Origin of the sequence: Noviherbaspirillum saxi (genome assembly GCF_003591035.1) — a bacterium.
Taxonomy (GTDB): Bacteria; Pseudomonadota; Gammaproteobacteria; order Burkholderiales; family Burkholderiaceae_D; genus Noviherbaspirillum; species Noviherbaspirillum saxi.
Window position 1 is genome coordinate 922,585 of record NZ_QYUO01000003.1, and the last position, 230,686, is coordinate 1,153,270.

The 230,686-nt window shown below is 56.8% G+C and carries 194 protein-coding genes and 7 pseudogenes (1 of these 201 cut by a window edge); 124 read left to right on the plus strand and 77 right to left on the minus strand.

The genetic code is table 11. From position 1 onward, the window contains the following. The 5 genes from D3871_RS27315 to D3871_RS27335 form a co-directional block, all read left to right on the plus strand. A protein-coding gene (locus D3871_RS27315; protein ID WP_158598090.1) for a winged helix-turn-helix domain-containing protein crosses the window boundary here: on the plus strand, nt 1-90 show its final stretch. Its footprint begins 2,496 nt before the window's first position; the window shows 90 of its 2,586 coding nt (coding positions 2,497-2,586); its start codon lies beyond the left edge, outside the window; the stop codon is at nt 88-90. A gap of 343 nt (nt 91-433) precedes the next feature. Continuing rightward, the gene (locus D3871_RS27320) at nt 434-2,311 is read left to right on the plus strand and encodes a potassium transporter Kup (protein WP_119772220.1); all 1,878 of its coding nucleotides are present in this window, start codon (nt 434-436) and stop codon (nt 2,309-2,311) included. 24 nt (nt 2,312-2,335) lie between these two features. After that, on the plus strand, nt 2,336-4,030 hold the full coding sequence (locus D3871_RS27325) for a DUF4118 domain-containing protein (RefSeq protein ID WP_119772221.1): 1,695 nt from the start codon (nt 2,336-2,338) through the stop codon (nt 4,028-4,030). Further along, nucleotides 4,027-4,725 (plus strand): two-component system response regulator KdpE, encoded by a 699-nt coding sequence (gene kdpE, locus D3871_RS27330; protein WP_119772222.1) that lies wholly within the window; start codon nt 4,027-4,029, stop codon nt 4,723-4,725. The genes D3871_RS27325 and kdpE overlap by 4 nt, the downstream gene beginning before the upstream one ends. A 147-nt stretch (nt 4,726-4,872) precedes the next feature. Then, nucleotides 4,873-5,913: a VWA domain-containing protein gene (locus D3871_RS27335; RefSeq protein WP_119772223.1), complete on the plus strand. Its 1,041-nt coding sequence runs from the start codon at nt 4,873-4,875 to the stop codon at nt 5,911-5,913. 173 nt (nt 5,914-6,086) lie between these two features. On the opposite strand, the gene corA is transcribed toward D3871_RS27335, so the two are convergent. Next, complete coding sequence (corA, locus tag D3871_RS27340; protein WP_119772224.1) at nt 6,087-7,067, minus strand: magnesium/cobalt transporter CorA; 981 nt, start codon at nt 7,065-7,067, stop codon at nt 6,087-6,089. A 427-nt stretch (nt 7,068-7,494) separates the two neighbouring features. Here corA and D3871_RS27345 point away from each other — a divergent pair, with 427 nt between their 5' ends. Next, the gene (locus tag D3871_RS27345; RefSeq protein ID WP_119772225.1) at nt 7,495-8,460 is read left to right on the plus strand and encodes a glycoside hydrolase family 16 protein; all 966 of its coding nucleotides are present in this window, start codon (nt 7,495-7,497) and stop codon (nt 8,458-8,460) included. 148 nt (nt 8,461-8,608) lie between these two features. Here D3871_RS27345 and D3871_RS27350 read toward each other — a convergent pair whose 3' ends face one another. Both D3871_RS27350 and D3871_RS27355 read right to left on the minus strand, forming a co-directional pair. Further along, nucleotides 8,609-9,652: a phosphotransferase family protein gene (locus D3871_RS27350; RefSeq protein ID WP_119772830.1), complete on the minus strand. Its 1,044-nt coding sequence runs from the start codon at nt 9,650-9,652 to the stop codon at nt 8,609-8,611. 125 nt (nt 9,653-9,777) lie between these two features. Further along, a complete protein-coding gene (locus tag D3871_RS27355) occupies nt 9,778-10,758 on the minus strand; it encodes an NAD(P)H-quinone oxidoreductase (protein ID WP_199724975.1) in 981 nt (326 codons plus the stop codon). Nucleotides 10,759-11,153: 395 nt separating this feature from the next. Between D3871_RS27355 and D3871_RS27360 the strand changes: the two genes are divergently transcribed. The 9 genes from D3871_RS27360 to D3871_RS27400 all read left to right on the plus strand — a co-directional run bounded on the left by D3871_RS27360 (nt 11,154) and on the right by D3871_RS27400 (nt 19,500). After that, nucleotides 11,154-11,849, plus strand: coding sequence for a type 1 glutamine amidotransferase domain-containing protein (locus D3871_RS27360; RefSeq protein WP_119772227.1), 696 nt, complete (start codon nt 11,154-11,156; stop codon nt 11,847-11,849). Nucleotides 11,850-12,044: 195 nt separating this feature from the next. After that, nucleotides 12,045-13,688, plus strand: a complete 1,644-nt coding sequence (locus D3871_RS27365; RefSeq protein WP_233575834.1) for a fatty acid--CoA ligase — start codon at nt 12,045-12,047, stop codon at nt 13,686-13,688. A gap of 123 nt (nt 13,689-13,811) precedes the next feature. Continuing rightward, nucleotides 13,812-15,059 carry a branched-chain amino acid ABC transporter substrate-binding protein gene (locus D3871_RS27370; RefSeq protein ID WP_119772229.1) on the plus strand — a complete coding sequence of 416 codons (1,248 nt, stop codon included), beginning with the start codon at nt 13,812-13,814 and terminating at the stop codon, nt 15,057-15,059. Between the two features lie 94 nt (nt 15,060-15,153). Further along, entirely contained in the window at nt 15,154-16,101 is a 948-nt protein-coding gene (locus tag D3871_RS27375; RefSeq protein WP_119772230.1) for a branched-chain amino acid ABC transporter permease, read from the plus strand. 5 nt (nt 16,102-16,106) lie between these two features. Continuing rightward, a complete protein-coding gene (locus tag D3871_RS27380) occupies nt 16,107-17,408 on the plus strand; it encodes a branched-chain amino acid ABC transporter permease (RefSeq protein WP_233575555.1) in 1,302 nt (433 codons plus the stop codon). Then, nucleotides 17,405-18,169 (plus strand): ABC transporter ATP-binding protein, encoded by a 765-nt coding sequence (locus D3871_RS27385; protein WP_119768429.1) that lies wholly within the window; start codon nt 17,405-17,407, stop codon nt 18,167-18,169. Before D3871_RS27380 ends, D3871_RS27385 begins: the two co-directional genes overlap by 4 nt. Further along, the gene (locus tag D3871_RS27390) at nt 18,170-18,883 is read left to right on the plus strand and encodes an ABC transporter ATP-binding protein (protein WP_119768430.1); all 714 of its coding nucleotides are present in this window, start codon (nt 18,170-18,172) and stop codon (nt 18,881-18,883) included. It begins immediately after the preceding gene. Between the two features lie 52 nt (nt 18,884-18,935). Continuing rightward, on the plus strand, nt 18,936-19,205 hold the full coding sequence (locus tag D3871_RS27395; protein WP_119772231.1) for a hypothetical protein: 270 nt from the start codon (nt 18,936-18,938) through the stop codon (nt 19,203-19,205). Continuing rightward, nucleotides 19,195-19,500, plus strand: a complete 306-nt coding sequence (locus D3871_RS27400; RefSeq protein ID WP_119772232.1) for a recombinase family protein — start codon at nt 19,195-19,197, stop codon at nt 19,498-19,500. The genes D3871_RS27395 and D3871_RS27400 overlap by 11 nt, the downstream gene beginning before the upstream one ends. A 6-nt stretch (nt 19,501-19,506) precedes the next feature. On the opposite strand, the gene ampC is transcribed toward D3871_RS27400, so the two are convergent. Both ampC and D3871_RS31205 read right to left on the minus strand, forming a co-directional pair. Then, nucleotides 19,507-20,658 (minus strand): class C beta-lactamase, encoded by a 1,152-nt coding sequence (ampC, locus tag D3871_RS27405; protein ID WP_119772233.1) that lies wholly within the window; start codon nt 20,656-20,658, stop codon nt 19,507-19,509. A gap of 670 nt (nt 20,659-21,328) precedes the next feature. Next, nucleotides 21,329-21,747: pseudogene (locus D3871_RS31205) on the minus strand (transposase); the annotation flags it as partial. A gap of 428 nt (nt 21,748-22,175) precedes the next feature. Between D3871_RS31205 and D3871_RS27415 the strand changes: the two are divergent. The 4 genes from D3871_RS27415 to D3871_RS27430 are packed head-to-tail and all read left to right on the plus strand — an operon-like array spanning nt 22,176 to nt 28,878. After that, the gene (locus D3871_RS27415; protein ID WP_119772234.1) at nt 22,176-23,903 is read left to right on the plus strand and encodes a DUF1302 domain-containing protein; all 1,728 of its coding nucleotides are present in this window, start codon (nt 22,176-22,178) and stop codon (nt 23,901-23,903) included. Between the two features lie 24 nt (nt 23,904-23,927). Then, the gene (locus tag D3871_RS27420) at nt 23,928-25,304 is read left to right on the plus strand and encodes a DUF1329 domain-containing protein (protein ID WP_119772235.1); all 1,377 of its coding nucleotides are present in this window, start codon (nt 23,928-23,930) and stop codon (nt 25,302-25,304) included. 49 nt (nt 25,305-25,353) lie between these two features. Continuing rightward, nucleotides 25,354-26,481 (plus strand): WD40/YVTN/BNR-like repeat-containing protein, encoded by a 1,128-nt coding sequence (locus D3871_RS27425; RefSeq protein WP_119772236.1) that lies wholly within the window; start codon nt 25,354-25,356, stop codon nt 26,479-26,481. A 12-nt stretch (nt 26,482-26,493) separates the two neighbouring features. After that, nucleotides 26,494-28,878: an efflux RND transporter permease subunit gene (locus tag D3871_RS27430; RefSeq protein ID WP_119772237.1), complete on the plus strand. Its 2,385-nt coding sequence runs from the start codon at nt 26,494-26,496 to the stop codon at nt 28,876-28,878. A 448-nt stretch (nt 28,879-29,326) separates the two neighbouring features. Here the strand turns inward: D3871_RS27430 and D3871_RS27435 are convergent, their stop codons facing one another. Next, complete coding sequence (locus tag D3871_RS27435; RefSeq protein WP_119772238.1) at nt 29,327-30,619, minus strand: TetR/AcrR family transcriptional regulator; 1,293 nt, start codon at nt 30,617-30,619, stop codon at nt 29,327-29,329. A 1,211-nt stretch (nt 30,620-31,830) separates the two neighbouring features. Here D3871_RS27435 and D3871_RS27440 point away from each other — a divergent pair. After that, nucleotides 31,831-33,690, plus strand: a complete 1,860-nt coding sequence (locus tag D3871_RS27440; protein WP_119772239.1) for a flavin-containing monooxygenase — start codon at nt 31,831-31,833, stop codon at nt 33,688-33,690. Between the two features lie 44 nt (nt 33,691-33,734). After that, a complete protein-coding gene (locus D3871_RS27445) occupies nt 33,735-34,649 on the plus strand; it encodes an alpha/beta hydrolase (RefSeq protein ID WP_119772240.1) in 915 nt (304 codons plus the stop codon). 171 nt (nt 34,650-34,820) lie between these two features. Here the strand turns inward: D3871_RS27445 and D3871_RS27450 are convergent, their stop codons facing one another. Beyond that, nucleotides 34,821-35,162 carry a DUF3703 domain-containing protein gene (locus D3871_RS27450; RefSeq protein WP_119772241.1) on the minus strand — a complete coding sequence of 114 codons (342 nt, stop codon included), beginning with the start codon at nt 35,160-35,162 and terminating at the stop codon, nt 34,821-34,823. A gap of 498 nt (nt 35,163-35,660) precedes the next feature. Continuing rightward, nucleotides 35,661-36,503 carry a LysR family transcriptional regulator gene (locus D3871_RS27455; protein WP_158598091.1) on the minus strand — a complete coding sequence of 281 codons (843 nt, stop codon included), beginning with the start codon at nt 36,501-36,503 and terminating at the stop codon, nt 35,661-35,663. Nucleotides 36,504-36,673: 170 nt separating this feature from the next. Between D3871_RS27455 and D3871_RS27460 the strand changes: the two genes are divergently transcribed. Next, on the plus strand, nt 36,674-37,579 hold the full coding sequence (locus D3871_RS27460) for an MBL fold metallo-hydrolase (protein WP_158598092.1): 906 nt from the start codon (nt 36,674-36,676) through the stop codon (nt 37,577-37,579). A gap of 52 nt (nt 37,580-37,631) precedes the next feature. Here D3871_RS27460 and zwf read toward each other — a convergent pair whose 3' ends face one another. Both zwf and D3871_RS27470 read right to left on the minus strand, forming a co-directional pair. Beyond that, entirely contained in the window at nt 37,632-39,098 is a 1,467-nt protein-coding gene (gene zwf, locus D3871_RS27465; RefSeq protein ID WP_119772244.1) for a glucose-6-phosphate dehydrogenase, read from the minus strand. 325 nt (nt 39,099-39,423) lie between these two features. Further along, nucleotides 39,424-40,086, minus strand: coding sequence for a GntR family transcriptional regulator (locus D3871_RS27470; protein ID WP_119772245.1), 663 nt, complete (start codon nt 40,084-40,086; stop codon nt 39,424-39,426). 186 nt (nt 40,087-40,272) lie between these two features. Between D3871_RS27470 and D3871_RS27475 the strand changes: the two genes are divergently transcribed. Genes D3871_RS27475 through D3871_RS27510 form a run of 8 tightly spaced genes read left to right on the plus strand, consistent with a single transcriptional unit; the run spans nt 40,273 to nt 47,475 of the window. Then, nucleotides 40,273-41,235, plus strand: a complete 963-nt coding sequence (locus D3871_RS27475; protein WP_119772246.1) for a Bug family tripartite tricarboxylate transporter substrate binding protein — start codon at nt 40,273-40,275, stop codon at nt 41,233-41,235. Between the two features lie 60 nt (nt 41,236-41,295). Continuing rightward, a complete protein-coding gene (gene mdcA / locus D3871_RS27480) occupies nt 41,296-42,963 on the plus strand; it encodes a malonate decarboxylase subunit alpha (protein WP_119772247.1) in 1,668 nt (555 codons plus the stop codon). A 5-nt stretch (nt 42,964-42,968) separates the two neighbouring features. Next, nucleotides 42,969-43,301, plus strand: coding sequence for a malonate decarboxylase acyl carrier protein (gene mdcC / locus D3871_RS27485; RefSeq protein ID WP_119772248.1), 333 nt, complete (start codon nt 42,969-42,971; stop codon nt 43,299-43,301). Further along, nucleotides 43,298-44,197, plus strand: coding sequence for a biotin-independent malonate decarboxylase subunit beta (locus tag D3871_RS27490; RefSeq protein WP_119772249.1), 900 nt, complete (start codon nt 43,298-43,300; stop codon nt 44,195-44,197). Before mdcC ends, D3871_RS27490 begins: the two co-directional genes overlap by 4 nt. Further along, nucleotides 44,194-44,910 (plus strand): biotin-independent malonate decarboxylase subunit gamma, encoded by a 717-nt coding sequence (mdcE, locus tag D3871_RS27495; RefSeq protein WP_119772250.1) that lies wholly within the window; start codon nt 44,194-44,196, stop codon nt 44,908-44,910. The genes D3871_RS27490 and mdcE overlap by 4 nt, the downstream gene beginning before the upstream one ends. Continuing rightward, a complete protein-coding gene (mdcG, locus tag D3871_RS27500; RefSeq protein ID WP_119772251.1) occupies nt 44,894-45,571 on the plus strand; it encodes a malonate decarboxylase holo-[acyl-carrier-protein] synthase in 678 nt (225 codons plus the stop codon). The genes mdcE and mdcG overlap by 17 nt, the downstream gene beginning before the upstream one ends. After that, on the plus strand, nt 45,568-46,503 hold the full coding sequence (mdcB, locus tag D3871_RS27505) for a triphosphoribosyl-dephospho-CoA synthase MdcB (RefSeq protein ID WP_233575836.1): 936 nt from the start codon (nt 45,568-45,570) through the stop codon (nt 46,501-46,503). Before mdcG ends, mdcB begins: the two co-directional genes overlap by 4 nt. A gap of 45 nt (nt 46,504-46,548) precedes the next feature. Further along, nucleotides 46,549-47,475, plus strand: coding sequence for an ACP S-malonyltransferase (locus D3871_RS27510; RefSeq protein ID WP_119772253.1), 927 nt, complete (start codon nt 46,549-46,551; stop codon nt 47,473-47,475). Nucleotides 47,476-47,504: 29 nt separating this feature from the next. On the opposite strand, the gene D3871_RS27515 is transcribed toward D3871_RS27510, so the two are convergent. The 6 genes from D3871_RS27515 to D3871_RS27540 all read right to left on the minus strand — a co-directional run bounded on the left by D3871_RS27515 (nt 47,505) and on the right by D3871_RS27540 (nt 52,481). Beyond that, nucleotides 47,505-48,314 carry a citryl-CoA lyase gene (locus D3871_RS27515; protein ID WP_119772254.1) on the minus strand — a complete coding sequence of 270 codons (810 nt, stop codon included), beginning with the start codon at nt 48,312-48,314 and terminating at the stop codon, nt 47,505-47,507. After that, nucleotides 48,311-49,513 carry a CaiB/BaiF CoA transferase family protein gene (locus tag D3871_RS27520; protein WP_119772255.1) on the minus strand — a complete coding sequence of 401 codons (1,203 nt, stop codon included), beginning with the start codon at nt 49,511-49,513 and terminating at the stop codon, nt 48,311-48,313. Before D3871_RS27520 ends, D3871_RS27515 begins: the two co-directional genes overlap by 4 nt. Nucleotides 49,514-49,702: 189 nt before the next feature. Then, complete coding sequence (locus tag D3871_RS27525) at nt 49,703-50,191, minus strand: DUF6644 family protein (RefSeq protein WP_119772256.1); 489 nt, start codon at nt 50,189-50,191, stop codon at nt 49,703-49,705. Continuing rightward, nucleotides 50,191-50,529, minus strand: a complete 339-nt coding sequence (locus D3871_RS27530; RefSeq protein ID WP_119772257.1) for a DUF6152 family protein — start codon at nt 50,527-50,529, stop codon at nt 50,191-50,193. The genes D3871_RS27525 and D3871_RS27530 overlap by 1 nt, the downstream gene beginning before the upstream one ends. A 206-nt stretch (nt 50,530-50,735) precedes the next feature. Continuing rightward, nucleotides 50,736-51,389, minus strand: a complete 654-nt coding sequence (locus D3871_RS27535) for a histidine phosphatase family protein (protein WP_119772258.1) — start codon at nt 51,387-51,389, stop codon at nt 50,736-50,738. A gap of 171 nt (nt 51,390-51,560) precedes the next feature. Next, nucleotides 51,561-52,481 (minus strand): LysR family transcriptional regulator, encoded by a 921-nt coding sequence (locus tag D3871_RS27540; protein ID WP_119772259.1) that lies wholly within the window; start codon nt 52,479-52,481, stop codon nt 51,561-51,563. 115 nt (nt 52,482-52,596) lie between these two features. On the opposite strand from D3871_RS27540, the gene D3871_RS27545 reads away from it, so the two are divergent. After that, nucleotides 52,597-55,131 carry a penicillin acylase family protein gene (locus tag D3871_RS27545; protein ID WP_119772260.1) on the plus strand — a complete coding sequence of 845 codons (2,535 nt, stop codon included), beginning with the start codon at nt 52,597-52,599 and terminating at the stop codon, nt 55,129-55,131. A gap of 67 nt (nt 55,132-55,198) precedes the next feature. Here D3871_RS27545 and D3871_RS27550 read toward each other — a convergent pair whose 3' ends face one another. Beyond that, on the minus strand, nt 55,199-56,992 hold the full coding sequence (locus D3871_RS27550) for an NAD(P)/FAD-dependent oxidoreductase (protein WP_119772261.1): 1,794 nt from the start codon (nt 56,990-56,992) through the stop codon (nt 55,199-55,201). Nucleotides 56,993-57,225: 233 nt separating this feature from the next. Beyond that, complete coding sequence (locus D3871_RS27555) at nt 57,226-59,199, minus strand: sigma-54-dependent Fis family transcriptional regulator (RefSeq protein ID WP_119772262.1); 1,974 nt, start codon at nt 59,197-59,199, stop codon at nt 57,226-57,228. Nucleotides 59,200-59,449: 250 nt separating this feature from the next. On the opposite strand from D3871_RS27555, the gene D3871_RS27560 reads away from it, so the two are divergent. The 22 genes from D3871_RS27560 (at nt 59,450) to D3871_RS27665 (ending at nt 84,735) form a co-directional block, all read left to right on the plus strand. Continuing rightward, nucleotides 59,450-60,121, plus strand: a complete 672-nt coding sequence (locus D3871_RS27560) for a hypothetical protein (RefSeq protein ID WP_199724946.1) — start codon at nt 59,450-59,452, stop codon at nt 60,119-60,121. Between the two features lie 313 nt (nt 60,122-60,434). Continuing rightward, on the plus strand, nt 60,435-60,758 hold the full coding sequence (locus D3871_RS27565; RefSeq protein ID WP_119772263.1) for a fumarylacetoacetate hydrolase family protein: 324 nt from the start codon (nt 60,435-60,437) through the stop codon (nt 60,756-60,758). A gap of 225 nt (nt 60,759-60,983) precedes the next feature. After that, complete coding sequence (locus D3871_RS27570; protein WP_147376924.1) at nt 60,984-62,999, plus strand: hypothetical protein; 2,016 nt, start codon at nt 60,984-60,986, stop codon at nt 62,997-62,999. After that, entirely contained in the window at nt 62,996-66,778 is a 3,783-nt protein-coding gene (locus tag D3871_RS27575) for a Fic family protein (protein ID WP_119772265.1), read from the plus strand. Before D3871_RS27570 ends, D3871_RS27575 begins: the two co-directional genes overlap by 4 nt. Before the next feature lie 190 nt (nt 66,779-66,968). Continuing rightward, nucleotides 66,969-68,246, plus strand: coding sequence for an ABC transporter substrate-binding protein (locus D3871_RS27580; RefSeq protein ID WP_233575837.1), 1,278 nt, complete (start codon nt 66,969-66,971; stop codon nt 68,244-68,246). A gap of 117 nt (nt 68,247-68,363) precedes the next feature. Continuing rightward, nucleotides 68,364-69,248, plus strand: coding sequence for a branched-chain amino acid ABC transporter permease (locus D3871_RS27585; protein ID WP_119772266.1), 885 nt, complete (start codon nt 68,364-68,366; stop codon nt 69,246-69,248). A gap of 7 nt (nt 69,249-69,255) precedes the next feature. Beyond that, nucleotides 69,256-70,800 (plus strand): ABC transporter permease subunit, encoded by a 1,545-nt coding sequence (locus D3871_RS31210; protein ID WP_233575838.1) that lies wholly within the window; start codon nt 69,256-69,258, stop codon nt 70,798-70,800. Next, nucleotides 70,781-71,497 (plus strand): ABC transporter ATP-binding protein, encoded by a 717-nt coding sequence (locus D3871_RS27595; RefSeq protein ID WP_119772267.1) that lies wholly within the window; start codon nt 70,781-70,783, stop codon nt 71,495-71,497. The genes D3871_RS31210 and D3871_RS27595 overlap by 20 nt, the downstream gene beginning before the upstream one ends. A 17-nt stretch (nt 71,498-71,514) precedes the next feature. Beyond that, entirely contained in the window at nt 71,515-72,360 is an 846-nt protein-coding gene (locus tag D3871_RS27600) for a transketolase (RefSeq protein ID WP_119772268.1), read from the plus strand. Beyond that, on the plus strand, nt 72,353-73,348 hold the full coding sequence (locus D3871_RS27605; RefSeq protein WP_119772269.1) for a transketolase family protein: 996 nt from the start codon (nt 72,353-72,355) through the stop codon (nt 73,346-73,348). The genes D3871_RS27600 and D3871_RS27605 overlap by 8 nt, the downstream gene beginning before the upstream one ends. Further along, nucleotides 73,345-74,466: a glycerol dehydrogenase gene (locus tag D3871_RS27610; protein WP_199724947.1), complete on the plus strand. Its 1,122-nt coding sequence runs from the start codon at nt 73,345-73,347 to the stop codon at nt 74,464-74,466. Before D3871_RS27605 ends, D3871_RS27610 begins: the two co-directional genes overlap by 4 nt. Nucleotides 74,467-74,469: 3 nt before the next feature. Continuing rightward, entirely contained in the window at nt 74,470-75,183 is a 714-nt protein-coding gene (locus D3871_RS27615) for an SDR family NAD(P)-dependent oxidoreductase (protein ID WP_119772270.1), read from the plus strand. A gap of 7 nt (nt 75,184-75,190) precedes the next feature. Continuing rightward, nucleotides 75,191-76,786, plus strand: coding sequence for a class I adenylate-forming enzyme family protein (locus tag D3871_RS27620; RefSeq protein WP_158598093.1), 1,596 nt, complete (start codon nt 75,191-75,193; stop codon nt 76,784-76,786). Beyond that, nucleotides 76,783-77,784, plus strand: a complete 1,002-nt coding sequence (locus tag D3871_RS27625; RefSeq protein ID WP_119772272.1) for a quinone oxidoreductase family protein — start codon at nt 76,783-76,785, stop codon at nt 77,782-77,784. The genes D3871_RS27620 and D3871_RS27625 overlap by 4 nt, the downstream gene beginning before the upstream one ends. Further along, nucleotides 77,781-78,962, plus strand: a complete 1,182-nt coding sequence (locus D3871_RS27630; RefSeq protein WP_119772273.1) for an acyl-CoA dehydrogenase family protein — start codon at nt 77,781-77,783, stop codon at nt 78,960-78,962. Before D3871_RS27625 ends, D3871_RS27630 begins: the two co-directional genes overlap by 4 nt. A gap of 10 nt (nt 78,963-78,972) precedes the next feature. Next, entirely contained in the window at nt 78,973-80,031 is a 1,059-nt protein-coding gene (locus D3871_RS27635) for an acyl-CoA dehydrogenase family protein (RefSeq protein WP_158598094.1), read from the plus strand. A gap of 54 nt (nt 80,032-80,085) precedes the next feature. Continuing rightward, nucleotides 80,086-80,889 carry an SDR family NAD(P)-dependent oxidoreductase gene (locus D3871_RS27640; protein ID WP_119772840.1) on the plus strand — a complete coding sequence of 268 codons (804 nt, stop codon included), beginning with the start codon at nt 80,086-80,088 and terminating at the stop codon, nt 80,887-80,889. Beyond that, nucleotides 80,886-81,200, plus strand: a complete 315-nt coding sequence (locus D3871_RS27645; RefSeq protein WP_119772275.1) for an NIPSNAP family protein — start codon at nt 80,886-80,888, stop codon at nt 81,198-81,200. The genes D3871_RS27640 and D3871_RS27645 overlap by 4 nt, the downstream gene beginning before the upstream one ends. A 2-nt stretch (nt 81,201-81,202) precedes the next feature. Next, on the plus strand, nt 81,203-81,991 hold the full coding sequence (locus D3871_RS27650) for an enoyl-CoA hydratase/isomerase family protein (protein WP_119772276.1): 789 nt from the start codon (nt 81,203-81,205) through the stop codon (nt 81,989-81,991). A gap of 16 nt (nt 81,992-82,007) precedes the next feature. Beyond that, on the plus strand, nt 82,008-82,823 hold the full coding sequence (locus D3871_RS27655) for an SDR family NAD(P)-dependent oxidoreductase (protein ID WP_119772277.1): 816 nt from the start codon (nt 82,008-82,010) through the stop codon (nt 82,821-82,823). Nucleotides 82,824-82,875: 52 nt separating this feature from the next. Beyond that, nucleotides 82,876-83,850 carry a Bug family tripartite tricarboxylate transporter substrate binding protein gene (locus tag D3871_RS27660; protein WP_119772278.1) on the plus strand — a complete coding sequence of 325 codons (975 nt, stop codon included), beginning with the start codon at nt 82,876-82,878 and terminating at the stop codon, nt 83,848-83,850. A 57-nt stretch (nt 83,851-83,907) separates the two neighbouring features. Beyond that, nucleotides 83,908-84,735, plus strand: coding sequence for an IclR family transcriptional regulator (locus D3871_RS27665; protein ID WP_158598095.1), 828 nt, complete (start codon nt 83,908-83,910; stop codon nt 84,733-84,735). Between the two features lie 536 nt (nt 84,736-85,271). Here the strand turns inward: D3871_RS27665 and D3871_RS27670 are convergent. Further along, the gene (locus D3871_RS27670) at nt 85,272-87,005 is read right to left on the minus strand and encodes a sigma-54 interaction domain-containing protein (RefSeq protein ID WP_119772280.1); all 1,734 of its coding nucleotides are present in this window, start codon (nt 87,003-87,005) and stop codon (nt 85,272-85,274) included. A 240-nt stretch (nt 87,006-87,245) separates the two neighbouring features. Between D3871_RS27670 and D3871_RS27675 the strand changes: the two genes are divergently transcribed. From D3871_RS27675 to can, 15 genes are all read left to right on the plus strand, one after another. Next, nucleotides 87,246-88,580: a phenylacetate--CoA ligase family protein gene (locus D3871_RS27675; RefSeq protein ID WP_233575839.1), complete on the plus strand. Its 1,335-nt coding sequence runs from the start codon at nt 87,246-87,248 to the stop codon at nt 88,578-88,580. Next, on the plus strand, nt 88,577-89,347 hold the full coding sequence (locus tag D3871_RS27680) for an enoyl-CoA hydratase/isomerase family protein (RefSeq protein WP_119772282.1): 771 nt from the start codon (nt 88,577-88,579) through the stop codon (nt 89,345-89,347). Before D3871_RS27675 ends, D3871_RS27680 begins: the two co-directional genes overlap by 4 nt. Nucleotides 89,348-89,560: 213 nt before the next feature. Next, nucleotides 89,561-90,700 (plus strand): branched-chain amino acid ABC transporter substrate-binding protein, encoded by a 1,140-nt coding sequence (locus tag D3871_RS27685; RefSeq protein WP_119772842.1) that lies wholly within the window; start codon nt 89,561-89,563, stop codon nt 90,698-90,700. Nucleotides 90,701-90,849: 149 nt separating this feature from the next. After that, nucleotides 90,850-91,779 (plus strand): branched-chain amino acid ABC transporter permease, encoded by a 930-nt coding sequence (locus tag D3871_RS27690; protein WP_119772283.1) that lies wholly within the window; start codon nt 90,850-90,852, stop codon nt 91,777-91,779. A 17-nt stretch (nt 91,780-91,796) separates the two neighbouring features. Continuing rightward, nucleotides 91,797-93,017, plus strand: a complete 1,221-nt coding sequence (locus D3871_RS27695; RefSeq protein WP_119772284.1) for an ABC transporter permease subunit — start codon at nt 91,797-91,799, stop codon at nt 93,015-93,017. A gap of 9 nt (nt 93,018-93,026) precedes the next feature. Beyond that, a complete protein-coding gene (locus D3871_RS27700; RefSeq protein ID WP_119772285.1) occupies nt 93,027-93,797 on the plus strand; it encodes an ABC transporter ATP-binding protein in 771 nt (256 codons plus the stop codon). After that, nucleotides 93,797-94,522, plus strand: a complete 726-nt coding sequence (locus D3871_RS27705; RefSeq protein ID WP_119772286.1) for an ABC transporter ATP-binding protein — start codon at nt 93,797-93,799, stop codon at nt 94,520-94,522. Before D3871_RS27700 ends, D3871_RS27705 begins: the two co-directional genes overlap by 1 nt. A gap of 348 nt (nt 94,523-94,870) precedes the next feature. Continuing rightward, nucleotides 94,871-95,860, plus strand: coding sequence for a porin (locus D3871_RS27710; RefSeq protein WP_119772287.1), 990 nt, complete (start codon nt 94,871-94,873; stop codon nt 95,858-95,860). 71 nt (nt 95,861-95,931) lie between these two features. Further along, a complete protein-coding gene (locus D3871_RS27715) occupies nt 95,932-97,539 on the plus strand; it encodes a carboxyl transferase domain-containing protein (RefSeq protein WP_119772288.1) in 1,608 nt (535 codons plus the stop codon). A 43-nt stretch (nt 97,540-97,582) separates the two neighbouring features. Continuing rightward, the gene (locus tag D3871_RS27720; protein ID WP_119772289.1) at nt 97,583-98,365 is read left to right on the plus strand and encodes an enoyl-CoA hydratase/isomerase family protein; all 783 of its coding nucleotides are present in this window, start codon (nt 97,583-97,585) and stop codon (nt 98,363-98,365) included. Nucleotides 98,366-98,367: 2 nt separating this feature from the next. Beyond that, complete coding sequence (locus D3871_RS27725; RefSeq protein WP_119772290.1) at nt 98,368-100,359, plus strand: acetyl-CoA carboxylase biotin carboxylase subunit; 1,992 nt, start codon at nt 98,368-98,370, stop codon at nt 100,357-100,359. Further along, on the plus strand, nt 100,356-101,276 hold the full coding sequence (locus D3871_RS27730) for a hydroxymethylglutaryl-CoA lyase (RefSeq protein WP_119772291.1): 921 nt from the start codon (nt 100,356-100,358) through the stop codon (nt 101,274-101,276). Before D3871_RS27725 ends, D3871_RS27730 begins: the two co-directional genes overlap by 4 nt. A 24-nt stretch (nt 101,277-101,300) precedes the next feature. Then, nucleotides 101,301-102,176 carry an EAL domain-containing protein gene (locus D3871_RS27735; RefSeq protein ID WP_119772292.1) on the plus strand — a complete coding sequence of 292 codons (876 nt, stop codon included), beginning with the start codon at nt 101,301-101,303 and terminating at the stop codon, nt 102,174-102,176. Next, nucleotides 102,173-102,850: a glutathione S-transferase family protein gene (locus tag D3871_RS27740; protein ID WP_119772293.1), complete on the plus strand. Its 678-nt coding sequence runs from the start codon at nt 102,173-102,175 to the stop codon at nt 102,848-102,850. The genes D3871_RS27735 and D3871_RS27740 overlap by 4 nt, the downstream gene beginning before the upstream one ends. A gap of 42 nt (nt 102,851-102,892) precedes the next feature. Then, nucleotides 102,893-103,495: a carbonate dehydratase gene (gene can / locus D3871_RS27745; RefSeq protein WP_119772294.1), complete on the plus strand. Its 603-nt coding sequence runs from the start codon at nt 102,893-102,895 to the stop codon at nt 103,493-103,495. 523 nt (nt 103,496-104,018) lie between these two features. On the opposite strand, the gene D3871_RS27755 is transcribed toward can, so the two are convergent. The 3 genes from D3871_RS27755 to D3871_RS30420 all read right to left on the minus strand — a co-directional run bounded on the left by D3871_RS27755 (nt 104,019) and on the right by D3871_RS30420 (nt 105,293). After that, nucleotides 104,019-104,291 carry a helix-turn-helix domain-containing protein gene (locus D3871_RS27755; protein ID WP_119772295.1) on the minus strand — a complete coding sequence of 91 codons (273 nt, stop codon included), beginning with the start codon at nt 104,289-104,291 and terminating at the stop codon, nt 104,019-104,021. Between the two features lie 292 nt (nt 104,292-104,583). Beyond that, nucleotides 104,584-104,958, minus strand: a complete 375-nt coding sequence (locus D3871_RS27760; protein ID WP_158598096.1) for a 2OG-Fe dioxygenase family protein — start codon at nt 104,956-104,958, stop codon at nt 104,584-104,586. Nucleotides 104,959-105,152: 194 nt separating this feature from the next. Continuing rightward, entirely contained in the window at nt 105,153-105,293 is a 141-nt protein-coding gene (locus D3871_RS30420; RefSeq protein WP_158598097.1) for a hypothetical protein, read from the minus strand. A gap of 18 nt (nt 105,294-105,311) precedes the next feature. On the opposite strand from D3871_RS30420, the gene D3871_RS30425 reads away from it, so the two are divergent. The 3 genes from D3871_RS30425 to D3871_RS27775 all read left to right on the plus strand — a co-directional run bounded on the left by D3871_RS30425 (nt 105,312) and on the right by D3871_RS27775 (nt 107,787). Then, the gene (locus D3871_RS30425; RefSeq protein ID WP_158598098.1) at nt 105,312-105,542 is read left to right on the plus strand and encodes a PaaI family thioesterase; all 231 of its coding nucleotides are present in this window, start codon (nt 105,312-105,314) and stop codon (nt 105,540-105,542) included. Between the two features lie 137 nt (nt 105,543-105,679). Continuing rightward, nucleotides 105,680-106,729 (plus strand): aldo/keto reductase, encoded by a 1,050-nt coding sequence (locus D3871_RS27770; RefSeq protein ID WP_119772298.1) that lies wholly within the window; start codon nt 105,680-105,682, stop codon nt 106,727-106,729. Nucleotides 106,730-106,965: 236 nt separating this feature from the next. Continuing rightward, nucleotides 106,966-107,787, plus strand: coding sequence for a dienelactone hydrolase family protein (locus D3871_RS27775; protein WP_119772299.1), 822 nt, complete (start codon nt 106,966-106,968; stop codon nt 107,785-107,787). Nucleotides 107,788-107,829: 42 nt separating this feature from the next. Here the strand turns inward: D3871_RS27775 and D3871_RS27780 are convergent, their stop codons facing one another. The 5 genes from D3871_RS27780 to D3871_RS27795 all read right to left on the minus strand — a co-directional run bounded on the left by D3871_RS27780 (nt 107,830) and on the right by D3871_RS27795 (nt 115,166). Next, on the minus strand, nt 107,830-109,683 hold the full coding sequence (locus D3871_RS27780) for a polysaccharide deacetylase family protein (RefSeq protein ID WP_147376925.1): 1,854 nt from the start codon (nt 109,681-109,683) through the stop codon (nt 107,830-107,832). Nucleotides 109,684-109,712: 29 nt separating this feature from the next. Further along, nucleotides 109,713-109,928 (minus strand): hypothetical protein, encoded by a 216-nt coding sequence (locus D3871_RS27785; protein WP_119772301.1) that lies wholly within the window; start codon nt 109,926-109,928, stop codon nt 109,713-109,715. A 1-nt stretch (nt 109,929) separates the two neighbouring features. Continuing rightward, nucleotides 109,930-111,288, minus strand: a complete 1,359-nt coding sequence (locus D3871_RS27790; protein ID WP_158598099.1) for a glycosyltransferase family 2 protein — start codon at nt 111,286-111,288, stop codon at nt 109,930-109,932. Then, nucleotides 111,282-112,997, minus strand: a complete 1,716-nt coding sequence (locus D3871_RS30430) for a tetratricopeptide repeat protein (RefSeq protein ID WP_158598100.1) — start codon at nt 112,995-112,997, stop codon at nt 111,282-111,284. Before D3871_RS30430 ends, D3871_RS27790 begins: the two co-directional genes overlap by 7 nt. 219 nt (nt 112,998-113,216) lie before the next feature. Further along, nucleotides 113,217-115,166: a BcsE family c-di-GMP-binding protein gene (locus tag D3871_RS27795; protein ID WP_119772303.1), complete on the minus strand. Its 1,950-nt coding sequence runs from the start codon at nt 115,164-115,166 to the stop codon at nt 113,217-113,219. 716 nt (nt 115,167-115,882) lie between these two features. On the opposite strand from D3871_RS27795, the gene D3871_RS27800 reads away from it, so the two are divergent. From D3871_RS27800 to D3871_RS27815, 4 genes are all read left to right on the plus strand, one after another. After that, nucleotides 115,883-116,338, plus strand: a complete 456-nt coding sequence (locus D3871_RS27800; protein WP_119772304.1) for a hypothetical protein — start codon at nt 115,883-115,885, stop codon at nt 116,336-116,338. Nucleotides 116,339-116,397: 59 nt separating this feature from the next. Continuing rightward, nucleotides 116,398-118,167, plus strand: coding sequence for a polysaccharide deacetylase family protein (locus tag D3871_RS27805; RefSeq protein ID WP_119772305.1), 1,770 nt, complete (start codon nt 116,398-116,400; stop codon nt 118,165-118,167). Nucleotides 118,168-118,239: 72 nt separating this feature from the next. Then, a complete protein-coding gene (locus D3871_RS27810; RefSeq protein ID WP_147376926.1) occupies nt 118,240-118,788 on the plus strand; it encodes an NMCC_0638 family (lipo)protein in 549 nt (182 codons plus the stop codon). A 207-nt stretch (nt 118,789-118,995) separates the two neighbouring features. Continuing rightward, complete coding sequence (locus D3871_RS27815) at nt 118,996-119,469, plus strand: SRPBCC family protein (protein ID WP_119772307.1); 474 nt, start codon at nt 118,996-118,998, stop codon at nt 119,467-119,469. A 96-nt stretch (nt 119,470-119,565) separates the two neighbouring features. Here the strand turns inward: D3871_RS27815 and D3871_RS27820 are convergent, their stop codons facing one another. From D3871_RS27820 to D3871_RS27865, 10 genes are all read right to left on the minus strand, one after another. Then, nucleotides 119,566-120,669: a glycosyl hydrolase family 18 protein gene (locus tag D3871_RS27820; RefSeq protein ID WP_119772308.1), complete on the minus strand. Its 1,104-nt coding sequence runs from the start codon at nt 120,667-120,669 to the stop codon at nt 119,566-119,568. Continuing rightward, nucleotides 120,669-121,415, minus strand: a complete 747-nt coding sequence (gene bcsQ / locus D3871_RS27825; protein WP_158598101.1) for a cellulose biosynthesis protein BcsQ — start codon at nt 121,413-121,415, stop codon at nt 120,669-120,671. Before bcsQ (D3871_RS27825) ends, D3871_RS27820 begins: the two co-directional genes overlap by 1 nt. Further along, nucleotides 121,406-121,867 (minus strand): tetratricopeptide repeat protein, encoded by a 462-nt coding sequence (locus D3871_RS27830; RefSeq protein WP_119772310.1) that lies wholly within the window; start codon nt 121,865-121,867, stop codon nt 121,406-121,408. Before D3871_RS27830 ends, bcsQ (D3871_RS27825) begins: the two co-directional genes overlap by 10 nt. Next, the gene (locus tag D3871_RS27835; protein WP_158598102.1) at nt 121,864-124,521 is read right to left on the minus strand and encodes a tetratricopeptide repeat protein; all 2,658 of its coding nucleotides are present in this window, start codon (nt 124,519-124,521) and stop codon (nt 121,864-121,866) included. The genes D3871_RS27830 and D3871_RS27835 overlap by 4 nt, the downstream gene beginning before the upstream one ends. Before the next feature lie 10 nt (nt 124,522-124,531). Beyond that, entirely contained in the window at nt 124,532-126,823 is a 2,292-nt protein-coding gene (bcsB, locus tag D3871_RS27840; RefSeq protein WP_119772312.1) for a cellulose biosynthesis cyclic di-GMP-binding regulatory protein BcsB, read from the minus strand. Continuing rightward, nucleotides 126,816-128,981, minus strand: a complete 2,166-nt coding sequence (locus D3871_RS27845; RefSeq protein WP_147376927.1) for a glycosyltransferase family protein — start codon at nt 128,979-128,981, stop codon at nt 126,816-126,818. The genes bcsB and D3871_RS27845 overlap by 8 nt, the downstream gene beginning before the upstream one ends. Further along, nucleotides 128,978-129,742, minus strand: coding sequence for a cellulose biosynthesis protein BcsQ (bcsQ, locus tag D3871_RS27850; protein WP_119772314.1), 765 nt, complete (start codon nt 129,740-129,742; stop codon nt 128,978-128,980). The genes D3871_RS27845 and bcsQ (D3871_RS27850) overlap by 4 nt, the downstream gene beginning before the upstream one ends. Continuing rightward, the gene (locus tag D3871_RS27855) at nt 129,739-130,383 is read right to left on the minus strand and encodes a hypothetical protein (RefSeq protein WP_119772315.1); all 645 of its coding nucleotides are present in this window, start codon (nt 130,381-130,383) and stop codon (nt 129,739-129,741) included. The genes bcsQ (D3871_RS27850) and D3871_RS27855 overlap by 4 nt, the downstream gene beginning before the upstream one ends. Nucleotides 130,384-130,406: 23 nt before the next feature. After that, nucleotides 130,407-130,871, minus strand: a complete 465-nt coding sequence (bcsD, locus tag D3871_RS27860) for a cellulose biosynthesis protein BcsD (protein WP_147376928.1) — start codon at nt 130,869-130,871, stop codon at nt 130,407-130,409. Between the two features lie 496 nt (nt 130,872-131,367). Beyond that, nucleotides 131,368-131,829, minus strand: coding sequence for an alpha amylase C-terminal domain-containing protein (locus tag D3871_RS27865; RefSeq protein ID WP_158598103.1), 462 nt, complete (start codon nt 131,827-131,829; stop codon nt 131,368-131,370). 392 nt (nt 131,830-132,221) lie between these two features. Between D3871_RS27865 and D3871_RS27870 the strand changes: the two genes are divergently transcribed. Continuing rightward, nucleotides 132,222-133,163: a LysR family transcriptional regulator gene (locus tag D3871_RS27870; protein ID WP_119772318.1), complete on the plus strand. Its 942-nt coding sequence runs from the start codon at nt 132,222-132,224 to the stop codon at nt 133,161-133,163. Nucleotides 133,164-133,217: 54 nt separating this feature from the next. Here D3871_RS27870 and D3871_RS27875 read toward each other — a convergent pair whose 3' ends face one another. Further along, complete coding sequence (locus D3871_RS27875; RefSeq protein WP_119772319.1) at nt 133,218-134,498, minus strand: cation:dicarboxylate symporter family transporter; 1,281 nt, start codon at nt 134,496-134,498, stop codon at nt 133,218-133,220. A gap of 440 nt (nt 134,499-134,938) precedes the next feature. Here D3871_RS27875 and D3871_RS27880 point away from each other — a divergent pair, with 440 nt between their 5' ends. Further along, a complete protein-coding gene (locus D3871_RS27880; RefSeq protein WP_119772320.1) occupies nt 134,939-136,300 on the plus strand; it encodes an alpha/beta fold hydrolase in 1,362 nt (453 codons plus the stop codon). A 190-nt stretch (nt 136,301-136,490) separates the two neighbouring features. Here the strand turns inward: D3871_RS27880 and pqqE are convergent, their stop codons facing one another. The 5 genes from pqqE to pqqA all read right to left on the minus strand — a co-directional run bounded on the left by pqqE (nt 136,491) and on the right by pqqA (nt 139,771). Then, on the minus strand, nt 136,491-137,660 hold the full coding sequence (gene pqqE / locus D3871_RS27885; RefSeq protein WP_233575841.1) for a pyrroloquinoline quinone biosynthesis protein PqqE: 1,170 nt from the start codon (nt 137,658-137,660) through the stop codon (nt 136,491-136,493). A 1-nt stretch (nt 137,661) separates the two neighbouring features. Beyond that, a complete protein-coding gene (pqqD, locus tag D3871_RS27890; protein ID WP_119772322.1) occupies nt 137,662-137,925 on the minus strand; it encodes a pyrroloquinoline quinone biosynthesis peptide chaperone PqqD in 264 nt (87 codons plus the stop codon). A 13-nt stretch (nt 137,926-137,938) separates the two neighbouring features. Beyond that, a complete protein-coding gene (gene pqqC / locus D3871_RS27895) occupies nt 137,939-138,655 on the minus strand; it encodes a pyrroloquinoline-quinone synthase PqqC (RefSeq protein ID WP_119772323.1) in 717 nt (238 codons plus the stop codon). Next, complete coding sequence (pqqB, locus tag D3871_RS27900; RefSeq protein ID WP_119772844.1) at nt 138,652-139,587, minus strand: pyrroloquinoline quinone biosynthesis protein PqqB; 936 nt, start codon at nt 139,585-139,587, stop codon at nt 138,652-138,654. The genes pqqC and pqqB overlap by 4 nt, the downstream gene beginning before the upstream one ends. Before the next feature lie 109 nt (nt 139,588-139,696). Further along, the gene (pqqA, locus tag D3871_RS27905) at nt 139,697-139,771 is read right to left on the minus strand and encodes a pyrroloquinoline quinone precursor peptide PqqA (protein WP_119772846.1); all 75 of its coding nucleotides are present in this window, start codon (nt 139,769-139,771) and stop codon (nt 139,697-139,699) included. A 79-nt stretch (nt 139,772-139,850) separates the two neighbouring features. On the opposite strand from pqqA, the gene D3871_RS27910 reads away from it, so the two are divergent. The 3 genes from D3871_RS27910 to D3871_RS27925 all read left to right on the plus strand — a co-directional run bounded on the left by D3871_RS27910 (nt 139,851) and on the right by D3871_RS27925 (nt 142,881). Beyond that, nucleotides 139,851-140,822 carry an alpha/beta fold hydrolase gene (locus D3871_RS27910; protein WP_119772324.1) on the plus strand — a complete coding sequence of 324 codons (972 nt, stop codon included), beginning with the start codon at nt 139,851-139,853 and terminating at the stop codon, nt 140,820-140,822. Between the two features lie 946 nt (nt 140,823-141,768). Continuing rightward, nucleotides 141,769-142,440 carry a peroxiredoxin gene (locus D3871_RS27920; RefSeq protein WP_119772326.1) on the plus strand — a complete coding sequence of 224 codons (672 nt, stop codon included), beginning with the start codon at nt 141,769-141,771 and terminating at the stop codon, nt 142,438-142,440. Between the two features lie 120 nt (nt 142,441-142,560). Further along, nucleotides 142,561-142,881: a GYD domain-containing protein gene (locus D3871_RS27925; protein ID WP_119772327.1), complete on the plus strand. Its 321-nt coding sequence runs from the start codon at nt 142,561-142,563 to the stop codon at nt 142,879-142,881. 145 nt (nt 142,882-143,026) lie between these two features. Here the strand turns inward: D3871_RS27925 and D3871_RS30435 are convergent, their stop codons facing one another. From D3871_RS30435 to D3871_RS27940, 5 genes are all read right to left on the minus strand, one after another. Then, nucleotides 143,027-143,191 (minus strand): hypothetical protein, encoded by a 165-nt coding sequence (locus D3871_RS30435; protein WP_158598104.1) that lies wholly within the window; start codon nt 143,189-143,191, stop codon nt 143,027-143,029. Nucleotides 143,192-143,498: 307 nt separating this feature from the next. Continuing rightward, nucleotides 143,499-143,621 carry a hypothetical protein gene (locus tag D3871_RS31590; RefSeq protein ID WP_338016870.1) on the minus strand — a complete coding sequence of 41 codons (123 nt, stop codon included), beginning with the start codon at nt 143,619-143,621 and terminating at the stop codon, nt 143,499-143,501. Nucleotides 143,622-143,765: 144 nt separating this feature from the next. Next, nucleotides 143,766-144,341, minus strand: coding sequence for an oxygen-binding di-iron domain-containing protein (locus tag D3871_RS31595; protein ID WP_338016871.1), 576 nt, complete (start codon nt 144,339-144,341; stop codon nt 143,766-143,768). Next, a complete protein-coding gene (locus tag D3871_RS27935; protein ID WP_119772328.1) occupies nt 144,239-144,844 on the minus strand; it encodes a TetR/AcrR family transcriptional regulator in 606 nt (201 codons plus the stop codon). The genes D3871_RS31595 and D3871_RS27935 overlap by 103 nt, the downstream gene beginning before the upstream one ends. 155 nt (nt 144,845-144,999) lie before the next feature. Beyond that, entirely contained in the window at nt 145,000-147,714 is a 2,715-nt protein-coding gene (locus D3871_RS27940) for a bifunctional diguanylate cyclase/phosphodiesterase (protein ID WP_158598105.1), read from the minus strand. 363 nt (nt 147,715-148,077) lie between these two features. On the opposite strand from D3871_RS27940, the gene D3871_RS27945 reads away from it, so the two are divergent. The 3 genes from D3871_RS27945 to D3871_RS27955 all read left to right on the plus strand — a co-directional run bounded on the left by D3871_RS27945 (nt 148,078) and on the right by D3871_RS27955 (nt 150,017). Beyond that, entirely contained in the window at nt 148,078-148,287 is a 210-nt protein-coding gene (locus D3871_RS27945; RefSeq protein ID WP_119772330.1) for a dodecin, read from the plus strand. Nucleotides 148,288-148,633: 346 nt separating this feature from the next. After that, on the plus strand, nt 148,634-149,593 hold the full coding sequence (locus D3871_RS27950) for a carbonic anhydrase (protein WP_233575842.1): 960 nt from the start codon (nt 148,634-148,636) through the stop codon (nt 149,591-149,593). A 1-nt stretch (nt 149,594) separates the two neighbouring features. Then, nucleotides 149,595-150,017: a DUF1810 domain-containing protein gene (locus D3871_RS27955; RefSeq protein ID WP_119772332.1), complete on the plus strand. Its 423-nt coding sequence runs from the start codon at nt 149,595-149,597 to the stop codon at nt 150,015-150,017. A gap of 146 nt (nt 150,018-150,163) precedes the next feature. Here D3871_RS27955 and D3871_RS27960 read toward each other — a convergent pair whose 3' ends face one another. Further along, the gene (locus D3871_RS27960) at nt 150,164-150,556 is read right to left on the minus strand and encodes a COG4315 family predicted lipoprotein (protein WP_119772333.1); all 393 of its coding nucleotides are present in this window, start codon (nt 150,554-150,556) and stop codon (nt 150,164-150,166) included. Nucleotides 150,557-151,023: 467 nt separating this feature from the next. Here D3871_RS27960 and D3871_RS31485 point away from each other — a divergent pair, with 467 nt between their 5' ends. The 6 genes from D3871_RS31485 (at nt 151,024) to D3871_RS27995 (ending at nt 159,468) form a co-directional block, all read left to right on the plus strand. After that, complete coding sequence (locus tag D3871_RS31485) at nt 151,024-152,988, plus strand: methyl-accepting chemotaxis protein (RefSeq protein WP_274381788.1); 1,965 nt, start codon at nt 151,024-151,026, stop codon at nt 152,986-152,988. 228 nt (nt 152,989-153,216) lie between these two features. Next, nucleotides 153,217-154,161, plus strand: coding sequence for a formylglycine-generating enzyme family protein (locus tag D3871_RS27975; RefSeq protein WP_233575913.1), 945 nt, complete (start codon nt 153,217-153,219; stop codon nt 154,159-154,161). A 182-nt stretch (nt 154,162-154,343) separates the two neighbouring features. After that, a complete protein-coding gene (locus D3871_RS27980) occupies nt 154,344-155,384 on the plus strand; it encodes a LacI family DNA-binding transcriptional regulator (RefSeq protein WP_233575843.1) in 1,041 nt (346 codons plus the stop codon). Nucleotides 155,385-155,815: 431 nt separating this feature from the next. Then, nucleotides 155,816-157,159, plus strand: coding sequence for a uracil-xanthine permease family protein (locus tag D3871_RS27985; RefSeq protein WP_420799693.1), 1,344 nt, complete (start codon nt 155,816-155,818; stop codon nt 157,157-157,159). Nucleotides 157,160-157,357: 198 nt separating this feature from the next. Next, nucleotides 157,358-158,761 carry an amidohydrolase family protein gene (locus D3871_RS27990; RefSeq protein WP_119772338.1) on the plus strand — a complete coding sequence of 468 codons (1,404 nt, stop codon included), beginning with the start codon at nt 157,358-157,360 and terminating at the stop codon, nt 158,759-158,761. Next, nucleotides 158,758-159,468, plus strand: coding sequence for a sulfite exporter TauE/SafE family protein (locus D3871_RS27995; RefSeq protein ID WP_119772339.1), 711 nt, complete (start codon nt 158,758-158,760; stop codon nt 159,466-159,468). The genes D3871_RS27990 and D3871_RS27995 overlap by 4 nt, the downstream gene beginning before the upstream one ends. 159 nt (nt 159,469-159,627) lie before the next feature. Here D3871_RS27995 and D3871_RS31490 read toward each other — a convergent pair. Both D3871_RS31490 and D3871_RS28005 read right to left on the minus strand, forming a co-directional pair. After that, nucleotides 159,628-159,765 (minus strand): annotated as a pseudogene (locus tag D3871_RS31490) (methyl-accepting chemotaxis protein); the annotation flags it as partial. Between the two features lie 67 nt (nt 159,766-159,832). Continuing rightward, a complete protein-coding gene (locus D3871_RS28005; protein ID WP_147376929.1) occupies nt 159,833-160,258 on the minus strand; it encodes a hypothetical protein in 426 nt (141 codons plus the stop codon). Nucleotides 160,259-160,627: 369 nt separating this feature from the next. Between D3871_RS28005 and D3871_RS28010 the strand changes: the two genes are divergently transcribed. From D3871_RS28010 to pdeR, 5 genes and pseudogenes are all read left to right on the plus strand, one after another. Further along, on the plus strand, nt 160,628-162,070 hold the full coding sequence (locus D3871_RS28010; RefSeq protein ID WP_158598106.1) for a sensor domain-containing diguanylate cyclase: 1,443 nt from the start codon (nt 160,628-160,630) through the stop codon (nt 162,068-162,070). A 184-nt stretch (nt 162,071-162,254) separates the two neighbouring features. Then, nucleotides 162,255-162,710 carry a hypothetical protein gene (locus tag D3871_RS28015; RefSeq protein WP_147376930.1) on the plus strand — a complete coding sequence of 152 codons (456 nt, stop codon included), beginning with the start codon at nt 162,255-162,257 and terminating at the stop codon, nt 162,708-162,710. 1,222 nt (nt 162,711-163,932) lie between these two features. Beyond that, a complete protein-coding gene (locus D3871_RS28020) occupies nt 163,933-164,136 on the plus strand; it encodes a cold-shock protein (RefSeq protein ID WP_119772343.1) in 204 nt (67 codons plus the stop codon). A 317-nt stretch (nt 164,137-164,453) separates the two neighbouring features. Continuing rightward, nucleotides 164,454-164,845, plus strand: a pseudogene (locus tag D3871_RS28025) (integrase core domain-containing protein); the annotation flags it as partial. A 183-nt stretch (nt 164,846-165,028) separates the two neighbouring features. Further along, nucleotides 165,029-167,026 carry a cyclic di-GMP phosphodiesterase gene (gene pdeR / locus D3871_RS28030; protein WP_119772850.1) on the plus strand — a complete coding sequence of 666 codons (1,998 nt, stop codon included), beginning with the start codon at nt 165,029-165,031 and terminating at the stop codon, nt 167,024-167,026. An 11-nt stretch (nt 167,027-167,037) separates the two neighbouring features. Here the strand turns inward: pdeR and D3871_RS28035 are convergent, their stop codons facing one another. Both D3871_RS28035 and D3871_RS28040 read right to left on the minus strand, forming a co-directional pair. After that, nucleotides 167,038-167,910 (minus strand): crotonase/enoyl-CoA hydratase family protein, encoded by an 873-nt coding sequence (locus D3871_RS28035; RefSeq protein WP_119772345.1) that lies wholly within the window; start codon nt 167,908-167,910, stop codon nt 167,038-167,040. Continuing rightward, nucleotides 167,910-169,049: a fatty acid desaturase family protein gene (locus D3871_RS28040; RefSeq protein ID WP_119772346.1), complete on the minus strand. Its 1,140-nt coding sequence runs from the start codon at nt 169,047-169,049 to the stop codon at nt 167,910-167,912. The genes D3871_RS28035 and D3871_RS28040 overlap by 1 nt, the downstream gene beginning before the upstream one ends. A 442-nt stretch (nt 169,050-169,491) precedes the next feature. On the opposite strand from D3871_RS28040, the gene D3871_RS30055 reads away from it, so the two are divergent. The 4 genes and pseudogenes from D3871_RS30055 to D3871_RS28055 form a co-directional block, all read left to right on the plus strand. Beyond that, the gene (locus D3871_RS30055) at nt 169,492-170,208 is read left to right on the plus strand and encodes a hypothetical protein (protein WP_147376931.1); all 717 of its coding nucleotides are present in this window, start codon (nt 169,492-169,494) and stop codon (nt 170,206-170,208) included. A gap of 268 nt (nt 170,209-170,476) precedes the next feature. Continuing rightward, entirely contained in the window at nt 170,477-172,222 is a 1,746-nt protein-coding gene (locus D3871_RS28045; RefSeq protein WP_199724949.1) for an FG-GAP-like repeat-containing protein, read from the plus strand. Nucleotides 172,223-172,565: 343 nt separating this feature from the next. Next, the gene (locus D3871_RS28050) at nt 172,566-173,246 is read left to right on the plus strand and encodes an ankyrin repeat domain-containing protein (RefSeq protein WP_119772347.1); all 681 of its coding nucleotides are present in this window, start codon (nt 172,566-172,568) and stop codon (nt 173,244-173,246) included. A 365-nt stretch (nt 173,247-173,611) separates the two neighbouring features. Beyond that, nucleotides 173,612-173,845: pseudogene (locus D3871_RS28055) on the plus strand (thiazole synthase); the annotation flags it as partial. Nucleotides 173,846-173,989: 144 nt separating this feature from the next. On the opposite strand, the gene D3871_RS28060 reads toward D3871_RS28055, so the two are convergent. The 4 genes from D3871_RS28060 to D3871_RS28075 form a co-directional block, all read right to left on the minus strand. Beyond that, complete coding sequence (locus tag D3871_RS28060) at nt 173,990-174,688, minus strand: gamma-glutamylcyclotransferase (RefSeq protein ID WP_119772348.1); 699 nt, start codon at nt 174,686-174,688, stop codon at nt 173,990-173,992. Between the two features lie 512 nt (nt 174,689-175,200). After that, complete coding sequence (locus D3871_RS28065) at nt 175,201-176,748, minus strand: DHA2 family efflux MFS transporter permease subunit (RefSeq protein ID WP_233575844.1); 1,548 nt, start codon at nt 176,746-176,748, stop codon at nt 175,201-175,203. A gap of 15 nt (nt 176,749-176,763) precedes the next feature. Continuing rightward, nucleotides 176,764-177,927: an HlyD family secretion protein gene (locus D3871_RS28070; RefSeq protein ID WP_119772349.1), complete on the minus strand. Its 1,164-nt coding sequence runs from the start codon at nt 177,925-177,927 to the stop codon at nt 176,764-176,766. 28 nt (nt 177,928-177,955) lie between these two features. Then, on the minus strand, nt 177,956-179,413 hold the full coding sequence (locus D3871_RS28075; RefSeq protein WP_119772350.1) for an efflux transporter outer membrane subunit: 1,458 nt from the start codon (nt 179,411-179,413) through the stop codon (nt 177,956-177,958). A gap of 95 nt (nt 179,414-179,508) precedes the next feature. On the opposite strand from D3871_RS28075, the gene D3871_RS28080 reads away from it, so the two are divergent. Then, nucleotides 179,509-180,135 carry a TetR/AcrR family transcriptional regulator gene (locus tag D3871_RS28080; RefSeq protein ID WP_119772351.1) on the plus strand — a complete coding sequence of 209 codons (627 nt, stop codon included), beginning with the start codon at nt 179,509-179,511 and terminating at the stop codon, nt 180,133-180,135. A gap of 121 nt (nt 180,136-180,256) precedes the next feature. On the opposite strand, the gene D3871_RS28085 is transcribed toward D3871_RS28080, so the two are convergent. Continuing rightward, nucleotides 180,257-181,159 (minus strand): LysR family transcriptional regulator, encoded by a 903-nt coding sequence (locus tag D3871_RS28085; RefSeq protein WP_119772352.1) that lies wholly within the window; start codon nt 181,157-181,159, stop codon nt 180,257-180,259. A gap of 204 nt (nt 181,160-181,363) precedes the next feature. On the opposite strand from D3871_RS28085, the gene D3871_RS28090 reads away from it, so the two are divergent. Further along, the gene (locus D3871_RS28090; RefSeq protein ID WP_119772856.1) at nt 181,364-183,112 is read left to right on the plus strand and encodes an IlvD/Edd family dehydratase; all 1,749 of its coding nucleotides are present in this window, start codon (nt 181,364-181,366) and stop codon (nt 183,110-183,112) included. A 149-nt stretch (nt 183,113-183,261) separates the two neighbouring features. Continuing rightward, a complete protein-coding gene (locus D3871_RS28095; RefSeq protein WP_420799685.1) occupies nt 183,262-184,263 on the plus strand; it encodes a Bug family tripartite tricarboxylate transporter substrate binding protein in 1,002 nt (333 codons plus the stop codon). 22 nt (nt 184,264-184,285) lie between these two features. Here the strand turns inward: D3871_RS28095 and D3871_RS28100 are convergent, their stop codons facing one another. Next, nucleotides 184,286-185,197 carry a LysR family transcriptional regulator gene (locus D3871_RS28100; protein ID WP_119772353.1) on the minus strand — a complete coding sequence of 304 codons (912 nt, stop codon included), beginning with the start codon at nt 185,195-185,197 and terminating at the stop codon, nt 184,286-184,288. 327 nt (nt 185,198-185,524) lie between these two features. Here D3871_RS28100 and D3871_RS28105 point away from each other — a divergent pair, with 327 nt between their 5' ends. From D3871_RS28105 to D3871_RS28165, 13 genes are all read left to right on the plus strand, one after another. Further along, nucleotides 185,525-185,947, plus strand: a complete 423-nt coding sequence (locus tag D3871_RS28105) for a VOC family protein (RefSeq protein WP_119772354.1) — start codon at nt 185,525-185,527, stop codon at nt 185,945-185,947. Nucleotides 185,948-186,000: 53 nt separating this feature from the next. After that, nucleotides 186,001-186,702: a fumarylacetoacetate hydrolase family protein gene (locus D3871_RS28110; RefSeq protein ID WP_119772355.1), complete on the plus strand. Its 702-nt coding sequence runs from the start codon at nt 186,001-186,003 to the stop codon at nt 186,700-186,702. Nucleotides 186,703-186,923: 221 nt separating this feature from the next. Then, entirely contained in the window at nt 186,924-187,709 is a 786-nt protein-coding gene (locus D3871_RS28115) for an SDR family oxidoreductase (RefSeq protein ID WP_119772356.1), read from the plus strand. Between the two features lie 48 nt (nt 187,710-187,757). Beyond that, entirely contained in the window at nt 187,758-188,477 is a 720-nt protein-coding gene (locus D3871_RS28120; RefSeq protein WP_119772357.1) for a ribonuclease activity regulator RraA, read from the plus strand. Between the two features lie 48 nt (nt 188,478-188,525). Beyond that, entirely contained in the window at nt 188,526-189,461 is a 936-nt protein-coding gene (locus D3871_RS28125) for a dihydrodipicolinate synthase family protein (RefSeq protein WP_119772358.1), read from the plus strand. Between the two features lie 121 nt (nt 189,462-189,582). Beyond that, nucleotides 189,583-190,809 (plus strand): alpha-hydroxy acid oxidase, encoded by a 1,227-nt coding sequence (locus D3871_RS28130; protein ID WP_119772359.1) that lies wholly within the window; start codon nt 189,583-189,585, stop codon nt 190,807-190,809. Nucleotides 190,810-191,111: 302 nt separating this feature from the next. Continuing rightward, on the plus strand, nt 191,112-192,071 hold the full coding sequence (locus tag D3871_RS28135; RefSeq protein WP_119772360.1) for a TAXI family TRAP transporter solute-binding subunit: 960 nt from the start codon (nt 191,112-191,114) through the stop codon (nt 192,069-192,071). A 148-nt stretch (nt 192,072-192,219) separates the two neighbouring features. Next, the gene (locus D3871_RS28140; protein WP_119772361.1) at nt 192,220-194,256 is read left to right on the plus strand and encodes a TRAP transporter permease; all 2,037 of its coding nucleotides are present in this window, start codon (nt 192,220-192,222) and stop codon (nt 194,254-194,256) included. Nucleotides 194,257-194,325: 69 nt separating this feature from the next. Next, on the plus strand, nt 194,326-195,267 hold the full coding sequence (locus tag D3871_RS28145) for a 2-hydroxyacid dehydrogenase (protein ID WP_119772860.1): 942 nt from the start codon (nt 194,326-194,328) through the stop codon (nt 195,265-195,267). Nucleotides 195,268-195,697: 430 nt separating this feature from the next. Then, the gene (locus D3871_RS28150) at nt 195,698-196,525 is read left to right on the plus strand and encodes a hypothetical protein (protein WP_119772362.1); all 828 of its coding nucleotides are present in this window, start codon (nt 195,698-195,700) and stop codon (nt 196,523-196,525) included. Further along, on the plus strand, nt 196,506-197,177 hold the full coding sequence (locus D3871_RS28155; RefSeq protein ID WP_119772363.1) for a DUF4194 domain-containing protein: 672 nt from the start codon (nt 196,506-196,508) through the stop codon (nt 197,175-197,177). The genes D3871_RS28150 and D3871_RS28155 overlap by 20 nt, the downstream gene beginning before the upstream one ends. Next, entirely contained in the window at nt 197,174-200,800 is a 3,627-nt protein-coding gene (locus D3871_RS28160; RefSeq protein ID WP_119772365.1) for an ATP-binding protein, read from the plus strand. Before D3871_RS28155 ends, D3871_RS28160 begins: the two co-directional genes overlap by 4 nt. Further along, nucleotides 200,797-201,933 carry a Wadjet anti-phage system protein JetD domain-containing protein gene (locus D3871_RS28165; protein WP_233575845.1) on the plus strand — a complete coding sequence of 379 codons (1,137 nt, stop codon included), beginning with the start codon at nt 200,797-200,799 and terminating at the stop codon, nt 201,931-201,933. The genes D3871_RS28160 and D3871_RS28165 overlap by 4 nt, the downstream gene beginning before the upstream one ends. Before the next feature lie 714 nt (nt 201,934-202,647). Here the strand turns inward: D3871_RS28165 and D3871_RS28170 are convergent. The 6 genes from D3871_RS28170 to D3871_RS28195 form a co-directional block, all read right to left on the minus strand. After that, nucleotides 202,648-203,031, minus strand: a complete 384-nt coding sequence (locus D3871_RS28170; RefSeq protein ID WP_119772367.1) for a type II toxin-antitoxin system death-on-curing family toxin — start codon at nt 203,029-203,031, stop codon at nt 202,648-202,650. Continuing rightward, nucleotides 203,028-203,255 carry an AbrB/MazE/SpoVT family DNA-binding domain-containing protein gene (locus D3871_RS28175; protein WP_119772368.1) on the minus strand — a complete coding sequence of 76 codons (228 nt, stop codon included), beginning with the start codon at nt 203,253-203,255 and terminating at the stop codon, nt 203,028-203,030. The genes D3871_RS28170 and D3871_RS28175 overlap by 4 nt, the downstream gene beginning before the upstream one ends. A 182-nt stretch (nt 203,256-203,437) precedes the next feature. Beyond that, the gene (locus tag D3871_RS28180) at nt 203,438-204,433 is read right to left on the minus strand and encodes an alpha/beta fold hydrolase (RefSeq protein ID WP_119772370.1); all 996 of its coding nucleotides are present in this window, start codon (nt 204,431-204,433) and stop codon (nt 203,438-203,440) included. After that, nucleotides 204,420-205,262, minus strand: a complete 843-nt coding sequence (locus D3871_RS28185) for a TauD/TfdA dioxygenase family protein (RefSeq protein ID WP_119772371.1) — start codon at nt 205,260-205,262, stop codon at nt 204,420-204,422. The genes D3871_RS28180 and D3871_RS28185 overlap by 14 nt, the downstream gene beginning before the upstream one ends. Before the next feature lie 3 nt (nt 205,263-205,265). After that, on the minus strand, nt 205,266-206,417 hold the full coding sequence (locus D3871_RS28190; RefSeq protein WP_119772373.1) for a M24 family metallopeptidase: 1,152 nt from the start codon (nt 206,415-206,417) through the stop codon (nt 205,266-205,268). Nucleotides 206,418-206,426: 9 nt separating this feature from the next. After that, the gene (locus D3871_RS28195) at nt 206,427-207,395 is read right to left on the minus strand and encodes a Bug family tripartite tricarboxylate transporter substrate binding protein (RefSeq protein ID WP_420799686.1); all 969 of its coding nucleotides are present in this window, start codon (nt 207,393-207,395) and stop codon (nt 206,427-206,429) included. A gap of 114 nt (nt 207,396-207,509) precedes the next feature. Between D3871_RS28195 and D3871_RS28200 the strand changes: the two genes are divergently transcribed. After that, nucleotides 207,510-208,373, plus strand: coding sequence for an IclR family transcriptional regulator domain-containing protein (locus D3871_RS28200; RefSeq protein ID WP_119772376.1), 864 nt, complete (start codon nt 207,510-207,512; stop codon nt 208,371-208,373). Nucleotides 208,374-208,418: 45 nt separating this feature from the next. Further along, a pseudogene (locus D3871_RS28205) lies at nt 208,419-208,949 on the plus strand (IS6 family transposase); the annotation flags it as partial. Nucleotides 208,950-209,212: 263 nt separating this feature from the next. On the opposite strand, the gene D3871_RS28210 reads toward D3871_RS28205, so the two are convergent. Genes D3871_RS28210 through D3871_RS28245 form a run of 8 tightly spaced genes read right to left on the minus strand, consistent with a single transcriptional unit; the run spans nt 209,213 to nt 217,666 of the window. Further along, a complete protein-coding gene (locus tag D3871_RS28210) occupies nt 209,213-211,333 on the minus strand; it encodes a 3-hydroxyacyl-CoA dehydrogenase NAD-binding domain-containing protein (protein ID WP_119772378.1) in 2,121 nt (706 codons plus the stop codon). 42 nt (nt 211,334-211,375) lie between these two features. Continuing rightward, nucleotides 211,376-212,518 (minus strand): acyl-CoA dehydrogenase family protein, encoded by a 1,143-nt coding sequence (locus D3871_RS28215; protein ID WP_158598107.1) that lies wholly within the window; start codon nt 212,516-212,518, stop codon nt 211,376-211,378. 8 nt (nt 212,519-212,526) lie between these two features. Further along, nucleotides 212,527-213,735, minus strand: a complete 1,209-nt coding sequence (locus D3871_RS28220) for an acyl-CoA dehydrogenase family protein (RefSeq protein ID WP_119772380.1) — start codon at nt 213,733-213,735, stop codon at nt 212,527-212,529. Nucleotides 213,736-213,737: 2 nt separating this feature from the next. Beyond that, nucleotides 213,738-214,364 (minus strand): 3-oxoacid CoA-transferase subunit B, encoded by a 627-nt coding sequence (locus tag D3871_RS28225; protein WP_199724979.1) that lies wholly within the window; start codon nt 214,362-214,364, stop codon nt 213,738-213,740. Nucleotides 214,365-214,387: 23 nt separating this feature from the next. Continuing rightward, complete coding sequence (locus D3871_RS28230) at nt 214,388-215,074, minus strand: 3-oxoacid CoA-transferase subunit A (protein ID WP_119772383.1); 687 nt, start codon at nt 215,072-215,074, stop codon at nt 214,388-214,390. 27 nt (nt 215,075-215,101) lie between these two features. After that, nucleotides 215,102-216,265 carry a thiolase gene (locus D3871_RS28235; RefSeq protein ID WP_119772864.1) on the minus strand — a complete coding sequence of 388 codons (1,164 nt, stop codon included), beginning with the start codon at nt 216,263-216,265 and terminating at the stop codon, nt 215,102-215,104. Next, nucleotides 216,259-216,642 (minus strand): Zn-ribbon domain-containing OB-fold protein, encoded by a 384-nt coding sequence (locus tag D3871_RS28240; protein ID WP_119772865.1) that lies wholly within the window; start codon nt 216,640-216,642, stop codon nt 216,259-216,261. The genes D3871_RS28235 and D3871_RS28240 overlap by 7 nt, the downstream gene beginning before the upstream one ends. A 52-nt stretch (nt 216,643-216,694) precedes the next feature. After that, nucleotides 216,695-217,666, minus strand: coding sequence for a Bug family tripartite tricarboxylate transporter substrate binding protein (locus tag D3871_RS28245; RefSeq protein WP_338016872.1), 972 nt, complete (start codon nt 217,664-217,666; stop codon nt 216,695-216,697). A 585-nt stretch (nt 217,667-218,251) separates the two neighbouring features. Here D3871_RS28245 and D3871_RS28250 point away from each other — a divergent pair. The 8 genes and pseudogenes from D3871_RS28250 (at nt 218,252) to D3871_RS31495 (ending at nt 226,626) form a co-directional block, all read left to right on the plus strand. Then, nucleotides 218,252-219,223: a Bug family tripartite tricarboxylate transporter substrate binding protein gene (locus D3871_RS28250; protein WP_119772385.1), complete on the plus strand. Its 972-nt coding sequence runs from the start codon at nt 218,252-218,254 to the stop codon at nt 219,221-219,223. A 37-nt stretch (nt 219,224-219,260) separates the two neighbouring features. Continuing rightward, complete coding sequence (locus D3871_RS28255; protein ID WP_119772387.1) at nt 219,261-220,472, plus strand: CaiB/BaiF CoA transferase family protein; 1,212 nt, start codon at nt 219,261-219,263, stop codon at nt 220,470-220,472. Between the two features lie 36 nt (nt 220,473-220,508). Then, a complete protein-coding gene (locus tag D3871_RS28260; protein WP_119772388.1) occupies nt 220,509-221,279 on the plus strand; it encodes an enoyl-CoA hydratase/isomerase family protein in 771 nt (256 codons plus the stop codon). Between the two features lie 35 nt (nt 221,280-221,314). Continuing rightward, nucleotides 221,315-221,773 (plus strand): annotated as a pseudogene (locus tag D3871_RS28265) (3-hydroxyacyl-CoA dehydrogenase family protein); the annotation flags it as partial. Between the two features lie 3 nt (nt 221,774-221,776). Next, nucleotides 221,777-222,979: a 3-oxoadipyl-CoA thiolase gene (locus D3871_RS28270; protein WP_119772389.1), complete on the plus strand. Its 1,203-nt coding sequence runs from the start codon at nt 221,777-221,779 to the stop codon at nt 222,977-222,979. A gap of 21 nt (nt 222,980-223,000) precedes the next feature. After that, nucleotides 223,001-223,465, plus strand: coding sequence for a tripartite tricarboxylate transporter TctB family protein (locus D3871_RS28275; protein ID WP_119772391.1), 465 nt, complete (start codon nt 223,001-223,003; stop codon nt 223,463-223,465). A gap of 12 nt (nt 223,466-223,477) precedes the next feature. Then, nucleotides 223,478-224,977 carry a tripartite tricarboxylate transporter permease gene (locus D3871_RS28280; RefSeq protein WP_119772393.1) on the plus strand — a complete coding sequence of 500 codons (1,500 nt, stop codon included), beginning with the start codon at nt 223,478-223,480 and terminating at the stop codon, nt 224,975-224,977. A gap of 101 nt (nt 224,978-225,078) precedes the next feature. After that, entirely contained in the window at nt 225,079-226,626 is a 1,548-nt protein-coding gene (locus D3871_RS31495; protein ID WP_119772394.1) for a methyl-accepting chemotaxis protein, read from the plus strand. 14 nt (nt 226,627-226,640) lie between these two features. Here D3871_RS31495 and D3871_RS28290 read toward each other — a convergent pair. The 4 genes and pseudogenes from D3871_RS28290 to D3871_RS30065 all read right to left on the minus strand — a co-directional run. Then, a pseudogene (locus tag D3871_RS28290) lies at nt 226,641-227,144 on the minus strand (IS630 family transposase); the annotation flags it as partial. A gap of 94 nt (nt 227,145-227,238) precedes the next feature. Continuing rightward, the gene (locus tag D3871_RS30060; protein ID WP_147376932.1) at nt 227,239-228,075 is read right to left on the minus strand and encodes a hypothetical protein; all 837 of its coding nucleotides are present in this window, start codon (nt 228,073-228,075) and stop codon (nt 227,239-227,241) included. Between the two features lie 727 nt (nt 228,076-228,802). Then, nucleotides 228,803-229,261, minus strand: a complete 459-nt coding sequence (locus tag D3871_RS28295) for a hypothetical protein (RefSeq protein WP_147376933.1) — start codon at nt 229,259-229,261, stop codon at nt 228,803-228,805. Between the two features lie 75 nt (nt 229,262-229,336). Further along, the gene (locus D3871_RS30065; RefSeq protein WP_147376934.1) at nt 229,337-230,512 is read right to left on the minus strand and encodes a hypothetical protein; all 1,176 of its coding nucleotides are present in this window, start codon (nt 230,510-230,512) and stop codon (nt 229,337-229,339) included. Between the last annotated feature and the right edge of the window lie 174 nt (nt 230,513-230,686).

The following is a 230,686-nucleotide window of genomic DNA, read 5'->3' on the forward strand; positions in this document are numbered from 1 at the left end:
GAGAAATTGAACGTCACGTCCCGTATTCAAGCGGTGCAGAGCGGACTGGGCTTTGATCTGCCGCGGGCCGCGGGATCGCGAGTGTCCTGAGGTGGAAGTTCGTTGAAAAGAAACGGCGAGTGGCGCCTAGAGCAGATTGCGTATCAGTGCATGGGAAGGCGGTTCCAAGCCATGTTGCGTCGCCTGGCCAATCAGACTAAAACTGCTCTCGCCTCGTAATCTTTACGACATTTTTATACGGGAACAGGTAAGTTAAGGCTTTCCGAGCGCCGCTGCCTACAGTTCATTCAATGATCTTTATCGTAGCCGTTTGTATTTTAGAAACGGTTGGCGATCCATTCCTGAAAATCCCTCGCTCGTAGAAGGCCGGGGCCAAAATGGAACAGAACTGTAGGAGTGCAACAAGAACCGTAAAAAAATAGTCAGGTGCAAATTGACATCTCCTTCCCCCAAAAGCCCCATTGCCACCCTCACCCTAACCGCCATTGGCATTGTTTATGGCGACATCGGCACCAGCCCCCTCTATACCATGAAGGAAGTGTTCTCCAAAGAACACGGACTTGCGCTCAATGAGGCCAACCTGTTCGGCGTGGTGTCGTTGATCGTATGGGGACTCATCATCATTGTCTCGCTCAAATATGTCACCCTGATCCTGCGCGCCCACAATCGTGGCGAAGGAGGCATCATGGCCCTGACAGCGCTCGCACTGTCCGCCGTTTCGCAGAAATCGCGCTGGTATTATCCCGTTCTGCTGCTCGGGATGGTGGGGGCCGCAATGTTTTACGGGGATGGCGTCATTACGCCGGCCATTTCGGTACTGTCGGCGATTGAAGGCCTTGAGGTCGCTACTCCGGCATTCAAACCTTATGTGGTTCCATTGACTGTCACGGTATTGATTGCGCTATACATGCTGCAGCGGCGGGGCACGGCTGGCATAGGAAAATGGTTCGGCCCTGTCGTTCTGGTCTGGTTTACCACGCTCGGTGTTATGGGTATCGTCAACATCATCGACAATCCCGCCATTCTGGCTGCCCTCAATCCCCTTCATGCCGTGCGCTTTCTTGCGCAGAACGGCTGGCTCGCATTTTTCGCGCTAGGCGCGGTGGTGCTCGCCTTTACCGGTGCGGAAGCGCTTTACGCGGACATGGGGCACTTTGGCGCCAAGCCGATACGACTCGCCTGGTTTCTGGTGGTCTTTCCCGGGCTCGCACTGAACTACCTTGGGCAGGGCGGGTTGTTGCTGTCAAATCCGGATGCAGTTTCCAATCCGTTTTACCAGCAGCTTGGCCCGTGGAGCATTTACCCGCTGGTGGTTCTTTCAACGCTGGCCACCGTGATTGCGTCGCAGGCGACGATTTCCGGCACATTCTCGATGACTCAGCAAGCCATCGCGCTTGGATTCCTGCCGCGCATGAACGTTCTCTATACCTCAGAACGTGAAATCGGCCAGATCTACATTCCGGCAGTGAACTGGATACAGTGCATCGTTGTCATTCTTGCGGTCGTTGGTTTCGGCTCGTCAACTCATCTCGCTGCGGCGTATGGGATCGCGGTTACCGTGACGATGCTGATGACGACGATACTGACTTTCTTCGTCATCCGCTACAAATGGCGGTACAACCTGCTGCTGTGCTGGGGCGCCACCGGATTTTTCATTGTCATCGACGCTGCCTTCTTTTCCGCGACCACGCTGAAAATCCTGCATGGCGGGTGGTTTCCAGTGGTGCTCGGCACCACGATGGTCGTCATCATGCTCACCTGGAAAACCGGCCGCGAACTGGTATTCGAAAATCTGAAATCGCATGCCATTCCGCTCGACAGTTTTCTTCAGTCGCTATTTTTGAACCCGCCCCACCGCGTTGCCGGCACCGCTGTCTTTTTCCGGGCGGAAGGCGACGGTGTGCCGCACGCGATGCTGCATAATCTGCTGCACAACAAGATACTTCACGAACGCACCGTCTTTCTCACCGTGGTCAATGCCGACATTCCAACGATACCTGCTGTCGAGCGGGTCAAGGTCGAACCACTGGGCCATGAATGCTATCAAGTCAACGTGTTCTACGGATTCAAGGATGAGCGGGATATTCCGCAAGCACTGGAAATGTGCAAAGACCAAGACCTGGAGTTCGATCCGATGGCAACATCATTCTTTGTTGCTCGCCATAATGTGATTCCGCGTATCGGGAGCGGCATGGCTTTATGGCGCGAATCGCTGTATGCGACGATGTCGCGTAATGCGCGTGACGCGGCTGACTATTTCCGCGTACCCTCTAACCGCGTTATTGAATTGGGCGCTCAAATAGAGATTTGATTTGGAAGGTAGGCTAGCACCGCGATGAACAGCAGAAAGGATGATTTTGTGTCGATGGGCGATGCGCGGCGACCACTGAACCGGATGAGGAGCGGCTTTGCGAAACTCACCGGCATCGACAAGGATCTGGCCAGCCAATTGACAAGCATCTCGCCTGAAACAGGGCTGCGTAGCAGGTCTGAGCGCTCGGTCGGATTCGGCTGGGCCGTCGTGGCATGTTCGCTTGCCACGGTATTGGCGCTTCCTTTTCGCGACGTGCTCGATCCCGCCAACATGGTCATGTTGTATCTGCTGGCAGTGGTTCTCGTTGCCGTGCGATTCGGCCGTGACGCAGGCATACTCGCCTCGGTGCTGGCGGTCCTGGGATTCGATTTTTTCCTGGTTCGGCCGTACCAATCCTTCACCGTCGCCGATACGCAATATCTCTTGACGTTCGGCGTCATGCTTTCGGTGGCACTGGTCATCAGCAGTCTGGCGGCCCACCTGCGGCAGCAAGCGCGGATTGCGCATTATCGCGAGCGACGGACCCATGCACTGTTTGAACTTGCCCAAGCCTTGTCTGGTGCCCTCACCCACGAACAGGTCATCGAAGTCACGACGCGTCATATCGAGACCATGTTCCAGGCGAACGCGGCACTGCTGCTGCCCGACGAGCAAGGAAAACTGCATCCTTGCACCGCTGAAAATGCCTCTGGCTTATTGCTTCCGCTAGTTGCCCTCCATAGCGCGCAGGCAGTCTATGACAGCCAGCAGGCAGCGCGCTCCGGTAGCGAGATGAAAATATCCGGCCGCATGCTTTATCTGCCGTTGCATGCGCCGCTGAATACCAGGGGCATACTCGCTGTCATGTCCGACGACACGGGACGATTGCTGCTGCCGGAACAGCAACGCCTCCTTCAGACTTGCGCTGCACAGATCGCGCTGGCCCTGGAGCGGGTCCATTACGTTGACGTCGCGAAGGATGCCCTCGTCACAGTGGAGTCGGAACGTTTGCGCAATTCGCTGCTGAGCACGATCTCCCATGACGTGCGCACCCCGCTTACCGCGATAGTGGGTCTAGCGAGTACGCTTGCAACGCAGCATAAGCTGCCGCAGGAGACACGCGAGGAACTGATAGGGGCGATACAGGATGAGGCGTTGCGGATGAGCAGCATGGTGACCAGCCTCCTTGACATGGCGAGGTTGCAAGCTGGCGGAGTCACGCTGAATCGTCAATGGCAGATGCTGGAAGAAGTCGTGGGCAGCGCGCTGGGCGAACTGTCCCGGACCCTGAGTGCGCGCGAGATCGATCTGGCGCTCGCACCGGGGCTGCCGCTGCTCAACTTTGACGCAGTACTGATTGAACGGGTGCTTTGCAATCTCCTGGACAACGCTGCCAAATATTCAACGCCCGCGACGCCGATCCGGGTTGCGGCTCGCGTCGACGGCGATGAAGTGGTGGTGTCGGTGGAAGATTGCGGCAGCGGCGTGCCGGCAGGCCTGGAGGAGGCGATATTCACGAAATTTGCGAGAGGAAACCCGGAGCCCGCGCAGGTCGGTGCCGGACTAGGCCTGTCCATTTGTCGCGCCATCGTCCAGGCGCATGGCGGGCGTATCTGGGCCGACAACGCTTACACCCAAGGAGCGCGCTTTGTTTTCATGCTGCCGTTGGGATCGCCGCCTGCTTGCGAGGAAGTCGCGGAGGTCCAGGAATCGGACAGAAGAGGTCCCGCGGCATGAACGAGTCGCCTGTCCGCATCGTCATCGTGGAAGACGAAAAGCAGATTCGACGGTTTCTGCGCATGACGCTTGAAGCCGAAAACTTGCACGTCAGCGAGGCAGAGACCGCATGGCAAGGCATAGCGCATATCAAAGCACATCCGCCTGACCTGGTCATCCTGGATCTCGGCCTGCCGGATTGCGACGGAATCGAGGTAATTCGCCAATTACGGACGTGGACCGCGCTTCCTATCCTGGTCCTGTCGGCGCGCGGCGAAGAAGTGCAGAAGGTCAACGCGCTGGATGTTGGCGCCGACGACTACCTCACAAAGCCTTTCGGCAATGCAGAACTGCTGGCACGCATTCGGGTCCATTTGCGCAGGCGCGCGCACGGCGGTGCGCAGGCGGAGGAGCCGGTAGCTCATTTTGGCGACGTGGCGCTCGATTTTCTACAGCGCCGCGTTACCCGCAATGGGCAGGATGTCCATCTGACGCCGATCGAGTACCGGTTGCTGGCCATCCTGGCCGGCAGTGCCGGCAAGATACTTACCCATGCACAATTACTGCGGGAAGTCTGGGGTCCTGGCCATTCCGAGCGCAGCCATTATTTGAGAATATATATGGGTCACCTGAGGCAAAAACTGGAAAACGATCCAGCTCGGCCTAAACATATACTGACGGAAACCGGCGTCGGATATCGACTTGTCACAGACTAGCGGGAAGCGTTCCAGTCTTTGGTCGAGGTGGATTGGACCAGTGTTATTTGCTCTCCTCGAATTTTAGTTAACGCGTATCAAAGCACGATCTGGTATGCGCGATACTTTGAAATGCGAGTAACTTAGCTATGCTCTATGGAGACTGGTATGGGCTTCATTTGGCCCGAATTTCTATGGATGGTGCCTATTGCTGTTCTATTAAGCATAGGAGTCATGCTGTGGCATCGCCGGAATATTGGCAAATCGAAGTTGAGCAAGTATGTCGGTCTGGTTAGCCAACAAGGATTGACCGCTCGACCATCCTGGCTACAACGGCACGTGCCGCCATGCCTTTTTTTCATGGCGTTCATATTGTTGCTGGTTGGTATTGCGCGGCCTACAACAGAGCTTTCTCTTCCCGCTCGCTACGATACGGTGATCCTTGCTGTCGATGTATCCGGCAGTATGAAAGCTACCGACGTTGCACCTGACCGTATCGGTGCTGCCAAAGCCGCCATCCGTAAGTTTGTTGAGCAACAGGCCGCAACGACACGCATTGGCGTGGTTGCGTTCGCGAGCACCGCTGCGCTGGTACAAGCTCCTACCGCAAATCGTACTGAAGTGCTTACGGCAATTGACAGATTGCAGCTCCAAGGCGGCACAGCGATTGGCAGTGGTTTGCTGATTTCGCTAAAGGCGATATTTCCGGCCTTTGAGCTGGACCTCGGGACTGCGGATTTTGAACCGAAGAAGGACAATGGGGCGAATGAGCCGCTGCGAATCAAACCGCCAACGACAACAGCGCCACCAGGCTCATACCGATCTGCAGCGATTGTGCTGTTGACCGACGGGCAGGCGACGACAGGACCGGATCCAATAAAAGTTGCGCACGTTGCTGCGGATCGTGGATTGCGGATCTTTACCGTCGGCATTGGTACGCGCGAAGGCCAGATCGTGTCAGAAAGCGGTTGGTCCATGCGCGTTTTTCTTGACGAGGACACATTACAAAGAATAGCCCACATTACTCATGGCGAATACTTTTATGCCGGCAACGAGGCGGAGCTGACAAAAGCTTATAGCAAGGTGACCGCTACAATCTTTTTCGAGAAAAAGGAGCTTGAGGTTACCGCACTATTTGTTGCCGCCGCAGCAATCCTAGCCGTGATCGCTGCTCTGCTATCGATGCTAAGGTTCAATCGTATTTTCTAACTTGAGCAACTACCGCACGCATATTCGCAAGCCGGATTAAAAGCGCATCGTTAGGCTAGCACCGACTTGCCGATCCGTTTCGGCACGGTTGAGCACCAAAGGCATGTTGACATAGAACGGAACGGGCAATTGCAATGGATACTGCTGTGACTGGGGAATGCAGATCTGCCTTGTTATAGCCAGCCGACTTTGCGAAGGCGTCGATAGAGAACGACGCATCCGGCTACAATCACTCCCATGATGGCGGGGTAACTCCATTTCCATTCAAGTTCCGGCATAAACTTGAAATTCATGCCATACAGACTGAATACCATGGTCGGTACGGCAAGAATTGCACCCCAGCCCGCCAGCCGCTTGACGACTTCATTCTGCCTGATTGTTACCTGGGCAAGAGCAACCTGCATAGCGGCATTGATCATTTCCTGCATGCGGTCGCTCGCCTGAGTCACGCGAGCAACGTGATCCAGGATATCGCGGAAGTAGACGCGGATATCCTTCGGAATAATGTCGCTATGGAAGCGCAGCAACCGCGTACATATGTCTATCAACGGTGAGACAGCCGCCTGCAGTATCAAAAGCTTGTTTTTGAGCTCATAAAAGTCTTGCAGATTATTCTTCTGGGCGCCTGGTGTGAATAGCTCTCGTTCGAATGTATGGAACTGCTGCTGGAGATGATCTATGCATGGCTGATATTGATCGACGACAAAATCAACGATGGCATACAGCACATACCCCGGTCCTTTGGCAAGGCGGTCCGGCAGGTGCTCGCACCGTTCCCGTACTCCTTTATAGCTGCTGGAAGCGCCATGCCGTACCGTTAGTACAAAGCGCGGGCCGATAAAGATATGGGTTTCGCCAAACTGAATCGTGTCTGCAGACAAATGGGCGGTGTGCAGGACCAGGAACAAGGTTTCGCCATATTCCTCAAGTTTAGGACGCTGATGGGCGTTTCTCGCATCCTCTACCGCGAGTTCATGCAGATTGAACTCTTCTTGCATCTTTCGCAGAAGTTCAAAATCCGGCTCAAGCAAACCGACCCAGACAAACGTATCGTCTTCGCGTAACACCTCGCTGATGTCTTCTACCGTGATATCACCAATTTTTCTGCCGCTGCGGTAGACAGAGCAATTTACGACTGCGGAGAGTGTGTTCATTATTCGTTAGGGATGCGATAGCGGGGCGTAGCCGGTAGATTGAAGTTGACGCCGGCAAATTGACGTACAGACATCATACCGTAGAGCCCGTTGAATGTACCTTGCAACAACTAAGGTAAAAGGCTTCCCCAATGATTACGAAGTCAAACGGTTCCGGGTCGCGGCGTTCATCCTTCGCACGGATCAGGTCGTCACCAACGACCTAGCCTGGGATTGCCCGGATGCTACATAAGCGGTGTGCGGCATGTGCTGCCTCATCGGCAATGGCAGGCACACTTACCATCCAAGCCTGCAAGTAGTGCGATAAGCGACATATCTAAATTTTAGAAGCATATTCAAAGAAGTTATCTGAAAATAGAAAATTGTTGCCGGAACTAACAGGAGGCATGCCTATCGAACTACATTTTTTTACAATGGAGAAGCTTTAATGATCGAACACAATACGAGAATCAACACTTATCGGGTGTCTGCGGCGGCCGCCGGATTGCTCGCGGCATGCGGCGGCAGTTCCGTCGGGGACGGAGGCGGACTGATTCCCACCACGTCATTGAAGGCGCTATCGCATGTAAGCGTAGTATCCGGAACAACCGATAGTCCGCCACAAGCAGCCCCGCCTTCATCTACCCCATCTGAAAATTCCGGTTCACCTCAAGCCTCCAGTACTTCATCGCCCTCCCCAGTAACTCTCCCGCCTTCGGATGGACCCGCCGGACAGGATTCCAGCCGGTATACGCTCACTTTTCACGACAGCTTCGACGCCGGCCTTGACCGCAATGTCTGGAATACCGAGCGCACGGACGCCGACATCGCAGTCGCCAATTACGCGGTAAAAAAAGGCACGCTCAAGATCTGGCCTGAACGCGGTACTAACGGTGAATTTTTCGACCGCACATTCGACACCGACGGTCGCTTTTCACAGCGATACGGATACTTTGAAATGGAAGCCAGGCTTCCCAAAGGTAAAGGCGTCTGGCCGGCATTCTGGCTGTTGGGATACAAAGATGGTCGGCGTCCCGAGATTGATATTCTCGAAGCCTACCCCGGTGGAGCCGCCCCTTGGGGTGCACCTGGCATCGACGGCGTTCCCGTTCCAATGATGTATGCGCCGGTGGTGTGGAACGATCGGGGAGACCAGGCTGGCTACACAAAGGTCGCAACGCCCGATATGTCCGCCGGGTTCCATCGTTATGGCCTCAAATGGGAACCGAATAAAACGACCTTCTACTTCGACGGCAAGGAAGTTTATTCGCTTCAGGTTTCGGTTTCAGATCCGTTGTTTCCCATACTGGATCTCTGGTTCGGTAGTGCCAGCAGCGAACCTGATGAATCCACGCCGACAGGCGAGTCCAATGCTTTTGAAATCAATTACGTGAAAGCGTGGCAGTTCAAATAGCATTGCCATCCTTGCCTGGATCGCATACTAAAGCATTGACTTATACCGCTGTACCCTGAGTGCCAGGCAGGTGGACAAGCCGCTGCCGGACCGGATCTTTCGTGCGCGTGATCAGCGTCGGTCACGCTTGCGTATATGACTCGGGACATTAGGCGATTCCCTCACCATCGATAATCTCCATTGCCCGTCGCGCGAAATTCACGCTCAGCTTGCCGACGTCGCGTGCATTCTCCGAGACCGAGGCGCCCGAGATTGCTCTTGCGGCGATACCTTCGGCAATGACCGCAAGACGAAAAAGCGAAAACGCATAGTGGAATGTTGCGATTCTCGGCTCAATGCCGGCAACGGAAAAATAGTGGGCCAGGTAGTCGCGTTCGGATGGAATCCCGAGGGCATCGAGATCGGCGCCGCGCATGCCCATATACTCATCAGGAAACAGATACCATCCAAGGGCGCTATAGGACAAGTCAGCCATGGGATCGCCCAGACTTGATAATTCCCAGTCGAGAATACCGACGACGCGGGGTTCGGTTGGGTGGAACATGAGATTGCCGATGCGGAAATCGCCATGGCTGATCGCAACCGTACTGTTGTCGGGAATTGCCATAGGGAGCCAGGCTGCAAGGTAATCGATTTCCGGGACCTTGCGCGTTTTCGAGAGATTCCATTGCCGTGTCCATCGTGCTATCTGGCGCGAGTAGTATTCGCCCTGTGATCCGTAATCCGAAAGCCCGCATGCTTTCCAGTCGACCCGATGCAGCTGGGCCAGGGTTTCGGCCATCGACAAGTACATTGCGTTACGCTCATAGGCGCTGACGTCCGGCAGTGAGCAGTCGGAAAACACGCGACCCTCCAGCCGTTCCATCACATAGAATGGCGTGCCGATAACATCGACGTCGTCGCAGTAAAAGACGAGTGACGGCACCGGTACATCGGTGGTGCCGAGTTGCTTCATCACACGATATTCGCGGTCTATCGCATGCGCGGATGGCAGCAGCGGCCCCGCAGGCTGTTTGCGCAGCACCAGTCGGCGATTGTCGTATGTGACGAAATAGGTTGGATTGGACTGCCCCCCGCCTATGCGGTCGAGCGTCATCTCGCCGCTCAGCGTAGGAATCATCAATCGTAAAAACTGGTCAAGTCGGACTGGCGCAAAGCCATCGTTTGCAAAATCTTTGTGATGATCGCTCATCGGTGCTATCCATTGAAGTTTGAATTCCATCGCATTCGGCGGATGCGGACATATGGCCGAGATATGCGATTTTCCCGGCAAGGCCAATCCCGCAGCCGCCACGCCATCCCCGCCTCGGGAAAGCGCTACTCTGCCACGAGCACGATCTTTCCGATATGTTCTTGTTTCTCCATTAGCGCATGCGCCCGTGCCGCTTCCGCCAGTGGGAACGTCGCATGGACAAGCGGCTTCACCTTGCCCGATGCAATCAGCGGCCATACATTCGCCTCAAGAGAGCGAGCTATTGCAGCCTTCTGCTCCACCGTTCGAGCACGTAGCGTGGAACCCGTCCAGGTAAGTCGCTTAAGCATCAATGGCCAGAAGTCGGTGCTGATTTCTGATCCCGTCAGCCATGAAATTTGCACAATTCGTCCATCAAGGGCAGCCACTTCAATGTTGCGCGCCACGTACGATCCGCCGACCACGTCCAGGATCACATCGACACCCCGGCCACCGGTTGCCGCTTTCACGACTTCGACGAAATCCTCGGTCAAGTAATCGATGGCACGTGTCGCGCCGAGCCGTTCGATCGCGTGCACCTTGGCCGTCCCGGGCACCGTGGTAAACACCGTCGCGCCGAAAGCCACTGCCAGCTGAATGGCTGTTGTTCCGATGCCGCCGGTACCTCCATGGATAAGCACTGTCTCGCCTGGAGCCAGGCTGCCGCGCTCAAACAGGTTGGTCCAGACCGTGAAGTAAGTCTCGGGCAATCCGGCCGCTTCGATCATGGACAGTCCCTCCGGTATGCGTAGCGCATGCGGCTCGGGCACGACGGCGTATTCGGCATAGGCGCCGCCGGGAGCAAGGGCGCATACCTTGTCGCCCACCTTGAACCGTTTGGTGCCGGGGCCGACGGCCGCTACCGTCCCTGACAGTTCCAGGCCCAGTATGGGTGACGCACCTACAGGTGGTGAATACTTACCCTTGCGCTGCAACAGGTCAGGACCGTTAACACCGGCAGCAGCTACTTTTATCAGCAGCTCCTCGTTGCCCGGAACGGGCAGCGCCGCTTTGCCGGGTTGCAGCACTTCCGGGTCGCCGAATCCATGCTGTTCTATGTACGTCATGCTGTTGGGAATGGTCATCGTACTGGTCCTCGGTTGTGTCGTCGGCCACGCATTCAGATGCGACCCGGCAAAGGTTTCGTTATCAGCTCGGAGCCAAGAGTATCAACCGGCGTAGCAAAAAGCCGCCCCCTGATCGGGGGGACTGAACGATATTTTTTCCAGTGGTGCAATGACGGCTCGTTGTCGAGCTATTGGCGTACGTATCGCTGCCCCCCATTGAGGGGGCTTTGTTTTCTCCGGCCGCGCGCGCACCTTCCCTGCAGTGAGCATGGTTGCATACGGGTCGGCTGACACCGGCGTCAACCACGGCTGAAAACGGCGCGCCGGCTCACATTTCCGCGACGCATCGCCTCGGGGCTGCGTCCCAACATATACGAACGGTAAAAGGAAGAATTATGGCAAAGAAGATTTTGGTAATCGCTACCAGCGTTGCAGAGTACGCCCAGACGGGTTATCGGACCGGCCTTTGGCTCGGCGAACTCACGCATTTTTGGGACGTTGCCGAGGCAGCGGGTATCGCGGTTGATATCGCCAGCCCGCTTGGCGGTTTTGTCCCCATGGATCCCGAAAGCCTGACCCAGGAAGTGCTTGCCGACCTAGGAACAGGCAAGCGCTACAAGGACCGCACGTTCATGAACCTGCTCACGGCATCCAAAAAGATTTCCGAAGTAAGTGTCGACGATTACGACGCCATTTATCTCACCGGAGGTCACGGCACCATGTTTGATTTCCCGAACACGAACGAACTTGCCAGGTTGATCGCCGAGTTTGCCAGAGACAACAAGGTGGTGTCCGCAGTCTGCCATGGACCGACGGGCTTGCTGAATGTTCGGCTGGATAATGGCGGCTATCTGATCAACGGGAAAAAAGTCACCGGCTTTACCTGGGCCGAAGAAGTGCTCGCCCAGCGAGATACCGCGGTGCCTTTCAGTCTTGAAGACGAAATGCTGCGTCGGCAAGCGGTTTACAGCAAGGCAAAAAATCCCTTCGAGCCGTATGTCGTCGAGGACGGCAAGCTGATTACCGGACAAAACCCGGCCAGCGCGCGTGGTGTGGCCGAAGCCGTCATACGACAGTTGACAGCCGGTTAACCATATCTGGCGCCCGCGCGCATGCGGGCGCCGCGCCGACCTCCCCGAACGAGGGGCTGCTTTTTATACATCCGGGATCTACAGTTGTCCATCCGATCAGTGGCGACCGTTCGGGGCATGCGAAGCCCGCCGGAAGCAGTCGCTCCTGTTGGACATCAACTCGAAATACTACTTCCGCGTATCAAGGAGACAGTTTTGTCAAACACCAAGCCGATCGATTGTTCCGGCTCCGCGTATGCTTACCCGCTGTTGATCAAACAGCTTTTGCATACGCCCTTATCCGTTTGTCCCGACCAGCAGATCGTCTACCGCGACCAGGTGCGGCATAGTTACCGGACCTTGCGTCATCGTATCGGCCAACTGGCCGGCGGACTCCAGTCATTGGGCATCGAACCGGGCGATACGGTTGCCGTCATGGATTGGGATAGTCATCGTTATCTGGAAAGCTATTTTGCGGTTCCGATGATGGGCGCAGTGCTGATGACCGTGAATATCCGCCTTACGCCGGATCAGATCGCCTATACATTGAATCATTCGGGCGCCAAGGCCTTGTTGATTCATACCGACTTTCTCCCGGCATTCAATTCCCTCCGCAACGGCCTTACCACCGTTCAAAAGCTGATACTGCTCGATGACGCAGGTACGGCATCCCTGCCTTCTGGCTTCATGGCTGACTATGAGAGCCTGCTCGCCGCGTCGGATCCGGATTTCGCCTTTCAAGACTTCGACGAGAATACGCGCGCGACGACGTTCTATACGACGAGAACGACCGGCTTGCCGAAAGGCGTCTACTTTAGTCACCGCCAGCTGGTTCTTCATACGCTGGCGACGACAGCCGCTCTGGCCAGCGCCGCGCAGCAGGGACGGGTGCATCGGGAAGACGTCTACATGCCAATGACGCCGATGTTTCACGTACATGCGTGGGGCATGCCCTACGTTGCCACCATGCTGGGTTTGAAGCAGGTCTACCCTGGGCGCTATGCGCCCGAGCTTTTGCTGGAACTGATCCGCCGCGAAGGCGTCAGCTTTTCGCATTGTGTTCCGACGATTTTGCACATGCTCCTGAGCAGTGACGCTGCGGCGCAAACCGATCTGCGCGGATGGAAGGTGATTATCGGAGGCTCTGCTCTACCGTCGGGATTGGCACGTCATGCGATCGAGCGCGGCATCGATGTCTATACCGGATACGGCATGTCCGAGACCTGTCCCATCCTTACGCTGTCCCAGGTCAAGCCATCGCTGGCAGGTGATCCGGAAAAGGAACTGTCGATTCGCACGATGACCGGCCTGCCCATACCGCTGGTCGACCTGCGCATCGTTGACGATAACATGCACGACCTGCCGCATGACGGACTGTCAGCCGGAGAAATCGTCGTGCGCGCGCCGTGGCTGACGCAAGCTTATGTCAACAATCCGGAGGCTTCGGAGAACCTGTGGGCTGGTGGCTATCTGCACACCAATGATATCGGTGTCATCGACAATGAAGGTTATCTGAAGGTCACCGATCGCCTGAAGGATGTCATCAAGTCCGGTGGTGAATGGGTTTCCTCGTTGGAGATCGAAAACCTGCTCTCGCGTCATCCATCGGTCGGCGAGGTGGCGGTCATCGGGATCAAGGATGCCAAGTGGGGCGAGCGGCCATTGCCACTGATCGTGCTCCGGGCCGGAGCGAAAGTAGCGGAGATGGAACTGCTCAAACATCTGATGGAATTATCGATCCGAGGGACGATTTCCAAATTTGCGGTACCCGAGCGCATTCTCTTTGTCGATGCGATCGATAAGACCAGCGTGGGCAAGATAAACAAGAAAGCACTTCGCGATAAGTATCAGCTGGATTAAGGCTTTTCCGGAAAAGCCATCTGCCGATTCAGTCCGCAAAAACGCACAGTCTCTCAAAACACGTCTCGACGATGTATCGGGACGAAACATCTTTTGAAAACATATCCCTTCAAGGAGACAACAATGAAAGTTTTACGCCATCGATTTATTTCCGCACTTTTCGTGTCCACGACGCTTGCTGGTCCTGCCACCTTTGCGGAAAACGTGAAGATCGCGTTTCTTGATCCCTTGTCGGGGCCCTTCGCGCCAGTCGGTATGAATTTCATGCGTAGCTGGCAATACGCGGCCGAACTCGCCAACAACCAGAAGTGGGCAGGCGCGCATACCTTTGAAATCGTCGGCTTCGACAACAAGGCCAGTCCGCAGGAATCGCTGTCGCAATTGAAGACGGTACTTGATCAAGGATATCGGTACATTGTTCAGGGCAATGGCTCGGGCGTTGCACTGGCGCTTTCCGATGCAGTAGCAAAGCATAACGAACGCAATCCCGGGAAAGAAGTGCTGTACCTGAATTACGCCGCCGTCGATCCGGATCTTACCAATAGCAAGTGCAACTTCTGGCATTTCCGGATTGATGCAAACTCGGACCAGAAGATGGAAGCCCTGACTTCCTACATGGCCAAGGACCAGGAGATCAAGAAGGTCTACATCATCGGTCAGAACTATGCACTGGGTCATCAGGTCACCCGCGCCGCAAAGGAGTATCTCAAGCGCAAGCGCCCGGATATCCAGATCGTGGGTGATGACCTGCATCCTATTGGACAGGTCAAGGACTTCTCGCCCTATATCGCAAAGATCAAGGCGTCAGGCGCAGATGTGGTCATCACCGGCAACTGGGGCGCCGACCTTGCGTTGCTGATCAAGGCGGCGAAGGATGCCGACCTCAAGGCAAACTTTTATACCTATTACGGCAATACCACGGGAGTCCCCACCGCCATGGGGGCGGCCGGTGCGGATCGGGTCAAGTACGTCGCGTACTGGAACCCCAACAATGAGAATTACACCGGCAAAGACATCGTCGAAGGCTTCAAGAAGAAGTACAACGATGACTATTACACGATGGCGACATATTCCGGGATGGTATTGCTTGCCAAGGCAATTCGTGACAGTCAATCCATTGATCCTACCAAGGTGGCATTTGCGCTCGAAGGCATCAAAGTAAAAAGCCTGAATGGCGAAGTCGAGATGCGCAAGTCCGACCACCAGCTGCAGCAGCCGCTGTATATCGCGACCTGGACCAAGCTCAATGGCAAGGATGTGAAGTTCGACCAGGAGAACACCGGCTACGGCTGGAAGACCGATGTCAAACTCGATGCCTTCGTTGCCAGTCAGCCGACGACCTGTCAAATGAAACGCCCGTCTAACAACTAGTGCTTTTGTGGAGCGCCGATCGTTGCCGATCGTTGCGAATTGTGCGCTCCATTTTTTTGCCACACAAGTTACACGGATTCGACAGGAGTACGTCTTGGAATTTTCTATCATTACCTTGCTTAACGGTTTGAGCTACGGGCTCCTGCTGTTCATGCTTTCATCCGGCCTGACGCTGATTTTCAGCATGATGGGTGTGCTCAATTTCGCGCATGCGAGCTTTTACATGCTCGGCGCCTACTTCGCCTATGCGATCAGCGTCAAGATCGGCTTCTGGCCGGCGCTGGTCGTGGCGCCCTTGCTGGTGGGCGTGATCGGCGCCGTGGTCGAGCGCTACGGCTTGCGCTCGGTGCACAAGTACGGCCACATTCCCGAACTGCTGTTCACCTTCGGCCTGTCGTACGTGCTGGTCGAACTGGTGCAGCTGATCTGGGGCCGCGCCGCGGTGCCGTATCCGATTCCGGCCGAACTCGACGGTCCGCTGTTCACGCTGTTCACCACCACCTTCCCGATGTATCGCGGCTTCATGATGCTCATCGCGATCCTGATGCTGGTGTCGATCTTCCTGGTCCTGACCAAGACCCGCATCGGGCTGGTGATCCAGGCTGCACTCACGCACCCGGACATGGTCGAAGCGCTCGGCCACAATGTGCCGCGCGTGTTCATGCTGGTGTTCGGCGGCGGCTGTGCGCTGGCCGGACTGGCCGGCGTGATCGGCGGCAATGCCTTCGTGACCGAACCCGGCATGGCCGCCACGGTCGGCTCCATCATCTTCGTGGTGGTGGTGGTCGGCGGCATGGGTTCGCTGGTGGGCGCCTTGCTCGCCTCGCTGCTGATCGGCATCCTGCAAACCTATGCGGTGGCGCTGGATTACTCGTTTGCCACCCTGCTGGCAGGACTGGGCACCACGGTCACGCCGGACACCTTCGGCTTCCCGGTGCTGAAACTGACGATTTCGCAAGTGGCGCCGATCATGCCCTATCTGCTGCTGGTGCTGATCCTGATCTTCCGCCCGCGCGGCCTGATGGGAACACGGGAAGGCTAATGAACATGACTACCTTGACCATGAATAAAACAATGACGTACAAGCCGATGAACCTGGCGCGCTGGATCATCTGGGGCCTGTTTGCGGTGGGGCTGATCATCGCGCCGCTGCTCTTCAAGTCCGGCGCGTCGCTGTCGATCCTGTCGCAGATCGGCACCGTGATGATCTTTGGCTTGTCCTACAACATGCTGCTGGGGCAGGGCGGCATGCTGTCGTTCGGCCATGCGGTGTATTCCGGCCTGGGTGCATTCTTTGCCATCCATGCGATGAACCTGGCCAGCGCCGGCCAGATGTGGATGCCGGTCACGATGATTCCGCTGGTCGGCGGCATCGCCGGCATGTTCTTCGGCATGCTGTTCGGCTATGTGACCACCAAGAAATCCGGCACCACCTTTTCGATGATCACGCTGGGTATCGTCGAACTGGTGTTCGCCTGCTCGCTGATGTTCCCCGAGTTCTTCGGCGGCGAAGGCGGCATTTCGACCAACCGGGTGTATGGCGAGAAGTTTCTCGGCATCACCTACGGTCCGCAGATCCAGGTGTATTACCTGATCGCCGCCTGGCTGTTCATCGCCACCATCGGCATGTATGCGTTCACGCAAACCCCGCTGGGACGCATCATCAATGCGGTGCGCGACAACCCGGAGCGGGTCGAGTTCATCGGCTACGACACCCAGTGGGCGCGTTACCTGACCCTGATCCTGTCCGGCTTCTTTGCCGGCATCTCGGGCGCGCTGTCGGCGATCAACTTCGAGATCGTCACGGCCGAAAACGTCAGCGCGATCCGTTCCGGCGGGGTGCTGCTGTTCACCTTCATCGGCGGCGTCGGCTTCTTCTTCGGCCCGATGATCGGCGCCATCATCGGCGTGTTCCTGACCGTGATGCTGTCGGATTTCACCAAGGCCTGGCAGCTGTATCTGGGCGTGTTCTTCATCCTGATCGTGATGTATGCCCCGTTCGGTGTGGCCGGCATCATCATGCTCAACCTGCGCGTGGCCAAGTACGGCAAGTTCAAGCGCATCTGGCCGCAGATGGCGGCCATGTGCGCGGCCGGGCTGGTGGCGCTGGTGGGGGTGATCATGGTCATCGAAATGCTGTACCACTACACGCTGGAATCGGTGAATGGCACCGAAATGAAGCTGTTTGGCACCATGGTCGATACGGCGGCGCCGACTGGCTGGAGCATTGCGCTGGCACTGCTGGCGGCAGGCGGGCTGGCGTTCTGGAAAACCAAGAAATCATTTGCAACCGTGTGGGGCGAAGTGAATAGCGAAATTGAAGAACAGATCCGGAGGGCCACGGCATGAGCGCGTATTCCCTTGAATTGAAAGATGTGCGCAAGAGCTTCGGCAAGTCGGAAATCATCCGCGGCGCCAACCTGAGTGTGCCCAAGGGCGAGCGCTTTGCGATCATCGGCCCCAACGGCGCCGGCAAGTCCACGCTGTTCAACCTGATCTCGGGCCGGTTCCCGGTCAGTGCGGGCGAGATCCTGCTGAACGGCAAGAGCATCCTGGGGTTGAAGCCATTCGAGATCAACCGCAGCGGCTTGTCGCGCAGTTTCCAGATCACCAACATCTTCCACCGCTTGTCGGTGTATGAAAACCTGCGCTGCGCAGTGCTGTGGTCGCTCGGCTACAAGTACTCGTTCTGGCATCGCCTGAACGGTTTGAAGGATGCGCAGGAGCGGGCCGAAGCGGTGCTCGAGCAAATCGGCCTGCGCCGCCGGCGCGACACCGCGGCGGGCTTGCTGACCTATGCGGAACAGCGGGCGCTGGAAATCGGCATCACGATTGCCGGCGGCGCCGAAGTGATCTTGCTGGACGAACCGACGGCCGGCATGAGCCGGTCGGAATCGGATGCGGCAGTGGAACTGATCCGCAAGGTGACGGTGGGCAAGACGCTGTTGATGGTCGAGCATGACATGAGCGTGGTGTTCGGCCTGGCCGACAAGATTGCGGTGGTGGTGTATGGCGAAGTGATCGCCTGCGACACCCCGCAGAATATTCGTGGCAATCACAAAGTGCAGGAAGCCTATCTGGGCGGCCATGCACCGGCGGAGGCAGCATAAATGGCAGCATTACTGGAAATCAAGGACCTGCACGCGTATTACGGCAAGAGCCATGTGCTGCACGGGGTGGACCTGCAGGTGGGCGAAGGCGAAATCGTCAGTCTGCTGGGGCGTAACGGCGTGGGGCGCTCGACCACGGTGAAGTCGACCATGGGGCAGGTCGACGTGACCGGCTCGATCAAGTTCAAGGGCGAGGAAATCAGCGGCCTGAAAGCGTTCGAGATTGCGTACAAGGGACTCGGGTATGTGCCGGAAAACCGCGACGTGTTTCCCACGCTCACGGTGGAACAGAACCTGATCCTGGGCGAAAAGAATGGCAAGGGCGCCAAGAAGAAGCCGCGCTGGACGCTGGACGACATGTACCAGATGTTTCCGCGCCTGAAGGAACGGCAGCATACGGCAGCCGGCGTGTTGTCGGGCGGCGAGCAGCAGATGCTGACGCTGTGCCGCACGCTGATGGGCGACCCGGACCTGATCATGATCGACGAGCCGACCGAGGGACTGGCGCCGAAGATCGTGGACCTGGTGGCGGAATACCTGAAGGCGTTGAAGAACCGGGGTATTTCGATCCTGCTGGTGGAGCAGAAGCTGGCGATTGCGATGGAGATATCGCAGCGGGTGTATGTGATGGGCCATGGCGCGATCGTGTTCGAGGGTACGCCCGACGACTTGCGCGCCAATGCCGCCATCCGCAAGGAATGGCTCGAAGTGTAGGTCCAGCCGGATTCGAACCCTGCGTTCCCTGTCCATTAGCGACCGAAGAAAAATGAAATCATCAATTGAAAGCCTGTGCCCGTATGAATTCGAAGCACTGTTGAATGCCTTGCGCCGCGACATGCGCTTGCAAGCCGATCTCGCCAAGGTGGATGTCGAGTGGGCAAACTGGCACGGGAACAATGCGCGCGTCAGTCAACGTATTCTGGAAGCGCTCAATCCAAAGACGATCAATCCGGATGATGTCGTTGACGATGCAGCGTGGCGAACGGATTTCGAAATTTCTCTCGGTAGAACAGGGGAGAGCACCCATGTCCGATAGCGCATTTCTACTCGATCAAATGCTTGCACTGGCCGATGCCATGCGTGCGCAGCAAGTGGCCGCACTAGGTCAGGCCAGAAGGGAAGCCGGCACTCGTGCCATGTGTCCCCGGAATGCGCCGCACGATACGGTGACGGGCATTGCGGCAGAAATTCTCAGCCGTCGCTCCCGCGGCGAATCGCTAGGATCGATTGCCCATGCGCTGAACTGTCAGGGTGTGAAAGGGCGCTACGGCGCCCGATGGTATACGGCCAGCGTGCGTGCTTACCTACGAAGAATCAGGCCGGCGATATAAGGGACATCATTTATCCAGGGAAGTCAGGATGTGATATGCAGCAGTCACCCTGGCATCAATCGGATAATTTTTGTTCGCCAGAATCACAATGCCTAATTTTTGTGCAGGAATGAAAGCAACATAGGCTGCAAAGCCATTCGTTGATCCGGTCTTGTTGATCAGCACATCCGTCTGTGGTGGTAGAGGAGGACTTAGCGTCGTTACCGTCGTAGGCTGATAGATCATCGTATCGGCGTTACCTGCCAACAGCTTTTTCAGTGTTAAAGGATAAGAATACTGCTCCCATATCAAGCTCTGTGTCATTTCACCCGATTTGAAATATCCCTTGTGGGTCTCGTCTATCGCGCGCTGCAACTTCGCGTCAAGTTTTGCCAGTTGCATGTTCGCCTCAAGGAAGCCGATCATGTCGATCGTTGAGGATTTCACCGCGTAGGCTTCGGACGCCAGAACTCCAGGATTCATGCGAACCGGTGCATCCTTTTTGGTATAGCCTTGCGCGTAATCCTTCATTCGGTCTGACGGCACGTTGATGAAACTGTTCACCATGCCAAGCGCAGGGAATAACTTTTTCTCAAGTGCATCATCAAAGGATTGCTGCATGCTTTTGGCGGCAATCATGCCGAGCATCCCAATGCCCGGGTTCGAATATGTCCTATGCGTGCCGGGCGGATAAGCGGGTTGCCAAACCTTGAAATAGTCGATCAGTTGGTTGGTATTGTTGATATTGTCCGGGACTTGCAGCGGGAGTCCACCGGGAGTATGCGTTCCCAGGTTGAGCAAGGTGAGCTTGTCAAAGCTGCTGCCCTGCAAGGATGGAAAATATTTGCCGGGACTGTCGGATAAGGAAAGCTTGCCGTTGACCTGAGCATAGGCCGCCAGCGTCGCCGTGAACGTTTTCGTAATCGACCCGATCTCGAAAAGGGTCTTGCTCGCGATGGGATGTTTGCTTTCCCTCGACGCTATGCCATAGTTGTAGAAATACCTTTTCCCGTTAACGGTGACAGCGATTGCCATGCCCGGAATATCATAAGTATGCATGACGGGGCGGATCGTATTGTCTACGGTTTCTCCGATCCTGGACTGATCCCGCCCACCGGCCGCATAGCTGTTGGCCGCGAATAAGCAGGTAATAGCTGAGATCATTGTTAACAGTCGCATAGCTTGGGCAAACCTTCGATTTGTATTGTCGGGTCAAGAAGTATAAGGAGGATAGTCCTTGCGATCCGCCAGACTGTCTGGAAGGCTTGTTCAGCCCGATGTCACAGATCATTCCTGAACGGGCTGTACCGGACCTGCTTCTCTTTCAAGGCAGGTTGGCCGCGAAGATGTCGTATCGGCAGGTGGTCTCGATCATGCAGGAATTCCTGCATGGTACCGAAAAGCTCAATCATGTGACAGTGCGAAATCGCACTTTACGGGTTGGAGCTCGAGTCGATGCCATCGAGTTGCCGCCTGCCGAGGCGTTATCTCCAGATGCCGAGTGGCCTATCGCGATCGACGGTGGGTTCGTACGGGGAAGGGAAGAAGCGCGGCCCGCTTCGTTCGAGATACTGACCGGACGTCTTTGTGCGCCTGGCATGAAGCCACGCGTCTTTGCTTGTGTGCGTGGTGAAGTAGCCTCCATAGCGCAGCGCCTTGCTTCGCTGCTACAGGCCTGTTCTGGCTCGACCACGCCGAAGGTCTGCATGACTACAGGCGGTGCGAATGGTGTACAGAGCATACATCGCCAGTTACCGTTTCCGGCAACCCCCATCCTGGACCGGTTCCATATCTCGATGCGCATTCGATATCTGGAGCAGATCTCAAAAGGAATGTGCGCACGGTCAAAGCCAGGGATCTGCGCTAATTTTCGGCTGGTGGCGTTTCCCCGGTGCCAAATCTGGATCTGCAGTTCCAGTTCACTGACCTGGCGGTCAAGTTCCTTCAAATGCCCAAGCAGGCGTTGCACTAACTGACGCAGGACGGTTGGTAATTCGTCGCGGGCAGCTTGTTCGTCTTAACGTAAAGCTTCACAAACTGAGGCGCCATCAATCGGACGGTATGATCCAGTGTCTGCAATTTCCTCGCTCAGTAATGGGCACTGCTGCGCGCTTCCATGCCAACCAGGCACGGTGTTAGGTTGGCGAAGAAAGGCAATACGTGGTTGCGCTTCAATGCCATCTTGAGCATCACCTTGCCCTGCTGATTTACGGCATGGATCTGGATCACGTTCTTTGCCAGATCAAGCCCGACTGTTGTAATCTGCATTTCGTACCCCTCTCAATTAGTGGACCATCGCACTTTTCCACTGTGGCATTTCGATAGCGTTTCGGGAAGGGGCGTCCATTACTCCTGCATTGATTTTGCCAAACGGCTTACCTAGCTATAGGTACTCTGCTCGGCCGTACCGTAGCGCTTGACTACTTCGACAATCAGCGGCTTGTCGACTACTCACAAAATCCTCACGAACAGCACGTCGCTGTGTCAGCTATCCCTCATGACGCCCTTTGGCTGGGTAGCTGCGCTCTCGAATTCCGTCTGGCCTGAATTTTTAGGTCAGGTCAGGAGATCACGACTTCCCAGGCAGGACGCTTGACATTCAAAGTAACATTGGAGAGAATCAATGCACCGAAATGTCAAATACATCGGGCGGCTCAGTAAGGGCATGAAAATATAACTATTGGTAGGAGACAACGATGCAATCGGATTTACCTTGTGGCGACATCCAAGTGCCGCGCCAAGCGATGTGGCGTATGGCCATACTGGCAATGTTTTTGCCCGCTTCCGTTCAGGCGTTCGAATTGAATATCGCGGATGACCACTGGAAGTTGAACTGGGACAACACCTTGACATATAACTTGGGGGCGCGTGTACGGGACGTGAACCCGCTGATTGGTAATAATCCCGCCTTCCATCAGGCTGAGCATAAGTTTCCTAATGCTGGCGATGTTGTCACCAATAGAGCTTCTGTCCTCACCGAGTTCAATGCTATTTATCAGGGACGGATGGGCGTGCGGCTCTCTGCCTCAGCCTGGAAGGATTTAGCGTACGACCGCGATGCAGCGACGAACCCAGGTACTTACGCACCGGGTATTCCCTACAGCGCGATCCAAGCGTATCCCGGCGGAAGATATTCGTCCTACACTGACCGTTACTACGTACAGGGCGCCCAATTACTTGACGCGTTCCTGTTCAGTAACTTCGAGGTTGCCGGCAAACCGACGTACCTAAAGTTGGGTCAGCTGACCGAGTACTGGGGGAACGCAATGTTTTTCCCATATCAGGCATTGTCCTATTCGCAGGGCGCCATCGATGGAATCAAGCTTGCGTCGTCTCCTGGCACTGACGTGAAGGAGTTGTTCATTCCACGCCAACAAATGAGCTTGACTAGTCAGATTACACCGGAGCTCGCACTATCGGCCCAGTACTTTCTTGGATTTACGCGTAATCGGCTGCCGGAGGGGGGGACATTCCGCGGGCCGGTCGACTTTCTGTTTCAAGGGCCGTCGAGCATGTTCGCTGGCGCTGTTCCAGATGGAACCGGTAGCTTTTTCCCATTCAGCATCCCAGCTGGTGGAGCCAACGTCCCGCCGAAACGCAATAACAACTTTGGCGTCAAGCTCGCTTGGACTCCAAGTTCCATGAACGGCGCTGTCTCCGCTCAATATCGAAAGTTCGATGAAGTGCAGCCGTGGTCACCCTTGTTCAACTTTGGGCCGGGCGGCCTGCCGACAGACTACCACCTTGCTTACAACCAGGGTGCCGAACTCTTCGGTGTAAGTGTCGATACAACGCTCGGTCAGGTAAGTACCGGATTAGAGCTCTCGTATCGACGTAACACCGCATTAAACAGCAATGGTTTCAACCCTGCTGTTCCGGTCCAGACAGAGGGCGCCAAGGGCAATACTTTGAATATCGTAGCCAACGCCCTTGTGCCGCTGTCGCGTACGCCGCTGTGGGATACCGGCATTTTGGCTGCGGAGCTCGCCGTCACTCATCTGCGCGATGTGACCTCAAACGAAGCTTTATATAACGGTGTCGGCAGAGCTGGATGCGTTGGCGGAAAGTGGGATGGATGCTCCACCCGCAATTACGTTGCGTTCGCCTTCAAGATCGAACCGCAGTGGCTGCAGGTATTCCCCGGCGTCGACCTCAGTGCGCCCATCAGCGACGTGATTGGTGTTTACGGCAACTCGCCTTCACTTGAGGGCGGTATCTACCAGGGGAGTCACAACTTTTCGGTTGGGTTGAAGGCATTGATCCGCCAGAAGACCAGCATCACGCTCGCATACAACGGCGCCTACTACCGGACCAATGGCGTAACAACCACGCCTAGTGGTCTGCCGCTTTACTCCGGCGGCAACGGTGGTTTCGGCCTCAATGACCGGAATTGGATCTCGCTTACCGCGCAGACCTCGTTCTGACCTTCTCGATAACGGAGACAAGAAATGAAAAAACTTATTACCCTTTCTCTTACAGGTGCGTTGCTGTTGCACTTCGGGCCGGCCACGTCCGCTGTTAGCAACGAAGAAGCAAAGCAGCTGGGGGAGGCATTGACATCCTTCGGTGCGATCAAGGCGGGCAATGCGGACGGTTCAATTCCACCCTATACTGGAGGCTTGACTAAGCCCCCAGTGGGCTTCGATCCAAAGAGCGGAGTCTGGCCAGATCCTTTCTCTAACGAGAAGCCAATCGTCAAAATTACCGCGGCCAACATGGCCCAATATGCCGACAAGCTGACGCCGGGTACGCAAGCCCTGCTCAAACGATTCCCGACCTACCGAATCGACGTGTACAAGAGCCATAGGACGATGCACTACCCGGATTGGGTGCTGCAGAATACGGCAAAGAACGCTACTACTGCGAAGCTGACCGGCAAGGTCGATGGCGATGGTGTCGAAGGGGCGTTCGGCGGGATTCCGTTTCCCATCCCCAAGAGCGGAACGGAAGTGATGTGGAACAACCTGTTGAGCTACCAGCGTACCCAAATCGATGTGTACAACCCAGGTCAGTACTTGGTGGATGCGGCGGGCAACCGGAGCCAACTGCCGACAACGCCATCGAAAACCTACTATCCACACTACGACCGCGCACTGGCGGACAAAGGAAGCGGGGAGATGTACAGCAAGCTTTGGGCCCAGGTGGCAGCGCCCCCCACCATGGCAGGTACTGCCTTCCTAGTAAACTATCCCATCAACTACGCATCGTCCGACCAGCAATCCTGGGTCTATACACCAGGCCAGCGACGCGTGCGCATGGCGCCTGAGTATCGTTACGATACGCCTTATGCCCAGAACGGAGGTGTGTTGTTCTGGGACGAACTGCAACTCTTTCGAGGTCGGATGGACCGTTTCGACTTCAAGTTAGTGGGTCGCAAAGAACTTTACATCCCGTATAACAACTACAAATACCCCACGATGCCCGCCGAGGCGATCTATGGGACCAAGCACATAGAGGGCGATGCCGTACGCTGGGAATTGCATCGCGTTTGGGTAGTGGAGGCATCCCTTAAAGACGGCGCCCGCCATGCCTATTCCAAACGTGTCTTCTACTTTGACGAAGACACATGGGCTCTCGTCGAGGCTGACGGCTTCGATCAGGAAGGGAAGCTCTGGCGCGTGGGACTCGCCTATACCTTCAACTACTATGACGGAATCGGCGGTGGAATGTTCGCGCAGTCGTGCACCTATGATCTTCAGAAGGGCAGCTATTTTTCCTACTTGAGCCCGACTGCGAATGGCGCACCCAAGATCTTCGTGCATGACAAATTGGACACGCCTGCCTTGTTCACCCCTTCGGGCCTGGCCGGCACCGGTGTCCGCTAACCGTGCCGCTGACAATTATTGCCCACCCTGTTTGTGAGATCACGCTAACATGTTCCAACGTCGCCGTCTGTTATCCCTGTTGACGCTCCTGCCCGTTTTGGCCGGCCTGCCGCGCCAGTCTGCAGCGCAGAGTTTGGTATCGACTCGCGGTGACATTGAGGATTCACTCGATGTTCCTGCACGTCGCGTCAACGGAGCATCTCAGCGCCCGCTAATGGCCGTGCATGCTCTCGGCGACCGTTTGGTAGCGGTCGGCATGCGAGGCCTTATCCTCGTTTCCCAAGATGGCGGGCGAAATTGGACACAATCTGACGTACCCGTCCAAAGTGACCTCGTAGCTATTCACTTCCGTACCGCAAATAAAGGATGGGCCGTGGGCCATGACGGCGTCGTGCTCCATAGTGTTGACGGGGGTAGCAGTTGGATCAAACAGTTCGACGGCAGGAAGGCTGGAAATGCACTTGTAGAGCATTACACACGTCGGATCCAGCAAGGTCAAAAGGGATTGCAGCTCTATCTCGCCCAGGTCGAGCTCAACTTCAAGCGGGGACAGTCGGTGCCCTATCTGGGGGTCTGGTTCAGGGACGCCAACAGTGGCTACGCTGTGGGCCCCTTCGGCACCCTGATCGAGACCAACGACGGCGGCAATACCTGGCTGCCAGCATTGGACAAGATCGACAATGACAGCTTTCTCCACCTCAACGCTCTGCACGAGGTCGACCGACAAGTCTACATACCAGCAGAGAAGGGCACGCTATTTCGGCTAAATCGGGCGGCAGGCCGGTTCCACGACATTCGGACAGGATATGAGGGCAGCTTTTTTGGCGTGGTTGGTCACGGTCGAAGCTTGTTGGCCTATGGTCTGCGCGGAACGATCTATCGAAGCACCGACGACGGCATGAGTTGGTCCTCCCTTCCACGAGCAGTCAACGGCACCTACACCGGCGGAATCTACGTAAGTAAATGCGATGTCTTCGTGCTATCCACGTCAGAGGGCGATTTGGTTACTGTGGATGTCCAAAGCGGGCACACCGAACGGATCGGAAAACCGTCGAACGCGATGATCACGAGCTTGGCGGCATTACCAGATGGAAGTATCGCGTATACGGGCATGGGTGGAGTGGCGAAGATATCTGCCAATGCGATCGTGTCCTCCACTACCACCAAGTTGAAATGAATAGCTGAACCCATGGCACATATCCCCACCCCTACGACGTCCCAGAAAGTCATTGCCCGCGTCGAAGATTTCGATGTCAGGTCAGGGACGCTCCTCGAACGACTGATCTTCAATCATCGTCGGATGCTCATTGGGGTACTAATGCTGCTGACGTTAGTGTTCAGCTTTGGCGTCTTCAAGCTGCATATTACTGCCAGCTTCGAGAACATGATGCCGCGATCCAGCGAGTTCATTCGAAACTACATGGACAACGCTGGTGCCCTGCGCGGTCTGGGCAACTCGGTGCGGGTGGTCGTTGAAAATACTTCTGGAGATGTCTACAACGAAACCTACCTTAAGACGCTCCAGAAGATCAACGATAGCATGTACGCCATCCCGGGCGTGGATCGTTCCTTTGTAAAGTCGTTGTGGATGCCGCTCGTCCGTTGGGCAGAGGTGACGCCCGATGGTTTCCAAGGTGGTCCGGTGATGCCCGAGGACTACAATGGCTCGTCCGACAGCCTCGAGCGTCTACGTACTAACGTGGGCAAGGCAGGTCTTGTTGGCTCTCTGGTGGCAAGCGACCAGCGCTCTTCGATGATTTTCCTACCACTCATGGACCGCTACGCGGACACCGGTTTGCCGTTGGACATGAAAGACGTGTGGTCGCGAATCGAGGATATTCGAGCGACGCACGCGGGCGATGGGGTCAATATTTATGTCATTGGCTTCGCGCAGTTAGTTGGTGATCTGATCGATGGCCTTTTCCAGGTAGCGACTTACTTTATCATTGCGGCGCTGATAGCGATTGCGATTATCTACCTGTACACTCGCTGCGCGCGAAGCACGATGCTGGTGGTGGCCTGTTCGCTGGTTGCTGTCACTTGGCAACTCGGGATTATGGGTCTCGTCGGGCTTGACCTCGACCCATACTCGATCCTCGTACCATTTCTGGTGTTCGCCATTGGGATCTCGCACGGGGCGCAAAAAATGAACGGTGTGATGCAGGACATCGGTCGTGGCACACACAAATATGTTGCTGCGCGCTACACGTTTCGACGTCTATTCGTGGCAGGGCTGACGGCCTTACTGGCAGATGTCGTGGGGTTTGCGGTACTGCTGTTGATCGACATTCCTGTTATCCGTGGGCTTGCCCTGGCGGCAAGTCTAGGCGTCGCCGTCCTGGTTTTCACTAACCTGGTACTGCTGCCAGTCCTACTTTCGTATACCGGGGTGAGCCCGGCAGCGGCGCGACTCAGCCTTGTCGAGAACGAGCAGCATCCGTTCGTGCGGCTCTTTGTTCCTTTTACACGGCCCATCGGCGGTCGGATAGCGCTCGGCATTGCGACGGTGGTGGCAATGGCAAGCTTCATGGTGAGTCTTCAGTTGAAGATCGGCGATCTGGATCCGGGTGCGCCCGAGCTGCGCAGCGACTCTCGCTACAACCGGGACAATGCCTACGTGACTTCGCACTACCAGCTCTCTACGGACCAGTTTGCAGTCATGGTCAGAACCGCTCCCGGAGGTATCAACGACTATAAAACTGTTTTGGAGATGGACCGCTTGGAGGAGCTGTTGCGCGATTTGCCGGGTGTTCAGATTACCACCTCAGTAAGCAGCTTGGCTCGTGCCTACACGGCGGCGGGCTTCGAGGGCGACCCGCGCTGGATGACATTAAGCCGCGACCCCTTCACGATGACCGATGTGATTAACAACGTATACGTCTCGAATCCTGAACTGGTCAACGGAGAACGGTCGGTGGCTCCCATCGTAGCCTTCCTAGTGGACCATAAGGCCGAAACACTACAGCGCGTGGTTGATGTGGTGCAGAGCTTTGCGTTGACGCATAACAACAGCGAACGCCGGTTCCTTCTGGCGGCCGGTAGCTCTGGTATCGAGGCCGCGACCAATATTGCGGTGGCCAAGGCCAACCGCATCATGCTGCTTCTGGTTTATGCCTCGGTGGTGGCACTTTGCTTCATTACATTTCGCAGCTGGCGTGCCGTCGTCGTGGCGGTAGTACCGCTTGCACTGACATCCCTAATGTGCGAGGCGTTGATGGTGATGCTAGGTATTGGACTGAAGGTTGCTACGTTGCCAGTCACAGCACTTGGGGTGGGAATTGGCGTTGATTATGCGCTGTATCTGCTTAGTGTTCAGCTTATGCTGCAGCGTGAGGGACACTCTCTCGAGTCAGCCTACGCCTCGGCGTTAAAGTTCACCGGCAAGGTCATTGCACTCATCGGGATCACCCTTGCTGCAGCCGTATTAACCTGGGCTTGGTCGCCAATCAAATTCCAGGCTGATATGGGGATTCTTTTGGGCATCATGTTCTTGCTGAACATGGTGGGTGCGCTAGTCCTTATCCCGGCATTGTCGCGCCTAATGCTACGCCGCGTTAGCGGCGGCGTAGCATAATTGTGGTAGCAAGGTCTAATATCCAATTGCCATTGCGCACCGGTAAGCAAGCGTCCTGGAACATTAAGATCAAGCATAGTGTCAGAATGTGAAGTTGTCGCCAATATGCATTGGTTACGCTGCTTGCCCGCCATGCCAATTGCTTTGCCGGATTCGGCGGTGTGCCGCGTCAAGCGCTTTATGACAATATGAAAGCGGCTGTTATCGAGCATGATACTAAAGGTCTGATGGCGTATCAGTATCAGAAAAATTTTCTGGACTTTGCTCGGCATCAGTGCTTCCAGTGTAAATTGTGCCAGCCATTTCGCGCTAGGCCGAGGTCGAAGTGAAGCGCATAAACGGCCATCTGCGGTGCAGCAGTTAGGAAGTTCGGTGAACAAATAGGACAGCTATTCAATGGAGTCAGCGGCAAAGTTGCGTCAACAGCTCGGATGCAACTTTGCGATCTCTACTTTGCCTGAATGCGTTTAGTACCTGGCGAGCGACGGCGTTTACGGACCGCTCTTAAACCAACGCGGAGCAATTCTGCAAGCTCATGAGGAGCCGAACTTCGGTCTTGTGGCGTCAATAAGTCAAGCCACTTGGGTAACCATTGGAAGACTGCGGGATAGACGGCAATGATCGCACGAGTATGCAATTGGCGTACTGTCCCCTCCCTCTGGCCGTCAGCATATACTTGCAGATAGCGCTCCATTAAGAGCACCGCAGAAGCGTTGATTTGCTCTCTTACTGGATCCGGTAGTGATTCAAATCCAGCCACTGGTGCGAGAGGCGCTATATCTTCCCTAATGCTCGCTGCAGCGACAGCGTGCGACGCGGCACAGATGGCTGCAATTTTTGAGCCGTCATACGCAAGGAGGCTTTGACTAAGCCGTTCATAAATTCTGAAAGCACGACGGTAGCACTCTACGACGAGAGTTTCCTTATCACCCACATTATGGTAGATCACCTTCTTCGTTACGCCGATTCGGTCAGCGATTTCCTCAAGTGAGGTAGCGTCAATACCCTTTAGATTAAACAGCCAAGACGCAGATGCCAGCAGAGCCTCTTGCCTTGCAGCGGCAAGTGCCTCGGCATTGAAAATATGATCGATAGGTACATCATTCGACGATAAGTCAAGCGAATGATAGCTCACCGTCGCATTCCGGTCCTCTGCTATGCCGTCAATAAGAATTTCCTTAATAGCATCAAGCATATCTTGGCGCGAGAGAGGTTCACTTGAGCGCCATCGTTGGGCCGTGGGAAGCCATGACACTAACCCTAGAATTGCTTGTGCCACGATAGAGGCGTTGCAGGGGCGTAGTTCATCGCGCTCTACGCCCCCCCTGAGAATGGTGACAAGGTTTGCCCAAAGAGCCTCATAGAGGCCGGAAATGGTGCTCCGTTGGTCTGTGCGAAGAAACGCAACCTCGCTTAAAGAAGCAAACTCAGGCTGAGATTCATCCAGCAAGCCGTCAACAAACGACTCAATGATTTTTATCGCACTGCCGCCTTTATGTACCGCTTCGCTCAACCAGCGAGCCATGATCTCGCAAGTGCGTCGATAACTTTGGAACACTAAGTCTTCTTGATCTTCGAAATAGTGGTATAGCGCTGCACGCGACACACCGACACGTGTTGCAATTTTGGGCAGAGACGTATGTGAAACACCATGGCTGTTAAGTATTTTCGCTGCTTCTTCAAGCACGCGAGAGTGCTGGACGCCTTGCGTTAATCGAGTCTTTGTAGATTGCGTCACCATGGATGGGCCTAGTACTAGCGTATATCGTTATAAGAAGGACCAATGGCCTTGCCGGCATATTGGGCTGAGTTCAAAATTCTAACGGAATACATGCGTGTTGACGTAAAAAAGCACAGGGAACTGTTCGATTTGATATGAATTTTTGTGGGAATCATAGGACATGCTTACCAACTAAAGGATCATTTAGCCAAGCTTCTAGAAGCAACCGATGTAGCCGTCATGCGACCACGCTGGCGGCGGTGCTTCCACGTGCGCATGCAGTGCAGAAGGTGATGCATATGCTTTGCAGACGCAACTTCCCATTACTGTATTGTTTGCCGACATGCTGGGAACGGCATTCAAGGCTGGTATCGGGGCAAGCGCCTGCACGGCAGCGATGAAGACGCCGCATCCGATCGCGTGATGCCAACAATGTCTGCACGCGTCAAATATTGTGCACGGTGGCAGCGCTCAATCTTGAGCAGCTCCGTGTGGATCGCCACCATGCATGCACGTACCAGTTCAGTGTCAGCCAGCAACAGGCACGCCGTCCAAACAAGCCCAGCTGCACTTCCTTGCCCCGGTTCTTGAATTCGCCACGTCCCTAGTAAAGCTGCTCGTATAGTTTCTCGACACGGTTATGGAGCAGGTGGGGAATGACACGCCTTCGATAGGCCATCGTTCTACCTGCATAACGAAACTGACCAGTGAGGCGCTGCAGAATGCCTTTATAACGACCAGTCAAGTGCTGAGCTGTTTTGCAAGCTACTGACCAGTTCGACGCTCCATTGCTCGGTGCAAGTGAGTGACGTCGGGTGGCTGAGCTAAAAAGGGCACCCTCGTTCAGACAAACGTCGGGAAAGGGCTGGCACGGGGAACTACGCCTGACCAGCACCCACTGCACGCTAACTAGGCCAAGGTCGGGCGTAACACATGCCATCAGATACTTTCGATAGAGCGCGTGCATCGACATTTAATAATAGTTGCCGTAACTACAGTAGCCGCGCTGCATCTTTGTTGCTGGGATCCCGCAGCCCGGCTTATGTAACGCCGTGGCGCGTTAAAAAGAGTCAGTGGTCTGGTACGACACCCACTAACCGAGAAGGGGCGATTCGGTGCGGTTTGCATATGGGTGCAAATACGCACCAATTCGTTGACTCTTGCTTTTATGTATGAGAGACTAAATGCACTCAAACGTAAACGCGTAGCCGCGGAATATTAAGGAGACAAAAATGGCATCTGGGCATGACAAATTTCAAACGGACATAGCACCGGCGACGGGAAGCATCGAAGACAAAACACTGCGTGAGAAGTACAAGACTGAACGGGAAAAGCGTTTGCGCGTCGGGGGAAATGCGCAGTATCGCTCTACTGAGGGGGAACTCGCAAACTACCTTGAAGATCCGTTCATCGATCGCGAACTAGAGCGAAATCCGATTACCAGGGACGTCGATGTCCTGGTGATTGGCGGGGGATTCGGCGGGCTCATGGCAGCCGCACGCTTGCACGAGTCAGGTGTGACAAACTTTATGATTATCGAAAAAGGCAGTGACTTCGGCGGCACATGGTACTGGAATCGCTATCCTGGTGCAGCCTGTGATATCGAGTCCTACATATATCTCCCACTGCTTGATGAACTTGGTTACGTGCCTGTCGAGAAGTATTCACGCGGCCCGGAGATTTTCGAGCACTCGCGTGCAATTGGACGGAAGTACGACCTTTATCGGCGCGCACGTTTCGGAACCGAGGTAAAAGAGTTGCGTTGGGATGACGACAGTGCGCTTTGGGTAGTCTCAACCAATCGCGGGGACACAATATGCGCCCGTTTCGTCTGCATGTCGACTGGCCCCTTGCAGCGGCCAAAGCTGCCTAATATTCCTGGAATTACGTCTTTTGAAGGACACTCGTTTCACACCAGCCGTTGGGACTACACCTACACCGGAGGCGACGCCAGCGGCGGGTTAAAGGGACTTACCGACAAACGGGTCGGCATCATCGGTACCGGCGCAACCGCCGTACAGTGCATCCCTCATCTTGGCAAGTGGGCAAAACATTTATATGTGTTCCAGCGGACGCCTGTCTCTGTAGCTCCTAGAGGGAACTGTCCAACAGACCTTGAATGGGCAAAGTCGCTGAAGCCCGGTTGGCAAAAGCAGCGTATGGATAACTTCAACGCTATTGTATGCGGCGAGAAACAAAGCGAAGATTTGGTTGCCGATGGGTGGACATCAATTTTCTCCACAATCGGGGTTGAACTCGCCGGTCATGGAGAGTTAGCCGAACAAAGGCAGCTTGCAGATTTCCAGTACATGGAGGAAGTCCGTGCACGCATTGATGCCGTCGTCAAAGACCTTGGAACTGCTGCGGCACTGAAACCCTATTACAACGTCATGTGTAAGCGCCCGGCCTTCCATGATACCTACCTAGAAACCTTCAACCGTCCAAACGTAACCCTGGTCGACACTCAGGGAAATGGTGTTGAGCGGGTAACAAAGGACGGCATTATTGCGAACGGTACCGAGTATAAGATTGATTGCCTGATTTACTCAACTGGGTTTGAATTTCAAACAGATTTTGAGCATCGCAATGGCTTCAAAATCTATGGCCGGAATGGAAAGAGCCTTGGTGAGAAGTGGAAGGATGGTCTCTCCACCCTATGGGGCTATCACACTCGCGATTTTCCAAATTGTTTCATCATGGGAAACGGCCAAGGTGCCAATACGCCAAACTTCACGCATATGTTGAATGTGGGCAGTCAACACATTGCTTACATTGTCAAGCATTGCATAGATAACCGACTCAGAGCGATTGAACCGACAGAACAGGCGGAGCAGGCGTGGGTCGAACATGTGATGTCATTCGCGGGCATCCGGCAAAAATACGATCTTGAATGCACGCCCAGCTACTACAACAACGAAGGCATGCCTTCTGATATCACTTCAACCCGCAACAATTTCTATATGGGAGGTGCTTTCACCTTCATCAAATTGCTCGAAGACTGGCGCCTCAAAGGGAACTTTGATCTGTTTGATCGAGAGAAGGACGATAAGTCGCTACAACGATCTGCCGAGAAAAGGCAACTGCGAGGTTAATGCTGAATTATCAGTCGTTTACAACCTTTTAAATAGGAGACGAAATGAATAATGCAATGCTTGAAATCGAGAAATTTAAAGCGGCTTGGGTAGCTCAAGCCCTCGAACAGGCGAAGTCACCGCCGAGCCTGGACGACCAGCGACGATCCTTCGATGCATTGATGGGGGCGGTTCCTATTGCAGACAACTGTGAAGTGAGTAGTATCACCTCCGGTGGCGTACGTGGCGAGATTATCGTCCCGAGAGACGCCGACCTGTCAAAAGCGCTTGTTTATCACCATGGAGGCGGATTCACTTTCGGTAGTGTACTCAGCCACCGGCATCTAGTTTCGCGGCTGGCGAAAGCCGCTGGCGTAGTCGCATACAACATGGAGTATCGTCTTGCTCCAGAAACGCCATATCCAGGCGCAATCGAGGATGCGCTGCAAACGTATCATTTCATGAAAACCGAAGGGTTTGCGCCATGCAGGATGGTATTCGCGGGAGAGTCCGCAGGAGGGAACCTCACGGCCTCGCTCCTGCTAAAGATTCGCGAACTTGGACTCGAGCAGCCAGCAGGCGCATATCTCCTAAGCCCTTGGCTGGATCTGACGCAGAGCGGCGACACTTATCAAGAACGTGCTGCCTACGATCCAATGCTGACCCGTCCAGCGCTGGACTTCTGCTCGCAGGCATATCGAGCCGGTAAAGATGCCACGGACCCTATGATCTCTCCGCTGAACGCACAGCTTTCTGGACTGCCGTCCATGTTTATTCAGGTGGGGACCGACGAGGTATTGTTAAGCGATTCACTTGAGTTTGCTCGACGTGCTGCGCTTGCCGGACTTGACGTCCGTCTGCATGTTTGGCAGGACATGGTTCACGCATGGCCGCTATTCCATACGTCCCTTCCATCGGCAGGCTTAGCCGCCATTGATGAGGCTGGTGCGTGGATTGCTGAAAGACTGAGGGAGCGCTAGCAACGCATTGCGGGCCTACCATGTAGCGCGATCTTTCGGACGGCATGGTGACCCGCGCTAAATTATTTGGCTGAAGATCCAACGAAGCGCACGACGGTAGGGGCGGAAGGGAGAGTTTAGATAAACTGTTTTTTGAAGCGCTGCAGCAGAGTCGGATTTCTCCTGTCTTCTTTACTTGCCGATTACATCAAGAAGGGCCCGGTCGATTGGCAGCCGCTTGAACATACTGATGTCGGTACCGCCGGTATTGCCGGTTGGGACTATGCCGATGGCAGATCCGAGTGCACCAAGCACGATACGAACTCCCTGTCCGAACACTTCTCTTGCCGACCTGTGCCTTACTCCGATCTTTAGCATCCACCAGTGCGATATAACGTGAGGAATCACATATCGTTGTCCCAGAACATGCGCTACCTCTAAATGTTTGAATGCCTGCTTGAACTCTCCTCGCCGGTAAAGTCCTATGGCAGCCGCCATCTCGGAGCTAAATGCCTGCTTTAATTCATGCTTCATGAGTGATCCTTAGGTTATACAGCGGTTACATGCCATCGGCGTTTGCATCGCCGCTGTCCCGATATTGATTCCTATTCGCTGCCACTGATACCAGAGAGGCAAGCAGCGAATTCCTGCATATGTACATATTAAAAACCCTATAGCTACTACAGAGTCAAGCACAATCCGAGATCTGCTAATTATCTTTCCGCGGACGTAAATATCAGTTAAAAATTGACAGAATTTTCTCTCCAGCGAAACGCTCCAAGCGTCGTTTCTCTTGAGAAAGTTCATGAAATGAATCCATCTCCCATCCCTCGTGCGGGCACTAACGATCGCCTTAGCTCTTTCCGGATGCGGTGGGACAGATGTAGTTGAACTGCGAACGCTCAGGCGAAGCGGAAAACGATCTCAAGATCTATGGCTGGACACCGGCGTTGTCCCGCGCGGAATTGCTTGATATCTATGCCAATGACTTGATAAGTCTGATAGCTTTCCGCACAATCCGTGCACAAGCAATCAGGCATAACTCTCGGTCAGTTTCTTCGTCATCGATCCGATCAGCGCAATCATCTCGATATTGGTCGCGGCGCATGCCAGTCCTACTCTGCGCTTGAAGTCACTCTCAAAGCTGATTGGCCGAATCACGACATTTTTCAGTCCGTCGCAATGCGATTGCGGCACCACCGAAATACCGACTCCCAGTTCCACCAGGCCGAGCACGGCTTCTTCGCGCGTGGCCGAAGCGCGGATATCCGGCCGGATGTTTTTCTGGATCAGCAACTGTGTAAACATCTGATGCAGAACACAATAAGGCCGCTCGATCAAAGGTGCATCGTTCAGATCGGTCAATTCGAAATGTGTCTTGAAGCGCAGCGGATGCGTGTCGGGAACGATCACTACATAATCCTCTTCCCATAGCAGCTGCATCCATTCGGTATCGAGCCTGCAACTTTCCGAAACAAGCTTCAGATCGAAGGCTTCTCCTTCCTGCGTCAGTTTCAGTTTCATCGTCGGCAAATGTTCATACAGCATTGCGATCAGCGGTCCGGCGCGATGCACCGGCAGGTCGTCCTGGATCCGTACACGCATTTCGCGCTGCGGCGGCTCGCGAAAGCCATGCAAGATGGCGAGCGACTCAGCCAGCAATGCCTTCGCCCGCGGATAAAGCTTTTCGCCATCGGCCGTCGGAGTGAGTCCGTTCTTTGCGCGCTCGAACAATTGGGTACCGAGTGACGATTCCAGGTTCTGGATCGCGGCACTGATCGACGGCTGCGCAATATAGGACCGTTTGGCGGCGCCTGTAATGGAGCGTTCTTCATAGGCGGCGACAAAGTACTTCAAGGCGCGTAAATCGAACATGCCGGTCTCCATTCGTCATAGATTTTTTATTTTACATGAGGATATTTAAAATATTATGCCTATTAATAGCCTTCAATTAGAGTATGTGTATTGCACTAAAGAACCGAGGATGCATCGCAACTTCATGGTGTGTCACTTCTTTCACGTATTTGCTTTTACAGGTCAATATCATGCTTCGCTACTTTATCGGCTTCGTGTTTTCGCTATTGGTTGTTACCGCCCATGCACAGCAAGCGCCGCGTTCAGCCGATTCTGCTCCGAACGTCGGCTTCAGTATTCTTAAAACCGGAAGCCTGTCGGTTCGCGAAGGCCTGATATTTTCCGGCGGCCGTTTTGGCGAAAAGGTCGACAGCATCTTTTCGGCGATCCTGGTCAAGCACGGCCAGGAGTTCTTCCTGTTCGATGCAGGTCTGGGAAGCAAGGTGGCGCAGCAATATGAGCAGGACATGCCTCTGTTCATGCGACCGTTCTTTCGCTATGAGGAGCCGGTATCGCCTGCACGGGCACAGCTCGATCAGGCGGGTATCGGCCCGATCCAACGTATCATTCTCAGCCATAGCCACTGGGATCATGCCAGCGGGCTCAGCGACTTTCCCGATGCACAGGTATTGGTCGCGCCTGAAGAACTGGAACATATCCGGCAGCCGTCGTCCGCGGTGGCCGGAGCATGGCCGTCACAGGTGGGCGACAAGTCCATCAGGTGGAAGACTCTTGATTTCAAGCCGGCGGCATATGAAGGATTCGAGCGCAGTATCGACCTGTATGGCGACGGCAAGATCGTGCTCGTGCCCATGTATGGACATACACCCGGCTCGATAGGCATGTTCGTGACCGTGGACTCCGGCAAGCAGTATTTTTTCGTTGGCGATGTGGTATGGAGTGCCAGCGCGGTGCAAAAGGCAAACCCGAAATTCTGGGCGGCGCGTTTTCAAGTCGATAAAGACGCTGACAAGACCCAGCAGACGATTGAGCAGATACGCGCAGTCGTCAGCCGCAGGCCGGAAGTGATCGTGGTGCCTGCACATGACGGTAAAGTGCAAAACGCGCTCGGCTATTTTCCGTCCTGGATCAAGTGATCTTCATTGTTCCGGGTGCGAGCTGGAACTATCGCTCTCCAACATGAATTGATTACTCGGTCCACGCGAATCCATCGCGAGCGAGCAGGGCCGCTGCCGCACTCGGGCCGCATGTGCCTGCCGCATAGGCGTGCGGGCGCTCGCCCAGCACCGACCATCCGTCGATAATGGGCTCGACCCAGTCCCATGCGGCTTCAAGCTCGTCGCGGCGCATGAAGTGGGTCAAACGTCCACGGACCACATCAATCAAAAGTCGTTCATAGGCTTCGGCGCGGCGTTGCGGGAAAGCCGACTGCAGATCGAGGTTGAGTTCGACCGGATGCATCTGCATCCCGCTGCCCGGTTGCTTGGACATGATCTGGAAACGGATCGCTTCCTCGGGTTGCAATTCAATGACGAGTCGATTTGCAATGCCGCCATGCGAGTCCGGAAAAATCGAAAACGGCGGGTTGGTGAATTCGATCACGATACGGGACGAATGCTTGTGCATGCGCTTTCCGGTACGCAGATAGAACGGGACGTTCGCCCATCGCCAGGTATCGACATGGGCGCGCAAGGCAACAAAGGTTTCCGTTGAACTGGCTTCCGGCACGTCGGCTTCGTCCAGGTATCCGATGACTTCTTCCGCGCCGATCGCGCCCCTGCCGTAGCGGCCGCGCACCGTGTCGCGCGCGATGTCGGCCATCGACATCTTGCGCAAGGACCGCAAGACCTTGAGCTTTTCATCGCGTACCGCATCCGGCGACAACGATACCGGCGGTTCCATCGCGATAATGCATAGCAGCTGGAGCAAGTGATTCTGCACCATGTCGCGCATGGCGCCGGTGCTGTCATAGAAGCCGGCGCGGCTTCCCACCCCTACCGTCTCCGCCACCGTGATCTGCACGCTGGAGATGGTCGGCGCGCGCCAGAGCGGTTCGAAAATCGAATTGCCGAACCTTAATACCATGAGGTTCTGGACAGTTTCCTTGCCGAGATAATGATCGATCCGGTAGATCTGCTCTTCCTTGAAATGCCGGCCTACTGCATCGTTGATCGCAGCCGCCGAGGCCGAATCGCGGCCCAAGGGCTTTTCAAGAACAACGCGGCTGTTCGCGTCGACCAGGCCGCTCGCCGCCAGCTTGTCGCATATAGTGGTGAATAGCGTCGGTGCGGTCGCAAGATAAAATACGCGCTCAGCACCGGCGTCGGACACGCGTGCCAGACTGGTAAAGTCCGGATCGTTAATGACATCGACACAAAGATAATCCAGCAAGCCCAAAAATCCGGCCCATGCGCTCTCATCGAAATTCATCTTGCCGATAAAGGGGCGCGACATGTTTTCCACAAACTCAATATAGTCGTTACGGCTATAAGCCTGGCGGCCAAGTGCCACGATGCTTGTCTTTTGCGGCAAGTTCCCGTGAAGGTGGGCCATGTACAGTGCCGGCAACAATTTGCGCGCGGCCAGATCGCCGGTGCCGCCAAAAATCATCATGTCGAGCGGCAGTGCCGACGTATGCGGGGAATGGGTAGACATAGGAAATTGAAGGCTCGTCAAAGTGGGACAGCGCTTAAAGCAATGTAGTAATTTTACACGTTGCCCATCATGTTCTCTATGCCATGCGGCTGAAACTAGGGAATTTTATGTAGTATTTTTACGTAATGGCATGCTCCATTGCGAAATTCAGGCCTCCTTGCGCAATCGGCCCTACTCAAAATGCATAGCGGGATAAGTGTTGAGCTGCCAGCTCACACCAAGGATAGTGAAGCGAGACGCCAAGGCCTTGTGTTCCTGCTGCCTCCTAGGCAGCGTCATTTTGATACGCGCTTTTGGCATCTGCCGGAGATTAACCGTGTTAAAACTATGCAGCGTCGTCCATCAACTGACGTAAGGAAACCATCAGATCCGAGAAGCGCTCGCCTTGGATCATGATGTGATGGCGGAGTAGATCGGCTGTGCGTTCACCATCTCCAGCGATGATGGCGTTGACGATCTCTTCATGCTCCGCGAAAGAGTTCGCAACTCGGTCCCGTACGCGAAGTTGCAGTCGCCGATACGGCCTTAAGCGACGATGCAGATTACGCGTTTGCTCGACCAGGAAAGTATTATGGCTGCCGGCATAGATTGCTTGATGAAATGCTTCATTTTTATAAAAGTAATCATCGGGGTTGCCGCTTTCCCGGGCCTTTTGACAGGCAGCATGTAAGTTCAGCAACTCGTCATGATCGGCCTTCGACATCCTGCGCGCCGCCAGTCGGCCGCACATCGCTTCCAGTTCCGCCATGAGTTCGAACATTTCCACCAGCCGTTGCGGCGGAATGTCGGCCACGATGGCGCCTCTACGTGGACGAATAACGACCAGCCCCATCGAAGCCAGCTGAATCAGCGCTTCCCGAATTGGGGTGCGCGATACATTGAATTCATTTGCCAGGACAGTCTCGTCGAGGTGAGCGCCTGGACGCAGCTTGCCAACAGCAATCATTTCTTCGATTGCTTCGCGGAGCGTATGTGAGCGGCTGTTCATCTAGGTGTGCAACTGGATATGCAGTGAGAGAAATCGTAGGTTAATAAAATCGCTTGACATTGCATTTATCATACATCATCTTGTATACACAAAACAGATAAATGTATTCAAAAAAAGAAATCCTGTACAAATAGCCTGCAAATAAGCCGCAATTAACCTGAACGCTTACCTTGGATGGAGACAAATATGTTTAAAAAAGTCGCATTGTTAATTGCTGCCATGGGTCTCAGCGCCGCATCTTTGGCGCAGTCCTGGCCGGAGCGTCCTGTGACCATCGTTGTGCCGTTTCCAGCCGGAGGGGGCACAGACACCTTTGCAAGGCCGCTTGCAGCCCAATTAAGCAAGCAGCTTGGAAAGCAAATCCTCATCGACAACAGGGGCGGCGCAGGTGGCACCTTAGGCGCCGGAATCGCCGCCAAGGCTAGTCCGGACGGATACACATTTTTTATAGGCGGGGCACACCATGCTATTGCCCCCTGGATCTATCCCAAATTGGATTACCACATCCAGAAAGACTTTATCCCCATTACTGTGATTGCGACGCCACCCCAGGTGATCGTAGTCAACACCCAGCGCGTTCCGGTTTCGGACCTCAAGTCTTTTGTCGAATACGCGAAGAAGAATCCTGGCAAGGTCAACTTTGCTTCGGCGGGCAATGGTACGTCGCATCATCTGGCGGGAGAATTGTTCAAGATTCAAACCAAAACAGACTTGATCCACATTCCATACCGAGGTGCGGGGCCGGCGCTTCAAGACCTGGTGGGCGGGCAGGTGGACATGATGTTTGACGGTTTGGGATCATCGGCGTCTCACATTAAGGGTGGGCGCATTAAAGCACTGGCGGTCGCATCGACAAAGCGAGCCCCTGGATTTCCGGATGTGCCGACCACCGCCGAGGCCGGGGTTCCCGGATATGAAGTGTCCACCTGGTACGCACTATGGGCGGTAAAAGGTACGCCGCCGCAGATCGTTGAACGCATGGCGGCGGAAACGCAGAAAGCGCTGGCATCCCCTGAAATCAAGGCGCGCTGGCATGAGGCCGGTTCGGAGGTGCCGCAAATGTCGCAGCAAGAATTTGCAACCATGCTGGAGTCTGAAATCGCCCGCTGGGGCAACGTGGTAAAGCAGGCCAACGTCAAGCTTGAATGAAGCTCGGCTTGAATTCATTGTGAATACAGCATAGGTACTGCAACTACGGAGAATAATCGAATGGCTGCGCCCGCCCGGATTTGGAATCAGCAGCAGCTTAGTCGCGAAGCGCGCTTGGTGCGCGCTGCCAAGGTGCTCGGTAAGGACTTGTCAGGAAAAGCCGTTCCGGCCGACCGCATCGCCGACTTGCTGCATACGGTTATAGAAACGGGCGACCGAGTCTGCCTGGAAGGTAACAACCAAAAGCAGGCCGACTTTCTTGCCAAAGCGTTGGCCGCACTTGATCCGGCTCGCGTGAACCGACTGCACATGCTGCAGTCGGTGGTAGCGCTTCCCGAGCATCTCGATGTATTTGACAAGGGCATTGCTTCGCGCCTGGATTTTTCATTTTCCGGGCCGCAGGCCGGGCGCATGGCGAAGCTGGTGGCGTCGGGACAGATTCAAATTGGTGCGATTCATACCTACCTTGAATTGTTCGGGCGCTACTTTATCGATCTTACTCCGCGCGTCTCTCTGATCACGGCCGAGGCGGCTGACAGGCAAGGTAATTTGTATACCGGCCCAAATACGGAAGACACGCCTGCCATCGTGGAAGCGACGGCATTCAAGAGCGGCATCGTGATTGCACAGGTCAACCAAATCCTTGACGCACTGCCGCGCGTTGATATTCCGGCTGATTGGGTTGACTTCACGGTGCAGGCGCCAACCCCGAATTACATCGAGCCGCTATTCACCAGGGATCCGGCGCAGATATCCGAAATTCAGGTGCTGATGGCGATGATGGCGATTAAGGGCATCTATGCCGAATATGAAGTCGATCGGCTCAACCATGGCATCGGCTTCGATACGGCGGCAATCGAGTTGATTCTTCCTACCTATGCAGAGTCATTGGGCTTGTGCGGAAAAATTGCGCGTCACTGGGCGCTCAATCCGCACCCGGCGCTGATACCGGCGATTGAAGCCGGATTCGTCGAGTCAGTACATTCTTTCGGCTCCGAGCTGGGCATGGAAAACTATATTCGTTCCAGACCGGACGTTTTCTTTGTCGGCCCGGATGGCTCGATGCGAAGCAACCGCGCCTTCTGCCAGGCGGCCGGTCATTACGCTTGCGACATGTTTATCGGTTCAACGCTGCAAATCGATTTGCAAGGCAATTCCTCGACTGCCACTGCGGGGCGTATTTCCGGCTTTGGCGGCGCACCCAACATGGGGTCCGACGCGCGCGGGCGCCGTCATGCCAGCAACGCGTGGTTAAAAGCCGGGCGCCAGGCTCGGGACGGCAAAAACCTTATACCGCGCGGGCAAAAGTTGGTCGTGCAAATGGTGGAAACCTTTCGCGAGCACATGCAGCCTGCTTTCGTCGAAAAACTGGACGCCTGGCGCCTGGCTGAACAGGCTGGCATGGCGATCCCGCCGGTCATGATTTACGGAGACGATGTGACACACATCCTGACCGAAGAAGGGATTGCCAATCTGCTGTTATGCCGTACCGATGAAGAGCGTGAACAGGCGATACGCGGTGTCGCCGGATACACGCCGATCGGGTTGGGCAGGGATAAGCGCATGGTGGAAAACCTGCGCGACCGGGGCATCGTCCAGCGTGCCGAGGACCTTGGTATTGACAAGCGGATGGCGACACGTGATCTGCTCGCCGCAAAATCAATGAAAGACCTGGTACGCGCTTCCGGCGGCTTATACGACCCGCCTCGACGTTTCAGGAACTGGTGACTCTCATGGAAACCTTGAATTTTTTCTTTGATAACAAGCATCGCCCATTGCGGCATGCGGCGCATCCTCGGCTGGTTGGTGTGGTCAGTTCGGGAAATCTTGAAGTCCTGATCGAACCGGCCCCACTGAACGGCGGATGCGAAATCGAAATTCGAACCGCTGCACTGGGGTTCGGGGCCATCTGGCAAGCTGTGCTGGAAGATTTTAATGAACGCTGGCAGTTGGCCGATATGCGCATAGCCGTCAACGACATGGGCGCAACCCCCGCCGTTGTCAGCCTGCGCCTCGACCAGGCGGTAGAAGCGGCGATCAATCCTGCCTCAGGAGCGCGATCATGAGCAGTTTCCTTGAAGCTTCTGCGCGGGAGCGCATGCAAAACCTGTTGGACCCCGATTCTTTCACGGAATTTTTACCACCCGAACGGCGCGTCATGAGTCCGCATCTGGCCCAGCTTGATGTCCCGGTGTCATTTGATGACGGCGTTGTCATCGGAACCGGAAAGCTGGACGGCAAACCGGTCTTTGCGGCGGCGCAGGAAGGCGGCTTTATGGGCGGCGCGGTTGGTGAAGTTCATGGCGCCAAGCTGGTCGGTCTGTTGAAGCGGGCGATGGTTGAGCGACCTGCAGCGGTATTGCTTTTGCTTGAAACCGGAGGAGTTCGCCTGCATGAAGCGAATGCTGGATTGATCGCAGTATCCGAAGTCATGCGTGCCGTCCTTGACGTTCGTGCGGCGGGCATCCCGGTGATCACGCTCATCGGCGGGGCCAATGGATGTTTCGGCGGGATGGGCATCGTTGCCCGTTGCACCAATATGGTCATCATGTCGGAGGAGGGGCGTCTGGCGATGTCGGGCCCGGAGGTCATCGAGACCGCGCATGGCGTGGAAGAATTCGATTCGCGCGATCGTGCCCTTGTTTGGCGCACCACGGGAGGTAAGCATCGCTATCTGCTCGGTGATTGCGATGCCGTGGTGCCGGACGAGACCACAGCATTCCGCGCAGCGGCGCTGTCCGGGATAGCACGTCTGCAAACCGAACGCGTGGATTTGACACTCGAATCGCTTGAAGCAGAGCAGAAGCAGTTAAAGAGGCGGATCGACGACTTCGGTGATGAAACCGAACCGGCCAGGATTTGGGAGCGACTCGGCATTGCCGACGCGACGGCATTGCCCATGCTGGATGCAGATGCATTCACCGCGGTTGCGGCACCGCGTCGTCTGGGGGTAGCACAATGAACTGGAAAACGATCGCATCCGAGCTATTTCCCCAAGGGCATGACATTGCCGAGAAGGGCTTTGTGTTATCCGGGACAGCCAAAGTCGATGGCAGCGACGTTGCGGTGATCGGGACTACCGCTCATGTCCCTATCGGAGTGGAGATCGCCCTGGCGCAGGCGGAACTGGTGTTGCGAACCGTACGAGACCATCCACGCTGGCCGATTGTGATTTTGATAGACACCCAAGGCCAGCTTTTGCGGCATCGCGACGAAATGCTGGGTATCAACAGTTACATGGCTCATCTGGGAAAATGTATTGATCTTGCGCGTCGACGTGGCCATCCGATTATCGGCCTGGTCTACGATCAGGCCTTGTCCGGGGGATTTATCACCAGCGGCCTGATGGCAGACGCTTGTTATGCACTACCCGATGCAAGCATTCGCGTAATGGGTTTGCCGGCCATGGCTCGCATAACGAAAGTGCCGGAAGAGAAACTGACCGAACTCGCGAAACACAATCCCGTATTTGCGCCCGGCCCCGAGAATTACCTGCGTATGGGAGGGATTCACGATATCTGGAAAGAAAATTTGGCCCAGAGGCTGGCCGCCGCATTAAAGGAAGCCGACAATACCGACCGTCGCAGCGAACTTGGACTCGAGCGCGGCGGCCGGAAACAAGCTCAGCTTGTGATTCAGACGGTGCTCGCGGACGGCCATGCTGGCGCGGCATGATCTGGTGTGGTTGACGGCCGAAGGATGGGATGTGGTTCGTCGATCGGTGCAGCCGGACCATGCCTTCGTTATTGAGCGGTGGACCATGGCTGACTGGCCTGCGGTAGTGCGCCGACAGGACGCGGACGCAGAGCCCGATCAGATCTGTCTAGGGATTACACCGCCCCGGGATACGCTGTGTGCACGCGGTGGTCGTATCCGCCTGGCATTTCGCTGTAACCACAATGCGATTAAAAATGTGTCACGGCCATTGGCGGTGGAGGCAGTAAGCCCTGCAGTTCCTGAGCAGTGGCAATTGGCTTATCAACAATTTCGTGCAGCGGTCGAAGGTAAGGCGCTGGACGTTCGCGTGTATGGTTCACTGTCGCTGCAGGCTCTGACCGGCGAGTCGTATCTTACTGAACGGTCCGATATCGACCTGGCATTTTTTCCGAAAAACGCCAAGGAGCTTGCGATCGGAAACGATCTCTTCGCCGCGAATGGAAAATGCCTGCCATTGGATGGCGAAGTCATCTTCCCTTCCGGCCGCGCGGTCGCATGGAAAGAGTGGTGCGCATCTTCAGCGGCAACGGGCAATGAGAGGGTATTGGTCAAGGAAAAAGAAAAAGTAGCATTGCTCCGGGTCGATCAATTATTGAGAGAACTTACAGAGCCGATATGATGACATTGAGAATGCACGTCAATGCGGAATCGCGCGCGCCAGATACGCTGTCCGGATATACGTCGGCCGTATCTTCGAATCGGGGTATCTGCCGACAAGACCGGACCTTTTGCCACGACATAGCCCGTCTCGCCGTTCACTGCTTGTACACGGAACTTGCCCTGTATCCCAAGCCTGGATTGGTATCGCTGATCGACAATGGCAGTCATGAGGATATGAGCGCCAGCACGTTTCTACGCAGCTTGTTCGCGCTTCGACACTACTTTGTACGGATCACGCTCGCCGGCATCTCCGGCGCTTCATTCGAAACGCTCAAACAGCTTGGCATCGATGCCGAACGACGAATGCTGGCTGCGACTGCAGGGGTGAATACGCATCGCGGCGCAATCTTCTGTCTTGGCATGCTATGTGCCGCCGCCGGCCACTGCAAAGCCGAGGGCAATGATCTATCGGCGGCAGATATCCGGCAAACCTTGCTCAGCCAGTGGGGTTCGGCATTGGCTGCGCATACCCACTGCACGGCCCCAACGTCGCATGGCCAGCGTATGTCTGCGGTGCATACGGTAGGCGGTGCACGCGAGGAAATGGCACAGGGTTTGCCATCCTTATTTGACGTCGCGTTACCTGCGCTGCGGCGTACGCTGGCAGATGGCCGCAGCCCGCATGCCGCGCGCATAGATGCTCTGTTCTCGCTCATGGCGCATATGAGTGACACCAATGTCTATCACCGTGGAGGTTTGACGGGGGCCGAACTTGTCCGCTCCCATGCACGAGCCTTTCTAAAGCAGGGCGGCACCGCACATCCCGAGTGGAGGTCGACCGCTGTAGCGCTCCATGAATTGTTCAGCCAAAAAAAGCTCTCGCCAGGCGGTGCGGCTGATCTGCTTGCTGCAACCTGCTTTGTGCATCACTTGTACCAGGACTTTATTTAACCCATTGCAAGGGCGGAGCAGTACTACGGTAAGGAAAAGACTGAAATGACCAGCCGTTTTGCGGTGCTATGTCCTGGACAAGGAGGGCAGCATTCTCGAATGCTCCAGTTCATCAGGGATCACAACATGGAAAGCATGTTTGACCAATGGGATCTCGATGGGCATCTCGGTATGAAGATAGACAATGCCTTGAACGACGATAGCTTGCTATTTTCCAATCGTATCGCGCAGCCGATTATCGTTGCAGCCCAGCTGGCGACCTGGTCAATGCTACAAGACATACTGCCGAGGCCGGACCTGGTTGCTGGATATAGCATCGGTGAACTGTCAGCCTATGGGGTCGCAGGCATATTTTCCAAGGGAGACACGATTGCGCTTGCCGCAGAAAGGGCAAGGCTGATGGATAGCTGCCTGCTTGAATCCGGGCCGCAAGCTATGCTGGCCATTTCAGGCATTCAGGTTAACCGAGTGATAGAGTTCATTGGCGATCGGCGCTTGTATATTGCCATCGAATCCAGTGAAGACAGTATGGTGGTCGGCGGTCTTCGCGATGATATTCCGGAATTGATTGAATGGGCTCAGCGCTCCGGTGCACGCGTGTCTGAATTGCCTGTCGCAGTCGCTTCCCATACCCCATTGATGCGTCACGCAACAGATGAGTTTGGGGCAGCGATCAAGCAGTACCGGTTAAATACTCCGCAAGCGCCGCTCGTTTCAGGTATTTGGGCGAGAGTGGTGCAAGACAAGGAAGAATTGCAGGGCAGTCTTGCCAGACAAGTATCCGAGACCATCCGATGGAAGGAATGTATGGACGCGTGCGCCGAAGCAGGTATGACGGTCGCATTGGAACTGGGTCCGGGCACGGCGCTTTCACGCATGATGCACGCGCGCCATCCTCATATCGAATGCCGGTCCGTGAGTGAGTTTCGTACGCTCGATGGGGTGGGGGCATGGATCGCCCGCCACTTCTGATAACCGGCCCGCCGAGGGCGATTACATTTCTAAGCACCGGTATAGGTATAGTCGATATCGGGAGGCATCGGCCCCTTGATGCGTCCTCCCTGCTGTTTCTGTTCCCATGCATGGGCAAGAATACCGACCGATCTCGACAAGATAAACAGCCCGCGCGCCATCGCGGGTTCGAATCCCAGTTCGCCATACACAACCGCTGTCGCGCCATCGATATTCATCGGCAGCTTGCTGGAGGCGCGTTGTGCCAGCGCCGCTTCGACCGCGCGCCCTATATCCGCATACCGGCCGCGGACCACGCCTTGCTTTGCTGCCGCGTCTACCAGCGCGAGCAAGCGTATCGCACGCGGATCGACCGGATGAAACCGATGTCCATATCCGGGAATGATTTTTCCATGTTCGGCGACGTATTCATCGAGCACGGCGGTGACGGTATCGTCCATCGATAGACCAGCCGGGTGGCGGGCGATGCGATTGAACAATTCCAGGCATTGCTCACCGGCCCCGCCATGCACGTCGTCGAGAACATTGATTGCCGATGCCATGGCGCCATTGAGCGGCAGGCCGCAGGTTACCGCCATGCGCGATATCGCGATCGACGGCGCCTGCGGGCCATGATCGACCGCGGACACCAGCGCCGCTTCCAGCAACGCGGCCTGTTCCGGAGTGGGCTGGTCGTCCCGCGTCATCAGCCATACCATATGCGCATAGCTGACGTTCCCGATCAGGTCCTGGATCGGCGTTCCCTTGATACGAATGATGCCGGGACGGATGTCAATGATTTTTGTCGTCCACCACTCGCGCGCTTTTTTCAGCAGCCCCGTTGTCTTGTCCAAACTCATATTGCTCCTGCTTTCTGCAATGCTTCAATGTCAGTCAAGCTATAGCCAAGTTCCAGCATGATGGCGTTGGTATGCTCGGCCAATTGCGGCGGGCCGCTGCGCACTTCGGTGGGCTGGCCGTCCACCTTGAAGCCGCTTCTGGTCACGGTGATTTCCTTGCGGTCGTCGCCGTCGAAAGGCAGTGTCATCAGCAAATCGCGATGGGTAATCTGCTCTTGGCTCAAAGCTTCTTCGACGCTGAGTACGCGTCCGGCCGGTACGCCGACGGCGTTCAGAGCTGCCTCCCAGTATGCCGCGTCATTGGTCCGCAGAGCGGCTTCGATTGCCGCGGTCAGTGCGGCGCGGTTGAGCTTTCTCGCCTCGCGTTCCGCAAAGCGGGCATCCGAAATGAGATCGATGCGGCCTATTACGCGGCAGAGCGATTCGAATTGTTCCTGTTTGTTTGCGGCGATGTTGAGCGGTCCGTCCGCAGCATTGAATGTTCCGGACGGACTGGCCGTAAAGTTGTTATTGCCCATAGGGACTGGGCTTTTTCCTGCAATCAGTTGATTCGAGACGATCCATCCCATGGTGACGATTGCCGAGTCGAGCATCGAAACATCGAGAAAACTTCCCGCCCCCGTTCGTTCGCGCTTTACCAGCGCAGAAGCGATGGCGAAGGCGGCAGTGATGCCGCCGATCGTGTCGCACACCGGGTAACCGACGCGCAACGGTGCCGAGTTGGCGTCGCCGGTAATGCTCATGAGGCCCGAGCGGCCCTGGATGATCTGGTCATAGGCTGGCGCGTCGGCCAGCGGCCCGGTTTGCCCGAATCCCGAAACCGCGCAATAGATCAGATCCGGGTTCACTTTCTTCAGGGCGTCATATCCGACGCCAAGGCGCTCCATGACGCCGGGACGATAATTTTCCAGAACCACGTCAGCGTTTTCCACAAGACGCATGAAAATATCTTTGCCTGCCGGCGATTTCAGATTGATCGAAATGGAACGCTTGCCCGCATTCTGGGCGAGGAACGACGTGCCCATATTGCGCTTGTTGAGCACCGCATCGGCGCCGAGCTGACGCGCAAGATCGCCGGTACCGGGCGTTTCGACCTTGATCACATCGGCGCCAAGCAATGCCAGTTGATATCCGGCGAAGGGGCCGGCAAGGACGTTGGTCAGGTCCAGTACCTTGATTCCGTCAAGCAGGGTAGTCATGTATGTCCTCCAGCGACATCGAAAAGCATTTGAGCGATCGGTACCCGGCAGTCTGCCGCTGCGGCAGGACTGCGTCACGTCAGTCATCCGCTCATGCGTAAAATAAAATTTGCCTGCCCTGCCCGTAATGCCGCGTGTTTCCGACGAGTGTAGTGCCGATCGGTGCGAGGAGCCGAATGGCAGGCGGGCTCAAGTATAAGCGAGCAAGCGCCCGCACGAGATTATGGCAATCCACAATACGAGGGACAGCCCGGCATGGCACTTGGCAGCCGCCGGCGCGCTTACACCTGTATTCCAGCCGACGACACCTCGGTACACGCCTGCGTGGAACGACAGGGCGTTGACGCCGGCACAGACGATGAGCGTAAGCTTGAGCAGAAAAATTTTATTGGAAATGAAATCGTTAGGATGCGCACTGAACATCATGACGCCGGCAGGAATGATCAGCAGCAGACTGAGCAATGACCAGCGCAAGAGATGACGTCCCATCGCAGTGACCGGCACCTCCTTCGACAGTCCGAGCACGCGCAGGTCGAACATGATCACGGAACCGACCAGAATGGCGAATCCGACGATGTGGAAGATCTCGACGATCGGATACATCCACAGGCTGCCCCGCATTGTTACCCCAAGACTGCTCGCCTCCAGCCAGCCGAGCGGCCCTGCTGCAGCCTGCATCACCGCAGTTCCGTGGTCTTGTCGCCGACAATAATGCGTTCGGCCCGCATTTCTTCGGGTTTGCCGCGGTTCGGGTAGCCGACCACGGTAACGCTGTTCCCCGGCTTGATCATGTCCTGGCTAAGTCCCCGGTTTTCCATCCGGGTCGGCGGCGCCAGGACCACGAGCCAGGACTTTTCCGGGGTCTTCAATCGGACGAATCCGTGCGGGTGGGAATAACCGGACTCTTCAATCTTTCCCGTCAATCGCAGGGTATTGGACGAGTCATATTCACTCCAGCCGTGGTGCGCGAATGCGCTCGTACCTGCGAGCATCAACAAGGCGACGACATATTTCATGTGTAAACTCCTTTATGCTTAAGGGCAACAATGCATCCTGTGCGGAACTATGCATGCCAACTGCACCCGGTCGGAATCAGATGCGGAAAATGCCATGTTTATCTTACAGATATTGTCTATCGGCTGCAGCCCGGATTCATGCGGCCATGTCGCAGGGAAGTGCGTCGTCAAGATGCAGACAAGAGGTGCCGCATGATGAAACGCATCTAGCGCCTGCGTTCAAGCGTCGCCCATTTTTCATGAGGTATGCGGGCAACCACGGTCCATGTCGTTTCGCCAGGTTTGATGACAGCGGCTTCGCCTTCGGCCAGATGAGGCGGTCCGGCTATTGACCGGAATGGCGTGCCGTGTCCGACGATCCAGCGGTTGGTGCCGGCCACAACCGGCATCGAAATGAGGCGTTTCAATCCGGCATAGTCGCCGCCTTCGCTTTCACGGATTTCCGTTCTGGGTTCGGCGCGCTTGAAGGCAAGCTGTGCCGTTTCCATCGTTCGGCAATAGGGGCTCGCGAGCACGTCACCGATGGGCAGCCGCAAGGAGCGTATATGTTCACCGATCGTTCGTGCATCCGCTCGGCCCTCTTCCGACAGCATGCGCTGGTTCGCGCAGTCATCATAGCCTTGCATTCCCGCATCGGATTTTGAAAAGTCGGTTGCGGTATGGCGAAAGTAAATCACATAGCCACCACGCCGCAATGCTTCCGCTATTTGTCCAGTGGGAATAGTGCCGGCCGATTGCGGGGCGGAAGAGCTTTGGCTTGCGATGGCTGGCTGGGTTTGCGTGGTGCTTGCTGTCGCTGCATTGCACGACATATACACAGCGACGACCAGAGAAAAGCTGACGACAGATGGCTTATGCATGAGGCCTCCGCAACAGTAGTGCTACCAATAAGGTACTACGCCAGACCGGAGCGTGTTCTCTATTCTAGCGATTCTCCCTGCTAGTGTTTTGTCCGATGACACTGGTGTTGTGGTCGATGTTTCCTTGCAGTTCCATGTCCCTTCAGCGCGCTGGGCTTTTCAAGCATCTGCTTATAATGCGCTGGCCATACCGGAAAGCTCGAGGCTTTCTTTTAGGATAGAGATGAAGCGCTCGGCCGCAGGAGACGGTGTGCGCTCGGCCAGACGAACCAGCGCAAACTGACCGATGATCTTGAACGCATCCGTTACCGTCAGGGGCACGAGCAGTTGCTGCACCAGCTTGTCCTTCAGCGCGCTTGGATAGGTAATAAGGATGGCATCGGATTTTGTCGCCACCGCGTTGAGCAAGGGTATGCCGTCTCCTTCAAGCGCAAGCCGTGGCAATTGTCCGGGCGGCAGGCCGCAGGCGTCGTACCATTCCTTGTCGAGCTGCGGCGGCACGCGCGTGGTGACCAATGGATACTGGAGAAGGTCGGCCGGGCGGGGCCGCGCGAGATTCAGTAGCGGATGACCCGGACGCACGAAATAGCAGGCTTCTTCTTGATGGAGGATTTCGATCAGCAAGGCATCGTCTTGCGGCAAACCGCGCACATTGGAAATGAAAAAATCCATCTCTTCGCGATAGAGCGCCGCCAGCAGCTGCTCACTGTCGCCCGACTGAACCCGGCTGGAGACATTCGGATGTTCTCTCAGCAGTGTGGCGAGCGCATCCGGCAAGATCGCGGTAGCGGGGAAAGATCCCGTACCGATCACAAGGTGTCCGTGATCATGGCGTTTCAAGAGCGAGACATCGCGCACCAGTGTGCGCATTTCCCTCAACACGGCACGGGCCTGTTCGACGACGACGCGTCCCACGCTGGTCAGCGTGGCGCCTTTGGCATGGCGATCGAAAAGAACCACTTCCAATTCCTGCTCCAGAGTCTGGATGCTTCGGCTCAGCGCCGGTTGCGTCAGACTGCAGCGTTCCGCGGCTTTGGCAAAGTTGCCTTCTTCCGCCACGGCGATCAGGTGTTCCAGTCGTCGAGAATCCATTCAATGCGTTCCGCGTATGAGTTGTCAAAGTTTTTTGCATTGGATCGTGCTGGATCGAAAGTCTATACTCATTTCGCTTTTTATAACTTTTTACCGGAAAAGGGGAGACAACACGATGCATAGATCACGGGCGTCAGGCGCCGACAGAAAAATAGCACGGACGTGCGGTTGGAAGCCACTGTCTTTACTTGTACTGGCTGCCTTGAGCGCCTGCGGCGGCGACAATGGCATCGGCACCGCCGAAACCAGCACCCAACCGGTTTACAAGGCAGAGATCCGCCGTACCAGCCTCGGTGTGCCGCATATCAAGGCCGATGATCTTAAAGGCGCCGGTTATGGCTTCGCTTACGCGCAGGCCGAAGACAATCTGTGCACGATGGCCGATTCTTTCCTGACCTATCGGGGCGAGCGCTCCAAATATTTTGGCGCGGACGCGTTGCTGGTGGCGCGCTCCACCATCGGCCAACCGAGGAACATCGATTCCGACTTTTTCCATCGCCATCTGCTGTCAGCCGACGCGCTGAGCAAACTGATCGCCGCGCAGCCGGCGGACATTCGCGACATGGTGGCTGGGTTCACAGCCGGTTATAACCGTTACCTGCGCGACCTGAAAGCGAACGCAGGAAATGCCCATGTCGCCTGCCGTTCCGAGCCGTGGGTGACCGAGATCACGCCGGATGACATCTACCGCCGCATGTACGCCGCAAACTTTGGCGCCGGCTACAGCAACTTCCTGGCGAATATCGCGAATGCGACACCGCCCGTGGCTCCTGCAGCGACCGCAACCACGGCCTCCGTACGGCGCTCGAAACCGTCAGCGACGCAACTGGCGGCGCTTCGCATCCAACTGCCGGAGTTGCAGATTGGCGGCAAGGAAGGCATCGGCAGCAACGCGATTGGTTATGGTACGGCCGCTACCGGCAGCAACAGCCCTCTATTGTTCGGCAATCCGCATTGGTACTGGCGCGGACCGGATCGGTTTTATCAAGCGCAGCTGACAGTACCGGGCCAACTGAATGTTAGCGGAGCGACTTTTCTGGGTATTCCGGTGGTGCTGATCGGCCATAACGACAATGTCGCATGGAGCCATACGGTATCGACTGCGCGCCGTTTCGGTTTCTTCCAATTGACCTTGGCCAGCGGGGATCCCACGACTTACCTGCGTGACGGCAAGCCTGTGAAGATGACGGCGGTGCCGATCACCGTGGATGTGAAGCAGGCGTCGGGGCAGGTGACGCCAGTGTCGCGCACGCTTTACCGTACCGAGTTCGGGCCCATGGTGAATCTGGCATTGCTGAATCCAGCGCTGGGCTGGACCGCCACCACCGCCTACGCGATGCGCGACCTCAACGAAGAAAACTACCGCCTGTTCCGCAATTGGCTGCGCTGGAACAAGGCCAAGTCGCTGGATGAATTCATTGCCATCCAGCGCGAGGAAACGGCGATCCCCTGGGTTAACACCATCGCCGTAGGACGCGGCAATAGCAAAGCCTGGTATGCGGATATCGGCCCGGTGCCGAACGTCTCGGCAGCACAGGTGGCCAGCTGCACCACCCCGGCCGGCCAGGCGCTGGCGGCGGCGCTGCCACGCGTGCCATTCTTCGACGGCTCCAGAAGCGCATGCGATTGGCAGAACGACGCGGATTCAGTGCAGAAGGGCGCGATCGGGCCGTCGCGGCTGCCGGGCCTGTTACGCGATGACTATGTCGCCAACATGAACGACAGCTACTGGTCGAGCAATCCCAAGGCACCGATGAATGGCTATCCTTCCATCCTTGGCGCGGCGGGAGCGGAAGCCCCGTTGTCGATGCGTACACGCCTCGGGCATCTAATCGCACAAGGCCGTCTGGACGGCACCGATGGGTATTCCGGCAACAAGGCGACGGTCGATACGGTAAAGCAGATGGTGCTCGACAGCCGCGTGCTGACCGCCGAACTGTTCAAGACCAGGGCCTTGCCGGTGTTGTGTGCCGGGCCGAGCATTACCGTCAGCAGCGATCCGCTGACCAGGGAAGTGTTTTCGCCGGCGCGTACGGTCGATGTAACGCAAGCGTGCAGCGTGCTGCAGGCCTGGGAAAACAAAGGCAATGTGGCGTCGCGCGGTGCGCACGTATGGGATGAATTCTGGACGCGCGCTTCCTTGCTGCCATCGGCACAGCTGTATAACGTGCCGTACAACGCTGCGGATTCCATCAACACGCCGCGCGACCTGAAGACCGATGCACCGGCCGCCTTGCAGCAAGCCTTTGGAGCTGCGGTACTGCGGGTGCAGCAAAGCGGCTTTGCGGAGAATGCGCCGCGTGGCGACACTCTGTTCGCCACGCGCAGCGGCGTAAAGATTCCGCTCTTCGGCGGTTGCGGCACGTCGGGTTATTTCACGATCGCGTGTTCGGAAAATCGCCTGGACAAGGGGGGCTATACGATGGATCTCAATCCGAATGGCAACAGCTATATGCAGATCGTCAGCTTCCCCGACAGTGGTGTGGAGGCGCATACCTTCCTGACGTTCTCGCTGTCTGATGATCCGGCGTCACCGTACCATGCCGATTACACGCGGGAATACAGCGCCAAGCGCTGGGTGCGCATGCCGTTCAGCGAAGTGGAAATCAGCGCGAACCCGGACTTGAAGACCCGGGCGATCAGTCAATAGGTTGTATTGGCAAACTCCCCATGGCGCCTGTTCGGATCGGCGTCATGGGGATCAAAAGCGCTTGCCGTCAACGCAGGTGATGCACTTCCCCCTGTCCATACACCGGCGTTTCCATTCCTTCCATCCTCGCCTTCAGCTGCAGCGACAGGTAACGCGAGTAATGGCGCGACTGATGCAGGTTACCGCCATGGAACCACATCTGCTCCTGGGCGGTCGGCTTCCACATATTGCGCAGTTCGCCTTCCCATGGCCCCGGATCCTTGGTGGTATCCGATCCCAGGCCCCAGCATTTGCCCACCTTGTCCGCCACTTCCGGCGACACCAGTTTGGCGACCCAGCCATTCATCGAGCCATAGCCGGTCGCGTACACCAGCAGATCGGCCGGCAGTTCCGTGCCATCGGTCAGCTCGATCGAGTGTTCCTTGACCCGTTTGATGTTGACACGGCTCTTGAGCTTGATGCTGCCGTTGGCAATCAGTTCCGATGCACCCACATCGATGTAATAGCCGGACCCGCGGCGCAGATATTTCATGAATAGGCCAGAGCCGTCATCGCCGAAATCCAGCATGAAGCCGGCTTCTTCCAACCGCGAATAAAGGTCGGCATCGCGCTTCTTCATTTCCTCATACACCGGGATATGAAAGGTAGGCATGACGCGATACGGAACCGAGGCAAAGATCAGGTCGGCCTTGTCGGTCGTGATGCCGTTGGCCACCGCCTGCTCGGAATAGAGGCCGCCCAGCGCCAGTTCCATCAGTGAATCGGACGGCGCGATATGGGTCGATGAACGCTGGATCATCGTAACGTCGGCGCCGTTTTCCCACAGGTCTGCGCAAATGTCATGCGCCGAATTGTTCGAGCCCAGCACCACCGCCTTCTTGCCCTTGAATGCTTCGCCGCCCGGATGCTTGCTCGAGTGATGCTGTATGCCCTTGAAGTCTTCCGCACCTTCGACATGCGGCACGTTCGGAAAACCCGAGACGCCCAATGCAAACACCAGCTGCTTCGGATGCAGCACCACCTGCTCGCCGTTGCGGTTGACCGTGACTTCCCATTCCTTCTTGTCTTCGTCGAAACGTGCATTCAAGGCTTCGGTCTTGTTCCAGTAGTTCAGGTCCATGACCTTGGTGTACATCTCCAGCCAGTCGCCCACCTTGTCTTTCGGTGCAAACACCGGCCAGTCATCCGGGAAGGGCAGATAGGGCATATGGTCGTACCAGACCGGGTCATGCAGGCACAAGGACTTGTAGCGGTTGCGCCAGGAGTCGCCGGCGCGCTCGTTGCGTTCGATGATCAGTGTGGGAACGCCCAATCGCTTGAGGCGGGCGCCCAGGCCGATGCCGCCCTGACCGCCGCCGATGATCACGCAGTATGGTTGCTTGCTGTAGCCCAGTTCTGCTTCTTCCTGCTTGCGTTTTTCCAGCCAGCTCAGGCGGTTCTTTTGCACGCCGTGTTCCGCGCCCTTGATGCGATTCGTCCCTTTCTTTTCTTCATGGCCCTTAAGTTCGATCATCGTGGTCAGCAGCGTCCACGCCTTTCCACCTTTCAGGCGCAGATGGCCGCGACCGCGTGCAACTTCGGTTTCGAAGGTGAGCCAGGCTTCGATCACGCCATTGGCCTCGGTGGCTTGCTCTTCCAGCTTCCAGTTGGAAGGCGCGGTCCTGGCCAGCGTGGCACTCAGCATCGCCCTGATCGCATCCTTGCCTTCCAGCGTCTTGATATTCCAGGTGAATGCGACGAGGTCGCGCCAGTAGCAGTCTTCATGGAACAAGCCGGTGATGGCGTCCAGGTCTTGTTTCTTCAGCGCCGCGCCGAACTGCTCCAGCCAGCCGGCTGCTTGTGCCGATGGGGTGTTTTCCATTATGTCTCTCTCCAATCAAAGTGGTGATATCCGGTCTTGCCGGTACACAGGATTTGCAAGCGCTGTGCCAGGGCAGTCGGTGGAGAAAGAAAAACGGGCAAGTCCTTGAAAAGGCTGGGAATTAAGACAGGCGTGCCGCTCGCATGCAATTGCCTGGCAGCGGCGCGGATAGTTAGTCTGCGGCAGGTGTCACAGCCACAGCTGTTACACCTGTAACGATGGTTGGTATGGGTTTATTTATCGTCGAGATGATTCGGCGTCTCGATACCCAAACGCTTCATCCGGCGGTATAGGGTCATTCGCGCGATGCCGAGCTTTTGTGCGGTCGCCGAGATATTCCAGCGACAACCGCGCAGTGTCTTGATCAATCGCTCCGCGTCGGCGTTTGGTACCGCTCCGGATTGTCCGCGTGCATGCAACTGTGGCTGCGGGCACGCTGCCGCTGTCTTGTCCAAAAATCCTTCGGGCAAGTCATCGGGCTGAATTACGCCATGACTGCATACCGCCGCCGCATATTGAATCACATTGTAGAGTTCGCGCAGATTGCCGGGCCAGTCATGCCGCATCAGCAAGTCAGCCGTCTCGGGAGCGATCGCCGCAGTCGTTTTCTGGCCGTGCTGCTTCGCATGCTGTCGCAACATGCGCTCCATCATGTGTTTCAGGTCATGCCGATCACGCAGGGGCGGCAGGCTGATGTGGGCGCCGTTGAGACGGTAATACAGGTCATCACGAAAACGTCCTTCGCGCACCAGTTGCTTCAGATCGCAATGCGTGGCCGCCACCACCCGGATATTGACTTCGACCGGACGCGCGGCGCCGATCGGCAGCACTTCCTTTTCCGCCAGCACGCGCAGCAGGCGTGCCTGCAGCGCTCGCGGCATGTCGCCTATTTCATCCAGAAACAAGGTGCCGCCATCCGCTTCCGCAATCAGGCCGCGCTTGCCCCTGGTCGCCGCTCCGGAAAAGCTGCCGGGCAGATAACCGAACAGTTCGCTTTCGATCAAGGTCTCAGGAATCGCCGCGCAATTGACGGCGATGAATGGTCCGGCACGTCGTTCGCTGCTTTGATGGATCGCTTTCGCGAAATATTCCTTGCCGGTGCCGGTTTCGCCGGTAATCAGCAGGCTTACGGGAGAGTTGATCAAGCGCGCCACGCGCTCGATTTGACGATCCAGTTGCGGATCGCCGCCGGATAAAGCCATCAGCGGAGCCGGAATCGCTGGCGCAATGCGCTCGATTCCCGCCGCGCCTGATTGCATCCGCCGCGCCGGCGGTGGCGAAGCCAGCAAGAACAGCAAGCGCTTGTTGCCTGCGGTAGTGATGGCGCGCTGGTCGACAGGCTGCGCGCTCACGAAACGTCCCAGGTCTTCCAGCGAAGCCTTGAACAGCTCATCGAACATGCGCCCGATCAATGGACCGGCCGCCTCGTCCCGGAACAGGAGTTCGGCGCGCCGGTTATGCCCGATCACGCGGCCGCCTGCGTCCACTGCCAGCAAATACTCCGGGTTCACGTCGAGAAATTGCGGTGCTGTCGACAGGCGCAGTATCCATTCGTGCCGGTAGCGGTGCAGGAAGTGCGCGTTCTCGATCTGATGCGCATACATCTTCACCAGTTGCAGCGCAAGATGCTGGCTTTGCTTGGGAAGCGGCGAACTCAGCGCCGAGATGTCGAGTACCGCGTTCAACTCCCCATGCGCCCCGTAGACCGGCGCAGACGTGCATGTGAGCGGAATATGGATTGCGTCGAAATGGTCTCCCTGGTGGACAGTCAGGGCTTCGCCGGTGCTGATGCAAGTGCCGACACCGCAGGTTCCCGCATGGCGCTCGCTCCAGTCCGAGCCAAGATACAGGCCCGCCCGGCGCAGGCTTTGGTCCAGTTGCAGATCGCCTAGAAAGTCCACCGTCACGCCGCGTGCATCCGTCAGCAGCACTACATAGCCCATGCCGGCCACTTGCTGGTATAACGTTTCAAGACCATGGCGCGCGATATGCAAAAAATCCTCCATCTGGTCCTGATGTTCGCGGATGCGTTCACTGGGCAAGATAACCGCTTCCTGCATGCGGCCCGGATCGAGCCGGTGCTCATTGACGCAGCGCAGCCAGGAACTGCGGATGACTTCATCGTGATGGCGGGCCGACGGCGTCGCAACCCCGTGATCGGCGACCTGGATCACAGTAGCAATGTGTTCGCGCTGGCGATGCTGCATTCTTGTCTCCTGATCCTCTCTTATTAATGTAGAAATTTAACATCGAAAACGAGATGAGAAAGGAAAATCTCTTTAACAACTCTGTACGCAAATCGCCACAGTACAGCAGAAAACTGACTTCCTTCTTTAAGGAAATTTCTGTTGTCCATTAACATGAGTAAGCCTGAGAGCAGATGCCATTTGAGCGGCCTAGTCCAAGTCGAGTCTGCTCTAACGTGAAAGTCAAACCTTTATTGTCTGTGACTTAAGAATGAAAAAGATTTTTGTATTGCTTGGATTAATGGCAGGCTTGTGCCTCGCATCCACCGCACAAGCACAAGTCGGCGTGACCGCCAGTCTGGGAACAACTGGTTTGGGTTTGCATCTGAGCGTTCCCGTTCAGCCGCAACTCAATGCCCGCTTTGGCATCAATGCATTCAGTTACGACTATAACGGTAATACGTCCGATGTCGACTATGACGCCAAGTTGATAATGCGTACCTTCGACGCGCTGCTCGACTACTATCCCATGAGCGGCAACTTCCGCCTTAGCGGCGGCGTTGTCTATAACGGCAACAAGATCGATGCCAATGGACGACCTGGGGCAGGCGGTGTATATACGTTGAATGGACGCACTTATGCCGCTAGCACGGTAGGTTCTGTCGATGCACAGGTTGATTTCCGCAAGTTTGCGCCTTACCTGGGTATCGGTTGGGGTAACGCAGTTGCAAAAAACAAGGGATGGGGCTTTTCCACTGACCTCGGCGTGCTGTTTCAAGGGTCTCCGCGTACTTCGATGACGCATACCGGATGCACACTCGCAAGTCCTCTCTGCGCCATGCTCGCCGCCGACATCGCTGACGAGAACAGAGACTTGCAAAACGAAGTCAACGATCTGAAGGCATTTCCGGTACTGCGCATTGGCGTAAGTTACAGCTTCTAAGCTTTCATATCAAGCAGTACAACGCGGCGGCGGTCTTTCAACCCGTCGCCGCGCTTGCATGGTCCGCAAGGCAACGCCTGCTTGCGTGGCGACAGCATGCATTCTCGATTACCTGCATCGCGCCACAATAGAGATCCATATCCTGATATCGCCCGCCGCTTTTCGAGATCTTACCGTATCTGCATCTTGTCCCTGCCATATGCTCCCTAAGCATTGGGTAGCCAGCGCCCGCCGTGGATTGAAGCAAAGAGAAGGGCACAATCGGGCGTTATTATGCGCATGCTGTTTCCAGCGATAGCGGAGCGGCGCAAGCATGAGGCCGCATTCCAATGACGGATCGATGCACGACTATCAACTCCGTACGCCGCAACGGATGATGGGCAAGAACTTCGATGCGAGCGGTTCATTCGGCTCTGAGTTCGTGACGGCCGATGAATTGCCGTCGGGAGCGAAAGGACTGGAGCTTACCGGCCGTCTCAACGGCAACGTGGTACAGCGGGCCAATATCAACGATCTGATCTTCGATGTCGCGACGCTGATTGCCACATGCTCGGAAGCGATGGCGCTCCAGCCCGGCGACATGATCATCAGCGGCACATCCGCCGGAGTGGGACTGGTACGCAATTCGCGGCTATGAATGAAAGCTGGAGATGTCTGTGAAGTGAAGCTGGAGGGAATAGGCGTGCTGCACTTCAACACAGCAGGGAACCATTTTTCCACTGACGCCACTTAAGCTCTCGACTGCCATCGGCAACGCCGATCAGCTGGCCCATGCCGTGTTTTTCCCCGAACCGGCATGCTCCTGTCGGAGTATGCCGGTTCATTTTGGGAATCAATACCGTAACCAAGATCGACTCCAATCATGACTCACATTTCACAGGGCTGTAACGCCGCAAACTGCGACGCCTCCGCGCATGCTGCACCGGCTGGCCACGACACGCAGGTACGACATCAACCGCGATCGAGTTCTCCCGTCGCGTCCTTCCCGTTTCAATCCTATGGCTTGCCGCAAGCTGGCCTGCACATTCCCGGCCAAACTGTCGTCAGGGACGCGGGCACGTTCTCGATGGCACTGCAGCAGGACGCATCCCATCTGTTCGCCTCTCCGGAAATGCAGTTGGCATTCTCTTCGACCGCCGCACCAATGGAAATCGCTACGCCCGTTGTGCAGGCGGACGGTGAGACGTTGGGGTGGGACTTTCCGGATGCAGTGGACGGAGTAGGAGGGGCGGGGTTTTTACTGTTTGGCGGCCCGGCCCCCGTGCTACAGGAAACGCTCTTCGACGCGTCTGTGACGGCAGTGCAGGACTTTATTCTGCAAGACGCATCTCACCCGTTTGTCGGTTTTGAAATGCATCCGACCTTCTCTTCGGCCGCCGCCGCATGGCCCGTCGCGCAGCAACAAAATCATGTCGAAGCCACAGCGACGCCGAAGCACGCGCTTACCAGCGAATCCGCCAGGCACGCAAACGATGGCGAACAGGGAAGTTGGATGGATCTTGTTAACTATGAAGTACCGATATCGTCCGGAAGTGGTAGCAATACGGTATCTCAAAAAAGAAGAAAGTTGCCATCCGATCTATCCGAGGAGTCATCCGCATTAATGCCAGACACACGACTCACTCCCAAACACAAAAGAAAAGACGTTGCAGATCCGAATAATTGGCTAGTTGCTGCAACGACCAGGACAATAAAAAAACTCGATAAGATTCCTGTCGCGACGATGCGCGCTCTTGGTGTTTCGTTGAAAAATAACTTTGCCAGTCAATGGAAAACGATGCGTAGCGCACACCTGATACAGGTGCCGGATTTAACGCCTGAACAGAAGAAACAGAACGCGTTCTGGGAACAGTGGCGGCTCCCGCAAGAACAACGTGTCCTTGCTGCCTTATTCCAAGGGATCTACCAGTCCAGTAAAGACCGGGGCGTCGCAATCAATGCAAACAATACGGAGCAGCTGCTCGCACTTTCGCGCACGATAAGTGATCAAGAAATCGAGGGCGATACCACCTTGGGGTATTTTTTAAACGAAGAACTGACGCTTCAGTTCAAGGCCAAGGAAACGACACGACTATTCGAATCCGCCGTTTCAGGCATCAAGGCGCTCACCGGCCAGGATCTGGAGGCGGATCAGATGTGGAAGCATTGCGTGAATCCCGAACTGGTCGATGATGTGATCAAGGCCGGCGTTGACCCCGACAATCCCCTATTGCGCTATATCTCAAATTCGCCTGAGGAACCCTACCTTTTTAACATGGCCAAGGGCTGGAACGCCATTGTTGACGCCTGTCGGGAGAAAAAACCGCTATCCGCAGATTTCCTAATCACTTTACATGCCGTCTGTACCGGTACCGGTGCGGAGGATGAAACATACTTCATGGACCTCGTCGACAATCAAAACACCTGTTCCTTGATTGAGGGAAGCAACATGACACCCGAGGGCAGAACATTTCTTTTTCAGAATATTCCGGACTTCGTCGATACATACGACATCGACTTCGAGTTTAAAGTAAGCAAAGACAAGGACTACGGCAAGCTCGCGTTCGATTTGACCCGTCCCCATGTAAACCCAGCCAGGCTGAAAGAGGTGCTCGAGGCGTTGGTCGTCGAGCATCGTACGACAGACGAGGCGATTGCCAACGGATCGCGGTCCGCCGAAGAGAAGGCCACGGCGCGAACGATGAACGATTTTGGGCTGGCAAGAAAGCTTACCCAATTCCGCATTTTCCCTGATGGCAATACGAAAGTCGGCCATTTGCTGCTCAATTTCTTGCGATTGCAACGAGGCGAACTCCCGGCCAGCCTGGTTAACCATGATGCATTGGATTGTCATAGCGATGCTCAACTGCTCGCGCAATTTAAGGAACAGACGATATGACACGGGTTACACGCTCGCATGTAAGCCAGCAAGTGAGTCAGATCGACGGACAAAGACACGTCACTGGCCCGACCGCGACGGCCGCAGTATCGCATGCACCACTGCATACCCAGCCGCGGCCATATGCCGTGAGTGCAGACAGCAACCGGCACCCGGGCGGACACAGCAGGACGATAGAGTTACTGCGGGGGCGGGTCGTCCAACAGAAGCGGACGACGGGACTGGAAGAGCGCGCTGGCAGCAAGCGAGCCCGCACAGGTAACCCATTCAGCGGCACTGGCATGGGCGCATTGCACGCCGTGCGGCCGTTGGGACTGAATGCTGCCGATGTGGAACGCATGCGCGCCGATATTGCTCGCACGTTCCCGACACGGCTTGAGCAACTTCTCGAATGCGACCGGGGTCGGCGGCGCGGGTATCAGGCGCGTATCAAGTGGAACTTGCCGGACGAGCACCGCTTCATGGCCGCGCTATTCGACTGCACTTGGCAGGCATGCGGACGACTCGACATTTTAGTGACATCCGACACCACGGACGCCCTGCTGCAACAGACGCTGCAGACCGCTGCCGCACTGGCACAAGACGCCCCCGACGGCCCCGTCGCCCGCCTGCTGGCCGATCCCGACCAGTCCCGCCTGCGGGCACTGGTGGCTGCCCCGCACAGGTTTGCACCGCGCGCGGCCGACACGGCGCAGATCTTCGCACAGGTTGCGCACGACATTGCGCAACAGAGCGGCCATGCGATTGCAGCGGAGGCAATGTGGCGGCTGTGTATCGACCCTCAGATCGTCGCCATGCTGAAAGAGCGCGGCATCGACAGCGCCAATCCCCTGCTGGGTTACCTGTTCGACAGCCAGCCCGGCTATCTGCACGGCATGGCGCGCGGCTGGCAATGCGTGATGCAAAGGGTGAAGAGTGGCGAAGCACTGGATGCGCAGTTCCTGATTGCACTGAATCAGGCCTGCACCGGTCGCGATGGCGACAACGCAGCGGAGATGGATGATGCGGATGATGAAGTGGACGAAGCCGCATTGGAACGCGCCTCGACCGGCCTTGACGCAGACGATGTCGAATTCGGCCTGCTGAGCGGCGCTAACCTGAGCGAGGATGGCGAGGTCGTACTGCGCGAGACGGCCGCTGAACTGGAACAGCATGGCATTGTGCTGCGCATCGGCGAAGGCAGGGAAGATGCTGCGTTCGCGATCCAGTTCGGCCAGCGTTTCCTGACGCTGGCGCGCGAAGCGGCCGAACCGGCTCAGTTGCGCGCGGCGTTGCAACACTGGTTTGCGGAGTACGAGAAGGAATGCAACGCCTCCGGTGCCGACCCGGCGCTGGCCGATGTAAGGCTGGCACGGCGCCTCGATCAGACCCATGCGTTTATCGACGGCAATGTGCGCAGCTGTCACCTGCTGCTCAACGGCCTCGCGCTGGCGCGCGGCGAACGGCCCTTCATGTTCGCCGACCCGAACTGGCTCGACGGGCGTGCCGACGTTGAATTGCACCAGGCGCACGCGCGGGCGCTTGTTGACGACGCTGTGGTTGACAGCGCGCCCTCGCCGATGTCCGGCATCAAGGAGACGGATGGGGCGGTACATGGGGAAGTCGGGGCAGCCGACCCGATGCCGGACGGCATGCGCCTGCCGCGGCGCAAGGCTCGTATCGAGGGCGATTTCCCGTGGCCAATGACAGCGGGCATACGGGATCGATTGTCGCGCGACATCGAGCGTGCGACTAAGAAAATTCGGGAAATGGCAGCACGTACCACGCATAGCGGTAGATTCCTTTCCTTTGCACGGCAGGTGATCCAGGCGAAATTCGAAACGCTGGAACCAGGGCTGCCGCACGGGGTGCGGCGGTATGCGGCTAGCCTTCCCGGCCGCGATGGCGGCGCCGCGGTCGAAGTGGCGTTGCTGGTATACGTGGAATACGGCCATATCGCCGACATCCGGGTCGATACGCAGACCAACCGTATGCGGATCGGAGCCTATAGACTACCTCTTCTTCATGTCGCTCTTAGTAACGAGCCTCATAATTGGGTAAGGGACATGCGGATTGCGGCCACCGATGCAGGATATGATCCGGAGTTGAAAATGGGCGATTTTGTCCGCACCGTGGTCAGGCAGAACGCCGGCCGGAACGACGAAGACACATCGCTGCCGGATGACGTGCGGCTGTACGACTACCGGTCTAGCAAGGATCCCGGCAAGGTGGTAACGCTGGTGGCGCGCGTAGTGGACAACGAGATCCAGGCGGTCCGGCTGGATGATGCAGATGGACGGCTCGTGGTGACTGGCGGCAACCCAAGGATGGGTTATGTGCAAAAGTTGATTGCTTCCGGAGTGGTCTACAAGATGTCCCATTCTTGTAGCGACACTCTTCGGCAAGAACATACTGTGTGGCTGAAGAAACTGCGGACCGCGGCCCACAGGGCAAAATATGATGCGACGAAGTCAATGCTCGACTTTGCCCGCGACGTGGTCAGACCGAATGCGGGCCGGGACGACAGCAAAAAACCGCTGCCGCCCGACGTACGGCTGTACGACTACCCATCCAGCGCGAATCCCGAGGTAACGCTGGTGGCGCGCGTGGTGGACCACGAGATCCAGATGGTCCGGCTGGACGATGCTGCAGGTAAGGGACGGAGCGAAGTGATAGCCGGGAAAAAACGAGGCGATGTGCAAAGGGCGATTGCTGCCGGAAAGGCATACGAGATGTCTAGATATCTTTCAGACACTCTTTGCGAAAAGGCTGCGAAGCCGTGGGTGACGGACCTATGGGCCGCGGCCAGCTCTGTGAAAGGCCCTTGGTGGTTGAATCCGACCGACGTTGTCCGAGCCGTGGTCAGACCGGACGCGGGGCGGGACGACGACAAAAATCCGCTGCCGTTCGACGTACGGCTGTACGACTACCCATCCAGCGCGAATCCCGAAATAACGCTGGCGGCGCGCGTGGTGGACAACAAGATCCGGTTAGTCCGGCTGGACGATGCTGCAGGTAAGGGGCGCCACGAGATGGCTGTCGACCTTTCAAAGGACGTGCAATGGCTGATTGCTTCTGGAGTGGCCTACAAGATGTCCCGTCCCTGTAGGAACAGTCTTCGTTACGAGCATATTGAGTGGATGATAGAACTGCGGGCAGCGACCAGCAAGGCAGGATATGATCCGGAGTCGAAAATGGCCGACTTTGTCAGTTGTGTGGTCAAGCCAGGCGCGGGCCGGGACGACAGCAAAAATCCGCTGCCGTTCGACGTACGGCTGTACGACTACCCATCCAGCGCGAATCCCGAGGTAACGCTGGCGGCGCGCGTTGTGGACCACGAGATCCAGATGGTTCGGCTGGACGATGCTGCTGGTAAGGGGCGGAGTGTAGTGATAGCCGGCGGCAGCCGGCGACTGACCAATGTGCAATGGGCGATTGATTCCGGAGCGTTCTACAAAGTATCCATAGCTGTTTCGAAAGAGATCGGTAGAAAATCTGCTAAGGGGTGGGCAAAGCTTCTGCAGGTTGCGGCTATCGATGCAGGATATGATCCGAAGTCGAAAATCATCGACTTTGTTCGTGCCGTAGTCAAGCCGGGTGCCGGCCGGGACGACGAAAAAGGGCCGCTGCCCGATGACGTGCGGCTATACGATTACCGGTCTAGCAAGGATCCCGACAAGGTGGTGACGCTGGTTGCGTACGTGGTGGACAACGAGATCAAGGTGGTCCAGCTGGACACACCCGCGGCACGAGACGCAATAGAAGAACTGCGCACTGGAGGGGCGCGGCAGACGGCCTAAGCTCACCCGCTTGACAATGCGTAGAGCATGCGGGAGCGGTGTTGCCGCATGCTCTGATAAAACGCAAAGCGCACACTTCCTAGCCTCAAGTTTGTTCACATAGTGATCACTTCTTCAAGGTTTCGTTGCATGGTGAACTTTTAGGACCGACACTCCGCTCACCACGTCACGAAAAGAAAAGGAGACACCGATGATGAACAAGGCGAAGAGTGTGGCAGCGCGTTATGGCACTGGCTTGATGCAGGCGGTCGCCGCCGTCATGCTGACCTGCGGCTCCGGCGCGGCCCTCGCGCAAAGCGCGGTAAAGATGGGCTGCGTGCTGCCCCTGAGCGGAGGCTCCGCCTCGGTCGGCAATCAGACCAAGGCCGGCGTCACTGCCGCAGTCGAACAGATCAATCAGGCCGGCGGGATCAAGGCGCTGGGTGGCGCCAAGCTGGAAGCGATTTTTGGCGATTCGCAATCGAAGGCCGATATCGGCGTTGCCGAAACAGAGCGCCTGATCAATCGCGAAAAAGTTTCCGTGCTTTGCGGCGCATTCAATAGCGCCGTCACATTCCCTGCGACGGAAGTCGCCGAACGCAACAAGACGCCATGGATCGTCGTCGGCTCGGTAAAGGATGAAATTACCGAGCGCGGTTACAAGTACACCTTCCGCATCAACAACAAGGCGACCTATGACGCGCGCGAGCAGATCGATGCGATCGACATGCTCGGCAAGGAAACCGGCAAGCAGGCCAAACGCGTGGCCCTGTTCTATGAAGGCGGGGACTGGGGGCGGTCGCATGCGGCGAATATCCGCAAGCTGGCCGCGGAGCGCAAGCTGGATGTCGTGCTCGATGAACCTGCGCCGCCCGGACAGGTCGACTTTACTTCGCAGCTTCTGAAGATTCGCGCCTCCAAGCCTGACGCCCTGATCGTCGCCTTGTATACGCCCGACCAGTTACTGTTCAGCCGCCAGCTGGCCGAGCAGCGCCTCGATCTTCCTTTCGGCCTGCATTCCGCAGGTGGCGGGACCGAAGATCCGACTTTCTATGCCGCCGTGCCCGCCAAGCAGGTCGCCTATTACTTTGTGCAGGAAGACTGGCAGATCGACTTCCTCGACAACAAGAGCGAACCGCTGCTGCTCAATATCGAGAAGCGCGTGCGTGGAATCCTCGGTCATGGTATGAGCGCCTATGCCGCGCAAGGTGTATCGGTCGCCTATGTGGTGCAAGACGTGCTGGAGCGCGCAAAGACCACCGACCGCGAAGCGATCCGCAAGGCACTGGCGGCAACCGATATCACCGGCGGACCGGCGCTGTTTCCCGGCTACCAGCGCATCAAGTTCGACGAGAACGGCCAGAACACCTTTTCTCACGGTGCGATATCGCAGAACATCAACGGTAAACGGCGCACCATCTGGCCGGTCGACAACCGTGGCGCGGATGTAAAACCGGTGTGGCCCGTGCCTACCTGGTCCAAGCGCTGACGCGTCGCACCACAACACTAAGTCTCCCGCACCGCTTCACTCTCCTGCATGACGCGCACCTCGCCCGGTGCGCGGCGGGTGTGGTCGTGCCTATCGATTACCTTCTGGGAATGCGCAATGGATTTCTATGTGCTTTCATATTCCGCGATCAACGGAATTGTCGTCGGCGCCATGCTGGGCGGCATTGCCCTTGGGCTGAGTCTGATCTTCGGTGTGCTGCGTATCGTTAACTTCGCGCACGGCTCCTTCCTGATGCTGGCGATGTATATCGCTTTCTGGATGCAGCACCTGGCCGGCATCGACCCCTATCTCAGCGTGCTGATTGCGGCGCCGCTGATGTTCGGGATCGGGTTCTTTGTTCAAGCCTACATCATTGCACCGCTGATCAAGCGCGAGCGCGCCCTGGTGGTCGAGCCGATCAGCGCGTTGCTGCTCACTGCCGGCGTGTACATCGTGGTCGACAATCTGGCGCTCATGAGTTTCGGCCCCAATGTGCGTTCGGTGACGTCTGCGATCGAAAGTACAACGGTCATGCTCGGCGAGTATCCTTTGAATACCTTCCGCCTGGTCGCCGCATTCGCGGCGCTGGCCATGGCCTTGCTGGTCTCGCTCTGGCTGGCGCGCACCGACATGGGACGCGCCATCCGCGCCACCGCCCTGAACCGGGACGCGGCGGCGATGTCGGGCATTAATGTGCCCTTTGTCTACAACGTCACGTTTGGGCTTGGCTGCGCCATGGTAGCTGTCATGGGATGCCTGATTGCCCCGTTCATTCCACTGACGCCCAATGTCGGTCTCAGTTTCGGCATCAAATCGTTCATTGTCGTGGTGCTCGGCGGCATAGGCAGCATTACGGGATCGCTGCTTGGCGGTGTCGTGATCGGCTTGTTCGAATCGGTAGCGGCGCAGTTCGTCGCAACGCCTACCGCTGCCATCTTTTCCCTGGGTTTATTCATCGTGATCTTGCTTGTCAGGCCACAGGGCTTGATGGGAAGGAAGTGACTCTGCCATGAAAACTTCAATTTCTCCCAATGTCGGGGTGGCGACCGGCGAAGCGGTCCTGCCTCCTTTAATGCCGGCGGCGACGAATGCCGGGCTGCCAATGAAAGGTGTCGTCGCAGTGCTGTTGCTGGGTCTGCTGCTGCCGGTGGTGGTGCACGATGAATTCATCCTGCATTCGTTGATCATGGTGTTTTACTTCGCCTATCTGGCCAGCGCCTGGAACCTGATGTGCGGCTATGTCGGCCAGGTGTCCTTCGGCCATTCAGTATTCAGCGGTATCGGCGGCTATGTTTCGGTGCTGCTGCTCACTGCCGCAGGGATCACGCCATGGCTGGGCATGCTGGTCGGTGGCGTGTTATCCGCAGTGGTTGCGGTACTGATCGGGTATCCGACCATGCGCTTGCGCGGTCCTTACTTTGCACTGACGACGATTGCCTTCGCCGAAATTATCCGCATCTGGTTCGAAAACACCGACACGATCTTCGGTATTGCGATCAAGGGTGCGGAAGGTTTGTCGGTGCCACTGGTCGGTACTGACTGGACAGTGTTCCAGTTCGAAAGCAAGGTGCCGTACTACTACATCATCCTTGTCATGCTGGCGATCATCGTGGGTATGACCGCGGCAATGGAGCGCAGCCGCCTCGGGGCTTGCCTCAAGGCGATTCGCGGAGACCGCGACGCGGCCGAGTCGCTGGGTATCAATCCGGCCAAGTACACCCTGATGGCATATGCACTCAGCGCCTTCATGACGGCGCTCGGCGGTAGCTTTTATGCGATGTTCATCCGCTACATCAATCCCGAGCGCAACATGGGCGTGGAGTTGTCGATCGATATGGCGCTGATGAGCATCATCGGCGGCCAGGGCACGGTGATCGGACCGCTGGTCGGGGCGCTGTTCCTCGCGCCGGTGGCGGAACTGTCGCGCACCTATCTCGGCGGCCAGCTGATCGGCTTGCACCTGGTGCTGTACGGGTTGGTGCTGATACTGGCGGTACTCTATTTGCCCAAGGGACTCGTGCATCCATTGATGCGTCCCTGGAATGTGTGCAAGGCCGGCCTGGCCCGCACCTTTCAGCTGTCCAAACCCTTTGGCGGAATGAGTACCCGCGAAAACCTGGTGGTCGGCGGACTGGTAAAGAATAACGACCGCAGACGGAGCGAAGCCAAGGCCGATGAATTGCTGGATTTTCTTGGCATGTCGGCATTGGCCAGGACCGACGCCGACGACCTGACCGCATTCGAACGCCGCAAGGTGGAACTCGGGCGCGCACTGTCCACCGAACCGAGCCTGTTGCTCATGGATGAAGTCGTGGCAGGCGCGACGCCGCAGGAAGCCATGATCATGGTTGGCCTGATCAAGGAAATTCGCAACCAGGGGGTTACCGTGCTGATCATCGAACATGTGATGAAAGTCATCATGGGGTTGTCCGACCGCGTGATCGTGATGCATCTCGGCGAACTGATCGCCAATGGCGAGCCTTCAAGCGTCGTGACGCAGCCGGATGTATTGAAAGCTTATTTCGGAGGCGACTATGTCGAAGCCGGCGCTTGAGATCAGCAATCTGACGGTCGGCTACGGCGATGTTTCCGTACTGCGCGGACTGTCGCTGGAGATCGGCCAGGGACAACTGGTTGCATTGATCGGCGCCAACGGCGCCGGCAAGACCACGCTGCTGCGCACCACGTCAGGACTGCTGCGTCCGGTGTCGGGCAGCATCCGCCTGCAGGGGCAGGAGATGCAGGGCTGCGCGCCGCATCAGGTGGTCGAAACCGGATTCGTTCAATCGCCCGAAGGCAAGCAACTTTTTCTCGACATGTCGATTCGGGAAAACCTGCTGGTGGGGGCGCACAACCGGCGGGCAAGGGCAGTACGCGATCAAACGCTGAAGGAAGTGTTCTCCCTGTTCCCGATTCTGGAGGAGCGGCAGCACCTGGCGGCGGCGACGCTTTCCGGCGGACAGCAGCAAATGGTCGCCGTAGGCCGCGCACTGATGGCCAAGCCCAAGGTGCTGGCACTGGACGAGCCGTCGCTGGGACTGGCGCCGATCATGGTTGATCGTCTGTTCGAATCGATCGCCCGTATCCGCGATCTCGGCGTCACCATACTGGTAATTGAACAAAACGTCTTCAAGGTGCTGCAGCTTGCCGACTATGGATACGTGCTCGAGAACGGCGCGATTTCCATGCAGGGAAGTGGCAGCGAACTGCTGGCCGACTCGCATCTGCGGTCAACCTATCTGGGCATTTAATCGAGGAGCGATTACACATGGACATCTCTTTACCTCTGGCTGACGTTGCGCTGCTGCCGGCATTGCGGGCAAGGGCGCTCAACCTGCGGCGCCATATGGTGACGCAGGCCCGTGGCAAGGGTCAGGGTTATCTCGGGCAAGGACTTGGGCTTGCAGACTTTCTTGCTGTGCTTTATTTCCATGAATTCAAGAATGAGGATCTTGATTTCGCGCGCAGCGACCGCAAACGTTTCTACCTCTCGACCGGGCATTATTCGATCGCGATGTGGGCGGCGCTGGCAGAGCTCGGCGTCATCGAACTCGACAGTCTTTCCAGCTATGGTGCGGACGGCAGTCCGCTTGAAATGAGCACGATGGAAGGACATGTGGCCGGCATTGAAATGACCGGCGGCTCGCTCGGCCATGGCCTCGGCATTGCCACTGGTGCTGCAATGGGATACCGGCATGACGGACACGGCTCCGCCATCCATGTCGAGATTTCCGATGGTGAACTGCAGGAAGGTTCGACCTGGGAAGCAGCCAACACCGCCGCAGCATTCAAGCTCGACAACCTGGTGTGCTGGATCGACTGCAATGGCATCCAGGCCGATGGGCCGATGGTGGTTCCTGTCGAGCCGGTCGCGGCGCGCTTCCAGGCATTCGGCTGGGATGCCATCGAAATCGACGGCAACGATTTGACGCAGTTGCTGCAGGCCTTTGCGTGGGCGCGCATGCGTGAAGGAAAACCGAGAGCGATCGTGATGCGTACCCGTCCCGGTTGCGGCATCAAGCGCATAGAGCAGCGTACGCGTGCCCATTTCGTGCGCATCGATGCCAACGAATGGGATGACGTGGCACGTGAACTGGAGATCGAAAATGCTTGAGTTGAAACAGCCCGGCCGCACCCTGGCCATGAGCGAATCCGAAGAAGTCGTTGGTCGTGCGAGTCAGTTCGCGCCATTTTCCATCGGCATGCTGAAGGCGGCAACCGTGCATCCGGAACTGGTATTGCTGACCGCCGATCTGGGCAAATACACCGATACGGCGGAGTTTCGGGAACGGTATCCGCAACGCTTCTTTAATGTCGGCATGGCCGAGCAGGCGCTGGTCATGGCCGCTGCCGGTTTGTCCAAGGTCGGCAAGCTGTCTTATTGCACCACCTACGGCACTTTTGCGACCCGCCGCGCTTATGATTTTCTGGCCATCGCCTGCGCGCACAGCAATGAAAGCGTCAAGATGTTCGCCGGGAATCCCGGACTGCTTTCCGGCTATGGCGGCACCCATCAGGCCAATGAAGACCTGGCCTTGATGCGATCGATTCCCGGCATGACCGTGCTCGATCCATGCGACGCGACCGAAATGGCGCAAATCGCGGAAATGGCCGCCGACCTTCCGGGCACTGTGTATTGCCGTTTGTTGCGTGGTAACGTTCCAGTCGTGTTCGATGCCGCCACGCACAGGGTAGAGATCGGCAAGGGCAAAGTATTCGGCAGCGGCAGCGACATCGGTTTCGTTTCGACCGGCTCGATGACCGAGCGCGTCATCGACGCGCGCAAACAGCTTGAACGCCAGGGCGTCGCGACGTCGCTGTTTCATACGGCCAGCCTCAAACCTTTCGACAGCGCCGGCCTGGTTGCATTTGCGTCGCAGGTAAAACGCCTGGTGATCTGCGAAAACCATGTCGCCATCGGCGGCCTGGCAACCATGGCCATCGATGCGCTGCAAGAGGCTGGATTGCAGCGCAAGGTACTCAAGATCGCAATACCCGATCAATTCACGGAATGCGGTTCGCATGCCTATCTGCTCGACCGCTACGGCTTGAGCACCGGGCGTATCGTGGAGCGTGTCGCCGCATGGCTGGAGGCCGCATGACAGTCGACATGCACGCTATCCGTGCCTTCGGTTCCGCACACCGCTATTTCCAGGGGCCGGGCGCGCTCGGGCTGGTCGGCGAACTCGCCGCCGGGCTTGGCAAGCGTCCGCTGCTGGTTGCCGACGGCATTGTTCGCGACCTGGTGTTTCCGCTGGCCAGCCAGTCGTGCACGGAACATGGACTGAATTTGCAATGGGTGGAAGTACACCGCGAGGTCACCAGACCGATGGTGCGCGAACTCGTCTCGCAAGCCACCAGGAATGGCGAGGCGCCCGACGTCGTACTGGCGGCCGGCGGCGGCAAGGGTGTCGATACCGGCAAGGCCGTCGCTCAGGAACTGGGTGCCCGCCTGGTGGTACTGCCTACTTCGCCGTCGAACGATGGACCATGCAGCCGCATGTTCGTCTACTACGACGATCAGCATCGCATGGTGTCGGTCGAGCGCATGGCGCGCAACCCGGATGCCGTAGTCGTCGATACCAGTCTGCTGGTACAGGCTCCGCGCTCCCTGCTGGTGTCGGGGATCGGCGATGCGCTCTGCAAATTATATGAAGGCAATCAGGCTCGCGGCGCCAATGGATTGAACCTGTTCGGTGGCCGTAACACGATTGCTGCCGAACAGCTATGTCAGGCTTGCGACCGCGTGATCCGGGAAGATGCGGTGGCCGGTCTGGCTGCGCTCGACACCGGTGCTTCAAACGAAGCATTCGAACGACTGACCGAGGCGCTGGTCCTGCTGAGCGGCCTCGCATTTGAAAACAGCGGTCTGTCGCTCGCACATTCGCTGACGCGCGGGCTGCCGATGGCAGGTGGTACGGCGTCGACGCTGCACGGCTTCCATGTCGGTTACGGATTGCTGGTGCAGTTCATCCTGGAGGAGCGCTCGCCCTCTTTCATGCGGGAACAACTGGCGTTTTACCGCAGCGTCGGGCTGCCGGTCAATTTGCGCGGCTTGGGTGTGGCGACCCCCGGCATAGAAGTCATCAGGCGTATTGCCGACGGAACGATGCAGGCGCCGCACCTGCGCCATTTCCAGCGTCCGTTGCAGGCAGGCGATTTCGTGGATGCCATGCAACGGCTCGAAACCTTTACTGCGGGTTCATCCCTCTCCGAATAGATCATGGAAAAACGACAGGACGTAAAAACCGCCGTCATCAGCGGCGGCGGCACCGGCCTCGGGCTGGCGACAGCACTCGAGTTGCGCTCGCGCGGTTATCGCGTCATTGCGCTCGGATTCGATACCGAGCCGGAACTGGAAGGCGCCGGCATAGATTTCCGCCGCATGGATATTACCGATGAGCTTGCACTGCAAACGCTCGCCGGTCAGGAGCCGCACGTGCATCTGCTGATTAACGCCGCCGGCACCATTCTGCATGAAGGCCGCGAGCATACGGTGCCCGGTTTTCGCAAGGTCATCGATGTGAATCTGCACGGCACGCAACTGGCGTGCTTGTTGTTCCGGCAAGCGCTGGCCGCCGCCCACGGCAACATCATCAACTTTGCTTCGATGTGGAGCTTTTTCGGTTCGGCGCGCAATCCCGGCTATGCGGCCAGCAAAGGAGCGGTGGTGGCGTTGACGCGCTCGCTTGCGGTGGCCTATGCGGAGGACGGCATTCGCGTCAATGCCGTGGCGCCGGGCTGGATAGAGTCGCGCATGTCGGTCAATGCACTGAATGATCCGGAACGCGGACCAGCGATTCGCAAGCGGGTCCCAGCCGGGTTTTGGGGCAAGCCGGTGGACATCGCCAAGGCGGCCTGCTTTCTGGCGTCCGACGATGCGCGCTACATCACCGGCGTCACATTGCCGGTCGATGGCGGCTACAGCATTGCGTGAGCCTGCCATGAGCGATCCGGGAATGAATCTGTATAACGAATTGCATGGCATTACGGTGCCGGCGCTGCTGCGCCGTCGCGCCGAACGCTATCCATTTCAACTGGCGCTGTCGGCGCAAAGCCATCGCGGCTACCGCGACCGGCTTTCGTATGCCCAACTGGTGATGCGCATGGACGCGGTGGCGCGCGGCTTGGCCGAACGTGGGGTGAAGTCCGGCGAGCGAATAGCGCTGTTCCTGTCCAATTCCGCCGTGCGCGAAGCGGTGCTGACCGCGCTTGGCTGCTACCGGCTGGGAGCCATCGTGGCACCGCTCAATGTACGCGGCGCCGACGAAGAGTTGCGCCATGCGCTGACGCTGGTGGAGCCGGCGTTCATCGTCACCACCGCGGATGCGGCGGAGCGCTTGCGCAGCCTGTACCCGGCGGCGCGCATGCTGATGCTTGGCGGCGCGCCCTATGCAGGCGACGGCTGGCCCGACCCGGAACTGGAATTTCATCGGGCAGCATTGCCGGAAAATGAATGCGCAGAAACACCAACCGTGTTGCTGTTCACTTCCGGTACCACCGCCCGTTCGAAGGCGGTGACCCATTGTCACCGCAGCCAGTTGTTTTGCGGTTATGCGATCGGTGGGGCCATCGGCCTGAGCAACCGCGATACCTACCAGGGTGCATGGCCGATTTTTACCAGTTCGGTGCTGAACATGGCGTGCATGTCGGCATGGGTCTACGGCGCGAGCGTGGTGCTGGAAGAAACACCCCTGGATAACGCAGGCCGTCTGCATTTGATTGAAACGGAAGGCACGACGGTTTATCACGGTGTGACCTCGCCGCTGCATTTCATGATCGATGAATACCAGCGCGGCGGCTATGACCTGTCACGGGTGCGGCGCATCGCCTACGGCGGCGCGGCCATGCCTGCCGAAGTTATCGAAAAATTTCGCGAACGGCTGCCTCGGGCCGATCAGGTACATGTGTGGGGCATGACCGAGACCGGGCCGGCCGGTACCTATCTGGCGCCGTGGTTCCTGCCGCGCAAGGCCGGCTGCATCGGTGCTGCGCAACCCGGCTGCTCGGTCAGGGTGGTTGATGAGGATGGCGCTCCCGTGTCGACGGGCGAAAGCGGGGAACTGCTGTTTTCGGGGCCGGCGATGGCGCTCGGCTATTTCCGCAACCCGGAAGCGACCAGGGAAACCTTTGTCGACGGCTGGGTGCGTACCGGCGATATCGGACGCATGGATGAGGAAGGCCATTTCCATTTTGTCGATCGCAAGAAAGACATTATCAATCGCGGCGGGCTCAAGATTTCATCGGCTGCGGTGGAAGACGTGATCTACCGTTTTGCCGGCGTGTCGGAGGCCGCCGTCGTGGCGATACCGCATGCCGGTCTGGGTGAAGACGTCGCCGCCTGCGTAGTCGCGGCGGCAGGAGTTACCCTTGACACCGGCGCACTGCAAGCGCATTGCGCGCGGCATCTCGCTGATTATGCGACGCCGCGCCGCTGGTTCATCTTGCCGGCGTTGCCGAAAAACCCCATGGGCAAGATTCTCAAGCGTGAGCTGCGCGACGCATTGCTGCTGCAGTTGCAGGGACAGGAGGCGGCATGAATACAAGTCAGGCCTATGCCATGCGCATACATGCCTATGGCGATGTGGAACAGATGCGGTACGAGGCGATCGCGGTTCCGCCGCCGGGTCGCGGTGAAGTGCAACTGCGCCAGCATGCAGCGGGCATCAACTATCTGGATACCTATCACCGTCGCGGCGTGTTTCCGTTACCGGCCTTGCCCGGCGCACTTGGCGTGGAAGGCGCGGGAGTAGTCATCGCGGTAGGTGAGGGCGTGACGCGCTTTAGGAAGGGTGACCGCGTCGCATACGCGTGCCGGCCGATCGGCAGCTATGCGTCACTGCGCAATCTTCCTGACCAACATCTCCTGCATCTGCATCCGGAGGTCAGCTATGAACAGGCGGCCGCCGCCACGCTGCAGGGCTTGACCGCACACATGCTGCTGCGCCGCGTCGCGCCCCTGCATGCCGGACAAACGGTGCTGATTCATGCGGCCGCCGGCGGGCTGGGTTCGCTGCTTGCGCAATGGGCGAGCAGGGACGGTGCGCACGTGATCGGCACGGTTGGCTCCGAAGCAAAAGCCGCGTTGGCGCTGCAAAACGGTTGCCACGAAGTGATCCTCTATAACGATGAACCCTTCGCGGAAGGCGTGAAGCGCCTGACGGGCGGCGCCGGCGTGGATGTGGTGTTCGAAGGCCTGGGCGGCGCGGTATTCCATCAGTCGCTTACCGTGCTTAAACCCTTCGGCCATCTGGTCAACCTCGGCCAGGTCACGGAAGGCTTGCCCACGGTGCCGCTTGCGGAACTTGGGCCGGCGCGCTCGCTCACGGTATCAGTGCCTGGCATATTCGCCTATGTCGCAACCCATCCCGATCTGCAGACCGCAGCCGACACGCTGTTCGGCATGATTGCGCGCCGCGAACTGAAAGTGCATATCGGCGGCGCCTTTGCGCTGCGCGATGCGGCGCAAGCGCATGCCGCGCTGCAAAGCCGTGCAACAACCGGGTCCCTCATTCTGTTACCGGAGCAACTGTCATGAGTATCTTCAACACACCGGAACTGCGCGCATTCCGCGCCGAGGTGCGGCAGTTCCTCGACGCGGAACTGGATGACGAGCTGCGCCAGGCCACACGTGCAGGCTTGCATATTCCCCGTGCGCTGGTGGCGCGCTGGCAAGCCGCGCTGCATGGTCGCGGCTGGGGCGCGCCGCACTGGCCTGTCGCAACTGGCGGCCCAGGATGGAATGCATTGCAGCGATATGTTTTCGAGGAAGAACTGGCGTTCGCCGATGCGCCGCCCGGCGATGTGCTCGGTTTGTTCCTGGCCGGGCCCATGTTGATTGCAGAAGGCAATGCAGAGCAAAAGACGCGTTACCTGCCAGGCGTCCTGTCCGGCGAAAATTTCTGGTGCCAGGGCTTCAGCGAACCGAATGCCGGTTCCGATCTGGCGTCGCTGAAGACGCATGCCAGACTGGATGGTGACGACTGGGTCATCTCAGGACAAAAGACATGGCTGACTGGTGGACATGAAGCCGACCTGATGTTCCTGCTTGCGCGCACCGAATTCGAGGCAAAGCCGCAGGCCGGTTTATCGATGTTCATCATCGACATGAAGTCGCCTGGACTGACAGTCAATCCCATCATCACCATTGATGAAGGCCATAGTGTCAACGCACTGTTTCTCGATGAGGTACGCGTGCCGCGTGAAAACCTGGTCGGCACGCGCGGTGCGGGATGGGGGTATGCGAAGGACCTGCTCGCGCGTGAGCGCGTCAATAATGCGCAGGCCCCTCGCACCAAGCGCGACCTCGTTGCGCTGGAAAAGCTCGCAGGCCGCTTGCAAGGCAGTGATGGCGAATTGCTGGCCTCGCGACCGGTCATTCAACGGCGGCTCGCTTCGCTTACCGTCGATTATGTCGCCCTCGAGTCGGCGGTGCTCGGCGTGATCGCCGAGCAGATGGCCGGCAAGGAGCCCGGCCCGGCAGCATCGACGCTGAAGATTCGCGGCTCGGAATTGCAGCAGCGCGTCACGGAAACCGCGATGACATTGCTTGGCGAAGCGGGCATCGTACTGCATCCCGAATATCACGGCGGTCCGCTGGCTACGGAAGCCGAAGGCTGGATAGACAGGCATCTGTTCCGCCGAGTCGTGACCATTTATGCGGGCTCCAATGAAATCCAGAAAACCATTATCGCCAAATCGCTATTGGATATGTGAGGCAGACGTCATGGACAATGAATCTTTCATGCTGGTAGTAGACAACGCCAGGCGATGGTTTGCACAACACCAGCCGCTCGCCGACCGCATTGCCCGTTTTCATGACGGTCATGCGGAAGCCGGCGACACGCGCAGCACCTGGACCGACATGGGCTGGACCGCGCTGTCTGTGCCTGAAGCCGAGGGCGGCTTCGACGCGAGCATGGCCCAATGCTTTCAGCTGCTGAGACTGGCGGGCAGCGATGCGAGGCCGGAACCGCTGGATCTGATCCTGATGCTCGGCGCCGTTCCCGCGCTCGCTCCCTACATGGGCGGCAACATGCGGCTGGCGCTGGCCGATCGCTGGTTCGGACAACTCGAATTTACGGATGCCGCGCAAACCGTCTTACATGGCAGCAGCGGTGCGCTTTATGGCGGGCATCTGGCCACCCATGCCTTATTGCCAGTGGTCGTCAAGGCGCAAGGCGCATGTGTACTTAAGCTAGCTTGTGTGGCCCTGGACAGCCCCGGGGTGCTTCGCGAAGCGGTGCGTCTGATCGACGGCCGCCACACCGTCAGGCTGCGCTTGCAACAGGCGGCAGTGCAGGTATTGGATTCCGAGGAAACAACCGCTCCGCTCGCAGATCAGGTCCTGGACCGGGCCGCTGCCGGGCTGGTCGCTGACGCTAGCGGTGTGTTCAAGGGCGCTTTCGAACTGACCCTCGATTACCTGAAACAGAGACGGCAATTCGGCCGGCCCTTGTCCGATCAGCAGGCACTGCAGCACAGAATGGCGGACATCTTTTGCGACCTGCAGCAGATGCTGGCCCTGTCCGAGCGGCTGGCGGCTGAAATCGATGCACAGCCTGCGGGCCCGTGGACGACCTTGCCAATTGCAAAAAGTTTCGTCGGGCGGCGTGCGTTACGGGCGGCGGGGCAACTGATCCAGGTATCGGGCGGGATCGGCATGACCGAGGAATATCGTCTCGGCCACTACTACAAGCGGCTGCATGTCGCTGCGACGCTTTTTGGCGACGCCGAGCATCAGTTACGGCGCATAGCGGTGCGGGAAACCTTGTTCGCGGCGTAAGCGTTGCATGTTCCATATGAAGAAAAAGGTGATATCAGGATGTATCCGGAATTCATGAATAAAGTTGTACTGATCACAGGTGGCGCCAGCGGCATAGGCTGGGCCGCCGCGCAAGGTTTTGCGGCCGAGGGCGCGCGTGTGGCGATCGCCGACCTGCAGGTCAACACAGCGCAACAACACGCGATGTCGCTTGGTGCCGAACACCTGGGACTGGGCGGCGACGTGTCCGATGAAGAACAGGTGGCCATGCTGCTGGAGAGAACGCTCGACCGCTATGGCCGCATCGACGTACTGATCAACAGCGCCGGCATTCCAGACTCGTTTGCACCGACCGTCGAACAGGATGTGGCGGCATTTCGTCGCCTGATCGACATCCATCTGACCGGGTCCTACATGATGTCGAAAGGAGCGGCAAAGACAATGCTGCATCAAGGCAAGGGTGCCATCATCAACCTGAGCTCCATAGCCGGCGTGCTCGGTCTTCCCCTGCGTAATGCATACAGTGCCGCCAAGGCGGGCATCAGCATGATGACCCGCACCATGGGGTGTGAATGGGCGGCTGGCGGTGTGCGTGTCAATGCGATCGCACCCGGATACATGCTCACGCCCTTTTCACGAAAGCTGATCAGTGAAGGAAAACTCGACGCCGACCGCTTGCGCCGCCGCACACCCGCCGGTCGCCTTGGCACCGCCAGGCATATCGCCGATGCAATGCTCTTCCTGGCCTCCGACCGGGCCGAATTCATTACCGGCGTAACGTTGCCGGTGGATGGCGGCTACATGGCATTCGGCGCCGCAAGCGACGCCTATGGCGGGCCGCTGGATGCGATTGTAGGCATGACGGACGAACTCCAATGATTTACGAAGAGCGCAATTACACTTTTCAGCCAGCCAACTTCCGGCGCTTTCTGCATGTGTACGAGCAAGAAGGCCTGCCGCTGATGAACGAGCATCTCGGCGGATTGCAGGCATTCTTCACTGCAGAGACCGGAGAGCTCAACACGGTCGTGCATCTCTGGGCCTACCAGGATCTCGCCGACCGCGAGCGCCGCCGCTCGGCCATGTGGAACGACCCGCGCTGGCTGGCCTATGCGGACAAGGTCTTGCCGTGGATCATACGCATGGAAACACGCATTCTTCAACCAACCGCTTTTTCCCCGATGAGGTAATCATGACCACAGAAAACTCCTTGCTTGTCGAAGTCAACGACCGTGTCGCACGCGTCACACTCAACCGCCCGACGGCGCTCAACTCGGTTGCCGGCGATCTGCACAAAGCCTTGTCACGAGTGTTTATCGACCTTGGAGAGCGTCGCGATATCAACGCGATTGTTCTCACCGGCGCCGGCCGTGCTTTCTGCGCGGGGGGCGACATCGACTGGATGCGCGATGCGATCCGCGACCCGGAACAATTCGAAATCGTTACCTGGGAAGCAAAGCGCATCGTGTACTCGATGCTGGACTGCGAAATTCCGATCATCGGCCGCATCAACGGCGATGCGGTGGGATTGGGCGCCACGCTGGCATTGCTGTGCGATATCACCGTGATGGATGAACATGCCCGTATCGGCGATCCGCATGTGCGCGTTGGCCTGAATGCGGCCGATGGCGGCGGATTTCTTTGGCCGGCGGTGATCGGCTATGGCCGCGCGCGGGAACTCTTGCTGACCGGCGATCTGTTGTCGGCATCCGAGGCCATGCAGCTCGGCGCCATCGGTCATGTCGTGCCGGCGGGCGAGCTCGATGCCAAGGTCGATGCGATCGTCTCGAAGCTCAAGAATGGCGCGACAAAGGCCATTCGCTATACCAAGGCTGGCTATACGATACCGCTGCGCCAGCTTGCGCATGGACATATGGATGCGGGAACTGCCTACGAATGCCTGACCAATCTCAGCAAGGACCACAGTATCGCGGTCGAGGCATTCGCCAGCAAGCAGCGCCCGGCTTTTACCGGACGCTGAGCAGAGGGGGCGAGGTATGGCATCACTGAAGGATTTCACCGGAAGGACGGCCTTGGTCACCGGCGGTGCAAGCGGCATCGGGCTGGCTTGCGTCCAACTCCTGGCGCAGCGCGGCGCGCGCGTCGTGGTCGCTGATGTCAACGCCGAGGCGGCCGCTACGGCGGCCGATGCCTGCGGCGGGTCGGCGCTGACATTCGATGTGGCAGACCGCGCGGCCGTGGCCAGCGCATGCAGCGCGCTTGAACAGCAGGGTGTGGAAGTGGATTTGCTGGTCAATTGCGCTGGCATCGTGCAATCGCCGGAGCCACCGGACCGGTTTGAACATGCAGTTTTTCAACGGGTCGTCGCCATCGACTTCGAAGGCACTTATGCCTGCTGTGCCGAGTTCGGCAGTGCGATGGCGCGCCGGGGCAAGGGCGCTATTGTCAATGTCGCTTCGGTGGCCGGCATGCGTTCGATGCCGCTGCATGCCTACTCGCCGGCAAAGGCTGCGGTCATTTCCCTGACCGAGTGCCTGGCCGCCGAATGGGGGCGCTCCGGCGTGCGTGTCAACGCGGTGTCGCCGGGCTACACCGTGACGGCTGCCTTGCAAAGCCAGATCGATCTTGGACTGCGCGATGCCGAGCGCCTGAAAGCCAACAGCGCACTCGGGCAGTTGATCGCACCGGTCGATATCGCCAGAGCGATCGTATTCCTGCTGTCGGAGGAAGCGCGGGTGATCACAGGAATCAATCTACCCGCCGACGCCGGCTGGCTGGTCGCCGGATCCTGGTCTACCTTTGGCGGCGTACGCCCCGGCTCACCCGCAGCGCAAACGCGCCCCGCTGGATAAAATCGCAGTAGACGTCCATCAGCAATACGGTCACTCATACCTGGAGAAGTCAATGAATAGTCTTTTGAGTCGGAGCATTGCAGCCTTTGCGCTCGGCGCAGTGGTTATGCTCGGTCACGCGCAAAGCCTGTCGAAACAAACCGCAAAATGGATCGTGCCCTATCCTGCGGGCGGCGGTACCGATGTGGTGGCGCGCCTGCTGGCCGGTCCGATGGGCACCGCGCTTGGTCAAACCATGATCATTGAAAACAAGCCGGGCGCCGGCACCATGATAGGCGGCGAGACGATCGCGCGCGCCAGGCCGGATGGGCTGACCATCGGCACCGTCGACACCTCGACGGTCGCGCTGGCCCAGCACCTGTATCCGAAAATGGGTTATGACCCTGCCAAGGATTTCACCTACATCGGCGGCACCACGCGCTTTCCATTTGTCCTGGTCGTCCATCCTTCGCTGCCGGTGAACAATCTACAGGAATTGATCGCAATGGCGCGCAGCAAGCCGGGTCAACTGCGCTATGCGACACCCGGTCTCGGCGGCCCCAACCATCTGGGCATGGAATTGTTCCAGCGCAAGGCCAATATCAGTCTGTTGCATGTGCCGTACAAGGGCGATGCGCCGGCACTGCAGGATTTGCTCGGCGGACAGATTGACATGTATCTGGTGAATACGGCCGCCAGTCTCCCGCATATCAAAAGCGGCAAGCTGCGTCCTATCGCGCTTTCCATGGCACGACGCAGCGCAGTCCTGCCGGATGTCCCGACATTTGCCGAAGCCGGCGTGGCCGACTTCGAATCGTATTCCTGGCAGGGACTGGTGGCTCCGGCGGGAATGCCGAAGGAAATCGTGGTACGCCTGAATGCGGAACTGAACAAGGCGCTGGCTTTGCCCGAGGTAATCAAGAAGCTGAGCGAACTGGGAATCGAACCGTCGCCGACCACGCCGGAAGAGTTCACCATGCATGTCCGGGCGCAAAGTGCCTTATGGGAAGACGTGATCCGGAAAGCGGGGATCAAGCTCAACGAGTAAGATGGATCGCAAGGCGGCATAGAGCAGATCCGTATCACGGCGATGAAGCGAGACGCGATGAACCACGAACCGAACATGCACGATGACGCGCCCGATGGGCCGGAAAGCGCCGAACTGCCGATGCGCGGCACGCAAAGCGTAAGGCGTGCGCTTGACCTGCTGCGTCACGTGGCCCAAGGCGGCGAGAAGGGCGCAAAAATCGCAGACCTTGTGCGTGAATCCGGGCTGGACCGGGCGACGGCGTATCGATTGATGACTTGCCTGGTCGAAGAGCAGTTTGTCGACCGCGACGAAAAGAAAATCTATCGGCTCGGTCCGGAAGCCGTGCTGCTCGGTTCCCTGATGCCGCGCCTGGAGCCGATGCTGCGCCGGCTGGTGCCTGTCATGAAGCGCATCGCGCGCATATCGGGCGATACGGTTTTTCTCATGATGCGGCAAGGCGACCATGTACAGTGCGCGCATCGGGAGGAGGGCTCGTCGCTGGTCAAGGTGTTGACCACCCACGTAGGTCAGCGCCGTCTGCTCGGCATGGGAACCGGCGGCGCAGCGGTGACCGGCCTGATCCCGCCGGAAGAGTTGGTCGAGGCATACCGGCGGCATGAAGCCGAGTATGCAGCGGCGGAATTTTCACTCGAAGAGCTGCAGTCCACCGCCGATGCCGCACGCGCGCAGGGCTATTCCCTGACCTATGATGCGGTGGAAGTCGGCGTCGCGGGGATCGGCATGGCTTTCAAGATCGGCACCAACGGCATGGGTGCGATCAGTCTCGGTACGCTCACTGCACGCTTTGGCAAAGAACGGCAGTGCCAGCTCAGGGACTTGTTCCGCAATGAACTGGAAGGCGCAGGCTTGCTCGATAGCCCTGCGATCGCACAAAATAAATAGATGTGGGAGATGATTAGGGCAGAGCCGGGAGGATCGCCCATGTTGGTTTGGACGGGGAAAGGTAGTGGCTTAGGCATCGATTGCCGCATCCATGCTTGTGGAAGGTATGGCCATCGCACTTGGATAAGTCAGTTAAAAATTACGCAATAGTACCGAGCTACTGGCTATTGACAACCTACCTTGGCCTGCGACCTACCACTTGGCCCCGTTGCATGCTTAGGAATGCGCCGGATTTAGCAAGCGCGTACCTGATGCGTCATGCACGGCGACGTGTATGGCAAAAATTTCCTTTTAAACGGCCTGCATTGCACCTACACTAAGGACACCATCATCTTTCCCGGGATGCTGCTGCTATGAGAACGTCTATCCTGCTTTCCACCACCATCATTACCGTCCTCGCCGCACATGCTACGTTTGCCGGAGCGCGTCCTGAATTGCTTGGCGCTTCCGTCTTGCCCGATGGCGCGACGCAGATTCTAAATGCCGCCATAAGATGCGTAGGCACCCCGACGTACATCGAACGCCCCGGCTGTTCGTCAAGTATCGGCGAGTTTAAGGGTTAGCGCGAACCCGAACTTTTTCATTTTTGAGTAAAGTGTCGGCCTCGTGACACCTAGTGCAGCAGCAGTCTTCGTAAGGTTATAGGCATGCGTTTCTAGGGAATTTCGAATACATTGCCGTTCAGCGTCTTCGAGAGTCATGCTGATACTCGTGTCGCCATGTCTAATTTGCTGTTCGGCGACCGTGTGTTGCATGCAGTCTGCCGGGATAGTGTCTATGCCATTGCCGTCTGTCATGTTGACAAGACGCTCCACGACGTTTTGCAGTTGACGGACATTGCCGGGCCACGCGTAAGACTGTAGTTGAGTCAAGGCAGTTCGGGAAAGCATGATTGGCGGTCGATGCATCGCTGAACAATACCTGCGTATAAAGCTATCTACCAGCGCCGAAATATCTTCTTTCCGATTCCTGAGGGCGGGTATGTTGACCGGGATAACGTTCAGGCGATAATACAGGTCTTCGCGGAATGACTTCTGCGCTACAAGTTCAATAAGATTTTTGTTGGTTGCCGCAACAATGCGCACATCGATATCGGTACTTCTCGTCCCACCGATACGCGTCACCTGTCGCTCTTGCAAGACCCTTAGTAGTTTGACTTGGACGTCGAGAGGCATCTCGGAAATCTCATCAAGAAATATCGTACCGCCTGATGCGAGTTCGAACTTGCCGGGGCGGCCGGCTCGATCGGCGCCGGTGAAACTTCCGGGTGCGTAGCCGAAAAGCTCACTCTCGATCAGATCACGTGGAAGGGCTGCACAGTTCACCGCGACGAAAGGCCCTTGGCTCCGATTTCCCTCGGCGTGAATTCCTTGGGCAAACATCTCTTTTCCAGTTCCAGTTTCCCCATAAAGAACAATGTTCGCTGACGCGCGCGCGGCCTTCCTTGACGAACTTAGAGCCGCTTCAATCGCGGGCGATTCGCCGACGATATCGCTGAACCGGTACCTTGCGCGATCGATTGCCATTCGGTAGGAGAGTCGATTCACACGAGATATTTCATTGAATGTGTTTACCACGGAAGTTACTTGTCCGTCGTCTCCCCGCACCGGCACCGCGGTGTCAATTAGATGAAGACGAAGATTTTTTGAATCGATTTGTAGCTCACGGTCGATATACCCTTCGCCGGTTTCGAAAACTCGGGAAATTGCAAGATCAAAATCCAGCAAGCCCTTAATGTCCTTGCCGATGCAACGCTGCGGCTCCAGCTTTAACATTCGGGCGGCGTTTTCATTGAGCGTTTGGATGCGCCCGGTACGGTCTAGCACAAGCAATCCGTCTGAGATATGGTTAATCAATACCTCTTGTTCGTTGAGTACTTGTCGAAGGCGCTTCGTCTCCGCCCAGACGTCAAACTCCCGCAAGAGAAACCAGGTGGCTAGTCGGCAAAGCCGGTTAAGAACCTCGCTGGATATGCCGGCACTTCCCATTGCGACTACCAGCACGCGCTCCTCATCCGGGCAACCATCGATGTAGCTACACGCAAGTGGAGTACCGTCGTCGGCGCACGACATGAACACAGGCATTCCGATGGAGTCGCGCGATTCAGATGCCTGGACCGGTTTTGTCCGGATTTGCGACGGTACGCGGGAAGCCCTGTTAGCAGCGATTAATCTTCCAGACGCGTTAAAAACTCCGAAGCCACAATGAGTTCCGACAACGTACTCTGAGAGCTCGGTCAATTCGTCAAGTCGTTCCGTGAAGTTAATCATTAGTTCCTCTCCGTCGAAGGCACTGCCTGTTTGTAAAATTATTTTACGTAAAATAATTTTACATACGTTAAATACAGCGGCTTATGGTCTGAGCTCATTTTAAAACATTTCTTATAAATTTCAGACACATACGGCAAGAACACAAACTGGCACATCTATTGCTATTTGCTTGCAATCAATAACGGGCGACCCAATCTGGGTTACCTACGTTTTCGTCCTTCTATGAGATTGGAGTTTTATATGTCATCGGAAATGTTGCATCCCGAGTTTGAAACGATTGCGCCGGAACCATTGAGAAAGTTGCAAGATGCACTTTGGGAGAGGCAATGGAAGTACCTAAGAGCTCATTCGAGCTTCTACCAACGTAAGCTCCATCCGCTTAGCAGCGCAAAGACGATAGGTCTTGACTCGATCACCCTAGATTCGCTGGAGGAACTGCCGTTCACTGACAAGGATGAGCTCCGACTGAGCCAGGAGGCCGACTACCCCTTTGGCGACTATATCGCATGCCCCGAGGAGGAGGCTATCCGTCTCCATCGGACCTCTGGCACAACGGGACGCCCGCTGCATCTTGCCAACAGCCGTGCCGACACGGAATGGATTGCAAGAATCGGTGGCCGCGCTTTATATGCATCGGGCCTGAGACCAAAAGACCGTGTCGTCCACTGCTTGAATTACTGCATGTGGACAGGCGGCGTTACCGATCACCTGGCACTAGAAGCAACTGGCGCGTGTGTTATCCCCTTCGGAGTCGGTAACAGCGAGTTGCTGCTGAAAACGATTGCTGATCTGAAGATTAGCGCGATTTCCTGCACGCCGTCCTATCCCGCGTTCTTGGAAAAGATGCTCGCTGCCACTGGAGCGAATCCTCGCGACCTCAATCTCCGCATTGCCTTGTTCGGTGGCGAAGCCGGATTGGACAACCAGGAATTCCGTGACAGCATGGAGGCTAAATGGGGGTTTGGCGTACGGAACGCGAACTACGGCATGTCCGAAGTCCTGAGCAATTTCGCAAGCCAATGCGAACACACGAACGACCTTCATTTCCATGGTAACGATTTTATATTTGCCGAAATCTTGGACGCAAAAGGCAATCGTTTGCCGATTAAAGAGGGCACAGTCGGAGAAATCGTGTGCACCCATCTTCGTAAAGAGTGCCAACCTCTTATCCGGTATCGAACTCGAGATGTCATCACCGTAACTGGTACCGACACGTGCGGTTGCGGCCGAACATCCTGGCGTTTCCGGGTCACCGGCCGTACTGACGATATGTTTAACGTGCGCGGAGTGAACGTCTTTCCGACCGCAGTACAAAAAGCGGTTTTGAGCCTTTCCGATTCCATTACTGGCCAGTTCCGAATTGTCCTTGCCGGTCCGGGTCCCTATGACCGCATTGAATTGAAAGTGGAGGCCGGCTCGTCGATACCGCAATCGGATTGGCCGGGGCTAGGAAAGTGTATCGAAGAGGCCGTTAAAGACGTCACGGGAGCGTCGGCGATGGTTACGGTTATTGCGCCTGACAGTCTTCCTCGAACGGAAGGAAAAACCAGCCTAATTGAAAGGAAGACAGCATGACTTTCGCTCTATATGAACGTGTGGATAATGTCGGGATCATCACATTAAATCGCCCTGACCGTCTCAATGCCATCAGCGGGGCTGTTTTGGCCGACTTCGAGACCGCGTTGTCCGAGGGTCTAGGCGATTCACTTACCTCAGTTCTCATCGTAACCGGTGCCGGCAGAGCATTCTGCTCTGGTGATGATCTCCAAGAATACGAAGCACAGGCGGAAAGCGAAGCGGCCGCGAAGCGCCATATCCAAGCCATTCAGCAGATTACTCGCCTGCTGCTCGGGAGTGAGAAGCCAGTCATTGGTGCCGTCCACGGCTATGCTGTTGGTGGAGGCTTTGAGTGGGTTTTGAACTGCGACATCGTCGTAGCGAGCGAGGATCTGGTCGCCTTTTTCCCGGAAATGGACTGGGGTAATTTTGTGACGGGTGGAGTCACGCATCTTTTGCCAATGACTATCGGTTACCAAAGGACCATGGAACTTCTTATCCTCGGTGAGAAGCAAAGCGCACATCGATTGAACGATCTTGGCATCGTGAACTTTGTCGTTCCCCGCGACCAGATGATGCAGAAAGCGATGGAAATCGCGCGGAGGATAGGCGAAAAGTCCCGGACTTCGATCGGGCGCCTCAAATCGATGATCAACCAAGACCTTGGCATCGGCCTGTGGAGGGCATTAGATCTCGAAGAAGCCGCAACGGTCCATGCGTTTCTGCAGCCGGAATCAGCCGACCGAGTCAAGCGGTTTACCAACCGGAAAAGTCCGAAGAAATAGTTTGATCGCCAATTGAAGTTTGCACCTTACTGAATCGCCATAAGCGCATTCAGTGACTCCGCTCGCCCGATCCAAAAGGCAAGGCGAACGGAAATTCCAACAGAAGTACAGTAGCGTGGAACGCATGAAGACGTCCTGTCTTTATGGGGACTCGCGGAAATTGTCACATGTCTGTTTTATCAACTGATTCAGGAGAGAACAATGAAGCGCACTATGATAAAAAACTCGATCGGCGCACTGACCGTGCTGGCTGTAGCCGTCCCAGTGGTCGCACAAGAACAAGTAATTCGCATTGGCCATGTAGGGCCTATAACTGGAGCTATCGCACACCTGGGTAAGGACAACGAGAATGGCGCGAAGCTGGCAATTGACGAACTCAACGTCAAGAACCTTCAAATCGGCGGCAAAAAAGTCAAGTTCGAACTCCTTACAGAAGACGATGCTGCGGACCCTAAGCAAGGCACGGCAGTAGCACAAAAGCTGGTCGATGCAAAAGTCAGTGGAGTAATCGGTCACCTGAACTCCGGAACGACCATCCCCGCATCAAAGATCTACTTTGATGCGGGCATTCCGCAGATTTCACCGTCCGCTACCAATACCAAATACACACTCCAGGGTTTTAACACGGCGTTTCGTGTCGTCGCCAACGATGGCCAGCTTGGTAGTACGCTTGGACGTTATGCGGTGCAGATCGCTAAGGCAACGAATATTGCCGTTATCGATGACCGCACGGCTTATGGTCAGGGCGTCGCTGAAGAATTTATAAAAGGCGCCTCCGGCAAATCAAAGGCGGTCAATATCGTTGCGCGCCAGTACACCAATGACAAGGCAACCGACTTCAATGCGATTTTAACTGCGATCAAGGCGAAGAATCCTGATCTCGTGTTTTTCGGTGGTATGGATGCCGTTGGTGGCCCTCTCCTTAGGCAAATGAAGCAACTCGGCATCAACGCTAAATTCATGGGAGGCGACGGAATCTGCAGTCAAGATTTGCTCAAGCTTGCGGGTGACGCAGTGGGTGAAGGGCAGGTAATCTGCGCGGAAGCAGGTGGCATCGAAGAAGCGAACAAGCAGCGGATGGCAGACTTCCGGAACAATTATAAGAAAAAGTTCGGTGTCGACGTGACTCTCTACGCACCGGCGACCTATGATGCCTTGATGACAATGGCTCAGGCTATGGTCAAGGCTGGATCCTCTGATCCCGCAAAATATCTCCCAGTGCTGGCGAAGATCCAACATCAAGGGGTCACTGGCTTGATCTCGTTCGATGAGAAAGGCGATATTAAGGACGGCGCGATGACGATTTATACCTATAGGGGTGGAAAACGCGAACAGATTGCCGTTACGCGCTGATCAATACGTTACACCCGGGTCGCCTGATGCGGGGCTACCACATCTGAAAAACGCTAATGGCGGCGGCACCCAGATTTTCTGTTCTGGGTGCCATTTTTTTGCTGGAACCAGATTAATCGAAGTATGGAATAAATTTAGGACGATCAGAGATGGAGACATTTTTCCAACAAATCATCAATGGACTTGTGCTTGGCTGCATGTACGCACTGGTCGCGCTGGGTTACACGATGGTGTACGGCGTGCTTAACCTGATTAACTTCGCCCATGGCGACGTGCTGATGATCGGGGTTATGGTGGGCGTAACCATCCTTAAATTCCTGCAGACGGCCGCGCCGGACCTGCCGGGCATCGTCAAACTGGGCATTGCCATTGTTGGGGCAATCCCGATATGCGTAATCGTCAATATCATCATCGAACGGGTCGCCTACCGCCGCTTGCGCAACGCACCGCGTTTGGCGCCGCTGATCACAGCGATCGGCGTATCGATCCTGCTGCAAACCTTCGCGATGATGATCTGGGGCCGCAGCCCGATCCCCTTCCCCCAAGTGATGCCTACCGAGTCGTTCAATATCGCCGGTGCGCTGATCTCCCAGACGCAAGTCATGCTGCTGGTACTGGCTACGGCCGCTATGGTTGGCCTGGTGCTGCTAATTGAGCGCACCCGCATGGGCCGAGCCATGCGTGCAACGGCAGACAATCCGCGCATTGCAGGCTTGATGGGCGTCGACTCGAACAAGGTGATCGTCATGACGTTTGCAATTGGCGCTGCACTGGCTGCGGTTGCCGGCGTGATGTGGGGGGCGAACTACTCGTCGGCGCAATTCGCGATGGGCTTCGTGCCAGGCCTGAAGGCGTTCTCCGCCGCGGTTCTCGGTGGTATCGGCAATATCTACGGTGCGATGGTGGGCGGTATCCTGCTTGGCCTGATTGAAAGCCTTGGAGCCGGCTATATCGGTGATCTGACTGGCGGCTTCCTCGGCAGTCACTATCAAGACATTTTCGCATTCGTTGTTCTCATCATCGTACTTACGCTGCGTCCGTCCGGCATCATGGGCGAGCGTGTTGCGGACCGAGCCTAAGCGTAAAGGAGATATTCATGGCTGCACTATTTGACGTTAGACAAAATCCGCGCAAGGCCTATATCAGCTTTGCCACTCTCGGCATTGCGCTGATTGCGTTCCCCTTCATTGCCTTGCACTACGGTAATTCCTGGGTTCGCATCATGGATCTGGCGTTGCTGTATATCATGCTCGCACTCGGCCTCAACATCGTGGTGGGTATGGCCGGCCTGCTTGACCTTGGCTACATCGCGTTTTATGCATTAGGCGCGTATATGACCGGCCTGCTGGCATCACCGCAATTCGCAACGGTGCTGGAGTCCTTCGTCAACCAATATCCGCTGATCGGCGACTCCTTGCGATGGATCGTCGGCGAGGAGGTGACGAAGAACGGTATTCACCTTTCGGTCTGGCTGATCGTGCCGCTTGGCGCTGCGCTGGCGGGATTCTTTGGCGCACTGCTCGGCGCACCAACCTTGAAGCTGCGCGGTGACTACCTCGCCATCGTGACGCTTGGTTTCGGCGAGATCATCCGTATCTTCATGAACAACCTGAACGCGCCGGTGAACATCACCAATGGCCCGCAGGGGATCAATATGATCGACCCGATCCGGATTTTCGGCGTTTCTCTCGCCGGTGAACCGGGCTCCCGCGCCACAGTATTTATCGGTGATTGGGGCATGCCGTCGGTGAACGCGTACTACTTCCTGTTCCTCGCCCTGTGCGCGGCGATTATTTTCATTTCGATCCGCTTGCAACATTCGCGTCTCGGCCGCGCATGGGTCGCCATCCGCGAAGATGAAATTGCTGCCAAAGCCATGGGCATCAACACCCGCAATATCAAGTTGCTGGCCTTTGCCATGGGTGCATCATTCGGTGGTATCTCCGGTGCGATGTTTGCGTCTTTCCAAGGTTTCGTGTCGCCGGAATCCTTCTCCCTGACGGAGTCGATCGCAGTGTTGGCGATGGTCGTCCTCGGTGGTATTGGCCACATCCCGGGCGTCGTCCTCGGCGGCGTCCTTCTCGCTGCCCTGCCTGAAGTTCTGCGCCATGTCGTCGAGCCGGTGCAGCGCCAGTTGTTCGGCACCGTTCTCGTGGATGCCGAAGTGCTGCGTCAACTGTTGTACGGTCTGGCAATGGTCGTGATCATGCTCTACCGTCCGGAAGGCTTGTGGCCGGCACCGAGACACGAAGACCGCATGGATGCAAACGCCAAGAAGCGTCATGACGAAAAAGAACCGGCTGCTTTGGCTGCATAAGGAAAATACATGAGCGAACAAACCATTCTGAATATCGCAGGTGTGAACAAGCGTTTTGGCGGCCTGCAGGCGCTGTCGGATGTCAGCGTTAAGATTTTGCGCGGCCAGATTTACGGACTGATCGGCCCGAACGGTGCCGGTAAGACCACGTTCTTTAACGTGATAACCGGCTTGTACCAGCCGGACACCGGAACGTTTGAACTCGCGGGCAAGCCTTATTCGCCCTCCGCGCCGCATGAAGTGGCGAAGGCGGGCATTGCGCGCACCTTCCAGAACATCCGCTTGTTTGGTGAAATGTCGGCAGTTGAGAATGTCATGGTGGGACGCCACTTGCGCACTCGTCAGGGCGTATTCGGTGCGGTGTTCCAACACAAGGCTGCGCGTGAAGAGGAAGCGGCGATCCGCCGTCGTGCGATGGAATTGCTCGATTTCGTCGGCATCCCCCACTTCGCACACCGCACGTCTCGCCATTTGTCATACGGCGATCAACGTCGTCTGGAAATCGCGCGGGCACTGGCGACCGATCCGCAACTGCTTGCCCTGGATGAACCTGCTGCGGGCATGAACGCGACGGAGAAGGTCGCATTGCGCGAGCTTCTGGTGAAGATCAAAGCGGACGGCAAGACCATTCTGCTAATCGAACATGATGTGAAACTAGTGATGGGACTCTGCGACCGCCTCACGGTGCTCGATTACGGCAAGCCGATTGCAGAAGGCGTGCCGGCCGAGGTGCAAAGCAACCAGGCTGTTATCGAAGCGTATTTGGGAGGTGGCCACTAATGAGCGAAAACATTCTGAAAGTTAGCGGCCTGAAAATCGCGTATGGCGGCATCCTGGCGGTCAAGGGTATTGATCTGGAAGTCAACAAGGGCGAACTTGTCACGCTCATCGGCGCAAACGGCGCCGGCAAGACCACGACGCTCAAGGCCATTACAAACACGCTGCCGGGTTGCAAGGTCGAAGGTCAGATACATTACAACGGGAAGCCGACTCAGAGTACGAATTCGTTTTCTCTGGTGAAGAAAAGCCTTGCCATGGTGCCGGAAGGCCGCGGCGTGTTCACGCGCATGACCATCCTGGAAAACCTCTTGATGGGCGCTTACATTCGCGATGACAAGGCCGGTATCCAGGCGGACATTGACAAGTGGTTCGGGGTATTCCCGCGTTTGAAGGAGCGCGCAAGCCAGTTGGCGGGCACACTGTCCGGCGGCGAGCAGCAGATGCTGGCCATGGCGCGGGCACTGATGAGCCATCCGCAGCTATTGTTGCTGGACGAACCGTCGATGGGCCTGTCGCCGATCATGGTCGAGAAGATTTTTGAAGTCGTTCGCAATGTTTCGGCGCAGGGCGTCACGATTCTTCTGGTCGAGCAGAATGCAAAGCTCGCCCTGCAGGCAGCGCATCGCGGTTATGTGATGGATTCTGGTCTGATTACCATGAGCGGCAAGGCGAGCGATATGCTTGACGATCCGAGAGTTAAGGCAGCTTATCTCGGCGAGGCTTGAAGCGAAACAGGGCATGCCGCAACGGCAGAGCCCTGCCACACAAAAACCCATACGACTGTAAAAGTTTTATACGTAAAAACACTTTACAGATTCCAATCGGAAAATTAGGCTTCATAATAATAACGCTTAATATTCAAAGTCTTACGAGATTCCTTTACGTTGGCACAAACGATGCTATTAAAGGCTTCAGTGTAATCGAGGGCAGACACATATGGGAGACGCGTTTCTGCCTGACAGATCACTCGACTACTGAGCTTTCGAAGCGAATGCCCGACTGCCGCAGTAGTGCTTTGTGCACGTTATCTACACCGCTCACAGGTGTGTTTGTCAATTTAAGGGAATATAGAAATGAAAAAATCGCTTCTCGCATTCGCTGTTCTTAGTACGCTTACCGGTGTTTCAGCCGCACAGAGCGCGGTCACTGTTTACGGCCTGATGGATCTCGGACTCGTGCACGAAAGTGGCGGGCCAGGCGGCTCGGCCTTGAAAATGGAAAGCGGAGTGACCGCCGGTTCTCGGTTGGGATTCAAGGGCAACGAAGATCTGGGCGGCGGTCTATCGGCTCACTTCCAAATCGAATCTGGCATTGCCGCTGATGTCGGCGGTCTTAATCAAGGCGGACTGATGTACGGACGCCAGGCTTACGTCGGTCTGAAGGGCTCTTTCGGGACGATCAATCTTGGCCGTCAATATAACCCGCTCACCAATATTCTCGGGACAATCGATCCTTTCGGTGAGGGGCATGAAGGGGCTGCGACCAATATCGTCGGTTATGCGTCCCGGATGAATAACACGATTTACTATACATCGCCGTCGTTTGGTGGGATGACCGCAGATGTTGCTTACGGCCTCGGTGAGACCCCTGGGAATTCATCGGCAAATCGTCAGCTCGGTTTGGCACTGACCTATGTCGGCGGTCCAATTTACGCTTCAGTCCTTCACCATCGTATCAACGATGCAACTGGAAACAACCCGAACAAGATCACACTGATCGGCGGCACCTACAATTTTGGATTCGCAACTGGCGCACTCTCCTACAACGTCAATAAGGATAATGCCGGCATCGATTCAAACGACACTCTGGTCGGCGTCACGATTCCGTTTGGCGCCAGTGCGGTCATGGCGTCCTATATCCGCCATAACGATAAGTCGCCCCTTAACCGCGACGCGGATCAATTCGCAGTGGGCTACACGTACAACTTGTCCAAACGCACGATGCTGTATGGGTCTTATGGATCGATCAATAACAAGAACGGCGCCACCTTCACCGTAGGGAATGCAATTGAAGCAGGAACTGGCGATCGCGGTCTTGCTATCGGCGTTGCGCACCGATTTTAACTGATCCAACGGGGCCTCCCGGCCCCCTGCATTTCTATTAATGTCAGATAACGACTCACTGCCTGCATGCCATGAACACCATCAAGTCGAAAGTTAATACCCGTAGTCCGGACTTCCGCTCCAACGCTGAACACATGTTGAAGGGGGTGTCGGATCTGCGCAAAGTTGTCGCTGAAGCCAACGAAGGAGGCGGGGAGGAGAAACGCGCCAAACATCAGGCGGCAGGTAAACTCTTGCCACGTGACCGTGTGCAAGGCCTGCTTGATCGCGGCACAGCGTTTCTTGAAATCGGACAATTGGCGGCACACGGTATGTACAACGGCGACTGTCCGTCTGCAGGCCTAATCGCCGGCATTGGTCGGATTCAGGGCGTCGATTGCATGATTGTCGCAAATGACGCGACAGTAAAGGGAGGTACTTACTATCCAATCACCGTTAAGAAGCATCTTCGAGCTCAAGAAATCGCGAATCAGAATAATCTGCCCTGCGTTTATCTTGTCGACTCCGGTGGGGCATTTCTGCCCAGGCAGGACGAGGTCTTTCCCGACCGAGAACATTTCGGAAGGATTTTTTTCAACCAGGCTTCGATGTCGGCCAAGGGGATTCCGCAGATAGCTGTGGTAATGGGATCCTGTACCGCCGGCGGTGCTTACATACCAGCCATGTCGGATGAAGCGATTATTGTAAAAAACCAAGGCACAATCTTCCTGGGCGGGCCACCACTAGTGAAAGCCGCCACCGGCGAAGTGGTCAGTGTGGAAGATCTCGGCGGCGGGGATGTTCATACGCGCCTTTCCGGCGTCGCCGATCATCTGGCGCAAAACGACCAGCACGCGCTTGAACTCGCCCGCGGAATCGTTTCCAATCTTAACCGCCGGCCACAAGCCAACATGTCACGCATGGCGATTGAAGAGCCACTCTACGCTCCAGAAGAAATCTACGGAATCATTCCCGCCGACACAAGGAAGCCATACGACGTTCGGGAAGTCATTGCGCGGATCGTCGACGGATCGCGATTTGACGAATTCAAAGCCCGCTATGGCACCACACTCGTATGTGGTTTTGCCTATCTCTACGGTGTACAGATCGGTATCGTCGCCAATAACGGAATTCTCTTTGCCGAAGCGGCACAGAAAGGCGCCCACTTTATAGAGTTGTGTGCACAGCGAGGGATTCCGCTTGTCTTCTTTCAAAACATTACCGGATTCATGGTTGGAAGGAAATACGAAAACGCTGGGATCGCTAAAGACGGCGCGAAAATGGTAACAGCGGTAGCCACCGTTCAGGTGCCGAAACTCACAATGATTATCGGCGGGTCCTTCGGCGCAGGAAACTATGGCATGTGCGGACGCGCTTATTCCCCTCGTTTCCTCTGGATGTGGCCAAACAGCCGCATTTCAGTCATGGGCGGCGAACAGGCCGCGAGCGTTCTCGCCACGGTCCGACGCGACGCGATTGAAGCTAAAGGCGGATCTTGGACCCAACCGGACGAAGAGAATTTCAAAACTCCCATTCGAGACCAGTACGAGAGCCAAGGGCATCCTTACTACGCCACGGCGCGGATGTGGGATGACGGAGTGGTCGATCCAGCTCAGTCACGCAGAGTCTTAGGCTTGTCGCTGCTCGCGTCACTTAACGCCCCCGTCCCTCCTACCAAGTTTGGCGTCTTCCGCATGTGACGCCGTCCTTGATGTGACTTTTAAGGCCATTATGAAGAACGTTATGTTTGAGACTATCGATATTGAAATAAAAGATTGCATTGCGACACTGTGGATGAACCGACCGGCAATTCACAATGCGTTCAATCCCACGTTGATCCTGGAATTGACGGACGCGTTGCACCGCGTCGCCATGGATGCCAATGTCCGCATCGTTGTTCTTGCCGGTCGAGGAAAGAATTTCTCAGCTGGGGCGGACTTAGAGTGGATGCAAGCCGTCGGGAAGAAGCCGATGGATGAAAACATTCAGGATGCGCGGCAGCTTGCCGAAATGCTCCGCACCCTGGCTGAGCTTCCCAAGCCGACAGTGGCTCGCGTGTCGGGGGCAGCACTTGGTGGCGGAATGGGGTTGGCTTCGGCGTGTGACATTTGTGTCGCGTCCGATGACGCTATCTTTGCAACCTCCGAAGTGCGGTTAGGACTGATTCCATCCGCAATTAGCCCCTATGTTATCCGGGCCATTGGTGAACGCCAGGCCTACCGGTATTTTCAAACCGGGGAACGTGTTACTGCACCAAAGGCTGCCGCGCTTGGTCTAGTGCATGAAGTGGTACCAACGGCTCAACTCGACACGGCGGTGGCTTTGATCGTTGAGGCACTATTAAAGGGTGGGCCAGCAGCGCAGACAGCGGCGAAGAGCTTGATTCAAGCAGTGGGCAAAACCGTGATGTCATGGCTTGTGGAAGATACGGTGTTAAGGATAGCAAATCTTCGAACGACGCCAGAAGCGCAAGAAGGAATTGCGGCATTTCTTTCCAAACGTCCTCCAAACTGGGCAGGAGAATAAGCATGTTCACTAAAATTCTCATTGCGAATCGTGGCGAGATTGCTTGCCGAATTATGCGCACTGCGAGGCGCATGGGCATCAAGACGGTCGCTGTTTATTCCGACGCCGATGCAAATGCAAGGCACGTACGCCTAGCTGACGAGGCAATCTGGATTGGCGCAGCGCCGGCACGGGAATCCTATCTGGAAGGCGGGCGCATTGTCACAGCGGCACTAGCAACTGGAGCGCAGGCCATTCATCCAGGGTATGGTTTCCTTTCCGAGAACGCGGCCTTCGCCGAGCAGTGTATTGCAGCGGGTATTGTTTTCATTGGCCCCCCCGCTTCTGCCATCAATGCGATGGGGTCTAAGTCGGCGGCGAAGACGCTCATGGAACGAGCAAATGTCCCCCTTACACCGGGCTACCACGGCGAGCAGCAAGACGCCGAATTCTTGCGTGAGCAAGCGCAGAGGATCGGCTTCCCGGTGCTATTGAAGGCGAGTTCTGGTGGTGGCGGAAAAGGCATGCGCATTGTTACGGAATCGGATTTGTTCTCTGAAGCACTGGCTTCCTGTAAGCGCGAGGCCGCCGCAAGCTTCGGTGATGACAAGGTGCTGGTCGAAAAATACTTGATCCGTCCACGGCATATTGAGATACAGGTATTTGCGGATCAGTTCGGTAACTGCGTATCGATTTTTGAACGGGATTGCTCGGTGCAGAGGCGTCATCAAAAGGTTCTGGAAGAAGCGCCGGCGCCCGGAATGGCTGCAGAACGACGCGCCGAGATGGGACGCGCTGCAGTTGATGCAGCGAAAGCCGTAGGATATGTCGGAGCCGGCACCGTGGAGTTCATCGTAGCGCCTGACGGAAACTTCTACTTCATGGAGATGAACACTCGGCTGCAAGTCGAGCATCCTGTGACAGAGATGATTACTGGGCTCGATCTTGTGGAGTGGCAGCTTCGAGTGGCCGCAGGAGAACCGCTTCCGATGCGTCAGGGCGACATCGGGATCTGTGGGCATGCCCTTGAGGCAAGGATTTATGCGGAAGATCCATCGAAAGGGTTTCTTCCTTCGATCGGAAAACTGCAGCATCTCGCCCCCCCGGTAGAAAACCAGAATGTGCGAGTCGATACGGGAGTCGAGGAGGGTGACGTAATCTCCCAGTACTACGATCCGATGATATGCAAGCTGATTGTTTGGGATGTTGATCGTGACGCGGCACTGGCTCGGATGCTTGCCGCTCTTCATAGCTTCCGTGTCGTGGGTGTATCAAATAACATCGAATTTCTGACCCGCCTTGTCGGCTCGAGATCCTTTGCCAATGCCGATCTCGACACCGGTCTGATCGAACGCGAAGGAGAGCATTTACTGGCCACCTCTATCGATCCGAATCCCGAGATCTGGGTTCTTCTCGCATTACATGAGGTCTTGCACGACCGGCGGAAAAACGAAGCGGCTATTGGGGTTGGCTCACCGTGGAATATCAACGATGGCTGGCGTCTGAACGCCAATGGCTGCAGCTCGATAACGCTTTCGCATGACGAATCCAACAAGCGGTTGGTTGTGGAGTACCTTCGTGAAGCGTACAAAATCTCTGTAGATGGGCTCGAATACTCGGTTACGGGTACGCTCGACAATGATGGGAACGTGGTTGCTGTCGTCAACGGGAAGCGGTCCAACGCCATTGTAAATATGGGCACGTCGTATTCGCGATACGTTTTTCTGCCCGAGAGCAGATGGCACTTCACAACCGACGAAGGAATTAGCCATGATGGCGATACCGCGGGGGCAAGCGGCGCCTTGACAGCTCCCATGCCGGGCAAGATATCCGCAATCCTTGCTGAAGTCGGTAAAAAACTCGAAAGGGGAGCACCACTTCTTGTCCTCGAAGCGATGAAGATGGAACATTCTATCAATGCGCCCGCCGCTGGAACAGTCAAGGCGTTCAGGTACGAAGTAGGGGACCAAGTCGGTGATGGTGACCAACTTATTGATTTTGAAGTGACATCATGAGCGACTTTGCAACGAAACCGTTCGTTAAACTCGTAGAGGTCGGCCCACGTGATGGTTTGCAGAACGAGAAAGTAACAGTACCCACCGAGACGAAGCGGCGTTTGGTGGAAATGCTGGGGGAGGCTGGCCTAAACGCCATTGAGGTAACGGCATTCGTATCGCCGGACAGGGTGCCTCAGATGGCCGATAACGCGGCTCTGATGACTTCGATACAGCGTCGACCAGGCGTGGCCTATCCGGTCTTGGTACCCAACTTAAGGGGTTTGGAGGCGGCCCTCGCAGCGGGGGTGACGGAGATCGCCGTGTTCGGCTCCGCGTCTGAGTCCTTCAGTCATAAGAACATCAATTGCTCGATTTCTGAATCGCTTGCTCGGTTTGAGCCTGTCATGCGCGCTGCGGAACAGGCTCACGTAAAGGTGCGCGGATACGTCTCGTGCGTTCTCGGATGTCCATACGAAGGAATCGTTGCACCGGATAAAGTTGCGACTGTCGCGCGAAATCTCTACGAGTTGGGCTGCTATGAAATCAGCTTGGGCGATACCATAGGCATTGGAACGCCACGCGGAACGCATCAGCTGTTTGATGCCGTCGCCAAGTACGTTCCACGGGATCGTCTTGCTGGCCACTTCCATGACACGTACGGGCAGGCGCTGGTCAATATATATGCGGCCCTTTGCGAAGGCATTCGGACCTTCGATTCCTCTGTGGCAGGCTTAGGCGGATGCCCATACGCCCCCGGCGCGTCCGGAAACGTCGCCACGGAAGACGTTATATATCTACTTCACGGCGTTGGTATGGAAACAGGAATAGACCTCGGCAAAGTCATTGATGCGGGACTGTTCATCTCGACCGCGATCGGTCGCAAGCCAGCTTCGAAGCTTGGTCTGGCACGCCTTGCAAAAGCCAACTGCGCGTAACGGTATTGCATTTTCGGAGGTCAAATGGCTACCCGACGACATCAGTGGTCGCGCGACGAATTATTCTGCGCACTGCATACAAATCAGTTTGTACCTTACTTCCAGCCGAAAATAGGGTTGCATTGTGGCGGACTGTGTAGCGCGGAAATGCTCGCCCGGTGGAAGCATCCTTCCCTGGGGATCATTGAACCAAACGACTTCATTGACGTGATGGAGGCGCACGACCTACTTGGCGAACTTACCGAAAACCTGCTGCATCAAGCGTTAAGATGCACGCAGTTCGGTTTGCGTACAGGACACCGAATCGCACTTGCCGTGAACATATCGCCGCGTACGCTCGAGAACATTGAGGGAACATCCCGCCTTATCGCAATCGTTCAGGAATATGGTATGTCACCCTCCCAAATAACGTTCGAGATCACCGAAACATCTACGGCGTTGCGGCCAGACCTTGTTCTTCAGTCCCTGATCCTTATGAAGCGGCAAGGATTTGAGATTTCAGTAGACGATTTCGGAACCGGTCATTCGTCGCTGCGTCTCCTGAACGACATGCCTTTCACGGAACTAAAAATTGATCGAGGATTCGTAAAAGGAATCTCAAAGGGCGACAAGCCTGTAACAATTCTCCGCGCCATTGTGCAGTTGGCCAACGATCTCGGAATGCGCACGGTGGTCGAAGGTATCGAAACCCGCGAGGAGTTCTCGTACGTGCGGGACCTCGGATGCGATTTGGCACAGGGCTACTACTGCGGCCGTCCAATGACATACACTAATCTGTTGCAATATGTGCGGCGCTTATCGGGGGCACTCTTCAACCACCCATTTGTAGACCCCTTATCCGAGAGCGGTAGCGTCGGGTGGGAGGCTACTACCATTTCAAAGACCAGGATGTATTCATGATTACGCTCTACCATTGTGTCAGCGCACGCTCGTTTCGGCCGTTATGGACTCTCGAAGAGCTAGAAATACCCTATGAACTCAAGATGCTGCCGTTTCCTCCCCGGTTCCTGGCACGTGGCTACCTTGAGGTCAACCCGCTTGGTACGGTCCCGGCGCTGATCGACGGCCCTACGTTCATGACAGAGTCTGCGGCCATGTGCCAATATCTCGCAGAGCGGGATCCGGCCAAAAGACTTGTGGTAAAGGGAGACGGGTCAAGGTATGGCGATTACCTCAACTGGCTGCACTTCGGCGAGGCAACGCTGACATTCCCTCAAACTTTGGTTCTCCGGTATGGATTTTTTGAACAGTCCCAACGGCGTCTGCCGCAAGTAGAAAATGACTACCGTCGCTGGTTTTTGGCTCGATTGCGCGCACTAGATGCTGTCCTTACTGAGTCCGATTATTTATGCGGAGATCAGTTTACATCGGCCGACATTTCAGTTGGGTACGCTGTCATGCTAGCTGACTATTTAGATATGTCCTCTCAGTTCTCCGAACGCGTAGGTGGGTATTGGAAGCGATTACAAGCGCGAGAGGGATATCAACGGGCTATTACGGCTCAGTACAAGGCAGCTACATCCCAAGGTGTGTCACCAATTGCTGCACCATTGACCGGCCGAGAACAGGCTTAGCGTCTCATCGCAGCATAGAAGTTGATCTTAACTACATTTACAATGCCGACCTTTCAATCACTATTCCAAAACAACCGTGTTTGGGCGAAAAATAAAGTCGACCAGGATCCAACTCTGTTTTCGCGGCTGGTGAAACAGCAGAATCCTGAGTTTCTTTGGATCGGATGCTCAGATAGTCGTGTTCCCGCAAATGAAATTGTAGGACTAATGCCAGGAGAGCTGTTCGTACATCGGAACCTCGCCAACCTTGTACTGCACACGGACTTCAACTGTTTGTCGGTGATCCAGTTTGCCGTTGAATCACTAAAAGTCCGAGACATTATTGTCTGCGGCCACTACGAATGTAGCGGAGTCGCACACGCGATGAAGAAGTCAGACGTCGGCGGCTTACCTGAAAGTTGGCTACGTCATGTTGAGGACCTCGCGATGAAAAAGCAGTGTGAGCTAAGCGAAATTTCATGTGACGCGCAACGTTTAACCAAATTATGCGAGCTAAACGTACAAGAGCAGGTCCGCAACGTCAGTCGGACAGACATCCTGAGAAACGCATGGAGGAGGGGGCAGCATGTCGCGGTACATGGCGTAGTTTATGACCTTGCCGACGGATTACTGCACGATCTGAACGTTAGTGTGACTGGACTATAGACGGTATACAGGAACGAGTCCGAGAATTCCTTGAGCACGATAGATCATCGCAAGGACAACGTTCGCCCCCCGTAGGGCGTTTTCTTTCTTGTAATTCCGCCTTCAAACCGGTCAAGGTCGAGCGTACGGACCTGTTTGACCGCCACCTATAGAGTTGAATAATGGAGCTTCTGAGATCATTTGACCAGCAACTGGACGCGCTTGACGAGCAGCAACTGCGTCGTTGCCGGCGTGTTGCCGAGACACCGTGTGCACCACAGGTGACAGTGGATATGCGTAGGTTTTTGGCTTTCTGTAGCAACGACTATCTCGGACTTACCTCACATCCGCACATGGTCGAGGCATTGCGTGAAAGCGCGACGCGCTACGGCGTGGGCAGCGGAGTGTCGAACCTGATCAGCGGCCATTCTACTGAGCGTCTAGCATATAGCTGACATTAGATTTTCAATTGGCCTTGCAATACGAGCGGTCAAATTCTTTCTCTATCAGTTGTGCAACCCGGCGCAGCGTCCAGACGTCGCTGTCAAAGCCGTTGGCCTGGGCACCGCGCAGCAAGCGCCGATATAGCCGCCTGCGTTGCACCTAGTCCAATCCCGGACGATAGCCCCAGCGGCTTGCGGCGCCATCCCTGTCTGTCGGTCTCTTGTGCTTTGGCCCAGACAGAAACGCTTTGCCGGCTCACGCCCAGTTCACGGGCAACCTCTGTCTGCGTTATTCCTTTGGCTAATAACCGCGCCGCCTGCCTGCGGCGCTGCTCCAGTGCGGTGAAGTCGCGACGAGTCCGTTTCGTTGCCATGACATAACCTCGTTCCAGTGCAAGGCCATGTCTTAGTTATACCCCATATCTGCGTCAGTTACAGGCTAAACGTTCAGTAGAGTCAACGAGGTGGGTACACGGTATGCGAAATGCCGTCCATTTGGAGGGCGGACGAACGTAGGTCCTATTAGCCGGCATGCTCATTGTCTGGTCGCATGGAAGGTTCTGTTCATCTATAACGGCGTAAACTTCAAGCACTACCTCTTTGGCAGATGGCAGCGCGTTGAAGGTGTGCGCACCTGTTAGTCTTGGCCGGTCCGATTCCGCAGGATTATGCCATTTCTTTTTCCGGCGCAGCAATTTTACTCGACATGCGCTCATGTATCGGACCATAGGCACGTTCGTTCCATCGATTGATTTCTACGACCCAAATATCGCGGTAACCAATGCTTCCTTGATCTGGCTCGATGTTTGTCGCGTAGTGGATATAGCGCTCATCGTCAATCAGGATCGCTTCGTTGACGTCCAAGGTTTGTCGAAAAACTACCTGGCCGGTCGATGGATCTCTCACTTGGGTTTCACCGCCGCGCACATTGTGGCGATTGGCGACGGCGATGACGCTAAACTCATGCCCACCACGATGCGGACCTTCAGGAACAGTGACTCCTTTAAATTCCTTGTTGGCGATGACGCGGATCTGATTCACAGAAATGTCTGAAGAACCTAAAAAATAAGAGCCTCACCAACGGCATGAATAGTCCTTTACAACCGGCTGTACCTGTCGGCTTCGAACCCGCACCGCTGGACCTGATCCTTACCCACAAGTTGCTAAACCCCTGTTCCTTCCCCCTATGAGAGGAGCCCTATTGAGAATTACGATCACCAGCCTGACTCGCGCACTTATGGGTAAAGATCAGACCGCTGGACGAGGGCTTTCTTAACCTGATCGGGCCACTCCATGCGCGGCGCGCGGACAACGGCACCTATATTCTTGCCTGGCGCGCGACGGCCGATCATGCCAACCGCTACGGTGTCGTTCATGGCGGACTGCTGTCGACCTTGGCCGACGTCGCAATCGGCATGAATCTGGCTCGCTTAACGTCCACGGTGGAAGTCACGCTGACGCTCAATCTTTCGCTGGACTTCATTAGTCAGGCGCGCGAAGGCGACTGGATAGAGGCGCATGTCGAATTGAACAAGGAAGGCGGCCGGGTTCGCCTCGGCCAGTGCCGTATCGTGGTGGGAGACAGCCTCGTGGTGCGGGGTACCGCCGTTTTCTATGTGCCGTAGGTTCGCATCCGGCGCATACGGGCCAGACGCGATAATTGCCAAGTTGGTATAGTTAGAATCGGTAGCCTTGCAACTGTCCAGGCGGCGTTGCGTCGCGGAACCTTACTATATCGGACTACTCTTCAGGAGATTCAGGCATGGAATATCGGCGTCTTGGCAAATCGGGGCTTCGCGTTCCGGCACTCAGCTTTGGCACGGCCACCTTTGGCGGTGGAAACGACTTCTTCAAGGCATGGGGTGCGACGGATGTGGCTGGCGCGTCGCGGCTTATCGATATCTGCCTTGAGCATGGCGTTTCAATGTTTGATAGTGCCGATGTGTATTCGGATGGCCTGGCCGAGCAGATTCTTGGCGACGCGATCAAGGGCAGGCAGCATCGCTTGCTGATCTCGACCAAGATCACTTTTCCCAAAGCCAAAACCGAAGGTCCAAACGACTATGGCTCGTCACGCCAGCATCTGGTGAAAACCATAGATCAAACCCTGAAACGTCTTGGCACCGACCATATCGACCTGCTGCAACTGCATGGCCAGGATAACAATACGCCGGTGGAAGAAACCCTTGCCACGCTGGACCAGCTGGTACGCGCCGGCAAGGTGAACTATATTGGCTGCTCCAACTTTTCCGGCTGGCACTTGATGAAGTCGCTGGCGGCTTCCGACCGCTATGGCTTCCCGCGTTATGTCGCGCACCAGGCTTATTATTCGCTGCTCAACCGCGACTACGAGTGGGACCTGATGCCACTCGGCGAGGATCAGGGCGTGGGAGGGGTCATCTGGAGCCCGTTAGGCTGGGGCAAACTCACCGGAAAAGTCCGTAGAGGCCAGCCTTCCCAGCCCGGCACCCGCGCGCACGACATTGCCGGCACCGGGCCTCATTTCGAAGAAGGGCGCTTGTACCGCATCGTCGATGCACTAGATGTTATTGCCGGAGAGACGGGAAAAACCGTTCCGCAAGTTGCACTGAACTGGCTGCTATGCCGGCCTACCGTTGCCAGTGTGATCATCGGTGCGCGTAACGAAGCGCAACTCATCGACAATCTGGGCGCAATTGGCTGGCAGCTGACGAGCGAACAAATCGCCAGACTCGATGAAGCGAGCGATGTGCCGCCCGTTTATCCTGTGTGGCATCAGCGCGGCTTTCCGATGCTGAATGAGCGTCTTGAATCCGCAAAGCTGGTGCGGTGAATTCGGCATGGCAGGCGGCCTTGTTAATGACCATGATCGACATACTTGTGATTGTCCAATTTGGCATGAAAAATGTCGTTTTTGAATGTTGGGCATCGGCGCCGGTAAAGGCAGACTGTGAACTCCTGAAATTGAGCCGCTTTCCTGTGTGAGAAAAATAAGATTTTTTCACCATGGTCAGTGACAGCTATCAGGGCGATGCCGATCCAACCATTCAACAATAAGGAGCCACCACGATGCCGAAACGAAACCTGACTGAAGACGATCTGCTCGACGACTTCAATCCTCGTCAAATCACACTCGATGGCGTTACAAAGGTCGTCCATGTAGCCGGTACTGGACCGGCGGTCATCGTCATGACCGAAATGCCGGGCATCAGCCCGCATGTCGCTCGCTTCAGTCGCTGGATTCGCGACGCAGGATTCACCGTCTACATGCCTTCGCTATTCGGTCGTGATGGCGCCGTGCCGAATGTCGAAGAGGGCAAGGCTATCTTCCAGCGTGCATGCGTGAGCGCCGAGTTCCGCGCATTCGCAGTCAATGAGTCGAGCCCTGTCACCAGGTGGCTGCGGTCGCTGGCAAGGCGGGCGCACGAGGAATGCGGCGGTTCTGGCGTTGGCGCGATCGGAATGTGCTTTACCGGCAACTTTGCGCTTACGATGATGCTTGATCCCTCGATGCTCGCGCCGGTACTTTGCCAGCCGACATTGCCTCTGAATGATCCTGCCGGACTCGAAATCGGGCCCGAAGAGTTGCTTGCCGTGCGGCGACGTCTGGACCGGGACGACCTGACCGTGCTGGCCTACCGTTTCGAGGGAGACCGGTTCTGCAAGGCGCAAAGGTTTGCTGCCTACGCCGAAGCACTTGGCGACCGCTTCGTCGCTCGGGTACTTCCCGACAGCGCGGCCAACCGCGATTCTCTTGCGCCGTTTTTCGAGCATGTGGTCGCGAGTCCGCACAGCGTGGTGACCGCCCATCTGATCGATGAGGCGGGCCAGCCGACGATTGCCGCCCGCGACGAGATTCTTTCGTTTTTCACTCGTCGCCTTGCCTCATGACGCCGGCGGTGATGGTGCCTATACCCGCTGAGCAATTCCGGATCAGAACGTTACCTGATACGCATAATCGCCCGGTTCAAGCGCGCCAAACATGATGGCGGCGCGGTATTCATCAAGCTTGACCACCGTCGGTTTTGCCAATCCCGTCTTCACCGGTTGAACAGTAGGCGGCGGGCCTTTTTGCGGCAGCATGACGATGACGCTTGCGCCGTTCAGGCGTTTTTTGCCGACGACGGTAATGTCAAGCTCAAGACGTTTGCCGGAGCTGACGGTTGAAACCCTGAGATGCTCGCGCTCGCGCCACCAGTCGGCCACCTGTCCGGCAGATGCAAGCCAGAGCTGGTCCTTGCGCTGCTTCAGGCGTTCCAGGTAACCCGGCATGGCTTTGGCAAGCACGCTATCAGCGTGAAAATTCTGACTATGCACGCTCAACAAGCCTAGCGCGCCCTGATCGACGGCCAGGTCGAAATCTTCAATCAGTTCCTTCGTGGTTTGCTCGACATTGAGATTCTGGCTGGCCAGATTGATGTCGTCGCGTTGCGTGCGCGGCAAGACAATCAAGGCATCGTCGGGTTCGACGTCCGGCAGTTTGGAAACGATAGGTAGCCGGGCCTCGGTCCGGGACGGATCCGCCGCATGATGACGTATGCCGGACTTATGCAGCAAGGCTTCGGTCGCGGCGTCATATCCTTCCAGCGGAGCGCGGAAACCGGTAATGGTATCGACGTCCGGAATCACTGTTGCCATCTCGGTGCGCATGATTTGCATGCGCTGCTCCTGGAGTTTCGGCGGCTGGCCCTTGAAGCCGTCATGCACGTCGGCGTGATAGCCCACTTCGAAGTCACGATGGAGCCGGGTCAGCACTTCCGGGTAACGCCGGCCTACCGAAGTAAGGACATAGAAGGTCGCGCGATAGTCGATCGCGCGCATCATCGAAGCAAACACTTCCGCATTCGGGAATCCGTCTTCGGTATCCATTTCGATGACTTGCGCGGCACGTTTGCCGTTGGGCCATGCAGCGCGCACGATCGCCGGTTCGCGCTGCAGCCACTGGAGCGTGTTGTCGATCACTTCATACATCATGAGCGGACGCGATTCCCACACCGATTCGGCAAATGCATAGAACGTCGTACGACTGGGACCCGGTGCTGTTTCGGTATAGACGATCGCGCCTTCGTCGCGCCGTTCGGGTTCAACGATGCGCGCCCAGTTCATGAAGCGTCCGGCGACCATTTCTCCCTTGGCGCGCAACAGGGTTTCCGAAGTTTTGCTCAGCGGCAGGCGCTGTCCGGCCGGATGCTTGTACGTTACCGGCGATTCGCCATTGACGATCAAATAACTGACTTCGGCCGCGCGTGGAATTTCACCTGTCATTTTCACGCCCAGCGTTTCCAGGAATTCCCATCCGGCCCAGTCGCCCTTGCCATTTCTTGAGCCGGTCGCCCAGGTAGCAAGGACGGAACCGCCTTTTTGGCGAAAGGACAGAATCTCCGCGCGCTCTTCGTCGCTCAGCGCGATGGCCGACGGCAATACGAGCACGCCGTTTTTGAATTCTTTCAACTGGCCGGGTTCGCGAACTTCCTTGTAGGTCCGCTTGCGATTGGCGAAGTAATCACGCCAGGGGACTAGCAGGGTATCGTAGTTTCCGCCGATGGTGCCGAAGTAAGCTTTGGTCGATGGAGATGCATAGAGGATGACGTTTTCGCTTGACGATGCGACAAAGGAAATCGCGCCGTTCATGGTAATCAGCGGCACACGCCAGCCAAGCGACTGCATGACCGTGAGGTACATCAGTACCGGCACACCCACGCCCAGGATCACCATCATCGGCAGGTAAGTGCTGATTCTCCTGAAGGCAGGCGTGCTTGCGCGACGATCGACGAGGTCTGGCTTCATTCGAAAAAACGGCGAGGTAAAGAGAGCGTTCAATGTTCAGCGGACGGAGATTCCATCAGCGATGGCGGAACATAGCGTTTCAGAAAAATCGGTTCATGCGGACCGGTCGCCTGACCGTCGGACTCCTTGGCTTTCGGTTTGCGCTTGTCGCGCAGTTTGAAGGCGGCATAGGCGCCGACGCCGACGACCGTGGTGCCGATGGTCGTCACCAGGATAACCGTTGCAAGAATAGAAATCAGATCCATATCAGAGCTTTCCTTCCCGATCCAATTTGCCCCAAGTCATGGTGTGTCCGCGCCACTCTTCGATCGTGGCTAAGACTTTGGAGACGTCGATGATATTAATATAGAAAAGACGGAACATGACCGAGTAAAAAATGAGAGACGGTTCTTCTTCTTCGATCACAATGCAGTACGCGGCGGCCACTACGTCCAGTATCGTCAGCTGCAGCCACCAGTAAAAGAGCAGCACCGCCAGCCCGTAACGAATGCCGACATAACCGAAAAACAGGTTGCCCAGTATCGTCGAAAACGGCCACATGATGGCTTCGAACAGCATGTACCAGAGGATGAAGCAATTGACTCCAGCCTTGCGCGGTTGCCACAGCGCCGCACTATGCTTGCTGGTCGCCTGCAGAATACCACGCGTCCATCGATAGCGTTGCTTGAGCAGGTCGAGCAGGCGGCTCGGGGTTTCGACCCAGGCAATGGCCGTTGGTTCATACGCGATATGCCAGCCCTGCATCAATAACTTGAGCGTGAGGTCGCAGTCTTCGGCAAAGGTGTCATGGTCGTAGCCGCCGACTTGTTGCAAGACTGTCTTGCGGAACATGCCAAGCGGGCCGGGGATGATATTCACCGAACGCATGAAACTCTGGGCCTTGCGCGCCATGGCCAGGCCTTCGACATATTCCAGCGCCTGAATATTGGTCCAGATGTTTTCCCGATTGATCACCTTGACATTGCCGGCCACCGCGCCGATCCGCGGATTTTCGAAGTGCCGGATGCAGGCGCGCAGCGTATTGCGCGACAACTTAGAGTCGCCATCCATGTTGAGCACGAACTCGCCGCGCGCGAGACTCATGCCGGTATTGAGTGCTTCGGCCTTGCCGCCATTGCGCTTGGTGACGACGCGAACCGGTATCTTGGTTTGCTCGCGCGCGACGGCAATGGCTTTTTCATAAGTGTCGTCGGTGGAGCCGTCGTCGATCACGATGATTTCGTAATTGGGATAATCCAGTAGCAGCAGCGAACGGATCGCGGCCTGGATCACGACGCCTTCGTTGTAGGCAGGGACTACCAGCGAAATCATCGGCAGCGAGCTTTCCTCGTTGTACTTCGGGCTGACGGTTTCTTCACGCTTTGTGTACAGACCTTCAAGATGATCCATGAACGAGTACAGGATCAGCACCGCGTAGCGTATCACCAGAAGCAACAGGAAAAACAGCAGATAGAGTGTAAGGATCGCAAGTACATAGTTTTCCAGCAGGACGCTGAACGATCCCTTCGACTGGCGCACCGAGTCATAGCTGAACGCCAGCAGCACGCCCATGATGGCGAGTGCGGTTGCAACCCACAGGTAGCGATAAACCTTCCGGGCTACCAAAGCTTTTCCAGATTGATGTTGAAGGACTTCGACCGATACGCGGCGTTGTCGCGCTGGCTCGCCATGCTCCAGAGATTGAAGCCCACACCGATGTCGTTCGAAAGCCAGCGCTTGCCGCCTGCGGACACGCTCCAGCTGTCGCCCGCATCGCCATAAATGCGCGTGCCGGCCTGGCCCGAAACGAACAGGTTCCAGTCGGCCGCATCCCATTCGCCCAGCAGCCCGGCATAGAAGGATCCGAAACCGATCTCGGGCGACCAGTAGTTCGGGGTATTGAATTTGGCCTCGCGCGCTTCGACGCCAACGAAGGGTTTGAGGTTGTTTCCTAAAGGCCGCAGGTTGGAGGCAAGCCGCAGATTGCCCGAGAGGATCCTGTTGCCGTCCGAGATATCAAAATAATTGAGGCGTCCGGCTACCCGGCCAAACGAAAAATCCTGAGCACCCTCCAGGCCGACATGGTTCGCGCTCAGATTGGCGAGCAGGGCATTCGGATTGACGGCGTTTCGCCCCCAGTTCACGCGTCCGAGTTCGAGCACGTTGTCATTGTCGCCAAACTTCAGGCGCGTGCTGCCGTAGAGCGTGCGATTGCCTTCGCTTGGCACGCTGAGCTCGAAACTCGGCTTCAGGTTCAATGCAGGCGCGTGATAACGTAGGGTCAGCTCCTTCTGGCGCGCCACGGTGGGAAGCTGATTGTCCTGTACACCGCTGACTTCGACTTCGATGGTGTTTGGGCCACCGCCTTCGCGCCAGCGGTGATTGATCGTTGCCGCCTTGCGCTTGATGTCTGAAGAATCCTCGGAACCGCCGGCACTGAAGGTCGTGCGTGGACGCAGCGCGCGCTGCGCCAGGGTGACGCCCTCCTTGGCGCTGGCATTGGCGGGATCCGCCGCGAGGACTGCGCGATACAGGGGAAGGGCTTCATCGTCGCGGCCGCGCCAGCGATGCACGTTTGCCATGCCGATCCTGGCTTCATTGGCGAGCTTGCCTGCCGTCAGTCCTTGATAGATGGCTTGCGCTTCCTTCAATCGGCCGGTCCATGCGAGGCAATTGGCAATGATCAGTTGCAACTCCGGGTCGGCCTTCTCGCGCGTCATCAGCGCCAGGCCTTCGGTGCCCGCTTCATAATACTTTTCGCTTGCGCTGAGTGTGGCGACGCGCTGCGCGCCGGGACTGCGCGCGGGCTGGGCCGGTGCCTCCGGCTGCGCCGGCGGTGTCGGGACTGCGGGCACTTGCGGAGCCGGGCGCGGTTCGGCATGAAGTGTCGCGCCGGCGGGCGGCATGGTTTGATACTGCGACAATTGATGCAGAGCGCTCGCCGGCGATTCGCGCATGAGCGGACGCGTTTCCGGCACAGGTGCCGGGGCAGGGCGTGGCCGCAACTCCGGGATAGGCGCGGGCGCTGCGTACTGCTCGTTCCGGCGCAGGGATTGCAATTTTGCTTTTGCCGCGTCGGCAAAAGCGGTGCCTTCCAATGCTTCGAGCTGCATCCTCGCCTCATCAATCCTGCTGATACGCTGCAAACTGTCGGCGACGATAAAGCGAAGATGATGATTCCAGGGTTGTGACAACAGGTCGTTCAAACCGCGCGCCGCCGCACCTTCGTATTGGCCTTTCTTATGCAGATCAATCGCCGCGCTCACCGGCGTGGTGTTCGCGCCGGCCAAGGTGCTGAGCGACAGTCCGATGCACCATACCAAGTGACGAAGCACAGTCTTCCGTCGAACGCGCGGGGTACCCGAGACAGTAGGCGATTCAGAAAGGGTGGCAGGCCTGGTTGAAATCATGGTGGTCGCGATATGCAGTGTTAGGGCTGGCGCGATTGTCTCGCGATGTTTTTGGTTTGGCGGTCCAGGCGGGAACAGTTCATCTGGATGCATTGTTCGTATGTATGTGCGCGCTGCATGCCGGCCGTTGTCGCTGGGCGACCCTCACAGGCCAGCCGGGCTAATAGTGTCTTCCTTCGGCTGGGTCGCTGGCGTACTGCGGCTTGCGCGCGGAAAAGCCTTCTTGCCGTATGCGCTCTCTTTAGTTGAATCGTCATAGCTGAAGCGCGGCCCGTCCGCCTGCCTGTCCAGGCCTTGCACCGGCGCCGCCGGTATGGGCGCGGTCCTGTCGGCAGTATCGATTTGCGGTGCCGCCGGATGCGCATATTCCGGTCTGGCCGAAGGCGTTTCAAACGGGCGAGAAGCAGATGACACGGCCGGGCGCATGGCCGGTTTCGCGTAAGCGACGGCCGATGTGGCAACACTGACCGCATGCGGTGCGGTTACTTGCTCAGCCGGTGCCTCTTCTTCCATCTCAACTGCAGGCAGCATCGATGAGTAGTTCGGCAATTCTCCCTGTTCGGCCGCGCGCGTCAGGCCTGCGAGTTCGAGCTCAATGTCATGACGGTTGGCCGCAAATCGCACCTCCTGCAGGATTTCATCGACCGGCATTCCGAGAATGCGCTGCAAGGTCGGCAGAAGCACTGCCTGCGGACAAGCGTTCAGGAAGATATAGCAATGCTGGCCATCCGAGGAAATCAGGTCGCCCGGACGCGACAGGGCGCTCGAGATAATGACATCGACCATTTCCATGGCTGCGACAGGCCGTCCTATGACCATTGCATAGGGAATATTCAAGGTTTCCGCGCGATTCAGGATAAGTTCCACTTCGCGGGTGAAGCGCGTCGGCACCAGGTAGCCGCGCAGCCGTGTCGGCAATACGCTGGCCAGTGCCGCTTCGAAATTGATGTTGACGTCGCGACTGAAGATCTGCCCGCCGAGCGACTCGATCAGCAGCGGAAGGCGGCTAGCGGGAACGTCGCGGTGAACCACCAGATTGACACCCAGACGCAATAGCAGCGCTTCATTCTGGTAGCGCAGAGAGGCGCCTTTTTCCCGAACGATGATGCGTACCTGGCGGCCGAGGCTGAGGCGCAAGGTATGCGCCGCTTCAGCCAGCTGCCGGATATTGCCATCGCGGGAAAAGCTCAGGATGAGTGTCGCCGACCGCTTACCGCGCGTCGCATGCATCATGCCGACCAGCGTATCCACATGCTGCCAGACCCCGGATACCTGCTGCGCGAGGCTGCCCAGATCCGGATCCATGTAAAAGAAATGCTGCTCGCCGGCTGGAACTTCCTCTATAGGCGTCTCGGTATCGGTTTGGGTCGCGGCTTGTTCCGGAGCGGTTGTCTTTGTCGACGCTTCATAGAAGCCAGATTCCAAGGACCGCAGATGGTAATTTCGCGCAGCAATCGTCCCTTCAGGCGATTGCCAGTAATCGAAGGTCAGTTCCAGGCCGTTTTTGTCTGCGCCCAACCGGGCAATTCCGGTCAGGTTATCCATCAATGCATTGATGGCGGCTGCATGCGTTGCGGTGGCACGGGAAAAAACCAGCAAAGCGGTCACGCGGCGCTGCTCGAACCATTTGCGCAGGGTGTCGATCTGATCGAGCGCCAGCGATATATCGTGCAGCGCGAGCAATTCGTCGGCCTGGTCGAACAGGATGTAACTGTTTTCCGTGACGTTGAAGTGCTCCAGTTCCCGCAGAAACATGTCGGTGCCGAAGCGGAACATCCTTTTGGGGAACTCGCTTTGCATCTCGAATACGCTCAGGCGCTCCGTCGCGAGATGCGCGTTCGTATCAAGATGTCCAAACGACTCTACACGTTCAAGAAAAACTTCAGGATGCGCCGGGACGACCACCGTGCACCGCACGTTATCATTCAGCGCAGCGCCGAGGCTTGCAGCCAGAACGGGATAACGTGCCGGCGGGGTCTCCGCAACGAGCGCATACATGCCGCCAGAAATCAGGCTGTCGGAAAGATTGGGCAGACCACGGATTCCAAGACGCAGGTCTGGCGCCGCGAGCAGAGAATTGGAAGAATCATTCATGGCTACGTATTCCTGTCTTGCCGGTTAGTCAGGTACTGGAGTCGACTGCCGGAGTGTTCTTCAGGTCGGTCGAACCTCTTGTTGAAACTGCCGGATAGGCATTTCCAAGTGCTGAAAAAGTAGTCCAGATCAATGCAAGCCGCGGTAATACAGCACCTACAAAAATCGGCATTGGAAATTTCCCAGAATCATGCAAAATTCTACCTGAATTGAGCTTAAGCAACTTCTTTTATCGCTCTAAAGCATTGTTTTTGACAGGATTTCGGAAAGAGGCACATCCGTCATGCAACAGTCCAGCCAGGAGTTTCATGCATTCGAAAATAAAACGGTGAGTAAGCTATTCATGTCCGATGCCGAATGAACGATGGCAGTGTCGGATGAAAGACGAGTCACAACAAAGTGAGAACAAGATTGCGTTCTCATGGCCCGTGTGGATTCGTTGAACACCAAAGCACTTGGTGGTTGCGCCATCGGCAGAGGTTTTTAAGCTCTTGAGTTATAGCGTCGGACCGAGAATGCGGCATAATCGATATTTCCGGAGTGAAACCGGCTTCGACTACCTTTATGCCGGCTTTCTGTCGAGATTCACGATCTTTGATCGCGGCGAGGAGGTCTGTGGCCTGTTTCAGACCGTGACAAAGAAGGCTTTGTGAAAGACCTTCAGGTACCACGTACTACCAACATCTGGATGGGTACGCTTATAAGACGAGACGAAAATGGTTTCCTTGCGTTTTTTCATGTCGATGGCGGAACTGCGCTTTGTCGCAAGATGCGGCTTGCTGTGCTTGCTGGGCTCGGCTTTTTGCACGACAGTCGCCAATGCCGCCAATTCCCAAACGGCCTCCGGCAGCGCAGACACTGCAAAAAGATCTCTACTGCCCTTCCCATCAAGCGCGACTATTCATCAACCGATCCTGCAAAAGGCGCCCGTAGGCCAAATCGCTTTACCGCCGACCAAGCCGGCCGCGCCAGAAGTGCCGCTGCCGACGCGTATGGCGCCGGCGCTTGCGCTGCAACCCGAAGGCGCGATTGTCTTGATCGGTCCGGTGGTCGACGTTCCGCCGCCTTCTCCTCCGCAGGCTGCAGTAGCCGCAGCGGCGCCTGCCGCAGTTGCTCCACGGATGGCGCTCGTTCCTGACGCGCCTTACAAAGCACCTGTCTATTCCGATTGAACGAAACGAAGAATGGTGAAGATGTTGATGCTATTGAATCACAATTGGAATCTGTCGATATGAGCTTAGTACGATTGATGCGCACCCTGCTTGGCATGGTATGCGTGGTAGTAGCGATGGCGGGCGGTAAGGTACATGCATCCGATCTTGGCAGCTTGCGTTCGGTCTATCTCTACAGCAGTCCCGCAACCGGTGCGTTCTTTAAAGCCAATGACAGTGACTACAACAATCTGCTGGGTTATTGGCGCCTGTATCTGAAGAAGTTCGGCAAGGACTTCCGCGAAGTCAACCGTTCGGAACTCATCGCTAACCTGTCTCCCGGCGTACTGGTTCTTGGCTCGGCGCTACTGCTGGACGACGAGGAACGGCGTGCAATCGACGCATTCACCCGGCGAGGCGGCAGCGTGCTCGCGACCTGGGGAACCGGTGCGCGGGACGGTCTGGGGAAATGGCGAGGTTATGGATTCTTGTCGGACATGTTCGAAGTAAAGGTTGCGGGAGAAGTCAGCCGCGACCAGGAAGCATGGTTCCTCATGCCATTCGGCGATGGTCCTGTCACCTGGCCGCTGCCGGCGGGCCGCCGCATGTATCTCGGGAAGACCGCGGAAAACATGCTGCGCATCGATGCAAGACAGCTGGCTGCGCGCTACATGGACTGGAACCGCGCCCCGGATTTTGCGCAGGCTAATGGAGCCATCGCCTATTCGGAGTTGCATGGCGCACGGCGCCTGTATATCGGTTTTTCAGAAGCCTCCTGGGATTATCATACGCGCGACGACATCACCCAGATGCTCGATGCGATGCTCGCATGGCTGATGCGGGAGCCGCGCATTTTCAAGGCGGCCTGGCCGGACGGCAAGACCGCGACCCAGCTTCTGGAAATGGATACCGAAGCCTTGTTCGAGAATGGCGTTCACTTTGCAAAGCAGCTTGATGATTCGAATATTCGCGGCACGTTTTATTCACTGACCAGCGAAGCGATCAAGAATCCCGAACTGGTTCGCAGTCTTCTGCGACGCGGACATGAAATCGCCTATCACGCCGATATCCACATCGGCTTCCAGAATCAAAAGCCCGAGCAGCAGGAACAGCGCATCTTGAACATGCTGGATCAGATGCGCAAGATTGTAGGGCCGAACCTTGCACCGCATACCGGTTTCCGCGCACCGACGGAGTCTTACGACAAGACCACCGAAATCCTGTTGCGCAAGCACGGCATGAAGCACCATGCCGCGGATCCGTCATCGACCGAGGATCGCTTGCCGTTTTTTTCGAAATCCGAAAAGAACCTGAGCACCGAAGAGGCGCTCGTGGTTTTGCCGCGCACGAATTCGGACGATATTACCTTCCGCATGGCGGGAATGAATAACGAAAAAGTCACGAAGAACCTGCTTCAGGATTTCGAGCACGTGGTGGAGATGGGCGCATTCGGATTGCTGTCGGTGCACTCGCAAAACTATGGCCCCGATGGCCCGATGACGTTGACCATGCCGACCCTGTTCAAGCGTATCGCCGAACTGCGCAACCGGCTTTGGCTGCCCCGTGCCGATGAAGTTGCCGCATGGTGGCGCGCTCGCGAACGGGTGACCTGGCGCGCCGACCATGAAGGTGGACAGCACGTGATCAACTTTGCCGTTCGCCCGCCGGGCATGGTCAAGGGTCTTTCGTTCATCGTCACGCATCCGCGCGCTGGCATGCTGCCGATGCACGTGGAAGCGATGAGTCCCTATGCACCAGCTGCGGAGATCCGGCCGATCGATGCGTTCCGGTCCGCCATCGTATTCAGCAACGCGCATACGGGTAGCTACCAGTATCGCGTGCTCTTTTAGCGGGCTGTAGTTTGTACGCCTGATTGTCGCCACAGCCCGTCACGCAAGTACGATCGTCATTTCACAGTGAAAATGAATCTCTCTAAAACTATGCTGCTTGCCGTAGTTCTGACGGGAATCTCATTTGCCGCGCATGCGGCGGAACCGGTTTCTCAGACTGCGGTGCAGCAAGCCGAGCATGGGATGCAGCGCTTCATGCAATCATGCATGAGCACGCGTACTTCGCCGGACCTGGTGCGTCGGGCGGCGGAAGAAGCTGGCCTTCGTCTGCTGCGCCCTGAGGCTGCGCATGTTTTCCTGCGCGGCACAGCGGGGTATGTGTGGACCGAAGAAAACGAACTGGGTAACTTTGCAGTGGCTCTCCGCGACGATGGTATTTGCTCGGTATTTCTGCGCAAGGTCGATGCAGCGATCCTGGATGAGAAAGTGCAATTCTGGCTTCCGCCAAAGGAATCCGGCTATACAACGGCGCCCGTATCGCAAAACACAGGATCAAAAGAACTGAAGACGACTGCGTACAATATCTTTCATTCGGGAACACCCTTTGCAACCTGGGTACTCAGTACGTCGACGGCAGACAATGCCAATTTTCAGGGCGTGATTTCAATGAAAAGATATTAGGCCGTTAATGCCTGTTATCTCATGTTTGATTTTCCTTTAGCTTCATTTAATGAACGAGCAGGACGGGAAGAAAAGCGTACAAGAGACAAAGTTAGTCGTAAAATTATGACCGATCCGCAGATGCGTCCCATGATGGGAGCATCTGTTCGCGATGTAGGGCTGTAGCCATGCATGTAACCGGGCGCAACACATGCCAAGGAGAACGCCATGACGCTTCAACAAGCACCAATCGTGAAAGCACAGATGCTCATTCGCCGGCCAGTCACGGAAGTATTTGAGGCATTCATTGATCCTGCTGTCACGACCAGGTTTTGGTTCACCAAGAGCAGTGGAAAGCTGGAACCCAGTGCAAAGGTTCGCTGGGATTGGGAAATGTATGGCGTTTCCACACAAGTCAGCGTAAAACAGCTTGAGCAGAATAAGAAGATATTGATTGAGTGGGATGATCCACCTTGTCCGGTCGAATGGCTGTTCACTTCCTACGCGGACAATACCACGCTCGTTCGTATAGCCAATTGGGGCTTTCGCGGCTCGCCGGAGGAAGTGATGGCTCAAGCCATCGATTCCATGGGGGGATTCTCGTTTGTGCTGGCGGGGCTCAAGGCGCTGCTTGAGCACAATATCAGCCTAAACCTTGTCGCCGATCACCATTCGACCACCGTTGACAAGGAAAGCACATAAACAGGCAGTCGCAGTGGAAAGTTGAACATCACCGTTAATCCGGGCTCATCCAGATTAAGTCGAAAATTATGTCAACATCAACACGGCGCGAATGCATCACTGCGGCTTCTGCCCACGTCGCGGCGTCGTCCGGCGCAGAAAGTGTTCGACCAGCTGGTCGTTGTCGTATCCGAGAATGAAAAACACAATCCCGGCCAGCTGTTCTTGCACAAGATAATCGGTCTTGCGGTCCAGTGACCACCAATCCTCGAACCATCCCTCGAAATACTGGCCGTTGGCCGCCTTGAAATGGTATTGCGTCGAGGCGCTGACCGGATCATGGTATGAACCGTATTGCTGAACGCGGTTTTGCACATTGACCTGAATCGCCGGCACCAGCCCGGGTGCAATCGGGGAAAAGGACGTGGTCACGCCTTTCGCAATGGTCGGACTGCGCTGCTTGAGTCCCTTGACCTGCCATTCATAGCCGTACAACGGAAAGCCCACATACATACTTTTTTTCGGCACGCCGAGCCCGGTGGCTTTGGAGACGGCCTTTTCCCAAGTCACGACTTCATCCCCGCGCAGGGGAGCGACCGGTCCGGCGGCCTTGCTGCCGACCCAGTGCGAGTCATAGCCCTGCAACACCACATGGTCGACAACGGCAAGCGTTGGGGCGTCGTACAGCAAGGATTCGTCACCCATGGGCAGGAAAACCGACAGCGCTCGTGCCGGGCTTTGTGCATGCAGGCGCTTGGAAAGTTCTTGCACGAAGGCGCGGTAATTGGCCCGCGTTTCCGGGCGCACAGGGGCGTAGATTTCGAAATCGAGTTGCAAGCCGGCGACATCTTTATGGCTTGCCAGCGCGGTGGCGTTCTCCAGTAAACGTCGTGTTGCTTCGGCGGATGTGAAGAGGTTGTCGAACGACTTCGGATCGAACAGCGTCAGCGTTAAATCAAGCGCGACACCCTGCCGTTTGACCGCCTGACGCAGTTCACCGAACTTGTCCGGCCAGCCGTTCCGTTCAGAGATATCGCCGTTACCGTTGACACTGATCTCGAAAAACAGCAAACGCTTTAACTGATCGAGGGAAGCGGTACGCCAACTGTCGGGTAACCACCATGCAAAATAGGCCCAGGCTTTGGGAGCCTCCGCCGATGCGGTGGCTTGCGTCAAAAGCAGGGCGACGAATAGCGCGCGGCGTAGCAAGGAAAGAAGCATTAGCTGCTGCTGTCCAGTACCCAGTCAGCCAGATATTGAATATCGAGACTTGCCTTGCAGCCGGGTTCGTATTCAAGCACGGGACGTTCGAACGCAAGCGCCTGCGATACACGCGGATCTTTGTGAATCGCCACCGGCACCAGTTTTTCCGCATAGCTGGCAAATAGCGCCGATCTGACCTGATGGCCAAGCCGGCTTTGCGTAGGCATCTGATTGATAAGCAGGTGCGTTCCGCTGAAGTCGCTGCGTTCGGCAGTGTACTGTTCCACCAGCGAAGTCATTTTGGGTATGGTTGCGTACGATGCTGCATCGGCCAGGACGACAATCATTGCGCGCTGCGCCGCCGTCAGGGCTTGCTGAAGAAATACTGTCGGTCCTGGGGGCGTATCGAGAATCACGTAATCGAAGGCATTGAGATCGAGTGTGGCAATGCCATCCACTACCCATTCGGGATAATGTTTGAGTTCTCTTTCGAAGTCTTCCAGTTCCGATTCGTTTACCCGGCCGAAGGGAATGAATTTGACGCCGAAGGGACTATCGAAAATGGATTCCGGCGAAATGCCTTCCCGTACCAGACCGGCGATTTCCTCCGGGTCCATGCCAAGATGCAGACGCTGCGCATTCTGGGGGTCGAGATCGATCAGCAATACGCGCTTTCTGCGTTGTGCGAGCGCGGTGGCAAGATTGACCGTGATGGACGTTTTGCCGACGCCACCCTTACCGGAAATTAACGCGATTATTTGCATGATGCTCCGTTGCACACGGTTCTGGATGGTGAATTGTTTGTGGCTTGCCGTGAGCGTGCTGCCCAAAGAGCAGGCGGTTCCTGCAATGTAGCGCTCATCGTCGAATCCGATGCATCGGACGCGTTGCCATAGCGCTTGATCCATTCATGCAGGTTCGCCAGATTTTCCCGGATGTCGGTCCGATTGGGTGCGAGTTTTTGTGCGCGCGTCAGGAGTTCGATCGCCGACTGATAGTCGCCTTCGGCGGCTTTCGCCACGGCCAGATTGTTGAATACCACAGCGCTGTTCGGATTGAGCCGAAGCGCTTCTTCATAACTTTTGGCCGCAGCAGGATATTCGCCTTCGGCGACATAGGCGCGGCCGTGCTGCATGGGATCGGAGGGGGCCGCCCATGAACTGCTGCTTGCCAGACCAGACAGACATGTCAGCACAAGGAATATATGGCGTTTCATGGGGATCTTCTCGTTGCTCGTGCATATAGACGCGGATTGGTTGAGGTTGCCATTTTTAACTTGACGCCTTCATTGTCCGTTTCCACAGGGGGGCTTGCCGGCTGTGAGCTGCCGCTGGTCGGTGCGCGAAATACCGGGTCCGTGTACAGCGGATCGTTCGGCGGGTAGACACGCGCCGGTTCAGGTTCGTAGCGTGCGACGTGGACAGGCGCGTAGCTGGCAGCTTGCGTCTGGGCCACTGGTTGGCTATACGTTACCGGTTTGTCTGTGTAGACGATGGCGGGCTCGACTGAATATTCGGTACGACGTGCCGGACCATGGCCGCTAAGGATTGCGCCGGGAACCATTGCAAGCGACCTGACGTAAGGATTCGGCTGCGTCGGGTCAAGCGAGGAAACAGGCGCTGGAATCGGCAACAGGTTGGGCTGGCTGCTGGAAGGCGTGCCCGGTCTCGGGGCGAGCGCGACAGGTCCTTCATCGACCAGGCGCAGCAACAGATTCCGCGGCGCGGGGACGAAAGAATTCCGGTCCCACTCCATGGTGTAGGCACGCTGAAAATAATCGCTTGCCCGCGGCAGATTGCCACGCGCCCGTTCGATGCGGCCGGCAGCCGACAATGCGCGCGGGTGATTCGGCGCCAACCGTAGCGCTGCTGCGGCATGAGCCTCCGCCTTGTCTAGCGCCTTCAGGTCGATCGCGATTTCCGCGGCAAGCAGGCGATGTCCGAAATCGTCGGGCTCGCGCGTGATGGCGGTTTCGACAAGAGTCAGAGCCTGCGCATGTTCGGCGGTCGCGCGGTGAATCCGCGCCAGTGAGATGACAACACGCGTATCGCTGGTCCTCTGCGCAACGGGACGAATCATCGCACCGGCTTCGGCCAGCCGACCAGATTCGCGCAGGGCTTCGGTCAGGCGCAACGTATAACTGAGAATGATGCGGTTGACTTCTTCCTGCTGCATGGTGGTCAACCGGCCGGGCGCGGCGAGATCACGCAGAACAGCGGAGAGCTCCGCATCCTGATAGGTGTTGAGCAGCATCTCGGCATAGGTAATCCGCGTCGCGACATTGTTCGGTCCGCTGCGTCCAAGCACTTCACGCATGATGCGCAGGCCCTTGCCGGACTGTCCCAGCGCTACCCATCCTCCCGCCACAACCGACAGCATGGCATTGTTGGATTGCGCTTCGAACTGCAGACGTTCCATCAGCGACTGTGCCTGGCCGGTTTCTCCTTGCCGGTAGAGCTGCCGTACGCGCAGGACTTGCACGTTCAGCCACATCTGACGCTGATCTCTCACCATGTCGGCGGTACGCTGGGCAGCCGGGATACGGTCGAGCATGATGAGTCCGTCCAGCCATTTTTTTTGCGAGGCCAATACATTGGCGCGTGCATGCAAGCCATCGGGGTGATCGGGGTTGCTGGCCAGCAGATCGTCGAGCAGGCTGCCGGCACTGTCCATCGCGCCCAAACGCTCATATTGCCGGGCCAGCGCCAGACGTATGCTGGTGTTTGCCGGATCAAGCAGCATGGCGTTTTCAAGTTTGGCGGCTGCGGCGCCATGGGCGGCGGCGCGTTCATCGGCGAGCGCCTGCTTTACCAGCGCCGCCGCCTTGCCCTGGTTGTTGCCGCCATCCAGAACATCGGGCGCGGAGGGCGCGGGCGCCGCAATCATTGCGGCTGGCTGCGGCGCCGTATTCGTAGGCGCTACCCGTTCCGGCTCCTGTTGCGGCAATGCGCGAAGCCGGTTACGAATTTCGGCGTCATTCGGAAAACGCTGCAGATAGGCCGAATACAGAGACTGATCCCCGGACCTTGGCTCCAATGCAAGCAGTGCCTGACGCCAGACCTTTCTGGTGTCCGGAGAAGTTTGTGTGCCGCTTGGTAAGGCGCCGAACTGGCGAACGCCTTCGCGGCGCGTTGCATCGCGAACGGTCAGATGACGGGCAAGCGCGGCCCGATAAGCTGCGTCATCAGGATTCTTGCGTATAAGATCTTCCAGGCTTTGCCTGGTTTCCGGCCATTTTTCGTTGACCGCACTTGAGGTTTGAAACTGCTGTATCGATATGCGGGAAGTACCGCGCGTCTCGGCAGGCTTGTCAGAATTCTCCCTGGTCGCGGCGTCGTCCGGCCGTGGTTCGGCGCTCGGTTTGGCCGCTGCGGTTTCAGTTGGCTTGCTGGCAGCAGGTTTGTTTGCCGCTGCATCAGATCGCTTGTCGGAAGCTGCTTTCTCGCTGCCGGCCTTGTCGGTCGTCGTTTTGTTTATTGCTTCCGCAGGCCTGGATGCCAGCGGTTCCGATTTCGGCGTGACCGCTGCCGGCTTGGGCTCGCTGCTTGCCTTGCTACGGCCCAGTGCGGCAGCCAGCTCCTGCAGTCCGGCCGGCGGCGTCGGCAGGCGGCGCGCGCGGTTGTACAGTGCTTCCGCTTCGCGTGTATTGCCGGCGCGCGCTTCGATCATGCCGAGCCTAACGAGGGCTTCAGGATGCCTGGGATCGGTGCGCAGCAGCTTGCGCCAGATTTCAGCGGCCAGATCGTCGCGATCCTTTTGTTGCCAGGTACGCGCCTGATCCGCCATCTGGCTGGAAATGAGATCGTCAGCCGGCCATGCCGGCTGAGCAAATGGCAGCAGGACCGGCACAAGCCATGCCATTTTTTTCATGTTTCGCATATCAAGCCAATGGCGCTTTCTTGAATCGTTTCGACATCAAGCGACGCAGGCTACGATAGCCGAGGGCAGCCAGCAATGCACTGATCGTCAATGCAATGAATGCAAACAGCAGCGGATGATCCGAAAAGAACCAGCGAAGCTTGCTGAAGGCCGGCAAGGAACCAAGCGTGTAGGTCGGGCTGACCTTGGTGAAATTAACGCTCTTATCGTCAATGATCGCGAAATCGCCTTGAATCTGGCTCATGCGTTCGGAGTCGATCAATACATCGGCGATTTTGCGCAGATCGGCGGGACGGTCGGCATGCAGGAAGACCACGCTGCGCGACGCCTGCAATGGAGACTCGAAACCCATGATGGCGGCCAGGCTTCCATTCCCAACGAAACTCAGGCTGCCCTTGACGACCGAGGCCGATTGATCATCCGGGCGATCCCAGCGGTAGGTGGGCAGCCAGGACTTTGCCGGCGCGCGGACGCGACGCTCGCCGTTGATTTGTATCATTGGCAGCAGGTCGCCCCATTTCGACATCAGCATCTGGCTGTTGGATGAACCGATCACGATCAGGTCCCGGTCGGAGGACTTGTCGACATCGGCCGCGGTGATGACGGCATGCCGTATCGACGGATAGCCGGTGGCCTCGCCCATACGTCCCATCAGTGTCATGTACAGGCCCAGTTCGTCGGCGTTCGGACGGTCCGGCAGCACTACGGCGGTTTCCGACAGATCGGCCAGGCGGGTGTATGGATAGCCTATGTTGGCGAAATAACCCAGATTCGGCATTTCCGCATATTGAGGAAAGCCGCTGAAATCGATGGTAGTTTCCGGATCGATTGCGCCCTGGAGATTATTCGGCGGAAGGTTCTTGCATTCCCCATCCCTGATCACTTCAAACGCATAGGTAAATTGCAGCTGGTCGCGGCCGCCTACCGTATAGGGCGGCACGAAAAGCGATTCTTCCCGCACTGTATGGTTCGTGGTGCTGACCGGCATCAAGCCGCCAAGCTGGACTGCTTTCTTGTAAGGCTCATTGAGCGCCACGGTATGCAGGAAGCTCGAATTCAGTCCTACCGCAAGACTGGAATTCCTGTGCTCGGGCAGGCGTGTCGCACGATACTTCAGCTTCATCGGTGCGCCCGGCGTACGCCAGGTAAACACGTCCGGCGGTACGCGGTAATTTACGCGTATCACTTCCGGGAAATAGCCTTGTACTCTTAATTCGGTCGGACGCGCCAGCTCGCCCAGGCGTACCGGGCGATCGAGCGGTACCCATGCCGGCGCATCGTATGGCTTGCGCGGCGCGGCATCGGTCTCCTTGGTGACGGCAACCGACTGGCCTGTGAAGGTGGGGCTGACCAGCGCCAGCGCTCTGGCAGCACGCGCAAGTTCTTCATCGTTGCCGCCGGTGACCAGTAACAGCTTGGCAAGGGAGTTGGTTGGATGCTGCAAGACCGACACGGTGGCGCCCGGACCGCCGCGCAAGCCGCCGATGCTTTCACCGGCTTGCATGAAGATGACGGCATTACCGTCCGGTAGCGTATTCATATGCACGGGAAACTGTGCACCCCGGCTTCCCGCCTGCAAGCCGAACCACGATGCCACGATGCCGGCTGCCTTGATCGTTCCGAACGAGGGCGTACTTGTGAAAACGAAGGGCAGCTTCAACGGCATGTTGTCGCGGCTATCGAAGAACGGAGCGGGCAAATTCTTGAGATCGTTTGATCCGGAAATGGGCGCCAGCGTCAATTCGAGACGGCTGAGATCGCTCACCGTCAGCCACAGGGAGGTGTGGAAAGGATCTTCGCACTGGCGCGTATAGTGCCCGATCAGATTGAATCGCAATTCGTTGTTTTCGCCGAACAGCCGAGGGTCGAGATTGATTTCGCGCGTATTGCCGACGCCTTTGTTTTGCGGCAGCGCTTCGACCATCGCCACGCGTTCATTCAGCAATATCCGAAGATGGCTGAGGTCGGGCAACAAGGAAGGTGAGTAATCATAAGCAATGCGAAGCTTGGCGCCGACCACGATTTCGTCTGCGCGTATCGAGAACCCGAGCGTCTGCGAGCCCTCGACGCCGCGCAGCTTGACCGACGACCATGCGCCCATTTGCCGGAATGTCAGCGAGACCGTGCGTTGTTTGGGCGCAGACCCCGAGTGCGCTTCCGTGGCTTCATCCGATTTTTCCTTGCGCGGTTTCGTCTCGGCGGCCGTGGCGGTGAGCGAGGCTGCAATGGCAAAAAGGAGAACGCCCAGCAGTGAGGTCCTTGATTGGCGCCAGAAGCTTCTTTGCTTAGTCATTTCTCTTTTTCCAAAATCGTATCCACTCGTCTTTACGTATCGAACTCATGTATTGACCGGGGTTTGTTGCAAAATCAAGTACGGCGGTCAGTGCGCTTACAAGCCCTTTGCTGATCCACGCCGGAACGAGCTGATCGGCATGTCGACCGGCCAGCCATTTCGGCCAGTCGTCTCCGCGCGACAAGACGCCCGCGGCGAGAGCATTGTATTGCTGCTGCATTTGATCGTCGATCTTTACGTGCAGCGTATTATTTTCCTGCGTGACGACTTGCGCAAGAAAGATGAATTCCTGGTGGCCTTGAAAGAGCGATAAGCTTATTGCGGCCCCTGCCTCGACTGTCACTGCCTTCGGCAGTTTGAGCGTCAGGGCGACATCTGGAAAGTTGGCCGTTACGCAAGACATGGTTCTACCGTATGGCAGTCTCACCATTGCATGCATCGCTGAGCTCAGCCGCGTGTGCCTGCGAATTTCTCTTGCCTCTTCGGCCACTGCAAGCGACGACGTTAGCAGCATCAGATTGACGCCACACCATAACAGGTAGGGAAGGATTGCTTCGTAAATGCTCGCCTCGGTTGTGAGCAGATAAACAAGCCCTGCGCCCAACCCTGCAAGATTGAGTGTGAAAACGGCGAGAAAAGGAATCGCGTCGGTCCAGCTGAACACCTCGGCCTTTGCATCTTGGGAGTCGGATCGGAGCCGCAGTGCTTTGCCAAGCCGGGTGCGAATCAGGTTTAGCGTGGTCGGCACCAGGATGTAACATGCCAGCAGCGATTCCCGGATATCGGCCAGCAAACCGAAGCGGTGCGGTCCTTGTATGCGCGACAACACGATATGACCGTGTATGAAGTGAGGTAGTGCGTATGCAGCCAGCAGGTCGGGCGAGGATCGGATCAAGGTGACACCGGTCAGCAGATAGGCGACCGGTGCGGTATAAAAAATTAGGCGCGGAAAGACATAATAAAAATTGAACATTCCTTCCAGTTCAAGCAGCCATTGCTTGGCGCGCAAGGCCATTCTCGAAAAGGGATGATCCACCCGAAAGATATCGGTATTCGTCGCCAGTGATGGTTCCCCCGGCCTGCCATCGGCGGCTGCGTCGCCCCCCGTGCCAATATAGGCGATGCCGTAACCAAGCGCTCGCAGCTTCAGTGCGAGCGGCTGATTGATACGGTCATTTGCGGTCTCCGTATCGATTGCTTCGGCAAGGGCGGAACGCCGGAACAGGGCACAGGAAGCGTCCCTATCGCTTCCGTTCGACAGCCGCAGGCTGGTGGCTGTCGGTGGCGGCACCAGAAAATGATAGGGTGTCTGCAACATGCCGAGCCGCGCATCTCTTGCAAACCACCCAACAACCGATTTCAGAAAGCCCGTGCCGCAGTCATGCGCGCAATCCAGAACCGTAATGAATTCGCCGCTGGTTTTTGACAATGCAAAAGCGATCGTGCTTAATCTGTCCTGGGTCTCGACGGGAGCAGCGAGATAAACGGCGCCGATAGCATCAGCGACTGCCTTCACATCGTCCCTATCGTCACCATCGAGCAAGTAGAGCTTGATTTTCTTTCGTGGCCATTCAAGGGCCGCGGCCTTGCCGGCATGTGGTTCGATGGCGGCTGCAGACTGTCCGTGGCAGAGGACAAATACATCGATTGTCGGCCAGCTTGCCAGGTCGGCAGGCATGGGGACGGCGTCACGCCGTATTGGCCAGATAGCGCGGATCAATCTGATCGCGGCAAACAGGGCAAGATACAGTTCCGCCGCACAAAGACAGAATCCGAGGGCGAAATCTATTGTGAGTCCATCGGCAAGCGTCTGGGTAAAGCGCCACAGCAGATAGCGCGACGTCACGACCAGCGAAAAAATTGCCAGCACCAGGGTCATCATCAGTCCAGCGTATCGACGCACATATAGAGCGACGCACACCAGAATGCTGGAAACCACAATCTGGCTGTTCAGCGAAAGATCGACCGACACGATGGCCCCGAACAGCATCAGGCAAGCCATGCATATGGGCAGCCCGGCCGTAGACCATAGGGATGCCTTTGCCAGCCGGGCACCCCATTGATTTACTTTTCCCCGCAGGTAGGCTTTCTGCCAAGCCGCGGCGGAGGGCCTGCCCCAACGCTCGCGCCAGAGCGAAAGTACTATCTTGGGATTCATTGGTTAAGCGTGTCGATCAACCATGTCGAAAGACGCGCAATATCATGACTGGCTTGTCCATGCGGGTCGTATGCCAGCACGGGTTGCTGGAAGGCCAGCGCTTCGCTCACGGCTTCATCCGAGTGAATGCCGATCGGCGCAAGCCGGCGACCGAGATGCTGCCGCAACAGATCGACGACGTCGCGGCTCAAGGGTTCGCTGGTATCGACCTGATTCAATATGTACATGTTGCCGAGGTCCGGGCGCAGGTCCGATATGTCGTCCAGCCAGGATTCCATTGCCGGAATCGTTGCGTACGATCCTGCATCTGCCAGCAATACGATCAATATGATGTCGGCGCAGGCGAACACCTGCTTCAGATAGACCGAAGGACCGGGCGGCGTATCGATCAGTACGACCGCATTGTCTCCAAGTCCCGCACGCTCGATCTGATGGCCAAGCCAGTTCGGCTCATCGGCCAGCAAGGTTTCAAAGGCTTCACGATCCGCCTCGTTGCCTGGTCCGTAACGCAGGCAGGCGACGTCAAATTGGGTAGGCTCGGCGATGTCCCGCCAATTCATATCTTCCAGCGATTGCTCACAGACGCCACTGAGGTCGGACGTATCAAGTCCGAAATGCCAGTGCAATGCGTTCTGCGGATCCAGATCGACGACCGAGACCCGGCCAGGGCCCAGCTTTGATGCAATCGCAGCAGCCAGATTGGCAGTAGTCGATGTCTTGCCGACGCCGCCTTTCATTGAAACGATGCCAATGACGCTCATCGTTTTCCTAACCGCCCGAAGAATGAAGTCCGGTTGTCGGTACGTGTTCGTGCAGGTTCTTCCTTGCCTTCCAGCCGCGCAAAGAGACCCGACAGGGATTGCTCATTGTCGGATGCAGCAGGTGCCTGGGGTGCGGCCGGCAGCGGCTCACGGTTGTTCTTTCTGAAGAGCCCGGGGCGCGCCGTGGTTTCTTCCGATGGCGCCTCTTCCTCGACAGGCTTGGAAAAAAAGAAACCCCGTCGTTCCGCAGGCTGTTCCTGTACTTCCGGCCGCATGTCCCGGTGGCCGGTTTCCGCGATTTCCTTCGTCTCTGCGCGTTGCTGATGGCGCGGGCTGATGGCCCGGGTCGGCTGCTCTGCAGCCATCTTGGTCAGGCTCTGAGCCAGTTTGTCCCCCAGCCCGGGCAAAGTCAGGGCGGGCGTACGGAGGCTAGTCCTGGGTTTGCCGGAACTGCCCCAATGCTGCTTCGCGTCTTCCGTCAATGCAGGCGTTTCTACCTGTTTTTTGGGCGAAACGGCCTTGAACAAGGGCCAGCGCTGTTCAGCCGCGCGGACTGCGCCGCTATTGGATGCCCGGAAATTTGCGTCATCGGCACCGAGCGAGCGGAACAGGCGAGAGACATCTTCATTGGATTTTGGCATGGCAACACTCTCTCAATGTTTGTTTAACGACCGAAGCGCAAGCGGAGTTCCATGCCGTCCACGATGTCACCTGTACTGCGTACGACCATTTTGTTACTTGCTCCCAGTACGGCAAACACGGTCTGATAAAAACCTTCCAGGAAGCCGACGCTCCAGCCGAGCGCTTCGTCACCGAATGCTTCGGCCAACGGCGCTGCCTGGTGCGTGATATCGATATATCCTTTTAGTTCATTGAGATCGACCCAGCCCCAATTCAAGCGTGACCAGAAATCGTTCAGACTTTCTTCCAGTTGGTCGAGGCTTTGCATGCCTTGAAAATGTGATTCGGCATTTTTCGCGAAGCGCTCTCCGATATTGAAGAAGAGATGATGCAAATCTTTCGCATCGGCGTATGCCGACATTTCTATGGCCATGGCACGAAGTATGGGCAGCCATTGAAGGGGCACCTGCTGGGTTCTGAAATATTGTTGTATATCGTTGATTGCCATTGCCATTACCTGTAAAAAAATGCCTTGGTCTGTCCTACGCGTGTCTCCTGATCCGTCATGGCCGGCAGCCTGAAAAACAGGCAATGATCTTCGAAGGGAGACGAAGACTTGAACCGGCCAACCGCGCAGAATTCGAGTGCATAGTCAGCTTGTTTTAAGCACGCACGCATCGCGCAACAATTATAGTTGCTTACGGTAACGTTGTTATGCGGAAAAGTGAAGTGGTTATATCACCTACTTTTCAAGTACAAGCACAGTTACAACAATTTAATGTTGGCGTGTGGAAACTTTATATTCGTATTCCAGCGCCCGGTGGTCGGACGCGTAGATTCGGGCTGATGTAACTGCTCGCATGTCACCGTACAAAGATTACGTCAGTACACAACAATCTTTTGGACGAAACCTCAGCCGCGTCAATGCCAAGATGGGATCACTTTTGGTGAGTAAATGACTTTTCAGCCCTTGACGAAAATGAGTACCGCATTCGGCGGTATGGTCAGCTCTGCAGAGGCGGCGAGGCCATGCATCGGCACGTCGACGCCATTGATGAATCCGCCGTTCCCCCTGCACTCGGGGTCGGAAAGTGGTCGTAGAAATCGCTGTTCAACACTTCCACCCATGTGCCGGCATACGGCATTCCCAAGCGATAACCGTAAAGCGGATTCTCGTTCAAGGACGCAACGACAACCACATCATGGCCGACGCCTTCCACCCAACGCTGAAAAGCCAGCATACGGTTTCCTTCATCGACCGAGATGATGCGGAGCCCTTCTCCCCGGAGCCCCGCATGCAACCGGCGAAGCCGGATCGCATCCGATACGAAACGCAGGAAGTCCGTCATGTGCCGGTCACGTCCATCCAGTTCTGCCCAATAAAGCAGGAATCGTTCATCCATGCCGGGGTCGTCCGACCATGGCTTGTCCTCGAGGAACTCCTGTCCCATGAACAGCATCGGCATGCCGGGAGCCATGAGCAAGAGTCCCGTCGCGAACCTCGATCGGCTGCGCGCATACCAGGATCGCGGATTGCTTTCGTCCGCAAGTCTCGCGATGCGCGGCGACCGGTCGCGGTAGACCTCATCGTGGCTTTCGATGTACTGAATCGCCCGCCATTTTTGGGGCAACCTAGGCGCCCATAGCGCGTCCGCAATCCTTCCCATGTTGATGCCGGCCTCGCGCGCCCATCGCCGTCGCGGAGGAAACATACTGTTGGGTGATGGTCATGCCGGCCCCTTCAGAAGAATTTTTATAATGATGACGATGCCGTTAAACGACTGGTAATCACGGATGCTAATATAAAATATGGAAACGATGCTTTGAATATCTTTTGAATATAGTTTGAAAGGCCGACTTGGAACTAAGACACTTGCGCTACTTCGTCGTTGTTGCCGAGGAGGGGCATTTCACTCGAGCAGCGCAGCGGCTATCCATGCAGCAACCGCCTCTCAGCCAGCAAATCCGTGCCCTGGAGCAGGAGCTTGGTTTTGATCTGTTCAGGCGCCATCCCAAAGGAGCGGAGTTGACGGCTGGCGGCGTAGTCTTCCTTCAGGAAGCAAAGGCCATCCTGGACGGGGTGGAGCAAGGAGCAGCGCGCGCCGCACGTGCTGCGAGCGGGAGCGCGGGCAATATTTCTGTCGGCTTTACGAGTTCGGCTGCCGCACATCCCATCATTCCCCAAATCATGCGCAGTTACCGTGCCGCCTGGCCGGGCGTCACGCTCGAATTCCGAGAAGGCAATGCTGCCGAGTTGACCGATGCGTTAAGCGCAGCGACGCTCGATATCGCGTTTCTGCGCTTGCCTGTCAGTCAGCCTCCGGGCATCCATTTCAAGCGTTTGCTCGAAGAGGAAATGCTTCTTGTGCTACCGGTCGGACATCCTTTGCTGCGCAAGCATACAGGGCGGAGCATGCCTACCATTTCACTGAAGTCGCTCAAGGATGAGCAATTCATCCTGGTACGCCGGCGAGGAGCGCCTGGCATGTACTCGAATCTGATCGATGCTTGTGTGCGCGCAGGATTTACCCCCAATATCACGGTCGAGGTCGAACGCATGCTGACCAATATCAGTCTGGTGGCTGCCGGCGCCGGCATATCGGCAGTGCCGGCATCGATGAAAGGCTTCCATGAAGACGCCGTGGTGTATTGCCACATCCAGGAGGCAGGCCCCGACTTGAATGCTCCGCTTACGATGGCGTGCCGCGACGGAGAAACGAAGGCTACGGTCCGGCATTTTATGGATGAAGCGGCGCGATTCAGCCGCCCAGGCAAGGCAAAAAAATCGAAACGGCAGTGATATGCGAGCATGAGTTCCGATGAATACATCTCCCATACCAATTGATGACACGCCCTAGGTCAAACCATGCGCATGTACCGCGCGGCGATCAAGTTTTCCATCCCATGCGGCAATCGCCATGCAGGCGACGCCGTTGCCTATTACGTTTGCCAGCGGTCTGCATTTAAGCAAACGCTCAATGCCAACGATCAGAAAAAGGCTGCTGTCGGGTATTGCCGGAACGGCGACGATTGTCGCGGCCAGTGCAATGAAGGCAGAACCTGCGACACCGCTTGCGCCTTTTGACGTCACCATGGCGAGCGCCAAAATCGTTATGTAATCCCACAGCCCGAGTTGGATCTGCAAAGCTTGGGCCAGAAATACCAGCGCCATGGTCAGATAGATATTGCTTCCGTTTAAATTGAACGAATAGCCGGCAGGTACCGCGATGCGGGCAACCACTCCTGCACAGCCGGCCTGTTCAAGTTTTTCGATCAGTCTAGGCATTGCCGTCACCGACGACGACGTGCCGAAAACAAGTAACAGCTCTTCCTTGAGATAGCGGATGAACGGCAGTATCCGAAAGCCGGCGCATCGCGCGACGGCTCCCAACGCAAGCAATACAAACAGCGCTGTCGTCGCGTACAGCGTCGTAAGCAATGTGATCAGCGGTGTAATGGAAGACACTCCGTATTTCCCGACCGTGAATGCAATGGCGCCGAACGCCGCAAATGGCGCCAGTTTCATCAGCATGCCGACAAGTTTCACCAGACGCTGACCGATCCAGTCACAGCCGGCGATGACAGATGCAGCACGTTCTTTCAGTACCGCGAGCGCCATGCCGCATACGCATGCCAGTAACAATACCTGCAGAATGCTGCTTCCCATGAAAACGCTTGTGACGGTCTCAATGAATGTGCGCGGGGCAGTGGTGAGAGAGGTACTCGCATTGACGCCTGGGCTGCCGGTCAATACGCTTGCATCGATATGAAAATTGGCGCCGGGCTGCAACACGTGCGCCACGAAGAGGCCCGTCGCCAGCGCAAGCGTCGACGTCAGTTCAAAATAAATCAGCGCCTTGATTCCCAGGCGTCCAATGTGACCAACTTTGCCTGCCGCCGCGAGAGCAGAGGTCACGGTGAAGAAAATGATGGGCCCCACCAGGACGCGTACAGCGGAAACGAACCATTCGCCCAATGGTTTCATCTGCACCGCCAAACCGGGATTGGTATAGCCAAGCATAATGCCGGCTGCAATCGCGAAAAGCATCTGCATTGCGAGGCTGCGCAAACCGATATTCTTCAAGAATCCGGTACTGGATGAATTCCGAATCTTGATGCTGCACATGCGTTTCATGTCTCCGCTACGGCCGCAAATGGCGTTGTCCGCACAATGAACCCTTATAGGTTGTTGTAATCGTTTTTTTCGATGGCCGGTGGCGCACCGGAGCACCGGAAGGGATGTCGCAAACCAGCTTAGCGTTGCGGATACCGAGTGTCAACGGAATTGCCGCGGGTCGTAATGTTCTGACGGCAATGATAATCGCCTTTCAATTCATTCATGCGGTGTCAGAAACCTGGCTCGGCAAACGTATGTCTTTTAATACAAGCAACTGCACCTCAATTTTTTGGAGCCCCAATTGTTTCAATGATTCCATCGGCACAATGCCATACTTTAAATATATGGAACATCGTCTTTCAAGATATTTGACTCTCTACAAGAAGATTTTTAGTATGCAGCACACGGCTATCTTCAGGAAGGCCGCGCCGCTTAATAAAATCAACAGGAGATACATCATGCACATCATGCGTCTATTGGCAGGTGTTGCGCTTGTCAACGCGCTCGCCGCTTGCAGCTCACTGCCCGTGGCTACAACCGCCACGCAGGATCAATCCTTAACTCCCTGCCCGGCTGGCCTGGAAGCGGTGGCAAAGTGCTACACCGGCGTTGACGACAAGGGTTCTCACTACTGGATCGCCATCCCGAACGATTGGAACCGTACCTTGGTCATGCATGCGCATGGCGGCCCGCGTCTTTCCGCAATAGGCCGCAACACCAGCCTGGAAGATCTGGAACGTTTTGCCGTGACGGTGCGCCAGGGATATGCATGGGCAGGCTCCAGTTACCGGCGTCCCGGATATGGCGTACGCATGGCAGCGGAAGACACCGAAACCCTGCGCAGAATTTTTGTAAATTCCTTCGGCAAGCCGGCCTATACCATCCTGCATGGACAGTCCTGGGGAGGCAATATCGCAGCCAAGGGAATAGAACTGTATGCGCGTAATCCGGACGGCACGCCGAATTACGATGGTGTCGTGCTTACCAATGGAATGGTTGCCGGCGGTTCGCGAAACTATCTCCACCGTGCGGACCTGCGCGCGGTCTATCAATACTACTGCAAAAACCATCCAAAGCCGGACGAGCCGCAGTATCCGCTGTGGATGGGCTTGCCGGCCGATTCCAACATGAGCAGCAAGGATCTTGCGGAGCGAGTGAAGGATTGTACCGGCGTCGGCTTGAAGGCTGAGCAGCGGACCGAACAGCAGAAACGAAATCTCGCGAATATTCTCGGCGTGATATCCATCCCGGAAAGATCACTGGTGTCGCATCTTAACTGGGCCACGTTCTTGTTTCGTGATCTGACGCAGCGAGTACTGAATGGCCGGAACCCGTTTTCCAACCGCCATGTCGTCTATCGCGGCTCCAGCGACGATACGGCACTTAATCGGAATGTGCCGCGATTCGACGCAGACCCGGTCGCGGTGCGGCAACTTTCAGAAGACTCGGACATGACCGGCGACATCACGGTGCCGGTGATCAGTATGCATGCAATCAACGACCCGACCGCGATGGTCGAGTACGAGTCCGACTACAAGCGCGTGGTGGCGAACAAGGGAAATGCCGCCAAGCTGGTACAGGTTTTCACCACCGAAAGCGAGCATAGCAAGCTAGCGGACGCCGAGTATGCGGCGGTTTTCGATGCGGTAACACAGTGGATCAAGTCCGGCGCCAAGCCGTCTTCGATGCAGGTCGCCGCACTGTGCGAAAAGCACGCCGAAAAATTCTCGGGCGGCTGTCACTTCGATACAAAATTTACACCGGCGTCGTTATTCAAGCGTGTCGCTGCACGAAACGAAAGTAGCACTGACAAACGCTAGGATTAATCAGGCGTCACCTCAATCGAAACCACCTCTCCGGGGAATAGATGAAACCCAAGTTGTCCGCCATCGTGCTCGGTGCGATGCACGTGTTTTAAGGTATTGAGGCGACGTGAAAGTGGCGCGTACCTTGCGCGTCACTTTTCACCGTCATGCCGAGCAAGCGTTTATCTTATCGCGTCAAGCGCGCTCAAATTTCCTTGCAACCTCCATTTGTCTCCTGGGCGGCAAAACCAAGCGAATTTGCCTTGCTGCGAAACACCAGAGGCTGCACATTCATGTCTTTCTGGCGCGTCTGCGTTGCATGTGCGTCGAATACGATCTTGCCGATCTGATTGTGGTGGCCGGACTTGCCACAAACAGGATCAGCATTGGCGGCATCTCCGGTGAGCGCATAGGCCTGGCAGCGGCAGCCGCCAAAATCCTTTTTCTTGTCCGGGCAGGATTTGCACGGTTCCTTCATCCAGTCACTGCCGCGATAGCGCTGGAATGCATCGCTGTGGCGCCAGATTCCGGCAATGCTTTGAGTCGTGACGTTCGGAAAATCCATGCCAGGCAAGGAACGCGCCGCATGGCAGGGCAGGGCGGTGCCATCCGCCGCCACCGCAAGAAACACCGATCCCCAGCCGTTCATGCAAGCCTTAGGCCGGTCTTCGAAGTAATCGGGCACTACAAACAGGATGCGCAAGCGATTTCCCAATTTCTTGCGATAGGCGTTGACCGTTTCTTCGGCACGCTGCAACTGCTCGCGCGTGGGCATCAACTGCGCCCGGTTGACTAACGCCCAGCCATAGTATTGCGTGTTCGCGAGTTCCAGGTAGTCCACGTCCATTTCCACGGCCATCTCGATGATGCGGCCGACGTGGTCAAGATTATGCCGATGCAGAACGACATTGAGCACCATCGGATAGTCGTACTGACGGATCAATTTTGCCACGCGTTGCTTGAGTTCGAAGGTGCGCGTGCTGGACAGGAAGTCGTTCATCTCGCGGGTGGAATCCTGGAACGAGAGCTGGATATGATCCAGGCCAAGGTCCTTCATGCGCGCGATTCTGGCTTCGGTCAATCCTATGCCCGAGGTGATCAGGTTGGTGTAATAGCCCAGTCTATGCGCCTCGCCTATCAATTCTTCCAGGTCTTCCCGCACCAGCGGCTCGCCGCCGGAAAACCCCAGCTGGGCCGCGCCAAGCGCGCGGGCCTGCCGCATCACATCGAACCACTGGGCAGTGGTCAGCTCCTTTTCGTGACGGGCAAAGTCCAGCGGGTTGTAACAGAACACGCAGTGCAGCGGACAGCGATAGGTGAGTTCGGCCAGTAGCCATAATGGCGTCCCGGTTGCTCCTGGAAGTTGGCTTGTCATGTCATACGACCCAGCCGCGTTCGCTGGCTGCATGCAAAAAATCTTCCACGTCGTGCCGCAGACCGCTGGTGGAAAACGCGCGTTCCAGGTCCTGCACGATTTCCGCGGTATTGCGCCGGCCGTCGCAACGCTTGAGCACTTGCGCGGCACTGTCGTTCAGCTGCACCATTCCTTCGGGATAGAGCAGCACGTAGGCGCCTTGTGCCTCTTCCCATTGCAAGCGGTAGAGGCGGGACAGGCGGGGCTTTTCGATAACAGTATTCATTGTGTCCTCGTCATCAAGGGTAAGCACGTTCGATCGCGTCCATCATGGACCACAGTACATCCAGCTTGAATTGCAATATCTGCAGGGCTCGCTCCTGCTGCGCACGGGTATGGAAATAATCGAGGGTAACCTGCAGTCCGTGTTCGACATCCCGCTCCGCAAGCGAGATACGGCTGCGAAAGTAATGCAAGCCTTCCGGATCGATCCAGTCATAGTGCTGCGGCCAGTTCGCCAGCCTTTCCTTGTGAATCTTGGGGGCGAACATTTCCGTCAGCGATGAACACACCGCTTCCTGCCACGGCGACTGGCGCGCGAAGTTGACATAGGCATCGACCGCGAAGCGCACAGCCGGGACCACATGCCTGAGCGACCATAATTCCTCGCGCGGGATGCCGACCGCTTCACCGAGACGGGACCAGGCTTCGATCCCGCCGGAATTGTCTTCCCAACCGTCGTGATCCAGTAGGCGCAGCACCCATTTGCGTCGGGTTTCGCGATCCGGACAGTTGGCGATGATTGCACCATCCTTGTTCGGGATGTTGATCTGGTAATAGAAGCGATTGGCGACCCAGCCGCGTAGCTGTGACGGCTCCAGCAAGCCGCTGTTCATCTTTACATTGAAAGGATGAAAGATGTGATACCGCTCTCCCTTTCCGCGTAGCCGCGCTTCAAATTCCTCGCGCGTCCATGCGGCGGCGTCCGGTTCCAGTTGCGTAAGCACCGCATTCATAAGTTGATCTCCATCCCATCGTAGGCGAGCTCGATGCCATGACGTGCAAGTGTGGCGCGTTCCCTGGAATCGTCGTCAAGAATCGGATTGGTATTGTTGATATGGATGAGAATCTTGCGCCTGTCCTCCAGGCTGCCCATCAACTCGATCATGCCTCCCGGACCGGATTGCGGCAGATGGCCCATATCGGCGGCCGTCTTCGCCGACAATCCAAGATGAATCATTTCGTCGCCGCGCCAGAAGGTGCCATCGACCAGCACGCATTCTGCCGTTCTCATTGCCGATTCCACGTGGGGTTCGATTTGTCCCAGTCCAGGCGCATAGAATAGCGATCTGCCGGTCTTCTCGTTTTCTATCAGTAGTCCGATATTGTCGCCCGGGGTTGGCGCCATTCTGTGCTCTGAATAGGGTGGTGCTTTACTGCTCAAAGGAACCGGTGTAAACCGAATGCCTTCCAGCCGCGGCAATGTGAATGGCGTGCCCGTGCTGCGGGCTCCGTCGACCTCGTCGACATCGATCGGGTTCCACTGCATGTCGCAGTAGTGCGATAAAACGCGTGTCAGCGCCAATCCATGGGTCAGATCCTTCCATACCGAGGCGGTGCAATGAACAGATAGGGTTTTACCTTCGCGCAGCATCAGCAGGCCGGTCACATGATCTATCTGCGCATCCATCAGCACGACTGCAACGATGCCAGTGTCGCGCGGCGACCGTCCCGGTTGCAGCGCCGGTGTGGCGGCGATCTGCGAGAGAATATCCGGAGAAGCATTGATCAAGGCCCAATCGAGCTCATTGGCGGTGACAGCGATCGACGATTGGGTGCGGGCACGGGCACGGACCGTTCCGTTCCGCACCCCGTTGCAATTGCGGCAGTTGCAGTTCCATTGAGGGAAGCCGCCTCCTGCCGCCGAGCCAAGCACGCGAATTTTCATGGTGATGTCCGGTTTGCGAAGCGCTCCGGGGACGGAGATCCCGCAGCGCTTCGTCAGATACTTGTACTTCCGGTAGCCCATGACGGGCTGCCGGCGTTAATGAGCGTGGTTAACGATTAGAGATATACATCGTGATTTCGAATCCGAATCGCAGGTCCGTGAACTCGGGCTTTGTCCATTGCATAGTGATCTCCTTGAATAGAAAGTAGGTGGTACGTTTTTTGATCGCGGATCTGTTACAGACAACTAGCGATGGAACAGTCATGCAATCGATCCCCCTAAACGCAACATCCATGCCCGAGCAGTTCGAAGGGCCATTGAATGAAGGCTTTCTGAACGTTGGCGACGGCCACCGGCTTTATGTGGCGCAGTATGGTCAACCCGATGCGCCTGCTGTCGTCGTGCTGCACGGTGGCCCGGGCAGCGGATGCCATCCGTCGATGCTGGAGTGGTTCGACCTGCGGTGCTGGCGTGTGATTCTGGTGGATCAGCGCGGAGCCGGCAGGAGTGCATCCGACGACCCGTTGTCCTGCAATACAACCGCCGATCTGGTGCGGGATCTGGAAAGACTGCGCAAGGCGCTGCGTATAGACAGCTGGACCGTTGTCGGCGGTTCCTGGGGCGCCTGCCTCGCCTTGCTGTATGCCGGCCATGCGCCGGAAGCGGTCTCCAACCTGATCTTGCGCGGCGCTTTTCTTGCGACTGATGAGGACGTCCGCTGGTTTTTCCAGGGATTGCGACCGCTGGTGCCTGATGAATGGATGCATTTGACTGCCGATTGGTCCAATTTGCAACAGGGCACAGTGTTCCAGACTTTGGCAGCATTGCTACAAAATGGAACAGTCGTTGAGCAGGAAGAAGCGGCGCGCCGCTGGGGGCAATACGAGGATGGCGTGATGCGCGCGATGTGCGCCATGTTTGCTGCACGAACGCGCTGTCCGGAACCGCAGCTTGAAAAGTGGCTGCCGAAATACCGGCTGCAGGCGCATTATCTGTCCATGCGTTGCTTTACCAGCACGACGTCGCTGGCCAATGCCGCGGCGCGCGCATCAGCTATTCCGACAACCATCATCCATGGGACGCACGATTGGATCTGCCGGCCGCAGAATGCTGCGCAGCTCAAGCGCTGGATGCGCCAGGCGCGGCTCGAATGGATCGCGCGCGGCACGCACATCGCATCCGATCCTTTGATCCGCAACGCGTTACGGTCCACGATCGCTAATTGTGTTGCTTGATGTGTTGCATGCCCAAGCGTGAAAGAAAGAGCCATGACAAGGCGGCCTCCGTAAGGCCGTGCCGCGGGACAAGCGTCCGACATCGACGGTATAGTCAGGATGGAACTGCCCAGGGAACCTGTTCCAGGTTTAATCGCTCTACATCCTTCGAACTCAAGCTTGCAAGGAATACCGAAGGCGACTGTGACATGTTCATCGCTTGTCTGTTGGCAACAAAATGCGAACAAAAGCAAGGGTTATTCAGATTCATCGCCTTTTTCATTAGCGCTACGCTTACCTTCGGTTGAGATAAATCAATCACTTCACCTGCGTGATAGACGAAATTAAAAATTAACGAATATTCAAAGAACCGTAATGTTCAGTCGTCCGCACATCCCAGCTGTCCTGTTCACGCCGTCGCCCGAGTCGGTATTGGCAGGCCTTACCGTTTTGAATGGATGGCCCGCGGTGGTGTGCCTGGCACCGGTGGCAGTCGTCACGGCAGTTTGCATATTCAAGCGTGAAGGCTACGTACGTGGATCGTGCAGATCAGAAGCAGAAGCGCGAAAAGCGATCAAAGATTTTATCGAGGGCCGCTAGCCACTTGCGATAGCTTGGCTGTCCTGGTATCCCCGGCGTGGTTTGCCGTCCTTGAGTGCATTGAGAAATGTCAATTCAGCTATGAGGTGCGCCTCTATCCTGTAGATGCAGATGCAACGAGAAGTCACCGTATCAGGTCACCAGGCATGCACGCTTTGTCCTTTGAAATTTTCCGGCAATAGGTGCGTGGGCGGGCGCTTTTTCCGTCTCGTATCGTCGCTGTATTTTCTTCCGACACGTAGGCAATTAAAGCAATACAGTGTTTTCACACGGTAACGGGCGCTGGTGACAAGTGCAGGATAGCTTGCCGTCTCACTCTCCAGGTAATCGTTGCCGATCTGCTTCAACGATAGATAAAGGAGCGACCATGTCATTACGCATCAATGATACTGCGCCCGATTTCAGTGCCATGACCACGCAGGGACCGATTAAGCTCCACGAGTGGATCGGCAACAGTTGGGCAATTCTTTTTTCTCATCCAAAGGACTTTACTCCCGTATGCACAACCGAACTTGGCTATATGGCCAAGATCGAGCCGGAATTTGCGAAGCGCAACTGCAAACTGATCGGCTTGAGCGTCGATCCGGTCGAAAGCCACAAGTTATGGGCCAAGGATATCGAAGAAACACAAGGCGCAATGCCGAACTATCCAATCATCGCGGACAGCGATCTCGCCGTTTCCAAGATGTATAACATGCTTCCGGCAGATGAGCCAGGTACGTCTGAAGGGCGCACCGCCATGACGAATGCGACGGTTCGCTCGGTATTCATGATCAGCCCCGATAAGAAAATCAAGCTGATGCTGACCTATCCGATGAGCACTGGCCGCAATTTCGACGAGATTCTGCGCGTGCTCGATTCCATGCAATTGACCATGGAAAGCAAGGTTGCCACCCCGGTCAACTGGAAGCAGGGGGAGGATGTCATCATTCTGTCGTCGGTGAGCGACGATGAGGCGAAGACTTTGTTTCCTCAAGGATGGACCACGGTGAAGCCTTATCTGCGTACGGTCAAGCAACCGCAGCGGCAGGGTGGTTAGTTTTCCAGCGGAACACGCCGATGTGTACAGCGCATCGGTGCAATCAGTGCCCTGCCATGAGTCCGAGCTATTGGCGCTCGCGACTTGGTCTGGGCACGATCTTACGATAGGAGGTGCGACATGGCCAAGTACCTTATCCAGGCCAGCTATGTAGGCGAAGGCGTAAAAGGTTTGCTGAAAGATGGCGGCACGCAACGGCGTGCCAGCGTCGAGCAGATGTTAAAGTCGGTAGACGGCAAGATGGAATCGTTTTACTTCGCATTCGGCGACAGCGATGTGTTTATCGTCGCGGATCTGCCGGACAATGCCACTGCTGCGGCAATTGCCCTTAAAGTCAACGCTGCCGGCATTGTGAGGTGCAAGACTACCGTTCTGATGACACCCGATGAAGTCGACGCCGCAACGAAAATGGATGTGACCTATAAGCCGCCCGGCGGCTAGAATCGTAGTGGCACGTGTGCGGGCAGGGGCCGCACACTAAATATCTTAATTTCGCCTGCGGCAATGCTGCCGCAGGCGAAAACCGCGTGAATGCGGACACTCCTCATTTAGTCCTGATGCGCATGCGAGCTTTTACGACAAGGCTCTACGCTTGGCTTGCCGCTTTCGATTCCGCCCCGGAATTGCGTTGGTCATTCTCGGTCAATGCGACACGCAATGCCTCGGCGGCTTCTTCCAATTCGGCCAAAAGGGCCGCGGACAACAAGCCGACATACAAGCGCGAGTAGAGTGCGCGTTTACGGTTTCTCATATTCATTATTTACATCTCCAATCAGCGAATTGATCAGCGCATACAGCCGGCTCCCGGCTCGTTGCCGTTTCACTGTTGACTGTGCATAGCGCAGGAGGACGTCATTATAAGTACATCGCATACTGCGTGTAGAAATTGTTTTATTCCTGCAATGAGCCGTTGTTCCTTCAGCATCAAGACATCCGTATCGGCGCGAGCATCACGCGAAAAATGCGGATAAAGGGCAGTATCGTTTCTTTGGCGAAGACACACATGTGGCGACGTGACTTTCCTGCCCGGCGATTGCGGTCCGATGCCGCATCGTTGATCAGTTCGGGCTGACGCGAGCGGCAAGATCAAGCAACAGGGCGGCGCCATTTCCGCGCCAGGCGCTGCCATGCATGCATGCCAGCGTGGTCGGCTGCAGATCGGACAATCTGGTCAGATGCATGCGCGTATCAGGGCTGTGGGCAAAATAATCCATTTGCAATCTGAATGCTTCGCTTGGTTCAAGGATATCGTTTTCCGTCACCGGAGGATGTACGTGGCCTGGCTGGGTGAACAGATCGCCGCATAGCAGCGTGCGCGTCGTTTCTTAAAAAGCCATCGAGCATTCCCATCCATGCGGCAGGTGCGGTGTTGCGATCCAGCGAATACGATGCCGCCCGAGTTCGAGAACTTCGCCATCCGCCATGGCTTTTGCACTCCTGAGGGCAAGGTCGTTGATCGACACCATCGCGGCGACCTGGCTGCAGACCGGTATCGCGGCTGGCGCACGTTCGAGAAAATCGTTGAGTGAGCCGCACTCATCCGCTTCGACGTGCGAAAAGCCGATGTAGGACAGTTCTGATACGGGCAGTACCTGTTCGATGGCAGCACATATGCTTGAAAACAATTTGCGCGGCCCTGTGTGATAAAGCATGGGGTAGTCGTCGACAATCAGATACTGGTTGAATGAAAATCCTCCTGGAATAACTTCCGGAGGGACAGGCGTAGCAACACGAAAGATGCCATCTGCGATTTCATCAATTGTTGTGCCGGTATTGGTTTCTCTGGTGTCCATCTTGCTTACTCGCTTTCTTGGGAAGAAGAAATAAGGAGCTGCAGCGCGTGGACCGCAGCCTGGTTTACAAGCTCGGATTGCTTCAAGAGTGTAGTGAGTCGATTCCATGACGGGTAATCCAGTACAACCAGTGCCATAGCCGTTACCTCCGGTGGCATTTCCCGTTCTACTGCCTTGTCAATAAAATCGCGCACCAATCCTTCGACCCGGGTTCGCCCGTACTCGGCCACTTTCGCAAGTTCCGGTAATGCGGCAGCGTCCGCCGCCGTCCAGCGAGACCAGGGATGAAAGTATTCATACCGTGTATATACCGCCTCTACCAAATGCGACAATTTTCCGGTGAGGCTTGGGGCCGAAAGAATTGCATCCATTTCAATGCCAGGCGCGGCGGCGGCGACCATCCCGCTACAGGCAGGAATAAGCGTATTTCGATTGGGGAAATGTTTATACACGGTCGGAATCGACACGCCCGCACGATGAGCAATGTCTGCATGAGACGTTCCCAATGCACCTTTTTCTGCATGCAGTTGCACGGTGGCCTCAATGATGCGTTTGATGGTTTCCGATTCGGCCTGTTTGCGAAGAGCATTCCTATATGACCTCGTTGGCATGTCGAATTCGCATTGAGCATTGATATATTTAATATAGGCGGAGTAAAGTCAAATCGCAAGCATGATCCGGCACGGATTCGGCAGCGCCTTGACTGTTATATCGATACGAACGCGCCGTCCAGTGCGGCGCCACTTGCCGGCATGTTGCATCTGCTCTACATCATCTTGCTTAACGCAGGTGCCAACACTGACTGCCGTTCCGTAGGAGGCATAGGTGGCGCTATATAAAATCCCTGTACTTCGTCGCAATGCAATGCCTTAAGTGAGTGGACCTGTTCAAGCGTCTCGACACCTTCCGCCACAACTTTCATGCCTAGAGAATGCGCCATGGTAATAATGGCTTTATAAAAGATCTTGCTGGCCTCGCTCCTCTCCAGGCGTGCAGTGAACGCTTTATCCACCTTTAATGTATCGAAGTCGAGTTCCTGAAGCTGGGACAAGGACGAATAGCCTGTGCCGAAGTCATCGACCAGCAGTCTTATTCCCATTCCTTGTATCGCCGTCAGTACGCTCGATACTGCCTCGTTTCCGGCCATCATGACCGATTCGGTCAATTCAATCTCGACAAGCTGGGCACTGACATCATGTCGCCGAAGTGCCGCAGATAAGGATTCGCCAATGTTTATCTTGGCGAACTGGATCGCGGAGACATTGATGGAAACCGGGACCACCCGGTGTCCTTGCCGCGTCCAGAACGCAAGCTGGGAGCACACGCTGTCGATAACCTGTTCGCCCAATTCAACAATGAGGCCCGTCTCTTCGGCAAGCGGAATGAAGGAACGAGGTTCGACGATTCCCCGGGAAGGGTGCGCCCACCTGACCAACGCCTCCATGCTCGAGGTTTCTCCGGTCGCAAGACTGACCCGGGGCTGATAGTAGATGACGAATTGATTGTGTTCTATGGCATGTCTTAGCTCTGCCTCGGCCCGGTACTTTTGCTGTATCGCCTCAAAAAATCGCACATCGAAGTAGCGGAAATCTCGTTTTCCGCTGGTTTTGACCGCGTACATCGCCATATCCGCATTATTTATCAACGCGTCGGCGTCTTGTCCGTCATCCGGGAAGATGCTGATGCCGATTGAAGTGCCGACACTATGAACACCTTGCAGCAGCCGAAAAGGCGCTTCAAAGGAATGAAGGATGCGTTGGGCGACATGCGCGGCGGCGTCCTTGTCGGATATGTTTTCAGTCACAACAATGAATTCATCGCCGCCGATGCGCACTACATAGTCGTGCGGACGAACGGCTTCCCTTAGTCGCTTTCCAGCATTTCTCAGCAATTCATCTCCGGCATCATGACCCATCGTGTCGTTGACGGCCTTGAATCCATCGAGATCGATGAACAGAAGGGCAAGCAGGTGGCGCGATGCCTGGGCGGATGCCAAGGCCTGCGGCAAGTACTGTTTAAGCCAATGCCGGTTCGGCAGTCCGGTAAGGGCGTCTTCATTCCCGATTCTTTCCAGCTCCGCCACATGCGCCTTGGTCGAACTGATGTCCCTCATGGTCACGGCGAGGTCGCCGTCAGGACGGTTTATCAGTACATGTAGCCAGTCGGGGAAAAAGGTGCGATTGTCCGTCACATCGATTTCTCTTTCGAGATGGCGTTTAACATAGGCAACATGCAGGAGGTCAACAACCTGCTGCACATTTTTTTCATCGAAAAGGGCGAGAATATTTTCGCCTACGACTTCTTCGCGGCGATGGCGCATGAGCCGCGCACCTTGTTCATTACAATCAATCACCTTGAAGCTGTTGATTTTTTCTTCGGCATTCAAGATCGGGCGAATAATGAAAAATCCATCCTTGCCCCGTTCGGTCGCGGTCCGGTAGGTTTCCTGCAATTCCTTGAGTTGTCGCTTTCTCCATGAGAGCCGCGCATAAAACAATATCGCAACCAGTGTGAGCATGGCAAAAATGATATTCGCCAGAAGTCCGCTTTTGATGGTGCCTGAACGTCTTTCCAGATAAGGTGCCAGAGCATCATGCTGATCGATACCGGCGACTGCCACCATCGAATAGCGGTCTGTCGCCTGCCATCCTATGTAGCGGGAACGATGATCAGAGAAATAGGGCGCGCCGGATACCGCGAGGACACCTGCGTCACTCTCCAGTGGCAAGGGAGCCAGAATGGCAGGGGATTGAGGGTTATAGACCCGGTCGCCAACCCGGGTGATCCGCACATTGTTGTCGTTGCCGAGAATCGCCAGCAAGCCGTTCGCCCCCAGCGTCAGCTGATCATAACCGGCAATGAAGTACTCGGGAGCGACAGAAACAAGAACAATGCCCCCGAAACCGCCGGTGTCCGAGATAAGTTTTCTCGAAAAGTGTACGACAGTCCGCTTGCTGAGAATTCCGTAACGAGGACGGCCTATGAATAGCGGGTCGTCCTGAGCATTTTTCTGTGCAAGAAAATATGCCTCTTCGCCAACATTAACCTGGTTTGCAGGTTCGAACGGAAGGGTGCTTGTTACGCGATCCCCGCCACTATTAATGATACTGACGTAAAAGCTTAATTGCATTGGCAGGGAAGTGGCTGTTCCGAGGCCGGCCAGACTGAATCCGTCTCCAGAAGTTTTCCACCCGTACCGGATATACATCGTAAGCTGGTCGATCGCTTCAATGGTCCGCGAGACATGGTTGGCATACGATCTGGAGAGGATTTCTGCTTCACGCATGGCCGCCATTTCCACATGACGCTTTTCATGATCGGCAGCCGACAAGAGATAGAGCCAGGCAACGCCGCTAAGTATCAAAACAGCCAGTGCCCAAAAGGCGAGGAAGGGAAGACTGTATTGATAAAAGCGTTCCCGATCCAGACCCGCAGGCCAGGGAGCTTGGCTTGGTACGGAACCGTCCGGTGCAGTCACCATGTAGCCCTCTACGGTGGGAACCAAGAGAACGTCGGGCATATATTCGGGATGTCCGGCAATCCACTATGCCTTGAAGAGTGTCAGCCTTGTATTTTAGATGCTTGCACGCAGAGGGAATTGACCTAGCAAGAAGTAGGTGCGGGAAAATGAAATGCGGCTGTCCGTCATTCGATCTGTTCGTCATCAATACTGTCTGACCGCGACATCGCTCAGTCAGCGATTCGATATCGCAACTATTCGCAACTATTGACGGATCTCGGGTTGCAGATCGATTTTTCTATACGTGTGAATCAGCGATGCGAGAATAAAAGTACGAGCCAGCCGGACTGGGCTCACACCATGCTTGAATGAAAGGCTGTGCATATGTCTGCCCATACCTATAAGTTGGTCGAACTCGTCGGGTCGTCGCCGGACGGCTCGGATGAAGCAATCCGGAATGCGATTGCTAAAGCATCGCGGACCATCAAGCACCTCGACTGGTTCGAAGTAACCGAAACGCGAGGACACATCGTCGACGGCAAGGTCGCCCATTTTCAGGTGACGCTCAAGGCAGGTTTCCGCATAGAAGAATAAGCTTGCCGTCGCCTGGACGCGGTCAGCTTCAGGTAGCGGACTGAAGAATGGCGCAGGCGCATTGCATACCAATTTTCGACATGGCTGTCGTATCAAGCCGACGGCTGTCGGCGTGTTCCTTCTCGCCATAAAATTATCCGACCGCACAGCGCTGCACATCGCAAGATTTATTGCGAAATTGACATTCTTTCTCGCTCGTCGACGCAGCTTTCTTTTGTCCGAATGGGCCATCGACTTCCTTGTTTAAATGTCATCGCAAGCTGAAGTGTTGTTTTGCTCATGCGTCCAATTCCGCGACGGGCAATAGATTGTTAGAATGCCCTCCGTTGCGGATTGGAACGTTTTTATGGACTCAGGAAGCAGAAAAACTTCAAGCCTTGTTTTTTCCCTGTTTTATTTTTGTGCCGCTGGCGCTTTTGCCGACACAGACAAAGCTGCCGGCGCAGTCGCGCGCGCGGCCGAACTTGCCGCTATCCGTGCAAAGCACGATAAGCTTGAACGCGAAGTCGCTGCAACCTTACGGCTGCGCCAGGAAGAATTGCGCAAGGAAAGAGGGGTAAAAACAAGCGATTCCGGTTTCAGGGACACGGGTTCAAATGCATCCTACGGAGCAAAGACCCATCTGCAACACGCCAGCCATTGGGCCTACGAAGGCGAAACCGGGCCCACGCGATGGGGAAAGCTGAATCCCGCATGGGCCAAGTGCGATAGCGGTACGCGACAATCGCCAATTGACATACGCGACGGCATCCAGGTCGACCTTGAACCTGTCGCGTTCGACTACAAAATGTCGTCGTTCAATGTGCTGGACAATGGCCATACCATTCAGGTAAATGTCGGTGCAGGTAATCGGATCACCCTCACAGGCCGTACGTACGAGCTGGTCCAGTTTCATTTTCATCGACCTTCCGAAGAAAAAGTGGACGGCCGAGGCTTTGAAATGGTGGCGCACCTGGTGCACAAGGATGACGAGGGGCGCATCGCCGTGGTCGCTGTCCTGATCGAAAGCGGCAATCCGCACGGATTGATTCAGACCGTATGGAATAACCTCCCGTTGGAAAAGCTCGATCCGCTGGTTCCCGGCATCTCGTTCGATGTGAATCAACTGCTGCCTCAGCGGCGCGAATACTATACCTATATGGGATCGCTGACGACTCCTCCCTGTAACGAGGGTGTGCTATGGATTGTCCTGAAAGAGCCGATACAAGTCTCCAGGCAGCAGATCGCGATTTTCGCCCGTCTATACTCGATGAATGCTCGGCCGGTGCAGGCAAGCTCCGGACGTCTGATCAAGGAGTCCAACTGACTTGAGCGACCCTCATCACTTGCAGCGGTTTATTCTTGCGCAAGACCCGGTCTACGAGATGGCGTGTGAAGAACTGCGCCAGGGGTACAAGCGGACACACTGGATGTGGTTCATTTTTCCCCAGCTGGCGGGGCTGGGCCATAGCGAAATGGCCAGGCGATATGCGATCGCGTCGATCGACGAGGCGCATGCTTATCTTGGTCATCCGGTACTGGGATCGAGGCTCCGGGAGTGTTGCCGCATCGTGCTTGGACTGAGTGGAAGATCGGCAAACGAGATATTCGGGTATCCGGACGATATGAAATTCCATTCGTCGTTGACCTTGTTTTCACACGTCACAGAAGAGGGTGATGTATTTGACGCGTGTCTTGCGAAATATTTTGATGGCGAACCGGATCAACAGACTCTCAACGGCCTTCAATAAGCCATAGATGAGATATGAGATGTCACCGAAACGGACGATGGAGCTCACATCGCCCGGAATCCTTATTCAGCGCGGAGCATTGCTAATCCCGGCCAAGCAATAAGGGCCTGCTACCAATCATGGTATCGACCGGGAATTCAACTCAACTATTTGGCGACGTGCCAGATATTATTCACGCCATCGCCTGTCTTGTCGCCAGGCTTCTGGTCTTTTATCCAGTAATACAAGGGCTTGCCTTTGTAAGCGTATTGCTTCTTGCCGTCATCCCGTGTAATCACGGAAAAGTCGCCGGATGGCGTACCGCTTGCCGCAGTGAACGGAGGCCAGTTTTCAGCGCACTGGCCGTTGCACATGCTTTTTCCCTCAGCATCCTTATCGTAGGTGTAAAGCGTCATGCCGTTGCTGCCTACAAGTACGCCGTCCTGCATTTTTGCCGGTGCCGAGCTTTGTGAAAAAGCCATGCCCGCGGCGGACAGAGTACCGATAAACAATGCCGACGCACAAATGCGGAACGAGGAAGTTGTTTTGCGAATGTTCATGGCAATTCCTTTCTTCTTGGTTGTGAGGTTTCATGAAGATAAACGTGCCAATGCTAGGACGGATTCCATACGTCCTGGACAGCCATCTTTCTCCAAGAGAGATTCGAGCGTACGTCACGCCCGCATGAATCATTTGAGCCAGCGCAAGAGGGTAGACAACGCCAGGCTTTTGAGGTTTTCAGTGTTGCAGCAAACTACGGTAAATGGTTTACACCGGCATGGGTTACCGTTGCGAAGCGGAGACATTTCTTATCCAACCAACAATGCGTTTTGTAGGCCCTGGCCTCTTCATGTTTCTTTTGGAAAATATGTCTGTTATGTTGGAGACTCGGGGCATGAAAGCGCCGTACGGTAAAGCGTGGACCATACCGCGCATCCGTCAATTCGAGAGTAGTGGCAGGATGGTTTTGTCGTGCGATTTGGCGAAAGCCGCCGCGGCGCCACTTCCCACGTAGAGGAGCCTATACATGAATATGTTTTCCGTCCTGAATCGCATGCTCCTATGGCACAAGTTCGTGATTCTGAGCATTGTCGGTCTCATCCTGATCACGATCCCCACCACACTGTACCTGCGCGAGTCGAGCAAAATTCTCAATGCCCTCACGATGGAAACGCTGGCTCGCGTCCCCATGGCAACGATCCTCAAAACGATCCAGAGCACGCAGCAGCATCGCGGCTTGTCGGCGTTGGTGTTGGGCGGTGTCAGGGAAGCCGAAGGAAAACGTGACGACAAACAGATCGAAGCGGATCGATACTACGAAAAGGTAAGCGCAATCGTCAAGGAATTGGGCAACAGAGAGATCGAGGCGGCCTGGGAACCAGCGAAGCGCGATTGGGAAACCTTGCGTGCCGGAGTCAGCAATCGCACGTTGTCCGTCCCGCAAAGCTACGAGGCGCATACCGCACTGGTGCCGAAGCTGCTGGTCGTCAATGAATTGATGGCCGACTACTATGGTTTGAATCTCGACCCCGATCCCGATACCTATCAACTCATCCAGTCGATGTTCTATCAATTGCCCTATCTCTCCGAAGAACTGGGGAAGATGCGCGCCAAAGGAGCTGGCTTGTTAGCCACGAAATCGGCAACAGCCGAAGATCGCCTGGTATTGTCGGCCATCGTGGCGCGTGTCAGCGACCGGTTGTATCAGACTGTTACCCAATACAACAAGGCAGCCACTGCCAATCCGCGCATTCACGACAAGCTTGGAGCAAGCATCAAGGCGATGAACGACCTGGCGACGCAAACCATGCAGTTGGCCACCGATAAGATCGTCAAAGCCGATCCACTCGAATACTCCGGCTCGGAATATGTGAAGCTCACCACGCAGGCGATCGATGCGCAATTTGCGACGAATACGCTTGCAACCGAGGAACTCAACGCCATCTTGGACGAAAAGATCTCGGCTCGGCAGATCACGCGCGGCGTGATGATGGCATCGATTTTTGGCCTCATCGCATTAGGCGGCCTCATCCTGTTTTTGATCGCCCGCTCGGTGAGCCGGCCGCTCAATCACGCCGTCGAAATTGCCGAGCGTGTAGCTTCCGGCGATCTGACGTCGAGCTTCGATATCAGCGGCAAGAACGAGACGGCCAGATTGATGATGTCGTTGAAACAGATGAATGACAACCTCAGGCGCATCGTCGGCGACGTTCGCACCAGCGTCGACACGATCGCCTCGGCGTCGAATGATATTGCGAGCGGCAACGCCGATCTATCGTCGCGCACGGAGTCACAGGCATCGAGCCTGGAAGAAACCGCGTCGTCGATGGAAGAAATCACCTCCACGGTGCGCCAGAATGCGGACAATGCGAAGCATGCCACTCAGCTGGTCAGCAGCGCATCCGAGGTCGCAGTCAAGGGCGGTCGGGTGGTGTCCGAAGTCGTGCAGACTATGGCGGCGATCAATGACAGTTCGCGCAGGATCGTCGATATCACCAATGTTATCGACGGCATCGCCTTCCAGACCAATATCCTTGCCTTGAATGCGGCAGTCGAGGCTGCACGCGCCGGCGAACAAGGACGCGGTTTTGCGGTGGTGGCTGCCGAAGTGCGCAGTCTGGCGCAGCGCAGCGCGTCCGCCGCCAAGGAAATCAAGGGGCTCATCGACGACAGCGTCGAGAAAGTCGATGCGGGCAATCGCTTGGTGGCGCGGGCCGGCGCATCGATGGAAGAAATCGTGTTGAGCGTCAAGGGTGTGACAGACGTCATTTCCGAGATCGTGTCGGCGTCGCAGGAACAGGCCGCCGGCATCGACCAGGTCAGTCAGGCAATCACGCATCTGGACGAAACGACACAACAGAATTCGGCGCTCGTAGAGCAAGCTGCGGCGGCCGCGGAAAGTCTGCACGAGCAGGCGCAGTTGCTGGTGCGGGCGATGGGCATGTTCAAGCTGCGCGAGGGCGAGATGGCGATGACGCCGATGAAAACATAGCCGCTGTCTTGCATCAATGGGAGCGCGGCAAGACGGAGGGCATTTCCTTCCGGTCAGATGGGGGACGAGCTTTCGGTGTTGTAGCGCAGACGGAAGCAAGAAGCGTTTATGCATCGAAAGCGAAAGGGGCTTGTTCACGTCATTTTGAATGGTCAGCCGGAGGACGTAATGAGTATACGGTCGCTATGTTTTCTTGCAACGATTTTGGTAGCGCCTTCAATATGGGCAATGGAGCCTGGCTCGGTCTTGTCGAAGCAGGTCGAAAATTCGATCGGTATGAAGTTTGTCCTCATACCCTCTGGCGATTTTTTGATGGGAAGCGACGAGTCGGCTGAATCCCTGGCTGCGGCTTATCCGCAATACGACCGCGCCCGCTTCCTGGCGATTGGCGACGAAGCTCCGGTTCATAAAGTGCGTATCACACGGGCTTTCTATCTGGGGCAGCATGAGGTGACCGTTGGACAGTTTCGGCAATTTCTGGAACAGACAGGTTATCGGCCGGAATCCGAGTCCGACGGTACCGGCGCTTACGGGTACAACCCGGCTTATGACCCGACCCAGTCCGCCCGCGGCGATGCCTTCGAAGGAAGAGACATCAGATTTTCATGGCGCAATCCGGGCTTTGATCAGACCGATGATCACCCTGTTGTGAACGTGACATGGAATGATGCAACGGCATTGTGCAAATGGCTCAGCAAGAAGGAGGGAAAGACTTACCGCCTGCCTACCGAAGCGGAATGGGAATACAGTGCGCGGGCCAATACCCGCACCCGATATCATAGTGGCGACGACCCTGAGTCCCTGTCGAAAGTAGCGAACGTCTTTGATGTCACCGCAACGAAAAACTGGATCAAATGGGAAAGTTACGCGCTTGAAGGGCGTGACGGTTATGCGTTCACTTCACCGGTCGGCAGCTTTGCGCCGAATGCGTTCGGACTCTACGACATGCATGGCAACGTATGGGAATGGACCGCGGACTGGCATGATGAAAAGTATTACCTCAATTCACCGACCGATGACCCGAAGGGCCCAGACACCGGTTCGGTACGCGTACGTCGCGGTGGCTCTTGGCATACATGGTCGTTTTATGCGAGGTCATCGTATCGAAACTGGAATTCTCCTGCAACGCGCTATACGCTGGTCGGCATGCGGCTCGTACGCGAGGAAAAATAGCAGCGTTTCCTGATGGAGGAGGGGGCATTTAGCTTGAGATCAGCCAAGACTCGGCACCAGGAATGGCTTGGTTCGGTAGCGCCAAGTATCCTTCTGGCGCACAATCAAGTAACCTAGTGGGTCATTTGGCAACAGGATGCGCATACGTTTTTAAAATAATGAAAGACAACAAGAAACCTTCCTTGCAACCCAGCGCATCTGCGCCGCGCCGGCTTACCATCAAGGATGTGGCGCACGCCGCGGGCGTGTCGCTGACCACAGTGTCCCATGCGCTTAACGATCGTGGATATGTCGATCCGGACACCCGGGCAAAGGTAAAGCGTGTGGCTAAAGAACTTGGCTATCGTCCAAACCTCCGAGCGCAGCGCTTGCGGACCGGTAAAGCAAACAGCATTGCGCTGCTCTCTTCGATGCCGTTCGCCGTGGCCGGTGGTTCGTCGCGCCTGGGCTTCATGATGGAGATTGCTGCAATTGCCGCGGAAGCTGCGCTACAGCAGGGGCAAGCGCTAATATTGGTGCCCCATTTGGAAGGTTCGCGGCAGCTATTGAATGAACTGGATGTCGATGGAGCACTTGTTGTCGAGCCTATCGCTCGCGATCCTCAGATCCTGCGCTTGCAGGAACGTGGAATCACCGTGGTTTCCATCGGCGCGTTGGCCGACAAAGACTTGTTAATTCCGCATGTAGACTTGCAGTCAGGGTTGGCCGGGCAATTGTTGCTTGACCATTTATTCTCTCAGGGTGCACGGCGCATCGCTTTGCTGATCGGATCGGAGCAACGCCATTCATACATTGAAATGGAGCGTGTCTACTCGTCCTTTGTACGCGAACACGGCTTGCGCGGGTTGGTGATAAAGGCGGATGAAACCGGGGGAGAAGAGGCGGGAAGAGTAGCATGCCGCCAACTGTTCACCGATGAACCGGGGATTGATGCGCTCTGTGTGCCGGTGGATGCGTTTGCTACCGGTGCGATCAAGGCCTTGACCGAACTTGGCCGCAAGGTGCCGGACGACGTCATGGTGGTTACCCGTTACGACGGTTTGCGCGCCAGGAATTCCAAGCCACCTCTGACCGCAGTTAACCTGCATCTTGAACATGTCTCTTCGTTAGCGGTGGATTTGCTTTTCCAGCACATCTGTGGCGACACACGCTGCAACGCGGTATTGGGACCGGCACCGACTCTCCAAATACGCGAATCCTCGACACCTCGCAGGTCAGAATAAAAAGAGAGGCCTGCCGCTTTCGATAAGGATTAAACAGGTGTCTTAACTGCAAGAAAACAGGCAGCTTGCAAATCATTTGGCTTTCGCATAGACTCCCCAAATCGATTTGGGGAATTTGGCGCTTCCGCTTTTGCCGTTGCAAGGAACAAAGCTAGCAGCGATATCATTTATGCACAAGCAAAGCACGGCGCCATCCAAAATCGATTTGGGGTAGTCAGTAGTTAAGAAAGGGCGTAATAAGCCCCCTATAGAGGGACAGCGCGCTGGAAGGCTTTCAATCACAACGCGGTTTTAGTTGCGCTTCTGCAAGGACATGCAACTAAGAAAGAATGGAGACACGCATGCCAGACAACCTAAGGAATCCGACCGCTAATTCTGCAGCAGAATTAGCAGGCGGCCACATTAATACATCGAATCAACACACCATACGGATTAACCACCCCGAAAAGACGAGCAGCGTTCCGGAAGTTGATGAAAAACTTCCACTCACCAAACTTGTTGCATTCGGTTTGCAGCATGTGCTGGTCATGGCCGCCTCGCCTATCGCCTCGGTATTCCTCATGGCCAAGGCACTCGGTTTCTCGTCGGCGCTTACCATCAATTTGCTCAGCGCGACATTCATCATGTGCGGCATCGGCACCCTATTGCAATCTTTCGGTCCGCGCGGTATCGGCGCTCGCCTGCCGTTCATTATGCTGCCGGGCGGCGCGCCGATCGTACTCTTCATTCTTATCGCGCAGCAGACCGACCTGCAGACCGCAGCCGGCGCGGTGTTGTTAACCGGCGTCGCTTATTTCGTCCTGTTGCCTATTTTCCGACGCTGTTTGCAGTATTTCCCGTTAGTGGTCGTCGGCACGATGCTGTTGCTGGTGTCGATCAACCTGACAAAAGTGTCCGGAATCCTGATCACCGGCAATCCGGGCACGCCCGGTTTCGCCAGTCCGCAAAACCTGTTTCTGGCGTTTGCGACGATCGCATGCACCGTACTGTTTTCTCGCGTATTGACCGGCATGTGGCGTCAGCTGTCGATCCTGCTCGGACTGATTGCCGGCACCCTGGTTGCGATAGCCATCGGGGCATTCCACGCCGAGCCGATTCCGCTATGGCCGCTGTTCAGTGCGCCGAGCTTGCTGCCTTTTGGCATGCCGAAGTTCGACATCATCGCAGCCCTTCCGCTCATTATCTTTTCGGTCATCTCGATGGTGGAAGCAACCGGCCAGACCGTCGCGATCGGCGAAGCGGTTGGCAAGGACATCGATCAAAAGCGCGACGTGCCCAAGACGATTCGCGGCGACGCGGTGATCTCCTTCCTGGGAGGCTTGTTCGGCACCTCGCTAATCATCACCAGCGGAGAGAACATCGGCGTGGTGCGTGCAACCGGCGTGCGCTCGCGTTATGTGACCGTCATGTCCGGGCTCATCCTGGTCGTGTTCGGCCTGCTCGCGCCGTTGACAAAACTGATCAGCTTCGTGCCTGAAGCCGTTGTTGGCGGCACCGGGGTGATCGTATTCGCAATCGTCGGGATCATGGGCATCGACATGCTGCGGCGCGTCGACCTGCGCGATCATGCCAACATGTACATCGTCGCCATTGCGCTGTCGGCTGGACTGTTGCCGATCCTGATCCCAGGCCTCTATTCCAATTTCCCGCCCAATGTTCGCATGCTGCTGGGAAATGGCGTGGCCATGGGCGCCATTGCGGCCGCACTGATGAATTTCGTCTTCTTCCATATCGGAAGAGGGCGAGGCAAAGGCGGTCAGGCCGCGCACCACTGATCCGGCCAATCGGCGCGCGTTTGGTACGCCGCCGGCTCCCGACATATCGCATTTCGCGTTGCACCTGCTCGTTCGCTGCGGGAGGTGGAGGCCTTTGCCGGCGAAATGCGTTGATCGTGATTGCTGTAGCTCGACGAAGTCTCGCGAGATGATTTGACACGAAGGTTGTAGCACGACCTTCAAAATTTAAGGTGGAATATGGATTCACGTTTTGCAGCAGAAGCATTTGCGCACGAAGAGCAGTTACTCATTCCGGAGTGGCTGTTGTTGAAAGATGGGCCGGTGCGCGGACACGCCGTCGTGGTATCGCAAGGGCGGTTCAAGGCAGTCGGTCCAACCGTTGCGTTGAAGATGCGGTTTCCGGATATCGCAACAACCGAGCTCGCCGATACTCTGCTGATGCCCGGCTTCGTCGATACACACCATCACCTTACCCAATCGTTCGGCAAGTCACTGGTATTCGGCGAGCCGTCTGAAATATTTCGTCGAGTCTGGGTGCCGCTGGAAGGGTGCCTGAATGAAGAACACCTGTATCTTGCCTCCAAGCTGTCCGCATTGGAGGCATTGCGTGGCGGCTTTACGACGGTAAGCGATGCTGGAACCAGGGCCGATGCGAGCGTCGGCGCGATCGCCAAAGCCGCGACCGACGCCGGGCTTCGATGCGTGCTGGGCTTGATCTGCAATGATCTCGGCGGCATTAAGACACCGCAGCGAGCCGAGGCAATCGTCGAGCGTGCAGAGCAACATATCGCGCGCTGGGAAAGCGACCGCCTGATCCATCCATCGCTGGCGATATCGATTCCGGAAGCCGCCACCGATGGCATGCTGACTAAGATCTCCAACCTGTGCGCGGAAGCTGGATGCGCTTTCCAGACGCACGTGAACGAACACCTGGCTGCGGTGGAGCGCTCTATCGAGCAGCGCAAGCTACGCCCGATCGAACATCTGCACCGGGTCGGCGCACTCGGTCCGCAAGCGCTGCTCGCGCATGCGACCTTGGTGACGCCGACGGAAATCAAGATGCTGTGCGATAGCGGCGCAGCGGTCAGTTACAACCCGGTTGCCAGCGCCTGGAAAGGAAATGCGGTCGCACCCGCGCATCTGATGACGACGCTCGGCATTCGTTTGGGACTGGGCACCGACGGTACCAGGAGCGATGGCTTCCGCCTGCTCGACTATGCCGAAGCCGCGCAACGTTTTGCATTCGGTCTCGGCATTGGCGATTCGTCCTGCGGAGGAGGGTGGACATGGATGGAGCACGCTACGTTCCATGGAGCGCAAGCTCTTGGCCTGGATAGCGTGACCGGCGAAATTGCCGCCGGCAAGGACGCGGATTTTCTGCTGGTTGACTTGAACGTACCGGAAATGCAGCCTTCCTGGGACCTGACATGGGAACTGGTGCGGCTTGCCAATCGCGATCAAATCATGGGCGTATTCGTTGCCGGCAAATTGCGCTTGTGGCAAGGATGGCCTGTCGACTGGGATGCAAAGTTGTTGATGGCGCAAGTCGCGCAAGTGGCGAAGACAGTGGTGGCCGAAGCGCCGATCACTAAGTTGCATGGCTTTGCGTCGGAACATCGGTTTGCACGGACTGGCTCATGAGTACAGAAGTCTTGGCGATGATTGGGCTGGCGGTATTCATCGGTACGTTCATTCAGGGCGCCACCGGCATGGGCTTTGCGCTTATCGTGGCGCCGGTTCTGGGCATACTCCATCCGGCGTTGCTGCCGGGCGGCCTGCTCTTATTGATGCTGCCGCTTAATGCCTATGTCGCCTGGCGTGAATGGCAGGCGCTCGATCGCCATGGCGTCAAGTGGATTACGGCCGGCAGAACAGCCGGCACTTTTGGCGGGCTGGCAGTGTTGCTGGCGATCCCCGTGTCGTATCTGAACGTGGTGATCGGCGCGACCACGATTCTCGCCGCGATGGCGACTTTACTGTTGCCATCGTTTGCTCCCGGAAAACGCACATTCCTGTCGACTGGCGTGTTTACCGGGATCACAGAGACGGCAACCGGCATCGGCGGACCGCCTCTTGCGCTGGTATACCAGCACATGCCGGTCGCCACACTACGTTCGTCGGTCGCGCTGTGCTTCCTGATCGGAGAAATCATTTCGTTAGTGGTGCTGGCAGGCAGCGGACGGATTGATATCAGTTCCCTGTCGCCGCTCGTGTGGGTCATGCCTCCTCTGCTGATCGGCATCGTTGCCAGTCACATCGTCTACCAAAAAATTGAAACGCGGTTCTTGCGTATTTCTGTGCTGGTGTTCGCAATCGTTTCAGGCCTTTTCATCTTGCTACATCGGTAATCGCAGATAGGGCAGTTGTATCAGGCGCGCTGGCCGGTTACACATTCCTGTCAGCCTCTATCCAGTAAGCCGATACGTGATGTCAAAAAAGAGAGAAGGTGTCGACACAAGACCGCGGGGATACGTTTGTGATGGGGATCCGGCATCGCTTCTGAAGCGGCGGGCCGCATTTTTGCTTACCTCTACCGCCACGACAGCGAAGCCACGGCCTTGCTCACCGGCTCGCGCTGCTTCAACAGCCGTATTGAGCGCGAGAATGTTAGTCTGAAAAGCGATACCGTCGATGACGACGACAATTATGGTTGTATTCAACACCTGCGTGATAAGCGTTGATCTGGTTCCAATCCTTCTGCCGCGCAGACTTCTAGGAATGCGCATTCATTAATTGATGGAGCATCGAACGGAATGCTTTTGCCGCTTCCGCTTTCCCCATATCTGCTCTGGCTTGTGCCAAGTCATAAAACGCAGAGGCGCCCATCAAGATACAGGCTTTTCTGACGCTGGCGTAGGTTGCTTCATGGAGCACACCGTCAAGTACCCTCACACAGACAAATGGAATGGCGCTGTACCTGATGTCCGACTTGAGGGTTTGAAGCAACTCGAACATCCGACTTTCATCGAAATTTGTGCCGCACACGATAGCGTCGATGTCGGAGCGGATCTGGTCCTGCACTGCAGCCAGGGAGTGACAGAAGACCAACCTGAATTCCGGCGACAATACGTTGGTCAGCCGTTCAACCCCTAGCGGCCTCACTGCAGCGAGTATGGTTTTTCTTCGGTCCTGATTCAACTTATCTCCCTGAACACAACGAAGGGCCAACAACGACATTGAGTAACGTCTACGACGACGACGGGGGTCGCAACGTCCGTTATGCTGACAGTCGACGGACCTGGATTTCCCACGCGTCAGGTTCAAACCTTATGGGCCTTATCACGGAGGTGTTAAGCCTCTATTTATGCCAGGTCTGACCACCATGTCAATTTCAGAATGACAACACTCAGGTGCGATAAGCGTAGGCCGGAGATTTAAGAAAGTCCTGGTGAGTCACTTGGCAACAGTATGCGCTTAAAAGCGTCTCTTCTTGCATATTTGTATATTTGCATTTATGCAATATCATCCTGCTACAATGCGTGGTCGCGATACGGAGAGAGACCCGCCATGAATGAGGATTTAATTCGTCAGCTCAAATGCTGCACAACGCTTCCTACGCCACCTTCCACCGCAGTACGCATTATCGAATTGGCAAATAGTCCGAATGCAAGTCTGATGCAGATCGCTGACGCGGTCGCGTTTGATCCTGCTTTGGCGGCCAAAATGCTGAAAGTCGCAAACTCGCCTTTGTACAATGCGCGCCGGTCGGCTGGGAACGTGCGGCAGGCAATCAGCTTGATGGGTACCCATGCGGCAATCACGATTGCATTGTCATTTTCTCTTGTGGGCGGTCTGAAATCGGCGCAGCACAATGCAAAAACAAACGTCTTTTGGAAACGTTCGATTTTGTCTGCGCTGGCCTGTCGGGTGCTTGCCCAGCATTTTCGTCTTCCTGCGGATGACCTCCTGTTGGCGGGCCTGTTGCAGGATATCGGCATCATTGCCTTGCAGACGGCGCTTTCCGAACGGTACGACGAGCTAGCGGCGAATGCGGTCGACCATGACACGCTGCTGCAAATCGAACGAGAGTTGCTAGGATCCGGCCATGATGAAGTCGGCTACTGGCTGTTGAAGCGCTGGCATCTGCCGGACCAGCTCGCGGTCTCCTGTTTAACCAGTCACATTCAACCTGCTTCAGAACCGGTTCCGGATGCCAACAGCTGCGTTGCTGTTTCCGGCTATCTTGCGGATGTGTTTCTGAAGCCCGACGATCCTGTCGCAACATTGAAGGCGACCAACGCGGGCGCCCGCTGGCTCGGCCTGGACGCGCAGGCACTCACCGACATCATCGAAGCAATGCGTCATGGCCTCAAGGAAATCGAAGACCTTTTCGATATTCCGCTCATCGATGCGGCCCATGCCGAAGCCTTGGTTGCAGAAGCTAAGGAGTTGATTTTTGTCGCAAACCTACGCCAAATGCGGGAGATCGAGGAGCGCTCGCAACGGGACGCACTGACCGGCGCGTATAACCGGACCTATTTTGACGATGCGCTGATCAGGGAATTCGAACTCGCAACCCGACATGGCTGGCCGCTGTCAGTAGCGGTCATCGATGTCGATCACTTCAAACAGATTAACGATACGTATGGGCACGCCGTCGGAGATGCGACGTTACAGTCCCTCACAAGAGTCATCCAGTCCCAGATCCGCAATGGCGATGTCTTTGCGCGTTATGGTGGTGAGGAGTTTACGCTGCTGTTTCCCGGCACGCCTGGTGAGGCTGCAGCAAAAGTGTTGTCCCGAATTCGCGAGACGATTGCAGCGTTTCATCATACTGTTGACGCCGAAACGGCATTCAAGGTGACGATCTCCATCGGACTCGCCTGTCATCTCAATACCAGTACGTCATTCCAGAGAGCGCAGAACCTGATTAACGCCGCCGACCAGGCGCTATATATTGCTAAAAGCTCGGGGCGTAACAAACTGGAAGAAGCGACAATCCATTTCTAACGAAGCGAGACCGTCATTGAACGACCCGCGAACTGGTTTCAAGTAAATAGAATTTTTATTGGTCCAGCTTCACACCACATCAAACTTATTCGGGTTACGCTTGTCGATCTCCTAAAGGCGACGTATCGCGCCACGGCATAAGAATGCAAGCTTGATGAACCGGTACAACATGATGGAGAAACCGATGAGCGGACATCAATCGCAGCGAGCCATGTTAAAGGCTGAGAAGAAGGACCTGACCAGGCAAATCAAAGAACTCGCAAAGAAGCTGACTGGCATAGAGCGTATGTTGGACAAACTTGATGCTCAAACCGCACGTCCGGCCGGTGCGGCGCATAAGGCCGTCAAGGCAAAACGATCCGAGCGGACAGGCAGGCGAACAAATCAGCAAGAAGGTGGATTGCCTAAGACCGGCGGAGAATTCTGGATCAGCATGATGGGAAAGCGTCCGCGCTCTTTTACGGATGTGGTGACTCGCGCCGAGGCGACCATTGCGAAGTCAATGAAGAAAGAACTTACTGAAGACGACAAACGCAAGCTCAGTCTGCGTGCACGCGTGGCAATCAAAACCCTGGCTGATACCAAAGCGATCAACAGCGTCGGGTCCGGCCGCGCACGTCGTTATAGCGCGCACGCATAGGGTTACGTTTGCTCCCGATGCCGTCATGACGTCCTCACGACATTGCCGATAAAGTTTGCATCGTCGAATCGTTTTGAGCCGGAAAATAGTCCGGGAGGTTGAAGAACGTCTTTCAATAGACAGAGATACCCGTTCCGCTTGATTTTCGTGTTCGAGGCAGTCGAGGCAATGAATCAGCGAATTCAAAAAAGCTTCTTGAAACCGGCACGATCGGCCTTATATGAAACGACAGTTGGCCATCAAGTTCGATCCTAATGGGCTTGTGGCGCGTAACTGCACAGAACGTCTCCTCCGTCCTTTTTCTGGATCGGATTTGCCCGCCCCTGAAAAGGGCGCGGGCTCTTTTGCTGTCGGTTGATATTGCATTGCACAATGACATTTTGTCGGATGTCGAGCACAATCGCCTGCGTAGTACAAAAAATCCAAAATCAAAGAGACGGTCGGAGACAGAAAAGGCCCGTAACGCTATGCGTTACGGGCCTTTTGCTTGTTATTCTTTATAGCAATATCTGATATCACAAATAGAAAGCAGACGCATGAGGGCACCGGGAGTAAGATGAGATTGTCTCCTCCAACTCTCCTTGAATTGGATTTGCCCGCACACCGCAAGGTTTGCGGGCTTTTTTCTTTTGGTCTGGAGAAGTTAGTCAGACTGTTCAGACTGAGTTGATTGCTGAAGCATCTTTCCCTGGCGCGGCACTTCCACTGCGAATTGTCGCCTACAAAAACAGTGCAAGAACCATAGCGATGCCCCTGCTTCACTAGAGCAGTTTCACCCTGACTTGCCAGGCGAGGCCGAGGCGATTTGCCTGTGGAACAAGGCGCGGCGACGCGACATGGCGAGCCATGGCAAGGAGGCCTCGGCGGCCCCCGACAACGCAGTGCCGCGGGCAAAGCGTCCGGCATCGACGGTACAGTCAGGGTGAAACTGCTCTAATCTCCCCTGCGACGGCTGATCTGGCAGCGCTCGCGCAAATTGCCCTGGGGCGTTACGACATCGACACGCTCGGTCGTGTACCAATCGGGCTTTTTATCGAGTTCCCTTATCAAGATAGCATTGAGTCAAATCTTGCGATAGATCAATAGGGCACGCTCATGACGCCGAAATAATGAACTCCCGCTTGCTGATTCTGGCAGCTGGACCGCGCAGTAAGGCGCAGGGCTCGTGTATTTACCCTATGGACGAACAGTTTTAATTCACTTTTCATGATCGGAAGAGGCAATGGCGACAGGTACCGTGAAATGGTTTAACGATGCAAAGGGCTTTGGATTCATTACACCCGACGCTGGGGGCGAAGATTTATTTGCACATTTTTCTGCCATACAGTCCAATGGATTCAAATCCCTGAAAGAAGGGCAGAAGGTCAGCTTCGAAGTGACACAAGGCCCTAAAGGAAAGCAAGCGTCAAATATTCAGCCGATCTAAACACCACATCGGCAGAAGGTCATTACTCGTCTAATCAGAATGACCGGTCCCCACGGGACAGTGGTGACCGCGTTATTTGCAAGCCTGTCTGATAGGATGGATTCCGATGGGTGTTGCGCGTGCTGACTAGGTCCAAATGTTTCTGGCGCTGCATGCTCAATGGCCGTGCAAGAAAATCAGCCGCATGCTTCTTACTCGTTGAGAAGGCAAACTCAATGAAGGAATTGCCGGCGCCGAACCGCACGCGCCAGTACCGGTTGATGAGCCAGAACGGATTATTGCTGGTTCATCAACCGCAGAAGCAGCCGGACCGCCCGCATGAGCGTGTAAGTACGCTGAAGTCGAACTTCGTTGGGCGTGGATGCTTTGACATTCCCTGCCGGAATCGGACTGTGGTGCGCGCGACATGTCTGATCGACACCTATGACCGTGAGACCATCGCCCCGCGTGCAACGGCGGGTGGCTTCGATGGCGAGACCGTGCGGGACCTGATGCTGCTATGTGCGGAGCGGCGATTTGGCTGCTCGTTGGAGCTGGTGCCGTGTTTTAAGCCGGTACGAAGCCCGGAGTCGAACGGGCTGTAGAATTGTCTGTAAAGACGTTCAAACGCGATTACGTGTACGTTCACGACCGTCCGGACGCTGCCACCGTCCCGGCACAGTTGGATCGCAGGTTCGACGATTGCAATGAGTCACACCCGCACAAGGGCTTTCCCTGAGAATCCATGCGCTGAAGCACAGTACTTCAACAATCATCAATTTTATTGCCATGGTGCAATAAAATGGGAATTGGCCGATAATACGTTTGCCCAAACCAGCCGTTTGTCCGCTTCTTGAACTTTATGCCCTCGAGGGCTCGCCTCGAATCGATTTACCCTGCCTTTAGAGGGCTTATGGATACCGAAAACACACCTAATTCGCTGCTTTTCACACATTTCGGTACCTATAATCCCTATTGGTGGCTATCTTCGGACAGCGACGCCTTAAAACTATCCCAAAATACCCAATCTTCGTCTCGCGCAATACGGTTGTCTCCAGAGCAGGCATCGCAGGTGCGAGCCCTACTGGGTATCACAGCATGCCTGCGCTTGGAAGTAATGCTGTTTGACGATCCGATAACGTTATACCTTGTAGGCCGGAAGGTCGATGCATGGACGTGGGCCGGTACTGCTTCAGACTATCGCGACATTGACTCGCTTGCAAACTGCCTCTCGCAAGGTATTGCCTACTCAGAGCAGGTGGTATCGGAAGTGAACTCCCTTGTCGTCATCATCGATAGTAATGGAAAAATCAAGCGATTCAATCGACTGTGTGAGGAAGTTACGGGCTTCAAGGAAGAAAATGTAGTCGGTCACGATGCGCATGATTTGTTCATGCCGGACACCGAGCATGAGGAAGCGCGGGCCAACATCAAAGAGTTTTTTAAATCGAAAAAGCCCTTTGACATTGTTCGTCCCGTCAATGGAAAGTACGGTATCCGCCAAATTTTATGGCGAAACAAAATCGTTGAGAGTGGTAGTGGAGTAAATGAAAACTATCTGATCTGCTCTGGCACCGATATTACCGAGGAGCGACGTGTAAAGGCGCGCCTATTAGAACTGGCAAATAACGACGTGCTCACCGGCCTTCCGAATCGGCACGCAATTCAGGAAGCCATTGCCTCCGCTACCAGCCGTTCGGACGAAATACCGTTCGCAGTACTCTTTATAGACTTGGATAACTTCAAGAAGGTTAACGACTACTACGGCCACCTGATTGGTGATGAACTCATTAAAGCGGCTGCATTGGCGATTCGATCGTGTCTGCGTGAGGGGGACACGATCGCTCGTTTAGGAGGAGATGAGTTTCTGGTCGTCATTCACGATGCAACACCACAAGGCGTTGAGTCGATCACAAAGAGAGTGATCGAACGGATGAAGGAACCATTTTATGTAAATTATGTTGAGCTTTATGCTACGTGCTCGATTGGGATAGCCCTGTTTCCTGACCATGGGAAATCAATGGAGGAACTGGTCCGACATGCCGATATGGCGATGTATGCAGCAAAAGAAGAGGGCAGAAATACGTATCGGCTCTTTGCTTTGGACATGAATGAAAAGGTCAGTAAATTTGTTTGGCTTGATACCAATCTTCGTAAAGCTATAAGTGAAGGGCAATTTGAACTGCATTACCAGCCAAAGAAGAATCTGAAAACAGGAAAAACGGAGAGTGTGGAGGCATTGATTCGATGGAACTCACCCGAACGTGGCCTTATCTCTCCGCTCGAATTTATACCTTACGCAGAAGAATCCGGGTTAATTGTGCCGCTCGGTAAATGGGTAATGGAAGAAGCAGCGCGTCAAGCCGGTAAGTGGAAACAGCAAGGTCTGAAAATTCGCATTGCGATTAATTTGTCCGCCCGCCAGCTGAGATCCCCTGAACTAATTAACGAATTCAAAAAAGCGCTGTTGAGAGAAAACATTTTTCCGTCCATGCTCGATCTAGAACTTACGGAAAGCTGCTTAATTGAAGATGAGTTACTTGCATTAAATTTAATCAAGGAATTCTCAGACCTTGGCGCGGAAGTTCATCTTGATGATTTTGGAACCGGATATTCATCGCTGTCGCATTTGGCACGATTGCCTATCGACTCGATCAAACTCGACCGAAGTTTCATCCATTCTATTCATAACGATATCAGAGCCCAGCGATTATTGCGGTCCATGGTGGCCGTCGCGCAAGAGCTGGAGCTTCAGGTAGTTGCCGAAGGTGTCGAGACGCAGGATCAACTTGAATTTCTCCGTGGAATAGGCGTCGATCACGCGCAAGGCTATCTTTTTGCAAAACCTATGCGCGTTGCCGAATTGGAGGTATGGATGACTCACTCAAGCACACTTAAGAGCGTCGCATAATCACATCCGCTCTAGGCTGCCACAGCAAGCGGAGACTTCCCAAGTCGCCGGTTCTGTAACATGACGAGTCGTTCCATGTACGCCAAGTCCGTTTCAGTTAAATGAAATGCGGTCTCTGCCCAGTCCTCTGTAATGGCAACCAGTTCGGCTTTATCAACCGGGTTCACACGGCGCCGGGTACGCAGCATCGCACGAATACCATTCAGCTTAGGCCTCACCTCATCAATAAACGTGCGAGTTTCCTTGTAGGCATCTCCAGTGTCGAAGACCCGGTCAACAAGCCCTCTCTGCGCATACCATTCGCCGCTGTGAGATTCACCGGTGCTGATTAACTCTTCCGCGAGTCGGCTATTCACTTTGCGTGCCACTAAAGAATAAGCCCCCATGCCTGGAAAGAGGTTAAACGCGATTTCCGGAAAACCAAGTTTGGCATCTTTTTGTGCAAAAACGTATTCATGTGCCAGAGCCGATTCAAAACCACCGCCAAGTGCAGTACCTTCAATCATTGCAATCGTAATCGCTCCAACACCAAAGCCATTTAGCGCAGCATAGGCGGCATCGACGCAAGCAAGGGCGTAAGTCCGCAACGCTTTGCGATTCTTGGCGCGAATCTGCGATGCAAAGTAGGCAAGATCCCCACCGACATTGAACATGTTAGGTACATCGGAACCGGTTACCCAAAAATCTATTGGCAGCCCGCAATTTGCAGCCGCTCTCATCAATTTGTCCAGATCCCGCAGCAATTCAGAGTTGAAGCAAGGCCTTGGATGGGCATGCTGCATGACCCACAAGACATGACGATCCTCTTCATACCACGCAGACATCTGTGAAAGAGGCCCAGCCTCCTCAAAACGGCGGCAGTTTGGATGGTTGTGTAGTTGCATTAGCAGCTCCCGGACGGTGACATTGCTTTGCGTTGTTGGATAATTAACTTGGACGTGGGAGTCGTTGCTCTGCCGTCAAAATCCAACCATTGGTAGTTCGCGTAGTCATACAGTTTGCACTTTGAGAAAATCTCGGCCATCGATCGCAATGAAAAATCCACAACGACTGCCTCGTGACCCAACAAATGGTTCATATGTGCCTGGGCTTTGCCAAGCTCGTAACACGGTATGGCAGGGTAGGTGTGATGGGCGGGATGGTCATAGAAATTATGTGCCAGGGTAGAGAACCATTTGGGAAACCGAAGATGCACCGTCATGAATTCCGGTTTCAACGTCGCTCGCAATGTTGATGGCCTGTCAAACCAGGGAATATCAGGATGTGTGTGGTTCACATATAGTGAAAAGGCTAAGAGAGTCTGAAAGACAAAGAACGGAACAATAAACCCCAATAACACCGCTGTAAGTGAACTGACAGGCGCAAAGTTCGGTGCGGCGAGTAGCAAGCCAATGAACGCAGCAAAATAGAGTGACAGGAAGCCGAAGTGCCTCCAGGCTGAGGCCAGTCGATCTTGCGGCAAAAAGGATCGTGGCACTAGCTTCACTTGCCACCATCGTTGCACTATGTAATAGGTTCCAAATGCCAATGGATTACCTGTGCGCGAGAACCGGTACCACCATTTTTTTAACGATGGTAGTGCATCATACGAATCCTTCGACAATGGCTGATAAGAATCCACATGTTCGCCATTTGTATGGGGGTGATGTAAGGCATGATGGTCATAGACCCAAAGACGATAATTAAATAAACATGGCATGAAAGCGAGTACGCTGAGAAGCCAGTTCAATCGGCGTGATGCCGTAAGACTGTTGTGCGCACCATCATGTGCAAGGGTCGCAAGGTTAGCTAGCTTCACCCCGGCAATCAACGACGCAAGAATTTTCAAGATAAGCGAAGGGGCGAAGAGCACTGCACAGATGGCGCCGACGTAAAGCGCGGCATCAGACAAGAACAGCGCAAGACCCTTCCACGTATGTGGCCTGGCATATTCCGCCATCGCCATGACTAATTCACGGTGGGTAAGCGGTGGGACCTTTTCCGTATAAGGAGGAGCATCAGGGTCGGCGTAAGCAGTAATCATTCGAATTCACTCCTTGGTTTGCAATAGATAGTCTCTGTGATCCTAGATCTAAACTGACGGATGTAAGGGTTAAAACAAGACCGTTCAACTTGATGTGTTGCATCAATAGAAACATGTGGATTTAGTGTAGGCCCTGACGTTACAGAGGTGTCGTCAAAAGTTGAGGATGGAGGGTCAGTGATCACGCGGCGGTCAGCTGCTGATGCTCACGAATTCCATCGGCGAACTGCATTCCTCGAATCACCTCCGCCCGCCAGGCGAATCACTTCAAGCTCGCCGCATTTATTGTTCAACGGATTTGCGGAACAGGCCAGTAATGCCTCATGAACTATCGTCAGATATGCCTTTCCATGCTTGGCACGTTCTGTGCCTTAGCACTCCCGGAGACGCGCGTCGCGCCTCCCCAAATTTCAGCATATTGACAAGCCAACATGGAGATTTCATGATTGCTTCGCACTCTTGCAGCGGCTGGCGCCGCACCGGAATCCCGGCGGTTTTGCTGGTCGCAGCCCTTGGATTTGTTCTTTCGTCCCATGCAACGGACCTCCACTCATACGGTGGAAAAGGAGGCAATGTCAGTTATCGCCTAGAATGCCCGCCGGGATCGCTGCTGTCCGGATTTGTCGGCCTGAAGGGCGCGCATGTCAGCCAATTGAGTATTGAATGCCGACGGTGGGATGTCCAAGGTGGAAAGCCGGGCGATGTTGTTAGCGCGCTTCCCGATCCGTCTGGCGCGCTATCCGCCGGGCGTGCGTCGGGCGGCGTTTTGCGCCGCAAGTCATGTCCCTCACCACAGATTGTTTATACCGTCGATTTCATGTTTGCCCGTAGTGGGCCGGTCGAGCTGGATTGGCTGCGCGCTGGATGCATGGATCCGACGGACAGCCGGCGGCTAGCCGCCGGGTTCGATTTCCCGGGTTCCGATGTTCCCCAGCTAGGCGATTCACCGCTGGGCTTTCCCAAGTCCGGTTGGCAGGCCTGCTCCCAAGGTGAACTTCCGGCAGGTATCCATGGCATGAGCCGGCTATACGTGGACAGCATCGGGCTAGTATGCCGGCCCCTCTCCGCGAATCCGCCCGTCCCGGAACAGCACTCACCAGATGTCCACCGTTCTCCCTTCGGGGCAGCGCGCCCTGCCGCCGCCCGGCCCGTCCCCTAACATTGAATACCTCTGGCGATGCGAAGAACTGTGTCGTGGCCCGGCGAACAGAGGCCGGAAATCTGTTGCATGGCATCCGACATCTGCGCCGCAGGAATGGCTGGCCGGGATCTGCCTCCCTTAAAGAAAAGTGCCTAATTTTTCAATGGTTTATGAACGGGCTTCGGATGCTTTCAGGTGCGTGGCACGCTCCGTGCCTTGGTGCTCTCGAGCCAACATCATCGTCGGCTCATCCATCTCTTTCTGAATCTTTTTAAGGAATGTCGAAATGATTACGCTCAATCCCGCACCTGCCGGGGCCGGGAGGCCCTACCGTCAGGCATGGACCATGAAAAAATGCATACTCGTTGGAACCCTGCTGATAACGGCCGGCGCAGGCCGTCTTCATGCAGCGGAAAACGTCGGAAAAACCACGCAGCCACTTACCGCCGACAAGACCATCACGCTTTGGACCAGTAACAACAATACAGTCCCTGTGTGCTGGGAGACCGCCGGCTACGACCGGGAAAAAAAGATCGTGAAGGAGGCGGTGCAGGGCACATGGGAGTTTCATGCGAATATTAACTTTACCGGCTGGGACACCTGTCCCACCGAGGGCGAGGCGAGCCATGTCAGGATGCGGATAGACTCCTATGGCGACGAAAACGCCGGCGCAATGGGCCGCGCACCCGTGTTCGGGACGGGGGCACTCAGCAAGCCAGCCGAGAAAAGGACAGGAGTCATCTTCCAGTTCAAGCCGGATGGCAAGGCGGACCAGAGTCGGGTCGAATATATAGCAGCCCATGAATTCGGCCATATTTTGGGCTTCATGCATGAGCAGGATGGCGCAGGAAACGTTGAGGGCCCAGCGCACTGCGCTCAGATCACGGGTACCGGAGACAATGCGAAGCCCGTGACCGAGTATGACCGGGACTCGGTCATGAACTATTGTAATAAGTTCGGCAATATGAGAGGCGACCTGACCGATATCGATATCAAGGGCGCGCATGAAGTCTATGGCATACGCCGGCATAATCTGGCGTCGCGCAATTCCTGCTCTTCTTCGCTGATCAAGCAGGCAAGTTCGCTGGCCGCGCCCTGGAACGATGGAGGGGCGGCGACGTTTGCGGTGTTTCCGTCTGATCGCACCAAGTTCCTTTACCACTCGCAGTGGAATGTTAAGGATGGCGGCTGGATGGATAATGCCAAATGGATGGCGGGCGACTTCAATGGTGACGGCCTGACCGACATAGGCGCAGCATGGAACAATGGCGGCACCAATGTATTGACGGTGAGGCAATCGACAGGCAGCGCCTTTACCCATACCCATTGGCTGGTCAATGCAGGCGGCTGGATGGACAGCACTGTGTGGCTGCCCGGCGACTTCAATGGCGATGGGCGTACGGATATCGCGGGCGTGTGGAACGATGGCGGCAGCGTCACGATTGCGGTATTCCTCTCGGATGGAACGAAATTCCCTGGCTGGACACAGTGGAGCGTCAAGGATGGTGGCTGGATGGACAACGTCAAATGGGTGGCCGGAGACTTCAATGGCGACGGCCGCACGGACATTGGCGCAGCCTGGAACAATGGCGGCCAGACCACGTTGACCGTAAGGCCGTCGACCGGCAGCGGGTTCGGTCACGTCCATTGGCTGGCCGACGCCGGCGACTGGACCGAATCCGGGACCTTCGTGGCCGGCGATTTCAACGCCGATGGTCGCGCCGACATCGTCCGGCTCTGGGAAGACCTCGGCAAGACGTCAAGCCAGGTTTACCTCTCCAGCGGGACGCAATTCCAGGCGCCGGTGGCCTGGACTACGCGCGACGGTGGCTGGGGGTCGGAGGTGAAATGGACTGCTGCGGATTTCGACGGGGATGGACTTACCGACCTGAATGCAACCTGGAACCACGGGGGCACCAATGTATTGACGGTGCGGCGATCGACAGGCAGCGCCTTCAACGCCGCCCATTGGTCCACGAACGCAGGCGGCTGGATGGACTCCACGGCGTGGTGCGCGGGTCGGTTTAACTGACGCCGGATGTTTGCATCCCTCGCCTTGTCGCTACAAGGAACGGCACCGGCTTCCCAGGCGAATCCGGTGCCGCTAAAAATACGAGGCTGCTTAAGCCGGGTTATATGATAACTAAGGGGCCTTCAACAGCAGGCAAGAGACGCGGCAAACCAAAGGCGGGAGCAAGCCACGAGGATGCGCGCAGGCCTCTGAGCGGGCCGCAAATGCTACCATTAGCGCAGGCTCGTATCTGCACGGTGGCATGGACAGTGGATCCCGTGACTACAGGAACGCTTCGTCGGACCCGGGCTGGCCCGCGTGATCTCGGCGGTGATGCGGTTAACTTACTGGAGTTACTAAGAGAATGCTACTCAAGCGCATACCCGCCTACGTCAAGCTCGCTATTGCCCTTTTCACATTAATCGCCATGACTGCCATTGGTCGAGAGCACGACAATCAGCTGCACACGGCCGCTAAAAATGGCGACGTCGTATCGATCCGCCTCCTGCTCGACAAGGGGATAAACGTCGATATCAGAAACATGAAGGATGAGACGCCATTGTTGATCGCCACGCACAACAATCAGGTAGAAGCTGCCAGGTTGCTCATCGAGGCCGGGGCCGACGTCAATGCCAAAGACCAGATACACGACAGCCCGTATCTCTACGCGGGCGCGCGTGGTCATAATGAGATCCTGAGGATGACCCTTGCGCACGGAGCCGACCTGAAGAGCATCAATCGCTATGGCGGTACGGCGCTCATACCGGCTGCAGAGCGCGGTCTTGTTGATACGGTACGCATACTGATTGATGCCGGTGTCGACGTGAACCATGTGAATAACCTGCATTGGACAGCGCTTCTTGAGGCGATCATCCTGGGGAATGGCGGGCCACGACACACAGAGATCGTGCGCCTGCTCGTAGCGGCGCGTGCTGATGTGAATCTCGCTGACGGCAGCAGCGTCACGCCACTCCAACATGCACGTCAACGAGGCTTCAAGGCTATCGAGGAAATCCTTGTTCAGGCTGGTGCACGCCGACCGTAATCGACGCCAGTCTCCTTACGTCGCCGGCCCACTTACATGCCCTTGGGGAATGTCTGGTGCTGGTCGATCCTGTTGAAAAGCTGTCAGCAATACTCGTTTTCCGTAAAAGCGAACGGATCAGGTTGCGCAATAATTTGCCACGGCCTTAATAGCACATGTCCTTCTGGGTAATAGGTTAGAGCTGGGATTCATTTGCTAAGGCTGTTAATAATTTCGTTAGCTAAATAGTCCGCAGCCTTCGACTCAACCTTCTGCGCCCTCACCAACACGAGATCGATTGGTTTTACTGGAGGCAGACCTTCAGCTTCACCAATTCGTATTACATTTCCACGAATGCTGCATTCGGGAACTGCCGCTATAGCAAGCCCAGCATTGTCGATGCCGGCGTGGGCACCGCCTCCGATGCGGCAATTGCGATGGAGCTAGGCTGCGACGGAGTGCTGATGAACACGGCGATTGCCGGTGCCCTCGATCCCATACGCATGGCACATGCGATGAAGCTGGCGGTGGAAGCGGGACACGACGCTTATCTGGCCGGACGTATTCCCAAGCGATTCTTCGCATCGCCGTCGTCGCCGATGGAAGGTCGGGCGACGTGAGCCGGCCGAACGTCCTTGGTTTCACCGGCCTCGGTTTTTGCGGCGGCGCCGGCATGCCATCGTAGAAACAAGTGTTTATAGCAACATAGCGGCACATGCGCTTGAGCGGCACAAGCGCTTGAATACACGGTTCTCCGGCAATTCTTACAAAGAATGGTGCTCTGCCGCAATGCGTTCTGCCACAAGTCGTTGGAGCTGCCATAAATACCGGTCATGAATCCCCCGTTCCTCGAGGTTACGTACCGTGTGGAAAAGATATTCTGCCCCGGACCCCCAATGGCCGCAGGCATTTGCCAGAGTATTCGCTATTTCCCTATGGTGGAGCTTACCCACGTAGGAACTAGCCTGTCGATTCATCACAAAGGCTATTGCACGAAGAGAATTACCTGCGGTTACGACCGTAATCCAGCGCGGTATGGTGTTTGCGGGTTTGACCGTAATCTCGCGCCGGCACAATTTCCCGAGTTGTTCTCGTAACGTGCGACCTGATAAACGGAAGAGGACGCCTTTACATTGACCACCCCGGTCAAGTGACATCATCAGTCCGGGAAATTCTTGCGTGCCGCGGTGGCGCTGGATACGGAAACAGAACGAACGATGCCATCCTGATGCGATACCACAGCGCTCCTCCAGATATTCACATTCAGGTTTCCAGATGAGGGAGCCAAACGCAAATAGCCAGGCGTCCTCTCCTGCATGGTGTGCTTCGAGGAGACCTTCCACCATCGTGTCGTAATCATCGTCCGAATGGTATGTAACATCTTGGAGAGGACCGAAATCTTCAACCGGCCTACAGGTCAGGGCGACCAGATCTTCGGTCAATGACATGCGACGCGTACGCATTTCAGCTCCAATTCAAATTGCGTATTTATGATCCGCGCAGATGGGGGGTGGTAGCGTTATCGAACATTTAAATATTGAGGTGCGAAACTCCACCGAGTTCCGACGCTAGTCGATTATTGATGATGCTGTTTGCGGATAAAGTCAAGCCTAGCGGTTTTTTAAAAATTGACGATTTGAAACAAATAAGGCTCGCATCGGTTCTGCGGCACCTTTCATGATTAAAATTAGTCGCGGTGAATAGGATTGAGTTCGTTCAGGCCTTTCCGCGTGGTTGCGAGAAATGGGACGTAAAAGCGTCCGATCATTTTTCGCAACATGTTTATCAGCTCCCTAGACAATGCATTTTTCGGCCCGCACAGTGATAGCTGGCGTGGGAAGCGGGCGTGCCATCGCTGTCACTACCACCAGGAATTTCAATCCTGTATGCCGGGGGCGGTCAGCGCTTGGTCGTCTCTTATTGCCGCCTTATGCGATGTGTTTGAACATGTCGGATCTTTCGTAAGACGATTCTGTCAATGGCCCCCGGCGCCCGGCTCAATGGTACGCGTCGGCTTTGGCGCCAGCCAGATAATGCTCGCGGCGACGATAAACATGACAGCGATACCTGTCATGACCTGATTCGTTGAAAGCATGCCGCTCTGGGTCGTGATCAGGTAGTCGATGGCCTGATTGATCGCGTCAGGGGTCATGCCGCCGTGCTCCATCATCGTGCGAACGCTCCGGTCCTGGTCAACGACACCCACCAGTTCAGCATGGTTGCGGGTGGTCTGGTTAGCCCAGACCGTGGTGACAATCGAGGTTGCCGCCGCTCCGGCCAGCGTGCGCAGGAAGTTCATCAGGCCGGCCGCCGAGTCCATTTCGCGCTCCTCCACACTACCCAAGGCGATGGCCGTGGTAGGAATGAAGAAGAACGGCAGCGCGAAGCCCATCACGGCCAGCGGTATGGCAATGTCCCAGAACGCCATATCGGTATTGGCAATGGTGCGCCACAGGGTCACGAGTCCCATCCAGAGCACGCCAAAAAAGACCAGCAGGCGCGGGTCGCGCTTGCTTGATGCAACCAAGGGCGCAACGACCAGCGCGGTGACGCCAGTCCAGGCCGTTGCCAGACCAGCGTCAGTCGCCGTGTAGCTCATGAAGCTTTGCAGCCAGAGGGGCGTGAGCACGCTGACGCCGAAGAAAGCTGCATAGGCGACGGTAATGGTGAGTACAGCAGCGTTGAACCCGCGGTGCCGGAACACTCGCAAGTCAACCACCGGATGCTTCTCGTGCAGCTCCCATATCAGAAAGGCAGCAAATCCGATCACGGCAACGATGGACAGGGCAACGATCTGGTTCGAAGCGAACCAGTCCAGGTTCTTACCCTCGTCGAGCACCAACTGCAGTGCCGCCACCCAAATCACGAGCAGGATCAGGCCTACTACATCGAACGGATTGCGCACAGGGACATCCGTATAGCGCTTGAGAAGCTTCCACGCATACAGGCCAAAGCCAATGGCGATAGGCGCGTTGATGAGGAATACCCAGTTCCAGGTGTAGTCATCGACCAGCCAGCCGCCCAGGATAGGACCGACGACCGGCGCGACGAGTGTCGTCATCGACCACAGGCCAATGGCGGCGCCTGCCTTCTCTTTGGGGAAAATACGCATCAGCAGGGTCTGGGACAGCGGCATCAGCGGTCCACCGCACAGGCCTTGGAACACGCGCGCCACGACCAGTAGACCGAGCGAGTTCGAGATCCCGCAGAGGATGGAGAAGATGCCGAACAGGATCATCGAGGCAACGAAGACACGTACCGATCCGAAGCGTGCGGCGAGCCAGCCGGTGAGCGGCACGGTAATGGCTTCCCCGACGGCGTAGGAGGTGATGACCCAGGTGCCCTGACTGGCAGCCGCTCCCAACCCGCCGGCGATACCGGGCACCGCCACGTTGGCGATGGTCATGTTGAGGACGGCGATGAAGTTGGCGGCCGCGAGCATCAGGGCCGCCACCCATAGCATTCCGCCGGTGAGTGGCGCAGGCGCGCCTATGGCCGGTGTGGCGCTGGTAACTTGGGTCATGTTCAGGGGTCCTGTTTAGCCTTGCTGGCCGCGTGTGTCGATCTTGACGCTCATGGACAGGCCGACCTTCAACGGGTTGGCTTGCAGCTCCTTCGGGTCGAGCTTTACGCGTACTGGAAGTCGTTGAACAACTTTGATCCAGTTACCGGTTGCGTTTTGCGCAGGGATGGCGGAGAAAGCCGATCCCGAGCCGCCCGAAAAACCTTCGACGGTGCCGTGGTAGACCACATCCGTGTCGTACAAGTCTGCATGCAATGTAACCGGCTGGCCGACACGTACCTTTGCCAGTTGCACCTCTTTGAAATTGGCATCGACGTATATTTCGCTGACCGGCACTACAGCCATGAGGGGCGCGCCCGGTTGCACGCGTTGGCCAAGTTGCACCTGGCGCTTGGCGACAACGCCATCCAACGGCGCGCGGAGCACAGTTCGTCCCAGGTCGACCTTGGCTTGTTCCAGACGGGCACGGACAGCCGCTACTTCTGGATTGGTCTCGACCGAAGTGTCGGCAATCAGGGTAGCGTTGGCGTCCTTGGCGGCTTTCGCCGATTTAAGGTTGGCCGAGCTCTGGGCCGCGGCTGCCCTGGCGGCTGCCAGACTGGCTTCGGTGCCGGCATAGGCGTTCTTGGCCTTGGTCAGTTCGTCACCAGAGACCGACCCAGATCCCACCAGTGCCTCGCGGCGCTTCAGGTCCACCTTGGCACGTTCGAAGTCGGCCTGAGCCGCGGCCAGCTGCGCGGCTGCGCGCTTTTCGTCGGCTTCACGCGCGGCGATCTGGGAAGTCAGATTGACATCGGTAGCCACATAGCTCTTGACGCGGCGGATCGCTCGCTCGAGTTCTGCTTCCGCCTGGATGACGGCGAGCCTGGCGTCGGTCGGGTCGATCTCAATCAGGACGTCCCCTTTCTTCACGGCCTGCGTGTCCTTGGCGTGGACAGCCGCAACAGTGCCCGCAATCGCGGGTGTTATTTGCGCAATCTCCACAGCCGTGTAGGCGTTGTCGGTGGAGACGAAATGGGAGACATATAGCTTCCAGTAGGTGGTTGCGGCAGCTGCCATCAGGATGACGATGACGGCTAGGCCAATCAGTTTTTTGTTGCGGCGCTGCTTGAGGTTTGCGTCTGCGGTGTTGGACGCGGCGATGACGCTGTTCACTTCGGTTGCGTTATTCTGAGTCATGGAAGTTCCTTGATACGGGATGTCGGGCTTATCGTTGGGCGACCTGGTAGCCGCCGCCAAGAGCGCGCTTCAGGGCGATATCGTGGGTGAAAGAAAGACTGCGCAGGTTCGTCTGCACATTCATGTTGTTGAGTAGTCCGTCTTCCGCCACCAGCACTTCCAGGTAGTTGGCCAAGCCCCCTTCATAGCGGTTGCCCGCCACGCGATATGCTTCGGTCGATGCGCCGACAGCCTGTTGCGCTTTTTCCAGCCGCTGGCCGAGGGACTTTTGGCTCACTGCGGCATCGGCGACTTCCTGCATGGCGCGCGAGACTGTTCCGTTGTAGTTCGCAACCGCCTGTGCGTACCTCGCTTGGGCGCCACGCAGTTCGCCTTGTAGACGGCCGGCGGTAAAGATAGGCAGCGAGATGGCGGGGCCAACGCTGCCGATGGCCGAGCCGCTGTTGTCAAGCATGTTGATCCCGAGGGACTGGACGCCAACGAAGGCCATCAGGTTCACGTTCGGGTAGAACTCAGCCTTCTTCTGGTCTATACGGCTGGCCTGCGCATCTGCGACCAGGCGTGCGGCGACCACATCGGGCCGGCGGCCGAGCAGGTCCGCGCCAGCTTGCTCAGGCAGACCGAAGGCACGGTTAAACTTCAGCACGGGCTTGGCGATCTTCAGACCACGGTCCGGACCAGCGCCCAGGAGGGCCGCAAGTCGGTTGCGCTGCAAGGCGATTTGTTCGTCCAACGCGAGCAGAGCGCCTTCAGCCGCTGCAAGGCGAGCATCCGCTTCGCGCGCGCCGCCTTGGTTCTCCAGGCCATTCTTGAAGCGCTCCGCAAAGAGCGCCGCCGTCTTGCTGCGCAGTTCTACCGACTTCTCTGCGGTTTCCCGATTCGCGTACAGGCGGCTCAGTTCAGCATAGTTTGCCGCGATCCCGCTTGCCAGCAACAGGCGCGCCTGTGCAAGTTCTGCCCGGCTAGCTTCCAGCTCGGAAGTGGCAGCCGCCAAGGCAGCTCGGTTCTTACCCCAGAAGTCCAGTTCCCAGCGCAGGTCCAGCGTCGCCCGGCCGTAGTCGTTCCAACCGCGCGGGATGACTTCGCTGGGGGTCAGGTAGTTATAACTCAGCTTGTCTTCCGTGACTGACGCATTGGCGGATGCCTGCGGCTTCCCGGCCGACCCAGCAACACGGGTCAATGCTTCGGCCTGCTGCAGGCGGGCGGAAGCCGCTGCCATGTCAGGTGAGCCGGCCAGTGCTTCTTCAATGAGCGAATCCAGCTGCGAATCGCCATAGGCGGACCACCAGTGATCCTGCGGCCAGTTCGCAGCCGGCGCTTTGAAGGAATCAGCGGTCAAAAAGGCATCAACACCTTTCAATATCGGCGCCGGTCCCATTTCCGGAAGCTGAGCACAGCCGGCAACGAGCAGCGCTGCACACACGCCCGTGAGCGAAAGGGAGCCTCCGCGTGGCACAAGGGAGGATTTTTTGCTGCGTGATGGCATCAGAACCTCAAAAGTAGACTATACGGTTTAGTATAATATTGGTTTATGCCGAAAGCAAGGTAAAATGAACCGATCAGTTCAGAAAAAGGTGTGCAGTGAAAACCAAAAGCGAGACAAAACGGCAAGAAATCCTGAAGGCGGCGACCGAGGTCTTCCAGGAGGCCGGCTTTGAGCGCACCTCGATGGAGGATATTCGCAAGCGGGCCGGATTCTGCAAGGCCACCCTCTACAGCTACTTCCCATCCAAGGAAGAGTTGTTCATGGAAATCGTCATCGACGCCAGTGAGGCGCATTTTCAGGCGACGCTAGACGCGCTCGATCCTTCATACGACGACATCAAGCAGGCCCTGGTCGGCTTCGGCACTCGGCTTCTATCTCTCCTCTATCTGACGCCTGTACAAGCCGTGCGCCGGCTCGTGGTATCCGAGGCTGGGCGGTCAGAACTGGGTAAGAAATGCTACGAGGTGGGGCCGGTGCGAAGCGTGGCCGCAGTAGCGGACTACCTCGGCAAGGCGATGGAAAAGGGAAAACTCAGGCAAGCGAATCCGCAGGTCGCTGCTGTGCATCTGAAAGGCTTGCTGGAAGCCGAGTGGATCGACCCTTTTATGTTCCAAGTGCTTGAGGTGCCCAGTTCCGACGAGCTTACGGCTTCCGTCGAGCGGGCCGTGACGGTCTTTATGGCGGCTTACGGACCGTTGTCGAGCGGTACCCCCAGTGAGTAATTTGACCCTACTCATGTACCGCAAATATGAGCCCATTCGCAGCCCGGCGGGCAGGCGTCGTACAAGCCTCGAGGGAGGAAACCGCGGAATGGTCCGACCCTGAATAGGTAGGAGTCAGGTATCAAAGCGCAGGCACGTGCGTGCTGTCGGTCGGGCGAAACAGTTCATCTGCTTCGCGGGAGAATGCATGCGCGAGCGACAGATGTGGTGTATGCCGCGCCATGACTAGGCCGATGCGCCGGACCGGCGCGCGGTTCGGCAAGGGGATGCGGGCCAGTGACAGGCCGCTCGACCAGATCGATGACCAGTCAGGCAGCAGTGAAACACCCAGACCCTTGTCGACCAGTGCCGCAATCGCAAGCAAGCCGTCGATTTCAAGGCGCTGGCGAGGCCGAATGCCCTGGTCGCGTAAATACCGGTCAGCCAATTGCCCGCCCAGTACCGAACGGTCATAGCGGATGAACGGTTCTTCCCTCAGCAACGCATGCGCATCCCGTCCCGCGCAGTCCTGCGGCGCGACAACCACCAGCGGTTCTTCCATCAGCACCTGCCATTCGCAGGTTTTCGGAAGCGCGGACTGAGGCTCGACGACAATCGCAATGTCGAGTTCGCCGGCACCGACCTTCCGGCACAGGTCGACCGACTTGCCGGGTTCGACAAAGATCTTTACATCCGGATGGCGCGCATACACCCGCTCCAGCACCGATGGCAGCACGCTTGTCATTGCCGAATGGAATGTACCCAGGCGAAGCTCCCCGGCCAGGGTATCGCCGTCCTGCGCCACTGCCCGCATATCCCGCACCGCCCGCAGCACCGATTGCGCGCTGTCCATGATCTTGATGCCTTCCGCAGTAGGGCGCACATAGCGGCCCGAGCGCTGGATCAGCGACGCCCCCAAGTCTTCTTCCAGCGCCCGGATGCGGGCAGCCACTGCAGCCGGCGTTAGATCGAGTCGGCGGGCCGCTTCGGCAATCGATCCGCACTGCAGCACTTCGACAAAGCTCTGTATGTAACGCATGTCCATGGTTGATCCACCGCCGCCAAAAGATAATTCATAAAGATAATTATTTTATGTTTTGAAGATGAAAGAAGCTACTTTGATTTTTGTTTTGAAGGATTGATACTGTCTCGACTAAAGGGATTCCCGGGCGGCGGCACGGTTCGTCATTGAAGCAGTTCGTTCGCCGGCATGCGGAATTTGATGACTCACAAGCTTATCGAGGACTGGATGGCTGAATCGAACAAGAAGGATGACAAACCGGCGGAAGGATTGCGCAAGGGCTTGACCAGTTACGGAGACAGCGGCTTTTCGCTGTTCCTGCGCAAGGCATTCATCAAGGGAGCCGGCTATACCGACAATGCGCTGGACCGGCCGGTGATCGGCATTGCCAATACCGGCAGCGCTTACAACCCCTGCCACGGCAACATGCCGCAGCTGATCGAAGCAGTCAAGCGCGGCGTCATGCTGGCAGGCGGGCTGCCGATGGACTTCCCCACGATTTCGATCCATGAGAGTTTCGCCTCGCCGACCTCCATGTATCTGCGCAACCTGATGTCCATCGACACCGAGGAAATGATCCGCGCCCAGCCGATGGACGCGGTGGTGCTCATCGGCGGCTGCGACAAGACCGTGCCCGCGCAGCTGATGGGCGCGGCATCGGCCGGCATTCCCGCAATTCAGCTGGTGACCGGGTCCATGCTGACCGGATCGCACCGCGCCGAACGTGTGGGTGCGTGCACCGACTGCCGCCGTTACTGGGGCAAGTACCGCGCCGATGAAATCAACGACGAAGAAATCGCCGACGTCAACAATCAGCTTGTTGCCAGCGTCGGCACCTGCTCCGTCATGGGCACCGCCAGCACCATGGCCTGCGTGACGGAAGCGCTGGGCATGATGGTGCCGGGCGGAGCATCGCCGCCGGCAGTCACTGCAGACCGCATCCGCGTCGCCGAGCGTACCGGCGCGGTCGCCGTGGCCATGGCCAGGCAAAGCCTGACACCCGACAAGATCATGACCGGCAAGGCCTTCGAGAATGCGCTGCGCGTGCTGCTGGCCATCGGCGGTTCCACCAACGGCATCATTCACCTGACCGCGATGGCCGGTCGCCTCGGCATGGATATCGACCTCGATCGCCTCGACGCGATGGGGCGCGAAACGCCGGTGCTGATCGATTTGAAGCCGTCCGGCCAGTACTACATGGAAGACCTGCATAAAGCCGGCGGCGTGCATGCGCTCCTGCGCGAACTCAAGCCGCTGCTGCATCTGGATACGCTGACAGTCACCGGGCGGACATTGGGCGAGGAGCTGGAAAGCGCCGGCCCCGGCTTTCCGCAAAACGTGGTGCGCCCGTTCGCGCAGCCGATCTATCCGCAGGGCGGCATTGCCGTACTGCGTGGCAATCTCGCGCCCGGCGGCGCGATCATCAAGCAGTCGGCCGCCAACCCGGAACTGATGGAGCATGAAGGGCGGGCCGTGGTATTTGAAAACCTGGAAGACCTGGTGACACGCATCGACGATGAAGACCTCGATGTGAAAGCCGACGACGTGCTGGTGCTCAAGCATATCGGCCCGATTGGCGCCAGCATGCCGGAAGCCGGGTACATGCCCATTCCGAAGAAGCTGGCGCGTGCCGGCGTGAAAGACATGGTGCGCATTTCCGATGGCCGCATGAGCGGCACGGCAGCCGGCACCATCGTGCTGCATGTCACGCCAGAGTCGGCCATCGGCGGTCCGCTTGCCTATGTGAAGAGCGGAGACCGTATCCGCCTGAGCGTGAAGAATCGCGAAATCAGCCTGCTCGTGTCGGATGCCGAACTGGAGACGCGCCGCAAGGCCAGCCCGGTGACGCCGCCGACCGCGGAGCGCGGCTACCGCCAGCTGTTCCTGAAATGCGTGACACAGGCGGACAAGGGCGTGGACTTCGACTTCCTGCGCGCCAGCGAAACGACGGAGCGCATCCCGCGCGACCGGAGCTGAAGATGGCGGCAAGACGAGATACGCATGGCCCGCAGGACCAGAGCGCGATGCCTCATTGAACGACGACGGCGAGCCTGCGGGCTTGCATGATATGGATTCCGGCTGACAAGACGGAATCAGCATTACCACCTATAAAGGAGGAGACACCCATGAAATTTCCATCCACATGCGGGACCATCGGCCGCATGCTCGGCCTGCTGGGCCTGGCTACCAGCCTCACTCTTGCTGCAAGCGGTGCAGCGCAGGCCGCCTATCCCGACAAGCCGATCAAGCTAGTGGTGCCTTATCCGCCTGGCGGCGCCACCGACATCATCGGCCGCGTCGTCGCGCAGAAGCTCGGCGGGGCGCTCGGCCAGCAGGTGGTCGTCGACAACCGCGGCGGCGCGGGCGGCAACATCGGCGCAGCCGCGGTCGCCAAGGCGGAGCCCGACGGCTACACGCTGCTGATGGGCGCGCTGACATCGCATTCCATCATGCAGACGCTGGAGCGCAAATCGCTGGGATACAACCTGGAAAAGGATTTTGCGCCGATCACCATGGTCGGCTCCGTGCCTTTGGTGTTCGTCGTGCATCCTTCGGTGCCCGCCAGAAACCTGAAGGAACTGATTGCCTTTGCCAAGTCCAAGCCCGGCTTTCTGACCTATGCTTCCTCCGGCGCCGGCGCGCCGCAGCGCATGGCGGCCGAGCTGTTCAAGCGCACCGCAGGCGTGGACGTGATGCATGTGCCCTACAAGGGAAGTGGCCCCGCGATGAACGACCTGGTCGGCGGCCAGGTCCTGACGATGGTCGAGACAGTGCCTGCGGCGCAGAGCTTTATCAAGGCCGGCAAGCTGCGCGCGCTGGCGGTCACCACCCCGCAGCGCATCTCCATGCTGCCGGACGTGCCCACCGCTATTGAAGAAGGTCTGGCAGGCTTTTCGGTCAGTTCAATGTTCGGTGTGCTGGCGCCGGCAAATACGCCCAAGCCCATCGTCGACCGCCTGAACGCGGAACTGGTCAAGATCCTTCAGTTGCCCGAGGTCAAGGAGCAATTGCTCCAACAGGGCGCCTATGCGATGTCGACTTCGCCAGAACAGACCAGAGAGCGGATCAAGCAGGAAATCTCGATGTGGGCCAAGGTGATTGAAGACGCCAAGATCACCAACGATTGATCGAGGCTGTATCAAGCCTCTATTACGGAGCATTTCCGGCTGCCTGCGCCGCATGGCCGATTCCCTGCCGGCGCTTTGCTTCTTCGCGCAGACTGTCGATCAGCAAGGCGGTCGTCCGCCGCTTCAGCGTCGATACCCTCACCAGCACGCCGATTTCCCGGCTGAGCGGACGCCCCGGCAAAGGCAGTGTCGCGATGCCCTTGGTGGTGATCAGGGGCACGAGGCCGCCGGGGATGATCGACCAGCCGAGGCCTTCGCTGACCATTTCGAGAATGACGGATGGCTCGTCCAATTCCATGCCGTCCTGCACCCAGAGATGATGCTGTTTCAGATAGCGGTCGACGATATGGCCGCCGTACGAATTGCGGTTGTAGCGGATGAAGGGCAAGGTGCCCGCGAGCAGCGGCAGATCCTGCGGCCAGTCGGCGGGCAACACCACGACATAGTGTTCCTCGATCAGCAAGATCCACTTCAAATCGGGGGGAATGCCCAGGCGCGGCTTGATGATGACGGCAATATCGAGTTCCTTCGCATCGATCTGCGTAAGCAACTGGGTCGACATGCCGGGGATGATGTTGATATGGACGTTGGGAAAGTGCGAGCGGAAGCTACGCAGGGCCTTGGGCAGCAGGGCGGCTTGCACCGTCGATATCGCACCCAGATCGATGGGACGACTGTCCGACGAACCTTGACTGGCACCCTTCATGCGATCGTACAGGTCGAGCATGTGGATGGCATCCGGCAACAAGGCCTGGCCGGCATCGCTGAGCGAGACTGACTTGCCGGTACGTTCGAACAGCATGGTGCCGAATTCCTCTTCCAGCTTGCGGATCTGGATGCTCACCGCCGACTGGGTGAGGCCGAGTTTCATGCCGGCAGCAGAAAAGGAAGAGGTTTGGGCAGCGATGACAAAGGTACGGAGATAACGGATCATGTATAAAAATCTTTTATGCCAGGACTAAAAATCTTTCGTTTCATATTAAAGATTTGCTTCACTATAATCAATTGGTAACGCGCCGCGGCACTGTTTGGTAGCGTTTTTATCATTACCCACTGAAGGTTTAACCTAGAGCGGATTGTGTATCGGTGTGAGGGTAGCGAAGCGGTCTGCTGCGTTTCCTGGGGATGAGTGCAAGGCGCCAAGCGGAGGCAGGGTTGGTTCCCTGCCGAGCATTGGCAACGCCGCAATCGCCCCAGGCAACGCAGCAGAACCCATACACTGATATGCAATCCGCTCTAGTAGTTCAACGAAAGGAGTCCCATGTCGGCCATACCGCTGTTTCACCTCGCGTTTCCAGTCAACGATCTTGCCGAAGCACGCCGTTTCTATGGCGGCCTGCTGCAATGCCCCGAAGGCCGTAGTTCCGATGAATGGGTGGATTTCAATTTCTACGGTCACCAGATCGTCGCTCATCTCGCGCCGCAGGAAAGCAAGCAGGGTCCGACCAGTGCGGTCGACGGTCACGACGTGCCGGTTCGCCATTTCGGCGCGATCCTGCCGATGGAGAAATGGGAAGCGCTGGCCGACAGGCTGCGCAAGGAAAACATCGACTTCGTGATCCAACCCCATGTCCGCTTCAAGGGAGAAGTAGGGGAACAGGCCACGATGTTCTTCCTCGATCCATCAGGCAACGCCCTCGAATTCAAGGCGTTCGGCGACCTTAGCCAGGTCTTCGCCAAATAAGCCCCTATTCTTAAATAAGCCGCTATTTTTGAAAACATTTCAATCACACGCTCATGTCCGATTACGTCTTCACACCACCGGCACAGGCTTCCATTGCCGTTCAAGGCAGCCAGCAACGGCTTCCGATTCGCCGCGTATTCTGCGTCGGCCGCAACTATGAAGCACATGCCCGTGAAATGGGCAACGATCCAACGCGCGAGCCGCCCTTTTTCTTCATGAAGCCGGCTGACGCGGTCGTGTCGGCGCTAGGCACGGTGCCATATCCACCGCTGACGGAAGACCTGCACCATGAAATCGAAATGGTGGTTGCCGTCGGCAAGCCCGGCGTCAATCTCAAGGCGGAAGAAGCGTTGGATGTGATCTGGGGTTATGGCGTCGGCGTCGACCTGACGCGCCGCGACCTGCAGAACGTGGCCAAGAAGATGAGCCGCCCATGGGACTGGGCCAATGGCTTTGATGCCTCAGGTCCATGCAGCCCCATCGTGCCGGTCGAGCGCACCGGCCATCCGCAGGACGGCCGTGTCTGGCTCGCCGTTAATGGCGAAGTCCGGCAGGAAGGCAACCTGAACGAACTCATCTGGCCGGTGGCCGATGTGCTGGCCTATCTCTCGCAAAGCGTCGCGCTGGCGCCCGGCGACCTGATCTTCACCGGCACGCCGGCCGGCGTCGGCGCGCTGCAGCCGGGCGATCGCGTCACTGGCGGCGTGGCGGGTGTCGCGGAAATCAGTTTCACGATGGAATCGCGTCCGGTCTGAGGTTCGGCTGGCTGAAAAACAATAGAGCGGATTGCGTATCGGTGTGAGGGTAGCGAAGCGGTCTGCTGCGTTTCCTGGGAGTGAGTGCAAGGCGCCAAGCACAGGCAGGGTGGTTCCCTGTCGAGCATTGGCAACGCCGCAATCGCCCCAGGCAACGCGGCAGAACCCATACACTGATACGTAATCCGCTCTAGATATCTAAGAAGTGAGGAGGAGACAACATGGATCTCGCAATCAAGGGAAAGACCGCGCTGGTATTCGGCGCGGGCGGTGGACTCGGCGGCGCGATCGCGCAGGCGCTGGCGGCTGAGGGCGCCAATATCGTGCTGGCAGACATCAGCGTCGAAGCGCTTTCCGTAACTGCGAATAACCTCAAAAGCACCGGGGCGCAAGCCATGTCGCTGACATGGGATATTGCCGACCTGTCCGTGATCGATACCCATATCGGGGCGATCGAGCAACGCTTCGGTGGCGTCGATATCCTGGTCAACAATACCGGCGGGCCGCCGCCTACGCCGGCCGCGGGGCAAGCGCCAGAGATGTGGTCAAAGCACTTTCAGTCAATGGTGATGTCTGTAATTGCAATCACCGACCGCGTGCTCCCGGGCATGCGCGCGAAGAAATGGGGCAGGATCATTACCAGCACCTCCTCCGGCGTCGTATCGCCGATTCCCAATCTCGGCATGTCGAATGCACTGCGCATGTCATTGGTCGGATGGTCGAAAACGCTGGCGCGCGAAGTCGGGGGCGATGGCATCACCGCCAACATCGTGCTGCCAGGCCGTGTCGCCACCGCGCGCATCACCTTCCTGGACGAGCAGAAGGCCAAGCGCGAAGGGCGGCCGGTCGAGCAAGTGACTGCCGAGAGCACGGCCTCGATTCCGGTCGGGCGCTATGGCCGTCCTGAAGAATACGGTTCCGTCGTGGCCTTCCTCGCCAGCCAACAGGCCGCTTATGTGACTGGATCGGTGGTGCGGGTCGATGGCGGCCTGATCGCCAGCGTCTGATATTTGATAACAGGCACTTCAAAGCCAACCATCCAGAAAGGGAATCCCATGGGTACCGAATCCAAGCCGCTCGATCCCGCGATCCGCGAAGCACTATCAGGCATCTCAACCGCCACGCTGACCACTGTTCTGCTCAAGAAAGGGCTGAGGAATGTCTGGATGCGCGGCACCGTGCCGATTGCAGCAGGGCAGCCGCGTATCGTCGGACGCGCCTTCACCTTGCGCTTCGTTCCAGCCCGCGAAGACCTCGCCACGCCGGAATCCTGGTCGTCGCCGATCTCGACCCGGGCAGCGATCGAAGCCATGCCCGAAGGCTGCGTTGCCGTCGTGGATGCAATGGGCGTCACCGACGCCGGCATCTTCGGCGACATTCTCTGCGCCCGGATGAAAAAGCGGGGCATCGCGGCGCTCGTGACTGACGGCGTGGTGCGCGATCTTGCGGGTGTGCTCGGCACCGGTCTGCCGGTCTGGTGCCGTGGCGCCGCGGCACCACCCTCGGTGGCAGGTCTGACCTTTGCAAACTGGCAGGAGCCAATCGGCTGCGGCGGCGTTGCGGTGTTTCCCAACGATGTCGTGGTGGTCGACCAAGATGGCGCTGTGCTCATCCCGGCCGCACTGGTTGATGAGGTGGTAGCTCTTTCGGCGGAGCAGGAGCGCCTGGAAGGCTGGATCATGGAACAGGTCGAGCAGGGAGTGCCGTTGCCAGGACTGTATCCACCGAATGCGGAAAACAAGGCCCGGTATGAGGCGTTCAAGGCGCAGGAATAGGGCGTAGAAACAAGGACCTGTAACAAGACCCTGTAACAAGGAACCGACATGAATACACTCGACACATCCGCCAAGGGCGTTTACCTGATTGCAGTCACGCCGTTCCGCGAGAACGGCGAACTGGACCTGGAAAGCACCGACCGCATGGTTGATTTCTATATCGACAAGGGCGCCACCGGCCTCACCATCCTCGGCATCATGGGCGAGGCGACCAAGTTGACTGCCGATGAATCCCGCATCTTCGTGAAGCGGGTGCTGGCGCGCGTGAACAGCCGGGTGCCGGTCATCGTCGGTGCATCGGCGCCCGGCTTTGCGCCGATGCGGGAACTGACGATGAGCGTGATGGAAATGGGCGCGTCCGGCGTGATGGTGGCGCCGCCCTCGACGGTACGCACCGATGACCAGATCGCCGCCTACTTCGACATGGTCAACGAAACCCTCGGTCCCGACGTGCCCTGGTGCCTGCAGGATCATCCGGTGTCGACCGGCGTGCAGATGTCGACCGGCGTGATTCTTCGCATCCTCAAAAATTCTCCGAACTGCGTGATGCTCAAGCATGAGGATATGCCGGGCCTTGCCAAGCTCGGCGCGATCCGGGCGGCGAGCGAGCGCGGCGACATCAAGCGCATCTCCATACTCACCGGTAATGGCGGCGGCCTATTCCTGCCGGAGGAAATGACGCGCGGCGCCGATGGCGCGATGACGGGATTTGCCTATCCGGAAATGATGGTCGGCGTGGTCAACGCCCATGCTGCCGGCGATATCGAACGGGCCCATGACATCTTCGATGCTTATCTTCCGCTGGCGCGTTATGAGCAGCAACCCAATATCGGCCTCGCGGTGCGCAAGCACATCATGGCTGAACGCGGTGTGATCGATTCGGCGGCGGTACGCAAGCCCGGACCGAAACTGACGGCGGCCGACATTGCCGATATTGAGCGCCTGACTCGGCGGCAGGAAAAGCGGCTGCGCGAGATCCAGTAAAAACGCCGGCAAACCGCGCATGGCGCTTCATCTTCCGTCTGGCGTTGGACGCTAAACAGGCAATGGACATGAAGCGTTTTACAGGTATGACGTTTCCCTTAAACATCGACTCCCACTCAACATGACCGCTGTGACTGCATCCCGGGAATTATCTTCCACGTCGCATTCCGCGCCGAGTTCAACCGTTGTGCCGCCGAGCTTGCGACCGCTGCGCTGCCTTGACGATTTCGAGCAGGCGGCGCGACTGCGCCTGCCGCGCCCGGTGTTCGGCTACCTGTCGGAAGCGGCGGAGACAAAGCGGTCGCTGCGCGACAATCGCGAATGCTTCGACGACTTCGGTTTCGTGCCAAGGGTCATGATCGATGTGTCCAAGCGCTCGATGGCAACGACCTTGCTCGGACACGAATATGCGGCGCCCTTTGGCATGGCGCCCATGGGAATCAGCGCCCTGTATGCCTATCGCGGTGACCTTGTTCTCGCGCGCGCTGCGGCAAGGGCCAATATTCCGATGATCATGAGCAGTTCTTCGCTGATCCGGCTGGAAGACGTCGCCAGCGAAAAGCTGGGCGCGTGGTTTCAGGCTTATCTGCCTGGAGATGCGGAAGACATTACCGCGCTCATCGAGCGGGTCGCCAAGGCCGGATTCACTACTTTGGTTCTGACCGTCGACACGCCGGTGACCCCAAACGCAGAAAACTTTGCCCGCAACGGCTTTTCCTCTCCCTTGCGTCCCAGCATGCGCCTGGTCTGGGAAGGCGTCTCCCATCCAAGATGGCTGTTCGGCACTTTTCTCCGGACAATCGCACGCCACGGCGTGCCGCACTTTGAAAATAATTACGCAAAGCGCGGCGCTCCGATCCTGTCTTCGTCGGTGACGCGGGACTTCGCCGATCGCGGGCATCTGAACTGGGAGCATTTTGCACTGCTTCGGAACCTGTGGACCGGCAAGATCATTGTCAAGGGCATCCTTCACGAACACGATGCGCGCATCGCCCGCGACATGGGAGCGGACGGCATCATCGTATCGAACCATGGCGGGCGCCAGCTCGACGGCGCGGTGGCGCCGCTTCGCGTCCTGCCGGAAATCGTAAAGGCTTGCCCGGACATCCCGGTAATGCTGGACGGCGGAATCCGGAGGGGCACCGATGTGCTCAAGGCGTTGGCCCTGGGGGCGAAATTTGTCTTTGTCGGCAGGCCGTTCGGTTTCGCACTGGCGGTCGGCGGCGCGCAAGGTGTGACCCATGCGCTGAACCTGTTGGCACAGGAAGTCTCGCGCAACATGGCGATGCTGGGCATCACCAGGCTTGAAGAACTTAATGCAGACATGCATCTGTTTCGGAACCAATAGGGCAGCTGTGCGCAAGGCCCATATCCGGATGACGGGATTGAACGTCCTAAGCGTGCCGTATAAGCACAGTAAACCCATCTTTGATTTCGATGAAAAAGCGGCGGAGCGTTATGCGCTTGATGCGCGGGCGTGAAGGGCAGGGCAGGCTCGATGCTCTGCTGCACTGCGGTACTTTGCGGGCCGGCATATTGATAGAGTAGATGGCATTGCATGGTCTGCAACAAACGCCATGCAGTGTAAATGGAGACATCAACGATCGCCCATGCGTCGTTCCCTGATGCACTAAAACAAAAGGAGATGAAATGTTCCGTCAAATCTTACGCGCCTCTTTTGCAGTCGCCGCCTTCTGCCTTGCAGCCGCATCCTCAGCCCAGAATATTTCGGTTGCCACCGGCGGCACCGGCGGTGTCTATTATCCGATGGGCGGTGGATTGGCTTCGGTCTTGTCGAAGTACGTTCCTGGTATGCAGGCAACTGCGGAAGTTACCGGCGGCTCGGTCGACAATCTGAAGCTGATCGGCACCGGCAAGCCTTATGTCGGCTTTTCCATGTCGGACGCAGCGCAGGATGCCTTCAAGGGCGAAGACAAGTTCAAGTCCGGCAAGGTGCCGGTGCGTACGCTGGCAGTGCTGTATCCGAACCGCATGCATCTGGTGACGATCGAGGGCCGCGGCGTCAACAAATTGTCTGACCTCAAGGGCAAGCATATCTCGACCGGATCGCCGGGTAGCGCAACCGAGGTCATGGCCTTCCGCATTCTTGAAGCCGCCGGCCTCGACAAGGATAAGGACGTCAAGCGTGAACGCCTGTCGGTGGCGGAATCGGTCAATGCAATCAAGGACAACAAGATTGATGCATTCTTCTGGGTCGGCGGCTTGCCGACCGCGGCTGTGACCGACCTCGCCAACACGCCCGGCACCAAGATGAAGATGATCGACCATTCCGAAGTGGTCACCGCGATGAACAAGAAATACGGCGATCTTTACATCGAGGACACCATTCCGAAGACAGCGTACAAGGGTATGGAAGCCGACAACAAGCAGGCCACGGTGATGAACATTCTGGTCGCCAATGCCAACATGGATGACAAGACCGCATACAACATCGTCAAGACCATCTTCGAGAAGCGCGACGAGCTGATTGCGGTGCACAAGGAAGCGGAAAACTTCAAGCTCGACAACCAGAAGACGGCCAACTCACCCGTGCCGTTCCACCCTGGCGCGGTGAAGTATTTCACCGAAAAGGGTCTCAAGTTCAACTAAGACCCCATCAAGCAATTCCGGTTTAAAGCCCCGCCTGCGTGCGGGGCCGTTCCATTGGTATGGTTGCATCGGAAGCGATATATGCGTTGCAGGCGTAGTGTAGTACCACGCTACGTCATGCCGCATCAAAGAATATGGGGACAAGGAAATGAGCGCACCAAACGGATCGAGCCCGCAAACAGAGCCGGTCATTAGCGAAGAGGCCCTGCGAAAGGCCGAACAGTACATCGAGGAAGAAGAGGGTGCGGCAAATCGCATGACCGGGTGGATCGGCGGCTTCCTGGTGCTGGTTGCCGTCGTCATGTCGCTGTTTCATCTATATTCCGCTTATGCCATCGTGCCGACCCAGACCCTGAGGCTCGTGCATGTGGCGTTCGTGCTCTTCTTGTCCTTCCTGTTGTTTCCGCTGGCCAGACGCTTTCGCCACAACATCATGTGGTGGGACTGGATTGCGGCATTCCTGGCAATTGCAATCGTTGTCTATGCCATCATGGGTGGCGACGATTTCACCGACCGCAACACCACGCCCGAGCCGCTGGATATCTTCTTCGGTGTGGCGCTGATCCTGCTGGTGCTGGAAGCGATGCGCCGCACCACCGGGTGGATCATGCCGGTTGTTACGGTCTGCTTTCTGCTGTATGCGTTGTTCGGTGCCTACCTGCCGCAGCCGTGGACGCACAAGGGTTATGAGGTCGGCCGTCTTGTCGGCCAGATGTACATGACGCTGGAAGGCATTTTCGGCGTGGCGGTCGATGTTTCATCGTCGCTCATCATCCTGTTCACGATTTTCGGTGCGTTCCTGCAATTCTCCAACGCCGGCAAGTTCTATATCGACTTTTCGTTTTCCGCGATGGGTGGCAAGCCTACCGGTGCCGGGCGTACCGTGGTGCTCGCCTCCTTCCTGCTTGGCGGTCCCTCCGGCTCGGGCGTGGCAACCACCGTTACCTTGGGCTCGGTGGCCTGGCCCATGCTGGCCAAAGTGGGATACGAACGCAATGCGGCCGGGGGCTTGCTTGCAGCTGGCGGTCTCGGCGCGATCATTTCGCCGCCGGTGCTGGGCGCGGCTGCATTCCTGATCGCTGAGTTTCTCAAGATTTCCTATCTCGACGTATTGATGATGGCGGCCATTCCGACCATCCTGTTTTATCTCGCGTTGTTCTTGATGGTCGAAATCGATGCGCGCAAATACGGCATGGGCGACACGGCGTTCGAGAAGGTCGACACCGTATGGAACCTCACGAGGCGGTACTGGTTTCACTTCCTGTCGCTGATTTCCATCGTCGTCTTCATGATGCTCGGTTATTCGCCGGTGCTGTCGGTATTCTGGGCCACCATCGTGACTTTCCTGGTCAGCTTTCTGCGTTCCGATACCGCGCTGCTCTCCTATGACCTGTTCCGTGGCAAGGGGTCATTGAAGGAACACATTCTCAATTCAAAGCTGGTGAAGGCGCTGGAAGCCGGTTCGGTCGGCATGCTCAATGTCGCAACCACCTGCGCAGGCGCAGGACTGATTGTTGGGGTCGTCACACTGACGGGCCTGGGATTGAAATTCAGCTCCATCGTCATCGACTATGCGGGCGGCTCCTTGTTCCTTACCACGCTCTATACCGCCCTGGTCGTGTGGATTGTCGGGCTGGCGGTGCCGGTGACCGCCAGCTACATCATCTGCGCGGTCATTGCCGCACCGGCGCTGACCAAGCTTGGCGTGCCGGACTTTGCCGCCCACATGTTCATCTTTTATTACGCGGTGCTGTCGGAAGTTTCACCCCCGACCGCCTTGTCTCCGTTCGCCGCTTCGGCCATTACCGGCGGTGATCCCTACAAGACCACGATGCAGTGCTGGAAATACACGGTGCCCGCCTTCCTGCTGCCTTTCATGTTCGTTCTTGATCCGAGCGGCCAGGGGTTGCTGCTGATGGGTTCCACCAAGGCGCTGGCCAGCGCGAACTGGTGGTCGATCGCCGAGGTGACAATTACCGCGGCCATCGGCATCGCCGCGATTGCAGCCGGCTTCCAGGGATGGATGTTCGTACGTACCACGCTGCCGGAAAGAATCATGCTGATCATTGCCGGCTTCGCGCTTGTTTATCCGGGCATGATCGCGGACGTGCTCGGTTTCGGCCTGGTGCTGGTGGCGCTTGTCTCGCAATATGTGCGTGGCCGGCGCGTGGCGCTCAGGGCGTGATCCTTGGTAATACAATCATCAGAGCGAGCTTGATCAGACCTTCTTATCGTTGAACACTGGATTCCCATGATGAAACACCGTTTGCTGCAACACGGACGCCTGATGCCGGCGCTTGAATCGCAACTGCAGGCCGATTTCGACATCCATCCGCTCTGGAGTGAAGCCGATCCGGCCGGCTTTCTTGCTGCGCGTGGAGTCGAGTTTATTGGACTGGTGACCTCTGCACGGATAGGGGCAGATGCCGCGTTCATCACATCGCTGCCAAACCTGAAAGTTATTTCCAGTTTCGGCGTCGGTTATGAAACGATTGATATTGATGCCGCGCGCCGACAGGGAGTGGCTGTCAGCAATACACCAGATGTCCTCAATGACTGCGTTGCCGATCTCGCATTCGGCATGCTGATTGATGTTGCACGCGGTATTTCATTCGGCGACCGCTTTGTACGCCGCGGGGACTGGATGCGCAATGTCGCGATTCCGCTTGCCACGCAGGTTTCCGGAAAGCGTCTGGGAATACTCGGACTGGGCCGCATTGGACAGGCGATCGCCCGGCGCTCCTTTGGTTTTAACATGGACGTTCGCTACCATTCGCGCCGTCCTGTGGCCGACGTGTCGTGGCAGTATGCGGCTTCGGCTGTGGAACTTGCGGAATGGGCCGATTTTCTCGTGGTTGCCTGTGCAGGCGGTCCGGCAACACGACACCTCGTATCGGCCGCGTTGCTGGAGGCGCTTGGGCCCCGGGGCTACCTCATCAATATCTCGCGCGGCAGTGTGGTCGATGAAAAGGCATTGGTCGCAGCTCTGGCCGACAAGCGCATTGCCGGCGCTGCGCTCGATGTATTTGAGAACGAGCCTCAGGTGTCCGAGGAACTACTGTCGATGGAAAATGTGGTAGTGCTGCCTCATGTCGGCAGCGGCACCCATGAAACACGGACGGCGATGGGCAATCTCGTGTTGTCAAACCTGAAAAGCTTTTTCGATACCGGCCGTTTGCTCACGCCAGTGATGTAGTAGTGTAGTGGCGTTGCGGCAGCGGCCCGCAACCCACGCAGAACCGGCTGCGAGTAATGAACTTGCAGACGAAGCTGATCAGTGGCGCACCAATCGTTCCGACCTTGTTGGGCGGAACGACACTTCACGTCGGGCAACGCTGGATCGTCTGTCGGTATCGGGCACCGCAGAGACAGGAATCAGTCAGGGAGACTCGCGTGCCGCACCGTCACACTCAACCATTTTTTGAGCGACTAGGCGTCTGCCATCGGGTCTGCCATGACCAACGGTAAGGGAGGATTGAAGGCGGGAAGGCGAGATTTTAGGGGAACGCTTCTCCTTGCTTGCTTCGCCGCTTTCGAGGTTAGCCTAGCAGGTAATGCATAGTCGCCATATAACGCGGGGCACGTATCGCGCAGTTGTACCGAAGGAGCGAAACTAACGTTCAAGTATGACGAGCTGGCGACAACGCTTAAGCGAAGACAATGCCGAGCGCCACCGCCATGCGATCCGGGAGACGATTTCTCGCCTGCGCAGCCTTGAAGACAAGAACTATCGCGTCATGGAATCCCAATTGAACGATGTTGCGCTCTGGGCGGCCAAGGAGTGTATCGGCCCCTCCACGTTCGAGTGGATGCTCGACCGCATCGAGGAACTGGTCGAAGCTGCCTGTTCCCGCAAGCAACCCGAAATGATCAAGGCAATGAACAATTACATGCGGCGCGCGACCGCCATTGTTCAGCAAGCCATGATGCTGCGATCAGGGAAGCGCCAGCATGCTTTTGCCAGTGTTATTACGCATACCGCATCGCTGGAAGGCGAAAGCCAGGACGCTTTCCTGGAAGCCGTTGGTGCCCAGTTTGCGCCCGCTGAGGTGCGCCTGATCGATCCCGCAACGTTCAAATTGCGCACCATCGCACACCGCCGCAAGGCCCTGACCGTCACCTTAAAACCCAGAGTCACCCGTGAGGCGCGTCTGGCAGCGGCTCTTGATAGGGCCGAAGCCAACGCGTTTGCCTTGTCCAATGAAGATGTACGTTCGTTCTTACTGGCCGAATATCGCCTGCGAAATCGGGCCTTCCGGCTGTCGACGCTGCCATTTAACAATGCGATTGATGTGCTGACCGCCATGCAGGCGATTGAATCCATCCGCTCCCCCGCACCTGACAGCGGTGTGCAAATCAAGGCGACAAAGCTACCCACCAAGCTCCTGACCGATTGCTATCAGGGCAACGATTACTTGATCGAGATAGTCAACAATGCTGATAAAACTGCTTGAAGAAAAACTGCGTGAGAAAAACGTCACGCGTGAGCGTTTCCAGGAAATCACCAACCGCCTGATGGCCTATGGCGTGATCGTTCGCGCCGATGAGAGCGTTGAACAGCGTCTGTATGATGACGCCCGACGCATTGAGAACATCATCGAAGAAGTGTTTTTCCTGATCGGTTTTCGCCTGCTGCACGACTCGAGTTTGGAATTTTTCAGGCTTTATCCGCCGGGCGCACAGGTTCCCGGTGTGGCTGATGATGGCAATGAGCCGGTCCCCTCCCTGCGGGCGCGTCTTTCACCGGATTTTGTCGCCGCAGCGCTGGCATTGCGGTTTTTGTACCAGCAAGGCTTACATGACGGCACTAAACTGACGGATTCCGGGGAAGTCATGGTGCGGTTCGAGGATATCGCCGCCGCCATGCAGACGAACCTGCGGCGCAAGATGCCGGATACGCTGGGTGAAAAGAAGCAGATTCTCAACGAGCTGCGGCGTCACCGTCTGGTCAATTTCGGAGGAAATTTCGACTTGAACGACGATGAAGTCTATCTGACTATCCGGCCCACGATACTTAGCATCATCGGTGAAGATGCCATGGCGGCAGCCCTTGAAGGGGTGGGCATTGAGGAAGAAGAAACCGCCACCGAAGAGGGGGAACTGTGAAACTCGACAAGCTTATCCTGGTGAATTGGGCCAATCTGCAGCCCGGCGACTATGAATTCGGCAATATGACCCTGCTGACCGGTGCAACTGGCGCCGGCAAATCCACCAAGCAGGATGCGCTACAAACCGTCATGACGGCGACGTACCAGGGCATTTTCAGCTTCAACCCCGCCCAGGGCGAAACCACGCAGAACTCCCGCAATGGCAAGACGAAGCGCACGCTGTGGTCATACATCGTTGGTGCGGCCGACAATTTATATGCACGACCCGATGGCGCACATGGCTATGTCGCTGCTGTTTTCCAGCCCAGCGAGGGAGAAGAGGGCAAGCCCTTTACCGCTATCGTGGCAGCGGCGGCCCGGGTGGACGGGGCCGGCGAGCGCCGGCAGGCCATCCAGGAAAAGTTAGCCTTGCTGATCGTCGATGGCGCTGTTCTGACATATGAGGACTTTTGCTCAACCGATAAGGACGGTTCGCTGTCCGTCCACCCGGTGGACAAGATCGATGTGCACCTGAAAGCCAAGTACGCGCAGGTACACAACCTGAAGGAGTCGAAACGGGAATATCTGTGTCAGCTATACGGGCGTTTTCGCGGCGCGAAGTCGGTACCTTTTCCTGAAGCGGAATCTGCGGCCAAAGCATGGGTGCAGGCGATCGCCCAAAAGGAGATTGGCAGCGTCAACGAACTGATCCGCGACCACATCCTTGACCATGACAAGGTACAGCTCGGCCAGCGAATCGGGCAGGTCAGCGAAATGATGCGGCAAATCAGCGGCTTGCGCAAAGATGGCGAACGGTTAGAAGAAAGCATCAAGCACCTGGAACACCTGTACCACCACGCCAGTACCGGTCTGAACCACTATTGCGACCAGCTTGTTCTGGAAGCTACCGACGCGCGCCGGATTGTGGATGAGGACGGCAAGCGCGAAACCGAATACAACGACAGGATCAGGGATGCCGGCGAAGAGCTCGAGCGGCTCAAGACCCATATTGAGGAATTGAAGCAAGACAGCAGCACGCTGGAAGAAAGCCGGTCAGTCGTGCAGGCCAAGCTGATGGGCATTCCCGCCGAAGTCGAGCGCAAGAATATCGAGGCGCGCATTGAGGAAGCCAAGAAACAGGTCGGACAGGCGATCCATGCGCTTCTGGCCAATATCGGCGACGCAAAACAGCTGTACGAGACCTCGCGCAAGCTATTGGGGTACGAATTTGCAGCCAACCAGTCACGATTGACGGACGCGCTCACAACACTCTCGCCCAAGGCAGCGGCGTGTAGCAACATCAGCTTCGAAGCCAGCCAACAAACACTGAAGAGCCTGGCGACATCCACCGAACTGAATACGCGTGACATTTTGGAGTTGTCGAAGTCGCTGGACGGACTCGACAAGCATTTCCAGAATCTGTACCAGGCGCTTGCTGGCGCGAATGACAGTTTTATCGCTGCATTGCAGCGGGAGTCCGGCTCGCTGGCTGCGGCCATTGCATCAGCACAGGAGCGGCAAAAAGCAGCGCATGAGCGTAAATCCAACCTGGCTGGGGGCGGGGCTGACTATCCGCGCCATACCCTTGTGGCATTAAAACGCATGCGGGAAGATCTGCCCATGGCGCGGGTACAGGTACTGTGCGACTTGATCGAGCCTGTCGATGTGGCATGGCAGTCGGCAATCGAAGGCTTCATGGGAGGTGCACGGTTTAACTTCGTGGTGGAGACCGAGTGGGAAGGTCGCGCCATCGAGTTTGTTCGAAAGAACAATCTCAGGGCCAATATCATCCAAGGCGCAATGTGTATGAAACACGCGAACCCCCGGAATGTGCATCCCAATTCCATCATTCATGAACTGATAACGGAACATCCGATTGCCAAGGCGTATTTGATCGACCAGTTTGGCAGTGTGGAGAAAGTCACTGACGTCGAATCGCTTCGCTTCACTTCTCGCGGGCTAATGATCGATGGCAAGGCCAGCGCGTCGCGTACCATGTTCGTCGCGGAAGCCATGGATCTCGTGTTCGGCAAGGAAGCTCGCCGCCAGGCTTACCTTCGGGCCGAAAAGGAGCATGAAGAAGCCGAATCGCTGCTCATCGATTTGCAGGAACAGCAAAGAGAACTGAAGTCCTTGTCGGATCTGGTCGGGAAATGCCGACAGGTATCCTTTGCCGATGTCGGTCAGCTCGATCGCGCAGCGCGCGCGATGGAGGCGGCCACGCATGAAATGGCCCGTCTCGATCTGACTGAAGCCGATGAACTGCACAAGGAACTGATAGCCATCAAGGCGCAGATCAATTCGTTAGTCGGCAAGCAGGAAGAATCCAACCGGAGGATAGGTACTCTGCAAAACCAGCAGAAGCAAATGAATATAGAACTGCAGGCATTGCTCCATCGCCGCAAGGAAAATGAAGACAAGCTCAAATCTGCCGTCAATGCGTTGCGCAACCTGAGCACGGCCAACCCGGAGATTTCCTTCACCAACCTGATGGAAATGGTAGAAGGCAATCTTGCTAACCACCGCACAGCAACGCGTATTACCGATGCGCTCAATGACGCGCGGACCGGTTTTACCCAAAGCGTGGCAGATACCCGCAGTGCACTGGAATCCTACAATCTACAAACCAAGCACCAGAACGAGCGGTTCGATTTCAACCTCTACATGGCCGGAAAGGGGCCGTACTGGGAGTTGTACCGCACGCTTGTAGAACTGCAGCAGGCGGTGAAAGAGCAGTTGCGCCTTCAGCGCGATATCGGCCTGGTCAAGAATATCGAGGAGATTCGCAAGGCGGAAGACTCCTTCAAGGACGTCTTTACCAAACAGTTCTGTTACGAGATCCGAAACGCCGTCGACAACGGGATCAATACGCTGCGTGCGCTGAATAAGGAACTGGAACGACTCAAGTTCGGCACAGATAAATTCAAGATTGACTGGTCGCACTGGGAGCCAGAGTACCAGCAGTACTACGATTTCTTTGTTGCTGCATACGACCTGTCGGAAAGCCGCGAAGGTGGAAACCTGTTCGGCAAGGAAGAACTGGAACTACAGCACTGTGCAGTACGGGACAAGCTGGTTGCCCTGTTACTGGACGATGACCAGGATCACGCCAGCCAGGAATTGATGAGAATTGCTGACTACCGGAATTACCGCAGATATGAGATCTGGCGCGAATCCGATACCGGCTCGCGCGTGGCCCTGTCCGGTTGGGGCACGGGTTCAGGCGGCGAACTGGAAACTCCAGCCTATATCATTCGCGCCGCGGTGTTGACGTGCCGACTGAAACTGTTTGAAAAGGGCGCACACCTGAAAATAATGATGCATGACGAGGCATTTTCCCTGATGGATGAGCGCCGCGCCCATGATGTCATCAGCTATATCCGCGACACCCTCGGCATGCAGATCATCCTGGCCATGCCTACCAAGCAAGCCGGTGGTTTGCGTCCGGAATTCAACAAGGAATGGTCGTACACGAAGACTGAAGCCGTCGGCAATGGCGAAGTCTCTTTCGTCACCGAAGCCGATGAGCGGGATCTGCGACCAGACAAACTGCGCGATCTGTGGGAACAGCGCCGGCAGGCCGTGCGCGAGCAGGCGCGCATCGCGTTTGACAATGACGATGAAGAAAGGAAAGCCGCTTGACCCTGCCATTGTGGATAAGTCAGCCTGGTATCAGCCAGTTGCTCAATATGCTGGTCGACCGCATGGACAGGGCAGATACCGATGGCAAAACGGTGCAACGGTCCATCCCGTTAAACGAAAAGACCTGGCCGCGTTTCTTCCTGGCCGACATGGAGGAAGAAAAGGAAGCTCTGTGGTCTCACCTAATGCAAATCGAGGCCATGGGGTGGCTTACAGCCCGGCATGACCGATCGCGCCACGGGGAAGCGCCTTATCAGCTAAAGCCCAGGATTGATATTCGTCTGCCAGAACAGATCAGATCGGCCTGCAACCGGCCGCAGCGCGTTAAGAGTCCTGCGGAGATATGGCGCGAAGCCGTAGCAGCCCATCTGGAATCGCCAGAAAGCGTCAAGGAAAAAGTATCTCGCTACTGCATCGATATTCCGGGCCGGTCGGCAGAGGAAATCGTCCGGCAGCTCAATCTCCTTCCCACCCTAAAAGACCAGCCACTGTTGTTGCGCGAGGTCTCTGCGCGGCTTTTCTGGCGACTGTCCAAGGTGCTCGCTAAGCGGCAGGAAATGGTGCAGGCGATTCTTGGGCTGGATGAATGTCCCTTCCCAGAAATGCCAGTGCTGCTGAATGTGTGGCTGCCACAGGAAGGATTTAACGAGGTACTGTTCATCGAGAACATCACTACGTTTGAGCGCGCCACCCAGGAAAGAGATGGCCGCTTTAAGAACGTCGCACTCGTCTTTAGCAGCGGTTACAAGAGCAGCGCCATGCGCATGCGTACTTCAGGCGGCGCTTCCCTGTATTTTGCCCAGCACGGCACCATGAATACAGCTGATACCGCCCGGTTCCATAACTGGCTAATGGGCGCCGTTAACCTGCCAATCTACTTCTGGGGAGATATGGATTATGCCGGCATGGATATTTTGAGGAGCCTGCGTCTGCCTTTTCCGGATGCACAAGCATGGAAACCGGGCTACGAGCCCATGGCTCAAGCATTACAAGCTGGACATGGCCATACACCCGAAGAAGCGGGGAAAGCCGGCCAAAATTCAGTGGAGACCACAGGGTGCGAATACGCCGATACGATGTTGCTGCCCGTTCTGCGCGCCTCCGGCCGCTTCATTGACCAAGAAAGCCTTTAACTGGGTAGCTGCGCTGCGACCTGGCATTCCATGGGATCAGCAGAACACCTGGTCGGCGGACTAATCAGTTCGGCTGGATCATACGTTTCTGGTGTGGATCCCAGCCCTTGCGACAAGGACTTTTCCTGTTGGCGAGCGGCACATCTGGCTTGGACTTTTCCAAATTGACGGGCTTGCCATCGGGGGGAGGGAGGGTGTCTGTTTCAACCTTTCTCCAATACCCGCGCGGCGGCGCTTGATATTCAGAGACGGGGTGCCTTCGTTTTCCGTACGGTTGACGACGATAGCGGAAGCCAGTATTCATGCGGGTTGAGCTTGTCCTAAATTTTATGTGCGAGGCATATGATGTCTTTGACGACAAGGAGTCGATATGCCACGCAAGCCCAAGTACGAAGCATCGGAGCAAGCTTCCGTACAGGTGGTCGGCTATACGACAGTGGCCGAATTCAAGGAAGAAGCCGTCATTGAAGGATTATCCATGGCCGATTGAGCCAGTGTTATTGCTCAAGATCCAAAATCTGACATTATGGATATAGTGTAAAAATAAATTTCACAATCGACACGGCGACTAGACGACTTTTGCCCACTCATCCCAAGATGTAACATAGCACCGGTCTATAATGGGCTTTATTCAGCCAAGCATAAGTGATCTTCATCGGCGGTTCGTCTTGGGTCAAGTCGTGCAACTTGTACGCGTTCCGGGTCAGCCATTACTCAGATAATGCGTTGCCGCAGCCATTGCGCGAATTCCCGCTCACCTAAACTGCCAGCAGCAAGCGACATGACCGTTGCATACGCCTCGCTCTGATCAAACTGCAGAGTGCATTTATTCAAAGCGAGAAAAAGACGGGCAAGGATCCATGCTGTGCGTTTGTTTCCATCATTGAAACCATGATTACGCGCGATGCCAAATGCGTAAGCCGCTGCCAGATCAGCTGCATCTGGAGGAGGATTCCCGTAGGACGATAATTGTTGAGGCCGGGCCAACGCGGATTCAATCAAATTGTAGTCTTTGACACCAGCTATACCGCCGTGTTCGGCCAGTTGCTTGTCATGGATCGCATAGACAATGGACGGCGGAATCCACTCCCAGCTCATTTCGCCAAGGCCCGCAATAAATCGCGATCGTCATGCATGATTTGCTCGGCGAGTTTCATCTGACGCTCAAAAGTAGGATCATACGGAGTAAGGCGGAAGCTACCGTCCTCGGCCTCGGTTAAAAACAAGCGATCGCCTTTTTTAATCCCCATACGCTCACGAACTTCTTTGGGCACAATAAAGCCTTCGCTGGCGCCGACAGTGGTGAGTTTGAATTCGTACATACTTGCTCCTCTATATAATGTTCATTATATAGCCTGAGTTAAAAACGGCAAATCTGGCCCGTTTCTGAGCAAATTTCTTTCTCCAGGGAATCATTCTAATGGGTATTATGTAAAATTGAAACATTGCACTGCAGCTAAGAGTTTTAGCGACCCGTTACAGGCCAGGCCAGACGAACGTCATCTCACCGCTCTCGCGTACGGCACAAACCAGCTAAGCCGCCTATGATTGGATTCGCTGCCCCGGATCTATAGACGAGATAAGAAGTCCAGTCCTGCGGTTGCGCCAGCGGCGCGAAGTGACCGTAGGGCGAACGGCAGATCAACGTCTGGCAGGCGGGCATCTCTCCCGGCTGCGACGGCGGGAACAGAACGTCGCCGTCCCAGCGCATTGCGATGACCGGCAATGGCAGTTTCGCGTCCTGCCGGTCGAATGCGGCAGCGGCGACGCGCAAGGTCAGGAGCGCTTCAAGCGATACCGTGGCTGCCCACGCAGCGACCTCCGCGTCCAGTCGCTGCGCGGCACCGTCACCGAACTGGTGCTGCAACCAGCGCACATATCCGTAGCGTTCGAGCAGGGCGCGCCGCCAACTTGTGACAGCCTGTTTGCGCTCGTCGGGCGGCATGCGGATCATCGATTCAATCGCGGCCACTCCCTGCGGGTCAGCGCGTCCGCGAAAACCTGACGCCAGATGCAGCAACGCACCCAGGCCGTGCGGGCGCTGGCAGGCCATTTCCACTGCGAGGTATCCACCGAACGAGTAGCCGATGACCTGGTCGAATGTCGTGATGCCAAGCCGGTCGACCAGTTGCCACTGCGCCAACGCCATATCGCCCATGGTCACGGCCGGGAACGCACGGCCCAGATAATCCCCGGCGCCGGTGGAGCCGAACCAGGAGCCGAGGGTGTTGATGCACAAGACCATGTCGCCCTGCCCCGGGTCCAGCGCCTTACCCGGGCCGATGAACCCGTTCCCCCAGCCGGCGTCGGCGCAACCCGGGGCCTCCCCGTCAGGCAAGAACGCCTGATGGCTGGACGTAATGCCGTGGCAGAGCAGCACCCGCCGGCGTATGCGGCCTTCCGGCACGATCCAGTGGTAGGCGAGCCGCAGCGGGATGCTGATGCCGCAGGAGAGTTCGAAACCGCCGAATACCTTGCTACTGGTTTCAATATGGTACATCGCCGCGAATCGTCGTCCGGTAGATCAGGCGCCGCTTTTCGGGCGGGAGTTCGCGGGTCGTCGCGCTGTGCATCGTGCAACGGTTGTCCCAGATGATGACATCACCTGCATTCCAACGGTACGGAACAACGTAACGTGGGTTCGTACAATGTCCAAACAGCATCTCGAGGATCTCGTCGCTTTCCTGCTCGGACAGGCCGACGATCTCCGCGGTCATGCCGGGATGGACGAATAGCGACTTGCGACCGGTCTCGGGATGGGTACGTACCACCGGATGGAGCACGTCGGGGGTCGCCGCCCTTTGCTCGTCGGTCAGCTGCACCCGCGTGCCGCGCTCGGCTTTCTTTTCAAACGCGCGGTAGCGATGCACGGAGTGCAACGGCAGCAGGCGCTCCTTCCATTCCGGGCTCAGGTCTTCCCATGCCTGGTACATGTTGACGAACAACGTGTCACCGGCGCCTTCCGGGATTTCCTGCGCATTGAGCATGGTGGCCATCGCCGGGTTTTTCTGGAATGCCAGATCCGAATGCCAGTACGAACCGCCATCGGCGATGCCGATCGGCTTGTCGTCGACCACGATATTGGACAACACAAACACTTCCGGATGCTGCGGATGGTTGTATTGGGTCAGCAGGTGGATATCGAGGTCGCCGAAGCGCCGGCTGAATGCAACCTGTCCGTCCAGCGACAGGGACTGTGCCGGGAACGACAGCAGGCCGTAGCGCAGGAAGTTGTCGTGGATTTCCCGGAAGTCGTCATCGTGGATCTGGTTGAGGTCGATGCCGGAAACGCGTGCGCCCAGGCGCGCATCAAGAGCTTCAAATCGCATCGCTTAGTCCTTTTTGACATGTACTTTTGCGGGGGTGGCGACCAACGGCTCGCTGCCGTAGGGACCGATGAGAACCGGATATTCCAGCCGCATGCCGCCGATCTCCGGGTGGTACAGGTGGGTGCCGAGGGCCACCACCATGTTTTCCTGGACGACGTCAGTGCTGCGCATGTTGATGAAGGGCCGGGTACGGGCGCACGTGCCCAGTCCATGGCCAAACAGCGGAAGTCCGTAATCGGCGAGATCATGCTTCTTGAAGACTTCGTAACCCTGTGCCGCGCAGTCGGCGATCTTGCGGCCCGGCTTGAGCGATTCGAGCATCGTATCGGCCACCTCCTCCCAGCAATCGATCAGGCGCTGCTGAGCGGCATTGGGAGTGCCATAGAACACGGGCACGGCCGTATCGGCAAGATACAGGTCGAGCATCGGATGCAGATCGAGGATGACGAACTCGTTCTTCTGGATGCGCTTTTCGGTGGCCTGCTGGGTCACGCCCAAGTGGTACCCGGTACGCAGTCCCGATCCGACCTCGGTGCCACCCGTGATCGCCCACGACCAAACGCTACCGTGGTCGCGAATGGCGGCCTCGATCGCACCGGCGACATGGTTCTCGGTGACCCCCTCGGCAATGGCGTCATAGCCGGCCTTGAAGCCAATGTCGGACACATGCGCGGCGTGGCGCAACCGCTCGATCTCCGCCGGCGACTTAATCAGCATCAGGTCGTCGATATAGTCCACGCCGTTGACGAGCTTGGCGTTGGGCAGCGCCTCCTGGATCTGGAAGTACTCGTGCGCCGTCAACATGCCTGGCGCCACCTGAGCCGCACCCGGGTGGGACAGATCCAGTCCGATGGTGCCGCGGTCGGCACCCAAGTCCCGTAGGCGTGACGCAATCTGGCTAGGGAATTCGGTAAACGTGAAGCTGTGCAGCGGGAAGCCAGCACCCTCCTGCTTGACGCGGGAGGCATCCATCGCCCAATACACGACTTCACAGGCACCCTCCGCAGTCACAATGACCGCTCCGCGCCACGGCATGAACGCGCCGTACAGGTAATGCAACGATGCCTGGCGGGTGCCAACATAAGCGGCCACACCTGCGGCCTTGAGGATGGAGGCCAGCGCCTGGACGCGTACCTGGTAATCAATTTCTAACATTTCGTCTCCCTAGTTGGCTTTAGCGCCGGATTCCTTGACCACCTTGCCCCAGCGGATGGTCTCTTGTTTGATGAACTCCCGGAACTGCTCGGGCGTGCTGCCGACAGGCTGAGCGGCCTGGGACAGCAATTTCTCGCGCACATCCGGCACTTTGAGCGCCTTTGCAATCTCGGTCTGCAGCCGGTCCACGATCGACTTGGGCGTGCCCTTGGGCACTACCACACCGATCCACGATGACATGCTGTAGCCCGGCACGGTGTCGCTGATCGGGGGCACGTCCGGTAGCACCGGCGAACGCGTGTCTGTGGTTACCCCAATTACCTTGACCTTGCCCTGCTTGACGTGCGGCAGAACCGTCAGGATGGTGTCGAAGACCAGGTCGATCTGACCGCCCAGCAGGTCAGTGACAGCGGGGGCGCTTCCCTTGTAGGGGACGTGCGTCATCTGCACGCCAGCCATGCTGTTGAAGTACTCGCCCGACAGGTGCATCGAGGTGCCACTGCCGCCCGAACCGCGGTTCAGGTTCCGCGTCTTGGCCAGCTTGATCAGGTCGGCGACGTTATTGATGCCGAGGTCCGGCCGCACGGCAATCACCAGCGGATATGACACCACCTGGCTCACTGCCTCGAAGTCCTTCTGCGGGTCGAACTGCAGGTTCGAATACATGGTCTCGTTGACGGCGTGCGTGCCGAGCGTTGCCATGAGCAGCGTGTAGCCGTCCGGCGCACTCTTGGCAACGTAGTTGGCACCGATGTTGCCGCCTCCCCCCGGCTTGGGCTCGACGATCACCGACACGCCCATGCTCTTGGACATCTGGTCGGCGATCAGACGTGTCACCGCATCAGTCGGTCCGCCAGCGGCGGCTGGCACGACAAAGTTAATCGGTTTGCTGGGGTATGACTGAGCGACGGCGTGTGGAGCGGCCAACGCAGACACAAACACCCCGGACAGCGCAAATATGCGACACCACTGGTTCAATTTCATCTATGTCTCCTCCGAAGTTTCGTTTGCGTACAAATGTACGGGAAGTACTTCGAGAGACAGTGTATACTTCCGTACTAATGTACGCAAGCCGCTTTTCAAGAGAAATCAATGATGACAAAACAGCAAAACGCGTCGGCCGCCGAAACCGATGGGGCGCATTCTGACGCAACCGACCTCGACAGCACCGATGACGTCGACAACGATGGCGCGCGGTCTGCCTACTTTCTAGAGTCACTTGCGAACGGTCTGCGCTGCCTGGCCCTGTTTGGCGCCGACCAGCCGAGCGTCACCATCCAGGAGGCGGCAACACTTCTGGATGTGACGCGCCCGTCCGCGCGGCGACTCCTGCTTACGCTGAAACAAGTGGGCTACCTCGAACAAGTCGACCGCGACTTCCTGGTGACCCCCAAGGTCCTCGAACTAGGGTTTTCCTACTTCAGCAGCAAGGGCCTGCGCGCCATTGCCATCCCCTACATGGAGGCGGTAGCTGCCAAGACCGGCGAAACCTGTGCGCTGGGAGTCCTCGACGGCGTCGATATCGTGTTCCTGCACCGCGCCGAGCCGAAAAAGCCCATGCGCCTGGACCTGTCGATCGGTAGCCGACTGCCGGCTTTCGCCCACTCGATGGGACGCATCCTGTTGTCCCAACTCAATGACGAGGCGCTTGACCAGGCATTGCGTACCGCCGACCTCAAGCCATTTACTGATAGAACCGTGGTCGACGTCGACCAACTCAAGCAGGAAATCGCCCGGGTGCGCGAACGCGGCTGGTCGTTTTCCAACGGTGAGCTCATGGAAGGGATCGCCGGCGTATCACGGCCCATCTTCAACGCCAAGGGCCAGATCGTTGCTGCGATCAACATCAGCATGATCCTCGGCAACCATACCGCCGCCTACGTCGAGCAGGAGATGCTGCCGCACCTGACCCAGGCCAGTGAGGCGATCTCCCGCATCTACAGTTCGGTGCACTAAACTCCGCTGCAGCAGCCGCACGCACACACGTAGCACAAAGGATATCTGCCGTTGCTGGAGAAGGTGTTCAGGCGTTTCAAGCGAGCCGTTGGCGCCAGCTGGCGCGTGGACGAAACCTATGTAAGGATTGGCGGTGTCTGGAAATACCTGTACCGTGCCGTGGACAAGGAAGGCAATACGGTCGACTTCCTGTTGACGGCAAAGCGGGACAAGGCTGCGGCCCGTCGCTTTTTCGACAAGGCCATGCGCGAGAACGGCGTACCGGACAAAATCGCCATGAACAAGAGCGGTGCCAACAAGGCCGCCATCGATGACATCAATGTTGAGCGCGACAACAAGATCAACGTCCGCCGGGTCAAGTATCTCAATAACATCGTCGAGCAGGATCACCGGGCCATCAAGCGGCGCACGCGCCCCATGCTTAACTTCCAGTCGTTCCGGTCCGCCAGCAATGTCCTGGCCGGCATCGAACTCATGCACATGATCCGCAAGGGACAGATGGGCATGCCAAGCGCTGACACGATGTCTTTCGCCGACCAGTTTTACGCGCTCGCAGGCGTAGTCCGTCCAGCGTAACGCTGCAGCGCTACACGCACGCCCTCGCTCGCCTTCGGGCGGCTAATGCGATAGAACCGGAATGAGCGTTATCGTGCGCTGCAGATTCAATGTGCACCAAATCGTTCACTGCCCGTTTTGCAGTCGGCTGGTGGTCGATTTCCGTAAGTGTTGACCGCACGAGCAGAGGTAATGGAATGGACGCCCCTTCCAGCATGGCGATCTCTACATGTCGTGCGGCCGGAACAACGGGACCGGAACGGGCCGTTCCGATCCGGTGCCGGTCAGGCTGCTTGAAAGCGCGTTCTGCCTTGTTCAACAAGCTGCACCAGAAGCGGCGCAGGCGTCCAATGTTCTCCATGCACCTCGTGCAGCGTGCGAATCTTTTGCAGCACAGCGTCGATGCCGGACGTCTCGGCATAGAACATCGGTCCGCCGCGCCAGGCAGGGAATCCGTAGCCGTTGACGTAGACCACATCGATATCGGAGGCACGCTGTGCAATGCCTTCCTGCAAGATGCGCGCCCCCTCGTTTACCAGTGCCAGCACGCATCGTTCGACGATTTCTTCGTCGCTGATGGTGCGCCGGGCGATTCCCGCCTCCTTCGCGCATTGCACAATCAGCTCATCCGCGACCGAATCAGGGATCGGGGTGCGGCTGCCTGGTTCATACCGATAATAGCCTGCGCCAGTCTTTTGCCCGAAGCGTCCCAGCTCGCAGATACGATCCGCAAATCTGGAATAGCGGAGGTGCGCAGGGCGAGTCGCCGCGAGACGCTTTCGAGTAGCCCAGTTGATGTCTAGCCCCGCGAGATCGGCCATGGCCAGGGGCCCCATGGCAAAACCGAAGCGAGTCATCGCTCCATCCACCTGTTGTGGGGATGCCCCCTCTTCCAGCAGGAAGCCGGCTTCGCGCCAATATCCGGTCAGCATCCGGTTCCCGACAAAGCCTTCACAAACGCCAACAAGAACCGGAGTCTTCCCGATCACCTGCGCCATCTTTATGCAACTCGCAATCACCTGGTCCGAGGTGCGCTTGCCGCGGACAACCTCCAGTAACTTCATGACATTGGCGGGGCTGAAGAAATGCAGGCCGATCACGCTTTCCGGTCGTCTGGTAGAGGCGGCAATCTCATCGATGTTCAACCGGGACGTATTGGTCGCCAGGATCGCGTCCGGTTTGCAGATGTCGTCGAGTTGCCGGAACACGGACTGCTTTACGGCCATGTCTTCGAACACTGCCTCGATCACGAGGTCGGCATCTGCAAGTTTTCCCATGTCAAGGGTAGTTGCAATCTTGTCCAGGCGCTTCTTCACATCGTCCGGGGATAGCGTTCCCTTGGAGGCAGTAATCTCGTAGTTCTGCCTGATGAGCTTCAGGCCACCGTCAAGGGCCGGCTGGTCCTTCTCAAACATCGTCACCGAAATACCGGCATTGGCGAATGCCATGGCGATACCGGCGCCCATGGTTCCTGCGCCGAGGATTCCGACGCTCCTGATCGAACGCACAGAGGTGCCGGCAGCAAGTCCCTCGACCTTGAGCGCCTCGCGCTCGGCGAAGAACATATGTCGCAGCGCCTTCGACTCCGGGCCTGCGACAAGTTCGTCGAACAGGAAACGCTCGTAGTCCAGGCCTACTTCAAGAGGCAGACGCGTCGATGCTTCCATACAGGAGATGGCCGCGCGTTGCGCCCTTCCATTGCGCGCTTTCGGATTGACCGCGGCGGCCACGGCGCCGAAATCAATGCCATCGACGTCGGCCGGCGGCTTTTGTCCGATCACCGGATGCGGGCCGCCGCGATCCGCAACACTGCGTGCAAACTTCATCCCAGCCGCCATCACATCGCCTTCGATCAGCGCGTCGGTCAGGCCGAGCGCCACGGCCTCTTCGCCGCGCACCGGCTTGCCGGACTGGGCGAATTCAATCGCTGCGCGTATGCCCACCAGCCGGGGTAAGCGCTGCGTACCGCCGCCGCCCGGCACCAGGCCGAGATTAACTTCTGGCAGCCCCAGGCTTGCATCGGCAGTCGTGACCCGATAGTGGCATCCTAGCGCGAGTTCGAGCCCTCCTCCCAGCGCCACGCCGTGGATGGCGGCGATGACCGGCTTTTCCGAAAGCTCGATCGCTCGTATGACGTGTCGTAACATCGGCGCTTCCGTAGCGGCCGGCGTGTTGAATTGGCGGATATCGGCGCCGCCGCAAAACACCTTTCCTTTGCCCGTTATCACCACAGCACGGACATTCGCACTGTCAGTCGCCCGCGTCAGGCATTCGGCGATGCCCTGCCGTACCGTATTACCCAAGCCGTTGACTGGCGCGTTGTCCAGCAAGATCACCGCCACGCCGTCTTGCTCGGCGTATCGGACCGTATCGGTCACGACCACCACATTGTTCTCGATATTCATGTCTTCTCCAGGGATGGGAAACGTTAAAGCAGCTCAGGCGGCTCAGGTGGTGACAGCGAGCCGCGCATAGCGCGCGAGATGATGCCGCGCGTCGCCAAACGTATGTTCGATCGCGACCAACCGCTTCACATGGCGGCCAAGCGCAAGCTCGTCGGTCATCCCGATTCCTCCGTGCAGCTGCATGCCTTGCTGGCCGATGAACCGCCCGCTGCTGCTGCATTTGGCCTTGGCTGCCGACACGATCCGTTGCCGCTCAATGTCATCTGCCGAGTCCACGCGCATGGCGGCCAGCCAGGCAAGCGATCTTGCCTGTTCGAGTTCCAGGTACATATCAACCAGCCGATGCTGGACAGCCTGGAAGGAACCGATCGTGTTACCGAACTGCTTGCGCGTCTTGACGTAGTCGAGCGTGGCGTCGAAGATCGCCGACATGGCGCCGACGCTTTCAGCACAAAGAGCCGCAGCCGCGATGTCGGTCGCGCGCAGGATGGCCGGATAGCCCTCTCCTTCAAGACCAAGCAGTGCTGCCGGCTCCAACCGGACTCCATTGAAATGGAAGTCCGCGCATGGCATGCCATCGACGGACGCGTATTCGTTGCGCGTTACGCCGGGCTGACAAGGATCGAGCAGAAAGAGCGAAATGCCTTCGGGAGACAATAAAGTCCCCGAGGTGCGAGCCGATATCAGCAGCATGTCGGCAATGGCTCCGTGAATCACCACCGATTTTCGGCCATTGAGCACCCAGCCCCCGGAGTCGCGGACCGCCCGCGTTTCAACGTTGTGCAACGTGTAGTCCGTCTGCGGTTCTCCATGCGCGAATGCCACGATGCGCGTTCCGGTGATCACGTCGGACAACAGCTTCTCGTGGGCGGCATCCGACGGCGCATGCAAGAGCAACTGTGGACACAGGATCGCCGTGCTGACGTAAGGCTCCGTCACGAGGTGGCGCCCGAATGCCTCCATCACGACATAGGTGCTCGTCGCGTCGAAGCCCATGCCTCCGTATGATTCGGGGATGGTCAGACCCAGTAGCCCGAGGTCGGCAAATGCCGCCCAATGCGCTGGACTGTGTTTCCCTGCCGGCCGGGTTGCGTCATGCCGCGACTGGAGGTCGTAATTTCGTTGGAGATAGCGCGCCACGGCATCGCCAAGCATGCGCTGGTTTTCATCGAGATGAGCTTGCATTTCCATTCCTATAAGCCCAAGGCGACCTTGGAGATGATGTTCTTCTGGATTTCGTCCGTTCCGCCGTAAATCGAAATCTTGCGCAGATTCAGGCAGAAGCCGACAAGGGGGCCTGACCAATGCGGACTTAACTGATCTTGCGCTGGCTCGGCAAGGGAAAATGCCTCGGGCCGGAAAGGCAGCGCGTGTGTGCCCGCAGCCTCAACCTGATGTTCGGTGATCGCCTTGACGTGCGAGGTTCCCAGCAGCTTGAGCAAGGAAGCCTCGGCGCCGTTGCCTGCACCGGCTTGCACGCGTTCCATCAGCCGCAGATTGGTTTGTTCCAGCGCCAGCATGTCGACTTCCAGCTTCGCGATGGCGTGCGCCCAGACCGGATCATCAACCAGGGGGCGACCGTCGACCGTGCGTTCCCGGGCGATGCGCTTCAGGAACGCCAGCTCGCGCTTGTTCCGTCCCACGCGCACGGCACCGAAACGTTCGTGCGAAAGGAGGAACTTTGCATATGTCCAGCCGCTGTTGAGTTCGCCGACCAGGTTGACCAGCGGCACCTTGACGTTGTCGAAGAACACCTCGTTGATTTCCGTGTTGCCATCCAGAGTGCGAATCGGCCGGATCGAAATGCCGGGGGTACGCATGTCGACCAGCAGGAAGGAGATGCCGGCATACAGTCTGGCTTCTGGATCCGTTCGGACCAGGCAGAACATCATGTCCGCGTACTGTGCATACGTCGTCCACGTCTTCTGGCCATTGACCACGAATACGCCATCCTGTATCTCCGCGCGCATCTTGAGCGAGACCAGGTCGGAACCCGATCCCGGCTCCGAGTAGCCCTGGCACCACCAGTCTTCCCCGGAGAGGATGCGTGGCAGGTAATACGACTTTTGCTCGGCGCTTCCGTAGGCCATGATGACCGGGGCGACCATGCGTAACCCAAAGGGCACCGTCTCGGGGGCGCCGGCGATGGCGCACTCCTCGTCGAATGCATAGCGCTGCATGAGGGACCAACCGGTGCCGCCATACTCCACCGGCCAGTTGGGCGCCACCCATCCTTTCTCGAAAAGAATCTTGTGCCAGCGCAGATAATCTTCCTTTTCAAGGCGCTTGTGTTCGAGCACCTTTTTCCGGAGATCGCTTGGCAGATTGTTTGCAAGGAATTCCCGCACCTCCGCGCGAAAACTCGGCAGGTCGCTCAGGTCGCTATCGTTCTGTTGTTCCATATCTATGCCTTTTGAAGCTCGAATCGGAGCGCGGCGCCGGTCATGCTCTGCAATTGCGCTTCCGATATGCCTTGAACCATTTCGCGCACGCAAAACCCTGCCGGGGTAACGTCGATGACTGCGAGGTCCGTGTAGACACGCTTGACCACGCCGCGGCCCGTCAGCGGCAGCGTGCAGGTGTCGAGCAGGCGGGGTTTTCCGTCGCGCGTGGCGTGCTCCATCAGCACGTACACACGCTTCGCGCCTACCGCCAGATCCATCGCGCCGCCGACCGCGGTCGCGACTCCGGGTTGACCGAGCGACCAGTTGGCGAGATCGCCAGTCGCGGAGACCTGATAGCCGCCAAGGATGCAGTAGTCGAGATGGCCGCCGCGCATCATTGCGAATGAATCGGCGTGGTGAAAAAAGCTGCCGCCCTGCACCAGGCCGACAGGCAGCTTGGCCGCGTTGGCGACATCCGGATCAGGCGCTTCACCGGATTTGAGCGATCGCATGCCGAGAATGCCGTTCTCGCTGTGAACGATGATTTCATGTTCGGGATTGAAGTGGTCCAGCACCGTCACCGGGAGGCCGATGCCCAGATTCACGTAGGCGCCGTCCGGAATATCCTGCGCGACGCGGCGTGCCATTTCATGACGACTAAGTTTCTTGATCACGTGCGATCCTCCACAGCACCACCGGCAATCTCAATGACACGTTTCACGAAAATTCCCGGCGTGACAATCGCCTCGGGATCAAGTTCGCCGAGCGGCGCCGATTCCTGCACCTGCACGACCGACACCTTGGCAGCCATACACATGAGCGGCCCGAAATTGCGCCCGGCTTTGCGGTAGATGAGATTCCCCCATCGGTCCGCAGTCAGTGCCTTCACCAATGCAAAGTCGCCCCGAAGCGGTGTTTCAAACACATACCCGACGCCGTCGATGACGCGAGTCTCCTTGCCCTCGGCCAGCACCGTTCCATAGCCGGTTGGCGTGAAAAATCCGCCGAGCCCTGCACCTGCGGCCCGCAAGCGTTCAGCAAGCGTGCCTTGGGGTACGCATTCATATTCAATCCGTCCTTCCGCGTAGGCAGTTTCGAATGCCGTCGCTTCGGCCCCCCTGGGATAGGAAGCCAGCAACCTGCGCACCCGCCCCATTCTGATCAGACGTGCCAATCCTTTGTCGTGGCTGCCGCTGTTGTTGCAAACCACAGTAAGATCGCGCGCGCCCTGATCGACCAGTGCGTCGAGCAGATCGACCGGCTGTCCAGACAGGCCGAAGCCGCTGACCAGTACGGTTGCCCCGTCATGAATATCGGCCACTGCCTCGGCAGTGGACTTGAAGAATTTATCGATCATGAGAAAACATCTCGCTCTGCAAATGGATCAAAGTGACGTTGAGAGAAGCGCGGTTGCCTGGCTCGACAATACGCCGCCGTTTCCGTGCACCAGCGCCACTTCGGCATCCCGTACCTGTCGGGCATCGGCTTCCCCGCGCAATTGGGTCACAGCCTCGATGATGAGAAAGATGCTGTACATGCCGGGATGGGTACATGACAAGCCACCGCCATTCGTATTCATGGGGAAATCGCCACCCGGCGCAATCCTGCCCCCCTCGACGAATGCGCCTCCTTCTCCCTTCTTGCAGAATCCCAGGTCTTCCAGGAACAGGATGGGATTGATGGTGAACGCGTCATACAATTCCACGACATCCACATCGGAAGGACGCAAGCCCGCCTCCGCATATGCGCGGCGTCCGGAATCCACGGCAGGCGTGACGGTTACATCGTCCATACAGGATATTTGTCGATGCCAATGCGCATGGCCAGTGCCGAGCACATAGACTGGCTTTGCATGCAGTGCCCTTGACCGCTCCGCAGACGTGACGACGAACGCCCCTGCACCGTCGGTCACGAGGCAGCAGTCCCGCACGGTGAGAGGATCTGAAATCATTTTCGCGCCCAGGACACCATCGATGGAGAGCGGATCACGAGAAAAGGCGTCCGGATTGAGTTGTGCCCACTGCCTTGCCGCAACAGCCACTTCCGCAAGCTGTTGCCGCGTCGTACCGTATTGATGCATGTGCCGTGCCGCGGCCAGCGCATAGCTGGACACCGGATTGAACGGCTTGTACGGATGCTCGTAAGGCTGGGGATCCAGTTCCGCGCGCATCTGGTTGATCCGCGAACTGCTGGGCACGCTGCGCGGCGTGCTGCCGTAACAGATCAGGACGTTCTCGCACTCCCCCGCGGCAATCGCCATTGCGGCAATCTTGAGGTCGGCAATGAACGAGGAACCGCCAAACATCGTGCTGTCGGAGAAACGCGGACGGATACCGAGATATTCCGCCATCCGCATGACCCACCACGGTGAGGTCAGGCTCGACGTGATGATGCCGTCGATGTCCTTCATCCTCAGGCCGCTTTGCTCAACCGCCCTGCAAGAGGCCTGCGCAATGATTTCCTGTTCCGTACGGCCACCCGCATGGCCAAGTCCTGCCAAGCCGGTGCCGAGAATGGCAACCGCGCCACGTTGCTGATCAATCACGATCTCGCTCCTTCCGGAATAAAGACGAGCAAAGGCCCTTCGGTTGTCTGATCGATTCGCGCCCGGACAGCCATCCCGATCCGCACCTCGTCTACCGGAATGTCGACCACGCGGCTCATCAGGCGTGGACCTTCCTGAAGGTCCACGAGACATACCGTGTAGTCGCCCCCGGGCCGACGGACGATCGTCGACGAATACACCACCCCGGCACCTGCAGGCGCCACCCATTCCAGATCTTGCGACCCGCAGTGAGGGCAACATACACGTGGAAAGAAGTGATGGCGACTGCATGTTCTGCAACGAGGGATCTCGAAGATTCCCTCCGCCAGTTTGCCAAAGTAACGGGCATCGGCACTTGGAACATCTGCCGGCATGGCCATCTCGGAACTCTTCAGCATTCGATTCAATCCTCCACTTTTACACCGGTCAGTTTCACGAGTTGGTGCCACTTGTAGACTTCTCTGCCGACGTACTGGCGCACCTCCTGGACCGGAAGATCCCCCCGGGCTCGCTGTTCTGTGCTTTGAGTTTTTCCTTTATTTCGGCCGAGTTCATGAATTTGTTTACGACTTTGTTCAGCCCGGATACGATCTCGGCCGGCGTGCCAGCCGGAGCGTAGAGACCCAGCCAGGTGTAGACGTCGAAATTCTTGTAGCCAGACTCCATCAATGTCGGCAGATCGGGAAACAGCGGGCTGCGCGCTGCGGTTGTCACTGCAATGGGACGCAGCTTGCCGGCCGCGACAAAGCTCGCCACGCTCATCGAGTCCTGGAACGCTACCGACACCTGGCCAGCGACCGTGTCATTGACCGCGGGCGCAGCGCCCTTGTAAGGAACGTGCGTCAATGTGATGCCGCTTTCGTGACGCAGGAGTTCGCCGGCAAGGTGAGTGGAACCGCCAGCACCAGCCGATGCGTAGGGAACGCTCGGTTGCGCTTTGGCCCACTTGAGAAACTCGGGAACATTGTGAGCCGGGACTTGCGGGTTGACGACCAGTAAATTGGGTGACTTGGCCAGAATCGCGATCGGTTCGAAATCCTTGACGGGATCGTAATTCACTTTCTTCCGGGTTGAAGGCGCAATAACATGTCCGGTCGCGCTCACCAGCAACGTGTATCCGTCATTAGGGCGTCGCGCCACGTATTCCGTTGCCAGTTGCCCGGCTGCGCCAGGCTTGTTCTCAACGACGAAAGGTTGCTTGAACACCTGCGAAAGTTCACGTGCCAGGATGCGGGTTACCGTGTCGGTCATTCCACCCGGGGCAAATGCAACAATCACCGTCACCGGTTTTTGCGGCCAGGATCCCGTTTGCGCGAAACCGGGGATTGCAACAGAAGCGAGGGTTGCGAGACCCATTCGTGATGCAAGGCGAAATGCGAAGGCAATTGTTGAAGTCAAGGCCATGTTGTCTCTTCCGTAGGGTGTAGTGGTCTGATTGGATGGTCACGTCATCGAGGCAGTGACCAACACAGTGTAGAAGCGATAAGTTTGCAGAGCCATCCGAAAGTTTCGAACGCAGACTTAGACGAATTGAAACGCCCGCCGCAGGCAAGTACAGGCGTCCGATCCGCAAACCGGCCTGCCATCAATTGACCCGCCTTTCCTTCAGAACCTGGGTGGTGACTAGTGGGTCACTAGTACTACTGCGTCATAAGTCCATCGCTGTCAGGCTCCTTCCCCCTCGCAGGGGGAAGGTTGGGATGGGGGTGCGGCGGTTGAGCATGAGATTACGATAGCTCGAACGCACTACCCCCACCCTAGCCCTCCCCCTGCAAGGGGGGAGGGGACCTTACAACGAAATTTTGTGACGCAGTAGCACTAGCTGGAGCATCGGATACACAACCCTTCTTATGCCTTCTCTTGTCGTGGCATCCAAATTTCGTTATATCCGGTATCTAAAAACGGTCTTGGACATATAGCCATCCATGCACGATATTACACACCCAGTACTTGCATCTTTCCTGCATTTCCCCCTGGATGGAGACCTATATGAACCAAACACGCCGCTCCTTGTTGCTCGGTGCTGCCGCTTCGATTATCGCTGCACCCGGTTTCGCGCAGTCTTTCGGCTCTCGCTCAATGCGTATCGTCGTGCCCTTCTCGGCCGCCGGCCCGACTGACTTCATCGCCCGCTTGTTCGTACAACAGTTTGCCGAAGAGATCGGTATGCCAGTCATTGTCGAGAACCGTCCCGGAGCCAGTGGAAATCTCGGTACCCAGCATGTGATCGACTCGGATCCCGATGGCATGACCTTGGTTCATACCACCGCTGCAATGCAATCGATCAATCCGATGATGTATCCGAGCGCCAGGTTCCACCCGTCCCGCGACCTGGTGCCCGTAGCGCTTACTGCGGCGATGCCAAATGTACTCGTGGTACATCCAAACTCAGGCGTCAAGACAATTGACGACTTGGTGCGCAAAGGGAAGCAGCCAGGCGCCCAACTGACCTTCGCCACGTTCGGCCCGGGAAGTTCTCCTCACGTCTATGCTTCGATACTGCGCAAAGCGACAGGTATCTCGGCCATAGCTGTTCCCTATAAAGGCAGCGGCAACGCAATCAACGATGTTCTTGCAGGCAACATCGACTTTATATTCGACAGCATGACGACGGCCGCCAGCCATGTCCGATCCGGGAAGCTTCTCGGCCTTGCCATCACCTCCAATGAACGGTCCGCGCTTCTGCCTAACGTGCCGACGTTGAAGGAGACAAAATATGGCGAATTAGACCTGAAGTTCTGGTTCACGCTGCAGGTCCATGCCAAGACGCCAAAAGACATGATCGAGCGCCTGAGGACAGCGAGCGCAAAGGCGGTCAAGAACAAGACTTATATTGACGGACTGCTATCTCGCGGCGCAGAGCCGTTCTATGTAGAACCTTCCCAACTCTCCGCCTTCGTCGAGAAGGATACGCAGCGCTGGACTGCTGCCGCGCAGTCCATTGGCATCAAGCCCGAGTAAGCAGGCGGGACTTTAATTTCCAAAAGAAGCAGACGCTATGCAACCACTTCACGGACTCACAGTAGTCGATCTCAGCAAGGTGCTCGCAGGACCCTTGTGCGCGCAATACCTGGGCGAACTTGGTGCAGATGTCATCAAGGTAGAACCAGTGGATACGGGCGACGACACACGCGGCTGGCTACCGCAGGATCACGGACAGTCAGCGATCTTTCTGGCGGTAAATCACAATAAGCGAAGCATTGCGGTTGACCTCAAAAGCGAGGCTGGCCGCAAAGTCGTGCACGATCTGGTTCGGCAAGCGGACATCGTCCTGCAAGGATTCGGTGGTGGCACTGCCGCGAGACTTGGGGTTGATTATGAAACCCTCTCGGCGCTCAACCCAAAACTTATCTATTGCGAGATCTCAGGTTACGGACGCACAGGTCCCCTAGGCATGGAGCCCGGCTATGACGTCATGTTGCAAGCGTTTAGCGGCATGATCAGCACCATGGGAGAACACGGTGGTGCCTATGCACGCGCCAGCTTCTCGCCCGTAGATATCGGAACAGCGATGCACGGCGTCAGCGGCGTCCTTGCCGCAGTCATCGAGCGCAGCAAAACAGGCAAAGGCGTGTATCTCGAACTGTCGTTGATGGAAACCGCTCTTGGCTTTATGGGGTATATGGCGCAGAGCTATTGGCGCACCGGGAAGAACCCACAGCGTATGGGCACCGCTCACCCCTCCATGGCACCGTACCAAGCATTCGAAGCCGCCGATGGCCCGTTGATGATCGGTGCCGGCAATGACGGCCAGTGGAAGCGCTTCTGTGCAGTCGCTGGGCTCGAAGCGTGGGTTGATCATCCTGACTTCGCCACAAACGCCCTGCGCGTGAAGAATTTGCAGAAGACGACAGCCTTGGTACAGGATAGGGTACAGACAAAGACGGTATCTGAATGGATTGCCCTTTTGCGCAACGCTGGAATCCCATGTTCACCTGTCAATACGCTCGGCGAGGCTCTCGCACATCCGCAAGTACAGGCACGTGGGCTGGTTGTCCGTACTGAACATCCCGTGCTCGGGACCTTGCAAAACATTGGCTTTCCCGTTCGGTTCCGGAACGAAGACCGTGCCGCCTCTCGCCCGCCACCGCTACTGGGCGAGCATAGCGAGGAGATTCTAAGCGCCATCGGCTATACCAGCGAGCACATTGAACAGCTCAAATCGGACGGGGCTATTGCCTCGTCTTCGACGGCTGCAATCGGCGCGTAAATCAACTGATCACGCCAGTGAAAGAAAGGATCAAATATGTCGACAATCCAATATGAAGTTAACGAAGGCGTTGCTGAAATCTTGTTCAACAATCCCCCGGTCAATGCACTCTCCGAGGAGATGCTGGACGAGTACCTTTCGCTGCTGCGACGTGCCTCAACGGACGCAGCGGTGCGTGCGGTGATCGTCGGCAGTGCAGTTCCAGGGCGCTTTTGCGCCGGATTGAACCTGCAGGCAATCCATAGGGGCGAACTTGGCAAAGTGCGAGCCCTGCTCGACCGTCTCTACATTCAGATGACGGAGACACAGTTCAGCCTGGGGAAGCCGAGCATTGCCGCGATCGATGGGACTGCCCGCGGGGGCGGCATGACGCTGGCCATCTCTTGCGACATGATCGTGGCAAGTGAAAGCGCGACATTCGGTTATCCGGAGATCGACGCCGGCGTACTGCCATCGATTCACTTCACTCACCTGCCGCGGATCGCTGGTCGTCATCGAGCCTTCGAACTGCTTTTCTCCGGGCGTTCGTTCGACACCGCTGAGGCAGTCTCACTCGGCCTCGTTAGCCGGGTAACGCCTCCGGGTGAGGTGCTTGCGACGGCGCGCGATCTTGCCCGGTCCATTGCCGGAAAGTCCGCTGAGGTGATACGAATCGGCCGAGCTGCGTTTATGAGTGCCAATGACAACGGCTACCGTCAAGCAGTGGTAGCGGCGGCGGATAGCTTCTGCAATGTTGCTGCCACAGCCGATGCACGTGAGGGCATTGCCGCCTTCGTCGAGAAGCGCAAACCGGTATGGGGACGTTAATCAAACCTTCCACCATGTCCCGGGACTGCGTGCGCGAAGGGCTGGATGCGCGGCGCACAGTGGCGTTCGAAGGCTTGTTCGACGCCAGCAAGCGGCGAGTGGCGATGACCAACCCCGGCACCGCGCCGGAATACCTGGCTATGGCCTGCGGCGTTCTCGGCGCGACCGGTGCGGCGGGCGCTCCCGTTCCAGTGAGCGTGATCCGCGACAGCGCGGGACTGGTCACGCAGCGGGTGGTGGCGCACATCATCAACATCGCCTGCGAGATCGCGCAGCAAGGCATCGCCGAGCCGCTCGACATCGACCGCGCTGCCACGCTCGGCCTCGGCTATCCGCTCGGGCCGCTGGCCTGGGGCAACCAGCTCGGTCCGCGCACGGTGCTGTCCATCCTCAAGAACCTCGAACAACAGACCGGCGATGCCCGTTACCGCCCCAGCCCCTGGCTGCAGCGGCGCGCGCTGCTGGGCCTGTCACTACACCACAAGGAAACCTGATCCATGCTTGATGCCTATATCTACGACGGCCTGCGCTCCCCGTTCGGACGCCACGCCGGCTCCCTGGCGTCGGTGCGCCCCGACGACCTGGTCGCGGACGTCATGCGCGCGCTGGTCGCCCGCAATCCGTGGAAGCCGGAACAGATTGAAGACGTGATCCTCGGCGACACCAACCAGGCCGGCGAGGATGCGCGCAACGTGGCGCGCAATGCCCTGCTCGCAGCCGGCCTGCCAGTCACGCTCGGCGGCCAGACGGTAAACCGGCTGTGCGCCTCCGGCCTGGCTGCGGTGATGGATTCGGCGCGCGCGGTGACATGCGGCGAAGGCGAACTATTCATCGCCGGCGGCGTGGAAAGCATGAGCCGCGCACCGTTCGTGGTCGGCAAGTCGGAAACCGCCTATGGCCGCGATTTCAAGGTATTCGACAGCACCATCGGCGCACGCTTTCCGAACCCGAAGGTGGTCAAGGAATACGGCGCGCACACGATGCCCGAGACGGGCGACAACGTTGCACATGAGTTCGGCATCACCCGCGAGCAGGCCGATGCCTTCGCGCTCGCGTCGCAGATGAAATACCACGCCGCGCTGCAGGACGGTTTCTTCGCGGGCGAAATCCATCCGATCAGCGTGCCCACCGGCCGCAAGACGCCGCCCGTGATGGTGGGCCAGGATGAGCATCCGCGTCCGGAGACGACAGCGACGACACTGGAAAAACTCAAGCCCTTGTTTGAAGGCGGCGTGGTCACCGCGGGCAATGCTTCCGGTATCAACGACGGCGCCGCCGCATTGCTGGTCGGCAGCCGCGCCATCGGCGAACAGGTCGGCAAGGCACCGATGGTGCGCATCCGCTCCGCCGCCGTTGCCGGCGTCGCACCGCGCATCATGGGCATCGGCCCGGTATACGCGATCCGCAAGGCGCTCGACCGTGCTGGGCTCAAGCTGTCCGACATGGACATCATCGAAATCAACGAAGCCTTTGGCAGCCAGGTGCTGGGCTGCCTCAAGATGCTCGAAGTCGATTTCAACGACAGCCGCGTCAATCCCAACGGCGGCGCCATTGCCGTCGGCCATCCGCTCGGCGCATCGGGCGCGCGCCTGGCATTGAGCGCAAGCCGCGAACTGGCGCGCCGCAACGGCCGCTACGCCGTGGTCAGCCTTTGCATCGGCGTCGGCCAGGGCTTGGCCGTCGTACTTGAACGCGTTTGATTTCGATATGGAGCGATAGACGTGACAACCGTTATCCGTAACCCCAAGGACTTCTGGTCCGGGGTGATTTTCATAGGCTTCGGCCTGGCCGCTATCATCGTCGGCGGGGATTATTCAATGGGAACGGCCGGCCGCATGGGCCCCGGGTATTTCCCGACCATCCTCGGCGGCATCCTGGCCGTCCTCGGCGTGATCGCCGTCATCCGCTCGCTGCTGACAAAGCATCGCGAGGCGGTCGGCAAATGGGTGGTCAAGCAAGCGACGCTGATCATCGTCGGCACGCTGCTGTTCGGCGTTTTGGTGCGCAACGCCGGCCTGATCGTCGCCATCCTGGTGCTCGTCATGCTCAGCAGCTTTGCCAGCGTCAAGTTCAAGGTCGGCCCCTACCTGCTGCTGGCCGCCGGCATGGCTGCCTTCTGCTCGCTTCTATTCGTCCAGGGGCTCGGCCTGCCGATGCCGCTCATCGGTTCCTGGTTCGGCTTCTAAGGGAAACAATACATGGAAATCATCTCCAACCTGGCGCTCGGCTTCGACACCGCGTTCACGCTGTCGAACCTGGTGTACTGCCTGATCGGTGTGTTCTTCGGCACCGCAGTGGGTGTCTTGCCCGGCCTCGGGCCAGTGGCCACCATTGCGATGCTGCTGCCGGCCACTTTCTCGCTGCCACCGATCTCGGCACTGATCATGCTCGCCGGCATTTACTACGGCGCACAGTATGGCGGCTCCACGACCGCGATCCTGGTCAACCTGCCGGGAGAATCGTCATCGGTGGTGACTGCACTCGACGGCCACCAGATGGCGAAGAATGGCCAAGCGGGCAAGGCGCTGGCCACTGCCGCCATCGGCTCGTTCTTCGCCGGCACGGTGGCCACGCTGCTGCTGGCGCTGTTCGCCCCGCCCCTGGCCGAACTGGCGCTGAAGTTCGGTCCGGCCGAATACTTTTCGCTGATGGTGCTGGGTCTGGTCGCCTCGGTGGTGCTGGCGCACGGCTCGCTGCTGCGCGCCATCGGCATGATCATCCTCGGCTTGTTGCTGGGCCTGGTCGGCACCGACGTGAACTCCGGCACGCCGCGCTATACCTTCGATCTGCCGCAACTGGCCGATGGCATCAACTTCGTGGTGGTCGCGATGGGCATGTTCGGCCTGGGGGAAATCATTGCCAACCTGGAGCATGAGGCAACCCGCACGCTGGTGATGAAAAAGCTTACCGGCCTGATGCCGACCAAGGACGACCTGAAGCGCATCGTCGCGCCGGTGCTGCGCGGTACGGCACTGGGTTCGGCGCTGGGCATTTTGCCCGGTGGCGGCGCGATGCTGTCGTCGTTTGCCGCGTATTCGATCGAAAAGAAGATTTCGAAGAATTCGGCCCAGTTCGGCAAGGGCGCGATCGAAGGCGTGGCCGCCCCCGAATCGGCCAACAATGCCGGTGCGCAAACCTCGTTCATCCCGATGCTGACCCTGGGCATTCCCTCGAACCCGGTGATGGCGCTGATGATCGGCGCGATGATCATCCAGGGCATCCAGCCGGGACCGGCGGTCATGACGGAACAGCCGGCGCTGTTCTGGGGCATCATCGCGTCGATGTGGATCGGCAACTTCTTCTTGATCGTGCTGAATCTGCCGATGATCGGTTTGTGGGTGCGTATGATCACCGTGCCCTACCACTTCCTGTTCCCATGCATCCTGGTGTTCTGTGCGATCGGCGTCTTCAGCTTGAACAACAGCGAGTTCGACGTGTTCCTGATGGCGGGCTTCGGTCTGTTCGGCTACATCTGCAGCAAGCTGGAGATGGAATCCGCGCCAATGCTCCTAGGCTTCATCATCGGCCCGATGATGGAAGAGTATCTGCGCCGTGCGCTGCTGTTGTCGCGCAGTGATCCGATGGTTTTCCTGCAGCGTCCGATTAGTGCATTCATGCTCGCAATGGCACTGATAGCCATCACGATCGTACTACTCCCTAACCTGCGAAAGAAGCGCGAGGAAGCATTCGTAGAGTAGTGGCGTAGTGGCGTAGTGGCGCCGCGAAATTTGCTGCTTTTCAGGGACACCGTGTCCCATAGAACGGAATTCCATCGCCGCATCAGTTAAAGGACATATCGATGAGCTTGCGCAACATGCGTATCGGAACCCGGTTGGGAGCTGGCTTTGCGGTCATCCTCGCGCTTCTGGCCCTTGTAGTCGTGGCTTGCACCTCGCTAGTGACACAAAACAAGAATTCATTGAAACAAGGGTTGGAAACGGTCAACACCAAGGCAGAGCTCGTATCGACCATGAAAAGCGCTTTGCTTCAGAGTGGGATCGCCATGCGCAACATGCTTGACATAGCGGCGGTCGGGCAGCAGAAAGTCCGCGTAGATGCGCAAAACAAGTTGTTCGCGGAAGCGCGCGGCAAGCTGATGAAGATGAAGCTCTCCGCACAGGAAGAAGCCATTCTTGCCGAACTCGACAAGGTGGACAAGAGCATCGAGAACCAGTACCGCCAGGCGATCCGGCAAGCCGAAAACATGAATTCCGAGGGCGCCGCCACGATCATTACCAGGCACATCGACCCGATGAACCTCAAGTCGGTGAATGAGATCAACAAGCTGCTCGACATTCAGCGCTCCGCGGAACGCAAGGTGTTGACAGACTCCGAGGATGCCGACCGGATCCTGGCGATAACGCTGTTTGCCATTACCCTGGTCGCGCTCGGGCTCGGCGCGGCCATCTCCTGGCGTATCACGCGCAGCATCACCAGGCCGCTGAACGAGGCCGTGAACCTCGCAAGCCGGGTGGCCGCAGGCGATCTTACATCCGAGATCCGGGACAAGGATAGGGATGAGATCGGCCAACTGCTCGCGGCTTTGAGCGACATGAATGGCGGCCTGAGCGCCATCATCGGCAACGTGCGCGCCACCACCAATACCATCGACAGCGTTTCCCGGCAACTGGCGGATGACAGCAGCGACCTTTCGGCGCGCACAGAGTCCCAGGCTGGCTCGCTTGAGGAGACGGCTTCCGCCATGGAAGAACTGGCCTCGACGGTCCGTCAGAGCACCGACAATGCGCGGCAGGCAAATCAGCTCGTGCAGTCGGCATCGAATACTGCCGTGCGCGGAGGCCAAGTGGTCGGTCAAGTGGTGGAAACCATGACATCCATCAAGGATAGTTCGCACAAGATTGTCGAGATCATTAGCGTCATCGACGGCATCGCATTCCAGACGAATCTCCTTGCCTTGAATGCGGCGGTCGAGGCGGCGCGCGCCGGAGAGCAAGGCCGCGGTTTCGCCGTCGTTGCCTTGGAAGTGCGCAATCTGGCGCAACGCTCTGCATCCGCCGCCAAGGAGATCAAGACGCTGATCAGCGATTCCGTGGACAAAGTCGACGCCGGCAGCGAGTTGGTGAGTCAGGCTGGAACCACCATGGAGGAAGTCGTGACGAGCATCAAGCGCGCGACCGCCATCATGGCGGAAATCGCGGCAGCCAGCGAAGAGCAAAGTGCGGGCATTGAACAGGTCAATCAAGCAATCAGCCAGATGGACAAGGCAACGCAGGAGAACGCCGCACTGGTGGAAGAGACTGCGTCCGCAGCCGCAATGATGCAGCAACGCGCCGGCAATCTTGCGCAAGCCGTCGGTGTATTCAAGCTGACACATTCCCGGGATTAGGCTGCACATTTCCCCTATAGATACGACGTGCTCAAAAAGCTGGCTTGGCGAATGCGCTCGTATTCTGTCCCATAAATAACTTTATATAAACGTTCGATCTTTCCGAGGATGGACTCGGCTGTAGCAGTCCAGACGAATGGTCTTTTGTGGGCATTGTAATGTTCCACATAGCGCTGGATTTGCGACGTCAGCTGGCGCACGCATTCAAGCGAGCCTCGTCGGATTGCCTCCTGCGTAATCAGGCCAAGCCAACCATCGACTTGATTGAGCCAGCTTGAGTAAGTCGGAGTGAAATGCATGTGATAACGCGGCCGCCTCGCTAGCCAGGCTTTGACTTTCGAGTGCTTATGCGTGGCATCATTATCCAAAATCAGATGCACATCCAAACCAGCAGGAACTGCCTTATCAATATGATTAAAAAAGGCGATGAATTCCTGATGCCTATGACGCGGCTTGCATTGCGCAATCACTTCACCATTAGCCGCGTTCAGTACCGCGAAAAGTGTGGCTGTCCCATGGTACAAGTCCTTGCTTTCCATCGCGCGCATCCCTGCCTCAACCTGCGCGATAGCGTACCTTTAAGCCAAAGAAAAGTCTGAAGAACCTTATCTGTTAAGTTTCATTTGGGACGCGATAGCTTGTTGGCGTGGTGACGAAAATCTTGAAGCTGGCATCTATGTCAGGTCGGAGAATAGTCGGTCCTGCACTGTGCTGCTCTAAAAACGTCCCGTTTTGATAACCCATGCTTCCCACCCATCCGTATGCTTTACCGGCCGGCACCGTCGGCCAGATGGAATATATTTCCCCGGATTTCACTTGGAAATTGGATAGATGCACCGTGACGGTAGTGAAATACGTCGGTGCTAATGCGCTTGTGCAGCTTATGCTCCCTCTCTGAGCAAGAATGCCACTGAGGGTAGTGCCGCTCGCAACGATAGGACTGCTGAAACTGCTGCCTTTGCGAACCTCTATGCCCATCTCCGGCGAAATATTGCTGCAGAATTGAAGATATATCTCTACTTTCGTTAACCAACCGCTGCGCTCGACGGTAAACGACTGTCCGGTTCGATAGGCCGGCGTGCCAATAGGAGCAACAAACTGGATCGAGGCAGGTATGTGGGAAGCATCCTGTGCTTCAAGAAGGCCGGTAAACGCTTCACTGGAGGACGAGGCGTGTGATACCGATTCAGAAGAAGCTCTTCCACTTTCATGGCCTAAATGTGTAGAAGGATGAGAGGGAATGGTAATGGATGCGGATGCGGATGAAGTCGCCGGACCAACGGTAGTCTCATTTGTTACGACGCTAGTTGAGCTATTCGCCAGTACCGACGAATTCGACGCGCTTGCAAATATAGTATCTGGACCACCGCCACACGCAACCAAGAAATAGGCAACCCAAAGGATTGCAATAAAACCCAATCCGTTTGTTAAAAATGTTTTCTGTTTCATGGCCTGTTCCTTACCTGTCTTGTATAGAGCCTATGAGATAAACGTCGCACGTTACTGACCAATCTCAAATCCAAATCCAGCCAAACATAAAAGTTTTCGATAATACTCACAGGCCGAAAACTGAGATGCGGACGTGTCACGTGTTCCCATAAGTGAGAGGGTGAAACAGACGGTTGAGCGATCAAATTGTCATATTCACATTACTGAATTTGAAGCGTGCAACGGCTTTGATGTTTGCATATAAATAGATAACGAGTTGCTAACGGCAGTTTGTCGAATTTGGAAAGTTTGTTGGTTAGCTCAGTTGAGTAGAATCCGCAGGTCGTTTCATCGAAAAATTCATTTTTCTATACCGGTCGAAGTCTCTCATACTGAAACATCGGATAGAAAGGAGACCAGAGTGACGGCAAATGGTCTTTCTTATAACGGCATTATCCGAACTCGTCGCCGATCAAGGTAATCTTGCTGTTTGGGTGGAGTACGACCGCATACCAAGTGAAATTCAGTCAATGGAAGTGATACATGAACCGCATTTAAATGAGCCGGCCATCATGATCCGGCTAGCGGAGCCGATCTAAGATTTCTGAGGGAACATTAACGGCGAACATGCATTTGCGCTGTACGAGCAATTTATTGATAGAACGCTTTATCAAGGAACTTCACGCCAGCTACGGAAAACGCGATCAACTAACGCTGTCGTTGTACGATCGCGATATCCGGCTATAGATTAGAAAGACGAAGAACTAATGGATGCCTTGGAAGAGCCACCTCCAGCAGACTTTATCTGAATTTTCGACTTGGTCATTGTGCCGCCGTCGCTCTTCTCTTTCGACATCGTCTTCACACGAATCATTATTTTACCTTCATCAGCAGTCGCTTCGCCATAGACGCTCGATATGGAATTGCCAGCCACGGACTCACCGAATCCATACGCTTCCAATCCGGTTCCCTCGGCTTTCACCCATAAATCCGCTTTGGTCTTCGTCCCGCTGCCGTTCTGTTTCGCCCGCGTGTCGGCACGTGCCAACACGGTCCCTGCTTCTGCATAGCCGCCTCCGTCAACAACGGAATATTGCGCTCCGGCCGATACTTTATCCATTTGGGCGTTTGTCAAAATTACTGGGGCCGCGTGCGTCAGTCCAATTGCCAATAATAGTGTCACTGCTGCAGCAGAACGTTTCATCATGGTTCTCATGGTTTCCTCTTCGTCAGGTTAGATATAACGCGATACAAGGCGGCGCGAGACCCCTTCTCTTTCCTACTACCGGAATGTAATAGGAAATGAGACGTTAAAACTGTATTTCGGCGCATCATTTCCGACGCCGATACCAGTAGATACCAACAGCATGACGTCACGTGACAGAACCGAAGAGGCACCGATGTTCACGGTTCCATATGTTTCATCAGTACCGGCAAGCTTCGCGCCATTTGCTTCTTGTTTCTGGCGATAAGTCTGGGCAAAACCAAACTGCAACGAAGTGGCGGGGCTTGCGGCTAAGACTGCACCGAGAGAGAGTGTGGTCACGCTTCCAGGTTTTATTCCATCCTTCTCAAACACATGTCCGTAGGATGCTGAACCGAAAAAAGCCAGCGGATCCTGCCGCTTCAATCCTACGAGTTCTGCGGTAAGCTGACGGAACCCGCCAGTTAGTGCGACTTGATTATCGGTACGGCGCCCGGTACCTGTGTTATAGGCCACTCGACCGATGAGGTCGGGGTAATTGCCTCTTTCTCGCATTAGTGTTTTTGCCAGTCCGATGGTCAAATCGCCGGTACCGTTTCCGTTGGCTGAAGCTTCGCCGCCAAACGAATCGATGCGCGAAGCGCGCACATAGTTGTAAGGCACACCAATCTCCAGTTGGCTTCCCATTGGAAGGCCGACACGAACATCCGCGCGCACACCGAATTCATTGCGCCTCAGGGTTTGACTGCCGAGAACGACGTTTGCCGCCCCGGTAGCCGGATTGACTGCATCGGCCAATAGGGGCGTGTTGTTTTCAACACGTGTGTAGTTGATCCCCGGCGTGAAGCTGATTGTACCTTCAGGTAATAACAAGGCACCTGACTCGGTCAATGTGCGTTCTAGCGCACGTTGTGCAGCGTCTTCATCGACGTCGAAGCTGCCAGGGCTAGATGCGGACGCTGTGCGAGTATTCGTTTGCGAAGCGGGAGGGCGAGATTGGGTCACTCGTTGTGAAGTGGCGGCTTGTCCAGGCGGCACTGATTGAGAGGGAGCATTGGCCATTGCGTCAAGGCGCCCTTCCAGTCGTTCAATACGTTTCTGAAGCATTTGTACTTTTTCTTCGCTGTCAGCAAGCTGTTTTGCCAAGTTGCTTTCTGGAGTGGATGTTTGTTGTGCAAATGTCGGTACTCCATGCAACATCAACCCGGCAAGCAATGTGGGAACAATCTTTTTAGCAGTGTGCTTTCGCCTCATAAGAAACCACCTTTCATTTACGGTCGTGTAAGTGCGTAGGAAAATATCGGCGGCGTCTTCGCATGGGTTTGCCGCACAAACTGTATCGTTTGCAACCTATCCGGGTAGAGACAGCTATGCGTATTTGAGAAGACGCTCTTAGTGAAAAAAGCGGAAAAGACTATGCAAATACAA

Bases quoted from the DNA above. Each gene is read 5' to 3' on its own strand.
- D3871_RS27325 (WP_119772221.1), top strand. From the start codon at position 2,336: ATGAACAGCAGAAAGGATGATTTTGTGTCGATGGGCGATGCGCGGCGA.
- kdpE (WP_119772222.1), top strand. From the start codon at position 4,027: ATGAACGAGTCGCCTGTCCGCATCGTCATCGTGGAAGACGAAAAGCAG.
- D3871_RS27335 (WP_119772223.1), top strand. From the start codon at position 4,873: ATGGGCTTCATTTGGCCCGAATTTCTATGGATGGTGCCTATTGCTGTT.
- corA (WP_119772224.1), bottom strand. From the start codon at position 7,067: ATGAACACACTCTCCGCAGTCGTAAATTGCTCTGTCTACCGCAGCGGC.
- D3871_RS27345 (WP_119772225.1), top strand. From the start codon at position 7,495: ATGATCGAACACAATACGAGAATCAACACTTATCGGGTGTCTGCGGCG.
- D3871_RS27350 (WP_119772830.1), bottom strand. From the start codon at position 9,652: ATGAGCGATCATCACAAAGATTTTGCAAACGATGGCTTTGCGCCAGTC.
- D3871_RS27355 (WP_199724975.1), bottom strand. From the start codon at position 10,758: ATGACGTACATAGAACAGCATGGATTCGGCGACCCGGAAGTGCTGCAA.
- D3871_RS27360 (WP_119772227.1), top strand. From the start codon at position 11,154: ATGGCAAAGAAGATTTTGGTAATCGCTACCAGCGTTGCAGAGTACGCC.
- D3871_RS27370 (WP_119772229.1), top strand. From the start codon at position 13,812: ATGAAAGTTTTACGCCATCGATTTATTTCCGCACTTTTCGTGTCCACG.
- D3871_RS27380 (WP_233575555.1), top strand. From the start codon at position 16,107: ATGACTACCTTGACCATGAATAAAACAATGACGTACAAGCCGATGAAC.
- D3871_RS27385 (WP_119768429.1), top strand. From the start codon at position 17,405: ATGAGCGCGTATTCCCTTGAATTGAAAGATGTGCGCAAGAGCTTCGGC.
- D3871_RS27390 (WP_119768430.1), top strand. From the start codon at position 18,170: ATGGCAGCATTACTGGAAATCAAGGACCTGCACGCGTATTACGGCAAG.
- D3871_RS27395 (WP_119772231.1), top strand. From the start codon at position 18,936: ATGAAATCATCAATTGAAAGCCTGTGCCCGTATGAATTCGAAGCACTG.
- D3871_RS27400 (WP_119772232.1), top strand. From the start codon at position 19,195: ATGTCCGATAGCGCATTTCTACTCGATCAAATGCTTGCACTGGCCGAT.
- ampC (WP_119772233.1), bottom strand. From the start codon at position 20,658: ATGCGACTGTTAACAATGATCTCAGCTATTACCTGCTTATTCGCGGCC.
- D3871_RS27415 (WP_119772234.1), top strand. From the start codon at position 22,176: ATGCAATCGGATTTACCTTGTGGCGACATCCAAGTGCCGCGCCAAGCG.
- D3871_RS27420 (WP_119772235.1), top strand. From the start codon at position 23,928: ATGAAAAAACTTATTACCCTTTCTCTTACAGGTGCGTTGCTGTTGCAC.
- D3871_RS27425 (WP_119772236.1), top strand. From the start codon at position 25,354: ATGTTCCAACGTCGCCGTCTGTTATCCCTGTTGACGCTCCTGCCCGTT.
- D3871_RS27430 (WP_119772237.1), top strand. From the start codon at position 26,494: ATGGCACATATCCCCACCCCTACGACGTCCCAGAAAGTCATTGCCCGC.
- D3871_RS27435 (WP_119772238.1), bottom strand. From the start codon at position 30,619: ATGGTGACGCAATCTACAAAGACTCGATTAACGCAAGGCGTCCAGCAC.
- D3871_RS27440 (WP_119772239.1), top strand. From the start codon at position 31,831: ATGGCATCTGGGCATGACAAATTTCAAACGGACATAGCACCGGCGACG.
- D3871_RS27445 (WP_119772240.1), top strand. From the start codon at position 33,735: ATGAATAATGCAATGCTTGAAATCGAGAAATTTAAAGCGGCTTGGGTA.
- D3871_RS27450 (WP_119772241.1), bottom strand. From the start codon at position 35,162: ATGAAGCATGAATTAAAGCAGGCATTTAGCTCCGAGATGGCGGCTGCC.
- D3871_RS27455 (WP_158598091.1), bottom strand. From the start codon at position 36,503: ATGTTCGATTTACGCGCCTTGAAGTACTTTGTCGCCGCCTATGAAGAA.
- D3871_RS27460 (WP_158598092.1), top strand. From the start codon at position 36,674: ATGCTTCGCTACTTTATCGGCTTCGTGTTTTCGCTATTGGTTGTTACC.
- zwf (WP_119772244.1), bottom strand. From the start codon at position 39,098: ATGTCTACCCATTCCCCGCATACGTCGGCACTGCCGCTCGACATGATG.
- D3871_RS27470 (WP_119772245.1), bottom strand. From the start codon at position 40,086: ATGAACAGCCGCTCACATACGCTCCGCGAAGCAATCGAAGAAATGATT.
- D3871_RS27475 (WP_119772246.1), top strand. From the start codon at position 40,273: ATGTTTAAAAAAGTCGCATTGTTAATTGCTGCCATGGGTCTCAGCGCC.
- mdcA (WP_119772247.1), top strand. From the start codon at position 41,296: ATGGCTGCGCCCGCCCGGATTTGGAATCAGCAGCAGCTTAGTCGCGAA.
- mdcC (WP_119772248.1), top strand. From the start codon at position 42,969: ATGGAAACCTTGAATTTTTTCTTTGATAACAAGCATCGCCCATTGCGG.
- D3871_RS27490 (WP_119772249.1), top strand. From the start codon at position 43,298: ATGAGCAGTTTCCTTGAAGCTTCTGCGCGGGAGCGCATGCAAAACCTG.
- mdcE (WP_119772250.1), top strand. From the start codon at position 44,194: ATGAACTGGAAAACGATCGCATCCGAGCTATTTCCCCAAGGGCATGAC.
- mdcG (WP_119772251.1), top strand. From the start codon at position 44,894: ATGCTGGCGCGGCATGATCTGGTGTGGTTGACGGCCGAAGGATGGGAT.
- mdcB (WP_233575836.1), top strand. From the start codon at position 45,568: ATGATGACATTGAGAATGCACGTCAATGCGGAATCGCGCGCGCCAGAT.
- D3871_RS27510 (WP_119772253.1), top strand. From the start codon at position 46,549: ATGACCAGCCGTTTTGCGGTGCTATGTCCTGGACAAGGAGGGCAGCAT.
- D3871_RS27515 (WP_119772254.1), bottom strand. From the start codon at position 48,314: ATGAGTTTGGACAAGACAACGGGGCTGCTGAAAAAAGCGCGCGAGTGG.
- D3871_RS27520 (WP_119772255.1), bottom strand. From the start codon at position 49,513: ATGACTACCCTGCTTGACGGAATCAAGGTACTGGACCTGACCAACGTC.
- D3871_RS27525 (WP_119772256.1), bottom strand. From the start codon at position 50,191: ATGCAGGCTGCAGCAGGGCCGCTCGGCTGGCTGGAGGCGAGCAGTCTT.
- D3871_RS27530 (WP_119772257.1), bottom strand. From the start codon at position 50,529: ATGAAATATGTCGTCGCCTTGTTGATGCTCGCAGGTACGAGCGCATTC.
- D3871_RS27535 (WP_119772258.1), bottom strand. From the start codon at position 51,389: ATGCATAAGCCATCTGTCGTCAGCTTTTCTCTGGTCGTCGCTGTGTAT.
- D3871_RS27540 (WP_119772259.1), bottom strand. From the start codon at position 52,481: ATGGATTCTCGACGACTGGAACACCTGATCGCCGTGGCGGAAGAAGGC.
- D3871_RS27545 (WP_119772260.1), top strand. From the start codon at position 52,597: ATGCATAGATCACGGGCGTCAGGCGCCGACAGAAAAATAGCACGGACG.
- D3871_RS27550 (WP_119772261.1), bottom strand. From the start codon at position 56,992: ATGGAAAACACCCCATCGGCACAAGCAGCCGGCTGGCTGGAGCAGTTC.
- D3871_RS27555 (WP_119772262.1), bottom strand. From the start codon at position 59,199: ATGCAGCATCGCCAGCGCGAACACATTGCTACTGTGATCCAGGTCGCC.
- D3871_RS27560 (WP_199724946.1), top strand. From the start codon at position 59,450: ATGAAAAAGATTTTTGTATTGCTTGGATTAATGGCAGGCTTGTGCCTC.
- D3871_RS27565 (WP_119772263.1), top strand. From the start codon at position 60,435: ATGAGGCCGCATTCCAATGACGGATCGATGCACGACTATCAACTCCGT.
- D3871_RS27570 (WP_147376924.1), top strand. From the start codon at position 60,984: ATGACTCACATTTCACAGGGCTGTAACGCCGCAAACTGCGACGCCTCC.
- D3871_RS27575 (WP_119772265.1), top strand. From the start codon at position 62,996: ATGACACGGGTTACACGCTCGCATGTAAGCCAGCAAGTGAGTCAGATC.
- D3871_RS27580 (WP_233575837.1), top strand. From the start codon at position 66,969: ATGATGAACAAGGCGAAGAGTGTGGCAGCGCGTTATGGCACTGGCTTG.
- D3871_RS27585 (WP_119772266.1), top strand. From the start codon at position 68,364: ATGGATTTCTATGTGCTTTCATATTCCGCGATCAACGGAATTGTCGTC.
- D3871_RS31210 (WP_233575838.1), top strand. From the start codon at position 69,256: ATGAAAACTTCAATTTCTCCCAATGTCGGGGTGGCGACCGGCGAAGCG.
- D3871_RS27595 (WP_119772267.1), top strand. From the start codon at position 70,781: ATGTCGAAGCCGGCGCTTGAGATCAGCAATCTGACGGTCGGCTACGGC.
- D3871_RS27600 (WP_119772268.1), top strand. From the start codon at position 71,515: ATGGACATCTCTTTACCTCTGGCTGACGTTGCGCTGCTGCCGGCATTG.
- D3871_RS27605 (WP_119772269.1), top strand. From the start codon at position 72,353: ATGCTTGAGTTGAAACAGCCCGGCCGCACCCTGGCCATGAGCGAATCC.
- D3871_RS27610 (WP_199724947.1), top strand. From the start codon at position 73,345: ATGACAGTCGACATGCACGCTATCCGTGCCTTCGGTTCCGCACACCGC.
- D3871_RS27615 (WP_119772270.1), top strand. From the start codon at position 74,470: ATGGAAAAACGACAGGACGTAAAAACCGCCGTCATCAGCGGCGGCGGC.
- D3871_RS27620 (WP_158598093.1), top strand. From the start codon at position 75,191: ATGAGCGATCCGGGAATGAATCTGTATAACGAATTGCATGGCATTACG.
- D3871_RS27625 (WP_119772272.1), top strand. From the start codon at position 76,783: ATGAATACAAGTCAGGCCTATGCCATGCGCATACATGCCTATGGCGAT.
- D3871_RS27630 (WP_119772273.1), top strand. From the start codon at position 77,781: ATGAGTATCTTCAACACACCGGAACTGCGCGCATTCCGCGCCGAGGTG.
- D3871_RS27635 (WP_158598094.1), top strand. From the start codon at position 78,973: ATGGACAATGAATCTTTCATGCTGGTAGTAGACAACGCCAGGCGATGG.
- D3871_RS27640 (WP_119772840.1), top strand. From the start codon at position 80,086: ATGAATAAAGTTGTACTGATCACAGGTGGCGCCAGCGGCATAGGCTGG.
- D3871_RS27645 (WP_119772275.1), top strand. From the start codon at position 80,886: ATGATTTACGAAGAGCGCAATTACACTTTTCAGCCAGCCAACTTCCGG.
- D3871_RS27650 (WP_119772276.1), top strand. From the start codon at position 81,203: ATGACCACAGAAAACTCCTTGCTTGTCGAAGTCAACGACCGTGTCGCA.
- D3871_RS27655 (WP_119772277.1), top strand. From the start codon at position 82,008: ATGGCATCACTGAAGGATTTCACCGGAAGGACGGCCTTGGTCACCGGC.
- D3871_RS27660 (WP_119772278.1), top strand. From the start codon at position 82,876: ATGAATAGTCTTTTGAGTCGGAGCATTGCAGCCTTTGCGCTCGGCGCA.
- D3871_RS27665 (WP_158598095.1), top strand. From the start codon at position 83,908: ATGAACCACGAACCGAACATGCACGATGACGCGCCCGATGGGCCGGAA.
- D3871_RS27670 (WP_119772280.1), bottom strand. From the start codon at position 87,005: ATGATTAACTTCACGGAACGACTTGACGAATTGACCGAGCTCTCAGAG.
- D3871_RS27675 (WP_233575839.1), top strand. From the start codon at position 87,246: ATGTCATCGGAAATGTTGCATCCCGAGTTTGAAACGATTGCGCCGGAA.
- D3871_RS27680 (WP_119772282.1), top strand. From the start codon at position 88,577: ATGACTTTCGCTCTATATGAACGTGTGGATAATGTCGGGATCATCACA.
- D3871_RS27685 (WP_119772842.1), top strand. From the start codon at position 89,561: ATGATAAAAAACTCGATCGGCGCACTGACCGTGCTGGCTGTAGCCGTC.
- D3871_RS27690 (WP_119772283.1), top strand. From the start codon at position 90,850: ATGGAGACATTTTTCCAACAAATCATCAATGGACTTGTGCTTGGCTGC.
- D3871_RS27695 (WP_119772284.1), top strand. From the start codon at position 91,797: ATGGCTGCACTATTTGACGTTAGACAAAATCCGCGCAAGGCCTATATC.
- D3871_RS27700 (WP_119772285.1), top strand. From the start codon at position 93,027: ATGAGCGAACAAACCATTCTGAATATCGCAGGTGTGAACAAGCGTTTT.
- D3871_RS27705 (WP_119772286.1), top strand. From the start codon at position 93,797: ATGAGCGAAAACATTCTGAAAGTTAGCGGCCTGAAAATCGCGTATGGC.
- D3871_RS27710 (WP_119772287.1), top strand. From the start codon at position 94,871: ATGAAAAAATCGCTTCTCGCATTCGCTGTTCTTAGTACGCTTACCGGT.
- D3871_RS27715 (WP_119772288.1), top strand. From the start codon at position 95,932: ATGAACACCATCAAGTCGAAAGTTAATACCCGTAGTCCGGACTTCCGC.
- D3871_RS27720 (WP_119772289.1), top strand. From the start codon at position 97,583: ATGTTTGAGACTATCGATATTGAAATAAAAGATTGCATTGCGACACTG.
- D3871_RS27725 (WP_119772290.1), top strand. From the start codon at position 98,368: ATGTTCACTAAAATTCTCATTGCGAATCGTGGCGAGATTGCTTGCCGA.
- D3871_RS27730 (WP_119772291.1), top strand. From the start codon at position 100,356: ATGAGCGACTTTGCAACGAAACCGTTCGTTAAACTCGTAGAGGTCGGC.
- D3871_RS27735 (WP_119772292.1), top strand. From the start codon at position 101,301: ATGGCTACCCGACGACATCAGTGGTCGCGCGACGAATTATTCTGCGCA.
- D3871_RS27740 (WP_119772293.1), top strand. From the start codon at position 102,173: ATGATTACGCTCTACCATTGTGTCAGCGCACGCTCGTTTCGGCCGTTA.
- can (WP_119772294.1), top strand. From the start codon at position 102,893: ATGCCGACCTTTCAATCACTATTCCAAAACAACCGTGTTTGGGCGAAA.
- D3871_RS27755 (WP_119772295.1), bottom strand. From the start codon at position 104,291: ATGGCAACGAAACGGACTCGTCGCGACTTCACCGCACTGGAGCAGCGC.
- D3871_RS30420 (WP_158598097.1), bottom strand. From the start codon at position 105,293: ATGAACGACACCGTAGCGGTTGGCATGATCGGCCGTCGCGCGCCAGGC.
- D3871_RS27770 (WP_119772298.1), top strand. From the start codon at position 105,680: ATGGAATATCGGCGTCTTGGCAAATCGGGGCTTCGCGTTCCGGCACTC.
- D3871_RS27775 (WP_119772299.1), top strand. From the start codon at position 106,966: ATGCCGAAACGAAACCTGACTGAAGACGATCTGCTCGACGACTTCAAT.
- D3871_RS27780 (WP_147376925.1), bottom strand. From the start codon at position 109,683: ATGAAGCCAGACCTCGTCGATCGTCGCGCAAGCACGCCTGCCTTCAGG.
- D3871_RS27785 (WP_119772301.1), bottom strand. From the start codon at position 109,928: ATGGATCTGATTTCTATTCTTGCAACGGTTATCCTGGTGACGACCATC.
- D3871_RS27795 (WP_119772303.1), bottom strand. From the start codon at position 115,166: ATGAATGATTCTTCCAATTCTCTGCTCGCGGCGCCAGACCTGCGTCTT.
- D3871_RS27800 (WP_119772304.1), top strand. From the start codon at position 115,883: ATGGTTTCCTTGCGTTTTTTCATGTCGATGGCGGAACTGCGCTTTGTC.
- D3871_RS27805 (WP_119772305.1), top strand. From the start codon at position 116,398: ATGAGCTTAGTACGATTGATGCGCACCCTGCTTGGCATGGTATGCGTG.
- D3871_RS27810 (WP_147376926.1), top strand. From the start codon at position 118,240: ATGAATCTCTCTAAAACTATGCTGCTTGCCGTAGTTCTGACGGGAATC.
- D3871_RS27815 (WP_119772307.1), top strand. From the start codon at position 118,996: ATGACGCTTCAACAAGCACCAATCGTGAAAGCACAGATGCTCATTCGC.
- D3871_RS27820 (WP_119772308.1), bottom strand. From the start codon at position 120,669: ATGCTTCTTTCCTTGCTACGCCGCGCGCTATTCGTCGCCCTGCTTTTG.
- bcsQ (WP_158598101.1), bottom strand. From the start codon at position 121,415: ATGCAAATAATCGCGTTAATTTCCGGTAAGGGTGGCGTCGGCAAAACG.
- D3871_RS27830 (WP_119772310.1), bottom strand. From the start codon at position 121,867: ATGAAACGCCATATATTCCTTGTGCTGACATGTCTGTCTGGTCTGGCA.
- D3871_RS27835 (WP_158598102.1), bottom strand. From the start codon at position 124,521: ATGAAAAAAATGGCATGGCTTGTGCCGGTCCTGCTGCCATTTGCTCAG.
- bcsB (WP_119772312.1), bottom strand. From the start codon at position 126,823: ATGACTAAGCAAAGAAGCTTCTGGCGCCAATCAAGGACCTCACTGCTG.
- D3871_RS27845 (WP_147376927.1), bottom strand. From the start codon at position 128,981: ATGAATCCCAAGATAGTACTTTCGCTCTGGCGCGAGCGTTGGGGCAGG.
- bcsQ (WP_119772314.1), bottom strand. From the start codon at position 129,742: ATGAGCGTCATTGGCATCGTTTCAATGAAAGGCGGCGTCGGCAAGACA.
- D3871_RS27855 (WP_119772315.1), bottom strand. From the start codon at position 130,383: ATGCCAAAATCCAATGAAGATGTCTCTCGCCTGTTCCGCTCGCTCGGT.
- bcsD (WP_147376928.1), bottom strand. From the start codon at position 130,871: ATGGCAATCAACGATATACAACAATATTTCAGAACCCAGCAGGTGCCC.
- D3871_RS27865 (WP_158598103.1), bottom strand. From the start codon at position 131,829: ATGCCGATGCTGTTCATGGGACAGGAGTTCCTCGAGGACAAGCCATGG.
- D3871_RS27875 (WP_119772319.1), bottom strand. From the start codon at position 134,498: ATGAAACGCATGTGCAGCATCAAGATTCGGAATTCATCCAGTACCGGA.
- D3871_RS27880 (WP_119772320.1), top strand. From the start codon at position 134,939: ATGCACATCATGCGTCTATTGGCAGGTGTTGCGCTTGTCAACGCGCTC.
- pqqE (WP_233575841.1), bottom strand. From the start codon at position 137,660: ATGACAAGCCAACTTCCAGGAGCAACCGGGACGCCATTATGGCTACTG.
- pqqD (WP_119772322.1), bottom strand. From the start codon at position 137,925: ATGAATACTGTTATCGAAAAGCCCCGCCTGTCCCGCCTCTACCGCTTG.
- pqqC (WP_119772323.1), bottom strand. From the start codon at position 138,655: ATGAATGCGGTGCTTACGCAACTGGAACCGGACGCCGCCGCATGGACG.
- pqqB (WP_119772844.1), bottom strand. From the start codon at position 139,587: ATGAAAATTCGCGTGCTTGGCTCGGCGGCAGGAGGCGGCTTCCCTCAA.
- D3871_RS27910 (WP_119772324.1), top strand. From the start codon at position 139,851: ATGCAATCGATCCCCCTAAACGCAACATCCATGCCCGAGCAGTTCGAA.
- D3871_RS27920 (WP_119772326.1), top strand. From the start codon at position 141,769: ATGTCATTACGCATCAATGATACTGCGCCCGATTTCAGTGCCATGACC.
- D3871_RS27925 (WP_119772327.1), top strand. From the start codon at position 142,561: ATGGCCAAGTACCTTATCCAGGCCAGCTATGTAGGCGAAGGCGTAAAA.
- D3871_RS30435 (WP_158598104.1), bottom strand. From the start codon at position 143,191: ATGAGAAACCGTAAACGCGCACTCTACTCGCGCTTGTATGTCGGCTTG.
- D3871_RS31590 (WP_338016870.1), bottom strand. From the start codon at position 143,621: ATGCATCTGACCAGATTGTCCGATCTGCAGCCGACCACGCTGGCATGC.
- D3871_RS31595 (WP_338016871.1), bottom strand. From the start codon at position 144,341: ATGGAATCGACTCACTACACTCTTGAAGCAATCCGAGCTTGTAAACCA.
- D3871_RS27935 (WP_119772328.1), bottom strand. From the start codon at position 144,844: ATGCCAACGAGGTCATATAGGAATGCTCTTCGCAAACAGGCCGAATCG.
- D3871_RS27940 (WP_158598105.1), bottom strand. From the start codon at position 147,714: ATGGTGACTGCACCGGACGGTTCCGTACCAAGCCAAGCTCCCTGGCCT.
- D3871_RS27945 (WP_119772330.1), top strand. From the start codon at position 148,078: ATGTCTGCCCATACCTATAAGTTGGTCGAACTCGTCGGGTCGTCGCCG.
- D3871_RS27950 (WP_233575842.1), top strand. From the start codon at position 148,634: ATGGACTCAGGAAGCAGAAAAACTTCAAGCCTTGTTTTTTCCCTGTTT.
- D3871_RS27960 (WP_119772333.1), bottom strand. From the start codon at position 150,556: ATGAACATTCGCAAAACAACTTCCTCGTTCCGCATTTGTGCGTCGGCA.
- D3871_RS31485 (WP_274381788.1), top strand. From the start codon at position 151,024: ATGAATATGTTTTCCGTCCTGAATCGCATGCTCCTATGGCACAAGTTC.
- D3871_RS27975 (WP_233575913.1), top strand. From the start codon at position 153,217: ATGGAGCCTGGCTCGGTCTTGTCGAAGCAGGTCGAAAATTCGATCGGT.
- D3871_RS27990 (WP_119772338.1), top strand. From the start codon at position 157,358: ATGGATTCACGTTTTGCAGCAGAAGCATTTGCGCACGAAGAGCAGTTA.
- D3871_RS27995 (WP_119772339.1), top strand. From the start codon at position 158,758: ATGAGTACAGAAGTCTTGGCGATGATTGGGCTGGCGGTATTCATCGGT.
- D3871_RS28010 (WP_158598106.1), top strand. From the start codon at position 160,628: ATGAATGAGGATTTAATTCGTCAGCTCAAATGCTGCACAACGCTTCCT.
- D3871_RS28015 (WP_147376930.1), top strand. From the start codon at position 162,255: ATGAGCGGACATCAATCGCAGCGAGCCATGTTAAAGGCTGAGAAGAAG.
- D3871_RS28020 (WP_119772343.1), top strand. From the start codon at position 163,933: ATGGCGACAGGTACCGTGAAATGGTTTAACGATGCAAAGGGCTTTGGA.
- pdeR (WP_119772850.1), top strand. From the start codon at position 165,029: ATGGATACCGAAAACACACCTAATTCGCTGCTTTTCACACATTTCGGT.
- D3871_RS28035 (WP_119772345.1), bottom strand. From the start codon at position 167,910: ATGCAACTACACAACCATCCAAACTGCCGCCGTTTTGAGGAGGCTGGG.
- D3871_RS28040 (WP_119772346.1), bottom strand. From the start codon at position 169,049: ATGATTACTGCTTACGCCGACCCTGATGCTCCTCCTTATACGGAAAAG.
- D3871_RS30055 (WP_147376931.1), top strand. From the start codon at position 169,492: ATGATTGCTTCGCACTCTTGCAGCGGCTGGCGCCGCACCGGAATCCCG.
- D3871_RS28045 (WP_199724949.1), top strand. From the start codon at position 170,477: ATGATTACGCTCAATCCCGCACCTGCCGGGGCCGGGAGGCCCTACCGT.
- D3871_RS28050 (WP_119772347.1), top strand. From the start codon at position 172,566: ATGCTACTCAAGCGCATACCCGCCTACGTCAAGCTCGCTATTGCCCTT.
- D3871_RS28060 (WP_119772348.1), bottom strand. From the start codon at position 174,688: ATGCGTACGCGTCGCATGTCATTGACCGAAGATCTGGTCGCCCTGACC.
- D3871_RS28065 (WP_233575844.1), bottom strand. From the start codon at position 176,748: ATGACCCAAGTTACCAGCGCCACACCGGCCATAGGCGCGCCTGCGCCA.
- D3871_RS28070 (WP_119772349.1), bottom strand. From the start codon at position 177,927: ATGACTCAGAATAACGCAACCGAAGTGAACAGCGTCATCGCCGCGTCC.
- D3871_RS28075 (WP_119772350.1), bottom strand. From the start codon at position 179,413: ATGCCATCACGCAGCAAAAAATCCTCCCTTGTGCCACGCGGAGGCTCC.
- D3871_RS28085 (WP_119772352.1), bottom strand. From the start codon at position 181,159: ATGGACATGCGTTACATACAGAGCTTTGTCGAAGTGCTGCAGTGCGGA.
- D3871_RS28090 (WP_119772856.1), top strand. From the start codon at position 181,364: ATGGCTGAATCGAACAAGAAGGATGACAAACCGGCGGAAGGATTGCGC.
- D3871_RS28095 (WP_420799685.1), top strand. From the start codon at position 183,262: ATGAAATTTCCATCCACATGCGGGACCATCGGCCGCATGCTCGGCCTG.
- D3871_RS28100 (WP_119772353.1), bottom strand. From the start codon at position 185,197: ATGATCCGTTATCTCCGTACCTTTGTCATCGCTGCCCAAACCTCTTCC.
- D3871_RS28105 (WP_119772354.1), top strand. From the start codon at position 185,525: ATGTCGGCCATACCGCTGTTTCACCTCGCGTTTCCAGTCAACGATCTT.
- D3871_RS28110 (WP_119772355.1), top strand. From the start codon at position 186,001: ATGTCCGATTACGTCTTCACACCACCGGCACAGGCTTCCATTGCCGTT.
- D3871_RS28115 (WP_119772356.1), top strand. From the start codon at position 186,924: ATGGATCTCGCAATCAAGGGAAAGACCGCGCTGGTATTCGGCGCGGGC.
- D3871_RS28120 (WP_119772357.1), top strand. From the start codon at position 187,758: ATGGGTACCGAATCCAAGCCGCTCGATCCCGCGATCCGCGAAGCACTA.
- D3871_RS28125 (WP_119772358.1), top strand. From the start codon at position 188,526: ATGAATACACTCGACACATCCGCCAAGGGCGTTTACCTGATTGCAGTC.
- D3871_RS28130 (WP_119772359.1), top strand. From the start codon at position 189,583: ATGACCGCTGTGACTGCATCCCGGGAATTATCTTCCACGTCGCATTCC.
- D3871_RS28135 (WP_119772360.1), top strand. From the start codon at position 191,112: ATGTTCCGTCAAATCTTACGCGCCTCTTTTGCAGTCGCCGCCTTCTGC.
- D3871_RS28140 (WP_119772361.1), top strand. From the start codon at position 192,220: ATGAGCGCACCAAACGGATCGAGCCCGCAAACAGAGCCGGTCATTAGC.
- D3871_RS28145 (WP_119772860.1), top strand. From the start codon at position 194,326: ATGAAACACCGTTTGCTGCAACACGGACGCCTGATGCCGGCGCTTGAA.
- D3871_RS28150 (WP_119772362.1), top strand. From the start codon at position 195,698: ATGACGAGCTGGCGACAACGCTTAAGCGAAGACAATGCCGAGCGCCAC.
- D3871_RS28155 (WP_119772363.1), top strand. From the start codon at position 196,506: ATGCTGATAAAACTGCTTGAAGAAAAACTGCGTGAGAAAAACGTCACG.
- D3871_RS28170 (WP_119772367.1), bottom strand. From the start codon at position 203,031: ATGAGCTGGGAGTGGATTCCGCCGTCCATTGTCTATGCGATCCATGAC.
- D3871_RS28175 (WP_119772368.1), bottom strand. From the start codon at position 203,255: ATGTACGAATTCAAACTCACCACTGTCGGCGCCAGCGAAGGCTTTATT.
- D3871_RS28180 (WP_119772370.1), bottom strand. From the start codon at position 204,433: ATGTACCATATTGAAACCAGTAGCAAGGTATTCGGCGGTTTCGAACTC.
- D3871_RS28185 (WP_119772371.1), bottom strand. From the start codon at position 205,262: ATGCGATTTGAAGCTCTTGATGCGCGCCTGGGCGCACGCGTTTCCGGC.
- D3871_RS28190 (WP_119772373.1), bottom strand. From the start codon at position 206,417: ATGTTAGAAATTGATTACCAGGTACGCGTCCAGGCGCTGGCCTCCATC.
- D3871_RS28200 (WP_119772376.1), top strand. From the start codon at position 207,510: ATGATGACAAAACAGCAAAACGCGTCGGCCGCCGAAACCGATGGGGCG.
- D3871_RS28210 (WP_119772378.1), bottom strand. From the start codon at position 211,333: ATGAATATCGAGAACAATGTGGTGGTCGTGACCGATACGGTCCGATAC.
- D3871_RS28215 (WP_158598107.1), bottom strand. From the start codon at position 212,518: ATGCAAGCTCATCTCGATGAAAACCAGCGCATGCTTGGCGATGCCGTG.
- D3871_RS28220 (WP_119772380.1), bottom strand. From the start codon at position 213,735: ATGGAACAACAGAACGATAGCGACCTGAGCGACCTGCCGAGTTTTCGC.
- D3871_RS28225 (WP_199724979.1), bottom strand. From the start codon at position 214,364: ATGGCACGCCGCGTCGCGCAGGATATTCCGGACGGCGCCTACGTGAAT.
- D3871_RS28230 (WP_119772383.1), bottom strand. From the start codon at position 215,074: ATGATCGATAAATTCTTCAAGTCCACTGCCGAGGCAGTGGCCGATATT.
- D3871_RS28240 (WP_119772865.1), bottom strand. From the start codon at position 216,642: ATGGCCATGCCGGCAGATGTTCCAAGTGCCGATGCCCGTTACTTTGGC.
- D3871_RS28245 (WP_338016872.1), bottom strand. From the start codon at position 217,666: ATGGCCTTGACTTCAACAATTGCCTTCGCATTTCGCCTTGCATCACGA.
- D3871_RS28250 (WP_119772385.1), top strand. From the start codon at position 218,252: ATGAACCAAACACGCCGCTCCTTGTTGCTCGGTGCTGCCGCTTCGATT.
- D3871_RS28255 (WP_119772387.1), top strand. From the start codon at position 219,261: ATGCAACCACTTCACGGACTCACAGTAGTCGATCTCAGCAAGGTGCTC.
- D3871_RS28260 (WP_119772388.1), top strand. From the start codon at position 220,509: ATGTCGACAATCCAATATGAAGTTAACGAAGGCGTTGCTGAAATCTTG.
- D3871_RS28270 (WP_119772389.1), top strand. From the start codon at position 221,777: ATGCTTGATGCCTATATCTACGACGGCCTGCGCTCCCCGTTCGGACGC.
- D3871_RS28280 (WP_119772393.1), top strand. From the start codon at position 223,478: ATGGAAATCATCTCCAACCTGGCGCTCGGCTTCGACACCGCGTTCACG.
- D3871_RS31495 (WP_119772394.1), top strand. From the start codon at position 225,079: ATGAGCTTGCGCAACATGCGTATCGGAACCCGGTTGGGAGCTGGCTTT.
- D3871_RS30060 (WP_147376932.1), bottom strand. From the start codon at position 228,075: ATGAAACAGAAAACATTTTTAACAAACGGATTGGGTTTTATTGCAATC.
- D3871_RS28295 (WP_147376933.1), bottom strand. From the start codon at position 229,261: ATGATGAAACGTTCTGCTGCAGCAGTGACACTATTATTGGCAATTGGA.
- D3871_RS30065 (WP_147376934.1), bottom strand. From the start codon at position 230,512: ATGAGGCGAAAGCACACTGCTAAAAAGATTGTTCCCACATTGCTTGCC.